The organism is Streptomyces sp. NPDC004610 (genome assembly GCF_040609715.1).
In the GTDB taxonomy this organism is placed as follows: Bacteria; Actinomycetota; Actinomycetes; order Streptomycetales; family Streptomycetaceae; genus Streptomyces.
Map to the genome: position 1 here is coordinate 1 of NZ_JBEXLA010000002.1, position 230686 is coordinate 230686.

At 71.9% G+C, this 230686-nt stretch carries 196 protein-coding genes, 3 tRNA genes, 1 pseudogene and 1 riboswitch; of the genes and pseudogenes, 109 read left to right on the forward strand and 91 right to left on the reverse strand.

Features of this window, described 5'->3' with window-relative positions; translation table 11 throughout:
• The first annotated feature begins 164 nt into the window (after positions 1-164).
• A complete protein-coding gene (locus ABZX40_RS02115; RefSeq protein ID WP_355749032.1) occupies positions 165-374 on the forward strand; it encodes a hypothetical protein in 210 nt (69 codons plus the stop codon).
• Positions 375-410: 36 nt separating this feature from the next.
• Here the strand turns inward: ABZX40_RS02115 and ABZX40_RS02120 are convergent, their stop codons facing one another.
• Both ABZX40_RS02120 and ABZX40_RS02125 read right to left on the reverse strand, forming a co-directional pair.
• Positions 411-1991, reverse strand: a complete 1581-nt coding sequence (locus ABZX40_RS02120) for an AarF/ABC1/UbiB kinase family protein (RefSeq protein WP_355749035.1) — start codon at positions 1989-1991, stop codon at positions 411-413.
• Complete coding sequence (locus ABZX40_RS02125; protein WP_355749038.1) at positions 1984-3201, reverse strand: TOMM precursor leader peptide-binding protein; 1218 nt, start codon at positions 3199-3201, stop codon at positions 1984-1986. Before ABZX40_RS02125 ends, ABZX40_RS02120 begins: the two co-directional genes overlap by 8 nt.
• Before the next feature lie 362 nt (positions 3202-3563).
• Between ABZX40_RS02125 and ABZX40_RS02130 the strand changes: the two genes are divergently transcribed.
• From ABZX40_RS02130 to ABZX40_RS02145, 4 genes are all read left to right on the forward strand, one after another.
• On the forward strand, positions 3564-4244 hold the full coding sequence (locus ABZX40_RS02130) for a M48 family metallopeptidase (RefSeq protein WP_355749041.1): 681 nt from the start codon (positions 3564-3566) through the stop codon (positions 4242-4244).
• Positions 4245-4679: 435 nt separating this feature from the next.
• A complete protein-coding gene (locus tag ABZX40_RS02135; protein ID WP_355749044.1) occupies positions 4680-6464 on the forward strand; it encodes a TerD family protein in 1785 nt (594 codons plus the stop codon).
• An 8-nt stretch (positions 6465-6472) separates the two neighbouring features.
• Positions 6473-7150: an AIM24 family protein gene (locus ABZX40_RS02140; RefSeq protein WP_355749047.1), complete on the forward strand. Its 678-nt coding sequence runs from the start codon at positions 6473-6475 to the stop codon at positions 7148-7150.
• 26 nt (positions 7151-7176) lie between these two features.
• Entirely contained in the window at positions 7177-7929 is a 753-nt protein-coding gene (locus ABZX40_RS02145) for an AIM24 family protein (RefSeq protein WP_355749050.1), read from the forward strand.
• Between the two features lie 180 nt (positions 7930-8109).
• Here the strand turns inward: ABZX40_RS02145 and ABZX40_RS02150 are convergent, their stop codons facing one another.
• Both ABZX40_RS02150 and ABZX40_RS02155 read right to left on the reverse strand, forming a co-directional pair.
• A complete protein-coding gene (locus ABZX40_RS02150; RefSeq protein WP_355749053.1) occupies positions 8110-8658 on the reverse strand; it encodes an NUDIX domain-containing protein in 549 nt (182 codons plus the stop codon).
• Positions 8655-10112: a zinc-dependent metalloprotease gene (locus ABZX40_RS02155; protein WP_355749056.1), complete on the reverse strand. Its 1458-nt coding sequence runs from the start codon at positions 10110-10112 to the stop codon at positions 8655-8657. The genes ABZX40_RS02150 and ABZX40_RS02155 overlap by 4 nt, the downstream gene beginning before the upstream one ends.
• A 192-nt stretch (positions 10113-10304) precedes the next feature.
• Between ABZX40_RS02155 and ABZX40_RS02160 the strand changes: the two genes are divergently transcribed.
• The 4 genes from ABZX40_RS02160 to ABZX40_RS02175 all read left to right on the forward strand — a co-directional run bounded on the left by ABZX40_RS02160 (position 10305) and on the right by ABZX40_RS02175 (position 13674).
• Complete coding sequence (locus ABZX40_RS02160) at positions 10305-11423, forward strand: SDR family oxidoreductase (protein ID WP_355749059.1); 1119 nt, start codon at positions 10305-10307, stop codon at positions 11421-11423.
• A 210-nt stretch (positions 11424-11633) separates the two neighbouring features.
• Entirely contained in the window at positions 11634-12122 is a 489-nt protein-coding gene (locus ABZX40_RS02165) for a molybdenum cofactor biosynthesis protein MoaE (RefSeq protein ID WP_355749062.1), read from the forward strand.
• A 175-nt stretch (positions 12123-12297) separates the two neighbouring features.
• Positions 12298-12486, forward strand: a complete 189-nt coding sequence (locus ABZX40_RS02170; RefSeq protein WP_355749065.1) for a hypothetical protein — start codon at positions 12298-12300, stop codon at positions 12484-12486.
• An 87-nt stretch (positions 12487-12573) separates the two neighbouring features.
• The gene (locus tag ABZX40_RS02175; protein ID WP_355749068.1) at positions 12574-13674 is read left to right on the forward strand and encodes a PDZ domain-containing protein; all 1101 of its coding nucleotides are present in this window, start codon (positions 12574-12576) and stop codon (positions 13672-13674) included.
• A gap of 385 nt (positions 13675-14059) precedes the next feature.
• On the opposite strand, the gene ABZX40_RS02180 is transcribed toward ABZX40_RS02175, so the two are convergent.
• Positions 14060-14602 (reverse strand): PPA1309 family protein, encoded by a 543-nt coding sequence (locus ABZX40_RS02180; protein WP_355749071.1) that lies wholly within the window; start codon positions 14600-14602, stop codon positions 14060-14062.
• 166 nt (positions 14603-14768) lie between these two features.
• Here ABZX40_RS02180 and ABZX40_RS02185 point away from each other — a divergent pair, with 166 nt between their 5' ends.
• The 3 genes from ABZX40_RS02185 to ABZX40_RS02195 all read left to right on the forward strand — a co-directional run bounded on the left by ABZX40_RS02185 (position 14769) and on the right by ABZX40_RS02195 (position 19929).
• Positions 14769-17726 (forward strand): UPF0182 family protein, encoded by a 2958-nt coding sequence (locus ABZX40_RS02185; RefSeq protein WP_355749177.1) that lies wholly within the window; start codon positions 14769-14771, stop codon positions 17724-17726.
• Positions 17727-17776: 50 nt separating this feature from the next.
• Positions 17777-17850: transfer RNA gene (locus ABZX40_RS02190), tRNA-Met, on the forward strand.
• Positions 17851-18078: 228 nt separating this feature from the next.
• Positions 18079-19929 (forward strand): sel1 repeat family protein, encoded by a 1851-nt coding sequence (locus tag ABZX40_RS02195; RefSeq protein ID WP_355749074.1) that lies wholly within the window; start codon positions 18079-18081, stop codon positions 19927-19929.
• A 231-nt stretch (positions 19930-20160) separates the two neighbouring features.
• On the opposite strand, the gene ABZX40_RS02200 is transcribed toward ABZX40_RS02195, so the two are convergent.
• The 6 genes from ABZX40_RS02200 to ABZX40_RS02225 form a co-directional block, all read right to left on the reverse strand.
• Positions 20161-20349, reverse strand: coding sequence for a hypothetical protein (locus ABZX40_RS02200; RefSeq protein WP_355749076.1), 189 nt, complete (start codon positions 20347-20349; stop codon positions 20161-20163).
• Positions 20346-22574 carry a SulP family inorganic anion transporter gene (locus ABZX40_RS02205; RefSeq protein WP_355749077.1) on the reverse strand — a complete coding sequence of 743 codons (2229 nt, stop codon included), beginning with the start codon at positions 22572-22574 and terminating at the stop codon, positions 20346-20348. Before ABZX40_RS02205 ends, ABZX40_RS02200 begins: the two co-directional genes overlap by 4 nt.
• Positions 22575-22968: 394 nt before the next feature.
• Positions 22969-23571, reverse strand: a complete 603-nt coding sequence (locus tag ABZX40_RS02210; RefSeq protein WP_355749079.1) for a carbonic anhydrase — start codon at positions 23569-23571, stop codon at positions 22969-22971.
• A gap of 242 nt (positions 23572-23813) precedes the next feature.
• Entirely contained in the window at positions 23814-24473 is a 660-nt protein-coding gene (locus ABZX40_RS02215) for a response regulator transcription factor (protein WP_355749081.1), read from the reverse strand.
• Entirely contained in the window at positions 24376-25950 is a 1575-nt protein-coding gene (locus tag ABZX40_RS02220) for a HAMP domain-containing sensor histidine kinase (protein ID WP_355749084.1), read from the reverse strand. The genes ABZX40_RS02215 and ABZX40_RS02220 overlap by 98 nt, the downstream gene beginning before the upstream one ends.
• A gap of 5 nt (positions 25951-25955) precedes the next feature.
• Entirely contained in the window at positions 25956-26384 is a 429-nt protein-coding gene (locus ABZX40_RS02225) for a hypothetical protein (RefSeq protein WP_355749087.1), read from the reverse strand.
• Positions 26385-26603: 219 nt separating this feature from the next.
• On the opposite strand from ABZX40_RS02225, the gene ABZX40_RS02230 reads away from it, so the two are divergent.
• Positions 26604-26677: transfer RNA gene (locus ABZX40_RS02230), tRNA-Met, on the forward strand.
• A 180-nt stretch (positions 26678-26857) separates the two neighbouring features.
• Here the strand turns inward: ABZX40_RS02230 and ABZX40_RS02235 are convergent.
• Entirely contained in the window at positions 26858-27274 is a 417-nt protein-coding gene (locus ABZX40_RS02235) for a Fur family transcriptional regulator (RefSeq protein ID WP_355749090.1), read from the reverse strand.
• Positions 27275-27465: 191 nt separating this feature from the next.
• On the opposite strand from ABZX40_RS02235, the gene ABZX40_RS02240 reads away from it, so the two are divergent.
• A complete protein-coding gene (locus ABZX40_RS02240; RefSeq protein ID WP_355749092.1) occupies positions 27466-28917 on the forward strand; it encodes a catalase in 1452 nt (483 codons plus the stop codon).
• A gap of 229 nt (positions 28918-29146) precedes the next feature.
• Here ABZX40_RS02240 and ABZX40_RS02245 read toward each other — a convergent pair whose 3' ends face one another.
• Complete coding sequence (locus ABZX40_RS02245; RefSeq protein ID WP_355749095.1) at positions 29147-29539, reverse strand: CBS domain-containing protein; 393 nt, start codon at positions 29537-29539, stop codon at positions 29147-29149.
• A 239-nt stretch (positions 29540-29778) separates the two neighbouring features.
• Positions 29779-30579, reverse strand: a complete 801-nt coding sequence (gene hisN / locus ABZX40_RS02250; protein WP_355749097.1) for a histidinol-phosphatase — start codon at positions 30577-30579, stop codon at positions 29779-29781.
• Positions 30580-30774: 195 nt separating this feature from the next.
• Here hisN and ABZX40_RS02255 point away from each other — a divergent pair, with 195 nt between their 5' ends.
• A complete protein-coding gene (locus tag ABZX40_RS02255; RefSeq protein WP_355749100.1) occupies positions 30775-31386 on the forward strand; it encodes a TetR/AcrR family transcriptional regulator in 612 nt (203 codons plus the stop codon).
• A 111-nt stretch (positions 31387-31497) separates the two neighbouring features.
• Here the strand turns inward: ABZX40_RS02255 and ABZX40_RS02260 are convergent, their stop codons facing one another.
• The 4 genes from ABZX40_RS02260 to ABZX40_RS02275 form a co-directional block, all read right to left on the reverse strand.
• Complete coding sequence (locus ABZX40_RS02260; protein WP_355749103.1) at positions 31498-31821, reverse strand: multidrug efflux SMR transporter; 324 nt, start codon at positions 31819-31821, stop codon at positions 31498-31500.
• Between the two features lie 168 nt (positions 31822-31989).
• The gene (rsgA, locus tag ABZX40_RS02265; RefSeq protein ID WP_355749106.1) at positions 31990-33000 is read right to left on the reverse strand and encodes a ribosome small subunit-dependent GTPase A; all 1011 of its coding nucleotides are present in this window, start codon (positions 32998-33000) and stop codon (positions 31990-31992) included.
• Between the two features lie 10 nt (positions 33001-33010).
• A complete protein-coding gene (gene aroA, locus ABZX40_RS02270) occupies positions 33011-34342 on the reverse strand; it encodes a 3-phosphoshikimate 1-carboxyvinyltransferase (RefSeq protein WP_355749109.1) in 1332 nt (443 codons plus the stop codon).
• Between the two features lie 152 nt (positions 34343-34494).
• Positions 34495-35217, reverse strand: coding sequence for a M50 family metallopeptidase (locus ABZX40_RS02275; RefSeq protein WP_355749112.1), 723 nt, complete (start codon positions 35215-35217; stop codon positions 34495-34497).
• A gap of 50 nt (positions 35218-35267) precedes the next feature.
• On the opposite strand from ABZX40_RS02275, the gene ABZX40_RS02280 reads away from it, so the two are divergent.
• From ABZX40_RS02280 to ABZX40_RS02325, 10 genes are all read left to right on the forward strand, one after another.
• On the forward strand, positions 35268-36083 hold the full coding sequence (locus ABZX40_RS02280) for an SOS response-associated peptidase (RefSeq protein WP_355749115.1): 816 nt from the start codon (positions 35268-35270) through the stop codon (positions 36081-36083).
• A gap of 223 nt (positions 36084-36306) precedes the next feature.
• On the forward strand, positions 36307-37017 hold the full coding sequence (locus tag ABZX40_RS02285) for an alpha/beta family hydrolase (protein ID WP_355749118.1): 711 nt from the start codon (positions 36307-36309) through the stop codon (positions 37015-37017).
• A gap of 259 nt (positions 37018-37276) precedes the next feature.
• Positions 37277-37960, forward strand: a complete 684-nt coding sequence (gene sigR / locus ABZX40_RS02290; RefSeq protein ID WP_355749121.1) for an RNA polymerase sigma factor SigR — start codon at positions 37277-37279, stop codon at positions 37958-37960.
• Complete coding sequence (gene rsrA, locus ABZX40_RS02295) at positions 37957-38268, forward strand: mycothiol system anti-sigma-R factor (RefSeq protein ID WP_355749124.1); 312 nt, start codon at positions 37957-37959, stop codon at positions 38266-38268. The genes sigR and rsrA overlap by 4 nt, the downstream gene beginning before the upstream one ends.
• Positions 38269-38417: 149 nt before the next feature.
• Positions 38418-39746, forward strand: coding sequence for an HD-GYP domain-containing protein (locus tag ABZX40_RS02300; RefSeq protein WP_355749126.1), 1329 nt, complete (start codon positions 38418-38420; stop codon positions 39744-39746).
• A 35-nt stretch (positions 39747-39781) separates the two neighbouring features.
• On the forward strand, positions 39782-41008 hold the full coding sequence (locus ABZX40_RS02305; RefSeq protein WP_355749179.1) for an HD domain-containing protein: 1227 nt from the start codon (positions 39782-39784) through the stop codon (positions 41006-41008).
• Between the two features lie 149 nt (positions 41009-41157).
• On the forward strand, positions 41158-42138 hold the full coding sequence (locus tag ABZX40_RS02310) for a hypothetical protein (RefSeq protein WP_355749129.1): 981 nt from the start codon (positions 41158-41160) through the stop codon (positions 42136-42138).
• A gap of 121 nt (positions 42139-42259) precedes the next feature.
• Positions 42260-42910: a peptide deformylase gene (gene def, locus ABZX40_RS02315; protein ID WP_355749132.1), complete on the forward strand. Its 651-nt coding sequence runs from the start codon at positions 42260-42262 to the stop codon at positions 42908-42910.
• Between the two features lie 344 nt (positions 42911-43254).
• Positions 43255-44271 carry a multidrug MFS transporter gene (locus ABZX40_RS02320; protein WP_355749182.1) on the forward strand — a complete coding sequence of 339 codons (1017 nt, stop codon included), beginning with the start codon at positions 43255-43257 and terminating at the stop codon, positions 44269-44271.
• Positions 44268-45644 carry a cytochrome P450 gene (locus ABZX40_RS02325; protein ID WP_355749136.1) on the forward strand — a complete coding sequence of 459 codons (1377 nt, stop codon included), beginning with the start codon at positions 44268-44270 and terminating at the stop codon, positions 45642-45644. Before ABZX40_RS02320 ends, ABZX40_RS02325 begins: the two co-directional genes overlap by 4 nt.
• Before the next feature lie 32 nt (positions 45645-45676).
• Here ABZX40_RS02325 and ABZX40_RS02330 read toward each other — a convergent pair whose 3' ends face one another.
• A complete protein-coding gene (locus ABZX40_RS02330) occupies positions 45677-46642 on the reverse strand; it encodes a helix-turn-helix domain-containing protein (protein ID WP_355749139.1) in 966 nt (321 codons plus the stop codon).
• Between the two features lie 92 nt (positions 46643-46734).
• Between ABZX40_RS02330 and ABZX40_RS02335 the strand changes: the two genes are divergently transcribed.
• Positions 46735-46986: a hypothetical protein gene (locus tag ABZX40_RS02335; protein ID WP_355749142.1), complete on the forward strand. Its 252-nt coding sequence runs from the start codon at positions 46735-46737 to the stop codon at positions 46984-46986.
• On the opposite strand, the gene ABZX40_RS02340 is transcribed toward ABZX40_RS02335, so the two are convergent.
• The 5 genes and pseudogenes from ABZX40_RS02340 to ABZX40_RS02360 form a co-directional block, all read right to left on the reverse strand.
• Positions 46899-47924 (reverse strand): ribonucleotide-diphosphate reductase subunit beta, encoded by a 1026-nt coding sequence (locus ABZX40_RS02340; protein WP_355749145.1) that lies wholly within the window; start codon positions 47922-47924, stop codon positions 46899-46901. The two genes, ABZX40_RS02335 and ABZX40_RS02340, sit on opposite strands and share 88 nt — an antisense overlap.
• Positions 47915-50308 carry a ribonucleoside-diphosphate reductase subunit alpha gene (locus ABZX40_RS02345; protein WP_355749148.1) on the reverse strand — a complete coding sequence of 798 codons (2394 nt, stop codon included), beginning with the start codon at positions 50306-50308 and terminating at the stop codon, positions 47915-47917. Before ABZX40_RS02345 ends, ABZX40_RS02340 begins: the two co-directional genes overlap by 10 nt.
• 126 nt (positions 50309-50434) lie before the next feature.
• Positions 50435-50591: riboswitch (cobalamin riboswitch) on the reverse strand.
• A gap of 45 nt (positions 50592-50636) precedes the next feature.
• A pseudogene (locus tag ABZX40_RS02350) lies at positions 50637-50882 on the reverse strand (GNAT family N-acetyltransferase); the annotation flags it as partial.
• Positions 50883-51125: 243 nt separating this feature from the next.
• The gene (locus tag ABZX40_RS02355; RefSeq protein ID WP_355749151.1) at positions 51126-51884 is read right to left on the reverse strand and encodes a GntR family transcriptional regulator; all 759 of its coding nucleotides are present in this window, start codon (positions 51882-51884) and stop codon (positions 51126-51128) included.
• A 105-nt stretch (positions 51885-51989) separates the two neighbouring features.
• On the reverse strand, positions 51990-53138 hold the full coding sequence (locus ABZX40_RS02360; protein ID WP_355749154.1) for a helix-turn-helix transcriptional regulator: 1149 nt from the start codon (positions 53136-53138) through the stop codon (positions 51990-51992).
• 353 nt (positions 53139-53491) lie between these two features.
• Here ABZX40_RS02360 and ABZX40_RS02365 point away from each other — a divergent pair, with 353 nt between their 5' ends.
• Entirely contained in the window at positions 53492-53686 is a 195-nt protein-coding gene (locus tag ABZX40_RS02365) for a hypothetical protein (protein WP_355749157.1), read from the forward strand.
• A gap of 145 nt (positions 53687-53831) precedes the next feature.
• On the opposite strand, the gene ABZX40_RS02370 is transcribed toward ABZX40_RS02365, so the two are convergent.
• The 3 genes from ABZX40_RS02370 to ABZX40_RS02380 form a co-directional block, all read right to left on the reverse strand.
• Positions 53832-54029, reverse strand: coding sequence for a YbdD/YjiX family protein (locus ABZX40_RS02370; RefSeq protein ID WP_355749185.1), 198 nt, complete (start codon positions 54027-54029; stop codon positions 53832-53834).
• Positions 54030-54129: 100 nt separating this feature from the next.
• Positions 54130-56289, reverse strand: coding sequence for a carbon starvation CstA family protein (locus tag ABZX40_RS02375; protein WP_355749159.1), 2160 nt, complete (start codon positions 56287-56289; stop codon positions 54130-54132).
• 200 nt (positions 56290-56489) lie between these two features.
• Complete coding sequence (locus ABZX40_RS02380) at positions 56490-57254, reverse strand: GntR family transcriptional regulator (protein ID WP_355749162.1); 765 nt, start codon at positions 57252-57254, stop codon at positions 56490-56492.
• A gap of 445 nt (positions 57255-57699) precedes the next feature.
• Here ABZX40_RS02380 and ABZX40_RS02385 point away from each other — a divergent pair, with 445 nt between their 5' ends.
• The 4 genes from ABZX40_RS02385 to ABZX40_RS02400 all read left to right on the forward strand — a co-directional run bounded on the left by ABZX40_RS02385 (position 57700) and on the right by ABZX40_RS02400 (position 62386).
• Complete coding sequence (locus tag ABZX40_RS02385) at positions 57700-58983, forward strand: extracellular solute-binding protein (RefSeq protein ID WP_355749165.1); 1284 nt, start codon at positions 57700-57702, stop codon at positions 58981-58983.
• A 98-nt stretch (positions 58984-59081) separates the two neighbouring features.
• Complete coding sequence (locus tag ABZX40_RS02390; protein ID WP_355749168.1) at positions 59082-60056, forward strand: sugar ABC transporter permease; 975 nt, start codon at positions 59082-59084, stop codon at positions 60054-60056.
• Entirely contained in the window at positions 60053-60883 is an 831-nt protein-coding gene (locus ABZX40_RS02395) for a carbohydrate ABC transporter permease (RefSeq protein ID WP_355749171.1), read from the forward strand. The genes ABZX40_RS02390 and ABZX40_RS02395 overlap by 4 nt, the downstream gene beginning before the upstream one ends.
• 9 nt (positions 60884-60892) lie before the next feature.
• Positions 60893-62386, forward strand: a complete 1494-nt coding sequence (locus ABZX40_RS02400; RefSeq protein ID WP_355749174.1) for a glycoside hydrolase family 3 protein — start codon at positions 60893-60895, stop codon at positions 62384-62386.
• Positions 62387-62600: 214 nt separating this feature from the next.
• On the opposite strand, the gene nagB is transcribed toward ABZX40_RS02400, so the two are convergent.
• Positions 62601-63386, reverse strand: coding sequence for a glucosamine-6-phosphate deaminase (nagB, locus tag ABZX40_RS02405; RefSeq protein WP_355740653.1), 786 nt, complete (start codon positions 63384-63386; stop codon positions 62601-62603).
• Positions 63387-63620: 234 nt separating this feature from the next.
• Between nagB and ABZX40_RS02410 the strand changes: the two genes are divergently transcribed.
• Positions 63621-64697, forward strand: coding sequence for an SIS domain-containing protein (locus ABZX40_RS02410; protein WP_355740651.1), 1077 nt, complete (start codon positions 63621-63623; stop codon positions 64695-64697).
• A 566-nt stretch (positions 64698-65263) separates the two neighbouring features.
• On the forward strand, positions 65264-66730 hold the full coding sequence (locus tag ABZX40_RS02415; protein ID WP_355740685.1) for a PAS domain-containing sensor histidine kinase: 1467 nt from the start codon (positions 65264-65266) through the stop codon (positions 66728-66730).
• Between the two features lie 204 nt (positions 66731-66934).
• Here the strand turns inward: ABZX40_RS02415 and ABZX40_RS02420 are convergent, their stop codons facing one another.
• Positions 66935-67192 (reverse strand): WhiB family transcriptional regulator, encoded by a 258-nt coding sequence (locus ABZX40_RS02420; RefSeq protein WP_003992873.1) that lies wholly within the window; start codon positions 67190-67192, stop codon positions 66935-66937.
• A 322-nt stretch (positions 67193-67514) separates the two neighbouring features.
• On the reverse strand, positions 67515-68483 hold the full coding sequence (locus ABZX40_RS02425) for a diacylglycerol kinase family protein (protein WP_355740649.1): 969 nt from the start codon (positions 68481-68483) through the stop codon (positions 67515-67517).
• A 160-nt stretch (positions 68484-68643) separates the two neighbouring features.
• Here ABZX40_RS02425 and ABZX40_RS02430 point away from each other — a divergent pair, with 160 nt between their 5' ends.
• Positions 68644-69096 (forward strand): hypothetical protein, encoded by a 453-nt coding sequence (locus ABZX40_RS02430; protein WP_355740647.1) that lies wholly within the window; start codon positions 68644-68646, stop codon positions 69094-69096.
• A gap of 42 nt (positions 69097-69138) precedes the next feature.
• On the opposite strand, the gene ABZX40_RS02435 is transcribed toward ABZX40_RS02430, so the two are convergent.
• From ABZX40_RS02435 to ABZX40_RS02445, 3 genes are all read right to left on the reverse strand, one after another.
• Positions 69139-70281 carry an RNA polymerase sigma factor SigF gene (locus ABZX40_RS02435; protein WP_355740645.1) on the reverse strand — a complete coding sequence of 381 codons (1143 nt, stop codon included), beginning with the start codon at positions 70279-70281 and terminating at the stop codon, positions 69139-69141.
• Positions 70278-70691: an anti-sigma factor gene (locus ABZX40_RS02440; RefSeq protein WP_015657891.1), complete on the reverse strand. Its 414-nt coding sequence runs from the start codon at positions 70689-70691 to the stop codon at positions 70278-70280. Before ABZX40_RS02440 ends, ABZX40_RS02435 begins: the two co-directional genes overlap by 4 nt.
• Before the next feature lie 326 nt (positions 70692-71017).
• Positions 71018-71278 carry a UBP-type zinc finger domain-containing protein gene (locus tag ABZX40_RS02445; protein ID WP_355740643.1) on the reverse strand — a complete coding sequence of 87 codons (261 nt, stop codon included), beginning with the start codon at positions 71276-71278 and terminating at the stop codon, positions 71018-71020.
• A 62-nt stretch (positions 71279-71340) separates the two neighbouring features.
• On the opposite strand from ABZX40_RS02445, the gene ABZX40_RS02450 reads away from it, so the two are divergent.
• Entirely contained in the window at positions 71341-72939 is a 1599-nt protein-coding gene (locus tag ABZX40_RS02450; RefSeq protein ID WP_355740641.1) for a Na+/H+ antiporter, read from the forward strand.
• A gap of 54 nt (positions 72940-72993) precedes the next feature.
• On the opposite strand, the gene ABZX40_RS02455 is transcribed toward ABZX40_RS02450, so the two are convergent.
• Together ABZX40_RS02455 and ABZX40_RS02460 are read right to left on the reverse strand one after the other, a co-directional pair.
• Entirely contained in the window at positions 72994-73905 is a 912-nt protein-coding gene (locus ABZX40_RS02455; RefSeq protein ID WP_355740639.1) for a pyridoxal-phosphate dependent enzyme, read from the reverse strand.
• A 54-nt stretch (positions 73906-73959) separates the two neighbouring features.
• Positions 73960-74550: an N-acetylmuramoyl-L-alanine amidase gene (locus ABZX40_RS02460; RefSeq protein ID WP_355740637.1), complete on the reverse strand. Its 591-nt coding sequence runs from the start codon at positions 74548-74550 to the stop codon at positions 73960-73962.
• A 343-nt stretch (positions 74551-74893) separates the two neighbouring features.
• Between ABZX40_RS02460 and ABZX40_RS02465 the strand changes: the two genes are divergently transcribed.
• From ABZX40_RS02465 to ABZX40_RS02495, 7 genes are all read left to right on the forward strand, one after another.
• Entirely contained in the window at positions 74894-76300 is a 1407-nt protein-coding gene (locus ABZX40_RS02465) for a family 2B encapsulin nanocompartment shell protein (RefSeq protein WP_355740635.1), read from the forward strand.
• Positions 76301-76348: 48 nt separating this feature from the next.
• Positions 76349-77461, forward strand: a complete 1113-nt coding sequence (locus ABZX40_RS02470) for a family 2 encapsulin nanocompartment cargo protein polyprenyl transferase (protein ID WP_355740633.1) — start codon at positions 76349-76351, stop codon at positions 77459-77461.
• Between the two features lie 667 nt (positions 77462-78128).
• A complete protein-coding gene (locus ABZX40_RS02475) occupies positions 78129-78731 on the forward strand; it encodes a GNAT family N-acetyltransferase (RefSeq protein WP_355740631.1) in 603 nt (200 codons plus the stop codon).
• Positions 78732-78917: 186 nt separating this feature from the next.
• Entirely contained in the window at positions 78918-79502 is a 585-nt protein-coding gene (locus tag ABZX40_RS02480) for a dihydrofolate reductase family protein (protein WP_355740629.1), read from the forward strand.
• Between the two features lie 51 nt (positions 79503-79553).
• Positions 79554-79787 carry a hypothetical protein gene (locus ABZX40_RS02485; RefSeq protein WP_355740627.1) on the forward strand — a complete coding sequence of 78 codons (234 nt, stop codon included), beginning with the start codon at positions 79554-79556 and terminating at the stop codon, positions 79785-79787.
• Positions 79788-79958: 171 nt separating this feature from the next.
• Entirely contained in the window at positions 79959-80372 is a 414-nt protein-coding gene (locus ABZX40_RS02490) for a YciI family protein (RefSeq protein ID WP_355740625.1), read from the forward strand.
• Positions 80373-80402: 30 nt separating this feature from the next.
• Positions 80403-81641: a sigma-70 family RNA polymerase sigma factor gene (locus tag ABZX40_RS02495; protein WP_355740623.1), complete on the forward strand. Its 1239-nt coding sequence runs from the start codon at positions 80403-80405 to the stop codon at positions 81639-81641.
• A gap of 21 nt (positions 81642-81662) precedes the next feature.
• On the opposite strand, the gene ABZX40_RS02500 is transcribed toward ABZX40_RS02495, so the two are convergent.
• A complete protein-coding gene (locus ABZX40_RS02500; RefSeq protein ID WP_355740621.1) occupies positions 81663-82427 on the reverse strand; it encodes a VOC family protein in 765 nt (254 codons plus the stop codon).
• A gap of 157 nt (positions 82428-82584) precedes the next feature.
• On the opposite strand from ABZX40_RS02500, the gene ABZX40_RS02505 reads away from it, so the two are divergent.
• Positions 82585-82908, forward strand: a complete 324-nt coding sequence (locus ABZX40_RS02505; protein WP_355740619.1) for a helix-turn-helix transcriptional regulator — start codon at positions 82585-82587, stop codon at positions 82906-82908.
• A gap of 115 nt (positions 82909-83023) precedes the next feature.
• Here the strand turns inward: ABZX40_RS02505 and sodN are convergent, their stop codons facing one another.
• A complete protein-coding gene (gene sodN / locus ABZX40_RS02510; protein WP_355740617.1) occupies positions 83024-83419 on the reverse strand; it encodes a superoxide dismutase, Ni in 396 nt (131 codons plus the stop codon).
• A 142-nt stretch (positions 83420-83561) separates the two neighbouring features.
• Between sodN and sodX the strand changes: the two genes are divergently transcribed.
• Complete coding sequence (gene sodX, locus ABZX40_RS02515; RefSeq protein WP_355740683.1) at positions 83562-83996, forward strand: nickel-type superoxide dismutase maturation protease; 435 nt, start codon at positions 83562-83564, stop codon at positions 83994-83996.
• On the opposite strand, the gene ABZX40_RS02520 is transcribed toward sodX, so the two are convergent.
• Positions 83879-84529 (reverse strand): CGNR zinc finger domain-containing protein, encoded by a 651-nt coding sequence (locus tag ABZX40_RS02520; protein WP_355740615.1) that lies wholly within the window; start codon positions 84527-84529, stop codon positions 83879-83881. The two genes, sodX and ABZX40_RS02520, sit on opposite strands and share 118 nt — an antisense overlap.
• A 100-nt stretch (positions 84530-84629) precedes the next feature.
• Between ABZX40_RS02520 and ABZX40_RS02525 the strand changes: the two genes are divergently transcribed.
• Positions 84630-85394 (forward strand): class I SAM-dependent methyltransferase, encoded by a 765-nt coding sequence (locus ABZX40_RS02525; RefSeq protein WP_355740613.1) that lies wholly within the window; start codon positions 84630-84632, stop codon positions 85392-85394.
• Positions 85395-85493: 99 nt separating this feature from the next.
• Here ABZX40_RS02525 and ABZX40_RS02530 read toward each other — a convergent pair whose 3' ends face one another.
• The 3 genes from ABZX40_RS02530 to ABZX40_RS02540 are packed head-to-tail and all read right to left on the reverse strand — an operon-like array spanning position 85494 to position 88222.
• Positions 85494-86270 carry an amino acid ABC transporter ATP-binding protein gene (locus ABZX40_RS02530; RefSeq protein ID WP_355740611.1) on the reverse strand — a complete coding sequence of 259 codons (777 nt, stop codon included), beginning with the start codon at positions 86268-86270 and terminating at the stop codon, positions 85494-85496.
• Positions 86267-87208 (reverse strand): amino acid ABC transporter permease, encoded by a 942-nt coding sequence (locus ABZX40_RS02535; RefSeq protein ID WP_355740609.1) that lies wholly within the window; start codon positions 87206-87208, stop codon positions 86267-86269. Before ABZX40_RS02535 ends, ABZX40_RS02530 begins: the two co-directional genes overlap by 4 nt.
• A 39-nt stretch (positions 87209-87247) precedes the next feature.
• Positions 87248-88222: an ABC transporter substrate-binding protein gene (locus ABZX40_RS02540; protein ID WP_355740607.1), complete on the reverse strand. Its 975-nt coding sequence runs from the start codon at positions 88220-88222 to the stop codon at positions 87248-87250.
• 725 nt (positions 88223-88947) lie between these two features.
• On the opposite strand from ABZX40_RS02540, the gene ABZX40_RS02545 reads away from it, so the two are divergent.
• The 4 genes from ABZX40_RS02545 to ABZX40_RS02560 all read left to right on the forward strand — a co-directional run bounded on the left by ABZX40_RS02545 (position 88948) and on the right by ABZX40_RS02560 (position 92235).
• Positions 88948-90132, forward strand: coding sequence for an NADP-dependent malic enzyme (locus ABZX40_RS02545; protein ID WP_355740681.1), 1185 nt, complete (start codon positions 88948-88950; stop codon positions 90130-90132).
• Positions 90133-90391: 259 nt separating this feature from the next.
• Positions 90392-91354 (forward strand): zinc-binding dehydrogenase, encoded by a 963-nt coding sequence (locus tag ABZX40_RS02550; protein ID WP_355740605.1) that lies wholly within the window; start codon positions 90392-90394, stop codon positions 91352-91354.
• 105 nt (positions 91355-91459) lie between these two features.
• Complete coding sequence (locus tag ABZX40_RS02555) at positions 91460-91669, forward strand: HTH domain-containing protein (RefSeq protein ID WP_355740603.1); 210 nt, start codon at positions 91460-91462, stop codon at positions 91667-91669.
• Positions 91669-92235: a Clp protease N-terminal domain-containing protein gene (locus tag ABZX40_RS02560; protein WP_355740679.1), complete on the forward strand. Its 567-nt coding sequence runs from the start codon at positions 91669-91671 to the stop codon at positions 92233-92235. Before ABZX40_RS02555 ends, ABZX40_RS02560 begins: the two co-directional genes overlap by 1 nt.
• Before the next feature lie 80 nt (positions 92236-92315).
• Here the strand turns inward: ABZX40_RS02560 and ABZX40_RS02565 are convergent, their stop codons facing one another.
• Together ABZX40_RS02565 and ABZX40_RS02570 are read right to left on the reverse strand one after the other, a co-directional pair.
• A complete protein-coding gene (locus tag ABZX40_RS02565) occupies positions 92316-93398 on the reverse strand; it encodes a helix-turn-helix transcriptional regulator (protein WP_355740601.1) in 1083 nt (360 codons plus the stop codon).
• A gap of 1 nt (position 93399) precedes the next feature.
• Positions 93400-94404, reverse strand: a complete 1005-nt coding sequence (locus ABZX40_RS02570; RefSeq protein WP_355740600.1) for a DUF4097 family beta strand repeat-containing protein — start codon at positions 94402-94404, stop codon at positions 93400-93402.
• Between the two features lie 327 nt (positions 94405-94731).
• Here ABZX40_RS02570 and ABZX40_RS02575 point away from each other — a divergent pair, with 327 nt between their 5' ends.
• Positions 94732-95589, forward strand: a complete 858-nt coding sequence (locus ABZX40_RS02575; protein WP_355740598.1) for a hypothetical protein — start codon at positions 94732-94734, stop codon at positions 95587-95589.
• Positions 95590-96128: 539 nt separating this feature from the next.
• Here ABZX40_RS02575 and ABZX40_RS02580 read toward each other — a convergent pair.
• The gene (locus tag ABZX40_RS02580; protein ID WP_353592539.1) at positions 96129-96311 is read right to left on the reverse strand and encodes a DUF6104 family protein; all 183 of its coding nucleotides are present in this window, start codon (positions 96309-96311) and stop codon (positions 96129-96131) included.
• A 123-nt stretch (positions 96312-96434) separates the two neighbouring features.
• Here ABZX40_RS02580 and ABZX40_RS02585 point away from each other — a divergent pair, with 123 nt between their 5' ends.
• The 7 genes from ABZX40_RS02585 (at position 96435) to fxsT (ending at position 108539) form a co-directional block, all read left to right on the forward strand.
• Positions 96435-96992, forward strand: a complete 558-nt coding sequence (locus ABZX40_RS02585; protein ID WP_355740596.1) for a CU044_2847 family protein — start codon at positions 96435-96437, stop codon at positions 96990-96992.
• Positions 96985-99015 carry a trypsin-like peptidase domain-containing protein gene (locus tag ABZX40_RS02590; RefSeq protein WP_355740594.1) on the forward strand — a complete coding sequence of 677 codons (2031 nt, stop codon included), beginning with the start codon at positions 96985-96987 and terminating at the stop codon, positions 99013-99015. The genes ABZX40_RS02585 and ABZX40_RS02590 overlap by 8 nt, the downstream gene beginning before the upstream one ends.
• Before the next feature lie 230 nt (positions 99016-99245).
• Entirely contained in the window at positions 99246-100274 is a 1029-nt protein-coding gene (locus ABZX40_RS02595; protein ID WP_355740592.1) for a MoxR family ATPase, read from the forward strand.
• 6 nt (positions 100275-100280) lie between these two features.
• Positions 100281-103556: an SAV_2336 N-terminal domain-related protein gene (locus ABZX40_RS02600; RefSeq protein WP_355740590.1), complete on the forward strand. Its 3276-nt coding sequence runs from the start codon at positions 100281-100283 to the stop codon at positions 103554-103556.
• A 601-nt stretch (positions 103557-104157) separates the two neighbouring features.
• Positions 104158-104355: a hypothetical protein gene (locus tag ABZX40_RS02605; protein ID WP_355740588.1), complete on the forward strand. Its 198-nt coding sequence runs from the start codon at positions 104158-104160 to the stop codon at positions 104353-104355.
• On the forward strand, positions 104352-105503 hold the full coding sequence (locus ABZX40_RS02610; RefSeq protein WP_355740586.1) for an FxsB family cyclophane-forming radical SAM/SPASM peptide maturase: 1152 nt from the start codon (positions 104352-104354) through the stop codon (positions 105501-105503). The genes ABZX40_RS02605 and ABZX40_RS02610 overlap by 4 nt, the downstream gene beginning before the upstream one ends.
• A 57-nt stretch (positions 105504-105560) precedes the next feature.
• Positions 105561-108539: an FxSxx-COOH system tetratricopeptide repeat protein gene (gene fxsT / locus ABZX40_RS02615; protein ID WP_355740584.1), complete on the forward strand. Its 2979-nt coding sequence runs from the start codon at positions 105561-105563 to the stop codon at positions 108537-108539.
• A 116-nt stretch (positions 108540-108655) separates the two neighbouring features.
• On the opposite strand, the gene ABZX40_RS02620 is transcribed toward fxsT, so the two are convergent.
• From ABZX40_RS02620 to ABZX40_RS02640, 5 genes are all read right to left on the reverse strand, one after another.
• Complete coding sequence (locus ABZX40_RS02620) at positions 108656-112492, reverse strand: multifunctional oxoglutarate decarboxylase/oxoglutarate dehydrogenase thiamine pyrophosphate-binding subunit/dihydrolipoyllysine-residue succinyltransferase subunit (protein WP_355740582.1); 3837 nt, start codon at positions 112490-112492, stop codon at positions 108656-108658.
• A gap of 295 nt (positions 112493-112787) precedes the next feature.
• Positions 112788-113915 (reverse strand): HAMP domain-containing sensor histidine kinase, encoded by a 1128-nt coding sequence (locus ABZX40_RS02625; RefSeq protein WP_355740580.1) that lies wholly within the window; start codon positions 113913-113915, stop codon positions 112788-112790.
• Positions 113912-114655 carry a response regulator transcription factor gene (locus ABZX40_RS02630; RefSeq protein ID WP_355740578.1) on the reverse strand — a complete coding sequence of 248 codons (744 nt, stop codon included), beginning with the start codon at positions 114653-114655 and terminating at the stop codon, positions 113912-113914. Before ABZX40_RS02630 ends, ABZX40_RS02625 begins: the two co-directional genes overlap by 4 nt.
• A 113-nt stretch (positions 114656-114768) precedes the next feature.
• Complete coding sequence (locus tag ABZX40_RS02635) at positions 114769-115479, reverse strand: spermidine synthase (protein WP_355740576.1); 711 nt, start codon at positions 115477-115479, stop codon at positions 114769-114771.
• A gap of 245 nt (positions 115480-115724) precedes the next feature.
• Entirely contained in the window at positions 115725-116231 is a 507-nt protein-coding gene (locus tag ABZX40_RS02640; protein WP_355740574.1) for a YfbM family protein, read from the reverse strand.
• 339 nt (positions 116232-116570) lie between these two features.
• On the opposite strand from ABZX40_RS02640, the gene ABZX40_RS02645 reads away from it, so the two are divergent.
• The 3 genes from ABZX40_RS02645 to ABZX40_RS02655 all read left to right on the forward strand — a co-directional run bounded on the left by ABZX40_RS02645 (position 116571) and on the right by ABZX40_RS02655 (position 120098).
• Positions 116571-117818, forward strand: a complete 1248-nt coding sequence (locus tag ABZX40_RS02645) for a helix-turn-helix transcriptional regulator (protein WP_356009055.1) — start codon at positions 116571-116573, stop codon at positions 117816-117818.
• Positions 117819-117944: 126 nt separating this feature from the next.
• Positions 117945-118313, forward strand: a complete 369-nt coding sequence (locus tag ABZX40_RS02650; RefSeq protein ID WP_355740570.1) for a hypothetical protein — start codon at positions 117945-117947, stop codon at positions 118311-118313.
• A gap of 606 nt (positions 118314-118919) precedes the next feature.
• Complete coding sequence (locus tag ABZX40_RS02655) at positions 118920-120098, forward strand: methyltransferase domain-containing protein (RefSeq protein WP_355740568.1); 1179 nt, start codon at positions 118920-118922, stop codon at positions 120096-120098.
• A 75-nt stretch (positions 120099-120173) separates the two neighbouring features.
• On the opposite strand, the gene ABZX40_RS02660 is transcribed toward ABZX40_RS02655, so the two are convergent.
• On the reverse strand, positions 120174-120869 hold the full coding sequence (locus ABZX40_RS02660; RefSeq protein WP_355740566.1) for a GNAT family N-acetyltransferase: 696 nt from the start codon (positions 120867-120869) through the stop codon (positions 120174-120176).
• A gap of 211 nt (positions 120870-121080) precedes the next feature.
• On the opposite strand from ABZX40_RS02660, the gene lon reads away from it, so the two are divergent.
• Positions 121081-123522 (forward strand): endopeptidase La, encoded by a 2442-nt coding sequence (gene lon, locus ABZX40_RS02665; protein ID WP_355740564.1) that lies wholly within the window; start codon positions 121081-121083, stop codon positions 123520-123522.
• Between the two features lie 306 nt (positions 123523-123828).
• Positions 123829-124320, forward strand: coding sequence for a MarR family transcriptional regulator (locus tag ABZX40_RS02670; RefSeq protein WP_355740562.1), 492 nt, complete (start codon positions 123829-123831; stop codon positions 124318-124320).
• Positions 124321-124432: 112 nt separating this feature from the next.
• On the opposite strand, the gene ABZX40_RS02675 is transcribed toward ABZX40_RS02670, so the two are convergent.
• Complete coding sequence (locus ABZX40_RS02675) at positions 124433-125221, reverse strand: protein phosphatase 2C domain-containing protein (protein WP_355740560.1); 789 nt, start codon at positions 125219-125221, stop codon at positions 124433-124435.
• Between the two features lie 394 nt (positions 125222-125615).
• On the opposite strand from ABZX40_RS02675, the gene ABZX40_RS02680 reads away from it, so the two are divergent.
• The 5 genes from ABZX40_RS02680 to ABZX40_RS02700 are packed head-to-tail and all read left to right on the forward strand — an operon-like array spanning position 125616 to position 131498.
• Entirely contained in the window at positions 125616-128633 is a 3018-nt protein-coding gene (locus tag ABZX40_RS02680; RefSeq protein ID WP_355740558.1) for a nitrate- and nitrite sensing domain-containing protein, read from the forward strand.
• Positions 128630-129166: a roadblock/LC7 domain-containing protein gene (locus tag ABZX40_RS02685; RefSeq protein ID WP_355740556.1), complete on the forward strand. Its 537-nt coding sequence runs from the start codon at positions 128630-128632 to the stop codon at positions 129164-129166. Before ABZX40_RS02680 ends, ABZX40_RS02685 begins: the two co-directional genes overlap by 4 nt.
• On the forward strand, positions 129163-129582 hold the full coding sequence (locus ABZX40_RS02690) for a DUF742 domain-containing protein (protein WP_355740554.1): 420 nt from the start codon (positions 129163-129165) through the stop codon (positions 129580-129582). Before ABZX40_RS02685 ends, ABZX40_RS02690 begins: the two co-directional genes overlap by 4 nt.
• Complete coding sequence (locus ABZX40_RS02695; protein WP_355740552.1) at positions 129563-130204, forward strand: ATP/GTP-binding protein; 642 nt, start codon at positions 129563-129565, stop codon at positions 130202-130204. The genes ABZX40_RS02690 and ABZX40_RS02695 overlap by 20 nt, the downstream gene beginning before the upstream one ends.
• 43 nt (positions 130205-130247) lie before the next feature.
• The gene (locus ABZX40_RS02700) at positions 130248-131498 is read left to right on the forward strand and encodes a styrene monooxygenase/indole monooxygenase family protein (RefSeq protein WP_355740550.1); all 1251 of its coding nucleotides are present in this window, start codon (positions 130248-130250) and stop codon (positions 131496-131498) included.
• A gap of 42 nt (positions 131499-131540) precedes the next feature.
• Here the strand turns inward: ABZX40_RS02700 and ABZX40_RS02705 are convergent, their stop codons facing one another.
• The 5 genes from ABZX40_RS02705 to ABZX40_RS02725 form a co-directional block, all read right to left on the reverse strand.
• Positions 131541-132656, reverse strand: a complete 1116-nt coding sequence (locus ABZX40_RS02705) for an NlpC/P60 family protein (protein ID WP_355740548.1) — start codon at positions 132654-132656, stop codon at positions 131541-131543.
• A 101-nt stretch (positions 132657-132757) separates the two neighbouring features.
• Positions 132758-133075 carry a hypothetical protein gene (locus tag ABZX40_RS02710; RefSeq protein WP_355740546.1) on the reverse strand — a complete coding sequence of 106 codons (318 nt, stop codon included), beginning with the start codon at positions 133073-133075 and terminating at the stop codon, positions 132758-132760.
• Entirely contained in the window at positions 133068-133721 is a 654-nt protein-coding gene (locus ABZX40_RS02715) for a helix-turn-helix domain-containing protein (RefSeq protein ID WP_355740544.1), read from the reverse strand. The genes ABZX40_RS02710 and ABZX40_RS02715 overlap by 8 nt, the downstream gene beginning before the upstream one ends.
• Before the next feature lie 106 nt (positions 133722-133827).
• Positions 133828-134505, reverse strand: coding sequence for a response regulator transcription factor (locus ABZX40_RS02720; RefSeq protein WP_355740542.1), 678 nt, complete (start codon positions 134503-134505; stop codon positions 133828-133830).
• A gap of 32 nt (positions 134506-134537) precedes the next feature.
• Positions 134538-135842, reverse strand: a complete 1305-nt coding sequence (locus ABZX40_RS02725) for a histidine kinase (RefSeq protein ID WP_356009057.1) — start codon at positions 135840-135842, stop codon at positions 134538-134540.
• Positions 135843-136034: 192 nt separating this feature from the next.
• Here ABZX40_RS02725 and ABZX40_RS02730 point away from each other — a divergent pair, with 192 nt between their 5' ends.
• Complete coding sequence (locus tag ABZX40_RS02730) at positions 136035-138215, forward strand: MMPL family transporter (protein ID WP_355740538.1); 2181 nt, start codon at positions 136035-136037, stop codon at positions 138213-138215.
• Positions 138216-138323: 108 nt separating this feature from the next.
• Here ABZX40_RS02730 and ABZX40_RS02735 read toward each other — a convergent pair whose 3' ends face one another.
• A complete protein-coding gene (locus ABZX40_RS02735; protein ID WP_355740536.1) occupies positions 138324-138527 on the reverse strand; it encodes a hypothetical protein in 204 nt (67 codons plus the stop codon).
• A 415-nt stretch (positions 138528-138942) separates the two neighbouring features.
• Entirely contained in the window at positions 138943-139893 is a 951-nt protein-coding gene (locus ABZX40_RS02740; RefSeq protein ID WP_355740534.1) for a diiron oxygenase, read from the reverse strand.
• A 185-nt stretch (positions 139894-140078) separates the two neighbouring features.
• Between ABZX40_RS02740 and ABZX40_RS02745 the strand changes: the two genes are divergently transcribed.
• On the forward strand, positions 140079-141236 hold the full coding sequence (locus ABZX40_RS02745; protein WP_355740532.1) for a ferritin-like domain-containing protein: 1158 nt from the start codon (positions 140079-140081) through the stop codon (positions 141234-141236).
• 76 nt (positions 141237-141312) lie between these two features.
• Positions 141313-142296, forward strand: a complete 984-nt coding sequence (locus ABZX40_RS02750) for a hypothetical protein (RefSeq protein ID WP_355740530.1) — start codon at positions 141313-141315, stop codon at positions 142294-142296.
• A 25-nt stretch (positions 142297-142321) separates the two neighbouring features.
• On the opposite strand, the gene ABZX40_RS02755 is transcribed toward ABZX40_RS02750, so the two are convergent.
• The 9 genes from ABZX40_RS02755 to ABZX40_RS02795 form a co-directional block, all read right to left on the reverse strand.
• Positions 142322-143050, reverse strand: a complete 729-nt coding sequence (locus ABZX40_RS02755) for a hypothetical protein (RefSeq protein ID WP_355740528.1) — start codon at positions 143048-143050, stop codon at positions 142322-142324.
• Positions 143051-143099: 49 nt separating this feature from the next.
• Complete coding sequence (locus ABZX40_RS02760) at positions 143100-147917, reverse strand: putative T7SS-secreted protein (RefSeq protein WP_355740526.1); 4818 nt, start codon at positions 147915-147917, stop codon at positions 143100-143102.
• 159 nt (positions 147918-148076) lie between these two features.
• Positions 148077-148577: a DUF3291 domain-containing protein gene (locus tag ABZX40_RS02765; protein WP_355740524.1), complete on the reverse strand. Its 501-nt coding sequence runs from the start codon at positions 148575-148577 to the stop codon at positions 148077-148079.
• A gap of 377 nt (positions 148578-148954) precedes the next feature.
• The gene (locus ABZX40_RS02770; RefSeq protein ID WP_355740522.1) at positions 148955-150454 is read right to left on the reverse strand and encodes a penicillin-binding transpeptidase domain-containing protein; all 1500 of its coding nucleotides are present in this window, start codon (positions 150452-150454) and stop codon (positions 148955-148957) included.
• Positions 150451-151845, reverse strand: coding sequence for an FtsW/RodA/SpoVE family cell cycle protein (locus ABZX40_RS02775; RefSeq protein WP_355740520.1), 1395 nt, complete (start codon positions 151843-151845; stop codon positions 150451-150453). The genes ABZX40_RS02770 and ABZX40_RS02775 overlap by 4 nt, the downstream gene beginning before the upstream one ends.
• 150 nt (positions 151846-151995) lie before the next feature.
• Positions 151996-152424, reverse strand: a complete 429-nt coding sequence (locus tag ABZX40_RS02780; RefSeq protein ID WP_355740518.1) for an SH3 domain-containing protein — start codon at positions 152422-152424, stop codon at positions 151996-151998.
• A gap of 178 nt (positions 152425-152602) precedes the next feature.
• Complete coding sequence (locus tag ABZX40_RS02785) at positions 152603-153865, reverse strand: HAMP domain-containing sensor histidine kinase (protein WP_355740678.1); 1263 nt, start codon at positions 153863-153865, stop codon at positions 152603-152605.
• Positions 153865-154572, reverse strand: coding sequence for a hypothetical protein (locus tag ABZX40_RS02790; protein ID WP_355740516.1), 708 nt, complete (start codon positions 154570-154572; stop codon positions 153865-153867). The genes ABZX40_RS02785 and ABZX40_RS02790 overlap by 1 nt, the downstream gene beginning before the upstream one ends.
• 136 nt (positions 154573-154708) lie before the next feature.
• Positions 154709-155215 (reverse strand): protein phosphatase, encoded by a 507-nt coding sequence (locus ABZX40_RS02795; RefSeq protein ID WP_355740514.1) that lies wholly within the window; start codon positions 155213-155215, stop codon positions 154709-154711.
• A gap of 100 nt (positions 155216-155315) precedes the next feature.
• On the opposite strand from ABZX40_RS02795, the gene ABZX40_RS02800 reads away from it, so the two are divergent.
• Positions 155316-156119, forward strand: coding sequence for a nuclease-related domain-containing protein (locus ABZX40_RS02800; protein ID WP_355740512.1), 804 nt, complete (start codon positions 155316-155318; stop codon positions 156117-156119).
• Between the two features lie 33 nt (positions 156120-156152).
• Here the strand turns inward: ABZX40_RS02800 and ligD are convergent, their stop codons facing one another.
• Positions 156153-157034 carry a non-homologous end-joining DNA ligase gene (gene ligD / locus ABZX40_RS02805; protein ID WP_355740510.1) on the reverse strand — a complete coding sequence of 294 codons (882 nt, stop codon included), beginning with the start codon at positions 157032-157034 and terminating at the stop codon, positions 156153-156155.
• A gap of 98 nt (positions 157035-157132) precedes the next feature.
• Here ligD and ABZX40_RS02810 point away from each other — a divergent pair, with 98 nt between their 5' ends.
• Positions 157133-158176 carry a Ku protein gene (locus ABZX40_RS02810; RefSeq protein ID WP_355740508.1) on the forward strand — a complete coding sequence of 348 codons (1044 nt, stop codon included), beginning with the start codon at positions 157133-157135 and terminating at the stop codon, positions 158174-158176.
• Between the two features lie 27 nt (positions 158177-158203).
• Here the strand turns inward: ABZX40_RS02810 and ABZX40_RS02815 are convergent, their stop codons facing one another.
• The 8 genes from ABZX40_RS02815 to ABZX40_RS02850 all read right to left on the reverse strand — a co-directional run bounded on the left by ABZX40_RS02815 (position 158204) and on the right by ABZX40_RS02850 (position 165184).
• A complete protein-coding gene (locus ABZX40_RS02815; protein WP_355740506.1) occupies positions 158204-158473 on the reverse strand; it encodes a hypothetical protein in 270 nt (89 codons plus the stop codon).
• 242 nt (positions 158474-158715) lie between these two features.
• Entirely contained in the window at positions 158716-159489 is a 774-nt protein-coding gene (locus tag ABZX40_RS02820; RefSeq protein ID WP_355740677.1) for an enoyl-CoA hydratase/isomerase family protein, read from the reverse strand.
• A 26-nt stretch (positions 159490-159515) separates the two neighbouring features.
• Complete coding sequence (locus ABZX40_RS02825; protein WP_355740504.1) at positions 159516-160805, reverse strand: cytochrome P450; 1290 nt, start codon at positions 160803-160805, stop codon at positions 159516-159518.
• 56 nt (positions 160806-160861) lie between these two features.
• The gene (locus tag ABZX40_RS02830; protein ID WP_355740502.1) at positions 160862-162208 is read right to left on the reverse strand and encodes a cytochrome P450; all 1347 of its coding nucleotides are present in this window, start codon (positions 162206-162208) and stop codon (positions 160862-160864) included.
• Between the two features lie 9 nt (positions 162209-162217).
• Positions 162218-162778 carry an ATP/GTP-binding protein gene (locus ABZX40_RS02835; RefSeq protein WP_355740675.1) on the reverse strand — a complete coding sequence of 187 codons (561 nt, stop codon included), beginning with the start codon at positions 162776-162778 and terminating at the stop codon, positions 162218-162220.
• A gap of 9 nt (positions 162779-162787) precedes the next feature.
• Complete coding sequence (locus tag ABZX40_RS02840; protein ID WP_355740500.1) at positions 162788-163171, reverse strand: DUF742 domain-containing protein; 384 nt, start codon at positions 163169-163171, stop codon at positions 162788-162790.
• On the reverse strand, positions 163164-163982 hold the full coding sequence (locus tag ABZX40_RS02845) for a roadblock/LC7 domain-containing protein (protein WP_355740673.1): 819 nt from the start codon (positions 163980-163982) through the stop codon (positions 163164-163166). The genes ABZX40_RS02840 and ABZX40_RS02845 overlap by 8 nt, the downstream gene beginning before the upstream one ends.
• 20 nt (positions 163983-164002) lie before the next feature.
• Positions 164003-165184, reverse strand: a complete 1182-nt coding sequence (locus ABZX40_RS02850; protein ID WP_355740671.1) for an ATP-binding protein — start codon at positions 165182-165184, stop codon at positions 164003-164005.
• Between the two features lie 1013 nt (positions 165185-166197).
• On the opposite strand from ABZX40_RS02850, the gene ABZX40_RS02855 reads away from it, so the two are divergent.
• The 4 genes from ABZX40_RS02855 (at position 166198) to ABZX40_RS02870 (ending at position 171278) form a co-directional block, all read left to right on the forward strand.
• Complete coding sequence (locus ABZX40_RS02855) at positions 166198-167634, forward strand: family 2B encapsulin nanocompartment shell protein (protein WP_355740498.1); 1437 nt, start codon at positions 166198-166200, stop codon at positions 167632-167634.
• A 112-nt stretch (positions 167635-167746) separates the two neighbouring features.
• A complete protein-coding gene (locus tag ABZX40_RS02860; protein ID WP_355740496.1) occupies positions 167747-168862 on the forward strand; it encodes a family 2 encapsulin nanocompartment cargo protein terpene cyclase in 1116 nt (371 codons plus the stop codon).
• A gap of 105 nt (positions 168863-168967) precedes the next feature.
• Positions 168968-169846, forward strand: coding sequence for a geranyl diphosphate 2-C-methyltransferase (locus tag ABZX40_RS02865; protein ID WP_355740494.1), 879 nt, complete (start codon positions 168968-168970; stop codon positions 169844-169846).
• A 148-nt stretch (positions 169847-169994) separates the two neighbouring features.
• Positions 169995-171278, forward strand: a complete 1284-nt coding sequence (locus ABZX40_RS02870) for a serine/threonine-protein kinase (protein WP_355740492.1) — start codon at positions 169995-169997, stop codon at positions 171276-171278.
• A gap of 207 nt (positions 171279-171485) precedes the next feature.
• Here ABZX40_RS02870 and ABZX40_RS02875 read toward each other — a convergent pair whose 3' ends face one another.
• The 8 genes from ABZX40_RS02875 to ABZX40_RS02910 all read right to left on the reverse strand — a co-directional run bounded on the left by ABZX40_RS02875 (position 171486) and on the right by ABZX40_RS02910 (position 187709).
• Positions 171486-173438 carry a hypothetical protein gene (locus ABZX40_RS02875; RefSeq protein WP_355740669.1) on the reverse strand — a complete coding sequence of 651 codons (1953 nt, stop codon included), beginning with the start codon at positions 173436-173438 and terminating at the stop codon, positions 171486-171488.
• Positions 173439-173563: 125 nt separating this feature from the next.
• Positions 173564-177313: a DUF5682 family protein gene (locus tag ABZX40_RS02880; protein ID WP_355740667.1), complete on the reverse strand. Its 3750-nt coding sequence runs from the start codon at positions 177311-177313 to the stop codon at positions 173564-173566.
• A 161-nt stretch (positions 177314-177474) separates the two neighbouring features.
• Positions 177475-178635, reverse strand: a complete 1161-nt coding sequence (locus tag ABZX40_RS02885) for an AAA family ATPase (protein ID WP_355740490.1) — start codon at positions 178633-178635, stop codon at positions 177475-177477.
• A gap of 744 nt (positions 178636-179379) precedes the next feature.
• The gene (locus ABZX40_RS02890) at positions 179380-184440 is read right to left on the reverse strand and encodes a DNA-binding protein (RefSeq protein ID WP_355740665.1); all 5061 of its coding nucleotides are present in this window, start codon (positions 184438-184440) and stop codon (positions 179380-179382) included.
• A gap of 8 nt (positions 184441-184448) precedes the next feature.
• Positions 184449-185315, reverse strand: coding sequence for a DUF4132 domain-containing protein (locus tag ABZX40_RS02895; RefSeq protein ID WP_355740663.1), 867 nt, complete (start codon positions 185313-185315; stop codon positions 184449-184451).
• A 255-nt stretch (positions 185316-185570) separates the two neighbouring features.
• Complete coding sequence (locus tag ABZX40_RS02900; RefSeq protein WP_355740488.1) at positions 185571-185801, reverse strand: DUF397 domain-containing protein; 231 nt, start codon at positions 185799-185801, stop codon at positions 185571-185573.
• Complete coding sequence (locus ABZX40_RS02905; protein WP_355740486.1) at positions 185798-186661, reverse strand: helix-turn-helix transcriptional regulator; 864 nt, start codon at positions 186659-186661, stop codon at positions 185798-185800. The genes ABZX40_RS02900 and ABZX40_RS02905 overlap by 4 nt, the downstream gene beginning before the upstream one ends.
• Before the next feature lie 112 nt (positions 186662-186773).
• Positions 186774-187709, reverse strand: a complete 936-nt coding sequence (locus tag ABZX40_RS02910; protein ID WP_355740484.1) for a LysR family transcriptional regulator — start codon at positions 187707-187709, stop codon at positions 186774-186776.
• A 359-nt stretch (positions 187710-188068) separates the two neighbouring features.
• Here ABZX40_RS02910 and ABZX40_RS02915 point away from each other — a divergent pair, with 359 nt between their 5' ends.
• On the forward strand, positions 188069-189148 hold the full coding sequence (locus ABZX40_RS02915; protein ID WP_355740661.1) for a M20 family metallopeptidase: 1080 nt from the start codon (positions 188069-188071) through the stop codon (positions 189146-189148).
• Between the two features lie 74 nt (positions 189149-189222).
• Positions 189223-189666, forward strand: coding sequence for a hypothetical protein (locus ABZX40_RS02920; RefSeq protein WP_355740482.1), 444 nt, complete (start codon positions 189223-189225; stop codon positions 189664-189666).
• A gap of 92 nt (positions 189667-189758) precedes the next feature.
• Here ABZX40_RS02920 and ABZX40_RS02925 read toward each other — a convergent pair.
• A tRNA-Arg gene (locus ABZX40_RS02925) sits at positions 189759-189830 on the reverse strand.
• Positions 189831-189945: 115 nt separating this feature from the next.
• Between ABZX40_RS02925 and ABZX40_RS02930 the strand changes: the two genes are divergently transcribed.
• The 26 genes from ABZX40_RS02930 to ABZX40_RS03055 all read left to right on the forward strand — a co-directional run bounded on the left by ABZX40_RS02930 (position 189946) and on the right by ABZX40_RS03055 (position 218640).
• Positions 189946-190482, forward strand: coding sequence for a response regulator (locus ABZX40_RS02930; protein WP_355740480.1), 537 nt, complete (start codon positions 189946-189948; stop codon positions 190480-190482).
• 138 nt (positions 190483-190620) lie between these two features.
• Positions 190621-191757: an ArgS-related anticodon-binding protein NrtL gene (gene nrtL / locus ABZX40_RS02935; RefSeq protein WP_355740478.1), complete on the forward strand. Its 1137-nt coding sequence runs from the start codon at positions 190621-190623 to the stop codon at positions 191755-191757.
• Between the two features lie 28 nt (positions 191758-191785).
• Positions 191786-193177, forward strand: coding sequence for a diaminopimelate decarboxylase (gene lysA, locus ABZX40_RS02940; RefSeq protein WP_355740476.1), 1392 nt, complete (start codon positions 191786-191788; stop codon positions 193175-193177).
• A 169-nt stretch (positions 193178-193346) separates the two neighbouring features.
• Entirely contained in the window at positions 193347-194639 is a 1293-nt protein-coding gene (locus ABZX40_RS02945; protein ID WP_355740474.1) for a homoserine dehydrogenase, read from the forward strand.
• Between the two features lie 6 nt (positions 194640-194645).
• Positions 194646-195704, forward strand: coding sequence for a threonine synthase (thrC, locus tag ABZX40_RS02950; RefSeq protein ID WP_355740472.1), 1059 nt, complete (start codon positions 194646-194648; stop codon positions 195702-195704).
• 328 nt (positions 195705-196032) lie between these two features.
• Complete coding sequence (gene thrB, locus ABZX40_RS02955) at positions 196033-196977, forward strand: homoserine kinase (RefSeq protein ID WP_355740470.1); 945 nt, start codon at positions 196033-196035, stop codon at positions 196975-196977.
• 432 nt (positions 196978-197409) lie between these two features.
• Positions 197410-199449 (forward strand): transcription termination factor Rho, encoded by a 2040-nt coding sequence (gene rho / locus ABZX40_RS02960; protein ID WP_355740468.1) that lies wholly within the window; start codon positions 197410-197412, stop codon positions 199447-199449.
• A gap of 255 nt (positions 199450-199704) precedes the next feature.
• Positions 199705-201444 carry a trypsin-like serine protease gene (locus ABZX40_RS02965; protein WP_355740466.1) on the forward strand — a complete coding sequence of 580 codons (1740 nt, stop codon included), beginning with the start codon at positions 199705-199707 and terminating at the stop codon, positions 201442-201444.
• Positions 201445-201666: 222 nt separating this feature from the next.
• Complete coding sequence (locus ABZX40_RS02970; protein WP_355740464.1) at positions 201667-202794, forward strand: LCP family protein; 1128 nt, start codon at positions 201667-201669, stop codon at positions 202792-202794.
• A gap of 172 nt (positions 202795-202966) precedes the next feature.
• On the forward strand, positions 202967-203188 hold the full coding sequence (rpmE, locus tag ABZX40_RS02975; RefSeq protein WP_355740462.1) for a 50S ribosomal protein L31: 222 nt from the start codon (positions 202967-202969) through the stop codon (positions 203186-203188).
• A gap of 293 nt (positions 203189-203481) precedes the next feature.
• Positions 203482-204549: a peptide chain release factor 1 gene (prfA, locus tag ABZX40_RS02980; protein WP_355740460.1), complete on the forward strand. Its 1068-nt coding sequence runs from the start codon at positions 203482-203484 to the stop codon at positions 204547-204549.
• A gap of 106 nt (positions 204550-204655) precedes the next feature.
• Positions 204656-205495, forward strand: coding sequence for a peptide chain release factor N(5)-glutamine methyltransferase (gene prmC / locus ABZX40_RS02985; protein ID WP_355740659.1), 840 nt, complete (start codon positions 204656-204658; stop codon positions 205493-205495).
• Between the two features lie 79 nt (positions 205496-205574).
• On the forward strand, positions 205575-206222 hold the full coding sequence (locus ABZX40_RS02990) for an L-threonylcarbamoyladenylate synthase (RefSeq protein WP_355740458.1): 648 nt from the start codon (positions 205575-205577) through the stop codon (positions 206220-206222).
• Positions 206219-206917: a protein-tyrosine-phosphatase gene (locus ABZX40_RS02995; protein ID WP_355740456.1), complete on the forward strand. Its 699-nt coding sequence runs from the start codon at positions 206219-206221 to the stop codon at positions 206915-206917. The genes ABZX40_RS02990 and ABZX40_RS02995 overlap by 4 nt, the downstream gene beginning before the upstream one ends.
• A gap of 87 nt (positions 206918-207004) precedes the next feature.
• Entirely contained in the window at positions 207005-208243 is a 1239-nt protein-coding gene (gene glyA / locus ABZX40_RS03000) for a serine hydroxymethyltransferase (protein WP_355740454.1), read from the forward strand.
• 242 nt (positions 208244-208485) lie between these two features.
• Complete coding sequence (locus ABZX40_RS03005) at positions 208486-209865, forward strand: MraY family glycosyltransferase (RefSeq protein WP_355740452.1); 1380 nt, start codon at positions 208486-208488, stop codon at positions 209863-209865.
• 322 nt (positions 209866-210187) lie between these two features.
• The gene (locus ABZX40_RS03010; protein WP_355740450.1) at positions 210188-210625 is read left to right on the forward strand and encodes a hypothetical protein; all 438 of its coding nucleotides are present in this window, start codon (positions 210188-210190) and stop codon (positions 210623-210625) included.
• 210 nt (positions 210626-210835) lie between these two features.
• Positions 210836-211672, forward strand: coding sequence for a F0F1 ATP synthase subunit A (gene atpB / locus ABZX40_RS03015; protein ID WP_355740657.1), 837 nt, complete (start codon positions 210836-210838; stop codon positions 211670-211672).
• Positions 211673-211762: 90 nt separating this feature from the next.
• On the forward strand, positions 211763-211993 hold the full coding sequence (gene atpE, locus ABZX40_RS03020) for an ATP synthase F0 subunit C (protein WP_355740449.1): 231 nt from the start codon (positions 211763-211765) through the stop codon (positions 211991-211993).
• 42 nt (positions 211994-212035) lie between these two features.
• The gene (locus ABZX40_RS03025; RefSeq protein ID WP_355740447.1) at positions 212036-212584 is read left to right on the forward strand and encodes a F0F1 ATP synthase subunit B; all 549 of its coding nucleotides are present in this window, start codon (positions 212036-212038) and stop codon (positions 212582-212584) included.
• Positions 212581-213396 (forward strand): F0F1 ATP synthase subunit delta, encoded by an 816-nt coding sequence (locus ABZX40_RS03030; protein ID WP_355740445.1) that lies wholly within the window; start codon positions 212581-212583, stop codon positions 213394-213396. The genes ABZX40_RS03025 and ABZX40_RS03030 overlap by 4 nt, the downstream gene beginning before the upstream one ends.
• 159 nt (positions 213397-213555) lie before the next feature.
• Complete coding sequence (gene atpA / locus ABZX40_RS03035) at positions 213556-215145, forward strand: F0F1 ATP synthase subunit alpha (RefSeq protein WP_355740443.1); 1590 nt, start codon at positions 213556-213558, stop codon at positions 215143-215145.
• Between the two features lie 21 nt (positions 215146-215166).
• Positions 215167-216084, forward strand: a complete 918-nt coding sequence (locus ABZX40_RS03040) for a F0F1 ATP synthase subunit gamma (RefSeq protein WP_355740441.1) — start codon at positions 215167-215169, stop codon at positions 216082-216084.
• Positions 216084-217520, forward strand: coding sequence for a F0F1 ATP synthase subunit beta (atpD, locus tag ABZX40_RS03045; RefSeq protein WP_355740439.1), 1437 nt, complete (start codon positions 216084-216086; stop codon positions 217518-217520). The genes ABZX40_RS03040 and atpD overlap by 1 nt, the downstream gene beginning before the upstream one ends.
• Before the next feature lie 128 nt (positions 217521-217648).
• A complete protein-coding gene (locus tag ABZX40_RS03050; protein WP_355740437.1) occupies positions 217649-218020 on the forward strand; it encodes a F0F1 ATP synthase subunit epsilon in 372 nt (123 codons plus the stop codon).
• Between the two features lie 173 nt (positions 218021-218193).
• On the forward strand, positions 218194-218640 hold the full coding sequence (locus ABZX40_RS03055) for a DUF2550 domain-containing protein (protein WP_355740436.1): 447 nt from the start codon (positions 218194-218196) through the stop codon (positions 218638-218640).
• Between the two features lie 22 nt (positions 218641-218662).
• Here ABZX40_RS03055 and ABZX40_RS03060 read toward each other — a convergent pair whose 3' ends face one another.
• From ABZX40_RS03060 to ABZX40_RS03070, 3 genes are all read right to left on the reverse strand, one after another.
• On the reverse strand, positions 218663-220477 hold the full coding sequence (locus ABZX40_RS03060; protein ID WP_355740434.1) for a glycoside hydrolase family 18 chitinase: 1815 nt from the start codon (positions 220475-220477) through the stop codon (positions 218663-218665).
• 161 nt (positions 220478-220638) lie between these two features.
• Positions 220639-221280, reverse strand: a complete 642-nt coding sequence (locus ABZX40_RS03065) for a response regulator transcription factor (protein ID WP_355740655.1) — start codon at positions 221278-221280, stop codon at positions 220639-220641.
• Positions 221281-221309: 29 nt separating this feature from the next.
• Positions 221310-222515 (reverse strand): histidine kinase, encoded by a 1206-nt coding sequence (locus tag ABZX40_RS03070; protein WP_355740432.1) that lies wholly within the window; start codon positions 222513-222515, stop codon positions 221310-221312.
• Between the two features lie 156 nt (positions 222516-222671).
• Between ABZX40_RS03070 and ABZX40_RS03075 the strand changes: the two genes are divergently transcribed.
• Positions 222672-223235 carry a hypothetical protein gene (locus ABZX40_RS03075; RefSeq protein ID WP_355740430.1) on the forward strand — a complete coding sequence of 188 codons (564 nt, stop codon included), beginning with the start codon at positions 222672-222674 and terminating at the stop codon, positions 223233-223235.
• Between the two features lie 78 nt (positions 223236-223313).
• Here the strand turns inward: ABZX40_RS03075 and ABZX40_RS03080 are convergent, their stop codons facing one another.
• On the reverse strand, positions 223314-223886 hold the full coding sequence (locus ABZX40_RS03080; protein WP_355740428.1) for a cob(I)yrinic acid a,c-diamide adenosyltransferase: 573 nt from the start codon (positions 223884-223886) through the stop codon (positions 223314-223316).
• 402 nt (positions 223887-224288) lie between these two features.
• On the opposite strand from ABZX40_RS03080, the gene ABZX40_RS03085 reads away from it, so the two are divergent.
• Positions 224289-224612: an STAS domain-containing protein gene (locus tag ABZX40_RS03085; RefSeq protein WP_059203481.1), complete on the forward strand. Its 324-nt coding sequence runs from the start codon at positions 224289-224291 to the stop codon at positions 224610-224612.
• Positions 224613-224885: 273 nt separating this feature from the next.
• Positions 224886-227459, forward strand: a complete 2574-nt coding sequence (locus ABZX40_RS03090; protein WP_355740426.1) for an ATP-binding protein — start codon at positions 224886-224888, stop codon at positions 227457-227459.
• A gap of 83 nt (positions 227460-227542) precedes the next feature.
• Here ABZX40_RS03090 and nucS read toward each other — a convergent pair whose 3' ends face one another.
• Positions 227543-228214: an endonuclease NucS gene (gene nucS, locus ABZX40_RS03095; RefSeq protein WP_355740424.1), complete on the reverse strand. Its 672-nt coding sequence runs from the start codon at positions 228212-228214 to the stop codon at positions 227543-227545.
• 298 nt (positions 228215-228512) lie between these two features.
• Here nucS and ABZX40_RS03100 point away from each other — a divergent pair, with 298 nt between their 5' ends.
• Positions 228513-228905, forward strand: coding sequence for an SCO5389 family protein (locus tag ABZX40_RS03100; RefSeq protein ID WP_355740422.1), 393 nt, complete (start codon positions 228513-228515; stop codon positions 228903-228905).
• A 105-nt stretch (positions 228906-229010) separates the two neighbouring features.
• Here the strand turns inward: ABZX40_RS03100 and ABZX40_RS03105 are convergent, their stop codons facing one another.
• Entirely contained in the window at positions 229011-230039 is a 1029-nt protein-coding gene (locus tag ABZX40_RS03105) for an LLM class flavin-dependent oxidoreductase (protein ID WP_355740420.1), read from the reverse strand.
• Between the two features lie 299 nt (positions 230040-230338).
• On the opposite strand from ABZX40_RS03105, the gene ABZX40_RS03110 reads away from it, so the two are divergent.
• Positions 230339-230680: an ATP/GTP-binding protein gene (locus tag ABZX40_RS03110; RefSeq protein WP_355740418.1), complete on the forward strand. Its 342-nt coding sequence runs from the start codon at positions 230339-230341 to the stop codon at positions 230678-230680.
• Positions 230681-230686: the final 6 nt, after the last annotated feature.

The following is a 230686-nucleotide window of genomic DNA, read 5'->3' on the forward strand; positions in this document are numbered from 1 at the left end:
CGACACCCTCCCCAAACGCCAACGTCGGCCTTCAAGACCACAACCGGGTCTTGAAGGCCGACGTCACGCCGGAAGCCGGATTAGCCAACAGCGTCGTCCGAACGGACCGGACCCCGCGGTGCGTTGTGTCCGGAATCGCCCCGGTACGGGGTTATCGTCACCGGATGACGAGTGATGCCGGAGGCAGTGACGAGGACGGCCCGGCGACAGCGGCCCGCACCCTGGTGTGCGCCCGCTGCGGAACGCCCACCGAGGGACCGCGGCTCACCTGGACCTGCTCCGTGGAGAACGGTGTCCGTCAGTACTTCTGCGACACCTGCTCCCGGGAGAACCTCCGGGCGATCGAAGGGCGGCTCGACTCGTCCTGGTGGTAGCGGCGGGCCGCCGGGGGACGACGACGGGTAGGGGGGTCATGCCCCCGCGGCTGTCCGGGGTTCGGTCCGCGGCTCGGGCAGGGGCCCTTCCGTGCTGCCCTCCGCCTTACGGGGCCCCGACCCGACGCCCCCTGTCTCGCTGTCCGGTGCCTCCGTCGGCCCTGTGTCCCCGGGCTCGTCGCCCAGTACCTCCGTCGGCCCGGCAGCCTCAGACTCGTCCCCCTCGTCCCACTCCTCAGCCTCTTCGAACTCTTCGAACTCTTCGACCTCGTCCTCCGGATACTCCTCCGTCAGGAACCCGGGCAGCCACTCCTCCAGTTCGTCGCGGAGCCGGACCGTCGCGCCGAGCTGGCACAGGACGCCGATGGTGCTGAGCGTCACACGGTGTATCAGGAGATAGGCCGGAGGCAGATTGAGCTGCTTGCCGAGCTGGTGCGCGGGAGAGCGGACATCGGCGATCCGGGCGGCCTGGCTGCGCATCCAGGCGCGGGTGAAGGTGAACGCCTCGACCCGGGCCGGTTCGATGATCGGCAGCAGATAGTCCAGGACCGCTTCCGGGTCCAGCTCTATCGACTCCTTGACGAAGCCCTCCGCGCACAGCATCTCGTAGACCGCCTCCGCCTCGCCGTCCAGCGTCAGGCGCAGGCTGTCGCCGATGGGCTCGGGCAGGCCGCCCGGAAGCCGGTCGACGGTGCCGAAGTCGAGGACACCGAGCCGCCAGCCGTCCGCGCCCTCCGGGCAGCCGGGCAGCAGCCGGAAGTTGCCGGGGTGCGGGTCGGCGTGCAGCAGGCCGGTGCGGGCCGGGCCGGAGAAGAGGAAGCGGGCCAGGAGCTGACCGGCGCGGTCGCGCTGCTCATCGGTGCCGTCCGCGATGATCTCCGACAGCGGGATGCCGTCGATCCACTCGGTGATCAGTACCTGGTCGCACTGCTGGACCACGGCCGGGACCAGGACGTCCGGGTCGTCCGCGAACTCCTCGGCGTGCACCCGCTGGGACTCGGCCTCCAGGGCGTAGTCCAGCTCCTCGGAGACCCGGTCGCGCAGCTCCGTGATCAGTGGCTTGATGTCCATGCCGGGGATCAGCGGACCCAAGAGACGGGAGAAACGGCTCAATTGGTTCAGATCGGACAGCAGGGCCTCGCCCGCGCCCGGGTACTGGACCTTGACCGCGACCTCCCGGCCGTCCCGCCACACCCCCCGGTGCACCTGGCCGATGGAGGCCGCCGCCGATGGCTTGTCCTCGAACTCCAGGAACAGATCACGCCAGTCCTCGCCGAGCCGCTCGGCCAGCACCGCGTGCACCGTGCGGGTCGGCATCGGGGGAGCGGCCTCCTGGAGCTTGGTCAGCGCCGCCCGGTACGGTCCCGCGATCTCCTCGGGCAGGGCGGACTCGAAGACGGACAGCGCCTGGCCGAACTTCATCGCACCGCCCTTCAGCTCGCCGAGCACCTTGAAGAGCTGTTCCGCGGTGCGCTGCTGGAGCTCACGGCCGACCAGCTCCGCTGATTCGCCCACGATCCGCTTGCCCAGGCCCCAGGTGGCCCGTCCGGCGAAACCGAGCGGGAGCGCGGCGAGCTTGGCGGTCCGGGTGACCGCCTTCCGGGGAAGATCAGACATGCGCCCTCCAAGTGCCGGACGGCCGCGCCGCGCCGGGGGTGTGGCCCGACGTCCTCGACGACCGCTGCACCGCCATTGTCTCGTGCGACGGCCCTTCCTCGGAGGTGTGTTCCGTCCTACCTTTCTCCGCCGCCCCGCACGGACACGCCGGATGCGGTGAGACCGGCCGTGCGTGCCACTGGAGAACGGGCAGCGACACCTCCCAGCGGACGCCCGCGCCGGACGGCTCCCGGCCGTCCAGGAAGGCCAGCGCATGGGCGGCGGCCAGGGCGGCGACCGTCGTGGCCAGCGTCAGATCGCAGGCGCGCACCTGGCGCCGCCGGCCGCCCGAGCGCCACTGGGTGACCAGCCGGGGCCAGTCCGGATCGCGGTCCGTCCGGGCCTCCTGGAGACAGCCCGCGCAGCCGGTCTCACCGGGCAGGACCAGGGGCCCGACCACCCCCGTCGCCTCGACCACCCCGGCGTACAGATGGGGTGTGCCGGACTCCAGGAACGGCCGGGCCGTCTCAGGAGCCGGGGCATGGACCGCCACATCGTCGCGCGGCGCCAGGACCACCAGCGACAGTCCCGGATCGCCGCTCTCCTCCGCCGGGCCGGGGGTGTGGCGCGGCGCCCGGTCCGGGGCGGCACGGCGCACCGCGCGGCGGGCCGCGTCCACCCGGTGCTCGCCCACCGACTCGGCCGACAGCCCGCCCGGCGCCACATCCCACGGCTCCACCTTGCCGATGTCACGCACATCGACCTCACCGACCCCGGCGCCCGACAGCAGCGCCGCCAGCGACACCCCCACCCGGCCCGCGCCCAGCACCCGGACCCGCATCGCACGCCGGGCCGCCAGCCGGGCCAGGGCGTCACCCGGCTCCGAGGTGGTCACGGACAGGGACGCGTGATCCGGGCGCAGCCGGTCGAGGACCTCCTTGCGGGCGCGCAGGGCGTCGGCGGCCGGACCGCCGCCCCGGGCGTCGTCCAGCAGCCCCGAGCCGGACAGCCGGTCCACCAGCGCGTCGACATGGCCGTCCGGCAGATCCATCCGGCGGGCCTCCTCGCGCAGCAGCGGCAGCCCCCGCGTGCCGTTGAGCAGCTCCAGGAAGTGCCCGGTCGCCGTGTCCATCGGCCCCAGGGTCATCGCGTGCGCCGGTGCCATGCCGAACTGCACGGTGTTCAGATCACGCCAGCCGCGCCGCAGCGCCGGTTTCACCATCGGATGCATGTCAGGCCCCCGTAGCCCCAGAAGTACGAGCAGTGCAGTGGTGCACAACCCCAGTAGTTCAGCCGCTCACCCACTCAGTAGCTCAGCCGCTCAGTGGTGCAGAAGCGCAGAAGTCCGGAAGTGCGCAAGTCCGGAAGTGCGGAAAATCCAGATAGATGCCTTCGCCGGTGGAATCGCTTCGGGAGCGCTCCGGCCCCCGCTCCGCCGACGGGATTCAGCATGCACGGGCCGGGCGGCGGAGGCCGAAAGTTGTCCACAGGTAGCGGGTATTCGTCGTACAAATCAGACGCTTGGCGGGGGATCGGCAACGGAACGGTTCCGGAGTCAAGACTTCACTCATGTGCAGCGGGTAACGTCGGGGCGTGCCCGCCGACCCCCTGCACAGCGCCGGAACGCCACAGCGCAGCACGACGAGCCAGCCGCCGAGCGGCTCGGGGGCGAGCGCGATCGAGGTACGCAGGAGCGCCCGTCGACGACGGACGGTCTCGGCGTACCGCGAGGGCGATCGCACCGTCGTGCTCATCCCTGCCCGGATGTCCGAGGCGGAGGAGCAACGCTGGGTGAGCGTCATGCTGGACAAGTTGGCCGCCCAGGAGAGCAAGCGGGTCCTCGGCGACGCCGAGCTGGCCGAGCGTGCCGAGCGGCTGTCGGCGCAGTACTTCGGCGGCCGGGCCCGCCCGGTCTCGGTGCGCTGGGTCACCAACCAGAACACCCGCTGGGGCTCGTGCACGCCCTCCGACGGCAGCATCCGGCTCTCCCACCGGCTCCAGGGGATGCCCGAGTACGTCGTCGACTACGTCCTCCTCCATGAGTTGGCCCATCTGCTGGTGCCCGGCCACGGGCCGCGCTTCTGGCGGCTGCTGGAGGCGTATCCCCGCACCGAGCGGGCGCGCGGCTATCTGGAGGGCGTGGTCGCCGCCGACCGGCTGCCGCATCTACCGGGCGCGCGCGAGGGGCGCGGAGACCGGGACCCTGATACGGACACGGACCCCGATACCTACGCGGATACCGATACCGATACCGAGAGCGGCGCCGGGAGCTAGGGCGAGTCCGGCACTTGAACCGCCCCCGCGCGTGAGTGGCCGTCCACCGCGAGCACGCTCTCCAGCAACCGCCCCCGCGCGAGAGCGGCGTCCGCCGACGAGCACACCGTCCGGCGACCGTCGCCGAACCGCTCGCGCGCGAGCAGCCCTCCTGACCCGCGCCGACACCAAGCCCGACCACCGGAAGACCCCCCCGCGCGCGAGCGCCCCTCCACTGCACGCACCCCGCCGCGCGCCCGCACCCGAGCCCCCTGCGAGTGGCCACCATCGCCCCGCACATCAGCCGCGCGTCAACGCTCACCCACGCCCCGTGATCTCTTCATGGCCGGGAGTCTTCGTTCTGTACCGGGTCTGTACCGACTTCGTCCGTTGTCCGGGATTGCCGTTAGCCTGACGCGACGCACTCGCATTCGGGATGGGGGACGGTCGTAGCGTATGGCCAGGGAATTCCAACGCGGCCACAAGGCCAAGGTCAGTGATCTCACCGCGGGGACCGATCTGTATGTAGGCGTGCAGATCTCGGGGCCCGGACTGAGCTTCGACATCAGTTGCTTCGGACTCGACGCCGATGAACGGCTCTCCGACGACCGGTACTTCATCTTCTTCAATCAGCCGAAGTCCCCGGAGGAGTCCCTTCAGCTGCTGGGTGCCCAGGCGGGTGACACGGAGTCGTTCCGGGTCACCCTGGACCAGGTCCCGCAGCAGATCCAGAAGCTGTCGTTCACGGCGGCGCTCGACGGCGCCGGGCAGTTGTCGCAGATCGGCCCCGGGTACATTCGGATCGTCGCGGGCGGCGAGGAAGTGGCCCGCTACCCCTTCGACGGCTCGGAGTTCAGCACCGAGCGAGCCGTGATGCTGGGCGACTTCTACGTGAAGGACGTCTGGCGGTTCGCGGCGGTCGGACAGGGCTTCGACGGCGGTCTGGACGCGCTGCTGAAGAACTTCGGCGGCGAGGTCGCGGAGGAGGAGACACCGGCCGCGCCCGAGCCGCAGCCCGGTGCCGGAGCGGGGGGCGCCACCCCCGGTTTCGCGCCCCCCGCCCAGGCCGCCGCACCACCCGCCTTCGGGGCACCGCCCCCTGCGCCCGCCCCGGCCCCCGTGGCACCCGTCCCGCCCCCGGCCCCGGCTCCCGCCCCCGCGCAGGGCTTCGCCCCGCCCCCCGGCGCGACCCCGCCCCCGGCCCCGGCACCGGCCCCCAATGTGCACTCCGCGCAGACCGTCGTCGCGCCCCTGCACACCCCGCCCGCCGGCACGGTCCCGCCCCCGGGCGCGCCGCCCGCCGCTCCCGCCGCGCCGCAGAGCGCGCCCCAGGGCGGCCCGTTCACGCCTCCCGGCGGCGCCCCGGCCGGAGGTCCGTTCACGCCTCCCGGCGCGGCCCCGGCAGGCGGTCCCTTCGCACCTCCTGGCGCACCCCCCGGAGCCCCCGCGGGCGGCCCCTTCACCCCGCCCCCCGGCGCCCCCGTAGGCGGCCCCTTCACGCCCCCGCCCGGCGGTGGACCCGGCTTCCCGGGGCAGGGCCAGCCCTTCGGCGGCGGCGTCCAGCTCGCGCCCGTGCCGCAGGAGGCCGGGCTGCGGAATGTCCTCGCCAGGTACGCCGAGGCACCCGTCGGCGACCGCTGGACCGAGCAGAACCCCGAGCTGGTGCGCGCGACCCTCTCCAAGGGCGCCAACATCCTCGCCAAGCAGGGCTCCATGGTCGCCTACCAGGGCGACATCGACTTCGCCCACAAGGGCTCCGGACTGCTCGGCAAGCTCACCGGGCAGCTCACCGGCCAGGGCATGGCCCTGATGCGCTGCTCCGGCGACGGCGAGGTGTTCCTCGCCGACGAGGCCAGCCGGCTCTTCGTGATCCGGCTCCAGGGCGAGCAGATCTACACCAGCGCGCGGGGCGTCCTCGCTTTCGACGAGTCCCTGGACACCGAGATCCGCCGTATCGAGGGCGCCGGACTGCCCGGCGGCGGACTGTTCAGCATGCTGTTCTCCGGCACCGGCGCGGTCGTCGTCAAGACCCGAGGGGTGCCCGTGGTGCTGCCCGTCGGACCGGCCACCTATGTGGACGGCAACGCCGTCATCGCCTGGTCCGCGGGCGCGCAGGCGGTCACCACCACCTCGCTCAGGCTGCGCCGCTCCGGCTACGCCCGGCAGAACTCCGAGGCCATCAACCTCCAGTTCCGCGGCGCGCCCGGCAACTTCGTCGTCGTCCAGCCCTTCGAGGTGTGAGGCAGTCCATGGACCTCCAGTCACTTCACGCGCAGCGCTCCGCGCCCACCGGCGTCCGGATGGGCGTGCACAACGCCAAGACGCTCAAGGTCACCATGGTCAGCGGCCAGGACCTGTACGCCAAGGCCGGCTCGATGATCGCGTACGACGGCTATGTGCAGTTCGACGCGGCACCCGGCACCCTGCGCCGCACGGCCGAGGAGATGGTCACCGGCGAGGGCGGCAAGCTGATGCTCTGCCGCGGCGACGGCGAGCTGTATCTCGCGGACTACGGCGGCGAGGTCCTCGTCGTCCATCTGAACAACGAGGCGATCTCCGTCAACGGCCCCACCCTGCTGGCCTGCGACGCCTCCCTGGGGCTGACCATCGAGCCGGTCAAGGGCCTCGCCAAGCTCTCCGGCTCCGGGCTCACCAACCTCGTCATCCGGGGCACCGGCTGGGTCGCCCTGGTCACCCGGGGCATGCCGATCTCCCTGGACTGCGCCGAGCGCGAGACCTATGTCGACCCGGACGCGCTGATCGCCTGGACCGACGGCCTCGACATGAAGGCCCGCCGCACCATGAAGGCGAGCGCGCTGATCGGGCGCGGCAGCGGCGAAGCCTTCCAGATCGGGTTCAAGGGGCAGGGTTTCGTGGTCGTCCAGCCCAGCGAGGACACCGGCGACCGTTTCAAGATCCGTGGCTGACCGGGGCTGAGAGGAGCACCAGCACAATGCACAGCACACTCTTCGCGCACATCCCGGTGGAGCACACCGCGCGCTACACCCTCCAGAATCCGCAACTCCTCAAGACCGACGTCACCCTCGGCAACGGCCCCGTGCTGGCCCGGCAGGGCGCCATGGTGGCCTTCGAGGGACAGGTCGAGTTCGACAGCCAGTACCGCAACCGCAGCTGGCGCAATGTCGAGCGGATGACCGGCGAGCAACTGGAGCTGATGCGCTGCAAGGGCACCGGGATCGTCTATCTCGCCAACTTCGCGCAGTACCTGCACATCATGGACGTCGGCCCCGGCATCACCGTCGACAGCTCCGCCGTGCTGGCCTTCGACGGCTCGCTGGGGGTCGGCATCGTCGCCATCGACAGCGCCGTCGAGGTCGCCTCGGCGGGCGCCTACAACCTGGAGCTGTCCGGCGCCGGGCAGGTCGTCCTGATGACCTCGGGCGAGCCGCTGGTCCTGGAGGTCACCCCGGAGAAGAACATCTGCTGCGACTCGGACGCGGTCATCGCCTGGTCCACCTCGCTGCGCACCCAGCTCCAGGCGCCCACCTCGACCTCGGCCGTCTGGCGCCGCCGCGGCTCCACCGGCGAGGGCTGGGAGATGCACTTCTCCGGTACCGGGCACGTCCTGGTGCAGCCCAGCGAGCTGCTCCCGCCGCAGCACGTCCGCGCCTCCGGCATGCTCGGCCAGTTCGGCATGGGCTCCGGCGGCCTCAGCGGAAACTCCCTGGGCGGCAGCCGCAACTAGCAGCGGCAACTAGCCAGCAGCCGCAACCAGCAGCGGCTTCGTCGGTACTCAGCTGTAAGGGGCGCCCGCATTGCGGATGCCCCTTACACAGCTCAGCCCCCTACACAGCCCAGCCCCTTACACAGCTCACTGCCTTTTACACAGCTCACCCGGCACCCCGGGACCCCGCCGCCGGGACGATCACTCCCCGAGCCGCTCCCGCGCCGCCCCCAGCAGCCGTACGACGGAGTCGTCGGCCACCTCCGCGACCTCGTCATAGCCGAACCAGCGCACATCGAGCGACTCGTCACTCACCGTGTGCGGCGCGTCCGAGGGGGCCAGGGCGGCGTACTGGACGTCGTAGTGGACGTGGCAGGGCGCGGGGATCGGATGGCGGTCCAGGCGCACCGGGCCGCCCGGCAGCAGGCTCAGCCCCACGACCCCGGACTCCTCGGCCGCCTCCCGCAGGGCCGCCGCCGCCAGCGTGGCGTCGCCCGGCTCGCAGTGGCCGCCCATCTGGAGCCACATCCGCAGCTTCCTGTGCAGGGTGAGCAGCACGCGCCCGCGCGCGGGGTCGATCACCAACGCGCTGGCCGTGACATGCCCCGCGTGGCAGGACTTCCACAGTCCGTCCGGGTGGGCGGCGAGATGGTCCAGGTAGGACTGACGCAGCTCCCCCTGCTCCCCACCGGCACCCCCGGGACCCTCATAGCCCTTGAGCACGAGGACCGCGTCGTCGTACAGACTCACTCGGCGTCGCCCTTGCCCTCGCCCTTGCCGCCGTCCTTGCCGCCGTCCTCGCCGTCGGCGTCGCCCTTCTTCAGATCGGGCTTGCCGCCCCCCGCCGCCTCGCCGAGCATCTTGTCCAGCTCGGAGAAATCGATCTGCTCGCGGTGCACGAAGCCGTCCGGGTCGTCCAGGTCAGAGGCCGTCGGCAGCATGTCCGGGTGGCTCCACAGGGCGTCGCGGCCGTCCACCCCGCGCGCGTCCGTCAGGGACGCCCACAGCCGGGACGCGTCGCGCAGCCGGCGCGGACGCAGCTCCAGGCCGATCAGCGTGGCGAAGGTCTGCTCGGCCGGACCGCCCGTGGCCCGGCGCCGGCGCAGGGTCTCGCGCAGCGCGTCGGCGGACGACAGCCGGGGCTTGGCGGCGGCGTGCACCACCGCGTCGACCCAGCCCTCGACCAGCGCCAGCGCCGTCTCCAGCCGGGCCAGCGCCGCCTTCTGCGCCGGTGTGTCCTCGGGCTGGAACATGCCCTGCTGGAGCGCCTGCTGAAGCTCCTCGGGGTTCTGCGGGTCGAACTGGCCGACCACGTCCTCCAGCTTCGTGGTGTCGACCTTGATCCCGCGCGCGTAGCCCTCGACCGCGCCGAACAGATGGGCCCGCAGCCAGGGCACATGCGCGAAAAGACGCTGGTGGGCGGCCTCGCGCAGGGCGAGATACAGCCGCACCTCGTCCTTGGGCACGCCCAGGTCCTTGCCGAACGCCTCCACGTTCAGCGGCAGCAGCGCGGCCTTGCCGATGGGGCCCAGCGGGAGGCCGATGTCGGTCGAGCCGACGACCTCGCCCGCGAGCACGCCCACGGCCTGCCCGATCTGCGTACCGAACATGGCGCCGCCCATGGAGCGCATCATGCCGATCAGCGGACCGGCCATGGCCTGCATCTCCTCCGGGAGGATCTCGCCCATGGCGCCGCCCACCCGCTCGGCGACCGGGTCGACCAGCTCCTTCCAGGCGGGCAGCGTCGCCTCGACCCACTCCGCGCGGCTCCACGCCACCGCGGTGTTCGCGCCGGACGGCAGCGAGGTCGCGTCGTCCAGCCACAGATCGGCCAGCCGGACGGCCTCCTGCACGGCCGTACGCTCGGCGGGGCCCACGCTCGCGTCCTTCACACCGTCGGCGGTGCCCTGGGCCACCGTCTGGCGGGCGATCTGCTTGGCCATGTCCCAGTTCACCGGGCCGCCCTCGTAGGAGAGCATCTGGCCCAGCTGCTGGAACGCGGCGCCCAGGTCGGTGGGGTTCAGCGACCCGAACATGGCGGCGAGCGGATTGTCCGCACCGGGGCCACCGGCCCCGGACGGCCCGAAACCGAACGGATTGGCCGGTCCCTGACCACCACCGCTCTCCTGGTCCTTCTTCTTGCCCTCGTCGCCGTCGTCCGGCTCCTCCGGCGGAAGGCCGAATCCGAATGGGGTGTCACTCACGGGATTCCTCGGCTGGTAAGGCCACCGGTTCTTTCCGGCGGCACGACTGCCCTACAACACCACCCAGCCTAGACACCCCGGACGGATAGGGCCTCGGTGCTTCGCCCGCAGCAGCGCTGCGGCAGGATGGATGCCACCTGGTACGTACGCGTCACGCGCGCTACGTACGTAGACAACCGCTGGAGACGCCCGGTGAGTTCCCCAGATCCGCAGGTTCGCGCACCGCGAAACCACTCAACCCCCTCGCCCGCCCCCTCGACCGGGCCCGTCGTCGCGGTCACCGGCGCGGCGACCGGTGTGGGCGCGATGCTCACCGAGCGGCTCGCCGCGTCCGGGGAGGTCAGGCAGGTGATCGCCATCGACGAGCGCCGCGGCGAGTGCGCGGACGCGCGCTGGCACATCCTGGACGTCCGGGACCCGGCCATCGCCGACAAGCTGCGCGGCGCCGATGTGGTGGTGCACCTGGCGCTCGACCTGGACCTGGAGACGGATTCCGCCGCCCGCACCGCGTACAACGTACGGGGCACCCAGACCGTGCTGACCGCCGCCGCGGCGGCCGGGGTGCACCGGGTGGTGCTGTGCACGTCGGCGATGGTCTACGGGGCCCTGCCGGACAATGAGCTGCCCCTCTCGGAGGACGCCGAGCTGCGGGCCACCGCGGAGGCGACCGGCGTCGGCGATCTGCTGGAGATCGAGCGGCTCGCCCGGCGTGCCCCGCGCGCGCATCCCGGGCTCAATGTGACCGTCGTCCGGCCCGCTGTGCTGGTCGGCGGCACGGACACCGCGCTGACCCGGTACTTCGAGTCACCCCGGCTGCTGGTGGTGGCCGGGTCGCGGCCCGCGTGGCAGTTCTGCCATGTCGAGGACCTGTGCGGGGCGCTGGAGTACGCGGTGCTGGAGAAGGTGGAGGGGGAGCTGGTCGTCGGGTGCGACGGATGGCTGGAGCAGGAGGAGGTCGAGGAGCTGAGCGGGATCCGGCGCATGGAGCTGCCCTCGGCGGTCGCCCTGGGCGCGGCGGCCCGGCTGCACCGGATCGGCCTGACGCCGTCCCCCGCCGGTGACCTCGCGTACACGATGTACCCCTGGGTGGTGAGCGGCAGCAGGCTGCACGACGCGGGGTGGCGTCCGCAGTGGACCAACGAGGAGGTGCTGGCCGAACTGCTGGACGAGGTCGCCGGGCGGCACACGGTGGCCGGACGCCGGCTGGGGCGCAAGGACGCGACGGCGGCGGGGGCCGCGGGGGCGACGGTGGCGCTGCTGGGGGCGGCGGCGGTGGTGCGGCGGGCACGGAAGGCACGGCGGCGGATCTGAGGGCGGGCCCCTGTGCACGGCGTAGCCCGCGCGTGTCACGGCGTGTCGCTCACCCGCGCGCGGGTGCCTTCCCGAGAGGGGGGTACCCCCAGCGCCCGCCTGCGCTGCCCTGCGGCACGACTGCCCGCAACCGGGGGAGGGCAGCTCGCGGTCCGGCGGGGAAACGGAAACGGTATTCCGTCGTCCGGGAGCGTCGGGCACGATGGGGGCATGGCAGCTACCCACGATCACACCGTTCGCAGCGCTCACCCCGATCATCCGGGTGAGCGGGCCGGTGAGGAGCCCGTTCGGCTGATCGGTGTCCGGGAGACCCCGCTCTCCGTCGACGAGGTGTTCGCCGCCGTGGGGGACGCCGCCGCCGGTGGCATCGCCCTGTTCGTGGGGACCGTGCGCAATCACGACGGCGGTTCCGATGTCGACGGGCTCGGCTACTCCTGCCACCCTTCCGCGGAGGCGGAGATGCGGCGGATAGCCGAGAAGGTCGCCGCCGAGTACCCGGTCCGCGCGCTGGCGGCCGTGCACCGCGTCGGGGACCTGAGGGTCGGGGACATCGCCGTGGTCGTGGCCGTCGCCTGTCCGCACCGGGGCGAGGCGTTCGACGCCTGCCGGATGCTGATCGACACCCTCAAGCACGAGGTGCCCATCTGGAAGCACCAGACGTTCTCCGACGGCACCGAGGAATGGGTCGGCGCCTGCTGACCCCGGCCCGGCCCGTCCAGGCCCCCCGCCAACCCCCTTGCACCCCCTCCGCTTGCGTAACCGCACCCCTGCCGTGAGCGTTGTCAGTGCGGATGGTTAATCTGCTGATCAGTCAGTTTCAGTCGGTTGCGGACGTTCGGTCGGTTGCGGACGCATCTGGGGTTGGGAGGTCGGCATGGCGGCGCTCGCCTGGTTGCTGATTCCGCTGGTGGCCGCGATTGCCGCCGGGCTGTGGGGAAGTTGGGCCAACCGCACCCGCAAGGCCCGCGGTGACGGCCCCGAGCTGGACGGGTACGCCAGATTCCGGGCGGCGATGGAGAAGTCCAGCACCCCGGCGCCGGAGGACTCCCGCACGGGTTCCTGAGCGGCCCCGGTGCCCGGTCGGGCCGTCCCTCGCCCCGACCGGCCGCCCTGACGGTGCGCTGACAGAACCGTCCCGTACTGTCGGACCATGCCACGCCGTACCGTGACGATGCTCGCGTCCACCCTGATGCTGATCGCGCTGCTGTGCGCCGGGGTGCTCATCAAGGTGCCGTACTCGGAGATGTCCCCGGGGCCCACGGTGAACACGCTGGGGGAGCACGACGGGGAGCCGGTGCTCCAGATCAACGGGCGCGAGACCTACCCCACGGACGGCCATCTCAATATGACCACGGTCCGGGTCACCAGCGCCGACTACCGGATGAACCTCGTCGAGGCGGTCTACGGCTGGCTCGCCCATGACAACAAGGTCGTCCCCCACGACACGCTCTACCCGGACGGGCAGACCGAGGAGCAGTCCACGCAGGAGAACGCCGAGGAGTTCAGCCAGTCCCAGGAGAGCGCCAAGGTCGTCGCCCTGGAGGAGCTGGACATCCCGGTGCAGTCCTGGGTGATCGTCTCCACCGTCGTCAAGGACTCCCCGGCCGAGGGCGTGCTGCACGCGGGCGATGTGATCAAGGCGGTGGACGGTACGGAGGTCAAGGCGCCGGCCGATGTCGCCGAGCTGGTGACCGAGCACAAGCCGGGTGAGGACGTCGTCTTCACCATCGTGCCCGCCGACGAGCAGGCCGCCGCCGAGAAGGAGAACCGGCAGCCGGAGAAGACCGAGAAGATCACCATCACCACGGCCGCCTCGGACGACACCGGTGAGCAGCGCGCCATCGTCGGCATCTCCGCCGGGACCGACCACACCTTCCCGTTCAGCATCGACATCAAGCTCGCCGATGTGGGCGGACCCAGCGCCGGTCTGATGTTCGCGCTCGGCATCTACGACAAGCTCACCCCGGGCAGCCTCACCGGGGGCTCGTTCGTCGCCGGGACCGGGACGATCGACGACGAGGGCGAGGTCGGTCCGATCGGCGGCATCGAGATGAAGACGGTCGGCGCGCGCGAGAGGGGCGCCGAGTACTTCCTGACCCCGGCCGACAACTGCGAGGCCGCCGCCAAGGACACACCCGACGGGCTCACCCTGATCAGGGTGGCCACCATGGACGACGCGCTGGGCGCCCTCAAGGACATCCGCGACGGCGACACCGCCGACCTGACCACCTGCACACCGGCCAAGGGCTGACAGGGCCCCGTGCCGGGGCCGCCACCCTCGTGCCGACCGACACGGCGGCCAAGGGTTGACCGCCCCCCGTGATGGGGACACCGTCCCCGCGCCGACCTGCACGTGGGCCAAGGGCTGACCGCCCCAGTGACGGGGATACCGCCCCCGCGCCGACCGACACGCCGGCCAAGGGTTGACCGGGCCCAGTGACGGGGCCGCCACCCCGCGCCGACCTGCACGTCAGCCAAGGGCTAACCAGCCCCCGTGACGGGGCCGCCACCCCCGCGCCGACCGGCACGTCGGCCAGGGGCCGGCCCGACCCGCGTGACGGGAAACACCGCCCCCGCCCCGACCCGCGCCGCGGCCAAGCGCTGACCCGGGCCCGGGACCCGGGCGCCCCCGTGTTTCAGTCCGCGAACGTCGCCGTCAGCGCCTCCGCCAGCCCCGGCACCAGCTCCGAGCCGGTGACGACCTCCGTCGGGGTGTCCTTTGCGCGCAGCCGCAGCGCGGACTCGCGGCTGCCGTCCCGCAGCACCGCGACCGTCATCCGGACCTCCTGGCGGCCGGGGTGGGCGGCCACCCACTGCGCCAGCGCGGCCTCGTCCAGATCCTGCGGAACCTGGGCCTCCGCGGACGGCGGCAGCATCAGCCGCTCCACGCTCAGCGCGCATCCGGCCACCGCGTCCGGCCAGGCGATGGTGGCCAGGAACTCGTCGAGGGGCTTGTCCGTTGCCATCTCGTCCTGCTCGATCGGTGTGAGGCCGGAGGTCTCCTGCTCCGCGCCGAGACCGAGCTGGGCGGCCAGGGAGGGTTCCTGGGCCCGGAGCCGGGCGGTGTCGACGAGGGCGAAGAGGCGGGCGGGCTGGTCCCAGCCGAGACCGGAGACGTACTCGTCGATCTCCAGAACGGCCCGGGTGAGCGGGCTCGCCGCCATGGGGGTGTTGGACATGGTCACAATCCTGCCTCGTTCTTCCCCGAAATCGGGAACCGAGTAAAGCGTCAGTAAGTTGCATAGGTGAGGGCCTACGATCACGGGGCCCTTAAGACCGTCCGAAAACGGGACGGGCCGGACAGATCAACAGCGAACCTTCGAGGTGCAGACCTTGGCTTTCCAGATGCCGGACCGCGGCGGAGGCCCGACGGGGCCACGGATCAGAGTGGGCCGACCGTCCCGGCGGGTCCGGACCCTGCTCATGACGCTGGGCGTCCTTGCCGTTCTCGGCATGGCGTTCACCATGTTCGCGGGGTTCTGGACGGACTGGCTCTGGTACCGGTCGGTCAATTATTCATCGGTCTTTACCACCACCCTGTGGACCAAGATCGGTCTCTTCTTCGTCTTCGGCCTGCTGATGGCCCTGGCGGTGGGCCTCAACATCTGGCTGGCCCACCGGCTGCGCCCGCCGCTGAGCGCGATGTCGATGGAGCAGCAGAACCTCGACCGGTACCGGATGGGGATCGCGCCCTACAAGAAGTGGCTGCTGCTCGGGATCACCGCGCTGGTCGGCCTGATCGCCGGCGCCTCCGCCTCCGGGCAGTGGCGCACCTGGCTGATGTGGGTCAACGGCGTGCCCTTCGGGCAGAAGGACCCGCAGTTCAACCTGGATGTGTCGTTCTACGCGTTTGACCTGCCCTGGTACCGCTTCCTGCTGGGCTTCGGCTTCGCGGCCACGATCCTCTCGGTGATCGCCGCCGCGCTGACCCACTACCTCTACGGCGGTCTGCGGGTCACCAGCCCCGGAGCGCGGGCCACGGCCGCCGCCACCGGGCACCTCTCGGTGCTGATCGGCCTCTTCGTCTCCCTGAAGGCCGTCGCCTACTGGCTGGACCGCTACGGCCTGGCCGTGAAGTCCAGCGACTTCAAGGCGACGGACAACTGGACCGGTCTGCGATACGTGGACGCGAACGCGTATCTGCCGGCCAAGACGATCCTCTTCTGCATCGCCATCATCTGCGCGCTGCTGTTCTTCGCCACCCTGTGGCGGCGCACCTGGCAGCTGCCCGTCATCGGCTTCGGGCTGCTGGTGCTGTCGGCGATCCTGATCGGCGGGCTCTACCCGGCGATCGTGCAGAAGTTCCAGGTCCAGCCCAATGAGCAGGCCAAGGAAGCCCCGTACGTCGCCAAGAACCTCCAGGCGACCCGGGACGCGTACGACATCGCGGACGCCCAGGTCACGGATTACGACGGCAAGAGCGACACCGAGGACCTCGCCTCGCTGCGGGACGACGTGGACGCCACGGCCAGCATCCGGATCATGGACCCGAACATCGTCTCGCCGACGTTCCAGCAGCTCCAGCAGATGCGGCAGTACTACGCCTTCCCGACCAACCTGGACGTGGACCGCTACAGCGAGAACGGCCGGGACCAGGACACGGTGATCGGTCTGCGCGAGCTGAACCTCGCGGGCGTGGACAAGCAGAACTGGATCAACACCCACTTCCGCTACACCCACGGCTACGGTGTGGTCGCCGCCGAGGGCACCACGGCCGACTCCGAGGGCCGCCCGGTCTTCACCGAGTCCGACCTGCCCTCCCAGGGCAAGCTGGGCGAGTACGAGCAGCGGATCTACTACGGCGAGAAGACCACCGAGTACTCGATCGTCGGCGGTCCCCAGAAGGAGATCGACTACTCCGACGACAACGGTGAGAAAACCTACAGCTATCAGGGCGACAGCGGGGTCAGTCTCTCCAACCCGGTCAACCGGGCCGCGTACGCGGTGGCCTTCAGCGAGCCGCAGATCCTCTACTCCGGAGCGATCGGCGACGGCTCGCGGGTGCTCTACAACCGCACGCCCAAGGACCGCGTCGAGGCCGTCGCGCCCTGGCTGACCATCGACGGCGACGCCTACCCGGCGGTCGTGGGCGGGCGGATCCAGTGGATCGTCGACGCGTACACCACCACCAACGGCTATCCGTACGCCTCGCGCACCACCCTCGGTGACACCACGGCGGACTCGCTCACGGCGACGAACAACTCCCGTGCGGTGGTGGCCCAGCAGAACCAGGTCAACTACATCCGCAACTCCGTGAAGGCGACCGTCGACGCGTACACCGGCGAGGTCAAGCTCTACGAGTGGGACACCCAGGACCCGGTCCTGAAGACCTGGATGAAGGCGTTCCCGGGCACGGTCGAGCCGCGCGCGGAGATCGGCAAGGACCTGATGGATCACCTGCGGTACCCGCAGGACCTGTTCAAGGTGCAGCGCGAGCTGCTGACCCGCTACCACGTCAAGGACGCGAACACCTTCCTGAGCGGCAGCGAGGTGTGGCAGGTGCCGGACGACCCGACCAACAAGTCGGGCAACGCGGTGCCGCCGTACTACCTCAGCATGAAGATGCCGGACCAGCAGCAGCAGGCGTTCTCGCTGACGACGACATTCACGCCCAACGGGCGGGACAACCTCAGCGCGTTCATGGCGGTCGACGCGGAAGCGGGCACCGACGACTACGGCAAGATCAGAATCCTGAAACTGCCGACCAGCACCACCGTCGACGGACCCAAACAGGTGCAGAGCCAGTTCAACTCCGAACAGGACATCGCCGAGTCGATCAGGCTCCTCAGAGGTGGTGACTCGGAAGTCGAGTACGGCAATCTGCTGACCGTGCCCCTGGACGGCGGACTGCTCTATGTCGAACCGGTCTATGTCCGCGGTGGCGGCCTGAAGTACCCGCTGCTGCGCAAGGTGCTGGTCTCCTACGGCGGCAACACCGCCTTCGAGGACACCCTCGACGAAGCGCTGAACAAGGTGTTCGGCGCCGAGGGAACGGCCCCGCAGCCACCACCGGACGAGGGCGACACCGAGCAGCCACCACCGCCGACGTCCGACAACCCGACGGTGCAACAGGCGCTGGACGACGCCCAGAAGGCGTTCGACGAGGGTCAGGAGGCCCTCAAGAACGGTGACTGGGAGGCGTACGGCCGGGCGCAGCAGGAGCTGGAGGACGCCCTCCAGCGGGCCGAGGACGCCCAGTCGCAGCCGAGCGGTACGGGCGGCGGCGGCGCGAGTCCGACTCCGGGCGCCACCCCGTCGGGCAGCTCCAGCCCCAGTCCCACGGCCCGTCCGGACGCGGCCTGACCAGGGGTGAATCGCTCCTCCCGCGCCGTGGTACGGTTGGCACACAACGGCGCGGGGTGGAGCAGCTCGGTAGCTCGCTGGGCTCATAACCCAGAGGTCGCAGGTTCAAATCCTGTCCCCGCTACTGAAGTCGACGCCTTGGGCGTATGACAGCAAAGGGCCCGGATCCTTCAAGGATCCGGGCCCTTTGTGCTGGGCGAACGCAAGTACCGCAGGACGGGTCGCCGTGCCGCCGTGGAGAGTTGGGGGAGCTGTGTTTGACTTGTCTCTCTGTGGGCATGTCGACAAAACGCTGAAGTGACCTCACTGGCTGCGGTATACCAGGTGTACCCAGGTTGTTGGTGGTGCGACGATGGACGTTATGGGGGACAAGGCAACTCTGTTGGATACAGGGCGTTTTGTGCAGCCTTCCCATCGGGAAGTGATCGGCTCCGACCAGCACAGGATCGGGGCCGACCGGGACGATACGGGACAGACTGCCGAAGAGGCGCGCACCCGGGCCGCCGCCGAGGCCGGTGAGGTCGAGGCCATGAGCGTCCTCGGTGCCATGCTGCTGCGCCGCGGCGACCTCGACGGCGCCGAACCCCAGCTGCGTGCCGCCACCGCCGCCGGTGACCGGGCCGCCGCCAACAACCTCGGTGTCCTGCTGCACCAGCGGGGCTACGCGGAGGAGGCCGCCGGCTGGTGGCGGATCGCCGCCGTCGCCGGATCCGCCGCCGCCGCGCACGCCCTCGGCCGCCACCACCGTGAGCGCGGCGACGAACCCGCCGCCGAGTACTGGCAGCGCCAGTCCGCCGAGCAGGGCCATGTGCTCGGCGCCTACGCCCTCGCCGATCTCCTGGAGCACCGCGGCGACCCCACCGCCGAACTGTGGATGCGGGCCGCCGCCGAACGGGGCCACCGCGAGGCCGCCTACCGGCTCGCCCGCGAGCTGGACCGGCAGCTCCTCAAGGACCCGGCCGGCAGCGGGGCCGAGGAGGACCCAGGGGGCGTCCTGGCCGCCGAGGCCGAGCAGTGGTACCGGCAGGCCGCCGCGCGCGGTCACCGCCGGGCCGCGCTCCAGCTCGGCGCGATCCTGGAGCGGCGCGGCGAGCTGAGGGAGGCCGGCCGCTGGTATCTGACCTCCGCCAAGGACGGCGAGGCGCGGGCCGCCTGCGCCCTGGGCTTTCTGCTGCGCGACGCCGGTGACAGCGAGAACGCGGCCGTGTGGTGGCTCAAGGCCGCCCAGGACGGCGACGGCAACGCCGCCAACGCCCTGGGCGCGCTGCACGCCGAGCGCGGCGAGACCCAGACCGCCGAGCGCTGGTACCGGGCCGCGATGGACGCCGGGGACATCAACGGCGGCTACAACCTCGCGCTGCTCTGTGCCGAGCAGGGCCGCACCGCCCAGGCCGAGCAGTGGTACCGCCGCGCCGCCTACGCCGGGCACCGCGAGGCCGCCAACGCGCTCGCCATCCTGCTGCTCCAGGGCGGCGACGCCACCGGCGCCGAGCCCTGGTTCTCCAAGGCCGCCGAGGCGGGCAGCGTCGACGCCGCGTTCAATCTCGGGATCCTCTACGCGGGCCGGGGCGCCGACCGCGACGCCCTGCGCTGGTACGAGCGGGCGGCGTCCGCCGGGCACACCGAGGCCGCGCTCCAGGTCGGCATCGCCCGGCTGCGCGAGGGCGACGAGCGGGAGGCCGAACGGCATCTGCGGTGCGCCGCGGGCGGGGGCAGCGCGGAGGGGGCGTACCGGCTGGCCGCCGTCCTCGACGCCCGGCGCCCGCCGGTCTCGCCGCACGAACTGGGCGAGCCCGCCCACCTCAAGACCGAGTGCGAGGAGTGGTACGAGCGGGCCGCGTCCCAGGGCCACCGCCGCGCCCAGGTCCGCGTCGGCATGCTCGCCGCCGGGCGCGGCGATGTCGTCGAGGCCGCGCACTGGTACCGCACGGCAGCGGAGGCGGGCTCCCGCAACGGCGCCTTCAACCTCGGTCTGCTGCTGGCCCGCGAGGGCAGCGAGCCCGAGGCAGCGGTGTGGTGGACCCGCGCCGCCGACGCCGGCCACGGCCGCGCGGCCCTGCGCCTGGCCCTGGTCTACGCCCGCCGCGGCGAACTGGCCGAGGGCCAACGCTGGGCGGACCGCGCGGTCACCCTGGGCCCCCAGGAGGTAACAGAACGAGCGGCCCGCCTCAGAGACGCCCTGAGAGAAGAACTGTCGGCCTGATCCTCACAACGCGGCTCAGAGCAACACCGCAAGGGGCGCGGGGAACTGCGCGCCCAGCCCCCCACCAACCCGCACCCACCCACAACCGCACCCACCCACAACCGCACCCACCCTCCCCCCAGCGGACGCGCAAAGGCGCCGAGGTCTCCATGAGCCCGGTATGGAGACCCCGGCGCCGGCAACCGGTCGGTGGCGGAGCCGACCGGTCGTCTGTGGCCGCCGCCCGCGCGGCTAGCGCGAGCGCATCGTCGGCGGCAGCGGCGGCTGCCCCGGTTCGACCGTCGTGTGCATTTCGGGGTGACGGGCGAGGAGTTCCGGATCGTCCTGACACGCCGTCAGGAACCGGTGCAGCGACTTCAGCAGCAGGAACAGGGTGTCGTCGTCGTCAACCCGCATGTCCCTCAGGTGCGGTCGTTTCATCGCCGGGTCCCCTCGCCGTACTGCTGGGCGGCCCACTCGTCCTCCGGGCCCCAGTACCCGGTGCCCTGGCCCGGCTGGGCGTACGGCCCGTACGGGTCGGGTGCCTGGCCCGTCCAGGGCTGCTGGGGCGGGGGCGCGGGGTGATGGTGACCGGGGTGGGGCTGGTGCGCCTGGCCGGGATGGGCCTGGGCGGGGTGCGGCAGATGACCGGGGTGCCCACCGTGCCCCGGGTGACCGGCGGCATGCCCCGGATGCCCCGCGCCATGCTGGTGCCCCGGATGCGCCTGCGCCGGCACCCCGTGCACCGGCTGCCCGGGATGAACGGGATGAACGGGATGCCCCGGATGAACGGGCTGCGCGGCGTGAACAGGATGAACGGGCTGCGCGGCAGGGACGTGATGGACCGGATGAACGGGATGGACAGGCTGCCCGGGATGGACCGGGTGACCCACATGCCCTGAATGCCCCGACTGACCCGACTGCCCAGGCTGCCCATGGGCGAACCCCTGCCCCATCAGATGCCCCGGCCCCTGCACCCCGCCAGCCGCCCCCACAGCCGCACCCGGCATAGGCGGCGCCGCCCCCGTAGAGGCATACGGCCGCACCAGCCCCTCCGCGTCGCGACCGTCCCGGACATCCCGACCGTCCCGCTCGCCCCCCGTCCGAACCGTCGTCCGGACCTCCGAGACCTCCGTCTCCAGAGTGTCGGCGACGACCTCCGCGACGACCGGCTCCCGCTCCCGCTCCTCCCCGGCCTCCTTCGTCCCGCCCTTGCGGTCCTCCGGCAGCCGTACGTCCACATGCAGGGCGCCCGACTTGCGGCGCTGCTCCGCCCACTCCTCGATCTGGCTGCGGCAGGCGAGGTCGAGATGGGAGAGGCCCGAGGCGTCCACATGGACGCGGGGCTTGTCGGCGATGGACGCCAGGGCGTCGATCAGCTTCGGCAGCCGCAGGAACGTGGCGTTGCCCTTGAGTTCGACGCGTCCGGTGTCGTCCGTCGTCGTCCGCTTGATGGTCATCCGGGACATCCGCAGCGCCACGAGCACGATCGCCACGGCCAGTCCGGCGAGCACGCCCTCCAGCAGATTCGCGACGACGATCGCTCCGGTGGTGATCAGCATCACGATGCCCTCACCCCGGTCGGTCTGCCACATCTGCTTGAAGGCGGGCGGGTTGAACAGCTTCCAGCCCGCGTGCAGCAGCACCCCGGCCAGCACCGAGACCGGGATCAGCCCCAGCAGGCCCGGCAGCAGCAGACCGAAGCCCAGCAGCCAGGCGCCGTGCAGAATGCGGGAGATCTTGGTCTTGGCGCCCGCCTGGACATTGGCCGCGCTGCGGACGATCACCGCGGTCAGCGGCAGCGCCCCGACCAGCCCGGCGATGGTGTTGCCGACGCCCTGGGAGAACAGCTCGGCGTTGTACTTGGTCCGGGGGCCGGTGTGCATCCGGTCCACGGCCGCCGCGCTGAACAGGCTCTCGGCGGAGGCGATCACGGTGAAGGTGACGATCATCGTGAGCAGCGCCGGGTCGAGGAGGTGGCCCAGCGCGGACGGGGTGACGAAGGTGATCGCGTCCAGCATGTTGCCGAACGACACCTTCTTGACCTCGAAGCCCGGCATCGCGCCGATGACACAGCCCAGCATCACCGCGATCAGCGGCGCCGGGACCTTGCCCAGCGGCTCCGGGACCTTCTTCCACACGAAGCACAGCACCAGCGCCATCAGGCCGAGCACCAGCGCGGCGGCCTTGTGCTTGTCCCCGGCCACCGCGGAGGCCAGATCGGGGAGCCCGGCGATGTTCTTCAGGGCCGTGCCCAGCTGCTTGGAGTCGACCATGGCGTAGGTCTGGCTGAGGATCAGCGGGACGCCGATACCGGCCAGCATGCCCTGCACCACCGAGACAGAGATGGACTGGAAGATCCGGCCGGCCCGCAGCGCGCCCAGCGCCATCTGGAGCAGCCCGCTGACCAGCACCACCGGCCCCAGCAGGCCGACACCGTGCTCGGTGACGAACTCCAGCACCAGCACCGCGAGCCCGGCGGCCGGACCGCTCACCTGGAGCGAGCTGCCGGGCAGGAAGCCCACCACGAGCCCGCCGATGATGCCGGAGATGATGCCCAGCGCGACCGGCACACCGGAGGCCGCGGCGACCCCGATGCACAGGGGGAGGGCGACGAGGAAGACGACGACGGAGGCGACGAGGTCGGTGCCGAAGGAGGCACTCATGGGCTCGCTCGCGACAGCGGGGGCACCACCGCCGCCGCCACTGCGGGAGCCCGCGCTCCGCCGCGCGTGCTTTCCGGAACTGCCGAGACGTACTCGGTCGTTTGACACAGTGTTCGATCCTTTCGCCGCATCCGGCGCCGGGCCGGTGAGAGACCGGCGGGGCCGGCGGGAGCCGGTGGGGCCCGTGCGCGCCGGGCCGGGTCCGGGAGGTCCCGGTGGCCGCGCGAGGTGTGCCGGTGGCGCCCCCGACCCGGCAGGGACCGGGGCGGGGCGCACGGGGCGGTGGGGCCGGATGCGTCTGTGGGGGGCGGGGATGGGGGGAGAGGAGGAGGCCGGATCCGGTAGGAGCGTCCGGCCCGGGTTGCCGCTCGTTTCACCGGGCTGGGCGCCCGGGTCAGTGGAGGTGGAACTCGCCGTCACCGTCGTCGAGTTCGAGGACCTCGGCGGTGTCCACGCGGTAGTACCAGCCGTGCAGCCGCAGCCGTCCGGCCGCCACCGCGGAGGCCACCTCGGGGTAGCCGCGCAGGGTGTCGAGCTGGGCGGCGACATGGCGCTGGACGAACGCGGCCATCGCCGGGTCCTGCGGCGGGGTGTCCAGCAGCGGCCCGAGGCCGGGCCGGGCGAAGGAGACCCAGCGGTCCACGCTGGGCAGTGCCGCGAGGTCCTGCCCGCTGGCCACGGCCCCGATGGCACCGCAGTGCGAGTGGCCGCAGACGACGACGTCCTCGACCTGGAGCACGTCCACCGCGTATTGCAGGGTGGCGGCCTCGCCGGAGAAGCGGTCGGGGTCGTAGGGCGGGACGATGTTGCCGGCGTTGCGCAGTTCGAAGACCTCGCCGGGGCCGGTGCGCAGGATCAGCGCGGGCACCACACGGGAGTCGGAGCAGGTGATGAACAGGGTGCTCGGGCTCTGTCCGGCGGCGAACCGCAGGAAGGTCTCGCGCTGGGGGGCGATGCGGTCGTGGAAGGTCCGTGCGTTGTCGAGCAGTTTCTTCATGAGTGTGCTCCAGGCCGGATCTGCGAATCGGCAGCCGCGGGCTGACACCACCGGGGCCGCCGGTAGGGGGGAGGGACACCGGGGGGCGGTGTCCTGGCCCGGAAGCATGCGCGTGGGCGATGAGTCGGCTGTGAGATCACGGTGAGAGAGTTCTCACCGCTTGGACAACGTTGTCGGAGCGCGGTGACAGCGACCCGTAAACGTGACGCAGACTCACGTAATGCCAGCTCGGAGCCGCCGCGTCAGGCTCGCAGCCGGTACCCCACCCCCCGTACGGTCTCCACCCGGTCGGGGCCGAGTTTGCGCCGTACGTAGCGGACGTAGACATCGACGATGTTGGAGCCGGGGTCGTAGTCGAAGCCCCAGACCCGGCTGAGGAGCTGTTCGCGGGTCAGGACCTGGTCGGGGTTGCGCAGAAAGACCTCGGCGAGGGCGAACTCCCGGGCGGACAGCTCGGCCACCCGGCCGTCGACATGGACGCGCCGGGTGCGCAGATCGAGCACCAGATCGCCCGCCCGCAGCAGCGAGGACTCCGGGCCGCCCTCCGCGCGCAGCCGCAGCCGTACCCGGGCGAGTAGTTCCTCGAAGGCGAACGGCTTGGAGATGTAGTCGTCCGCGCCCCCCTCCAGACCGGCCACGACGTCCGAGACGCTGTCGCGGGCGGTGAGGATCACCACGGGCAGGGTCACCCGCATCTCGCGCAGCTTGCGCAGCACGGTCAGTCCGTCGACGGCGGGCAGCCCGAGGTCCAGGATCATCAGATCGCAGTCGCCGGAGCGGGCCTGCTCGTAGGCCGACAGACCGTCAGCCACTACGGAGGTAGTGAAGCCATGTCCGCGTAAGCCCCTTTCTACGAAGGAGGCGATTCCCGCCTCGTCCTCCGCTATGAGAATCCGGTGCATGGTGTCCTTCCTGGCCGGGGTAGTACGCCGGAAGTTCGAGTACGAAGCGGGCGCCGCCGGTCGTCGCGTCCTCCACCCACGCGACGCCGCCGTGCGCCTCGGTGATCTCACGGACGATCGCGAGGCCCAGCCCGATCCCCGCGCCCGCGCTGCCGTCGGGCGCCCCGCCCGCGGAGCCGGGGCCGGCCTGGGCGAACCGGGCGAAGATCCGCTCCCGGTCCATCGGGCCGACCCCGGGACCGGTGTCGCGCACCCACAGCAGCACCCTGTCGCCCCGGATCGCCGACCCCATCTCGATGAGATCGCCGTCCAGGGTGTGCCGTACGGCGTTGGCGGCGAGCTGGATCAGGCCCTGGGTGAGCCGCTGGCCGTCGACCAGCACGGTGGCCTCGGCGACGGCCGCCACCCGCCAGTAGCGGTCGCCGAGCGCGCGGGCCTTGGCGACGACATCCACGATCAGATCGGTGAGGTTGGTCTCGCCGATGTTCAGGAAGTCGGGCCGTTCGGCCTTGGCGAGCAGCAGCAGATCGTCCACGATCCGGCTCATCCGGTCGAGTTCGTCCAGGACCAGCGCGCGGGTCGCCGCCCGCTCGGCCACCGCCACATCCCAGCCGACGCGTGGCGGCCCGCCGGGATCCAGCAGTTCCAGATGGCCGCGGACGACGGTGATGGGGGTGCGCAGTTCGTGCCCGACCTCGTCCAGGAAGCGCCGCTGGGCGGTGAAGGCGTGCTCCAGCCGGTCCAGCATCCGGTTGAAGGTGTGGGCGAGCGCGGCCACGTCGTCGTCGCCGCGCACATCGAGGCGCTGGGTGAGGTCGGACTCGCTGATCCGGGCGGCGGTGTGCCGCACCAGCCGGACCGGGGCCAGGATTCGCCCCGCCACCAGCCAGCTCGCCCCGCCCGCCAGCACCAGCGCGCCGAACCCGGTGCCGAGCAGCATCTTGGCGACCCGCCGCTCCTCGGAGAGCTGCCGGTCCCGGAACTCCAGGATCACCAGCCGGACATCGTGCGGGTCGCCGGCCACCCGGACCGGGATCACCCCGTAGCGGACCCGGCCCACCGAGGCGTCGGTCAGCCAGCCGACCCGGGCGCGGTCGGCGGGCAGCGCGGACAGCAGCGCCACCACCTCGGGGTCGCGGTCCAGCCGGGCCGGGGCCGAGGCGGAGCTGCGGCGGTCCGCCTGGCCGTCGACGATGCTGAAGAAGGTCTCCTCACGGTTGGGCAGATTGATGGTCATGAACGCGGTCAGCAGGGACGCCCCGTCCGGATAGCGCGGACCGGTGCCCGGCTGCTCGCTGCTCGCCGCGAACTGGCGGAGTTTCTCGCCCTCGCGCAGTAGTTGGGCGTCGATCTGGTCGTCGAGCTGGGTCTGCCACACCACGGTGATACCGATGGTGGGCAGGGCGAGTGCCGCGCCCACGAGGAGCAGCATCCAGCCGACGATCTTCGATCGCGCGCTGGCGGTGTGCCGCCGCATGGCGATCAGTCTCCGCCTCCGTCGTCGTCCGATCCGCCGGCTCCGTCGTCGTCATCGTCGTCGGCCGGGGGCGGTGCGGTGGAGGGGTCCTCGCTGCTGCGGGGTGGGGTGAGCGAGGGGACGGGCCGTCCGCCCGGGGGCTCGGTGGAGGCCGGGGGCGTGGGGGATTTTGGGGCGGGCAGCAGGGTGGGGGCCGTGCTGGTGGGGGTGGCCGTGGGGGTCAGGGGGGAGGACGAGGGCCCGTGCGGCGACTTCGGTGGCGCCGACCGCGAGGCGGACGGGGTGGTGCCCGCGCTCGGGTTCCGTACCTCGATCGAGGGCCCCAGATCCAGCGGCCGTCCCTGGTCCACCAGGGCCTTTCCCACCACCATCCCGGCCCCTGCCAGCGTCGCGACCACGGTGATCGCCAGATTGGCTTTCCGAAGCCTCTTCATGGGGTGATTGTCCAGTCCAATCGAACAGTTGCCTGAAAGAGGAGAGGATTCTCATCTCTTGAGGGATGGATGGGGTGCATGTGGTTGACGCTTGGTGGTGCCTTGGTGCGCGCCTGGAGATACGCGCGGCCGAACCCGACTGCTCGGTAGCTCCCGAACCGACGTCGGCACGGCGATTTGCCTCGCCGGTCCCCGGTGACGTAACGTTGCATTCACCGACGCGGGGTGGAGCAGCTCGGTAGCTCGCTGGGCTCATAACCCAGAGGTCGCAGGTTCAAATCCTGTCCCCGCTACTCAAGGCCGAGGGCCGGAACCCGATCAGGGTTCCGGCCCTCGGTGTTTCTGTGGTTACGGCCGTGTTTCGGTCCGGTACCGGCGCCCGCGCCCGGGATGCCGAAGGCCCCGGCGCCTGTGAGGTGCCGGGGCCTTCGTGGAGATGACCAGGGGCGTCGCGCGCTCGCGGACCGCCGGGGTTACGCGCTCGCGCAGTTGGGGCAGATGCCGCGGAACGTCATCTCGACGTCCGAGATCGTGAACCCGAAGCGCTCGGAGTCGGGGAGGTCGGCCAGCGGATTGCCGGTCGGATGCACGTCCCGGATCGCGCCGCACTGGGCGCACACCAGATGCTGGTGCGGCCGGTGGGCGTTGGGGTCGTAGCGCTTGGCCCGTTTGTCGGTGCTGACCTCAAGGATCTCGCCGAGCGAGACCAGTTCGCCGAGGGTGTTGTAGACCGTCGCCCGGGAGATCTCGGGCAGCTTGGCCACGGCACGGGCGTGCACCTCGTCGGCGGTCAGATGGACATGATCACCGGCGAGCACCTCGGCGACGACGCGCCGCTGCGCGGTCATCCGCCATCCGCGTCCGCGCAGCCGTTCCAGAAGGTCACTCATGCAGACCACCTTAACAGCAAGGGGCCCAGGTCCTGAATAGGTGTGGCTTTAGAGCGCTGCTTGACTTGGACTTAGTCCATTGTAGGATCGATTACGGATTTGGGTCATGGGCAGGACACCGCCATGACCAGGCATGGCCGGGTACGCCGGTCATGGCCAGGACAGTGACAGAAGCGCAGCTGGAGGCGGACGTGACGCAGGGACCGCTCACCACGGAGGCCGGGGCCCCGGTCTCCGACAACCAGAACAGCGAGGCGGCCGGCATCGGCGGTCCGCTGCTGATCCAGGACCAGCTCCTGCTGGAGAAGCTCGCCCACTTCAACCGGGAGCGCATCCCGGAGCGGGTGGTGCACGCCCGCGGGGCCGGCGCCTACGGCACCTTCACGGTGACGGCCGATGTCACCCCGTACACCCGGGCGGCGTTTCTCTCCGAGGTCGGCAAGGAGACCGAGGTCTTCCTGCGGGTCTCGACGGTGGCCGGGAACCTGGGCGCGGCGGACGCGGTGCGCGACCCGCGCGGCTGGGCGCTGAAGTTCTACACCGAGGAGGGCAACTACGACCTCGTCGGCAACAACACCCCCGTCTTCTTCATCAAGGACGGGATCAAGTTCCCGGACTTCATCCACACCCAGAAGCGCGACCCGTACACCGGCTCCCAGGAGGCGGACAACGTATGGGACTTCTGGGGGCTCAGCCCGGAGGCCACGCACCAGGTGACCTGGCTGTTCGGCGACCGGGGCATCCCGGCGTCCTACCGGCACATGAACGGCTACGGCTCGCACACCTATCAGTGGACCAACGACGCCGGTGAGATCTTCTGGGTGAAGTACCACTTCAAGACCGACCAGGGGATCAAGAACCTCACCGCAGGCGAGGCCGAGCTGCTCGCCGGGCGAGACCCCGACTCCCATCAGCGGGATCTGCGCGAGGCCATCGAGCGCGGGGAGTTCCCGAGCTGGACCGTGCAGGTGCAGATCATGCCGGCGGCGGACGCGGCCACGTACCGGTTCAACCCGTTCGACCTCACCCGGGTCTGGCCGCACGCGGACTATCCGCCGGTCACCATCGGGCGGCTGGAGCTGAACCGCAACCCGGAGAACGTCTTCGCCGAGGTCGAGCAGAGCGTCTTCTCCCCGGCGCATCTGGTGCCCGGCATCGGCCCGTCCCCGGACAAGATGCTCCAGGCCCGGCTGTTCGCGTACGGCGACGCCCACCGCTACCGGGTCGGCATCAACGCCGACCAGCTCCCGGTGAACCGGCCGCACGCCACCGAGGCGCGCACCCACGGGCGGGACGGCCTTCTCTACGACGGCCGCCACAAGGGCGCCAAGAACTACGAGCCGAACAGCTTCGGCGGCCCGCACCAGACCGGCCGCCCGCTCTGGGCGGCCACCCAGGTCAGCGGGGTCACCGGGGAGCACCCGGCGCCCGCGCACGCCGAGGACGACGACTTCGTCCAGGCCGGTGATCTCTACCGGCTGATGTCCGAGGGCGAGCGGGAGCGGCTGATCGCCCATCTGGCCGGCTCGATCGCGGGTGTCTCGCGCGAGGACATCGCCGAGCGCGCCATCGCCAACTTCCGCCGGGCGGACGACGACTTCGGCAAGCGGCTGGAGGCCGCGGTCCAGGCACTGCGGGGCTGACGACAGCGGCTGGCGGTAGCGGCTGAGGCAGCGCCTGGCGGCAGGCGCTGACGGCACCCCGGTCCGTCGCCTCCGACGCCCCGCGCGCCGGAGACGACGGACCGCTTGCCGCGGTGGCGGGCCGGATTCCCGGGAGCCCGGAGGGCCTGGAGATCCCGGGGAGCCCGGAGAGCCCGGCCCGCTTCGGCGTCCGACGGGGACATCGGCCGGTCAGGCGGACACTCCGTGGCTACGCGGGCACGCCCTGGTGGTGCGGGGCCCAGCAGCGGATGATGTCGCGGACCGAGACGATCCCGGCCGGTCCGCCGCGCTCCAGCACGATCAGATGCCGGAAGCCGCCGTGGGACATCGCGTGGGCCGCCTCCTCCAGGGTCCAGGCCGGGGCGGCGAAGACGACATCGGTGGTGGTGTGGGCGTGGGCGCGCTCGGTGTCCGGGTCCTGGCCCAGACCGACGGAGTTGAGGATGTCGCGCTCGGTGAGTATGCCGATCCCGTCGGCATCGGGATCGTGGACCACCGCCGCGCCGACCCGCCGCGCGGACATCAGCGCGGCGGCCTGGCGGAGTGTGTGGTCGGGGCCGATGGTGAGGACCACGGTGCTCATGGCGTCACGGACGAGCATGGGCTGGAGCCACCTCCTTGAGGATCCCCGCCCCCTGTGGGACCGATGTGGTTCATCGGGTCACCGGTCTATCCGGTTCATGTGCTGATGCGGTTCATTCGTTCATCGTTTCACAAATTCACAAGGGTGGGTGCCTTCAGAGTCGCAGGCAAAGGGGGAGTCAACAAGGGGGCGCGCACCGCCCGCCGCGGGGCGCGTGGAGTCACGAAGGGTGGGAGTGGCGGCGGGGGCGCAGGGGGTCAGCGGCGATTGTTGAGGTAGCCGAGCAGTTCGTCGTGGAGCGGGCCGTTGGAGGCGGCGGCGTTGCCGCTGTGCGGGCCGGGGCGCCCGTCGAGCCCGGTGAAGGTGCCGCCCGCCTCGGTGACGATGATCGCGTTCGCCGCCATGTCCCACAGCGACAGCTCCGGCTCGGCGCACAGATCGACCGCGCCCTCGGCCACCATCATGTACGGCCAGAAGTCGCCGTACGCGCGGGTGCGCCACACCTGCCGGGTCAGATCGAGGAACCCGGCCAGCCGCCCCTGCTCCTCCCAGCCGGACAGCGAGGAGTACGCGAAGGAGGCGTCCGCGAGCGTGGAGACGGCGGAGACATGGATCCGGCCGGCGGAGGTGAGACTGCGGCCGGTGAAGGCCCCGTGCCCCAGCGCCGCCCACCAGCGACGGCCCAGCGCGGGTGCCGAGACCAGCCCCACGACGGGCCGGTAGCCGCCCTCGGCCGCCTCGATCAGGGAGATCAGCGTCGCCCAGACCGGCACGCCCCGCACATAGTTCTTGGTCCCGTCGATCGGGTCGATCACCCAGCGGCGCGGACCGGTGCCCTCGATGCCGAACTCCTCGCCGAGCACCGCGTCCCGGGGCCGGGCGCGCTGGAGCTGACCGCGGATCAGCTCCTCGGCGGCCTTGTCGGCCTCGCTCACCGGGGTCATGTCCGGCTTGGTCTCCACCTTGAGGTCGAGCGCCTTGAACCGTTCCATGGTGGTCGCGTCCGCCGCGTCCGCGAGGACGTGGGCGAGCCGGAGATCGTCGAGATAGTCGGGCATACCCGCACGCTATCTGCCGGGGAGGGCTGCGGGCCACGGGGGGCGGGCGCGGCGGGGCGTGTCACGCGGATCACCCGGGACGGGCAACGGGCTCGCCCGGAGGGTCCGTTCCCGGGGTGCCCGCGCTGCGCGGACCCTTGACACCTCACCCCGGCGCGTCAAATCTGTGCGGGAGTGTCGATCCCATGGGAGGCGATGATGCCTGCTGCTCGGGAATCCCTGCTCGACGCCGCCTACACCGCGCTCGCCCGGCGGCCCTGGCCCGCGGTGCGGATGGTGGATGTGGCCGCGGCGGCCGGGGTGTCCCGGCAGACGCTCTACAACGAGTTCGGCAGCAAGGACGGTCTGGCCCGCGCCCTGGTCCGCCGCGAGGCCGACGGCTATCTCGCCGGGGTGGAACGCGCGCTGGCCACCCCGCTCGACGCCCGGGAGCGGCTCACCGCCACCGCCGAGTGGACCACCCTGGCCGCCCGGAAGAACGCGCTGGTCAAAGCCATGCTCACCGGATGCTGGAGCGAACGGCTGCCCACCCCGTCCCTCGCCGCCGTGCCCTCGTCCTCGGCCGTCCCCGCCCAGCGCCGGGCCGATGGTCCGCTGCCCTCACCCGGGGACTTCGTGACCCTGGTCCGGGACCGGGCCGTCGCCGTCCTGTCCACCGCCCACCACAGCCACCCCGGCGACCCCGCCGAACTGGCCCGCTCCTGCGAACTGGCGGTGCGGCTCGCGCTGTCCTGCGTGGCCGCGCCCCCCGGGGAGGGCGGGGTCGCCGGGCTCATCCGGGGCGCGCTGTCCCGCCAGGGCGGCTGAGGACACCGCGACGGAACCCGGTCCGCCCGAGCCGCCGAAGCTCAGTCCGCCGAGCCGCTGCAACGCGGTCCGCCCGAGCCGCCGAAACTCAGCCCGCCGAGCCGCCGCGACTCAGTGCGCCGACCCCGACAGCTGGAGGCCGATGACCCCTATGACCACCAGGCTGATCGAGACGATCTTCAGGGTGGAGACCAGATCGCCGAGGAAGACCATCCCGTAGATCGCGGTACCGGCCGCGCCGATCCCGGTCCACACCGCGTACGCCGGGCCCACGTCCAGCTTCTTCAGGGCCAGGGTGAGCAGACCGAAGCTGCCCAGCGCGAAGACGCAGAAGGCGACGGTCGGCCAGAGCCTGGTGAAGCCGTGGGACAGCTTCAGACAGACCGCGAAGCCCGTTTCGAGCAGCCCCGCGACGATGACCAGCAGCCACGCCATGTGCAATCCTCCCGTAACTCCGCGTTCCGTGACCTTCTGTGACCGCTTGTCAGATGTGTTCGGCCGTGCTCGGGTGTGGTCGGATGTATTCGGCTTTTTTCGGGCTTGGGGTACGGCTGTTGCGATTATGCCCTTACCGGACCTTGAAGGGATCAAACAACGCCAAGGTCAGTCACCTTCCCGGCGCTCCCGGGTGGCCAGCAGCCGGCGCAGCGAGTAGAGCCGGGCCGGATCCGCGTGACCCTCGGCGACCCACTCGTCCAGCGCGCAGTCCGGCTCGTCGTGGCTGCACGCGCGCGGGCAGTTCACGGTGCCGGGCTCCAGGTCGGGGAAGGCGAGGATGACCCGGGAGGGATCGATGTGGGCCAGGCCGAAGGACCGCAGGCCCGGGGTGTCGATCACCCATCCGCCGGAACCGGCCAGGGGCAGGGCGAGGGCCGAGGTGGTGGTGTGCCGGCCGCGGCCGGTCACCGCGTTGACATGGCCGGTCAGCCGTCGCCGGTCGGCCGGGACCAGCGCGTTGACCAGGGTGGTCTTGCCGACGCCGGAGTGCCCGATGAACGCCGTCACCTTCCCGGCCAAGTGCTCCGCGACCCGCTCCACCGCCGCCCCGCTCTCCAGCTCCTCCCGGCTGGTCACGACGAACGGGATGTCCAGGTCGCCGTACAGCTCCCGCAGGGTGTCCGGGGAGCCCAGGTCCGACTTGGTCATCACCAGGACCGGTTCGAGACCGCCGTCGTACGCCGCCACCAGGCAGCGGTCGATCAGGCGGGGGCGTGGCTCGGGGTCGGCGAGGGCGGTGACGATCGCCAGCTGATCGGCGTTCGCGACGACCACCCGCTCATAGGGGTCGTCGTCGTCCGCCGTGCGGCGCAGCACCGAGGTGCGCTCCTCGATGCGGACGATCCGGGCCAGGGTGTCCTTCGTGCCGGAGAGATCGCCGACCAGGGCCACCCGGTCGCCGACCACGGCCGCCTTGCGGCCCAGTTCACGGGCCTTCATCGCCAGCACCGTGCGGTCCTCGACCAGACAGGTCAGCCGGCCCCGGTCGACCGTGAGGACCATGCCCTCGGCCGCGTCCTCGTGCTTGGGGCGGATATGGGTGCGCGGCCGGTTGCCCTTGCGGTTGGGGCGCGAGCGGATGTCGTCCTCGTCGGTGTGCTTGCCGTAGCGGCGCATGGCGTGGTCCCTACGCCCCGAGCATCCCGGTCCACAGTTCGGGGAAGTCCGGCAGGGTCTTCGCCGTCGTCGCCACGTTCTCGATCCGTACGTCCTTCACCGCCAGGCCGATGATCGCGCCCGCGGTGGCCATCCGGTGGTCCTCGTAGGTGTGGAAGATCCCGCCGTGCAGCGGGCGCGGGCGGATGCGCAGTCCGTCGGCGGTCTCGGTGACATCGCCGCCGAGTTCGTTGATCTCCTTGGTGAGCGCGGCCAGCCGGTCCGTCTCGTGCAGCCGCAGATGGGCCACCCCGCGCAGGGTGGAGGGGGAGTCGGCCAGCGCCGCGACCGCCGCGATCCCGGGGGTCAGCTCACCGACCTCACCCAGGTCCACGTCCACCCCGTGGATGGCACCGGATCCGGTGAACTCCAGTCCGTAGTCGGTCAGTTCGCAGGCGCCGCCCATCTCGGTGAAGATCTCCCGCAGCCGGTCGCCCGGCTGGGTGGTGCGGGCCGGCCAGTCCGGGATGGTCACCTTGCCGCCGGTCACCAGCGCCGCCGCCAGGAACGGCTGGGCGTTGGACAGATCCGGCTCGATGGTCAGATCGCGGCCGAGCAGCGCGCCCGGCGTCACCCGCCAGACATTGGGCTCGCCGCCCGCCTCCGGGGTGTCCACCTGGGCGCCGACCGCGCGCAGCATGTCCACCGTCATCCGGATGTGCGGCAGCGACGGCAGGGTGGAGCCGATGTGCCGGACCTCCACCCCCTGGTTGAAGCGCGGGGCGGACAGCAGCAGCGCGGAGACGAACTGCGACGACGAGGATGCGTCGACCTCCACCGGCCCGCCGTCCAGCGCCCCCGAGCCCTGCACGGTCAGCGGCAGCGCGCCCCGCCCCTCGTCGTCGATCCGGGCGCCCAGCGCCCGCAGGGCGTCGATCACGCCGTGCAGGGGACGCTCGTAGGAGCGGGGGTCGCCGTCGAAGCGGACGGGGCCGTCGGCGAGGGTGGCGACCGGCGGCAGGAACCGCATCACCGTGCCCGCGTTGCCGACATCGACGGTGGCGTCGCCGCTCAGCCCGGCCGGGAGCACCCGCCATGCCTCGCCGGAGCCCCCCGCGACCGAGGAACTGGACGACACCGTCTCCTCGATGCCCACGCCCATTGCGCGCAGGGCACCGGCCATCAGCAGCGTGTCGCGGGAGCGGAGCGGGCGGCGCAGCCAGCCGGGCTCGGAGGCGAGGGCGGCGAGCACCAGGGCGCGATTGGTGACCGACTTGGACCCCGGCACGTGGACCGTCGCGTCGACGGCTCCGCTCGCGTGCGGGGCGGGCCAGAGGGCGGTGTGCGTGGTGTTGGGGGCCATACACCCACCTTATAAGGGGTGGGGTGGGCGGTGTTTTGCCTCCACGGCGGGGCGGGGAGGGATCGTCGGTATCTGTCCCGGGAATCTGCCGGGGGAACGGTCACGGCAGTCCGTCACGTCGTCCGCCGGCCCGTCCCCCGCCCCCGCGTCGCTCACACCTCCAGCAGCCACCGCCCGCCGCCGATCAGCGAGCACAGCGACACCGCGTGGAACAGGAAGAACCACAGCCCCGCCGGGACATGGGTGAGCCGGGAGAGCTGGTCCGCGTCCGAGTCGCCCGCGCCGCCGCGCGAGCGCTTGGCCTGGAGCTCGAAGGCCGGGCGCACCCCGCCCACCAGCAGGAACCACACCACCGCGTACGCGAAGGCGGCCTGCACCTGGGGCCCGGCCAGCCAGGACACCAGCAGGAACGCGGCCCCGCTGACGAACACCGTCAGCACGCCGTACGCGTTGCGGATCATCACCAGCATCGCCAGCAGCAGGCCCGTCGCCAGCCACAGCAGCAGGGTGATCCGGCCGGAGCCGAGCAGGGCGGCGCCGCCGAGCCCGAGCAGCGGCGGGGCGGTGTAGCCGGCGGCGGCGGTGAGGATCATGCCGATGCCGTGCGGCTTGCCCCGGCTCACGGTCAGCCCGCTGGTGTCCGAGTGCAGCCGGATGGCGGTGAGCGTGCGCCCGGTCAGCAGGGCGACCAGCCCATGGCCGCCCTCGTGGGCGATGGTGATCGCGTTCCGGGATATCCGCCAGGGGACGTGCGGGACGACGACCACGAGGGCGAGCAGCAGGGTCCCGATCACCACCCAGAGGTCGGGGGCGGGCTGGGTGCCGGTGAGCTGGTCCCAGAGGGAGGCGGCTGAGGTGGTGTCCGTGGTGCCCATGTTTCCGGGGCGCTCCCTGTCTCCCTGGCCGATCTGGCAGTGTGGCACGTATGTGCGGACGGTATGCATCGAGTCGTAGGCCCGAGGATCTCGCAGGAATCTTTGAGGTCGAGAAGTGGGAGCCGGAGGAGACCCTCGCGCCCGACTACAACGTCGCCCCGACCAAAGAGGTCTACGCGGTCCTGGACCGTGCCCTCAAAGACGCGGAGGACCCTCGTCCGGTTCGCCAGCTCCGCAAGCTGAAGTGGGGACTGGTGCCGTCCTGGGCCAAGACCCCCGAGGGCGGCGCCCGGATGATCAACGCCCGCGCGGAGACCGTGCACGAGAAGCCGTCCTTCCGCCGCGCCTTCGCCACCCGCCGCTGCATCCTGCCCGCCGACGGCTACTACGAGTGGGTCACCGGCAAGGACGAGCGGGAGCTGGAGGTCGAGGGCAGGAAGAAGCGGCCCCGCAAGCAGCCCTACTTCGTGCTCCCCGCCGACGGCTCGGTCTTCGCGATGGCGGGGCTGTACGAGTTCTGGCGCGACCGCACCCTGCCCGACGAGCACCCGGGGGCCTGGTGGGTGACCTGCTCGGTGATCACCACCGAGGCGGAGACGAGCCCCCTCGCCGTGTCCCCGGCCGACGGGCCCCACGTGCTCGCCGAGATCCACCCCCGGATGCCGCTGATGCTCACCCCGGACCGCTGGGACGACTGGCTGGACCCGACCCGCACCGACCCCGAGGACCTGCGCTCCCTGCTGGCCCCGCCACCGCCCGGCCTGATGCGCGCCTACCCGGTCTCCACCGCCGTCAGCAACGTCCGCAACAACGGCCCGGAACTGCTGAAGGAACTCGCCGCCCCCGAGGAGGGCACGCTGTTCTGACCGCCCGGTGAGGGAAGATCACCGGAGGCGACGGACACGGCGGCGAGAGAACGAACGGACAGCCGCCGACGATGACCAGCGGCGACGCAACGAACGGACCGTCGCCCAGGCCCGACGGCGACGGAAGGAACGCACCGCCGCCGCCCAGGCCCGGCGACGACGCAACGAACGGACAGCCGCCGCCCACGCCCAGCAACGACGCAACGAACGGACAGGCACCGGCATGACCGACGGCGACGACACCCCCGACAGCCCCGGCACCCCCGACAGCCCTGGCACCCCCGACACCCCCCAGACCGTCGAGACCGTCGAGACCGTAGGTACCGACGCCGGTCCCGCCCGGATCACCTGGCACCCGGCGCGCGCGGAGCGCCTGGTGCTCGCCGTCAGCCATGGCGCGGGCGGCGGCATCGGCGCCCGCGACCTCGTGGCCCTCGCCGCCGTCCTGCCGGCCCACGGCGTGACCGTCGCCCTGGTGGAGCAGCCCTGGCGGGTCGCCGGGAAGAAGGTCGCCCCGGCCCCGAAGACCCTGGACACCGGTTGGCGGGGCCTGTGGCCGGCCCTCGCCGCGCGCGGGCTGCCGGTGATCGCCGGGGGCCGCAGCGCGGGCGCCCGGGTCGCCTGCCGTACGGCCCTGGAACTGGGCGCCGCCGCCGTGCTCGCGCTCAGCTTCCCGCTGCACCCGCCGGGCAGGCCGGAGAAGTCCCGCGCCGGTGAGCTGCTCGGCGCCGGGGTGCCCACCCTGGTCGTCCAGGGCGGGAACGACCCCTTCGGCCGCCCCGCCGAGTTCCCGCCCGGCGGTGCCTACACCCTGGTCGAGGTGCCGTACGCCGATCATGGGCTCGCGGTGCCGAAGGCGGCCCCGCTCAGCCAGGGCGAGGCAGTGACGATCGTCACGGACCGGGTGGTGGAGTGGGCACAGGGGCTGCGCTGACGGGCGGGGGAATGCCCGTGCTTTGCCAGCTGTTGAAGGCGGACAGAAGGGCCGGGGCACCGGCGCCGAGAGCCTAGGAGAGGAAGTCCGCCGCATGGGTTCGACCACCGTCCCGAGCCGCGCTTCGCAGTCCGACCTGGAGTGGACGGTGCTGCACACCCCCAAGACCGCTCCGATTCGAGCGGCGGGCGGACCGGATCGTCGTCTATCCTCCGATTCTGGTGGGACCGGGTTCGGTCCTGCCCGGAAACTTGAGGAGGTGGGTCCGGTTCCCGGTACCGACGCAGGGACCGACTACGGCCAGGCGGAGCAGCCCGAGGGCCGGGGCAGCGGCGCGGAGACGACCGCTCAGCGCAGTGCGCGCTTCGAGCGGGACGCGCTGGAATTCCTCGACCAGATGTACTCGGCGGCGCTGCGCATGACGCGCAACCCGGCCGACGCGGAGGACCTGGTGCAGGAGACCTACGCCAAGGCGTACGCGTCCTTCCACCAGTTCCGCGAGGGCACCAACCTCAAGGCGTGGCTGTACCGGATCCTCACCAACACCTTCATCAACTCGTACCGCAAGAAGCAGCGTGAACCCCAGCGCTCCGCGGCCGAGGAGATCGAGGACTGGCAGCTCGCCCGCGCCGAGTCGCACATGTCGACCGGTCTGCGCTCCGCCGAGTCGCAGGCGCTGGACCATCTGCCCGACTCGGATGTGAAGGAAGCGCTCCAGGCGATCCCCGAGGAATTCCGCATCGCCGTCTATCTCGCGGATGTCGAGGGCTTTGCCTACAAGGAGATCGCGGACATCATGGGGACACCCATCGGTACGGTGATGTCCCGGCTGCACCGGGGACGCCGTCAACTGCGCGGAATGCTGGAGGACTACGCCCGTGAGCGCGGGCTCGTCCCGGCGGGCGCCGGAGAGTCGAACGAAGCGAAAGGCTCGGGCTCATGAGCTGCGGAGAGCCGCACGAGACGGACTGCAGTGAGGTACTCGACCATCTGTACGAGTTCCTCGACAGCGAGATGCCCGACATCGACCGGGACAAGTTCCAGCAGCACTTCGAGGAGTGCTCTCCGTGCCTGGAGAAGTACGGCCTGGAGCAGGCCGTGAAGAAGCTGGTCAAGCGCTGCTGCGGCCATGACGACGTGCCCAGCGATCTGCGGGCCAAGGTGATGGGCCGGCTGGAGCTGATCCGCTCCGGACAGACCGCGCCCGAGCACGATGTGACCACCAGCAGCACCGCCGCGCAGGAGTCCTGACCCCCCGCCCCCGCGGCGCGGGGGCGTCCTGCGAGCCGCCCCGCGTCACCCGAACGTGCTAATCAACGGGTTATCCGCCCGCGTTCCCCGCCCCGCCGTCCTAGGCTCCGGAGCCTGGACAGGCATGGAGAGGCTCGGGGGAGGGCGTCATGGCGGCGAGACCGGCACAGGCCCGTGTGTACATCGCCTGTGCCGCGCTGATCGCGCTCGCCTGTCTCACCCCCGTCGCCGGACTGCGCACCCCGTGGTGGGCCGTCGCCGCCCTGGCCGTGCTGCACGCGGCGGGGGAGCGGCTCGCCCGGCGCCGCTTCGCCGGCACCTGCTACCCCGTGCTGCTCGCCGGGGCGTTTCTGCTGCCGCCGCCCGCCGCCGCGCTGGTGGTGCTGCCGGGGGCGCTGATCGCCGAGGTCGAGCAGAGCCCGCGCGGCTGGCGGCGGCTGTGGCGGGCCTCGCGGCTGGTGGTCGCCGTCTGGACCGCGACCCACGCCCACTGGACGTTCGGCGGCCGGGACGCGGTGGTCGCCTCCGACTTCCCCTACGCGCTGCTCCCGGCCGCCGCCGCCGTCCTCGCCTTCGGCCTGGTCCTCACCGCCCTCGACGGCGGCATCCTCGTGCTGGCCGAGGGCGTCCCCGCGCGGCGGGCCTGGCGCGGGCTGCTGTCCCGCTCGCTCGGGCCGATCGCCGTGCACGGACTCGCCGGGCTGATGATGGCCGTGCTGTGGCGCAGCCCCTACGGGCCGGTCGCCGCGCTGCTGGTGCTGCTGCCGATGTGCGTCTCCTGGTGGGCGTTCGCCCAGTACCACCGGGAGAGCGCCGCCCATCAGGCGACCATCCGCGCGCTGGTCCAGGCCGTCGACATCAAGGACGGCTACACCCGCGGCCACAGCGAGCGGGTCGGCCAGGCGTCGATGCTGATAGCCCGGGAACTCGGCCTGGACGAGGAGCGCGTCGAACTCATCCGCTTCGCCGGGATCCTGCACGATGTCGGCAAGCTCGGCGTCCCCACCCGGCTGCTCCGCAAGGACGGGCCGCTCACCCCCGAGGAACGCCGGGTGATCGAACTGCACCCGGAGTACGGCCACGAGATGGTGCGCGGCATCGGCTTCCTCGGCGAGGCCCGCTCCGCGATCCTCCACCACCATGAACGCCTCGACGGCAGCGGCTACCCCTACGGCCTGGCCGGCAGCCAGATCCCCGAACCCGCCCGGGTCGTCGCCGTCGCCGACGCCTTCGACGCCATGACCTCCACCCGCTCCTACAGCCGGGCCCGCCCGGTACCGGTCGCGCTCGCGGAACTGCGGCGCTGCGCGGGCGCGCAGTTCGACCCGCGGATGGTCGAGGCCCTGGTCCGGGCGCTGGGCCGGGCCCCCACCGGCGACCACCCCACCGGCTGGCACCCGGCCGTCACCTCCGACGAACCCCGCGCCCCCCGTATCTCCCTCCCGGCGGCGGTCCGCCGCCAGGGGGCGCACCGGTGACCGCGTACGCGGTGCCGGGCCGGTCGCCGGACCGGATGGCGGGCCGGGTGCTGTGCGGGCTGCTGCACGGCTACGCCGGGCTCGCCGCCTGCGTCTGTCTCGCCCTGACCCTGTGGCACGGGCTGGCGGGACGGGGGATCGCGCTGGTGTTCGGGATCCTGGTGGCCGTCGGTGAGCTGACCCGCTGGACCTGGACCGAGGACCGCGACGCCGCGCCGCTCGCCACGGCCGGGGCGCTCTCGTACGCGCTGCTCGGCTCGGTGGCCGGGACGCCGACCGAGCACGGGGTCGTCCAGGTCGTCACCGTCGTCTTCGCGGCGACCCTGGCCGGGAGCGTCCCGCACATCGCCCGCCGCCGCGGCCCGACCCTCGACCATCTCACCCGGCGCATCCTGAGCGTCGGCTTCGCCGCCGTCTGCTTCCAGCCCCTGTACCGGCAGGGGGTGTTCGACGACTGGGGCGGCCCCGGCTACGCCCTGCTGCTCACCCTGATCCTGGCCCTGACCGCGCTCTGCGACGCCGTGCTGGCCGGGGCGCTGGCGCACGCCCGCACCGGCTGGCCGTTCGGCCCGCTGCTGCGCGAGGAGCTGCGGGCGATGCGCGGGATCGGCTCGGCGGTGTGCGCGACCGGCGCGGTGATGGCGCTCGGGGTCGCCGTCGCCGGGCTGTGGGCGCTCCCGTTGTTCGCGCTGCCGCTGCTGCTGGCCCAGGTCACCTTCCGGCGCTACTCCGCCGTCCGCGCCACCTACCGCCAGACCATCGCCTCCCTCGCCCGCGCCACCGAGATCGCCGGGTACACCCCGGCCGGGCACGCCCACCGGGTCGCCGCCCTCAGCCAGGCCGTCGGCCGGGACCTCGGGCTCACCGAGCCGGAGCTGACCGTGCTGGAGTACGCGGCCCTGATGCACGACATCGGCCAGCTCAGCCTGGTCGACCCGGTCCCGGCCGGCGCCACCGCCGAGCTGCCCGCCGCGGAGCAGCGCCGGATAGCCCTGCTCGGCGGCGCGGTCGTCCGCCAGACCGGCGTCGACGCGGCCGTCGCCGCCGTGGTGGAACGCCAGGCCGACCCCTACCGCGAACAGCCGGTGGCGGCGAGGATCGTCAGGGCGGTCAACGCGTACGAGGAGAAAGCGCGGGAAGCCGGTCCCGGAGGGCCGCTCACCGCGCTGGAGGAACTGCGGCTGGCGACCGCCGGGGACTACGCCCCGGAGGTCGTGGAAGCCCTCGCCAGGGTGCTGGCCAACCAGGGCGGGACCGGGTGAGCGGGGGCCCGCACAGGGGGTCTGACCCCGGGCCCGGCTGGGTAACCCATGGGTAATGAGCGCCCTTCCAGCGGTACGTGGTTGGATGCGAGGAAGAGGGTGTCCGGGGGCTCGGCCAGCCCACCGAACGGAACTGGCAGGCGGGAATCGTGAGGATCTTCGGCAAGGGACGGCACCGGCCCTCCGCCTCCTGGCGGCAGGCCACGGACCGTGCGTTCACGCTGATCGGCGACGGCCGGTACGAGGACGCCGGAGCGCTGCTGACACGGGCGGCCGATCTGGAGCCCTGGCTGTCGGAGTCCTGGTTCAACCTGGCCCTGCTGCACAAGTTCCGGCACGACTGGGAGCAGGCGCGGGCCGCCGGGCTCCGGGCGGTCGCCCTGCTGGACCGGGAGACCGGGGCACCCGACTGGTGGAACGTCGGGATCGCCGCCACCGCCCTCCAGGACTGGCCGCTGGCCCGCCGCGCCTGGCAGGCGTACGGGCTGCACGTACCGGGCGGTGCCACCGACTCCGGTGAGCCGGTCGGCATGGATCTGGGCAGCGCGGCGGTCCGGCTGTCGCCGGAGGGCGAGGCCGAGGTGGTGTGGGGGCGGCGGCTGGATCCGGCGCGGATCGAGGTGCTGTCCATCCCGCTGCCGTCGTCGGGGCGGCGCTGGGGCGAGGTCGTCCTGCACGACGGGGTGCCGCACGGCGAGCGGACCACCTCCGCCGGGCACGCCTACCCGGTCTTCGACGAGATCGAGCTGTGGGCGCCGTCACCGGTGCCGACCTGGGTGGTGCTGCTGGACGCGGCGACCGAGGCCGACCGGGACGCGCTGGAGCAGCTGGCCGCGGACGCCGGGTTCGCGGCGGAGGACTGGTCGTCGTCGGTGCGGCTGCTGTGCCGGCTGTGCTCGGAGTCACGGATGCCGTCCGACGAGGGGGACGGGGAGCATCTGGATCCCCACGATCACAGCGAGCCGGGTCAGCCGGGGCCGCTGGGGCACCGGACGGACGGGCAGCTGTGGGTGCCGGAGCGGGAGTGCGGGGTGGCTGCGCCGGCTTCGCTGGTGCGGGGGTTGCTGGACGGGTGGGTGGCTGACTCTCCGGAGTCGCGGGACTGGCGGGATCTCGAAGAGGTGTGTTGATCTTTTGGTGCCGGGTGCGGGTCGGTGGTCGCTTCTCGCGCGGTTCCCCGCGCCCCTGAATGGCTGCGTACCCTGTGTGTGCATCTACCCCTAGTTCTTTTCAGGAAGGCGTACGTCCGTCATGGCTCAGCAGGACACCGAACAGCAGCACGTGGGCGTGCTTCCCGTCGACGCGGATGGGTTTGTCGTGGACACGGAGGGCTGCGAGGAGCGGGAGCTTGCCTACCGTGAGCGGGGGACCTCGCGGGCGATCACGGTCGTGGGCAACCCGGTGCTGCACAAGGAGTGCCGGGACGTCACCGAGTTCGACGACGCGCTGCGCACCCTGGTCGACGACATGTTCGCCAGCCAGCGCACCGCCGAGGGCGTCGGGCTCGCCGCCAATCAGATCGGCGTCGATCTGAAGGTGTTCGTGTACGACTGCCCGGACGACGAGGGCAACCGGCATGTGGGGGTGGTCTGCAACCCCGAGGTGGTGGAGCTGCCCGCGGAGCGGCGGAGCCTGGACGACAGCAACGAGGGCTGTCTCTCGGTGCCGGGGGCGTACGCGCCGCTCGCGCGGCCGGACTACGCCGAGGTGACCGGGCAGGACGAGCGGGGCAATCCGATCAAGGTGCGGGGCAGCGGATACTTCGCTCGGTGTTTGCAGCACGAGACCGACCATCTGTACGGGTACCTCTACATCGACCGGCTGTCCAAGCGGGAGCGCAAGGACGCGCTGCGGCAGATGGCCGAGAACGAGCCGCGCTACCCCGTCGTCCCCAACGACTGAGCGGCTGCCGACGGCAGCCGGACGAACGGCGCCCGACCGGGAGGGAAACCGGTCGGGCGCCGTTCGTCTGTCCGCCGTCCGGCCGATCGGGTGCCCACTCCTACTGATCCACAATCGGTCACGCAAGAGGGGATTCGGGGCATGTTGGGGTAGTGAATGGAGCAAATCCGTTCCCAGATCGGTCAGTTGTGGTGCTGAATGGGAAGTGCGGGGATACGCAACGGCGCCCGCCCGGTACTCGGGAGGGGTGTGCGCAACTGGCGGCTGAGAGGGGTTTGTTCGTGTCTTTCCCACACGGCACCACATCGACGACGACCGCGATCCCACCATCGCTCTCTCTCCCGGTGATCGAGTCGGCGTTTCCACGGCAGCTGCACCCGTATTGGCCCCGGCTCCAGGAGAAGACCCGTACCTGGCTGCTCGAAATGCGGCTCATGCCGGCCGACACAGTGGAGGAATATGCCGATGGACTTTGCTACACCGATCTCATGGCCGGGTTCTACATCGGCGCCCCGGATGACGTACTCCAGGCGATAGGCGACTACAGCACCTGGTTCTTCGTCTGGGACGACCGCCACGACCGGGACATCGTGCACCACCGCCCCGAGTCCTGGCGCCGGCTGCGGCAGCGGCTGCACGCGGCCCTCGACGCCCCCGGGGGCCATCTGCACCACAAGGATCCCCTGGTGGCGGGGTTCGCGGACAGTATGACCCGGCTGCTGTCCTTTCTGCCCGGTACCTGGAACGCGCGCTTCGTACGGCACTTCCACGCGGTCATCGAGGCGTACGACCGCGAGTTCCACAACCGCACCGAGGGGATCGTCCCCGGCGTCGAGGAATATCTCGCGCTGCGCCGGCTGACCTTCGCGCACTCGATCTGGACGGATCTGCTGGAGCCGGCCGCCGGGCTGGAACTCCCGCGCCCGGTGCGCAGACACCCGGCCTTTCGCCGGGCGGCGCTGCTCAGTCAGGAATTCGCCGCCTGGTACAACGACCTCTGCTCACTCCCCAAGGAAATAGCGGGCGCCGAGGTGCACAATCTCGGGATCAGTCTGGTCACCCATGAGGGACTGACCCTCGAAGAATCCGTCGCCGAAGTACGGCGCCGGGTCGAGGAATGTATTTCTGAATTCCTGGTCGCCGAACAGCAGGCTCTGATATTCGCCGACGAACTGGACGGCGACGGCACGGTGGTCGGAAAGGAATTCGGTGCGGCCGTCCGCGCCTGCGTCGCGAACATGCGGAACTGGTTCAGTTCCGTCTACTGGTTCCACCATGAATCCGGCCGGTACCGGGTCGACAGCTGGGACGACCGGTCCACGCCCCCGTACGTCAACAACGAAGCGGCAGGTGAGAAATGACCGTCGAGTCGGTGAGACCCGGAGCCACCGCACCCGGGCCCGAGGAACTGCGTGAACCGCCCCTCGCGGGGGGTGGGATGCCGGTGGTCGGGCACGGCCTGAAACTGGTGCGCGACCCGCTCGGCTTCATGTCCGGGCTCCGCGCCCACGGCGAGGTGGTCCGGCTGAGGCTCGGTCCCAAGACGGTGTACGCCGTCACCACCCCGGAACTGACCGGGGCGCTCGCCCTCGACCCCAACTACAAGATCGACGGCCCGCTCTGGGAGTCCCTGGAGGGCCTGCTCGGCAAGGAGGGCGTGGCCACCGCCAACGGCCCGCGCCACCGCCGCCAGCGGCGCACCATCCAGCCCGCCTTCCGGCTCGACGCCATCCCGTCCTACGGGGCGATCATGGAGGAGGAGGCCCATGCCCTGACCGAGCGCTGGCAGCCCGGCGCGACCATCGACTGCACCGGCGAGGCGTTCCGGGTCGCGGTGCGGGTGGCCGCCCGCTGTCTGCTGCGCGGGGACTACATGGACGAGCGGGCGGAGCGGTTGTGCGACGCGCTCGCGGTGGTCTTCAAGGGCATGTACCGGCGGATGGTGGTGCCGCTCGGCCCGCTCTACCGGCTACCGCTTCCGGCCAACCGGAAATTCAACCGGGCCTTGGCCGATTTGCATCTCCTGGTGGACGAGATCGTCGCCGAGCGCCGGGCCTCCGGTCAAAAGCCGGACGATTTGCTGACGGCATTGCTGTCGGCGAAGGACGAAAAGGGTGACCCCATCGGGGAACAGGAGATCCACGACCAGGTGGTCGCGATAGTCCTGCCCGGCAGTGAAACCGTGGCGTCCACGATCATGTGGCTGCTCCACATCCTCGCCGAACATCCGGAGCACGCGGACAAGGTGCGCGACGAGGTCCAATCCGTCACCGGCGGGCGCCCGGTCGCATTCGGGGACGTCCGCAAGCTGACCCACACCAACAATGTCGTCGTCGAGGCGATGCGTTTGCGTCCCGCCGTATGGATACTGACCCGCCGTGCAGTGGCGGACTCCGAACTCGGCGGGTATCGCATTCCGGCCGGTGCGGACATCGTCTACAGCCCGTACGCGGTCCAGCGCGATCCGCGGTCGTACGACGGGAACCTCTCCTTCGATCCCGACCGGTGGCTTCCCGAGCGGGCTAAGGACGTTCCGAAATTCGCCATGAGCCCGTTCAGCGTCGGCAATCGCAAGTGCCCCAGCGATCACTTCTCGATGGCCCAGCTGTCGCTGATCACGGCGGCGGTGGCCACCCGGTACCGGTTCGAGCAGGTGGCCGGTTCCGACGACACCACCCGGGTGGGCATCACCCTGCGGCCCAACCGGCTGCTGCTCACCCCGGTGGCGCGTTAGCGACCACGCGTCAGGGACCGGGGGCCAGGAGGTCAGGCGGCCTCCGGGCCCCTGAACGTGCGCCGGTAGGCGTTCGGGGTGATGCCCACCGCACGCAGGAACTGGTGCCGCATCGCCGCCGCCGAGCCGAACCCGGTGCGCGCGGCGATCCCCTCCACCGTCTCGTCCGACGCCTCCAGCAGCCGCTGGGCCAGCAGCACCCGCTGCCGCAGGATCCAGCGGTAGGGGGTGGTGCCGGTCTCCTGCTGGAAGCGGCGGGCGAAGGTGCGCGGGGACATCAGCGCCCGCGCCGCGAGCTGCTCGACCGTCATCTCCTCGGCGAGGTGCTGGTCCATCCAGGCCAGCACCTCGCCGACGGTGTCGCAGGCCGAGGCGGGCAGGGGGCGCTCGATGTACTGGGCCTGGCCGCCGTCCCGGTGCGGCGGGACCACCATCCGCCGGGCGATCCGGTTGGCGACCTCGGTGCCCTGCTCCTTGCGGACGATGTGCAGACAGGCGTCGATCCCGGCGGCGGTACCCGCCGAGGTGATCACCGGATCGTCGTCCACGTACAGCACGTCCTGCTCCACCTTGGCGCGCGGATAGCGCCGGGACAGCTCCTCGGCGTGCATCCAGTGGGTGGCGCAGCGCCGGCCGTCCAGCAGCCCGGCGGCGCCCAGCACGAAGACCCCGGAGCAGACGCTGAGCACCCGGGCGCCCCGGTCGACGGCCCGGACCAGCGCGTCCAGGAACGCGGGCGGATAGTCCCGGACGACGTACTCGTTGCCCGCCGGGACGGCGATCAGGTCGGCGCTCTCCAGCCGCTCCAGGCCGTGCTCGGTGGTCAGGGTGAAGCCGGGGACATGGGTGGTGAGGCTGGGGCCGTCGGCGGAGACCACGGCGAAGTCGTAGACCGGCAGTCCCTCCTCGCTGCGGTCCATTCCGAAGACCTCGCAGACGACCCCCAGCTCAAAGGGGTGAGCGCCGTCGAGCAGGGCGACGGCCACGTTCTTCAGCATGGTGCCAGTGTGCCGCGCCCTTGGCAGGAAATCGAGGGCGTACGGCAGTCCTGCCACTGTTGGTAAGGAGTATCCGACAGGACACTGATGTCATGACTAGCGCACAGACAGAAGGACTCCTCGGCATGCTGGCCGTTCTCGGCATCCTGCTCCTCGTGATCCTCCCCGCGCTGATCGGCGCGGTGCGCGAGGGGCGCATCGACCGTCAGCTCAGGGAGGCCGAGCGAGGGGAGGACCGACCGGCGGACCGGGACCCTCAGAAGTCCTCGTCCAGGTCCACGGTGCCCTCCACCGCCACCTGGTACGCCGAGGGCCGCCGCTCGAAGAAGTTGGTCAGCTCCTGAACCCCCTGGAGCTCCATGAAGGAGAAGGGGTTCTCGGAGCCGTAGACCGGCGCGAAGCCCAGCCGGGTCAGCCGCTGGTCGGCGACACACTCCAGGTACTGCCGCATCGACTCGGTGTTCATCCCCGGGAGGCCGTCACCGCACAGGTCGCGCGCGAACTGCAGCTCGGCCTCGACGGCCTCCCGCAGCATGCCGACCACCTGCTCCTGGAGCCGGTCGTCGAACAGCTCCGGCTCCTCCTTGCGGACGGTGTCGACCACCTCGAACGCGAAGGACATGTGCATGGTCTCGTCGCGGAACACCCAGTTGGTGCCGGTGGCCAGACCGTGCAGCAGACCCCGGCTGCGGAACCAGTAGACGTAGGCGAAGGCCCCGTAGAAGAACAGGCCCTCGATACAGGCGGCGAAGCAGATCAGATTCAGCAGGAACCGCCGCCGGTCCGAGGCCGTCTCCAACTGGTCCAGCTTCTCCACCGAGTCCATCCAGCGGAAGCAGAACGCGGCCTTCTCCCGGATGGAGGGGATGTTCTCCACCGCCGCGAAGGCGGCGTTGCGGTCCTCCGGGTCGGGGAGATAGGTGTCCAGCAGCGTCAGATAGAACTGGACGTGCACGGCCTCCTCGAAGAGCTGCCGGGACAGATACAGCCGCGCCTCGGGTGAGTTGATGTGCTTGTAGAGGGTCAGCACCAGATTGTTCGCCACGATCGAGTCGCCGGTCGCGAAGAAGGCGACCAGCCGGCCGATGAGGTGCTGCTCGGCAGCGCTGAGCTTCGCCAGATCGGCGACGTCCGAGTGGAGATCGACCTCCTCGACCGTCCAGGTGTTCTTGATGGCGTCCCGGTAGCGCTCGTAGAAGTCGGGGTAGCGCATCGGCCGGAGGGTCAGCTCGAACCCGGGGTCGAGCAGGTTCTGGCTTCGGTGGGTGGACATTACTGGCATGCCTCGCAGGACTCGGGGTTCTCCAGGGAGCAGGCGACGGCCTCGGGGTCGGCGGCGGCCTGCTGGAGGGGGATGGACTGCTCGGGGCGGCTCTGCCCCTGGGCGGCGCGCGCGATCCGGGTCGCCGGACGCGAGCGCAGGTAGTACGTGGTCTTCAGCCCCTGCTTCCAGGCGTAGACGTACATCGAGGAGAGCTTCCCGATGGTCGGCGTCTCCAGGAACAGATTCAGCGACTGGGACTGGTCCAGATACGGGGTACGGGCGGCGGCCATGTCGATCAGACCGCGCTGCGGGATCTCCCAGGCGGTCCGGTACAGCCCCCGCACCTCCTCCGGGATCCACCCGAAGCCCTGCACCGACCCATTGGCCTCGCGCAGCGCCTCCCGGGTCCGCGCGTCCCACACCCCCAGGTTCTTCAGATCCTGCACCAGATAGGAGTTCACCTGGAGGAACTCACCCGACAGCGTCTCGCGCTTGAACAGGTTGGACACCTGCGGCTCGATGCACTCGTACACCCCGGCGATGGAGGCGATGGTCGCGGTCGGGGCGATGGCCAGCAGCAGGGAGTTGCGCAGCCCGGTGACGGCGATACGTTCCCGCAGCGCGGCCCACCGCTCGGGCCAGGCGGTGGTGACCCCGTAGTGGTCGGGGTGCAGCACCCCTCGGGCGGTACGGGTCTTCTCCCAGGCAGGCAGCGGGCCGACCCGCTCGGCGAGATCGGCGGACGCCTCGTACGCGGCCAGCATGATCCGCTCGGCGATCCGGGTGGACAGCGCCTTCGCCTCCGGCGAGTCGAAGGGCAGCCGCAGCTTGAAGAAGACGTCCTGGAGGCCCATCGCGCCCAGGCCGACCGGCCGCCAGCGGGAGTTGGAGCGGCCCGCCTGCTCGGTCGGGTAGAAGTTGATGTCCACGACCCGGTCGAGGAAGGTCACGGCGGTACGGACGGTCTCGTCCAGCCGCTCCCAGTCGATGTCCCCGGTGGCCTGGTCGACGAAGGCGCCGAGATTGACCGACCCGAGATTGCAGACGGCCGTCTCGCCGTCGTCCGTCACCTCCAGGATCTCCGTGCAGAGATTGGAGGAGTGGACGACCTGGCCGGGCTCGGCGGTCTGGTTGGCGGTGCGGTTGGCGGCGTCCTTGAAGGTCATCCAGCCGTTGCCGGTCTGGGCGAGGGTGCGCATCATGCGCCCGTACAGATCGCGGGCGGGCAGGGTCTTGCGCGCCAGCCCCTTCGCCTCCGCCGCCCGATAGGCCGCGTCGAACTCGTCCCCCCACAGATCCACCAGCTCCGGCACATCCGCCGGGGAGAACAGCGACCAGACGCCGTCGGAGTCGACCCGCCGCATGAACTCGTCCGGCACCCAGTGCGCGAGATTCAGATTGTGGGTACGCCGGGCATCCTCACCGGTGTTGTCGCGCAGCTCCAGGAACTCCTCGATGTCGGAGTGCCAGGTCTCCAGGTACACCGCCGCCGCGCCCTTGCGCCGCCCGCCCTGGTTCACGGCGGCCACCGAGGCGTCCAGCGTCTTCAGGAACGGCACGATCCCGTTGGAGTGCCCGTTGGTGCCCCGGATCAGCGAACCGCGTGACCGGATCCGGGAGTACGACAGCCCGATGCCGCCGGCGTGCTTGGAGAGCCGGGCGACCTGGTGGTAGCGGTCGTAGATGGAGTCCAGCTCGTCCTTGGGGGAGTCGAGGAGGTAGCAGGAGGACATCTGGGGGTGGCGGGTGCCGGAGTTGAAGAGGGTGGGGGAGGAGGGGAGGTAGTCCAGCCGGCTCATCAGCCGGTAGAGGGCCGCCACCTCGTCCAGCGCGCGGACGGTCCCGTCCTCCGCCAGCCCGGCCGCCACCCGCAGCAGGAAGTGCTGGGGGGTCTCGATCACCTTGCGGGTGATGGGGTGGCGCAGCAGGTAGCGGCTGTGCAGGGTGCGCAGCCCGAAGTAGCCGAAGAGGTCGTCGGCGGTCGGATCGATGAGGCCGTCGAGCCGCTCCGCGTACGTCTGTACGAAATCGTGGGTGCGGTCGGCGATCAGGCCCTCGCGGTGACCGGTCGCCACCGACCCGGTGAAGGTGGTGACACCCTGCGAGGCGGCCTCGGCGGCGATGGTGAGGGTCAGCAGCCGGGCGGCCAGCCGGGAGTAGGCGGGGTCCTCGGAGATCAGCCCGGCAGCGGCCTCGGTCGCCAGCTCCCGCAACTCCGCCTCGTCCGCGCGGGCGGAACGGCCCCGCAGCGCGGCGGCGGCCACCCGGCCGGGGTCGGCGTCGGGGAGGTCGGCGGTCAGCGTCGTCAGCGTCCGCAGGAGGGCGGTTCCGGGACCGTCGGGCTCCGTGGCGGTAGCCGCGGGGGTGACTGCTGAAGCCGGGTCTGCTGGCGCGATCGTCACGTGGGGCTCTCCCTCGCTCGGCACGGGGCCTCGGGGAGGGCAGGGGGCGGTGACGCACGAGCGCGGGTACGCGTCGCGTCCACCGGCCCATTCCACGAGGCCCGGACGTCATGGCACCCGGGCCGGGTGGCCGGGCGCACTGTCGGCAGGTCCTCGGACTGGCCATGGCGTGCTGACACGGGGCTGGATGGCACCGCGAATACGCACATGTACACCGTTGCGGGACAGTTCCGGATTCGCACCGGATTCCCCTGCGGCGACAGCGAGCATGAGCATACATGTAGTGCCCGGTCGCCGTGTCACCCCCAGATGTTGTGTCGCGCCGGTTTCACAGTGTCAACTCGTAGGTGAGAAGAGTGAGGTCGTCCAGGTGCGGCACGGGATTCCAGTCCCGGTGCGGGGTACGGACGAAACCGAGCCGTTCGTAGAGGCGGTGGGCGGCGTGCATCCCGCTCTGCGTGGACAGCACGATGCGCTCCGCGCCGGGGCGAGCGATGCAGGCCCGGACGAGGGCCTCACCGATGCCGTGACGCCGGGCTTTGGGCGCGACGGCGAGGATGCGGATCTCGGCCTCGTCGCTCGCGGCGGCGGGCGTCCCGCCGGGTGCGATGAAGATCACGGTGTCGGCGGCTCGGTCGGGAACGCCGGTGCGTGGGGGTGGGATGCCGGGTGCGGGTCGTGGTGGGCTGGTCGCGCAGTTCTCCCCCAGAGGGGGCACCCCCACCCCCAGAGGGGGCACCCCCAGCGCCCCTTAGGGGGGTGGGGGTGCTCGGCGTTCAGAGGGTGGCTGGTTGGGCCCGTGGGCGCCGTCTCCTCGTCAGGACCGGTCGACCCCGAACTCGTACGCGACTTCCCAGCGCACGTTCGGCACGGCGATGTCCGCCGTCTCGATGGGGCGTCCGTCCGTGTCGTAGTAGGTGCGCTCGATCGTGAGCAGCAGGTCGCCGAGGTTGATGCCGAGCAGGTTGGCCTGTTCCTGGGTGGCGCGGCCGGGGCGCGGGATCTCGACGGCGGTGTCGATGACGACACCGAGGGACCGCATGCGCTCGACCACCCCCATGCCCGCGAGCGGACCCATCTCGGGGAGTACGACCGGAGTGCCGTCCGTGATCGCCATGGGCTCCCACGACTCGGAGAGCTGGACCGGCTGACCGTCGCCGAGGAACTCGTACCGTGTGAAGACGCAGAGGTCTCCGGGCTCGATGGCCAGGCGCTCCGCGATGCGTTCCGGGGCGGGGGTGCGGGCGGCGCTGTGCGCCTCCCAGGTGCCGGTCCTGCCCTGCTCCTTCATGTCGGCGCGGAACGGTGAACCGCCACGCCGTTCGCGGTGGCGGGAGCGGACCATACGGAGCCGTGGGCGTGGCTTGCGGACGTACGTCCCTGATCCGGCGCGGCCTTCCAGGAGGCCCTCGATGATCAGGCGGTCGACGGCACGCTGGGTGACGTTCCTGCCCACGCCGTACTCGTCGGCGAGCTGCGCGCGCGAGGGCAGGCGCTCACCGACGGCCCATTCTCCGGCGAGGATGCGGGCGCGCAGGACGTTGGCCAGGTCAAGGTGGGGGGCCTCTTGGGGCATGGTGGCTCTCTGGTTTCCCTTGGCGGTCGGGTAATTCACTCTCGTCGGCTCACGCAAGCGGCGGGCCGGATTCTGTCCCGTGGCTTCCACGAACGTGGGCGGGCATCAGATGCAGTAGGGGTCTTCCGCTATCGAGGATTCGATCTGTTCCAGAGCGTCTCGTAGACCGCTGGGAACAGCGCGCAGTGTTCTGCCGTAGCGGGCCGTTCTGGTCAGTAGTCGGAGGGTGCGGGCTGAGGATGTCTCGCCGATGACCGGGACGATCGACGTGGCCAGTTCCTCGGCCTCCTGCCACGCCTCCACTCCCAGATAGCAGGCCAGGAGGCGGACCCCGGAGATACCCCGGTATCCCACCTTGGCCCCCGCTTCCTGGCGCACGGCTCTTTGGAGGTAGGGAATCCCCTTCTTCCACTCTCCCCAGTCCTGGAAGGCGAATCCTTGATGCCCGTCGATTTCGTCCGCAGTGATCCACCACGCCCACATCGGGTCGTTCTCCCGTTCGCTCTCCTGGAGGAGGGAGCGGGCATGGGCGAAGGACCGGGTGGCCTCCGCTTCCTGCCCCGAGCCGGACAATCCCTTCGCCTCACGCACCCTGAAGATCGCTTCGACGCGCGGCGAGATCCCGGATCTCTCGATGATCGACCGCGCGATGGCCAGTTCCTCGCGGGGTCGCCCCACCCATCCGGCCTGCATCGCCATGTTCTGGAGGATCAGCAACTCGATGGATCGGTCACCCGAGAGCTGTGCCAGGAACAAAGCCTCCTGATTGAACCGGCGGGCAGCCGCATGTTCCTCGGCGTCGAAGAGGGCCCATCCGGCGACCTCGGCCAATTCGGCCGCCGCTGCCTGGATGTCGTGTTCATTCGCGCCGTCGTAGGCGTCTTCCCCCAGACGGCGATGGACCTTCTTGAATGATCGGGCCGCCACATCCGCGATGGGCAACCCGTTCATCTCATTGTCGAGCGCGACCAGATGCCGGGACATATCCCGGATGCTGAGTGCCAGATCCTCGCCTCTCTCATCACGGGGGAGGGGGAGGCCGGCCGGGGCGGGAGCCAGTATCGACGCCAGTTCTTCCGGCTCGACTTCCAGCAGCGATGCCATCCTCGGCCATTGATGCGGGTGCGGATCGACTTCCCCGCGTTCCCAGCGCTGCACCGTACTGCGATCCACGCTCAACGCCTCGGCAAAGCGTTCCTGGGTGTAACCGCTCGACTTCCGGCGCTGCGCCAAGCGCTTCCGCTTGCCTGCCATGACCGCACTCCATCCGGCTGTGGTCTGCCTTGGTGAGCGTACCCAGTGAAGCCAAAGCGCAGCCTTGGTGCGGCAGTTGTGCAGTGGTGGCGGCCCAGCTCCTCCGATTGGCTTTTACGACACGTAAAGACCCCCGCGACGCGGCGAACGTCCGGGGGCGTGGCCACCAGCCAGTAGGAGCTGATGACAGTGAGCATTATCCATACGCTCTCGAAGTGGGCGCTGTCCTTGTTACTCCCAGGCCCCGGCAAGCGCCGCGCCGGTGTCTGTCCCGTCTGCGGGAACCCCGCGTCGCGCGGGCGCGTCCCCGCACCCTTGTCCACGCCCCGCATCCCCGCCCAACGGACCCCCCGATGAACGCCGGTACCCCGCCCCCGCCCGGACAGTCCCGGATGACCATCGAGACGTACCGCGTCCGCCCCGACGGCGAGCGCACCGGCCACACCCCGCAGCGGACCTACCGCCCCGGCCCCGGCCCACTCCTCCTCCTCGACCCCCTCCGCTGGCCACCCTGCCGCTGCCCCCGCTGCCGTACCGGGGACCAGTAGCCCCCCACCCATCCGGCCGGGACCTCCTCACCCCGGCCGGACCACCCCACCCAGGGCCGCTGGGGGTGCCCCCTCTGGGGGAGGAACTGCGCGACCCACCACAACGGACCCGCACCCGACCCCGTACCGACACCACCCCCACCCCTCAACAACACCGAAACCCCTCCCGGGGATCCGCCTCCGCCCGCTCCACCCGCATCCGCTCGAACTCCCTCCGCGTCGGCACCTCCGCCTCCGCGTGCCCCTTCCTCAGATGCGCGCAGTACCGGTCGTACGCCGACTCGTCCGTCAGCTCCCGCAGATACCACCGCACGCCCTCACCGATCCGCCGCGACAGCCGCACGCCCCCACCGACCCACCGCGACAGCCGCACGCCCCCACCGATCCACCGCGAGACCCGCACGCCCCCACCGATCCATCGCGACACCCCCACCCCCACCCCCTCACCGATCCACCGCAGTACCGACCCCCGCACGCTCCGCCTCCTCCCTCTCCCTCATCTCCGCCTTCTCCTCCTTCGTCGCGAACAACCCGTCCGGCGCCACAATCCTCGACTCGACATACGCCGCCTCGCTCAGCGTCGACAGAGCCGGGCGGCGGACATGCCGCACGCACACCCTCCCCGCGTCGATCAGCACCACGATGATCAGCAGGGCCAGCGCCGCCGTCAGCACCCCGTCCACCGTCGAGTTCATGACCACCGTCCGCATGTCGTCCATGCTCTTGGCCGGGGCCAGCACCTCGCCCCGGTCGATCGCGTCCTGGAAGATCTGGCGCTGCTTGAAGAAGCCGACCTTGGGGTCGGACGAGAACACCTTCTGGTAGCTCGCGGTCAGCGTCACCGTCACGTCCCACACCAGCGGCACACCCGTGATCCACGCCCACTTCAGCCGCCCGGACTTCACCAGCAGCGTCGTGCACACCGCCAGCGCCACCGCCGCCAGCAACTGGTTGGCGATGCCGAAGACCGGGAAGAGCTGGTTGATACCGCCCAGGGGCTCATGGACACCGACCCAGAGGAAGTAGCCCCACAGGCCGCACACGATCGCGCTCGTCACCACCAGCCCCGGCTTCCAGCTGATGTTCCTGAAGGGCCGGTAGACGTTGCCCAGCATGTCCTGGAGCATGAAGCGGCCGACCCGGGTGCCCGCGTCCAGCGCGGTCAGGATGAACAGCGCCTCGAACATGATGGCGAAGTGGTACCAGAAGGCCCGTAGCCCCCCGCCCGTGACCTGGGAGAAGATCTCCGAGACCCCGACCGCGAGGGTCGGCGCACCGCCGGTCCGGGACAGCAGCGACGACTCCTCGACGTTCTTCGCCGCCTGCGCCAGTTCCTCCGGCGAGATGGAGTAGCCCCAGCCGGCCACCGCCTGGGACGCGCTCTCCACCGTCGTGCCGATGACCCCGGCGGGGGCGTTCATCGCGAAGTAGAGGCCCGGGTCGATGATGCTGGCCGCGACCAGCGCCATGACCGCCACCGACGACTCCATCAGCATGGAGCCGTAGCCGATCATCCGGACCTGCGTCTCCTTCTGGATCATCTTCGGCGTCGTACCGCTGGAGATCAGGGCATGGAAGCCGGACAGCGCGCCGCAGGCAATAGTGATAAACACAAACGGGAACAACGAACCCGCGAAGACCGGCCCCTCCCCGTTCGAGGCGAACGGCGTCACCGCGTCCATCTTCAGCGTCGGCATCGCGATGATCACGCCCAGCGCGAGCAGCACGATCGTGCCGATCTTCATGAACGTCGACAGATAGTCGCGCGGAGCGAGCAGCATCCACACCGGCAGGATCGACGCGATGAAGCCGTACGCCACCAGCCAGATCACCAGCGTGGAGGGGGCGAGGGTAAAGGTGTCGGCCCAGGAGGACTCGGCGACCCAGCGGCCCGCGATCAGCGCGAAGAGGAGCAGGGCCACGCCGATCACCGACACCTCGACCACCCGGCCGGGGCGCAGCACCCGCAGATAGAAGCCCATCAGCAGGGCGATCGGGATGGTCATACCGATGGAGAACGTGCCCCACGGGGACTCGGCCAGCGCGTTGACGATGACCAGCGCCAGCACCCCGAGCAGGATGATCATGATGGCGAACGCGGCGAGCAGCGCCGCCGCCCCGCCGAACGGGCCGATCTCCTCCCGGGCCAGCTGCCCCAGCGAGCGGCCGTCGCGGCGGGTGGAGAAGAAGAGGACGACCATGTCCTGCACCGCGCCCGCGAAGATCACCCCGACGATGATCCAGATCGTGCCCGGCAGATACCCCATCTGCGCGGCGAGCACCGGGCCGACGAGCGGACCGGCCCCGGCGATGGCCGCGAAGTGGTGGCCGAGCAGGACGCGGCGGTCGGTGGGGTGGTAGTCGATGCCGTTGTCGAGGCGTTCGGCGGGGGTGGCCCGGGTGCGGTCGGCCCGCAGCACCTTGTACAGGATGAACTTGGAGTAGAAGCGATAGGCGATCGCATACGAGCCGAGGGCCGCCGCGACCATCCAGGCCGCGGAGACCTCCTCGTCCCGGGAGAGCGCGAGGACCGTCCAGCCGGTGGCTCCGACCAGCGTGACCAGGGTCCAGATGACGATGGAGCGGGCATTCGCTGTGCGCACGGGTCGTCCTCCCGTCGTGTGCGATGACGGGAGGACGCTACGACAGCTGTGTGAGGCGCGCTACGGCGTGAACGGCCGTGTCGGGTAAGGGGATTGTGTAAAGCGGACGTATGGGCCTACGCTGCGGCCCGCCCGGGTGTGGAACCCCGTCGGCCACGGCCGGACGCCGTCGCCGCGTACGGTCACCCCCGTAGGACGTCCTACGCCTCCGGCCGCTTCAGTCGCGCGACGAACTTGTACCGGTCACCCCGGTACACCGACCGCACCCACTCCACCGGCTTGCCGTCGCGGTCGACGGAGTGGCGGGAGAGCATCAGCATCGGCAGACCCACGTCGGTGCCCAGCAGTCCCGCCTCGCGCGGAGTGGCGAGCGAGGTCTCGATGGTCTCCTCGGCCTCGGCGAGATGGACGTCGTACACCTCGGCGAGGGCCGTGTAGAGGGAGGTGTACTTGACGAGGCTGCGGCGCAGGGCGGGGAAGCGCTTGGCGGAGAGGTGGGTGGTCTCGATGGCCATCGGTTCGCCGTTGGCCATGCGCAGCCGCTCGATGCGCAGCACCCGGCCGCCGGGGGTGATGTCCAGCAGTCCGGCGAGGCGGTCGTCGGCGGTGATGTAGCCGATGTCCAGGAGTTGAGAGGTGGGTTCCAGCCCTTGGGCGCGCATGTCCTCGGTGTACGAGGTGAGCTGGAGTGCCTGGGAGACCTTCGGTTTGGCGACGAAGGTGCCCTTGCCCTGGATCCGCTCCAGGCGCCCCTCGACCACCAGTTCCTGGAGCGCCTGGCGGACCGTGGTGCGCGAGGTGTCGAACTCGGCGGCGAGCGTGCGCTCCGGCGGCACCGGGGTGCCGGGAGTCTGCGTCTCCGTCATGTCGAGCAGATGCTTCTTCAGGCGGTAGTACTTGGGCACACGCGCGGTACGGACGGTCGCCCCACCCTCGTTCTCCGCACTGCTGACGTCCGTGGTCATGCTCTGCCTTCCCGGCTCCGGATGCCGAAGCGACCGGCACCCGCCGGCCGCGGCTCACATCGTGGCACGGCTTTCTCTGCGCGTGGACACTCGTGGTCGGCCCGATCGCCTCCCCCGTGGTCCGTCGCAGGTCCGTGATCTCCTCTGTATACCTTCGTGACCCTCGTTGGTCTAGTCCATCACGACAGGATCACGCAGGTGGTATGCCCGCAGTGGTACGTCCGATACGTGGCTTGCGCAATGAAAGGTCTCTGCATATCTCGGTGTCATCACGGACACCGAGAGGGCCGATGAGCACCCTTGACAGGCCAATTGGTCTGAGCCAAGCTCCCCGTACTGGTCTACACCATTGGTCCAGGTCCCGGCCCCATTGACGGTACGCACGGCGTTTCGACGAGCACCGCGGGGAGGCAGGGGGGTTTGTGGCATCCCTGAGGAGGGTGGCGTGAAGCGCAAGCTGATATCCGCGATCGGTGTCGCGGCGATGATGGTTTCCATCGCGGCGTGCGGGGGCGACAGCGGCAGCGGCAGTGAGGGTGGCGACAGTGCCGCTCCCGGCGACTACGCGGGGCAGGAGCTGACCGTCTGGGTGATGGACGGTTCGTCCCCCGACGACTGGCAGGCGGAGGTGGCCGCGGCCTTCGAGACGAAGACCAAGGCCAAGGTCAACTTCGAGGTCCAGCAGTGGAACGGTATTCAGCAGAAGCTGACCACCGCCCTGTCCGAGGAGAACCCGCCGGACGTCTTCGAGATCGGCAACACCCAGACCCCGGCCTACGCCAAGACCGGCGGCCTCGCCGACCTGGCCGACCTCAAGACCGAGATCGGCGCCGACTGGACCGAGGCGCTCAACAACTCCTCCGTCTACGAGGGCAAGCAGTACGCGGCTCCCTGGTACTTCGCCAACCGCGTGGTCCTCTACAACAAGAAGGTCTGGGCGGACGCGGGGATCACCACCACCCCGAAGACCCGTGACGAGTTCTACGAGAACCTCCAGACCATCGGCGAGGAGACGGAAGCCGAGCCGATCTACCTGCCCGGCCAGAACTGGTACCACTTCGTCGGCCTGGTGGTCGGCGAGGGCGGCGAACTGGTCAAGCAGGACGGCGACAAGTGGGTCTCCAACCTCGACTCGCCCGAGGTCGCCGCCGCCGCGGAGACCTACAAGAAGTTCCAGGCCCTGTCCGAGGCCCCCAAGGACAAGGACGAGGCCACCCCGCAGCAGGGTGAGGTGTTCGCCGAGGGCAACGTCGGCGCCTTCATCGGCATGGGCTGGGAAGCCGGCATCGCGATCGAGGCCAACGCCGAGATCGAGGAGCAGATCGGCTACTTCACCATCCCGGGTCCGACCGCGGACAAGCCCGAGGGTGTCTTCCTCGGTGGCTCCAACCTCGCCGTCGCGGCGGGCAGCCAGAAGCAGGATCTGGCCAAGGAGTTCATGAAGATCATTCTCTCGGACGAGTTCGAGGGCAAGCTCGCCAAGGCCAACGGCGTCATCCCCAACAAGGAGTCGCTCCAGTCCAACCTGGCGGGCAACGCCGCCGCCGAGGCCGCCGCGCCGGCCGCCGCGGGCGGTGGCACCACGCCGCTGATCGCCGAGTGGGCCGCCGTCGAGAACGCGCCCAACCCGATCAAGACCTACCTGACCGCTGTGCTGAACGGTAAGACCCCGGCCGAGGCCGCCGCCCAGGTCGAGGGCGAGTTCAACAAGCGTCTGTCGCAGGAGTAGTCGCACCAGCGCTCCCGCGCTCAAGCCGGGGCGGGGGCGGTCCGCGGACCGTCTCCGCCCCGGCGAACGTACGTAGGTCTAGAAGAGAGATCGCGAGCATGACCGTGCAGACCGAACGGCCGCCCTCGGATCAGGTGCCGATCCGCAAGACGCCGACCGGCGGGCCGGGCAGACCACCGAAACGCGCCGGTGACTATCTGCCGTACCTGCTGCTGGCGCCCGCAGTCGTGGCCACCGTGCTGCTGCTGGGCTGGCCGCTGCTGAAGGACTTCCTGCTGTCCTTCCAGAACCTCAATATGGCGCAGCTCATCCAGCGCGTCACCGAGTGGAACGGCTTCGACAACTACAAGGAGACCCTCACCGGAGAGGACTTCTGGCGGGTCACCGTTCGCTCGATCCTGTTCACGGCGGTCAATGTCGCCCTGATCATGGTGCTCGGCGCACTCATCGGTCTGCTGCTCGCCAAGCTGGGCAAGAAGATGCGGATCGTGCTGATGGTCGGTCTGGTGCTGACCTGGGCGATGCCCGTGGTCGCCGCCACCACCGTCTACCAGTGGCTGTTCGCCCAGCGCTTCGGTGTCGTCAACTGGGTGCTGGACAAACTCGGCTGGCACTCCATGGCCGACTACAGCTGGACCAGCAGCCAGATGTCGACGTTCTTCGTCGTCACCGTGCTGATCGTCTGGATGTCCATCCCGTTCGTCGCGCTCAACCTCTACGCGGCCACCACCACCATCCCGGGCGAGCTGTACGAGGCCGCGGCCCTGGACGGAGCCGGCGCCTGGCGCAGCTTCCGCACGGTGACCATGCCGTTCCTCTCCCCGTTCCTCTACGCGACCACGTTCCTTGAGGTCATCTGGGTCTTCAAGGCGTTCGTGCAGGTCTTCACCTTCAACGGCGGCGGCCCCGACCGGCTCACCGAGATCCTGCCCGTGTACGCCTACGTCGAGGGTGTCGGCAACCAGCACTACGGCATGGGTGCCGCGATCGCCGTACTGACCATCCTGATCCTGCTCGGAATCTCCGCGTACTACCTGCGGCTCGTGCTCAAGCAAGAGGAGGAGGAGCTGTGAAGCGCTCGCTCTTCGGCCGTGTGTGGCCCAATGTCACCGCCATCATCCTGTTCATCGGGTTCGTCTTCCCCGTGTACTGGATGTTCTCCACGGCGTTCAAGCCGACCGGTGACATCATCTCCGAGGACCCGGTCTGGTTCCCGACCGACTTCACCTTCAAGCACTTCTCGACCGCGGTCTCGGCGGACAACTTCTGGACGTTCGTCGCGAACTCCTTCATCGTCACCGGCCTCGCGGTCTCGTTCTCGCTGCTGATCGCGCTCGCCGCGTCCTTCGCCCTGGCCCGGATGCGGTTCAAGGGGCGGCGCGGCTTCATCATCGGCTTCATGATGGCGCAGATGGCGCCCTGGGAAGTCATGATCATCGCGATCTACATGATCGTCCGGGACGCGTCGATGCTGAACAGCCTGGTCCCGCTGACGCTCTTCTACACGATGATGATCCTGCCCTTCACCATCCTGACGCTGCGCGGCTTCGTCGCCGCGGTGCCCAAGGAGCTGGAGGAGTCGGCGATGGTCGACGGCTGCACCCGCGGCCAGGCGTTCCGCAAGGTCATCTTCCCGCTGCTCGCGCCCGGTCTGATGGCCACCTCGATGTTCGGCTTCATCACCGCCTGGAACGAGTTCCCGCTCGTCCTGGTCGTGAACAAGGAAGCCCACGCGCAGACCCTGCCGCTGTGGCTGAGCAGCTTCCAGAGCGTCTTCGGCAACGACTGGGGCGCCACCATGGCCGCCTCCACGCTCTTCGCGATCCCCATCCTCCTCCTCTTCCTCTTCCTCCAGCGCAAGGTCGTCGGCGGCCTGACCGCGGGCGCCGTGAAGGGATAACGCCATCCGATGACGACCATCGCCAGCGAGCCCGACACCCTCACACGGGACGCGCTCACCGTTCTCCAGCCCGGCTTCCCCGGCACCACCGCCCCCGACTGGCTGCTCCGCCGGCTCGGCGAGGGCCTCGCCTCGGTCGGCCTGTTCGGCCGCAACATCGCCTCCCCCGAGCAGCTGACCGCCCTCACCGCGCAGTTGCGCGCCGAGCGCGACGACGTCCTCGTCGCCATCGACGAGGAGGGCGGTGATGTCACCCGGCTGGAGGTCCGCACCGGCTCCTCCTTCCCCGGCAACCACGCCCTCGGCGCGGTGGACGACACCGCCCTCACCCGGGACGTGGCCTATGAACTCGGCCGCCGTCTCGCCGAGTGCGGCGTCAACTTCAACTGGGCGCCGTCCGCCGACGTCAACTCCAACGCCGACAACCCGGTCATCGGGGTCCGCTCCTTCGGGGCCGACCCCGCCCTGGTCGCCCGGCACACCGCCGCCTATGTCCAGGGGCTCCAGGCGGCGGGCGTCGCCGCCTGCGTCAAGCACTTCCCCGGGCACGGCGACACCGCCGTCGACTCCCACCACGCGATGCCCCGCATCGACGTGGACGCCGAGGTCCTCGCCGCCCGCGATCTCGCCCCCTTCCGGGCCGGGATCGCGGCCGGCTCCCTCGCCGTGATGAGCGCCCACATCCTGGTCCCGGCCCTGGACCCGGACCGCCCGGCAACGCTGTCACCCGGCATCCTCACCGGTCTGCTCCGCCGCGAACTGGGCCATGAGGGCCTCATCGTCACGGACGCCGTGGAGATGCAGGCCATCTCCGGCACCTACGGCATCGAGCGCGGCACCATCCTCGCCCTGGCCGCCGGTGCCGACGCGATCTGTGTGGGCGGCGGCCTCGCCGACGACGAGACGGTCTGGCGGCTGCGGGACGCCATCGTCGCCGCGGTCCGCTCCGGCGACCTCCCCGAGGAACGCCTCGTGGACGCGGCGGAACGGGTACGGGGGCTGGCGCGCTGGACGCGGGACGCCGCGAGCGGCTCCGCCGAGGGCTCGGTCCCCCGGGACATCGGGCTGACGGCCGCGCGCCGGGCGGTCCGGGTGACGGCGGCTGCGGAGGAAGGTTTCTCCCCGGTGACGGCGGCGCCGTACGTGGCGCTGTTCTCGCCGGTCGCCAATATCGCCGTGGGCGACGAGACGCCGTGGGGGCCGGTGGCCGACCTGGCGGAGCTCCTGCCGGGCACCGAGTCGGGGACGTACGCCGGTCCCGGCGCGGCGGGGGAGATCCTCGCGGCGGCGGGGGCGCGTCCGCTGGTGGCCGTGGTCCGGGACGAGCACCGGCACGCGTGGATGTCCGACGCGGTGACCGAGCTGCTGGCGTCCCGCCCGGACACGATCGTGGTCGAGATGGGCGTCCCCCAGTCCCCACCGAGGGGCGCGCTGCATGTGGCGACGTATGGCGCGGGGCGCGTCTGCGGGAGGGCGGCGGCGGAGGCGATCGTGGGGGGTTGAGGCTGCGTTGCCGGGTGCGGGTGGTGGGGGTTGCTCGCGCAGTTCCCCGCGCCCCTTGGGGGCTGGCGTCGGCTGCAACGTCCTTAGGGGCGCGGGGAACTGCGCGACCAGCCACGACGCACCCGCACTCGCGCAGCAAGCCGCACCACCCCATACGAAAGCGCCGGTCACTCCGACTTCTTGGAGTGACCGGCGCTTTCGGTGATCCCGATCCTTAAATCCCCTGCCACGCAGGCTTGTTCGAGAAGGCGTGGCGGAAGTAGTCCGCGAACTTCAGCTTCGACGCCGCAGCCTCGTCGACGACAACCGTCGCCCGCGCGTGCAACTGAAGCGCCGACGCCGGACACACCGCCGCCACCGGCCCCTCCACCGTCGCCGCCACCGCGTCCGCCTTGCCCTCACCCGTGGCCAGCAGCACCAGATGCCGCGCCTCCAGGATCGTCCCGATCCCCTGGGTGATCACATGGTGCGGGACCTGCTCGATGTCCCCGTCGAAGAACCGCGCGTTGTCCACCCGGGTCTGCTCGGTGAGGGTCTTGATCCGGGTCCGCGACGCCAGCGACGAGCAGGGCTCGTTGAAGCCGATGTGCCCGTCCGTCCCGATCCCCAGCAACTGGAGATCGACCCCGCCGGCCGCCCCCAGCGCCCGGTCGTACGCCTCGCACGCCGCCGGGATGTCCTCGGCCGTGCCGTCCGGCCCCAGGAATGCGTCCATCCCGATCCCGAGCGGCTCCAGCACCTCGCGCCGCAGCACCGACCGGTACGACTCGGGATGCTCGGCCGGCAGCCCCACGTACTCGTCGAGCTGCGCTATCCGCGCCCGGGAGACATCCACGGCCCCGGACCGCACCTTCGCCGTCAGCGCCTGGTAGACGGGCAGCGGCGTCGAGCCGGTGGCCACCCCGAGCAGGGCGTCCGGCGTGCTCCGCAGCAACTGCGCCATGGCCTCGGCGATCAGCTCGCCGCCCGCCGCGGCGTCCGGAACGATGACAACTTCCACGCTGGGCCTGCCGTTCTGAAGAGAGGAATCGGGGGACTCGAAGGAAGACGCGGAGAACTCGGCGTCGGGCCGTGTGGTTTAGACCAATCTATCAGGGATCGGCCCGCCGTCCCAGGTCGATGTGCGCCGTCGCGCGCGCCGCGCGTGGCACCATGACGCCACCGTGGGCCCCCGCCGCGGACGCCGGGCAGAGGGCCGACGCACGCCCCCGCCCCGCCCCCGGAGGAGCCCCCTATGACCGCCGCCAGCACCCCGGCCGCCCCCCGGGGCGACGCCCCCGGCCGGATCATGGCCCGCGAGATGGCCGAGCAGCCCGCGGTGCTGCGCCGCATCCTCGCCGAGGGCGCCCCGGCGATCCGCCGCATCGCCCGGGAGATCGCCGCCCGCAGGCCCCGCTTCGTCCTGCTGACCGCCCGCGGCACCTCCGACAACGCCGCCCTCTACGCCAAGTACCTGCTGGAGATCCGGCTCGGGCTGCCCTGCGGGCTCACCTCCATGTCCACCACCACCGCCTACGGGGCCCGCCCCGACCTCACCGACGTCCTGGTCGTCATCGTCAGCCAGTCCGGCGGCTCGCCCGACCTCGTCGCCTCCACCCGCGCCGCCCGCGAGGCCGGTGCGATCACCCTCGCGGTGACCAACAACCCGGACTCCCCGCTGGCCGCGGTCTCCGAGTACCACATCGACATCCTGGCCGGTCCCGAACGCGCGCTCCCCGCCACCAAGACCTACACCGCCTCCCTCCTCTCCCTCTACCTCTTCGTCGAGGGCATGGGCGGCGGCGACGGCGGCGCCGCCGAACCGCTCCCCGACCTCGCCGCGCAACTCCTCGCCCGCCATGACGAGATCCGCGCCCTCGCCGCCCGCTACCGCTTCGCCGAGCGCATGGTCATCACCTCTCGCGGCTACGGCTACCCCACCGCCAAGGAAGCCGCCCTCAAGCTGATGGAGACCAGCTACATCCCCGCCCTCTCCTACTCCGGCGCCGACCTCCTGCACGGCCCGCTCGCCATGGTCGACAACGTCTCCCCGGTCATCGCGGTCGTCACCGACGGCAAGGGCGGCGAGGCCCTCCAGCCCGTTCTGGACCGGCTGCGCGGCCGGGGCGCCGACCTGGTGGTCATCGGCCCCGCCGACCGGGCCCGCGGCGCCTCGGCCGGTTTCGTCCTGCCCACCGAGGGGGTCGCCGAGGAGGTCCAGCCCGTACTGGAGATCATCCCGCTCCAGCTCCTCGCCTACGAGGTCACCATCGCCCGGGGCCAGGACCCCGACGCCCCCCGCGCCCTGGCCAAGGTCACCGAGACCCGCTGACCCCCCGCCCGCGACGGGCCGGGGGCGTCCGCCGAAATCGCCGTGAATATCAGGCCCCGCGGCCGACCTCCCCGGGTTAGGCTGCGTGGCGTCAACAATCAACAGGCTCCAACAATTCGCCGCCCCCGACTCATGGACACGCGGAGTGGTCTAGTCCACAATGCTGTCAGCGGGGAATTCCGCGCGGTGGTGACCCGGCCGGCCGCAGGGCCGCCGACACCGCCCGCCGCACAGCGCACGGCAACTGCAAGGCCCACAGCACCAGCAACGCCAATCGCACACAAGCCTCCGTCCTCCCCGCACAGGAGGACGGACCGAGGAACCGGTGCTCTCTGCCCTGACTGCTCCGGCTCCTCATCCATCGGCCGACCGGGACCGCACACCCCGCGGCCGTTGTTGCTCCGGGCTGCGGTGCCGGGAGGGTTGAGGGTCCCTCCCAGGCGCCGCGGCCCGCGGGTGTCTCCGGCCCCCTCCGCCCACCCCGCGGGCCGAATATGACCCCATGGCGCAGGGCCGGACATTCAGGGGCCCCTCAGACCCCCAGGTACGCTCACAGCGTGCCCTCCATGAACGAGCTGGTCCGCCAGCACACCGCCCTCGACGACTCCGACCTGGAGTGGCTCCATCTGCTGGTCTCGGAGTGGCAACTGCTCTCCGACCTCTCCTTCGCCGACCTCGTTCTGTGGGTCCCCACCCGCGACGGCACCCGCTATGTCTCGGTCGCCCAGATGCGCCCCAACACCGGCCCCACCTCCTACCAGGACGACATGGTCGGCCACCTGGTCCCGCGAGGCCGCCGCCCGATGCTGGACGCGGCGCTCGACGAGGGCCGGATCGTGCGCGAGGGCGACCCCGAGTGGCGCGAGGAGGTCCCGGTCCGCGTCGAGTCCATCCCCGTACGGCGCAACTCCCGGGTGCTCGGCGTCATCGCCCGCAACACCAATCTGCTCACCGTGCGCACCCCCAGCCGGCTGGAGCTGACCTACCTCCAGAGCGCCTCCGACCTCGCCCAGATGATCGCGGCCGGCGCCTTCCCGTTCGCCGACCAGCAGGTCGACATGGACGCCTCCCCGCGCGTCGGCGACGGCCTGATCCGCGTCGACGCCGACGGAATCGTCCAGTACGCCTCCCCGAACGCGCTCTCCGCCTACCACCGCATGGGCCTCGCCGCCGACCTCGTGGGCCACCACCTGGGCCGGACGACCGCCGAACTCGCCCCCAGCCGGGGCCCGGTGGACGAGGCCCTCGCCAAGGTCGCCAGCGGCTGGGCCCCCCGCTCCTTCGAGATCGAGGCCCGCGACGGCGTCATCCAGTTCCGCACGATCCCGCTCAAGCCCAAGGGCACCCGCACCGGTTCCCTGGTGCTGCTCCGGGACGTCACGGAACTGCGCCGCCGCGAGCGCGAGTTGATCACCAAGGACGCCACCATCCGGGAGATCCACCACCGGGTGAAGAACAACCTCCAGACGGTGGCCGCCCTGCTGCGCCTCCAGGCCCGCCGGATCGAGTCCGAGCGGGGCCGCGCGGCCCTGGAGGAGGCGGTCCGCCGGGTCGGCTCGATCGCCATCGTCCATGAGACGCTCTCCCAGAACCTGGACGAGCGGGTGGAGTTCGACGAGATCGCCGACCGGGTGGTCGCCATGGTCGCCGAGATCTCCCCCGGCAAGGTCACCGGCCGCCGCTCCGGCCGCTTCGGCATCCTGGAGGCGGAGGTGGCCACCCCGCTCGCCATGGTGCTCACCGAGGTCCTCCAGAACGCCCTGGAGCACGGCTTCACGGAGGGCGAGACGGGCACGGTCGAGGTCTCCGCGGTCCGCGGCGGCACGACCAAGCAGACCCGGCTGCTGGTCACGGTCCAGGACGACGGGGTGGGCCTGCCGCCCGGCTTCGACCCGCACACCTCGGGGAACCTGGGCCTCCAGATCGTCCGGACGCTGGTGGAGGGCGAGTTGGGCGGCACCTTCGACATGGTCCCGGCCCCGGAGCGCGGCACCCAGGTGATCCTGGACATCCCGGTCCGCGCGCACAAGTGAACAAGCACAAGTGAACAAGCGGTAAGGGAACAAGGGTGGTCCGCCGGGGCACCCTCGGGCGCCCCGGACAGCAAAGAACCCCGGACCGTGGAACGGTCCGGGGTCAGTGCGCATCGGGGGTACTGCGCGCTGCGGCTCGGGGGCGGGAGTTGCGTACGCGCTGTACGCGCCGCCAAGCTCAGGCTGTTGTGCGGGGTGGGTAGGTCAGGCGGATGCCTGACGGGCCCGGTTGCGGGCGGCGCGGCGCTTCATGGCACGGCGCTCGTCCTCGCTGAGACCACCCCAGACGCCGGAGTCCTGACCGGACTCAAGCGCCCACTGCAGACACTGCTCGATCACCGGGCAGCGGCGGCAGACGGCCTTGGCTTCCTCGATCTGCAGCAGCGCAGGACCGGTGTTGCCGATGGGGAAGAAGAGCTCGGGGTCTTCCTCGCGGCAAACGGCGTTGTGACGCCAGTCCATGGCTGCTACCTCTCCTTGGGTATTACGTGCTGATTGCTTGTGAATGTGAACGCTTTCACGAATCCCTCAACAAGGGAAGGGCCGACCGTCAGGTTTCCCTGGCGTGGTCCTGTGGGTTTGAAGAGGGGTTCCGGTGATCTGTGGAGGCCGGTGGTGCGGGCCGTCTCGATCGCCACGTAGAGACTCGCAAACCTCAGCGGCGGATACAACCCCTTCTGGAAAGTTTTTTTTGATTCCTCGGTGTCGACTAGGTCACAGCCGTACTTCCATGGGGTGGACCCTGGTCTAAACGTTCGAGTGAAAGGACTTTAGCCCCTTCTGCTCACACAATCACACGCAGTGCACGGCGTACGCCTGTGAACGTCACGCTGGTACGGAGCCCGAGGTGGTCACCGTCCATCTGAAGCGGGAGCGGGACCTTCGAATGCAAGGTGAACCCGTCCAGATCGTGCAGTGAGAGGGCGTGCTTCCCATGGGGTCCCCGCTCGGGGGACGAAGTGAGCAATTGCGTGCCATATCGGGCGACCGCGGCGGTGGACAACCGGCTGAGACCGAATACGTCGAGCCCGGTATCGAACGACGCCTTAGGCGATGCGTACATCGGGCGATTGCCCAGGAAGGTCCAGGGGGCGGTGTTCGATGCTATGCACACCACCAGATCGGACACCGGATCCTCACCGGCCCGCTCCAAGGTGATGGAACCGTGCCGCCGGCTCGGCTCGCCCAGGAACTGGCGGACCACCTGGCGGACATAGAGCGCGTGGGTGGATCTTCTGCCGCGCTCGCGCTGCTGCTCGACCCGGCCGACGACACCCGCGTCGAAGCCCAGCCCGGAGTTGAAGGTGAACCAGCGCGGGGGCACCGACTCGTCCTCGGTGCCGGGGGTGCCGGAGGTCAGGCCGAGCCCGATGGTGCGCTCGCCGCCCTCGCGCAGCGCGTTCAGCAGGGCGCCGGTGGCCTCGACGGGATGGTTGGGCAGATCCAGGGCGCGGGCGAAGACATTGGTGGAGCCGCCGGGGACCACCGCGAGACCGGGCAGCCGCTCCGGGTCGGGGCCGGCGTGCAGCAGGCCGTTGACCACCTCGTTGACCGTGCCGTCGCCGCCGAGGGCGACCACCAGATCGATGTTGCCGCTGTCCGTGGCCTGCCGGGCGAGGTCCCGGGCGTGGCCGCGGTACTCGGTGGTGACGGCCTCCAGCTTCATCTCGCTGGCGAGGGCGTGGATCAGCACATCGCGCGTGCGCGCACTGGTGGTGGTTGCCGCCGGATTGACCACGAGAAGTGCACGCATGGGTGGCAGCGTACCTACTGGGGGGTACCCGATCCCAGTGCGCGGGGGAGGGGGCGGGTGCGCGGGGCCCGGCCCCGGCATGATCCGGACGACCGTGATCCGGACGACGGGCCCAGGGGCCGCACCGGGTGCCGTACCCCCCGAGGGCTACCCTGCTGGGGTGAGCAGTGAGCGCAATCCCACCCCCGAAGCCACCGGACCCCGGCCCCGCCGGCTGACCTACGCGGCGGCCCTGACCGGGCTTGAGGGGCTCGCGCTGCTCATCGGCGGCGCCTGGATCCTCGTCCTCGGACTCACCGGCCACCCGGACGACCGGCAGCAGGCCGTCACCGGCGGTGTCACCCTGATCGTGCTCGCGCTGCTGCCGCTGCTCGCCGCCCGGGGGCTGCTGGCCCTGCGGAGCTGGAGCCGGGGCCCGGCCGTGATCACTCACATCATCGCCCTGCCGGTCGCCTACAACCTGCTCCAGACCGACAGCGCCGCCATCCCGGCGGGAATCGCGCTCGGGGTGACGGCGGTGCTGGGGCTGTACTTCCTGGTCAACCAGGAGACGACCCGCGCGCTGGGCATCCGGGGGCCGGGAGCGGTGGCGGACGAGGCGGAGCGGAAGTAGCGCCCGGTCCCGGGTCCGCCCCCGCCGCCTACTCCTCGCCGCCTACTCCTCCACCAGGAGCTTCTCCCGGAGCTGGGCCAGTGTGCGGGCCAGGAGCCGGGAGACATGCATCTGGGAGATGCCGACCTCCTGGGCGATCTGCGACTGGGTCATGTTCCCGAAGAAGCGCAGCAGCAGGATCCGCTTCTCGCGCGGTGGGAGATCCTCCAGCAGCGGCTTGAGGGACTCCCGGTACTCGACGCCCTCCAGCGCCTCGTCCTCCGCGCCCAGGGTGTCGGCGACCGCCGGGGACTCGTCGTCGGTGTCGGGGACGTCCAGGGACAGCGTGGAGTACGCGTTGGCCGATTCCAGGCCCTCCAGGACCTCCTCCTCGGAGATGGCCAGCTTCTCGGCCAGCTCATGGACCGTGGGGGAGCGGCCGTGCAACTGGGACAGCTCCGCCGTGGCCGTGGTCAGCGCGAGCCGCAGCTCCTGGAGCCGGCGGGGCACCCGGACCGCCCAGCCCTTGTCCCGGAAGTGCCGCTTGATCTCGCCCACGACGGTCGGGGTGGCGTACGTGGAGAACTCCACGCCGCGCTCCGGGTCGAAGCGGTCGACCGACTTGATCAGCCCGATCGTGGCGACCTGGGTGAGGTCGTCCAGCGGCTCGCCGCGGTTGCGGAACCGGCGCGCGAGGTGCTCCACGAGCGGGAGATGCATCCGCACCAGCTGATTGCGCAGCTCCGCGTACTCCGCGCTGCCCTCCGGCAGTTTGCGCAGCTCCAGGAACATCGCCCGCGCCCCGCTGCGGTCCTGGGGGTCGTGCTGCCCGGCCGGTCTGCTCGGTGCCGTCTGCGCGGCCTGTGCCGGTCGTACCGGCTGTCCGGGGTCTCGCTCGTGCTCGCTCATCGTCCCGCCCGTTGCCCTTCCCCGCGCCCGCGCGTCAGCCCGGGTGGGGGACACCCCGCTCCGTCGCGAAGACGTGCTCCGCGCGGCACCTTCCTGATTCGTGCGTTCCTCGCCCGGGGAGCCGGCCGGTCCGGTGCCACCGGAGACGTCCTCCGGGTGCGGCCGGGCCTGCTCGGGGATGGCGTCGATGCCCTCCGCCATGGGCCGGGAGCCACCCGGGGCACCCTCGGCGCCCTGGGCGGCAAGCTCCCGTGTGCCGCGCTCGTCGTCCCGCACCGGCCCGTCCCCGTCCTTCACGCCGGCCCGGGTCCCGCGCCGCGCTGTTTGTACAGGCTGATGGACACGGTCTTGTCGTCGTCCACGGCGGAGGAGACCTTGCCCGCGAGGGCGGACAGCACGGTCCAGGCGAAGGTGTCCCGCGAGGGGGCGTGACCGTCGGTGGTCGGCGCCGAGACGGTGACCTCCAGCGAGTCGTCGACCAGCCGGAAGACGCAGCTGAGCACGGAGCCCGGCACGGCCTGCTGGAGCAGGATCGCGCAGGCTTCGTCCACCGCGATCCGCAGGTCCTCGATCTCGTCCAGGGTGAAGTCCAAACGGGCCGCGAGGCCGGCCGTGGCCGTCCGCAGCACCGACAGGTAGGCACCCGCGGCCGGCAGCCGGACTTCCACGAAGTCCTGGGTCGCGGGCTCGCCTGCGATCTGGGACACCCTCACCTCCAAGGTGGTACAAGCTATTCGGGGCCGAGGGTCGCCCCCCGGGGGTAACGCGATGGGTCGTTCAGCGGTGACGCTATCGCGCTCTCAACAGTCCTGTCCCCGGGACCCCATCCCCTTGCCGTCACTCATAGTAAACACGCGAATACGCTCCGTGGCTAGGGGTGTGCCGGGCCCAAATGGGAAGAGCGCGCGCCGCATTGACGTACCCAGGCGTCAGACGGTCGAACCGTCCCCGATCCGGACCTGTCGTGGATCACATCGGGCCGGTTCCGGACAGTACGGCGATCGCCCGGGGTCACCGCCGGGGTCACCGGAGGTCACACCAGGACATGATCGACGAAGCACCACCGCCAGCTCTCGCCGGGCTCGAAGGTCTTCATCACCGGGTGGCCGGATTCCTTGTGGTGCTCGGTCGCGTGCCGGTGCGGCGAGGAGTCGCAGCAGCCGACGTGGCCGCAGGAGAGACAGAGCCGCAGCTGCACCGGGTTCGTCCCGTCGGCGAGACACTCCAGACAGGTCTCACTGGCCGGGGCGGGTTCCGGGTGCGGCAGCGCGTCGGCGTGCGTGCACTGTTTCATGATTGCCAGATTACGACGGGTGTGCGGGAGACCGCGCGCACAACGAAGGGCGGGGATGACGCATGGACGTGATGCCGCTGCTGTTGCTGGTGGCGGGCAGCGCCGCGGTCGCCGCGGCCGGGCGGCGCACGCCGGTGCCCGCGCCGCTGCTGCTGGTCACCGCGGGCCTGGCGGTGTCCTACGTACCGGGCGTACCCGAGTACGCGCTCGACCCGCACATCGTGCTGCCGCTGCTGCTGCCCCCGCTGCTGCACACCGCCGCCACCGACAGCTCCTACCTCGATCTGCGGGCCCAGCTGCGGCCGGTCGCGCTGCTCTCCGTCGGCTATGTGCTGTTCGCGACGCTGGCCGTCGGCTACGCCGCCTATCTGCTCATCCCGGGGCTGCCGCTGACCGCGGCGCTGGTGCTGGGCGCGGTGGTGGCGCCGCCCGACGCGGTCGCCGCCACGGCGGTCGCGCGCCGGGTGGGACTGCCGTCCAGGATCACCACCATCCTCCAGGGCGAGTCCCTGGTGAACGACGCCACCGCGATCACCGCCTACCGGGTCGCCGTCGCGGCGGCCGTCGGCGAGGGGGCGAGCTGGGCCGGCGGGATCACCGAGTTCGTGGTCGCGGCGGTCGGCGGCATCGGGATCGGGGTGCTGCTGATGTTCCCGATCCACTGGCTGCGCATCCATCTCAAGGAGGCCCTGCTCCAGAACACCCTCTCGCTGCTCATCCCGTTCGCCGCCTACGCCGTCGCCGAGCAGGTGCACGCCTCCGGGGTGCTCGCGGTCGTCGTGGTCGCGCTGTACCTGGGCCATCGCGCGTGGGAGGTGGACTTCGCGACCCGGCTCCAGGAGGACGCGGTGTGGCGCATGGTCGCCTTCGTCCTGGAGTCCGCCGTCTTCGCCCTCATCGGCCTCCAGCTCCCGGTCGTCCTGCGCGGACTCGGCGCCTATGAGGGACTCGACGCCGCCTGGTACGCCATCGCCGTCTTCCTGGTGGTCGTCGCCTCGCGGTTCATCTGGGTCTATCCGGCGACCTTCCTGCCCCGGATCCTCTTCGCGCGGGTGCGTGAACGCGAGGAGAACCCGACCTGGAAGGGCGCGTTCGTCATCTCCTGGGCCGGGATGCGCGGGGTGGTCTCGCTGGCCATCGCCTTCTCCATCCCGGTCACCATGGACGACAGCGAGCCCTTCCCCGGCCGCAATCTGATCCTGTTCCTGACCTTCACCACCGTCATCGGCACCCTCGTCCTCCAGGGCCTGACCCTGCCGCCGCTGATCCGCGTCCTGCGGCTGCCCGGCAAGGACGTCCAGGCCGAGACCCTGGTCGAGGCCAACGCCCAGGCGCAGGCGTCCCGGGCGGCCGAGCAGCGGCTGGACGACCTCCTCACCGATGAGCGCAACGCCCTGCCCGGCCCCCTCGCCGACCGGCTGCGCACGGTCCTGGAGCGCCGCCAGAACTCGGTGTGGGAGCGCCTCGGCCAGCCCAACCCGGTCACCGGGGAGACCGTCGACGACACCTACCGGCGGCTCTCCCGCGAGATGATCGGCGCCGAGCGCGCGGTCTTCGTCCGGCTGCGCGATCTGCGCTACATCGACGACGAGATGCTGCGCACCCTGCTGCGCCGGCTGGACCTGGAGGAGGCGGCGGCCTACCGGGAGAGCTCGGAGTGAGGTGTGCGCGTGCGCGGGCGCGGACGGCGGTGTACGGCGTCCGCGCTCCCCGCGTCAGACGCCGCCCCCGAACGGCGCTCCCGTGACGACCGCCGCCACCCGGGTCCCGCGCGGGAAGGCGCCCGCCTCGGCGAGGGCGACTAGGGCATAGAGCAACTTGGCGACATACAGACGTTCCACCGCGAACCCATGGCGCTGTTCGACCCCGCAGGCGAACACGTCGAGTTCCTCCGGCACGCGCGCGTAGCCGCCGAAATGGAAGCCGTCGGCCAGCGCCCAGGTGCCGCGCTCCCCGCCGAAGGCGGCGCCCTGGAGGGCGCGGATCTCGGCGCCGAGGAACCCGCCTCTGAGCACCGGCACCCCCAGCGCGCGCTGGTCGGGGCCCAGACCGGCGGCCAGCCCCGCCAGCGTGCCCCCGGTGCCGCAGGCCACGGCGACCACGTCGGCCGCGCCCCGCAGCTCCTCGCCGAGCGCGGCGCAGCCCCGGACCGCGAGGTCGTTGCTGCCGCCCTCGGGGATCACCACAGCGTCCCCGGCGTCCGTGGCGCGCAGGAGCGCGGCGCGGGTCGCGGGGTCGGTCTTGCGGCGATAGGTCGATCTGTCGACGAAGTGCAGCCGCATGCCGTCGGCGGCACAGCGGGCCAGGGAGGGGTTGAGCGGGGCGGCGGCCAGTTCGTCGCCGCGCACCACGCCGACGGTCGGCACACCGAGCAGCCGGCCCGCGGCGGCGGTGGCCCGCAGATGGTTGGAGTAGGCGCCGCCGAAGGTCAGCACCGTACGGCCGGTGGCGGCGGCCAGGTTCGGGGCGAGCTTGCGCCACTTGTTGCCGATCAGCTCCGGGTGGATCAGATCGTCCCGCTTGAGCAGCAGCCGTACGCCTCGGCGGGTGAAGCGGGCGTCGGTCACCTCCACCAGCGGCGAGGGGAGCCGGGGGCGCAGCGCGGCGACGGGATCGGGGCCGGTCATCGGCCCATTGTCGGCCACGCCGCCGCGCGCTCGCGGTGGCCCATGGCCGGGCCGCTACTTCAGCCGTCCCTTGACGCGCTCGCGCATGCTGGCCATGGTGAAGCCCTTGGGGTCGATCTTCCCGGGCTGCCACTCCAGGTGCCCGATCACCGAGCGCTCGCTCCAGCCGTGGGTGCGGCAGACCGCTGCCGCCGCCTTGGCGATGGCGTCGAGCTGGGCGGCGGGCCAGGGGTCCTTGCCGTCGCCGAGGTTCTCGCACTCGAAGCCGTAGAAATGGGTGTTGCCGTCGGTGTTCGCCTCGTTGTCCGGCGGGAGGCCTTTCTCGGCGATGACGGCCTTCAGTACGTCGTCGTCGCCGAGCCCCGCGTGGTTGGCGCGGCCGTAGCCGACGAGGTGGACGGTGCCGTCCTTGGTGATGACGCCGTGGCAGAGCGGGCCGGGCAGGGAGGCGTAGCCGTCGCGGCAGATCTCCACGGTTCTGGCGCTGCCCTTGGTGACGGTGTGGTGGATCATCACGCCGTGCACCGGCCCCCACGGGCCCTTGCTGTTGCGGTTGTGGGTACGCCAGTCGCCGACCTCGACGACCTTCAGCCCCTCCTCGCGCAGGGTATTCAGAAATGTGTTCGCGGACATGGGTGGGGCCATGGCCGTCTCTCCTTCGTGCAGCTGAGCGCCGACCGCCGGGCGCGGCCGTCTCGTACCGCTGCTTGTACCGAACGCACCGCCGCCGAACCCTTCGTTCGTACAGCGTGCGAGTGGATTCGGACAGATCGATTCCGCTACGGAGAGGGGTGGGGGAGGGGGCGGAGGGGCGCATTCCGGCGTGGGGTGGGGTGCCGTGGTGCCTCACATGTGCCCCGGCGCGCGGTGATCCATTCCCGCTCTTTCGGGTAATAGCACCGGCACGCCGGGTGATGGAAACCTTGCCGCGGAGTTCGGTGCCCGGCGGCGGAGTGCTGTCCGGGCATGACCGGGAGGGCAGTTCCATATGTCGGTAGGCGAAGAGGTCCGCACGGAGCAGGGCGAGCCGCAGCAGAGTCTGGGTACGGCGGCCGCGCGGAACCTGGCCACCACGACCAAGTCCGTGCCGCAGATGCAGGAGATCAGCTCGCGCTGGCTGCTGCGGACGCTGCCGTGGGTGGACGTGCAGGGCGGCACGTACCGGGTGAACCGGCGGTTGACCTACGCGGTCGGCGACGGTCGCGTCACCTTTGTGAAGACCGGCGACCGCGTCGAGGTCATCCCCGCCGAGCTGGGCGAACTGCCCGCCCTGCGGTCGTACGAGGACGGCGAGGTGCTGACCGAGCTGGCGCGGCGATGCGTCCAGCGGGAGATCCCCGCGGGGGAGGTGATCGCCTCCTTCGGCAACCCGACCGACGAGGTCTATCTGCTGGCGCACGGCCGGGTGGAGAAGGTGGGCACCGGCCCCTACGGCGACGACGCCGTGCTCGGGGTCCTCGCCGACGGCGCCTACTTCGGGGAGCAGGCGCTGCTGGACCCGGACGCGATCTGGGAGTTCACCGTCCGCGCGGACACCCCCTGCACGGTCCTCGTGCTCGCGCGCGACCACTTCCAGCAGGTCGCCGAACGTGCGGAAACGTTGCGCGGGCACCTCGACGCACTGCGCGCGATCCCCGCGCAGCGCACCAACAAGTACGGCGAGAAGGAGATCGACGTCGCGGCCGGCCACTCCGGCGAGCCCGACATCCCGCACACCTTCGTCGACTACGAGGGCAGCCCCCGCGAGTACGAGCTGAGCGTCGCCCAGACCGTGCTGCGGGTCCACTCCCGGGTCGCCGACCTCTACAACCAGCCCATGAACCAGACCGAGCAGCAGTTGCGGCTCACGGTCGAGGCGCTCAAGGAGCGCCAGGAGCACGAGCTGATCAACAACCGCGAGTTCGGTCTCCTCAACAACTGCGAGTACGACCAGCGCATCCAGCCGCATGACGGTGTGCCGAGCCCCGACGACCTCGACGAACTGCTCAGCCGCCGCCGCGGCACCAAGCTCTTCCTCGCCCACCCGCGCGCCATCGCCGCGTTCGGCCGCGAGCTGAACCGGCGCGGACTGGTCCCGGAGAGCCTGGACGCAGGCGGCAACCGCATCCCGACCTGGCGGGGCGTGCCGATCTACCCCTGCAACAAGATCCCGGTCACCGAGGCCCGCACCACCTCCATCATCGCCATGCGTACCGGCGAGCAGGACCAGGGCGTCATCGGGCTGCGGCAGTCCGGGCTCCCGGACGAGATCGAGCCGAGCCTGTCGGTGCGGTTCATGGGCATCAACGAACAGGCCATCATCAAATACCTCGTCACGGCCTACTACTCGGCGGCCGTGCTGGTCCCGGACGCGCTCGGCGTGCTGGAGAACGTCGAGATCGGCCGCTGGCAGTGATCCCTCCCGCACCCACGCCGTGTCCGCGGGCTTCCTGAAGGGGATCCGATGGCCGAGTTGACAGCACCGGACGCCGGACGCGGGAGCGGCGGGGTACGGGAGAGCGGGGTCGCCGTCCACCCGGACGGCGACCCGGACGCCCCGCACGAGGCGGCGCACATACTGGACCGTACGAGGGCGTCCGTCGACCCCGAACTGCGGTCCGCCTTCGCCGCGCTGCCCGCGCAGATGCGGCGCGTCGCCCGCTACCACTTCGGCTGGGAGAACCCGGACGGAACGCCCTCGGCGGGCGGCGCGGGCAAGGCGATCCGGCCCGCCCTGGTGCTCACCGCCGCCGAGGCCCTGGGCGGCGCCACCGCCCGGTCCTCGGCGGTACGGGCCGCGGCGGCGGTGGAGCTGGTGCACAACTTCACCCTGCTGCACGACGATGTGATGGACCGGGATGTCACCCGGCGCCACCGGCCCACCGCCTGGACCGTGTTCGGCGACGCCGACGCGATCCTGACCGGGGACGCCCTCCAGGCGCTGGCCCTGCTGATGCTCGCGCGGGACCCGCATCCGGCGGCCCCGCGCGCGGCGGCCCGGGTCACCGCCTGTGTGATCGAGCTGTGCGAGGGGCAGCACGCCGACACCGCCATGGAGAGCCGGGCACCCGGCGAGGTCACCCTCGCCGAGGTGCTCACCATGGCGGAGGCCAAGACGGGCGCCCTCATCGGCTGCGCGTGCGCGGTCGGCGCGCTGTACGCGGGGGCGGACGACGAGGTCGTCGACGCGCTGGACGCCTTCGGGCGGGCCGCCGGGCTCGCCTTCCAGCTGATCGACGACGTCATCGGCATCTGGGGCGACCCGGGCCGCACCGGCAAACCGGCCGGCGCGGATCTGGCCGCCCGCAAGAAGTCCCTGCCGGTGGTCGCGGCGCTCACCTCGGGCACCCCCGGGGCGGCCGAACTGGCCGCGCTGTACGGGGAGCCGTACGACCAGCGGGATCTGGAGCGCACGGTGCTCGCCATCGAGCGGGCCGGCGGCCGGGACTGGGCCCAGAGCCAGGCGGCGGACCGGATCGGCCGTGCGATGGACCAACTGGCCCAAGCGATCCCGGACCCCGCGGCGGCGGACGGCCTGCTGTCGTTGGCGGAGTTCGTGACGCGCCGGAGCGCTTGACGTCCCGTCTTGGCGTGGGGCGGGCGTGATGCCGGGGGCGTGGTGGGGGCTTGGTGGGGGCGTGGTGGGGGCTGTGGCGGGTCCTGCCGGGGGTTGGGGGTCGGGTGCCGTGCGGGGGGCTGTGCTGCGTGCCGGGTCCCGTGCCGGGGCTGTGCCGGGTCCCGTGCCGGGGGCTGTGCTGCGTGCCGGGGTCGGGTGCCTTGCTGGGTGTCCGGTGCCGGCGCGGGGGCTGGGTGCTGTCCTGGGTGCCCGTTCCCCGTGCCGGGGGGGCGGCTCCAGTGTCGGGCGGTGGCTGGGTCTCCGGTGCCGGGCGGTGGCTGGGTCTCCGGGGCGGTTCAGGTGCCCCGGAGGCTCCGCCGGGCCGGGGGCTCCGGGGCCGGAGTGGATTTTCGCCGGAGTGGATTTCAGGGGCCGGGGTGGATTCCGGGGGTGGGGCGGGGCCGGGGACGGGCGGGGGCTGACGCTTGCCCGGCCTTGGGGCGGGGGTCGGTCATCCACCGGCTCGGTGGGCTGCGTTGCAGTGGCCCCCCGGCAGGCCCCCGCGCTGTCCTCCCCGGAGGGACCCCGCGCGACCCCACGCTGCGCGGGGCCCGCTGCCTCCCCACCCACCCCCCGCTACTCTTCAACCGCCAGAAGACCGCGGTGGGTTGAAGGGAAGGGCGGGATCATGGGTGTGGCGATCCGGACGGCGGGGGAGGGCGACCGGGAGCAGGTCGTCCGGCTGCTGGACTCGGCTTTCCGGGACGACCCGGTGAGCAACTGGGTCTTCCCCGGGGACGCGTTGCCCCGCGCCCATCACCGGCTGATGGGGGCATTCACCGACATCGTGCTGGCCGACGGCCGGATCGATCTGCTGGAGGACGGCACGGGGTGCGCCCTGTGGCTGTCCGTTCCAGTGGGGGCGGAAGGGCACGAGGAGGGTGAGGATGACGCCGTACGGCTGCGCGAAGTCGTCGATCCCGGGAATCCGCGGGTGGAGCAGATCGCCCGGCTGACCGCCGGTATCCATCCCGGAGGGCGGGCGCACGAGTATCTGTGGATGGTCGGGGTGGCCCCGGAGCGGCAGGGGGAGGGGCTCGGCGGGCTGCTGATCGGGGCCGTGCTGGACCGCTGCGACCGGGACGGGACGCCCGCGTATCTGGAGGCGAGCAGCGCGCGCAGCCGGGGGCTGTACGGGCGGCTGGGCTTCGAGCCGCTCGGCGCACCGCTGGAGCTGCCGGACGGCGGGCCGTCGATGTGGCCGATGTGGCGGGAGGCGCACGCCTCCTGATCACCCCTGTCCGACCCCTCTGACCTGCGGCGATCGAAGGTCGAACCCGTCTCGCGGCGCGCTGGGCCGCGAGACGGGTTCTTTAAAGGGCTTGCAACCACTACGGGTGGAGTACTACAAATGAAGTTGTCAGCGAGTCGTATGCGTGTCCGTATGCGTGTCCAAGACGAGTGAGAAGAGATCGGTTTGCGCAAGCTCACGTATTTCATCGCCTGTTCCCTGGACGGATTCATCGGTGATCCGCAGGGGGACGCCACGGAGATGGTCCGGTTCGTGGACGAGGAGTTCTTCGGTTTCCTCACCACGGAGTACCCGGAGACCGTGCCGACCATCGGCCGCCGGGCCACCGGCACCGACCATCTGGCCAACAAGCGGTTCGACACGATCATCCAGGGCCGGGCCAGCTACGACCTGGCTCTGAAGGAGGGCATGCCCAGCCCCTACGCCCATCTGCGGCAGTACGTCGCCTCCACCACCCTCGGCGAGTCTCCTGACCCGGATGTCGAGATCGTCGCCTCCGATGTCGTCGGGAAGGTGCGGGAGCTGAAGGCGGAGGAGAGCGGGTTCGGGATCTATCTGTGCGGCGGCGCGCAGCTCGCCGGGGCGCTCTTCGACGAAATCGACGAGATCGTCGTCAAGACCTATCCGATCGTCTACGGCTCCGGAATGCCGATGTTCGCCAAGGGCTGCGACATCACGGAGTTCACCCTGGAGTCGCTGCGCACCTTCGGCAACGGGGTGCTCGTCCGGACGTACGGCCGGACGCGCTGAAGCGGTGCACGGCAGGGGGCGGGGAGCGGTCCGCCGTCCTACGCTGGGGGCATGGACAGTGAAGGACATGCCTGTCCGGTCTGCGGACAGCCGGTGGAGACAGTGATACGGCGCCACAAGACGCTGGGCACCTGGGTGCCGACCTGGGTCGGCGGGCCCTGCCGGAACCAGAAGTGCGCGGCGTACGCGGAGCCCGAGGGGATGGAGCGGGCGGAGGGCTCGGTGGTCGGCGGGGACGATCGGCCGGCCGCCGATCGGGAACGCGCTTCCGGGCGGTCCGGCTGAGCGATCCGCGCCGGGTGCCGCCGGACATTCGGTCCGGAAGTTCGGTCTGGAAGTTCGGTTCGGAAGTTCGGTTCGGAAATTTCTCCGCTCCCTGTCGAGAACGGTCGATCGGTTCCGACGTCCCGTGTGAGAGTCGCCCGGCAGGGGCGGCCGAGCCGAAGGAGCGGAACGATGAAGTACCTCGTCATGATTCAGGGCGCGCAGATCGACTACGACGCCATGGGCGGCAAGGCGTCGGCCTCCTCCCCGGCCTGGGGCGAGCAGGACCTCCAGGCGATGTACGCCTTCATGCGCGCGCTCGACGACGACCTCTCGGAGAGCGGTGAGCTGATCGACGGCCAGGGCCTGGCCGCCCCGGAGCAGATCCGGCACGTCACCCTCGGCGAGGACGGCAAGCCGGTCGTCACCGACGGCCCGTACGGCGAGACCAAGGAGATGCTGGCCGGGTACTGGGTGCTGGACTGCGCCGGGCTGGAGCGGGTCACGGAGATCGCCGCCCGGATCGCCGGGTGCCCGCAGCCCGCCGGGGCGCCGGTCTACCCGGTGGAGATCCGGCAGATCCTGGACGGCGCCGGGGACCTCTGAGCGGCCGGGAGTGGTCGGGAGCGGTCGGCCGTGAGCGGCGGCGACAGCGTGTCCGGTGCCCTGCGGGACGCGCGGGAGCTGATCCCGTCCGTCCTCGGGGCGCTGGTGCGCCGGTACGGGCACTTCGACGCCGCCGAGGACGCCGTGCAGGAGGCGTTGATCGCGGCGGCCGAGCAGTGGCCGGAGCGGGGGGTTCCGGACAATCCCCGGGGCTGGCTGATCAGGGTGGCGGCGCGGCGGCTGACGGATGTGCTGCGCAGTGAGGAGGCGCGGCGGCGACGAGAGGAGCGGGTCGCCGCGCTGGCGCCCCGGGACGCCTTCACCGCGCCGCCGCCGGGCGCGGACCGGGCGCCGCGCGAGGACGACACCCTCACCCTGCTCTTCCTGTGCTGTCACCCGGATCTCGGCCCCTCCGCCCAGCTCGCGCTCACCCTGCGCGCGGTCGGCGGACTCACCACGGCCGAGGTCGCCCGTGCCTGTCTGGTGCCGGAGGCGACGATGGCGCAGCGGATCAGCCGGGCCAAGCGGAAGGTGCGGGGGGTGCGGTTCGCCCGGCCCGACGCCTGGGCCGCCCGGCTCCCGGCCGTCCTGCACACCCTCTACCTGATCTTCAACGAGGGGTACACGGCCACCTCCGGGCCCCGGCTCCAGCGCCGGGAACTGGCCGGGGAGGCGATCCGGCTGACCCGTACCGTGCACCGGCTGCTCCCGGACGACACCGAGGTGACCGGGCTGCTGGCGCTGATGCTGCTCACCGACGCCCGCCGCGAGGCGCGCACGGGGCCCGGCGGCGATCTGGTGCCGCTGGACGAACAGGACCGGGGGCACTGGGACAAGGCCGCGATCGACGAGGGTGTCGCCCTGATCACCGGGGCGCTGGAGCGGGGCCGTCCGGGGCCGTACCAGCTCCGGGCGGCCATCGCCGCCGTCCACGACGAGGCCCCGTCCGCCGACGCCACCGACTGGCGGGAGATCCTCGGCCTCTACGACATCCTGGTCCGGATGGTTCCCGGCCCCGTGGAGCGGCTCAACCGCGCGGTGGCGGTGGCGATGGTCGACGGCCCGCACGCCGGGCTCGCCGCCGTGGACGCCCTGGGCCCCCAGCCGGGCCACCGGGTCGACGCGGTACGCGGCCATCTGCTGGAGCGCGCCGGGGCTTACGAGGAGGCGCGCGCCGCCTATGAATCGGCGGCGGCGCGGACGCTGAGCCTGCCGGAACGGCGCTATCTGCGGGGGAGGGCGGGGGCCCTCGGACGCCGGGCACCCTAGCCCGACCGGAAGTTCGGGCGCTCAGTCGCCTTTCGGGCGCCCGCCCGTCTCCGGGTCGCGGCCGGTGAGGCAGTACGTGCCGCCCGCCGGGTCGCGCAGGACGATCCAGTACGGGTGCCGCCGCACCAGGGTGGCGCCGAGCCGTTCATGGGCGGCGGCGGTGGTGTCGAGGTCGGCGCAGGCGAGGTCGAGATGGGCGGCGGCGGGCCGCTCGGTGCCGAGCCGCTGGAGCAGGACGCGGACGGGCAGCCCGGTCGGCGGGACGAGGGCCCGGAACTCCGGGAGCGGACTGGTGACGAACTCCCACCCCGACCCGTCGGCACCGGCGAGGAGCGCGGTCCAGAAGGCGGCCTCGGCGTCGTACGCGGACGGTGGGGTGTCCAGGCAGACCTGGTCCAGGCGGCTGCCGCCGACGACCGGGGGCCGGACCGACTCCCCGTGCCAGGGCACCGCGCAGAACGCGTGCCCCGCCGGGGAGCGCAGGACGGTCCACCCGTCGTGCGTGGCGTCGACCCGCGCCCCGAGCCGCAGGGCCTGGGCGGTGAAGGCGCCGACGTCGTCCACGGCGAAGTCGAGATGGGCGCCGCCGGGGCCGGAGTCCGTGCCCTGCGCCTTGACACAGGGGTCGGCTCCGGTGCCCGGGTCCGGCAGCAGGGTGGCGAACTCACCCCGGTCGCCCCGGAGCCCGGAGGCCCGGGTGCCGGTGACGGCGGTCCAGAAGGCGAGGGCGGCGCCGAGGCGCTCGGCGGGCCGGTCGATGAAGGCGTAGGTCCAGCGGACGGTCATGACGCGAGGGTAGGGGGGAGGTGGGTGGGGGGCGGGGGAATTTCGGTGGGCGGGCGGGGAGAAGGGGAGGGCACGGTCCACGGGTGGTGGCGAAGACCTGTGTACCGGCGGAGCGCGGCCGGGCCCGGCCGACCTATGGTCGCCGCGAGGAGGGCTGATGAATCACAGCACATGGAGGACCCGCCGTGCCCGGCAGCTCGCCGGGGAGGAGGCTGAGTACGACCAGGAGTACATCGACGCACGGCTGGCCGGAGACCTCGGGCAGACCGTCTACGACCGGCGGATCGAACTCGGACTGTCCCAGAGCGAGCTGGCCGAGCGAGCCGGGATGACGCAGCCGCAGGTCTCCCGGCTGGAGGGCGGCGACACCGTGCCCACCCTGCCGCTGCTGCGGCGCCTGGCGAAGGCCCTGGACGGCTCGCTGAGCGTGGTCGTCGACGCGAGCGACTCCCGCGTCACCTTCACCCCGCACGCGGCCTGAAAAGCGGACCGCACCCGGACGCCGCAGCTGCCGGGATCGGCGGGCTGCGGGCCGGGTGCGGTCGGGTAGACCGTGCAAGCAGGTAAGAGTTGCAGGTCAGGGGCTTGAGGCAAGATCAAGCCTTCTTCGTCTCCCAGAAGATCTTGTCGATCTGGGCGATGTGGTCCAGGGCCTTCTGGCCGGTCGCCGGGTCCGTGGACGCCTTGGCGGCGGAGAGGGCCTTGAGGGTTTCGTTCACGAGCTGGTGCAGCTCGGGGTACTTCTCGAAGTGCGGCGGCTTGAAGTAGTCGCTCCAGAGCACGGAGACATGGTGCTTGGCCAGCTCCGCGCGCTGCTCCTTGATGACAGTGGCGCGGGCCTGGAAGTGCGGGTCGTCGTTGGCGGCCATCTTTTCCTGGACGGCCTTGACCGACTCCGCCTCGATACGGGCCTGGGCCGGGTCGTACACGCCGCAGGGCAGGTCGCAGTGGGCGCTGACCTTCACCTTGGGGGCAAACAGGCGGGAAAGCATGGAGCATTCCTTCCTCGTGATCGTCTTCTCAGGTGGGACATTACTCCCTGGGAGACGGGTTTTCGCGGGTGCCCCCATGGGCTTAGGACAAAAGTCCGGGGTCAGACTGAGACTGGTGGAGAACGACCGGGGAGGTGCCGGGATGCCGGAACTGTCGCAGGAGGGCGAGCGCAGGGGCCTGGTGCTGCCCTTCGGGCTGGCCGAGGTTTCGGGGCCGTCGATGGTGCCCACACTGCGCGACGGGGACCGGCTGGTGGTGCACTACGGCACCCGGGTCAGGCCCGGTGACGTGGTCGTGCTGCGCCATCCGTTCCAGCAGGACCTGCTGGTCGTCAAGCGGGCGGCGGGGCGGCGCGAGGGCGGCTGGTGGGTGCTCGGGGACAACGCGTACGCGGGTGGGGACAGTACGGACTACGGGGTGGTGCCCGAGGAGCTGGTGCTCGGGCGGGTGCGGTTTCGCTACCGGCCGTTCCCCGCGGGCCGGCGGGCGCCGTTCGCGGTGCTGCGATGGGCGGTGTCGGCCGCGCGGCCGGTGCTGTCCGACCGGTCGGCCTCCAGACGCTTGCGGGCCCGGTAGGCGGCCACATTGGCGCGGGTCGCGCAGCGGTCGGAGCAGTAGCGGCGGGAGCGGTTGGTGGAGGTGTCCAGATAGGCGTTGCGGCACGGGGGCGCCTCGCACAGGCCCAGCCGGTCCACGCCGTACTCCGTGAGGTGGAAGGCCAGGCCCATCGCCGCGATGGCGGCATAGCCCGCGGTGGCGTTGGACGGGTGGTCGGCCAGATGCATGTGCCACAGGGGGCGGCCGTCGTCGTCGCGGAAGTCGTGGCCGGAGATCTGGGGGCTGACCGGGAACTCCAGGAGCAGCGAGTTCAGCAGATCGACCGCGAGGGTCTCGTCGCCCGCGTCCGCCGCCTCGAAGACCGACCTCAGCCGGGCGCGGACCGCGCGGAAGCGGGTGACGTCCGCGTCGGTGGCCCGGCGGCCCGCCGACCGGTTGGCGCCGAACAGCTCGCGCACCGCCTCCACCGTGGTCAGGGTGTCCGTGCCCCGCCCGGGTTCCTCGCTGTTCACGAGCCGCACGGCATAGTCCGAGTAATAGGTCAATTCCACTTGTAGTCCTTACGGAGGAGCCTTATGGTCGTGATGCGGTCGGGGTAACAGCCGATCCTGCATCCAGGGTATTACGCGCGGTATGTGACGGAGGGCACCCATGACCGACACCACGGCGACCGGCACCGACTGGCAGGGGTGGCAGCGCAGCTGGGACCGGCAGCAGGAGTGGTACATGCCGGACCGCGAGGAGCGCTTCCGGGTGATGCTGGACATGGTCGAGGCGACCGTCGGCCGCACCCCGCGCGTCCTCGACCTCGCCTGCGGCACCGGCACCATCACCGCCCGCCTCCTCGACCGCCTCCCCGGCGCGGTCAGCACCGGCGTCGATCTCGACCCCGCCCTCCTCGCCATCGCCGAGGGCACCTTCGCCGGCGACGACCGGGTCACCTTCGTCACCGCCGACCTCAAGGACCCGCACTGGCCCACCGCCCTGCCGTACGAGTCCTACGACGCCGTGCTGACCGCCACCGCGCTCCACTGGCTGCACGAGGGCCCCCTCGCCGCCCTCTACGGCCAGGTGGCGGGGCTGGTCCGGGACGGCGGTGTCTTCATGAACGCCGATCACATGATCGACGACACCACCCCCCGGATCAACGCGGCCGAACGCGCGCTGCGCCACGAGCGCATGGAACAGGCCAGGAACGACGGCGCCGTCGACTGGGCCGCCTGGTGGCAGCTCGCCGCCGCCGACCCCGTCCTGGCCGTCCCCACGGCCCGCCGCTTCGAAATCTACGGCGAACACGCCGACGGCGACATGCCCCCGGCGTCCTGGCACGCCCGGACCTTGCGCGAGGCCGGCTTCGGCGAGGCCCGCCCGGTCTGGTGCTCCCCGTCGGACACTCTGCTGCTGGCCCTGAAGTAGGCGGGGCGGAGCGGGCGACGAGCGAACGGTGAAGGGGCGGTACGGGGGGAGATCCCCGTACCGCCCCTTCGGTGCTCCGCCGTCACAGGGCCTTCGCGGTCACAGGACCTTCGACAGGAACGCCTTCGTGCGGTTGTGCTGGGGGTCGGTCAGGACGTCCCTCGGGTTGCCGGACTCGACGACCACACCGCCGTCCATGAAGACCAGGCTGTCGCCGACCTCGCGGGCGAAGCCCATCTCATGGGTGACGACGATCATGGTCATACCGGACTCGGCCAGGTCGCGCATGACGTCGAGGACATCGCCGACCAGCTCCGGGTCCAGGGCGGAGGTGGGCTCGTCGAAGAGCATCAGCTTGGGGTCCATCGCCAGGGCGCGGGCGATGGCGACCCGCTGCTGCTGGCCGCCGGAGAGCTGCGAGGGGTAGTTCCGCGCCTTGTCGGCGAGGCCCACCCGCTCCAGGAGCTGCATCGCCCGCTCCTTGGCCTGGGCCTTGGACACGCCCTTGACCTGCACCGGGGCCTCGATGATGTTCTCGGCGGCGGTCATGTGCGGGAACAGGTTGAAGCGCTGGAAGACCATGCCGATGTCCCGGCGCTTGACCGCGACCTCGCTGTCCTTCAGCTCGTAGAGCTTGTCGCCCTTCTGCCGGTAACCGACCAGCTCGCCGTCGACGTAGAGCCGTCCGGCGTTGATCTTCTCCAGGTGGTTGATACAGCGCAGGAAGGTCGACTTGCCGGAGCCGGAGGGGCCGATCAGGCAGAACACCTCACCGGTGCGGACCTCCAGGTCGATGCCCTTGAGCACCTCCACCGGGCCGAAGGACTTGTGCACGCCCTCGGACTTCACCATGGGGACGGCGGGGTCGTGCGTCATGCCGTGGCTCCCTTCGGGCGGCCGAGTGACAGCAGGTTCCGGCGGATCTTCTGCATCGGGGTCGGCGGCAGCTGCCGGGAGGAGCCCCGGGCGTAGTAGCGCTCCAGGTAGTACTGGCCGACGCTGAAGATCGAGGTCAGCAGCAGATACCAGGCCGCCGCCAGGAACAGCATCTCGGCGGGGGCGCCGGAGGTCTGGCCGATGTCCTGGGCCACCCGGAACAGCTCCGAGTACTGGACGACCGACACCAGCGAGGTCGTCTTCAGCATATTGATGACCTCGTTGCCGGTCGGCGGCACGATCACCCGCATGGCCTGCGGGATCACGATCCGGCGCAGCGTCTTGGACTGGCTCATGCCCAGCGCGTGCGACGCCTCCGTCTGGCCCTCGTCCACCGCCAGCAGACCGGCGCGGCAGATCTCCGCCATGTACGCGGCCTCGTTCAGCCCGAGGCCGAGCAGCGCGGTCAGGAACGGGGTCATGAAGTCCGACCACTCGTCCCGGTAGAACGGGCCGAGGTTGATGAACTCGAAGACCAGGCCCAGGTTGAACCAGACCACCAGCTGCACCAGGACCGGCGTGCCCCGGAAGAACCAGATGTAGAACCAGGCGATCGACGAGGTCACCGGGTTCTTCGACAGCCGCATCACGGCCAGCAGGATGCCGCCGACGATGCCGATCGCCATGGACAGCACGGTCAGCAGCAGCGTCTTGCCGACACCGCTGAGGACCCGGTCGTCGAAGAAGTAGTCGGGGATCGCGCCCCAGTTGATCCGGCCCTGGGAGAAGGCGTAGACGATGGAGCCCAGCAGGGCCAGGGCGACCACGGCGGTGAGGTAGCGGCCGTAGTGACGGACCGGGACGGCCTTGATGGCGTCCGGGCCGGCCGGCGGGGTGCCCGCCGGACGGTCGCCCGTCTTGGAGATGTCAGGAGTCACGCGTGTTGCCTTTCCGCGCCCGCGGTCGTCGGGGCCGGGTCACTTGCCGCCGTTGACGACGGCCTCCGTGACGGCGCCTTCGGTGACGCCCCACTTCTCCAGCACCTTCTGGTACTCGCCGTCCGCGATCACCGCGTCCAGGGCGGCCTGGAGGGCGTCCCGCAGCTGGGTGTTGTCCTTGGCCACCGCGATCCCGTACGGGGCCGCCTCGACCTGCTCGCCGACCAGCTCGAAGTCATTGCCGCCGCCGGAGGTCTGCACGGCGTACGCGGCGACCGGGAAGTCCGAGGAACCGGCGTCGGCGCCGCCGGCCCGCAGCCGGGTCTGGGCCTGCTGGTCGTTGTCGAACGCCTCGATGGTGAGCTTCTCGCCGGACGGGCACTTCTTGGCCTCGGCCTTGGCGAGGTCCTCGGAGACCGTGCCGCGCTGGACGACGAGCTTCTTGCCGCACAGGTCGGCCCAGGTGGTGATCCCCTGGTCGTCGCCCTTCTTGGTGTAGATCGAGACACCCGCGGTGAAGTAGTCGACGAAGTCCACACCCTCACCGACCTTCTTGCCGGTGTCGGCGTCGATGCCCTCCTGGCGGTCCTTGGTGTCGGTCATCGCGGACATGGCGATGTCGTAGCGCTTGGAGCGCAGACCGGTGATCAGGGTGTCGAAGGTGCCGTTCTCGAACTCGAAGGTCACCCCGAGCTGCTTGCCCATCGCCGCGGCGATGTCCGGGTCGATGCCGACCGTCGCACCCGCGTCGTCCTTGAACTCGACCGGGGCGTACGCGATGTCCGAGCCGACCTTGATGACGCCCTTGTCGCGGATCTCCTGGGGCAGCTTGTCGGCCAGCGGGGCCGCCGCGGCGGAGGAGGAGCCGGCGCCGGCGCTCTCCTTGCTCTCCGTACCGCCGCCCTCGGTCTGGTCACCGCAGCCGGTGAGCAGCAGGGCGCCCGCGACCGCGATCGAGCCGACCGCGGCCAGCCGGGAGCGGGCGGTCGTACGACGGATGGTGCTTGCGGTCATGGTGGATTCCTCCGGCGGATGGAGAGGGGTTGCCGTGGGGTCGGGCCGACACATCTCTTCGAGCGTCGCGACCTCGTGTGATGACGGCATCTTGCCATTCGGACTAAGGCATTCAGGGGGGCAGGCATGTCAAAATCGGATAACGGGCCACCCCCGAACCGCACCACTCCGGTACATCACGGCCGGACCTTCTTCAGGAATCCCTGCTTCCGGCCGGAAGATCTTCGGTGATCCCGGTCTTGGGGGCGAGGGCCGGGCGTTCTTTGCCCGCTCTTGCGCTCCGCTCAGGGGATTGATCGGCCCTTGTGGTGATGGTCCCGGTATGCGCGGATGCGGCGGGCCGGTGCCGGACGGCCGCCGGACCCGTGCCGGGCGGCGGGCCGTGATCTTCGCGTGATGCATGTGACCTTCGCGTTATGGACTCGTCCACGGCACCGGTCGTCAGGTATGAAGGTTCTTTACACCCCTCATCCGGGGCTCAAGGGCGCGTGTGCGGCGTGCCCGTCGTGTACGCCCGTACGTATCGCTACGTATCCCTACGCACCACTTGGGTCGTACACGGTCCCGCCCGCCTCTTCGACCAGAGGCGGCCACCCTCAACCATGAACACCTAAGGGGTCAGACACGTGGCAGCGGAGATCGTCAATCCTCGCAGCGCCGGAAACGCCGGACACGCCGGAAGCATCGGAAGCGCGGATCAGGAGGGCGGGAAGCCCCTCGGTTCCCTGGATTCCCTCGATTCCCTGGATTCCCTCGACTCGTTCGATCCGGCGTTCGCGCTGCACCGCGGCGGCAAGATGGCCGTGCAGGCCACGGTGCCGGTGCGCGACAAGGACGACCTGTCCCTCGCGTACACGCCCGGCGTCGCGAAAGTGTGCAGCGCGATCGCCGAGCAGCCGGACCTGGTCAACGACTACACCTGGAAGTCCTCGGTCGTCGCCGTCGTCACCGACGGCACGGCCGTGCTCGGCCTCGGGGACATCGGTCCCGAGGCGTCCCTGCCCGTGATGGAGGGCAAGGCGATCCTGTTCAAGCAGTTCGGCGGGGTGGACGCGGTCCCGATCGCGCTGGCCTGCACGGGCGTGGACGAGATCGTGGAGACCGTGGTCCGGCTCGCGCCGTCCTTCGGCGGGGTGAACCTGGAGGACATCTCGGCGCCCCGCTGCTTCGAGATCGAGCGCAAGCTCCAGGAGCGGCTCGACATCCCCGTCTTCCACGACGACCAGCACGGCACCGCGGTCGTCACGCTGGCGGCCCTGCGCAACGCCGCGCGGCTGAGCGGCAAGGCGCTGGGGGAGCTGCGGGCGGTGATCTCCGGCGCCGGTGCGGCCGGGGTCGCCATCGCCAGGATCCTGATCGACGCCGGGATCGGCGATGTCGCGGTCACCGACCGCCGGGGTGTCGTCTCGGCCGACCGGGACGACCTCACGCCGGTCAAGCGGGAGCTGGCGTCCTTCACCAACAAGGCGGGCCTGAGCGGCTCACTGGAGGGCGCGCTCGCGGGCGCGGACGTCTTCATCGGCGTGTCCGGCGGTACGGTGCCGGAGGCGGCGGTCGCCTCGATGGCGCCGGGCGCGTTCGTGTTCGCCATGGCCAACCCCGACCCCGAGGTGCACCCGGACGTGGCGCACAAGTACGCGGCGGTGGTGGCGACCGGGCGGTCGGACTTCCCCAACCAGATCAACAACGTGCTGGCGTTCCCCGGGATCTTCGCGGGGGCGCTCCAGGTGCGGGCCTCCCGGATCACGGAGGGCATGAAGCTGGCCGCGGCGGAGGCCCTCGCGGGCGTGGTGGGGGACGACCTCTCGGCGTCCTATGTGATCCCCTCTCCCTTCGATGAGCGGGTTGCTCCTGCGGTCACCTCGGCGGTGGCTGCGGCGGCTCGGGCGGATGGGGTTGCGCGGCGCTAGCGCTTTGGCCCCGCCGGTTTGGGCGGGGCCAATCCTTTGCCCACCCACCCACCCGTGCGGGATTGTTTGACGGGGAGCCGTCGCCCCGGGGGTGGGTGGGTGGGGGTGTGCGGGTTGTGTGTGGCTGGGCGCGCAGTTCCCCGCGCCCCTAAAGGCATAAAGGCGGGGCGTTGCTCCGTCGCCTCCTTGTTGGCAAGGGGGGATGTGTCACAGGTTCTCCTGGTGCCCCGGGGTGCGTGGGCGACCTATCGTCGGCGGCATGTTCGCTGTCTACGCCGCCCGTATCGACCGTGACCGACCGCTCGACGGACTGGAGCTGGGGGAGCGGCCCGCTCCCGTGGTGCCGCCGGGGTGGACCGTCGTCGATGTCAGGGCCGCCTCCCTCAACCATCACGACCTCTGGTCCCTGCGCGGCGTCGGTCTCCCGGAGGACCGGCTGCCGATGATCCTCGGCTGTGACGCCGCCGGGGTCGACAGGGACGGCAACGAGGTCGTCCTGCACTCCGTCATCGGCCAGACCGGACACGGCGTCGGCCCCCGGGAGCCCCGCTCCATCCTCACCGAGCGCTACCAGGGCACCTTCGCCGAGCAGGTCGCCGTACCCGTCTGGAATGTGCTGCCCAAGCCCCGGGAGCTGTCCTTCGAGGAGGCCGCCTGTCTGCCCACCGCCTGGCTGACCGCCTACCGGATGCTGTTCACCAACGCCGGGGTGCGGCCGGGGGACTCGGTGCTCGTGCAGGGTGCCGGGGGCGGGGTCGCCACCGCGGCCATCGTGCTCGGCAAGGCCGCCGGGCTGCGGGTCTTCGCCACCAGCCGGGACGAGGCCAAGCGCAAGCGCGCGCTGGAGCTGGGAGCCGTCGAGGCCGTGGAGCCCGGCGCGCGGCTGCCGCAGCGGGTGGACGCGGTCATCGAGACCGTCGGGGCGGCCACCTGGTCCCACTCCGTCAAGTCGCTGCGGCCGGGCGGCACGATCGTCATCTCCGGCGCCACCAGCGGTGACCGGCCCTCGCACGCCGAGCTGACCCGGGTCTTCTTCCTGGAGCTGCGGATCGTCGGCTCCACCATGGGCACCAAGGACGAACTGGAGGACCTGCTCTCCTTCTGCGCCGCGACGGGTGTCCGTCCCGTCATCGACCAGGTGCTGCCGATGGACCGGGCCCGCGAGGGGTTCGAGCGGATGGAGTCGGGCGGGCTGTTCGGGAAGGTGGTGCTTCGGGGGTAGGGGGCGGGGATCCCGTTTTTCCTCTTCTTGCGGGTCCTGGTGGTTCTCATGGCCTTCTTGTCAACGTTGGTTGACGTGTTCGGGGTGTCAATGTAGGTTGACGTCATGACCGAAGCAACGGATCTCGCACAACGGGCCGGTGATCGTGACCCGCGGGTCGGGCTGAGGGCCGTCGCCGCGTTGCGCAGGCTGCTGGAGCAGCTGGAGGCGGTGCAGGTGCGCGGTGCACGCCAGCAGGGGTGGTCGTGGCAGGAGATCGCCGCGGAACTCGGGGTCAGCCGACAGGCCGTGCACAAGAAGTACGGGAGGCGATGATGTTCGAACGGTTCACCAAGGACGCCCGCGCGGTCGTCACCGGCGCGGTCGAGGAGAGCGAGCGGGTGGGGGCCCGGACGGTCGAGACCGAGCATCTGCTGCTCTCCCTCGCCGACCGGCCCGGCGGCAAGGGCGCCTTCGCGCTCGCCGCCCTGGGGGTGGGCGACCGGGGTGAGGCCCTGCGGGCGTCCCTCGCCGACGCGCGGCGCCGCGCCGGGCTCTCCAGGGCCGACGCGGACGCCCTCGCGGGGCTCGGTATCGATGTCGCCGAGATCGTCTCCCGGGTCGAGGAGGCGCACGGCGCCGGTGCGCTCTCCGGCGACCGGCGCGACGGGCGCTGGTGGCGGGGGCACCGCTCCTTCAGCCGCCCCGCCAAGGACGCCCTCGAACAGTCCCTGCGGATCGCCCTCGCCCGGCGCGAGCGCACCATCGGCGACCATCACATCCTGCTCGCGCTCACCACGGGACGCGGGGTCGTCGCCGAGGTGCTCGCCGACCAGGGGGTCACCTTCGAGTCGGTGACACGGGTGCTGGGGGGTGGGGGAGGGGAGCGGGCGGCGGGGTGAGGGGTGGGGGGTGAGGGGGCGGTTCGGGTGAGGGGGCGAGGGGGGCGCCTTCCGGCGCCCCCCTCGCCCCGAGGCCCGCTCTACGCCCCCGGCCCCCTCAGCAACGCCCCGATGTGGGCCGCCGCTGTCGACAGATGGCGGCGGGTGTCGCGAAGTTGGGCCGGGGTGACGCCGTGGTCGCGGGCCGCGTCGCGGATGTCGTCGCGGAAGCGGTCCAGCAGACGGTCCAGGTCACGGGCCGGGTCGCCGGTCGGGGGTTCGTCGGCCCAGGAGGGGCGTTCGGTGGCGGAGGGGCGCTCGGTGCCGGAGGGCGTGTCCTCGGGTGCGGCGTCGTCCTGCTGCGGTACGCGGGCGTCGTCGTGCTCGGGTGTCCGGTCGCCCGGGGTCGTACCGGAGGGCGGCCGTTTGTCCGAGGCGCGGCCGAAGCCGAAGTCGCGGCCGAAGTCCTTGCCGAACTCGCCGAACTCCTTCGCCAGTTCGGTCAGACCCTCCCGGACGCCCGTCGGCCACTCGCCCCGCGTGAAGTGGTCCTGGACCTGCTCCTGCACCCGGCGGGCGATCCGCTGGACCTCCTCCTGCGCCTGTGCGCGCGCCCGGTCCTGCGCCTCCTTGGCCTGCCTTCTGGCCCGCTGCGCCTCCTCCCGCGCCCGCCTGCTCTCGTCCTTGGCCCGCCGCGCCTGTTCCTTCCACTCCTGCTTGACGCGCTGCATCTCCTCCTTGGCGAGCCACGCCTCCTTCTCCTCGGCGGTCGCCGGGCGCGTGGAGTCCCGGCTGTGCCGGGCCTCGTTCGCCGCCGCCTTCATCTCGCGCCGCAGATCACCGGCCGCCCCGCGCACATCCGCCCGGATCTCGGCGGCCAGCTCCGCCACCGACTCCCGGATCTCCAGCTCCAGATCGGCCAGTTCGCCGCTGCGGGCGGCCAGTTCGGCGCGGCCCGCGTCCGTGATGGCGTACACCTTCCGGCCGCCCTCGGTGGTGTGGGTGACCAGGCCCTCGGCCTCCAGCTTGGCCAGCCGGGGATACACCGTGCCCGCCGAGGGCGCGTACAGCCCCTGGAAGCGCTCCTCCAGCAGGCGGATCACCTCGTAGCCGTGGCGCGGGGCCTCGTCGAGCAGCCTCAGCAGATAGAGCCGGAGGCGGCCGTGTGCGAAGACGGGGGGCATGTCAGAGCACCTTCTTGTCAGTCGTGCCGTCGGCCGGACCGGTGTCGTCGCCGGTGTCCTGGCCGGAAACGGCATTCTTCCTCGTGGTGGCCCCCGATGTGTCCTGCGGTGAGTCGTCTCGTGGTGAGTCGTGCTGCGGTGACTCGTCCTGCGGTGGCTCGTACGGCGGTGACTCGTCCTGCGGTTCCCCTGCGTCCTCCTCCGTCGGCGGCCGTCGCAGGAGGGCGATGGAGCCGGAGACCGTCGTCGCCTTCAGCCTGCCGTTGCCCGCGCCGAGCCGGCCGGTGATCCGCTTGGCGCCCCACTGGCCGCCCACCCGCAGATTCTCGAAGGCGTTGGAGACATGCCCGCTCGCGGTGTTGGCCTCCACCTCGGCGTCGGCCGGGTGCGGCAGCCGGATGGCGATCTCGCCGGAGACGCTGGTCAGGCTGATGTCCGTCGGACGGCTCGTCGGGTCCAGATCGACGATCATCGAACCGCTCACCGAGTCCGCCTTCACCGACGAACCCGCCTCCACGACCGTGAGGTCCCCGGAGACCGAGTTGAACCGCAGATCGCCGCTGAGCGCCTGCGCCTCCAGGCTCCCGGAGACCGTGTCGGCCCGCACCGGGCCGGTGAGCCCGACCAGCGTGGCGTCCCCGGAGATGCCCTTGACCTCGGCGCGGCCCTCGATCCCCGACACCACGGCGTTGGCGCTCACCACACCCACCTCGACGCGCGTACGCGTCGGCACCGCCAGCGAGACGACCGCGCTGCGCCGCCAGCCCTTGCGGTCGAGCCACTTCAGAAAGCCCTTCCAGGGGAGGTCCTCGTAGGCCACCGTCAGCGTGCCGTCCTGCTGGGTGACGATGAGGGGCGGGCCGTCGATCCGGGAGATCTCCAGCCGCGCGGAACTCTCGTCGGTCCCCACGACGTTCACGGTTCCACTGACGATGCGTACCTGAAGCTCGCTGACGGGCGTGTCGAAGGTGAGCTTCCTCGGCTCACCGACGGACCACTCGGACATGGTGCGGACCTCCTCGACCGGGCCGGACCGCACGCGCGACCGGACGGGCATGACGGTGGACATCTCATGACGGCACCCGACACGCCATATCGTGTCTCTGGCTATTCACGATATATCGCGGAAACGGAAAGTCAAGACAGTCGCGGATGTGTGATGCGTGGGGCCGGGTGCCGGGTGCCGGGTGCCGGGTGGCGGGTGGCGGCCGGGGCGGGTGGCGGCGAGCCGGGGGCGGGCCGGGGTGTCCCGTTCCGTGTGAGTGAGGGGAGGGCGGAGGGTGGACCGGCGCTGAGACCGCCGAATCGGGCAAATTGCCCTAGCGTGTGAACCATGTCGTCGGAAGATCTCGCGCCGAGCGCCCGCCCCGGCCCCGCCCCCGGCGCCCTGCTGCTCTGCCGCGCCCCCGCCGACTCCGTCGCCCTGGTGGCCGCGCTGCTGCCGGAGCCCCTGCTGCTCACCGCCGCCGGTGAGGGCTGGAGCGTGCTGGTGCCCGAGGGGCGTGCCTGGGCCGACGGCGCGGAACCGGTCGACCGGGTGGCCACCGGGTGGGCCACCGCGCTCGCCGTCGGCGCCCCCTGGCCGGTGCTCGCGCTGTGGTGGGACCGGGACCGCGCCGGGTACGCCCTGGCCTCCGGGTTCCGCCGCCCGGTCGGCTATGTCTGGCTCGCCGACGGCACCCCGGCCGGTGAGGACGAGGCCATGCGCACCTTCGCCGCCCGGCTGGGCCTGGACCCCGTACTGGATGTGCAGTCGCTGGACCGGCTGGCGGAGCCGGACCCGGTGTCCGACGCCCGCGCGCGGCTGCGCGGGCTGCTCGCGGTGCTGTCCCGGGCCGGTGTCGGACTGCCCGCCGGACTCACTCCCGGCGCCCCCACCGCCGATCTGCGCACGGCCCTGCGCGAGGGGCCCGGCGTCCGGCGGATCGACCGCGAGACCCTGCGGGACACCCTGCGCGAGAGCGCCCGCGACGAACTGCACGCCCTCGGGGAGGGGCCCATCGGCCCCTATCTGCCCCTGTCCGGGCGGCCGGAGGCCAGGGTCCTCGCCCTCGCCCAGATCGCCCTCGGCGTCCCCCTCGCCGTCTGGGCCCTGCGCCGCCGCAGCCCCGGCTGGCTCACCGCGAGCGGACTCCTCCTCGCCCACGGCGCGCTCGGACTGGCGTACGACCTCGTCCGGCCCCGCGATTAGGGCGGGTCGGGCGTCGGCGTAGCCGGTTTCCGCCCTGCGGCTACGGCGGACGCCCCCCGGGGGCGTGGCATCCGCCCCCGGTCCCAGGACGGAGGCCCTGGGGCCGGTTTCCGCCCGGCGGCCTGCGCGAACGCCCGTCGAGTCGGTATCCGTCCTGTGGGCGCGGCAGGCGCCGCCTATGACTGGCTTCTGCCCGGTGACGAGGGCGGATTCCCCTGAGGCCGGTATCCGCCCTCCGTGGCTGGGGCGGGCGCCCCTGGAGCGGGTATCCGCCGTCGACCGGCGCGGGCGCCCCCTGGGGCCGACTTTCCCCCACGGCTAAGGCGGACCCCTGTAGCGCTGGCATCCGCCCTCGTGGTCAGGGCAGGTGCAGGTGCCCCTGGGGCCGGTATCCGCGCCTCGACGAGCGCGGGCGCCCCTGGTGTCGGCTTCCGTCCCCGCGGCTACAGCGCACGAACGCAAGCGCCGGAATCCCCCCCCGCGACCCGGGCGCGGGCGGCGCCCCCAGGCACGCTGTCCATCCCCCTACGCCCGCCCGCTCACTCCTCGTCGTCCTCGTCGTCCAGGCGGGCCAGCCATGTCGCCAGGCGTTCCACCGGGACCTCGAAGTCCGGGTTCAGGTCCACGAACGTGCGCAACTGCTCCGCGAGCCATTCGAAGGTGAACTCCTCCTCGCCACGCCGCTTCTCCAGTTCCTCGATGCCTCGGTCGGTGAAATACATGCCTTCAGAATATGCGCCACTTGGCCGGTTAACGGGCTCCCTGCGCCACCGCCCGGAGGGCTAGCCTCGTCGCAGTGCACCAGCCCGCGGAGCCGTACCGGGCGGGCACAGTTCGGGGGAGCCATGGACGAGACGCTGCGCGAGATCACGCTGCCCGGAGGCCAGACCGTACTGGCCCGGGTCACCCCCGCAAAGGGGGCGCGCAAACCCGGTGCATACGGGTCCGACGACCTTGATGTCGGGGTCGGCCGGGGCGGCGGAGCCGTCCGGCTGGAGCAACTCGGCGAGCTGATCGAGGGCGTCGGCGCCTCCGTGCTGGACGCCGCGCTCGCCGCCGCTCCCGACGAGGCCGGCATCACCTTCGGGGTGGAGCTGGTGGCCCGCCCCGGCACGGCGGTCGCCGTGCTCGCCGACGGTGAGGCCAGGACATCCCTCCAGGTCAGCCTGGTCTGGAAGCTCGACGAACGCCGCGCTCACGGCCGAACCCAGCCGGTCGGCACCGGCCCCCGCACCGGCGGCGACAGCGGCCCCCGCACCGGCGGCGACAGCGGCAGCCCCACCGGCCCCGGCACCGGCCCCCGCACCGGCCCCCGCACCGGCCCCCGCACCGGCCCCGGCGGCGGCAGCCGCACCGGCACTACCGGTCCCACCGGCCCGGCCACCCCCTCCGCGGATGCCTGAGAGGCAGGATCTCCGTCTCCGGACCCGGATCGAGAACGCCACCGTCCACTTCCACTCCGCCCGCCCCGGCGACGAGGAGATGTGGGGGAGCGGCTTCCTCGTGGCCCCGGGCTGGGCGCTGACCTGCGCACATGTGCTGCTCGGCAGGATCGGCGCGGCGGGCGGGGACGAGTTCCGGGTCCGGGGCCCCGGGCTGCACGACGGACGGCCCGTCGCCGCCCGGCTGGCCGCCTCCCTCTACGAGGGCGACCTCGGCGCCGAGCGCGACGACTGGACCAGCGTGCCGGTGGAGCAGGACCTCGCGCTGGTGCGGCTGACCGACCCCTCGGTCCGCCATGAGTGCGTCTGGCTCAGCGACCGCTCCGACCACCCCCTCGGCGAGGGCCGGGTCGTCCACGGCTACCGGCCCGCCGACGGCGGCGCCGCCTCCGCCTGGAGCGGCTCGGCCGAGGTCAGCTCCCAGGACGGGCCCTACGGGCTGCGGCTCGGCCCCACCAACACCTTCCCCGAGGGCGTCTCCGGCGGCCCGGTACTGGATTCGGCCACCGGCGCGGTGGTCGCCGTCATCAAGAGCCGGGTCGCCGGGGACACCGGCGGACTGTCCATCGCGGTGTCCCTGATGCGCCGCTTCGAGGAGCACTACCCGGCGATCGTGGCCGCCCACGACGCCTGGCACCACGCCCAGCGCAAGGAGCCGCACAACTGGGTCGGCCGCCAGCTGGAGCTACCCGGCGCCGCCACCCGCGCGGGCGACCACTGGTCCCCGCTGGACCGCCGGACCGCGCTCGCCCTGCTCGCCGAGGTGCCCCCGCCCGACGCCCCGCACACCGTCACCCTGCTGGTGCGCCAGGCGCGCGGCGACGATCCGCCCGGCCGCCCCCATCTCCCCCTCACCTGGCGCGACGGCCACGGGCTGCTCTACGAGGGGGACCAGCCGCAGGGGGCGTTCGTGCTGCTGCGCTATCTGCGGCTGGTCCAGCTCTTCGTCCAGTCCCGCGAGCCCCGGCCGCCGTCCCGTGAACCGGGGTCGCCCGCGTCGGAGTCCGGCGCGGTCCGCCGGCTGGGTGACTGGATCGAGGACCGGCTGGAGCCCGTACCGCCCTCGCTCCACACCACCGTTCTCGACGCCGTCCTGCCCGCCGGGCTCGTGCCGTCCGGGCGGGGCGGGGCGGTCGGGCCGTACCCGGAGCGTCCCGTCGTGCTGCTGGAGCTGGAGCCGCTGGACGACGATCACTCCCGGGTCTACTGGACGCTGCGCGTGGACGACGGCGGCGAGGACAGCGACGTACCGCGGGACGGGGACACCACCGGGCCCGGGGTCGAGCTGGCCCGGCTGCGGTCGGTGATCGCCCGGCCGCTGGCCGCCGCCTTCCGGGCGGTGGACACCCCCGAGCTGCCCGCGCCCCTCGAAGTCGCCCTGGATCCACGGCACTTCGACACCCCGGTGCACGAGTGGCAGATCTACGACTCGGCGCCGCTGTGGGACACCGCGCGCCAGCAACTGCTGGGCGTGCGCCGCCCGGTGGTCATTCGCGACATCGGGCGCCGGGGAGTTCCGGCCGAATCCTGGGAGCGGCGCTGGGAGGGGATGCTCGCCCGTGGACGGCTCACCGCGCGGCCCACGGTCTTCGGGGACGGCGGGGCCGGTGACCAGCACGCCGGGGAGCACGACTTCGCCGGGCTGGGGCCGGGGGAGGTCCCGGTGCAGTGCCGGCGGGCCGGGACCGGGGCCGGGCACCCGGCGATGCGGCGGGTGCTGGACGCCGGGCACGGAGTGGCGCTGTGGCACCACGGTGACCACGCGGGCCCCTGGTGCGGGCCGGGCTGCGACGCACTGCACCGCTCCACCGCGGACTTCCTCGCCGAGGTCGGGCACCCGGCTGAACTCCCCGAGCGCCTGCGCCGTATCAGAGAGCACATCAGCAAGGGCAACGGACGGCACTGGGCCGACACCCTCGCCGTGCTCTACGACGACCCCGCCCGCCCGCTGCCCGCGGAGGACGGGGTGTTCGACGCCCCATGAGTCCGGTAGGGCTCCGGGAGTCCGGTGGGGCTCCTGGGGTCCGGTGGGGCTCCTGAGGTCTGGCGGGGCTCCTGGAATCCGGTGGGGCTTCCGGGACCGCCGCCGTCCCGCTGGCCGAAAAGCAGTGACGTACCCCTCCCCCCTGGGTACGTTCTCAGGGGCCCGTTGTGGGCGCCGCTCACCCTGTCGGCCGTGCCGTGCCATCGACTGTCGAGGCGGAGGAGCGAACCATGAGCAAGTGGCCCGTCTACCGCGGTGAGGGCGTTCCCGCGCGCGAGCGGATAGAGACCCTGCCCGAACCCCCGCGCTGGCGCCGCTTCGACGGCGAACCCTTGGACGACGTCTACCGGGTCCCGCCCCTGGACAGCGCCTCCTCCCGGCGTCTGGGCGACCGCCCGCCGCTGCCGGTGCAGGAGCAGCGGGCCATCGACCTGATCAACGCGGCCCTCTTCCTGCGCCGCCCCCTGCTGGTCACCGGCGACCCCGGCGCGGGCAAGAGCACCCTCGCCCACGCCCTCGCCCATGAGCTGGACCTCGGCCGGGTCCTCCAGTGGCCCATCGTCAGCCGCACCGAACTGCGCACCGGTCTGTACGAGTACGACGCCATCGGGCGGCTCCAGGACGCGCAGGCCCGCCCGGCCGGGCAACCCGAAGAGAGTGACAGCGGCGGTGAGTCCTCCGTCGCCCACTACGTCCGGCTCGGTCCGCTCGGCACCGCGCTGCTGCCGATGCGTCGTCCGCGCGTGCTCCTCGTGGACGAACTGGACAAGAGCGATATCGATCTCCCCAACGACCTGCTGAACGTGCTGGAGGAGGGCGAGTTCGTCATCCCGGCGCTGGAGCGGATCGCCGACCGGCCGGGGCAGCGGACCGTGCGGGTGCTCACCGACGACGGACAGCGCGTGCCCGTCACCGGCGGCCGGGTGCGCTGCCACGCCTTCCCGGTGATCGTGCTGACCAGCAACGGCGAACGCGAGTTCCCGGCGCCCCTGATGCGCCGCTGCATCCATCTCCATCTCGACCCGCCGCGCGGCAAACGGCTCGCCGCGATGGTGCGGGCCCACTTCGGCGACGGCGCCGACGAGGACCACCAGGACCTGGTGGAGCTGTTCACCGCCGACCGGGGCGGGGCACCGCGCCCCACCGACCAACTGCTCAACGCGATCTTCCTCACCCAGGAGGTGGCCCCGCCCGGCAGCCCGCGCCGCACCGAACTCGCCCGGCTGCTGATGGGCTCGCTCGACGCCGGGCAGCGGTAACCGGCCATGACCGCCGCCGCCTCCCTGGAGTCGCTCGCCCGCCGGCTGCGCGAGGCGGGGTTCGCTCCGGACGCCGAGGAACTCGCGGACGCGCTCTGGCTCGCCCGCCATCTCCCCGGTACGGCGGCCACCCCGCCCGTTCCCGATCCCCGCCCCGCCGATCCCGGCCCGTCCGACCCGCCCGAGCCGGTCCGGCCCGCCCCCGCCACCCCCGACGAGGCGTCCCTCGCCGTCCCCGCCAGGGCCCCCGGCACCGACCGGCGCGGCCCCGGACCTGGCCCCGGCCCCGGTGCCCCGGCGTCCGGCGCGGCCGGGCACACCGCCGCCGCCGTGGTCGACGCCCGGGTGCCCACCGCGTCGGTGCTGCCCGACCCGCTCGCCCTGCAACGCGCGTTGCGCCCCCTCGCCCGCTACCGGCCGCCCGGCGCCCTCCCCACCGGGACCGGGAGCGGCGCGGTGGACGAGGAGGCCACCGCCGAGCGGGCCGCCGACACCCGGCTCGTGGTCCCCGTACCGGCGCTGCGGCGGCGGCGCGAGGCCCGGCTCCAGCTCGTCCTGGACGTCTCGTCGTCCACCGTGGTCTGGCTGGACACCCTCACCGAGTTACGGCAGGTCTGCGAACGCGCGGGCGCCTTCCGGGAGGTGCGCGTGCACTATCTGCACGAGGGCGGTGCCGGGCAGATGCGGGTCAGCGCCTCGCCCGACCCGGCCGCGCCCGCCGCCGGACCCGGACTGCTGCGCGACCCCGGCGGACGCCGGCTCACCCTGGTCCTCAGCGACTGCGCCGGACCGCTTTGGCGGGCCGGGCGGATGCAGCGCGAACTGCACGCCTGGGCGTCCTGCGCCCCCCTCGCCGTCCTCCAGCCCCTGCCCCAGCGGATGTGGCGGGCCACCCATCTGCCCGCCTTCTCCGGGGAGCTGCGGCGCCGCGAAGGGCCCGCCGCCGGGCTGGAGTTCCGCTCCGAGCGGGCCGGTCCGCGCCCCGCCGGGGCCCTGCCCGTCCCGGTGCTGGCGCTGCGCCCGGCGTCGCTCGGCAACTGGGTGCGCCTGGTCTGCGACGCCACCGCCCAGCGGCTGACCACCTCCGCCGCCTGGGTCCGCCCCGACCACCCCGCCGCCACCCGGCGCCCCCGCGCCGCCCACGACCTCGACGCCCGCGCCCGGGTCCGCGCCTTCCGCCGCACCGCCTCCCAGGACGCCCGGCGGCTCGCCGAGTACCTCGCCACCGTGCCGCTGGCCCTGCCCGTGATGCAGGTCGTGCAGCGCTCCATGCTGCCCGCGAGCGGACCCGAGGCCATGGCGGAGGTCCTGCTCGGCGGACTGCTGCGGCGCAGCGACACCGTCACCCGCGGCGGCTACGAGTTCATCGACGGCGTCCGCGAGGACCTGCTGCGCCATCTGCCCGGCGGCGAGGCCCAGCTCGTCCTCAAACACAGCTCCCAGTACGTCGAACGCCACTACGGGCGCTCCGCGCGGAACTTCCCCGCGCTCGCCGCCGCCTACCTCTCCGGCGCCGCCCCCGCCACCGACACCACCGAGACCGGCGCCGACGGCCAGCTCCTGCGCGCCTTCGCCCGTATCTCCTCCCAGGTCCTCGCCCGCTACGGCAACGCCCCCACCGTCTCCCCAGGCAGCTCCGGCGAACTCGCCGCCCGCGCCGACCTCCTCCTGGACCGCTACGCGGGCCGCGGCACCGCCCGCGACCTCGACGAGGGCATCGGCCTGCTCCGCCAGGCCCTCACGGCCGAGCGGCGCCCGCCCGAACGGCACACCCTCCTCGGACGGCTGGCCGCCGCCCTCCTCTCCCGCTGGCGCGCGGCCGGCACCGCCGACAATCTCCGCGAGGCGTACGAGGTACTGCCCGAGCCCGCCGACGGGGACGCCGCGGGGCTGCTCACCGAGGCGCAGATCCTGCTGCGGATCGCCGCCGACCTGGAGACCGGCGGACCGGCCGCCGCCACCCTGCCCGACTCCCTCGCCGCCGACCTCGGCGCCCCGGGCGCCCCCGCCGTCCGGCTCGCGCTGCTGGCCCGGCTGCGCGCCGAGCGGCGCCTCGCCGACCTCCCGCCCGACACCGAACCCGCCCTCCTCGACCAGGCCCTCGCCCTGCGCGCGAGCGCCGCGCTGGCCGCCGCCACCCTCATCGCCCGCGCCGGACCGGCCGCCCTCGGACCGGCCGGGGGCGAGCCGTACGCCGAGGCCACCCGGTGGTTCTCGCGCGCCGCCGGACTCGCCACCCAGCACCGGCTGCGCGCCGAACGCCCCGCCGCCCGCCTCTTCGAGGCCCGCGCCCTCCTCGCCCTCGCCCGGCACCTCGCCGCCGGTGCCGACGCCGACCCCGACACCCGGGACCGCGCCCTGCGCACCGCCGAGTCCGCCGAGGCCGCGTTCCGGGACACCCTGCCCCTGCTCGCCTCCGGCGGCACCGCCGCCCCCGAACTGGCCCGCGCCCATCTGGACGCCGCCGAGGCCCTCGCCCTCACCCGCGAGGCCCGCACCGACGCCGCCGTCCGCCGCAGGGCCGTCGCCGTCCTCCAGCAGGCGCTGGACCACGCGGGCGGCGACGACGCCCTGCGGTCGCTCTGCTTCGACCGGCTCGGCGCCGCCTATCTCGCCCTGCACCGCCTCACCGGCGCCCCGGAGGACCTGGAGGCCGCCGTCTGGTCGTGGTGGCAGGGCGCGGGCGCCCTCCCGCTGGACGACCCGTCCCGCCCCGCCCTGCTGTACCGCCTCGGCCTGGCCCTGGGCGCCGCCCGCGAGTGGAACGACGCCGTACGGGTGCTGCGCATGGCCGTGGACGAGGCCCCCGACGACGACCCCGCGCTCTCCCGCCACCGCGTCGAACTCGGCGAGGCCCTTCTGCACCGCCACCTGGACCGCGGCGGCCTGTCCGATCTGCACGAGGCCGACTGGATACTCGGCACCGCCGCCCGCGAGACCGACGACGACCCGCTCGCCGCCCGCGCCTGGCGGCTGCGCGCCGCCACCGCCCGGCATCGCGCCGAGCACACCGGCGCCCGCGCCGACCTGGACGACGTCACCGAGCATCTGCTGCGCGCCGCCGAGCTGTACCGCGCCCTCGGTCTGCCCGCCGCCGAGGCCCGCGTCCGCGTCGAACGCGCCACGTCCCTCACCCGCGCCGCCGCCCCCGCCCGCGCCGCCCGCGAGTACCGCGACGCCCTGCGCCTCTACACCGAGGCCGGTCTCGACGCCACCCCGGAGGCCACCACCGCCCGCGGCCTCCTGGACACCCTGGAACGGGACACCGGGGTGACGGGATGACACCGGGCGGGACGGGCCGCGGGGGGCCGGGGCGGGCGTACCACGACCTGGGTGGGGTGAGGCGGTGGGTGTGTCGCGATGTGGGTGGGGTGGGTCGGTGGTTGCCGGGGTGGGTGTGCCGTGAGCCGGGCGGGGTGGGCTGGTGGTTGCCGGTGCGGGCGTACCGGGACCCGGGCAGGGCGGGCCGGTGGTTGCGGGGGCGGGCGTACCGCGATCCGGGTGGGACCGGCCGGTGGTTGCCGGGGTGGGTGTGCCGCGATCCGGGCGGGACCGGCCGGAGGCGGTCGGTGCGGGGGTACCGGGACCCGGGCGGGGTGGGCTGGTGGTTGCCGGTGCGGGCGTACCGCGATCCGGGCGGGACCGGCCGGTGGTTGCCGGTGCGGGCGTACCGGGACCCGGGCGGGGTGGGCCGGTGGCTGCCGGGGCGGGCGTACCGCGACCCGGGCGGCACCGGCCGGTGGCTGCCGGGGTGGGCGTACCACCACCCGGGCGGGGTAATCGCACGGGGGGTCCGGGTGCGGGGTCGGGCGTGGGACGAGCCGCACCCGGGGCACGGCTGCCGGGGCCGGGGGGCCGCCGGACGGGACGGTGGGGGTGGGGCATGACGGGGGCCGGGGAGCGCTGGGACGCCGGGCTGCCGGAGTTCGCGCGGCCGACGGGGAGCGGGCATCCCGTCCTGGCCGAGGTGCTGGGGGAGTTACGGGCCCGGGAGGCGGCCGGTGAGCCGGACTTCGCCTACTTCCGGGACTCGCCCGACCCGCCGGAACCGCCGCCGAAACCGAGGGACGGGGGGTCATGAGCGGGGACGGGTTCCGCCAGTTCGTGCTCAAGGTGCACAGCCGCTGCAATCTGGCCTGCACCTACTGCTACATCTACAGCGGCCCCGACCACACCTGGCGCGAACGCCCGCCGAGGGCCGGGGAGGACGTCGTCCGGCGCACCGCCGAGCGGATCGGCGAGCACGCCGCCGCGCACGGCATCCGCGCCCTCCGGGTCGACCTGCACGGCGGTGAACCCCTGCTGACCGGGCCGGAAGCGGTCCTCGCCCACGCCGCCGCCGTACGGGCCGCCGTCCCGGACACCACCGCCGTCACCGCCACCGTGCAGACCAACGGCACCCTGCTCACCGCGCCCGTCCTGGACCGGCTCGCCGACGCCGGGATCCTTGTCGGGCTCAGCCTGGACGGCGGCACAGCCGCCCTCAACGCGCGCCGCACCGACCACGCCGGACGCCCCTCCTGGCCGGCCGTCCGCCGCGCGGCCCTGCTGCTCGCCGAGCGCCGCCCCGAGACCTACGCCGGGATCCTGTGCACCGTCGACCCGGCCACCGACCCCGCCGAGGTCTACCGCACCCTGCGCGCCCTCGCCCCGCCCTCCCTGGACTTCCTGCTCCCGCACCTCAACTGGGGCACCCGCCCGCCCGGCCGCCACCGCCCCGCCCCCACCCCCTACGGCGACTGGCTGGCCACCGTCTTCGACCTGTGGTGGGCCGACCCCGGCCCGGACCGGCCCCGGGTGCGGCTGTTCCGGGAGATCGCCGCGCTGCTCCTCGGCGGCGCCTCCCGCACCGACGCCGTCGGGCTCTCCCCGGTCACCGCGGTCGTCGTGGAGACGGACGGGGCCATGGAACGCGTCGGCTCCCTCAAGTCGGCCTTCGAGGGCGCCCCCGCCACCGGCCTCGACATCTTCCGCCACTCCTTCGACGACGCCCTGCGCCACCCGAGGATCGCCGCCCTGCGCGCCGGGCGGGACGCCCTGGGGGAGACCTGCCGGGCCTGCCCCGTCGTCCGGGTCTGCGGCGGCGGCAGCTACGCCCACCGCTACGCCCCTCCCACCGGCCACTTCCGCCACCCCAGCGTCCACTGCGCCGACCTGGAACGCCTCATCCGGCATGCCGCCCGGCGGATCGGCGAGCAGCTCTCCATATCGTCAACCGGTCTGGTCTAACGTGGAGTTCGCCCAGCACGGCGCGGTGCCCGGCCCCGCCGGAAGGAGACCCTCGGCATGCCCTCCCCGTCCCCTCAGCGTGTCACGGTCGTCTACGCGGGACAGTCCTGGTCCTGGGCGACCTGGATCGAGCACCGCCTCGCCCTGGCCGCCGTCGTACCGGACTCCGTCCGCTGGGACCCGCTGCGCACCACCCCCGGGCCCGAGCAGCTCACCGGGCTGCTGGAGAAGCCCGGCAAGGTCCTGCTCCTCCTGGACGACTGGTTCCTGCGCTTCGACGCGAGCCGCCGCCTCGCCTGGTCCACCGTCCTCGACCAGGTCATGCCCGCGCACGGCGCCCGGATCGCCGCCGCCTCCCTGACCGCCACCAGCCTCCCCGAGGCCGCCGACCGGCTCGGCCGGGTGGTAGCCCTGCGCGGCCTCGACGCCGACCGGGCCGCCGCCGTCCTGCTGGACGCGCTCGGCGTCGTCCCGCCCCCCGGCCGCCCGGTCACCCTCGACCGCCGCCACGGCCCCCGCTTCCCCGACGACGCCCCCGCCTGCTTCAACGCCCCCCGCCACATCCGCGACTTCACCGGCCGCGAACGCGTCCTGGAGCGCATGCACCGCGCCTTCACCGAGGGCGGCGAGGGCACCCGGGTCGCCCTGCGCGGCCCCGGCGGCATCGGCAAGACCCAGACCGCCGCCGAGTACGTCCACCGCTACAAGGGCGAGTACGACATCGTCTGGTGGGTCCGCGCCGCCGTACGGCCCCGGGCCCGCGAGGACTTCGCGCGCCTCGCCGACCGGCTCGGTGTCGAACCCGACACCCGGGAGCTGCTGCGCGGCCGGATCGAGGCCGCCAAACGCACCCTGGGCGACCGCGACCGCTGGCTGATCGTCCTGGACGGCGCCGAGGACCCCCAGGACGTGGCGACCCTGCTGCCCGAGGCGTCCACCGGGCATCTGCTGGTCACCACCGCCCGCCGGGAGTGGTACCGCTGGGTCGACCAGGAGATCGAGGTGCCCCCCTTCGAACGGGAGGAGTCCGTCGACTTCGCCTGCCGCCGCAGCGGACGCCTCACCCCCGCCCAGGCCGATCTGCTGGCCGGGGCCGTCGAGGACTTCCCGCTGCTGATGGACCAGACCGCGGCCTGGGTCGAGCTGAACGAGACCGCCGACATCGACGACTACATCACCCACATCCGCGACGGCGACCCGCACGCTGTACCGGTGATCTCCTCCGACGAGTACCGCAAGGAGTTCCGGGCCGCCTGGGCGCAGACCGTGAACTCCCTGCGCGACCGCCACCCCGGCGCCTACGATCTGCTCTCCCTGTTCGCCTTCTTCTCCCCGGACGTCATCCCGCTCTCCCTGGTCCAGTCGGCCCGCGCGGGCGACCTCCCCGACCATCTGGTCTCCCTGGTCACCGAGCCCAGCAGCTGGAACACCGCCCTGCGGGTGCTGTCGGAGGCGGCCTCGATGCGGCTGGAGTACGAGCAGGGCCCGCTGGACACCCAGACCGTCGGCACCCTGCGGATGCACCGCCTCTTCCACCGCTTCGTCCGCAACCACCTCGGCGCCGACGAGGCCCGCCAGGCCGCCGAGACCGCCCGCCGGGTCCTGGTCGCCGCCGACCCGCGCCGCCCCGCCGACCGGCTGCACTGGCCGCGCTACGCCGAGCTGATCCCCCATCTGGAACCCACCGGCGCCCTCGACTCCAGCGACCTCGATGTCCGCGCGCTGGTCCTCAACTGCATCGAGTACCTGCGGCTGCGCGGCGAGTACAAGGAGGCCCGCGGACTCAGCGAGGCCGCCGTCCGGTCCTGGACCACCGTCTCCGGCCACACCGACCCCTCCGTCCTGCGCGCCGTCCACCAACTCGCCGCCGGGGAGCGCGCCCTCGGCCGCTACAGCGAGGCCGAGCGCATCGGCCGGGCCGCGCTGGAGCGGATCGCCGCCCGCCCCGACCGCAGCCCGGTCCAGGAACTGCGCGCCAAGAACGGCCTCGGCGGCACCCTGATGACCCTCGGCCGCTACGACGAGGCCCGGCTGCTCTACGAGGAGGCCCTGGCGCAGGCGACCAGCGTCCTCGGCGACCGCGAGGTCCCCCGCACCCTCGACATCCGCAGCAACCTCGCCCTCGCCCTGCGCCTGCTGGGCCGCTACGAGGAGTCCCTCGCCCTGCACCGGTCGGTCCTGGAGGCCTGGATCGCCCTCAGCGGCGGTCGTGACCCGGCGACCCTCGAAGCCGCCCTCGGCACCGCCTGGACCCTGCGTCTGCTCGGCCGCTACGGCGAGGCCCTCGACATCCAGGAGCTGAACTTCCGCCGCTGGGTCGAGGAGTACGGCCGCAACCACGGCCAGACCCTGCTGGCCCAGCACAGTCTGGCGCTCTGTCTGCGCCGCGAGGGCGCCACCCTGCGGGCCCGGTCCCTGATGCGCGAGGCCCGGGAGCGGATGCTGCGCCGGCACGGCCCCGAGCACCCGGAGATCCTGATGATGGGCTCCGACTACGCGATGCTGCTGCGTGACATCGGCGAACTGGACGAGGCCCGCGAACTGATCGAGACCGTCCACACCGCCTATGTCGCCCTGCTCGGCGACCGCCACCCCTATGTGGTGGGCACCCTGGACAACTGCGCCCTGATCCAGGGCGACCAGGGCGAGTACGGTCCCGCCCTGGCCCGCGCCGAGCGCGCCCGCGCCGGGATGGAGCGGGCGCTGAGCACCGCCCATGTCTGGTCCATCGGCTGCGCCATGAACACCGCCACCGCCCTCGCCCGCACCGGCGAACTGGACCGGGCCGTCGCCCTGGGCCAGGACGCCCTGGTCCGGTCCCGTACCGCCCTCGGCGCCCACCATGTGCAGACCCTCAACCTCGCCGCCGGTCTCGCCCAGGACCTCGACGCGGCCGGGCGGGCGCGGGAGGCCGCGGCGGTCCGCGAGGAGGCGGTGTCCGGACTGACCGACGCCTACTCCGCCGAGCACAGCCAGGTGCTGCACATGCTCGCCGGGCGGCGCCCCTACTGGGACTTCGAACCGCAGGTGATCTGAGCCCCGGCACGCCCCGCCCCGGCACACGGGCACGCGTAAGGGCCCGGCCCCCGGAGTTCCCCGGGGGCCGGGCCCTTCACGACACCGTGCTCAGCGGCTCACGCCACTCAGGCGGCTCACGCCTCGAACACCTCGCGCACCAGCTGCTCCTGCTCCGCCTGGTGGCGCTTGGCGGAACCGACCGCCGGGGACGAGCCGTGCGGGCGGGAGATCCGCCGCAGCCGCTCGCCGTGCGGGACGTCCGCGCCGACCGCCAGGTCCAGGTGGTCGATCAGGTTGAGGGCGATGAAGGGCCAGAAGCCCTGGTTCGCCGGCTCCTCCTGCACCCACAGATACTTCTCGGCGCCCGCGTACTTCTTGATCTCCGCCTGGAGTTCGGCGCCCGGCAGCGGGTAGAGCCGCTCGATCCGGATGATCGCGGTGTCGGTGACGCCCCGCTTCTTCCGCTCCGCCTCCAGGTCGTAGTAGACCTTGCCGGAGCAGAAGACGACCTTGCGCACGGCCGCCGCGTCGACCGAGTCGTCGCCGATGACCGGGCGGAAGTGGCCCGTGGTGAACTCCTCCGCCTTCGACGCCGCCGCCTTCAGCCGCAGCATCGACTTCGGGGTGAAGACCACCAGCGGCTTGTGGTGCGGGTTGTGCGACTGCCAGCGCAGCAGATGGAAGTAGTTCGACGGCAGGGTCGGCATCGCGACCGTCATGTTGTTCTGCGCGCAGAGCTGGAGGAACCGCTCGGGGCGGGCCGAGGAGTGGTCCGGGCCCTGGCCCTCGTAGCCGTGCGGCAGCAGCAGGACGACACCGGAGGTCTGCGCCCACTTCTGCTCGGCCGACGAGATGAACTCGTCCACCACCGTCTGGGCGCCGTTGACGAAGTCGCCGAACTGCGCCTCCCACATCACCAGCGCGTCCGGGCGGGCCAGCGAGTAGCCGTACTCGAAGCCCATGGCCGCGTACTCGGAGAGCAGCGAGTTGTAGACGTTCAGCCGGGCCTGGTCCTCGGCGAGGTACTGGAGCGGGGTGTACTCCTCGCCGGTCTCCCGGTCGATGATCACCGCGTGGCGCTGGCCGAACGTGCCGCGCTGGGAGTCCTGCCCGGCCAGCCGGATCGGGACGTTCTCCAGCAGCAGCGAGCCCATGGCGAGGGTCTCGCCCATGCCCCAGTCGATGGTGCCGTCCTCGACCATGGCCGCCCGGCGCTGGAGCTGCGGCAGCAGCCTCGGGTGGACGGTGATGTGGTCGGGGATGGTGACCTGGGACTCGGCGATCCGCTTGACGACCTCGGCGGAGACGGCCGTGGACACCTGGACCGGGAACTCGGCCTGCGGGTCCGGGGTCTCGACCGCGGCGGGCTGCGAGATGGCCTCGCGGACCTCGGTGAAGACCTTCTCCAGCTGGCCCTGGTAGTCCTGGAGGGCCTGCTCGGCCTCCTCCAGGGTGATGTCACCGCGGCCGATCAGGGACTCGGTGTAGAGCTTGCGCACCGAGCGCTTCTTGTCGATCAGGTCGTACATCAGCGGCTGGGTGAAGGCCGGGTTGTCGGTCTCGTTGTGCCCGCGGCGGCGGTAGCAGATGAGGTCGATGACCACATCCTTGTTGAACGCCTGACGGAACTCGAACGCGAGGCGCGCGACCCGTACGACGGCCTCGGGGTCGTCGCCGTTCACATGGAAGATCGGGGCCTCGATCATCCGCGCCACGTCCGTCGCGTACATCGAGGAGCGCGAGGACTCGGGGGCGGCGGTGAAGCCGACCTGGTTGTTGATGACGACATGGACCGTGCCGCCGGTGCGGTAGCCGCGCAGCTGCGACATGTTGAGGGTCTCGGCGACCACGCCCTGGCCCGCGAAGGCCGCGTCGCCGTGGATCGCCACCGGCAGGACGGTGAAGTCCGTGCCGCCCTTGTTGATGATGTCCTGCTTGGCGCGCGAGACGCCCTCCAGGATCGGGTCCACCGCCTCCAGGTGGGAGGGGTTGGCGACCAGCGAGACCTTGATCTGCTCGCCGTCCAGCCCGGTGAAGGTGCCCTCGGCGCCCAGGTGGTACTTCACATCGCCCGAGCCGTGCATCGACTTCGGGTCGAGGTTGCCCTCGAACTCCCGGAAGATCTGCGCGTACGACTTGCCGACGATGTTGGCCAGGACGTTCAGCCGGCCGCGGTGGGCCATGCCGATGACGACCTCGTCGAGCCGGGACTCGGCGGCCGAGTCCAGGACCGCGTCCAGCAGCGGGATGACGGACTCGCCGCCCTCCAGGGAGAACCGCTTCTGCCCGACGTACTTGGTCTGGAGGAAGGTCTCGAACGCCTCCGCCGCGTTCAGCCGGCGCAGGATGCGCAGCTGCTCCTCGCGCTCCGGCTTGGTGTGGCCGCGCTCCACCCGGTCCTGGATCCACTTGCGCTGCTTGGGGTCCTGGATGTGCATGAACTCGATGCCGGTGGTGCGGCAGTACGAGTCGCGCAGCACGCCGAGGATGTCCCGCAGCTTCATCAGGGCCTTGCCCGCGAAGCCGCCGACGGCGAACTCGCGCTCCAGGTCCCACAGCGTCAGCCCGTGCTCGTTGACATCGAGGTCGGGGTGCTTGCGCTGGCGGTACTCCAGCGGGTCGGTGTCGGCCATGACATGGCCGCGCACCCGGTAGGAGTGGATCAGCTCGAAGACCCGGGCGGCCTTGGTGACGTCGTCGTCGTGGCTGGCGTCGATGTCCTTGAGCCAGCGGACCGGCTCGTAGGGGATGCGCAGGGCCTCGAAGATGGCGTCGTAGAAGCCGCTCTCGCCGAGCAGCAGATTGGCGACCTGGCGCAGGAACTCGCCGGAGGCGGCGCCCTGGATGACCCGGTGGTCGTAGGTCGACGTGAGCGTCATGACCTTGGAGATGCCGAGCTTGTTCAGGGTGTCCTGGGAGGTGCCCTGGAACTCCGCCGGGTAGTCCATGGCGCCGACGCCCATGATCACCGACTGGCCGGGCATCAGCCGGGGCACGGAGTGGACCGTGCCGAGGCCGCCGGGGTTGGTCAGGGAGGCCGTGACCCCGGTGAAGTCGTCCATCGTCAGCTTGTTGTCCCGGGCGCGGCGGACGATGTCCTCGTACGCCTGCCAGAACTCGAAGAAGTTGAGCGTCTCGGCCTTCTTGATCGCCGCGACGACGAGCTGGCGGTCGCCGTTGGGCTTGACCAGGTCGATGGCGAGGCCGAGGTTGATGTGCTCCGGCTTGACCAGGGTCGGCTTGCCGTCCTTGGTCTGGAAGGAGTGGTTCATCGCCGGCATGGCCTTGATGGCCTGCACCATCGCGAACCCGATGAGGTGGGTGAAGGAGATCTTCCCGCCCCGGGCGCGCTTGAGGTGGTTGTTGATCACGATGCGGTTGTCGAACAGCAGCTTCACCGGGACCGCGCGCACCGAGGTGGCGGTCGGCATCTCCAGCGAGGCGTCCATGTTCTTCGCCACGGCGGCGGCCGGGCCGCGCAGCGTCACCAGTTCGGGACCGGCGGGCGCGGCGGCGGCCGGGGCCGACTGCCGCGCCGGGGCCGCCGGAGCGGCCGGTGCGGCCTTGGCGGGTGCCGGGGCGGCGGCGGCCGGCTGCGCGGCGGGCGCGGCCGGGGCCGCGGGCCGGGCGGGCGCCGGAGCCTGTGCGGGGGCGGTCGCGGCGGGCTGCGGGGCGGTCGGCGCCGGGGCGGCAGGGGTCGCCTGCGCAGCCGGTGCCGGGGCCTGGGCCGGCGCGGGAGCCGCCGGGGCGGTGGTGGTGGTCTCCGCGGTCCCGGCCGCTGGAGCGCCCGGCTTGTAATCGGCGAAGAAGTCCCACCAGGCGCGGTCTACCGAATTCGGGTCCTGGAGGTACTGCTGATAGATCTCGTCGACGAGCCACTCGTTCGGCCCGAACGCGGCAGCGGGGTTCTTACCCGCTTGGCCTGCGTCGGTCGAGACACTCGATGCGTTACTGGGGGACTGTGGCGACACGGCGGCAACCGCCCTCTTCCGCTTCACAAGGTGATGGGACAGCGGGAATAAAGGCTACGCCCCCGCGACCCTGAAGGTCAGGTCGGGCCCGTTCATCGTCGTGTAAGTCACATCGCAAGGCGAGTTTCACGGCTGTAAATGGCGGGAAACAAGCGTGGTTCCGCTGTGGGAGAAATGCGTCGGCCCAGGTCCGGCGCGTGTCGCACCCGTGACCTGCGGTCCGCACGTGCCTGATCACACATGCCGGGGGACGCCCGCCACGTCGACGGCCGGACGTCTCTCGGCAAACTTTACGTCAACTCGGTAGCGCCGGGTCTCCCGGAAGGGTGACAAGGATCCGGCAGCCCCGCTCGGATTCGGCCACTCCGATCCGGCCGCCATGGAGATCGACCGCCCAGCGCGCGATGGCCAGCCCGAGCCCCGTCCCGCCGTCGCTGCCCGGACCGTGCGGCCGGTTGACCGCTCCCCGGTTGAACCGCTCGAACACCTTGTGCCACTCCGAGCGCGGGATGCCGGGACCCTCGTCCAGCACCTCCAGCTCCAGCGACTCCGGGCGGGCGCCGCGCCGCGCCCGCAGGGTGACCCGGCCGTGCGGCGGGCTGTGCTTGACGGCGTTGTCGATCAGATTGGCCACCACCTGGTGGATCCGCTCCGGATCGGCGTGCGCGGTCAGCTCGGGCGGGGTCACGTCCAGACGCAGATGGACATCCGTCCGGGTGTGGCTGCCGGAGCCGGACGCCATGCCCGCGCGCGCCGAGGCGACCATGTTGGCCTCCTTCAGCACCCCCGACAGATACGGCCACACCTCGAACCGCCGCTGCTTCAGCGGGACGACCCCGTTGTCCAGCCGGGACAGGTCCAGCAGCGTCTCCACCAGCCGCCCCAGCCGCTCGGTCTGCTTCAGGGCGGTGCGCATGGTCTCCTGGTCGGGCTCGGTGACCCCGTCCACGATGTTCTCCAGCACCGCCCGCAGCCCCGCGATCGGGGTGCGCAGCTCGTGCGAGACATTGGCCACCAGTTCCTTGCGCTGATGGTCCTGCGCCTCCAACTCGTCCGCCATCAGATTGATGGTGACGGCCAGATCACCCAGCTCGTCCCGGCGGTTCTCGCGCACCCGGCGGGTGTAGTCGCCGTGCGAGATCGCCCGCGCCACCGTGTTCATGTCGTCCAGCGGTGCGGTCAGCGAGTGCGCCACGAACTGGGTGATCAGCAGCGTCGCGATCATCGAGAAGACGGTGATGAACCGCAGCTCGGTCTGGGTCCGTACGGCGATCATCGACAGACCGGTGGTGATCAGCACCGAGGTGACCACCAGCGCGCCCAGCTTGGTCTTGATCGAGAACGGCCGCACCCCGCCCCAGGGCTCCTCGCCGGGCCTGCGCTCCCCGGGGCTCCTTCTCGCGGCCGGCCGCCCCTCGCTCATGGCGTCGGGGTCTCCAGCGCGTAGCCGACGCCGTGCACCGTGCGGATCCGCTCCGCGCCGATCTTGCGGCGCAGCGCCTTGATGTGGCTGTCGACGGTCCGGGTGCCGGAGGCGTCCGCCCAGTCCCACACCTCCGCGAGCAGCTGCTCCCGGGAGAGCACCGCGCGCGGGGTGTTCGCCAGACAGACCAGCAGATCGAACTCGGTGGGCGTCAGATGGACGTCCTCGCTGCGCACCCGCACCCGGCGCTGCGCGTGGTCGATCTCCAGCTCGCCCAGGCGCAGGATGCCGCTCCTCGGCGTGGACGCCGCGATGGCCGCCCGCTCGACCCGGCGCAGCAGCACATGCACCCGCGCCGCCAGTTCCCGCATCGAGAACGGCTTGGTCATGTAGTCGTCGGCGCCCACGCCGAGGCCGACCAGCATGTCCGTCTCGTCGTCACGCGCCGTGAGCATCAGCACCGGCACCGGGCGCTGGGCCTGCACCCGGCGGCAGACCTCCAGTCCGTCGAAGCCGGGCAGCATGATGTCCAGGATCAGCAGATCGGGCTGCCATGCCTCGGCCGTGTCCACCGCCGCCGGGCCGTCACCGGCGGTCTGCACCAGGAATCCCTCGGCGCGCAGCCGGGCCGCGATGGCATCCACGATGGTCGGATCGTCCTCGACCACCAGGACTCGCCGCTGTGCGCCCGGGGTGGCCGTCGCCGCCGCGCCGCTCTGGGAGGTGTGTGTCTGCTCCATCGCCCGCCCCTGAAGTGTGCTTTTCGGAATCCGTGGGGTGATCCCTCGACTGCGATTGACGCTTGAATGATCCGCGTCAGGTACGCAGCGTACGGGCAGTCACCGCGGCATTGCTATCCAGGCAGGACGCCGATGTGCACGACGTCCGGAACTCCCCGGGCAACCGGGACCTCTTCGGTACGCACACGTTGGAAACCGGCATTCCCCAAGGTTCCTTCAAATTCCGGAGAGGGTTTCGCGGACCATACGGCGAGTACCCCCGAGGGGGTCAACACCCTTGCGCAGCTTGCGATTCCGGCCTCCGAATAGAGCCCGTCATTGCCCTCGGTGACGGTCCAGCCGGGGCCGTTGTCGATGTCGAGGCAGAGCGCGTCATAAGTGGCGCACGTCTCATTGACGTAGTCGATCAGATCGGCCGCCACCACCTCGGTGCGCGGGTCGGCGAGGGCCTCGCGGGAGAACTCCGAAAGGGGACCCGTCAGATGCCAGTCGATGATGGCCGGTTCGCGCTCCACCACCGTGATCCGGCCCCATCGGGGGTCGGCGGCGGCGTGTGCGAGCGAGAACCCGACGCCCAGTCCGCCGATCAGCACGGTGGGTCGGGGGCGGTCGCCGAGAGCGCCCAGCGCCGCGTCCACCAGCAGCCGTTCGGAGCGGCCGTCCGAGGTGTCCATCAGGAAGCAGCCGTTGGCGATGATCTGGAGCAACTCCCCGTGCCGCCGCAGCGCGACCTCGCCGTAGGGCCCTTCCCGGCGGTCCAGCACGACCGGGGCGTCATCGGCCCCGACAGGGGCGGACGCCGGGGGTGGTGAGTTGAGAGACATCCGCCCATCCTGTCAGCTCCCTGACGCCTTGCTGACGGAATTTCGCACATGGCGTTGACGGAGCGTGAACGGGCGGGGAGGGGGCAGGAGAAGGGGGCTCGCGGGGCGGGCGGCGCGGCTCTTCAGGCGGGCGGCGCGGCGTTCCGGGCGGGCGTCGACCGGCGTCGCATTCCGGCCGATGCCCCCGCCCGATGCCCCCGCCATCTGCCCCCGCCCTCCGCCCCCGTCCTCCCCCTCCCCTCCCGTCACCCGATCCACATGACAACCCCCTGCCGGTAGCGGGCGGCGATGCGGAAGAAGCGGGTCAGGTCGTGGTACTCGGAGAGCACCCAGTCCAGTTCCCCGCCGTCACGGTCCCAGATGCCCTGGGGGTAGATCTCGGCCGCCGCCAGCTCCGCCTCCGGGACGTTCTCGCCCAGGGCCTCCGGGGTCAGGTCCGCGAGCGCCCGCGCGGCGGCGCCGACCCGGTCCGGGGTGAGGAAGCGGGGCGGGCCGTGCCCCCAGTCCGGCGCCCCGGGGATGTCCTCCTCGCCGAACACGATGTCCACCGGGAACGCCCTGCGCCGCAGCAGGAAGTCCAGCGCGTGCCAGGTCTTCCCGGTGCTGTGCAGCCGGGGTTCGGGCAGCGGTGACTCCGCCGCGTCCTCCGCCTCGGCCAGTTCGCCGACCCGCTGCTGCGCCCAGTCGATGTCACCGAGTGCCCGGTCGAGGTCGGAGGCGCTCAGCCGTACGTATTCTCCGGTCATTCCCATGCGCGCAGGCTAGGTGTATGGCCTCGGGAGGTTGTGGTCGGGTGAGGCAGGTCCCGGCTGGGGTGCGTTGATATGGGTGAGGGTCTTCCGGTTCGGTGTGGATTGCGACGTCTCCATCGAACGACAGATCGAACGGCAGAGGGTCCACAGGGCGCTGACCCGCTACCGGTCGGCCCGCCTGTCCCGTACCGGGCAGGACACCGGCCAAAGCCGCTCCGGCCGGCCGCGCGCCCGGGGGGGCACCCCAGGGTGGTGCTCCCTCCGCAGTGGGTATCTGCCGGGATAGCCCCGGTCGGTTCGCCCGTCCGGCGTACCGTGGCGCTGAAGGCAGGTGAGCACATGGCTACGGAGCTAGCGGACAACGTTCGGAAGTACCGGCGTCGCGCCGGTATGAGCCAGGAGGAACTGGCCCACGTGGCAGGGGTATCGCCGGGTACCGTGCGGAAGGTCGAGCAAGGCGGAATGGTCCGCATGGAGACGCTTCATGCTCTCGCCCGTGCCCTCGGAGTCAACACAGCGGTGCTGATGGCGTCGGAGGCACCCGAGCCGGTAGGGCGTGCCGAAGAGCCGAACCGGATCAACCTGATCCAACTACGCGCCGCGCTCACCCCACCCGTGGGACTGGTTGACGTGGACGCCGAAGCCATCGGGGAGGAGCCGAACCTACGTCGCTTCCGCAGGGCCGTACATGACGGGGCGGTGCTCTACCACTCCGACAGCTACAAGAGCGTGGCGTCTCAACTCCCCGGCCTGCTGCGAGACGCGAACAGCGCGGTCTCCTTCTACGACAGCGGCGACGAGCACCGCCAGGCGCTTCTCGGCCGCGCTGAAGCCATGCAGTTGGCCGGTCGCTATCTGACACAGGTACGGCAGTACGATCTCGCCTATACCGCTCTGTCGGGCGCGATCTCGGACGCTCGGAGCGCCGGAGACAGGCTCACCGGGGCTTCCGGCGTCATCGGGATGTGCTGGTTGCTTCTCAGGCAGGGCCGGTTGGACGAGGCGGAGAACCTCGCGGCCGCCACGGCTGACCTGGTTGAGCCGAGGATGTCCCGAGCGACCCCGGACGAGTGCGCCGCGTGGGGCTGGCTGGCACTGCGCGCGGCGGCTGCTGCCGGACGGAACAACCGTCCGCAGGAGGCGCGGCAGTACCACCGCATCGCGAGTGCGGCGGCGTCCGCCGTCGGCAGGGAGCACACCGGATCGTTCTTCCGGCACTGGACGACCTTCGGACCCCTCACGGTCGGCATGAAGGGCGTGGAAGACGCCATGGTCATAGGGGACGCGCGCACTGTTGTCCGCAGGTCCGGCGAAGACGCCATGTCGCCGAAGGCGTGGAAAACCACCGGACGGCCCAGTGACAACGACTGGAACCGTCACCGGCTGGACGTGGCACGCGCGCATGCACAGACGGGCGATCTGTCAGCAGCCATGGACAACCTGGCAGGCGTCCGGCGAGAGTCGCCGGAGTGGCTGAGGCATCAGCGCCTGGCCGCTGAGATCATGCAGGAGATCTTGCGGAAGCGGAAGCGCACCCTGACGGCAGACATGCGCGATATGGCCGACTACCTGGGAGTTATCGGCTAGGTGTTACGAGGCGTGTCAGTTCGCGCACCTGGTGTCACGAACTGCCATGCGCGGCCGATGGCTTGACGCTCCGTCACACAGCTACGGTCCCGGTATCCGATCCCGATCCCATGCCGGGGGTGCACGGTGAGCCAGGCCAGGAGCGACGCGGACCGCCTTCGCCGCAGGGAGCTGTACGACGCGGCTTCGGGCGTGTCCGGCCCGCGCTTATTGCCCTGGTCCACCCCGGAAGGGCTTCCCTGCTACCTGAGCACCGATGCCGGGGGCTACCTCTCGACGCTCGCCGATGGCATCGAAACGGCACAGCTCACCATGGGTGAAGAGCTGTTGGAGTACGCCCGAGGCATCCTGCCCCCCGGAACGCGGGCGGTGTCGGCCATCGAGTACCGCTGGCTGGCCTCCCGGTTGGCCGAGGCCCTGTCAGACGCGCTCAGGGTCGCGGAGTCGCGCGGGCAGCGCATCCCCCTGCCGGAGACGGTGAACGAGACTGCCTGAGACTCAGGGCGTCGGCACGCTCGCCCATGACACCGAGCGGGGTCGCGTAGGGGTGGTGATGGCGCGGCAGGGCGGACGGATCTACCTGCGCCCGCAGAGTGGCGGTCGGGAATGGGATGCGTCTCCGGACGAGGTGGAGCCCATCAGCACCGACGATGCGCCGAGCGGCAAGGGGCACACGGAGGGGTACGACCACCTGCTACCGCTACCGCGAGTACGCCGTGCGGACGAAGGCCGACCCTCTGACGTGGCCGACGTTCCAGGCCGTAGGTGTCACGGGCGATGACCGGGACCGCGGAGTGACTGAAGGGCAGCCGTGCACGTTCCGGCTGGAACTTCGCCTCCACGGTGGCGTGAGCAGCCAGTGGACCCGCCGCCCGATGAAGCTCCCGCCCTCCGGTCGGGGGCGGGCCGCAAGACCCCGTTCGGCGCTCCGCCTGATGGGTCCGCACTTCCGTGATGGGAGGGTCTGACGATGGTTGGACCGATTTGCTGGAATGGGGACGACGGGGACGACGGGGACGGCCATCCCGGCCAGCCCTGGACGCCGCCCCCGCCGCCGCCCCCGGACGGTGAGATGCCGCCCGGCCATGGAGGCCACCGCAAGTGACGTTCAGCTCAGAGCAGGAAGGCCGCGCCGGTGACGAACTGGCGCGGTCCCTCCTCGAATCCGGAGCCCTGACGCCCGAATGGGCGGATGTGTACAGGGCCGTTCCGCGGTCGCTGTTCCTGCCGGATCTCGTCTGGTCGCACGACATGGCCACCGGCCGCAGCGTGCCCGTCTCGCGCAAGGGTGACCTCGAACGGTGGGAGCGCGCCGCGTACGCGAACGTCCCCCTCGTCACGCAGTGGGATGACGGAGCGCACACCGGCACCGGGCCGGGGAACGTTCCGACCAGCTCGGCGAGCATGCCGTCAGTCGTGGCCGCCATGCTGCGCGATCTGGCGGTGAGCGACGGTACGCGGGTCCTCGAAATCGGCACCGGCACCGGCTGGAACGCCGGACTGCTCGCCCGCCGCCTGGGCAGTGCCCACGTGGTCAGCGTCGAGATCGACCCGGCGGTGGTCGAGCGGGCCCGAGGCGCGTTGAAGCGCGCCGGACTCAGCCCCGAGGTGGTCCATGGGGACGGTCGGGACGGTTGGCCGGACGGGGCACCGTACGACCGTGTGATCGCCACGGCGGGAGTGCGAGCGGTGCCGCCGCGCTGGCTGGAGCAGACGCGGCCGGGCGGGATCATCCTCGCTCCGTGGGGCACCCACTACAGCGACCAGGACGCGCTTGTCCGGTTGAGCGTGGGGGACGACGGCCGCGCGTCCGGGCCGTTCCTCCGGATGGTCGAGTTCATGAAGCTACGGGACCAGCGCCTTGACTGGGACCGCTTTCGTGAGCACGTCCCGCAGTTCCCCGGCGACGCCGATGTGACCAGCACCCAGGCGACCATGGCGGACCTGGGGGGCCGCTACGAGCCCGTGCGGTTCGTGACGGGGCTCTGCGTGCCCGACTGCGCCCACGTGGTCAACCCGACCGGCGAGGGGGTCGGGAAGGCGTGGTTCTTCGACCTGACCAGCCGGTCATGGGCCGCCGTCGAGTTCCGCAGAGGCAAGCCGGACGCCACGGTCCACCAGTCCGGGCCGCGCCGCCTGTGGGACGAGGTGGAGCGAGCCCTCACGTGGTGGACGGAGCGCGGCAGGCCCGGCGTGGACCGGTTCGGCCTCACTGTCGGCCCGGACGGCAGCGCTCGCCCATGGTTCGAGGACCCGGCGGAAGCACTGGCCCTCAGTTGACGCCCCTGAGAACGGCCCCGGTCGTCCGTCTCCCTGCCAGAGGGCGGATGACCGGGGTTTTCCCGTGGGTGGAACCTAGGCGGCGGCACCGGCATCGCCCGTGTCCGCCGGTGAATCTCCGCTTCCGCCGGTGTACTTCGCGCTGGTCAGCGGGGCCACCACCCGCCAGCCCAGCGACTCGTACAGGGCCCGGCCGTCGGGGGTGCCGCCGAGGACGCCGGTGTGGGCGCCGCGCTCGGCGGCGGTGCGGTGCAGGGTGCGCATCACGGCGGAGCCCAGGCCCAGGCGGCGGTGTCCGGCGGAGGTCTCTATCTGGTCGACCACGGCGATCGTGCCCACGGTGGCGATCTGGCCCCGGGCGGCGAAGGAGCCGTCGGCGGCGGTGATCAGCACCCGGGTCACCCCGTCCCGTGTCCAGGAGCGCGACCGGTAGCCGTCGGGCAGCGGGCGCCCGGCGTCCGGGCGGCCGGTCAACCGGGCGGACATCAGATACGCGGGCTCGGGGTCGATCCACCAGCCGTCGCCCAGCCAGGGGGCCACCCGCGCGGGGTCGGCGAAGACCTTCAGCCAGACGCCCCGGCCCAGCACCGACCCGGCGACCTTGCGGACCGTCTCCTCGTCCACGGCGTCACCGATCGTGCCGAGGACATGCCGGGTGACCTGCTCCGGCAGGCCCACGTCGACGGTCCGGCCCCAGGGCTCGGCCAGGGGCTCCGCCGCCCCGCGCGACACGACCCAGCCCGTCACCCAGGCCCGTACGGTCTCGTTCATTCCCCACTCCATGTAATGGTCAGTCTTGATGAGTGATCATTACCTTAGCGGGGTTTCCCGGTGGCCGGAATCCCCCCGTGCCCGTCGGTGTTCTGGCACGTCACAGAGGGCCTCCCGGTCGATCGCTCAGAGCGAACATCCGGTGGGGAACAATGGAAGGCTCATGAGCATTGAGTCGGCATAGCTCAACTTGACTGCCGAAGGGGAGATCATGGCTGCTGAGTCCGCTGACTACGGGGCGTTCACACCGCTCACCCTGCCCGTGCTGCCGCTCGACGACGAGGTCGTGCTGCCCGGGATGGTGGTCCCGCTGGACCTCAATGACACAGATGTACGCGCCGCGGTGGAGGCCGCTCAGGTCGCGGCCCGCTCGGAGCCGGGCAAGCCCAGGGTGCTGCTCGTCCCGCGGATCGACGGGGTCTACGCCACGACGGGCGTGCTCGGCACGGTCGAGCAGGTCGGCCGGCTGGCCGACGGCGACCCGGGCGCGCTGATCCGGGGGCGGGGCCGCGTGCGGATCGGGGCCGGGACCACCGGGCCGGGAGCGGCCCTGTGGGTCGAGGGCACCCGGATCGACGAGAGCGTGCCCGACCCGCTGCCGGGCGCCGTCGCCGACCTGGTGAAGGAGTACAAGGCGCTCGCCACCAGCTGGCTCCGCAAGCGCGGTGCCTGGCAGGTGGTGGACCGGGTGCAGGCCATCGAGGAGGTCTCCGCCCTGGCCGACAACTCCGGTTACTCGCCCTTCCTGACCACTGACCAGAAGATCGAACTGCTGGAGACCGGCGACCCGGTCGCCCGGCTGAAGCTGGCCACCCAGCACCTGCGCCACCACCTCGCCGAGCAGGATGTCGCCGAGACCATCGCCAAGGACGTCCAGGAGGGCGTCGACAAGCAGCAGCGGGAGTTCCTGCTGCGCCGCCAGCTCGAAGCGGTCCGCAAGGAACTGCGCGAGCTGAACGGCGACAAGGACAAGGACGGCGAGGAGTCCGACGACTACCGCTCCCGCGTCGAGGCCGCCGATCTGCCGGAGAACGTCCGCGAGGCCGCGCTCAAGGAGGTCGACAAGCTGGAGCGGTCCAGCGACCAGTCCCCCGAGGGCTCCTGGATCCGCACCTGGCTGGACACCGTCCTCGAACTGCCCTGGAACGAACGGACCGAGGACGCCTACGACATCCAGGGCGCCAAGGGCATCCTGGACGCCGAGCACTCCGGCCTGGAGGACGTGAAGGAGCGGATCACCGAGTACCTGGCCGTGCGCAAGCGGCGCGGCGAGCGGGGCCTCGGGGTCGTCGGCGGGCGGCGGGGCGGTGCCGTGCTGGCGCTCGTCGGCCCGCCCGGCGTCGGAAAGACCTCGCTCGGTGAGTCCGTCGCGCACGCCATGGGCCGCAAGTTCGTCCGGGTCGCCCTCGGCGGTGTCCGGGACGAGGCCGAGATCCGCGGCCACCGGCGGACCTATGTCGGCGCGCTGCCGGGCCGGATCGTCCGGGCCGTCAAGGAGGCCGGGTCGATGAACCCGGTGGTCCTGCTGGACGAGATCGACAAGGTGGGGTCCGACTTCCGGGGCGACCCGGCCGCCGCCCTGCTGGAGGTCCTCGACCCGGCCCAGAACCACACCTTCCGGGACCACTACCTGGAAGTGGAACTGGACCTGTCCGATGTGGTCTTCCTCGCCACCGCCAATGTCCTCGAAGCCATCCCGGAGGCCCTGCTCGACCGTATGGAGCTGGTCCGCCTCGACGGCTACACAGAGGACGAGAAGGTCGTCATCGCCCGCGACCACCTGCTGCCGCGCCAACTGGAGCGGGCGGGCCTGGACAAGGACGAGGTGACCATCGACGAGAGCGCCCTGCGCAAGCTGGCCGGCGAGTACACGCGCGAGGCCGGGGTGCGCACCCTGGAGCGGTCGGTCGCCCGGCTGCTGCGCAAGATCGCCGCCCAGCACGAACTGGGCGAGCGGAAGCTGCCCTTCACCGTGACGGACGCGGAACTGCGCGCCCTGATCGGACGGCCGCACCATGTGCCCGAGTCCGCCCAGGACCCGGCCGAGCGGCGCACGGCGGTGCCCGGCGTGGCCACCGGCCTCGCGGTCACCGGCGCGGGCGGGGACGTCCTCTTCGTGGAGGCGTCGCTGGCCGACCCGGAGACCGGCGCGGCCGGGCTGACCCTGACCGGTCAGCTGGGCGATGTGATGAAGGAGAGCGCGCAGATCGCCCTGTCCTTCCTCCGCTCGCACGGCGCCGAGCTGGAACTGCCGGTGGGCGACCTCAAGGACCGGGGTGTGCACATCCACTTCCCGGCGGGCGCGGTCCCCAAGGACGGCCCCAGCGCGGGCGTCACCATGACGACCGCCCTGGCCTCGCTGCTCTCCGGCCGGCTGGTCCGTACGGATGTGGCGATGACCGGTGAGGTCTCGCTGACCGGGCGGGTGCTGCCGATCGGCGGTGTGAAGCAGAAGCTGCTCGCCGCGCACCGCGCCGGGGTGACCACCGTCGTCATCCCCAAGCGCAACGAAGCCGACCTGGACGACGTCCCGGCCGAGGTGCTGGACAAGCTCGACGTCCACGCCGTGACCGATGTCCGCCAGGTCCTGGAACTGGCGCTCGCGCCCGCCACCAGCGGGGCGGCGGCGCCGGAGGTTCCGGTCGCGGCGTGACGGACGCGGCCGGTCGGGCAGGGCCCGGGGTCCCGTGAGGGAGGCCCCGGGCCTTCGCCATGACCGGACGCCCGGCCGACGCCCGGCGGTCGGGCGGGACCGGGGTGCCGTGGACACGCCCGGTGGGCCCAATGACGCGGGGACGCCCGCCTGGGCACGGTAAAAACGCTACGCACGTAGAGCGGCGGGAGGTAAGGGGAGCCGGACGCTGCCGTTGGTCTATGCCTGCGAAATACTGACGGAGCTGCGGAGATGACGGCTCCTGGCGGAAACTCTCATGAACCGGAAACCGGCAGGGGTGCTGACGTGCACGAGGACACGAACGCGGACGGACATCGGGGCGGACCGGGCCCGGCGCCCAGCGGTGTGGACCGCGAGTTCCTCGCCCTGGAGCGGGAGCTGACCGTGTTCATGCGCCGGACGCGGGCCAACCAGGGCGAGATGGCCCGGGAGGTCCACCCCGACCTGGAGTCCTCGGCGTACGGACTGCTGGTGCGGCTCGACGAGTGCGGGCGGCAGCGGGCCACCGACCTCGCCGCGTTCATCGGTGTCGGCAAGGCCACCATGTCCCGTCAGCTGCGCGCCCTGGAGGAACTGGGCCTGGTGGCCCGCGAGCCCGACCCGGCGGACGGCCGGGCCTGGCTGGTCCATCTCACCGAGGAGGGCCGCACCCGGGTCGGCCGGGTCCGTGAGGCCCGCCGCGCCCGCTATGTCAGCAAGCTCGCCCACTGGGACCGCCGCGAGGTGGCGGAACTGGCCCGGCTGCTCCAGCAGCTGAACCAGGGGATGGAGAAATAGCCCGCCTCCCCTTTCTTCTCCCCTATACCGGCCACTTCCACGGAGACGGAGACGGAGACGGCAACGGAGACGGCAACGGCAACGGAGACGGTAACGGCAATGGAGACGGCGACTACAACTCCACGAACACCACCGTCGCGTCGTCGTGGGTCTTGCTCCGCCGCAGCCGGGTCCGCTCCTCGGCGTCCGCCCGCTCCCGCGCCCGGACCTGGTCGATCAGGGACCGCGGCCCGTTCTTGCGGACGTGCAGGAACAGATCGGTCCAGTCGCCCTCGCGGAACATCTCCGTCCAGCGGGTCGCCCCGTCGGTGAGCGCGGCCAGTGCGCGGGCCTCGGCGCGGGGCAGGGTCCCGGTCACCGCCCGTGCCGCGACCGACGGGTCCGCGGCGGCGGTGAAGAAGCCGCCCTCCTGGTTGCGCAGGCCGGCGTCGGTGAGCGCGGCCGAGGTCAGGGCGGTCCGGGGGACCCGGTCGAGCCGGTCGTCGAGCAGCGGGGTGACCCGGCCGTCCGGGGACTCCACCAGCAGGGCCGAGTCGGAGAGAACCAGGTATTCGATCTTCGAATCGGTCCAGCGGACGGTGACGACGGTTGCCTGTGGGGTGCGAGGGTGAGAAAGGTCACAGGTTTCCATATGTGCGGAAGCGGTACGTGCGATGGCGAGCGACAGGGCTTCCGCAAGGGGGACATCCGGTAGTGAAACGGTCAGTTCGGTCAGGGCCCCGCCCAGGCGCGCGGTGTACCACGGGACGGAATGCACACAGCCCGTCCCGTCCGGCGGCGGGGTCACCCCGTCGAGCACCACGAGCGAACCGCCCTGTCCGCACGCGGGTAGTCCGACGCTCGCGAAGTCCTCGTTGGGCCGTGCCCGGTCACCGGGCTCCGATACCAGTTCCGTACGCATCCCGTCAGTCTGCACCACCCCTTCACAAGCTGCGCGAATGGGCGACAACCTCTGCCCGCGCGGCACGCCCGCGCAGGTCAGCCGCCGGTTTTGGGAGGTAATGCAATGGTCTGGAAACTGGTGACGGCGAATCCTGTCAAAGTGCGTCCCCGACGTCCAACTGGCTCGCGGGACCCCCCCGTCCGCACACGCCGGAGGAACTTGCCCGCCAACTCCCCTCCGATGTTCACTCCTTCGGGTGGCGGGTCCGATGATGCGCGACCACCACCCAGCGGCACTGGGAGGGTCGGTCACCGAAACCGGGTGAGGTCGCACCAGTTGCACCGAATTGACGGACGATTGACGGAACGTCACCCGGCCCCTTGGGTACAGCGAGTCAGGAATGCGAGCACCGGTGCAGAAGAAGCGGCTTCGGCGCGCAGGCAAGCGGACGGCCCCCACGGGAGGCCCGAACCACACGCCCGGCACCACCGCCGGGGCACCGGCGGGCCCCTCCGGCCCGACCACCGCCCCGCCCGTCGTCCCCTCCGTGGTGCCCTCCGTGGTCCCCTCGGCCATCCCGCCCGCCACCCCGCCCGTCGGCCGCGGGCGCCCCACCCATGTACGCAACCGGCTGATCATCGCGGTGACCGTGGTCGCCGCGGCCATCGCCGCCGCGGGCGCCCCCTCGGTGCTCGCCGCCTCCGGTCAGCTCAGTGACACCCAGGACCTGGTGGTCCTGGCCGGGCAGACCCAGAGCGCCCTCACCCTCGCCCACTCGCTCGCCGACGAGCGCGACGAGGTCACCTCCTTCGTCGCGGCCGGCCGCGACGAGTCCAAGGCCCCCGACGAGCAGCGCAGCGTCCGGGTCGACCGCCAGGTCTCCGAACTGCGCGCCGACCCCGACATCCCGGCCGCCCTGCGCGAGGACCTCGACGCCGTCGCCGGCGTCCGCCGCTCCGCCCTCACCGGCAAGAGCAGCGCCCTCGAAGCCCACCAGGCGTACTCCGACGCCATCGCCGAACTCCACCGCCTCGCCGAGGACCTCGCCGAACAGCTGCCCCCCAGGGCCGGTGCCGGTGGCCACGCCCTCGCCGAGCTGGACACCGCCGTCCAGCAGGCCGCCGCCACCCGGGGCCTGCTGCTGGCCGCGCTCAGCGTGCCGACCACCACCGAGACCACCTACGACCCGATCACCGGGCTGCCCATCGAGTCCACCGTCTCCTCCGAGGCCGACACCAAGGTCCGGAACGCGCTCACCGCCGCCGCCCAGCAGGCCCGGCTGCGCTCCGACGCCGCCCTCGCCGGCTTCCACGAGAGCGCCCCGGACAGCGCCAAGTCCTCCTACGACTCCACCCTCACCGGCACCGAGGTCAACGACGCCGACGAGTTCCTCGCCGACCTCACCGGCCGCCCCACCTTCGGCGACGACGCACTCGGCACCGACCCCCAGGAGCTGGACGCCGCCCTGTCCGCCCGGATCGAGCTGATGCGCGGCGTCGAGTCCGCCCTCTACGAGCGCCGCACCGGCGATCTGGAGACCCTGCGCGACGACGATGTCACCGCGCTGGAGATCCGGGTCGCCCTGCTCGGCGCGCTGATGCTGCTCGCCGTCGGTATCGCCACCGCCATGGCCCGCAGCCTCACCCGCCCCCTCGCCGTGCTGCGCCTCGGTTCCGCCCGGCTCGCCGGGGCCGAGGACCCGCGGGGCGCCGAGGCGGTGAAGTTCACCGGCCGCAACGACGAGTTCGCCCAGGTCGTCCGGTCCGTGAACGCCCTGCACGCCCAGTCCGTCGCCCTGTACGAGCGGGTCGCCACCCTGGAGTCCGACCGCAAGCACCTGGTCGCCCAGCGCCAGCGGATGGCCGACGCCCGGGAACAGCTGCGCGGCGAACTCGACGAGTCCTCCGCCGCCCTGGAGCGGCTGCGCGGCAGCATCGGCGGCACCTTCGTCAATCTCTCCCTGCGCACCCTCGGCCTGGTGGAGCGCCAGCTCGCCGTCATCGAGGGTCTGGAGGACCGCGAGGACGACCCCGACCGGCTCGCCACCCTCTTCAAGCTCGACCACTTCGCCACCGTCATGCGCCGGCACAGCGAGAACCTTCTCGTCCTCGCCGGCACCGAGCACGTCCAGCACACCGCGGGCCCGGTCCCGCTGGTCGATGTCGTCCGCGCCGCCGTCAGCGAGATCGAGCGCTACGACCGGATCCGGATCGCCGCGCTGCCGCCGCACGCCCAGATCGCCGGGTTCGCCGCCGACGACCTCTCCCATCTGCTGGCCGAACTCATGGAGAACGCCACGACGTTCTCCCCGCCCGAGGTCCCCGTCGAGGTCTCCGGCTGGCTGCTGGAGAACGGCGAGGTGATGCTCTCCGTCCAGGACGAGGGCATCGGCATGACCGAGGAGCGGATGACCCGGCTCAACGCCCGGCTCGGCGAGTTCGACCCCGAGTCGCCCTATGAGCGGGAGGGCGACGACGGCCTCGGGCTCGGGCTGTACGTGGTGGCCCGGCTCGCCCTACGCCACCAGGTGCGGGTCCAGCTGCGCGACCAGAAGCAGGGCGGGATCGCCGCGGTCGTCGTACTGCCCAAGTCGCTGCTGGTGACCGGTGGCCCGGCCGCCGTACCGGCCCCCGCGCCCGCCGCCGACACCACCGGCACCCTCACCCTGCCCGGCGCCGACGCCGAGGCCAACTCCAACATGCTGTACGGCCGCTCCGGGACCAAGGACCCGCTGGTCGCCCTCGCCGAGAAGGCGGTCGCGGCGGCCCACCCGGCGCAACGGGTACCGGAACCGGCCACAGAACCAGCGACAGCGCCAGCGACAGAACCGGCACCGGCACCGGAACCGGCCCAGGCGGCGGCGCCGGAAGCCGCCCACGACCCGGCGCCCGAGCCCCTGCCCGTGCGCAAGGTGGCCCGCCGGGACAGCCCCTCCGAGACCACGATGGAGCTGCTGGCCCCCGAACCGCTGGACGACCTGCCGGAACCGGCATCGGTACCGGTACCGGCCCAGGACCCCTACGCCATAGGGCCCGACACCCATGAGCGGGCGCCCGACGAGCGGCCCCGCACCGAGCCCGCCGACCCCGGGGCCGTCCCGGTCCCGGTTGCGGTCCCGGCTTCGGTCCCTGTCCCGGACGAGGCCGTCACCGACAAGGGGCTGCCCAAGCGCACCCCCCGGATCAGCGCACCGCAGGCCCCACCGCGCCCCCGCGTCTCCTCCGTGGACGCCGAGGCACTGCGGCGCCGGCTCGGCGGATTCCGCCGGGGCGCCGAGGCGGGACTGCGGGACGTCCGGGCGGAGATCGCCGAGGAGACGGCCCGTACCCGGACCTCCGGCACCGGACCCGACACCGAGCACGCTGCACACACCGCACACGCGGAAGCCGAAGAATCCACGGGGGGAACTGTCGAGGAGGCAAGCAGTTGACCGCGACCAGTACGTTCGGACTGAGCAGTGAGGCCCGCAATCTGCACTGGCTGCTGACCAACCTCGTCGAGGAGGTGCCCGGCATCCTCTCCGTCGCGGTGGTCTCCTCGGACGGATTGCTGCTGCTCTCCTCCGACCCCGGGAGGATCGCGGAGGCCCGCGAGACGCGCGAGGAGCGGCCCACCGGGCCGCGCGGCTCCTCCGCCGACCTCGCCACCATCGTCTCCGGCATCGGCAGCCTCACCCTGGGGGCGGCCAAGGTGCTGGACTACGGCGGGGTCAAGCACACGATGATCGCCATGGAGGAGGGCAGCCTGTTCGTGATGTCGATCAGCGACGGCTCGCTGCTCGGCGTCCATGGCTCCGCCGCCTGCGACATGAGTGTGGTCGCCTACCACATGGCGCTCTTCGTGGGCCGCGCCGGACATGTGCTGACCCCCGAACTCCGCACCGAGCTGCGGAAGTCCCTGGAGCCGGAGCCGGAGCCCGCCGGGGCGTCCCGGTCGGCCGCACCGGCGGAGAGTGAGCGATGAGCGACGGCGGCCCCCAGAAACTCCCGGTGCGCGGCGGGGACCGCAAACCCGCCCGGGTCCGGCCCTACTCGCTCACCGGCGGCCGGACCCGCTTCGGGCACGTCCTGCTGGTGGAGACCTTCGTGGCGACCACGGCCGCCCTGGAGGCGGGCGAGGAACGCAAGGAGCTGACCAACGGCTCCTTGGCCCGGGTCATGCCGGAGATGCGGGCCATCGTCGAACTGTGCCGCAGGATGCGCACGGTGGCCGAGATCGCCGCACTGCTGAAGATGCCCCTCGGCGTGGTCCGGGTGCTCCTCAGCGACCTCGCGGACCAGGGAAAGATCCATGTGTACGGGACCGGGACCGGCCATGGCACGGGCCGCCCGGAGCGCGCGCTGCTGGAAAGGGTGCTGAGTGGACTCCGTCGTCTCTGACGCCGCCGTCTCGGGCGTCATCCCGCTCGTCGTCGACGACGACAATCCGAGGTCCTGGCAGACCGACCACACCCGGGCCCCCATCGCCACCAAGATCGTGGTGGCCGGGGGGTTCGGGGTCGGCAAGACCACCCTGGTCACCTCGGTCTCGGAGATCCCTCCGCTGATGACCGAGGCGCTGATGACCGAGGCCAGCGAGGAGACCGACGACCTCTCGGCCACGCCCGGCAAGCTCACCACCACCGTCGCCATGGACTACGGCCGGATCACGCTGGACGACGATCTGGTGCTGTACCTCTTCGGCACCCCGGGCCAGCAGCGCTTCTGGTTCATGTGGGACGACCTGGTGCGCGGCGCGGTCGGCGCCGTCGTGATGGCCGACACCCGGCGGCTCAAGGACTGCTTCCCGGCCCTGGACTACTTCGAGAGCTGCGGACTGCCGTATGTCGTCGCGGTCAACCACTTCGACGCCAGTGAGATGTTCCAACCGGAGGATGTGCGGGAAGCGTTGACGATCCCGTCCCACATCCCTGTAATGATCATGGATGCGCGGCGCCGGATCTCTGTGATCGAGACCCTTCTGGCTCTCGTCGGCCACGCGCTGGACGAAACACCCGAGTAGACCGGCCTACCCCATAGGCCCGACCCAGGGAGCCAGCACCCGTATGCGGAAGATACTCGTCGTCGGAGCCGGCCAGTCCGGACTCCAGCTCGCCCTCGGCCTCCAGTCGCACGGGTACGAGGTCACACTGATGTCCAACCGGACCGCCGACGAGATCCGCGCGGGCCGGGTCATGTCGACACAGTGCATGTTCCACACCGCGCTCCAGCACGAGCGCGATCTCCAGCTCAACTTCTGGGAGTCCCAGGCCCCCCGCATCGAGGGCCTCGGCGTCTCCGTCGCCGCCCCCGGCTCGCACGACCCCGGCCCCACCCAGCGGATCATCGACTGGGTCGGCAGACTCGACGGCCACGCCCAGTCCGTCGACCAGCGGGTCAAGATGGCCGGCTGGATGGAGACCTTCGCCCAGCGCGGCGGCCAGCTCGTCATCCATGGCGCGGCCGTCGGCGACCTCGACTACTTCGCCCGCACCTACGATCTGGTGCTGGTCTCGGCCGGCAAGGGCGAGCTGGTCCAGATGTTCGGCCGGGACGCCTCCCGCTCCCCGTACCGCGAGCCGCAGCGCGCGCTGGCCGTCGCCTACGTCCACGGCCTGGGCCCCCGCCCCGAGCACCCCGACTTCGACGCGGTCCGCTGCAATCTGGTGCCCGGCGTCGGCGAACTCTTCGTCATGCCGACGTTCACCACCTCCGGCCGCGCCGACATCCTCTTCTGGGAGGGCATACCCGGCGGCCCCCTGGACGCCTTCCAGGGCATCAAGGACCCGGCCGAGCATCTCTCCCTCACCCTGGAGCTGATGGAGAGGTTCACGCCCTGGGAGTACGCGCGGGCCACCAAGGCCGAGCTGACGGACGCGGGCGGCACGCTCGCCGGGCGCTACGCGCCGACGGTCCGCCATCCCGTGGGCCGGCTGCCCGGCGGGGGGTTCGTGCTGGGGGTCGCCGATGTCGTCGTCGCCAATGACCCGATCACCGGGCAGGGCTCCAACTCCGCAGCCAAGTGCGCGGCCTCCTATCTCGCGTCCATCCTGGAACAGGGGGAGAAGGAGTTCGACGAGGCGTGGATGCGGGCGACGTTCGAGCGGTACTGGGATACCGCGCGGCATGTCACCAAGTGGACCAACGCGATGCTGGCTCCGCCGCCCGAGCATGTCCTGAACCTCATCGGGGCGGCGGGGGCGATTCCGGCGGTGGGGGATCGGTTCGCCAATGGGTTTGACGATCCCTCGGATTTTGAGAACTTCTTCTATGAGCCGGAGAAGGCGGAGGCCTATCTGGCTTCGCTGGCCGGGTGAGTGCGGGTTGCGTCGTGGCTGGTCGCGCAGTTCCCCGCGCCCCTAGAAGATGCCGGTGTTGTCGTACCCGGCGTCCGAGCCGTCCGCGGCGTCTGCCGGCAGCGGTGGTGGGGTGTACGTCGGGATTGAGGATGCCCCCGGGTCCGGGCGGACCGCGCCCAGGATGGGGTTCGCGGCGATGGGGGAGACCTTGATGCTCGCGCCGGGGCGGGGGGCCTGGACGACCTTGCCGTCGCCCAGGTAGAGCGCCACATGGGTGGCCTCGGGGAAGTAGACCACCAGATCGCCGGGGCGCAGCCGGTCCAGCGGGACGCGGTCCAGCTGGGCCCACTGCTCCTGGCTGGTCCGGGGGATCGTGGTCCCGGCGTCCGCCCATGCCTTCGAGGTCAGGCCCGAGCAGTCGTAGCTGTCCGGGCCCTCCGCCCCCCACTCGTAGGGCTTGCCCAGTTGTTCCACCGCGTAGCGCAGGGCCCGTTCGCCCTGGGCGGTCGGGTTCTTGGCCGTGCTGCTCAGGGCGCCCGACGCCATGAAGGTGTCCTGGGACTTCCGGGCGTCCTCGGCTTCCAGGGCGGTGAGCGCGGTGAGCTGTTCGGCGGTGAGAGAGGCGAGGAGCTTCTCCACCTCGTCCAGTCGGCCGGTGACCTCGTCGCGCTGCATGCGCTGCTTGCGCGCGAGGGCGGCCTGTTTGTCCAGGGCGGTGCGGGCCTGGCGGGCGAGGGTGCCGGCCTGGCGCTCGCCGCCGGTCAGCCGGTTCACCGTCGCGACCCGCTCCCGCGCCACCTGACCGATCACATGCCCCTGGTCCACCGCCCGCCAGGGGTCCCGGGCCAGCAGCAGACGCAGATAGGGGGAGAGGTCGGACGTGGACTGGTACTGCTGGCGGGCCAGCCGGCCGGCCGCCGAGCGGCTGTCGTGCAGGGAGGTGCGGGCGCGGGCGAGGGCGGTGTCCAGACGGTGGACCTCGGCGCGCTGCTTCTTGAGCCGCTCCTCGGTGGCGTTGTAGGTCTCGGTGGCCTTCTCGGCCTCCCGGTAGCGGCGCTGAAGGTCCGTCAGGAGGGCGGCGACGGTGGGAGTGCCGTCGTCCGGTGGAGTGGTCGCGGCCAGGGTGGAGAGGGCGCAGGCCGCCGTACAGGCCAGTCGCAGAAGCCTTTCTGACATGTCATCACCTCCGCTGCGGGGAGGTGTCTCCGCCCCGCATCGCGAGGATGCGGCCGGGTGGCGCGGGGCGCGCGCGGGGTGGGCGGGATGGCGTAACGGGGTCACCCGGGGGTGTTCTCGCCGGGCGTACCGGGTCGGTCCGGCTTGCTCCACGGCCACTTCGGCCGGCCCGGCGGCCTGCCCTCGGGCGCGTACACGTACTTCCAGCGGTCGCGCATCCCGACCTTGCCGCTGGGGGAGCGGGGGGTGCGCAGATAGACCAGCACGGTCGGTTCGCCCCCGGCGGGGTCGGGGACCGGGACGCGGTACGTCTTCGGCGGGTGCCCGGTGATCCCGAGCAGCACCGGCAGTACCCGGCCGTCCAGGGGGCCGCCCTCGAAAGGGGTGTCTTCGCTCTTCACGGGACCAGTGTCAGTCATCCGCCGGGGCGGCGAGCGCGCCGAGCAGCTCCGCCGTGGCCGGGTCGCGTCCGGCGGTGACGGTGAGCATCGCTACGAACTGCTCCACCAGCCAGTCCCGCAACTCGGTCACCGGCGGCTGCTTCTCCTCGTCCAGCCAGATCAGGGAGGCCGCCTCCACCGCCGTGATCCACATCCGGACGGTCATCCGCAGCCGGGGTCCGGGGTCGGGGACGCCGAGGTGGTCGAGGATGTGCCGGGCGGCGGCCCGGCGTACGCCGTCCACGATGGCCGTCGTCCGGGAGGTCTCCACCACGCTGCCGCCCTGGAGGAGGGCGCTGAAGCCGGCGTCATGGCCGTCGACGAAGGCGAGATAGCGGTCCAGGGCGCGGGAGAGACGGGAGAGGAGCGGGCCCACCCGGGGTTCGTCGAAGCAGTGCTCCAGCTCGTCGGCGGCGGAGCGGAGGGCGGCCTCGTAGAGCTGCTGCTTGCCGCCGGGGAAGTAGCGGTAGACGAGTGGGCGGGAGACACCGGCCGCCTCGGCGACATCGTCGAGGGAGACGTCCTCGGGGGCGCGGAGCGCGAAGAGGGTGAGGGCGGCGGTGAGGAGTTGGGCTCTGCGGGCCTCTACGCTCAGTCGTCGGTAGGCGGGGGCGGCGGGGGGCATGGGTCGAGGGTAGTCGGGTGGGCGCGGATCGCGTCGTGGCCGGTCGCGCGGTTCTCCCCCGGAGGGGGCCCCGCCCGGCGCCCCTACGAGGGGTCACCCGGCGCCCCTACGGGGTGCCGTTCCCCGCCCGCACCAACCCCGACTCGTACGCCACGATCACCGCCTGGGCGCGGTCCCGGACGCCCAGCTTGGCGAAGACGTTGGTGACATGGTTCTTGACCGTCTGGACGCCGATGGCCAGGGCCGTCGCGATCTCGGTGTTGTCCCGGCCCGAGGCGATCAGCCGCAGCACCTCGGTCTCGCGGGCGGTGAGGCCGGTCAGGTCGGCGGGGAGCTGCGGGGCGCTGACGAAGGTGGCGATCAGCCGGGTCAGCAGACGCGGGGCGACCACCGCCTCGCCGGAGCGGACGGTGCGCAGGGCCGTGGTCAGCTCCTCGGGGGAGACGTCCTTGGGGAGGAAGCCGGAGGCGCCCGCGCGCAGGGCGCGGATCACGTACTCGTCCATGTCGAAGGTGCTCAGGGCGAGGACATGGATGCCGGGCAGCTCGGCGACCAGGCGTTCGGTGGCGCTGACGCCGTCCAGGACCGGCATCCGGATGTCCATCAGGACGACGGCGGGGCGCAGCCGGTGGGCGGCCTCGACGGCCTCCTCCCCGTTGCCCGCCTCACCGACCACCTCGATGTCGGGGGCGGCCCGGAGGATGAGGGAGAGACCGGTGCGGACGAGGGGCTGGTCGTCGGCGATCAGGACGGTCAGCGGGTCCGGGTGGGGCGGGGTCGTCACGGGGGTGGGTCGCTTTCGGCGGGGGCTCGGGGTCACGGGGGCGGCAGCGGCAGGGTCGCCGCCACCAGGAAACCGCCTTCCGCGCGGGGGCCCGCCTCCAGCGAGCCCCCGTGGACCGCGACGCGTTCCCTCATCCCCAGGAGACCATACCCGCCTCCGACCAGCGACGATGAGCGGCGGGGGTGGGAGTGGGCGCGGGGGTGGCCGTCGTCGGTGACGGTCACGGTGAGGTGGTCGGGGCCGTAGTCGAGATGGACCTCGGCGGTCGCGTCCCCGGCGTGCTTGCGGGAGTTGGTGAGAGCCTCCTGGACGATCCGGTAGACGGTCAGGCCGGTGGTGGCGGGCAGCGGGGCCGGGGGCGGGGTGCCGGTGGTGCGGAGCTTGGTGGGGAGACCGGCGGTCGTGGCGCTGTCGACCAGCCCCTGGAGGTCGCCGATGCCGGGCTGGGGCTCGCTGGGCGCCTCGGGGGCGTCGTCGCCGCGCAGCACACCCAGCAGGGTGCGCATCTCGCCGAGCGCCTCCCGGGCGGACGACTCCAGGGTGACCAGGGCCTCGCGGGAGGCTTCGGGGTCGTGGTCGAGCACGGTGCGGGCGCCGCCCGACATCAGATACATGGTGGTGATGTGGTGGGCCACCACATCGTGCAGCTCCCGGGCGACCCGGCGGCGCTCGCCCGCGATCGCGCGCTCGGCGAGCAGCCGCCGGGTCAGATCGGTCTGGCGGCGCCACTGCCCGACCCAGAACGCGGCGAGAACGACCACGACGAGGCCGCCCCCGTCACCGAGGGCCGTCGGCAGCGGGGAGCCACCGGCCGCCGCGCGCACCAGGCCCGAGGCCAGGGCGAGGGCGACGCACCAGGCCACCGTCGTCCTGGGCGCCGTACGGGCGACCCCGTACAGGGCGAGGAGGACGGCGGGGCCCAGGCCCTGGGTCATCGGCAGCAGCAGCCCGGCCACGGTCTGCACGGCGAGCAGCGCGAGCAGCGTCCCTACGGGGTGGTCGCGGCGGGCCAGCAGGAGCTGCGGGCTGAGGGCGACGATCACGATCCCGGCGGGGGTGAGCCGGTCCTCGCCGACGCTGGTGGCGATGTAGTCGAGCAGCTCCAGGGCGGTGACGAAGAGGATGAGCACATCATTGCGGAGCCAGCCGAGGGCGGGGGAGACGAGACCGCGCTGCCGGGCGTGCGCGGTGTACCAGCGCCAGGCGCGGCGGACGGGGCCGGGGGCGTCGTGGTTCATGGGTGCGGTCTCTCCGGGCGGGCGCGGTGGGGCGGGGGGTGGGTCGGGGTGGATGTCGGGATGGATGTCGGGGTGGGTGCCGGGGTTGCTCTCCCCCATACGACCACGAGCCCGGCGCATGCCTGTCCTCACCTCGCAGGATCACCGCCCAGTACCGGGGTCCTGGGGCCGGACCGGGCATGACCGGGGTCCGGGGCGGCGCTCGGTCCCGTGCACGATGTCCGAGGTGCCCCGGTGTTGATCTGCTGGAGACGTTCCCCGACCCCGTCTCCGGAAGAGGCCCCGACCATCATGATCCGCAGTCTGACCTCGTTCGCCACGCGCCGGCGCTGGCTGACGATCGCCGTCTGGGCGGTGCTCGGCATCGCCCTGACCCTCGTAGGCCAGTCGATGATGTACAAGGCGACCGACTCCCAGCCGGGGGACTTCCTCCCCAAGGGGTACGACTCCGCCGCCGCGCTGCGTATCGCGGAGGACGAGTTCGGTGAGAAGCCGGACGCCAACGCCGCGACCGTGCTGGTGGCCCGCGCCGACGGCGGGAAGCTGACCGGTGCCGACCGGGAGCGGATCTCCGCGATCACCGCCGAGCTGCGGGAGCGGCGGATCGACGCGCCGGAGCCGGAGACACCGCTGATGGAGGACCACTCGCAGCGGCCGGACTACGGCCCGGGGGCGACGGCGCCCGACGGCACCTTCCAGCTCCTGACCGTCTCCCTCACCGGGAACATGAACGACCCCGCGCTCCAGGAGGTGTACCGGGACGTCCGGGACGCCGCGGTGGACGAGTTCGGGCAGGCCGGGCTGCGGGCCGGTTTCACCGGCGGGATCGCGTCGACGGCCGACACCGTCGAGGCGGGTGAGCACCGGGAGATGCTGATCGCCGGGCTGACCATGGGCCTGATCGTGCTGCTGAACGTCCTGGTGTTCCGCAGTCCGCTCGCCGCGCTGCTGCCGCTGATCGCCTGCACCCTGATCGGCGGGGTGGCGATGGGCGCGGTGGCCGGGACGGCGGTCCTCTTCGACATCCCCCTCGACGCGTCCGTGCCCTCCCTCATCAGCGTCATCCTCCTCGGCATAGGCATCGACTACTTCCTCTTCCTCCTCTTCCGCTTCCGCGAGGAGCTGCGGGCCCGTCCCGGGGTGAACGCGCGGGAGGCGGCAGCCGCGACGGCGGCGAAGGTGGGCGGTGCGATCACCTCCGCCGGGCTGACGATCGTCGCCGCGTTCGCCACCCTCGGTATCGCGAGCTTCGGCCAGTTCCGGGTGCTCGGCCCGTCGATCGCGGTCTCGGTGCTGGTGATGCTGCTGGCCAGCCTGACCCTGATGCCCGCGCTGCTGGCGGTGGCCGGGCGGGGCATGTTCTGGCCGTCGAAGGCGTGGCGGGTGGAGCGCGAGGGCGGCCTCGCGGCCCGGCTCGGCGACTCGGTCACCCGCCACCCCGTCCGCTGCATCCTGGCGAGCCTCGCCCTGCTGGGCGCGCTGACGGCGGGCGCGGCGGGCGTCCGGATGAGCTACGACCTGCCGGAGCAGGACCGCACGGACGCGGTACGGGTCTCGGAGGAGATCGCACGGGCGATGCCGGCGGGCGCGACGGACCCGCACACGGTGTACGTCAGCGGGGACGGCCCGCTGGACAAGGGCGAGGTGGACGCCCTGGCCGGTGCGCTCGGCAAGGCGGAGGGCGTCGGGCAGGTGATGCCCGCCGCGTACGACGAGGACGGCTCGGCGGCGCGCATCGGCGTCGTACTGAAGGTCGCGTCGGACACGTCCGAGGCGCGGGACCTGGTGTCCGGGCCGGTGCGGGCGGCTGTCGCCGCGCATGAGCCGGAGGGCGCCGAGGCCCACATCACCGGGACGGCGGCGGTGTACGCGGACATCTCCGAGGCCGTGGACAAGGATCTGCGCCTGGTGTTCCCGATCGCGGCGGCGCTGATCGCCCTGATCCTCTTCCTCCTCCTGCGCTCCGTGGTGGCGCCGCTGGTGCTCCTGGTGGCGGTGGGCCTCGGGTTCGCGGCGACGCTGGGGGCGGCGACGCTGGTCTTCCAGCACGGCCTGGACCGCGCGGGCGTCACTTTCACCCTCCCCCTCGTCCTCTTCCTCTTCGTGGTCGCCCTCGGCACGGACTACAACATCCTGATCAGTGACCGCATCCGCGAGGAGATGGCGGCGGGCCGCCGGGTCCCGGTACGGGCGGCCGTGGCACGGGCCGTCCGGCACACGGCACCGGCGATCACGACGGCGGGCGTGGTCCTGGCGGGTTCGTTCGCGAGCCTGGTGGCCAACCCGGCGAACCAGGAGGTCGGCTTCTCGACGGCGCTGGGCATCCTGCTGTCGGCGCTGGTCCTGTCGCTGGTACTGGTGCCCGCGCTGGCGGTGGTGTTCGGCAGGGGGTTGTGGTGGCCGAGCGGGCGCCGTCCGGCGGAGGCGACGGAGGCTGAGCGGGTCCCCGCCGGGGTGGGGGCCGGGAGGTAGGGGGGTGGTGGGGGCGTGGGGGCTGTGCGGCTGGGTGGTGGTTGGTCGCGCCCACGCGGCGGAGCCGCATATCGACACGGCCCCGCGCCCCTTCGAGGGCGTTGCCGGTCAGGTGGCCAGTGGACCGTTGCCAGTGCGGCAGCGGGGGCAGCGGCAGGGGGGCCAGCCCTGGGAGACGGCGGCGAGGGGCCCGGGGACGGCCCGGTAGACCCGCCGCCGGGTACGGCCCACCCGCTCACCGTCCGGGCGGACGCGGTACGTCTCGATGGTCATGCGGGAGGTGCCCGGAGCGGGCGGGGTGCCTGCGTTCACCGCGCCGCGCCTTCCGTCCCGGGGCCGGGGCGCAAGAGACCCCTGATTCGCCCTGAGGCGGTGTGGACAAGGCTCACTGTCGTCAGCTCCCTTGTAGCTGGTGGCCACACCCCCGGACCGGTCGCACGGTCGCGGGGGTCCCTTTCGCTGACCCAGAGTGTCGACATGGCGATGCCCTGCCATCCCCAAGGCGGGGACGGCAGAGCATCGGCCGTGAGGCTTCCGTGGTGCTGGACGCCGCTCCACGAGGCGAACTCCCGCAATCGGTCAGGGGCCCGCTTGCGTGCACGCAGCAGGCCGGGCGACTGTCGGCCTGAACCCCCAGCGCTCGTGAACGGCCTCCGCGACCGACCTGCGGGGGCCGTCTGCGTGGGCGATGCGCCCCGCCCTTCGTGCCGGGCACGCGGCCTGACACCTACCCCACCAACCCCGAAGCCCGCCACAACCTCCGCCCCACCCCCCGCAACACCCCGATCTCATCCAGGAACTCCGTCAAGCGGCGCGCCCCCGTCCGCATCACCTCCCGGCGATGCCCGCTCGCCCGCACCTGGGCCACCGCCTCCCGGCGGTCCAGGCCGACGTTCGGGTAGACCTCCGGGTTGACGAAGGCCACCGAGAAGATCCGGGCGAACTCGCCGGACGTGACCCGCGTGAACTCCTGCGACCAGCGCGGCGCCGTCACCATCTGGCGCCGCAACTCCTCCCGCGCGTACCGCACATGCCGGGCCTCCTCCACCACATGGATCCGGGTCACCCCGCGCACCAGGGGCTGGACCCGCTCGTCGGGGAAGGTCAGCCGCTGCATCCAGTCGAGGACCTCCTCGCCCAGCAGCGTCGCCGTGAAGGAACCGGGCGTCGTGGAGACGGTCTTGAAGACGCGGCCCAGGTTCTGGTGGGCCCGGCTCACCGGGTACCAGGGGGTGTCGCCCCGGGAGATCAGCCGGGCGAACATCTTCGAGTGCCGGCACTCGTCCTCGATCTCGGTCAGCGCGTACCGCACATGCGCGCTCGTCGCCGCCTTGTCGTAGATGTGCCGCACCAGCAGCTGCATCAGGATGATCTCGAACCAGATCCCCAGCGACGCCAGCGCCGCCGCCTCGTGCCGGGAGAGCAGGATGCGCTGCTCCTCGCTCATCCGGTGCCACATCGGGGTGCCGTACAGGGACACCAGCTCCGGCGGCCAGAACCACTTGCCGTCCTCGAACGGGGCGTCCCAGTCGAGTTCCGCGTCCGGGTCGAAGGAGTGCTTCGCGGACGATGCCAGCAGCCGTTCCGCGACCTGCTCGCGGTCCTTGAGCAGGCCGAGCGCGTCCCGCAGCCCGTCGACCGCGTCGGCATCGGCGTCATCGTCGGTGAGGGTCGTCATCGTCGGTGTCCCACCCTTGTCGTCAACAGGAACGTGTTACCCCGGGTCACCTTTTATGAGACTGCGTGTCAGCAAGGTCGTCAAGAGCCCCGACCGCAGTTGTTGTCACACCACCCGCGTCACCTTCCTCACTTGTTCCCGGGCGCCCTTGTTGCCGCCTCGCGGGCCATGTGAATCTGCGGAGTATGTCGACGTTCGACCTGTATGCCACCGCCCCCGACGACCCCCACTGGCAGATCCCCGCCACCGGTGCCGCCCGCTTCTCCTGGGAGTACGACGCCGGCCGCGAACGCCTCCTCGCCCTCTACCAGAAGGGCAAGGACAAACAGTGGGACGGCAACCGGCGCATCGACTGGAGCGCCGAGGTCGACCCCCACGACCCGCTGGGCACCCCCGACGAGGCCATCGCCGCGTACGGCTCCCCGTACTGGACGAAGATGAGCGAGCGCGAGCGGGGCGAACTGCGGCGGCACTACGCCTCCTGGCAGTTCAGCCAGTTCCTCCACGGTGAACAGGGGGCGATGGTGTGCGCGTCCCGGATCGTGGAGTCCGTGCCCGATCTCGACGCCAAGTTCTACTCCGCGACCCAGGCCATGGACGAGGCCCGGCACGCCGAGATCTACGGCCGCTTCCTGCACGAGAAGGTCGGGCTCCTCTACCCCGTCAACCCCCATCTCCAGGCCCTCCTCGGCGACACCCTGCGCGACCGGCGCTGGGACATGCCCTACCTCGGGATGCAGGTGCTCATCGAGGGCCTCGCCCTCGCCGCGTTCGGCATGATCCGCGACACCACCCGCCAGCCCCTCCCCAAGCAGATCCTCGCCTATGTGATGCAGGACGAGGCCCGTCATGTGGCCTTCGGCCGGATGGCGCTGCGCGACTACTACCGCCGGCTCACCGACGCCGAACTGCGCGAGCGCGAGGAGTTCGTGATCGAGGGCTGCTATCTGATGCGGGACCGGCTGAGCGGCGTCGAGGTGCTGGAGAACTTCGGCATCCCGCGCGCCGACGCCCAGGCCCTCACCGAACGCTCCGAGTACCTCGCCCTGTTCCGCAAACTGCTGTTCAGCCGGATCGTCCCCTGCGTCAAGGACATCGGCCTGTGGGGCCCCCGCCTCCAGCAGGCGTACGTCGACATGGGCGTCCTGGACCTCGGCGACGCCGACCTCGACGCCCTGATGCGCCAGGACGAGGAGATCGCCGAACGCCTCGACGAGGAACGGTTCGCGGCGGAGGAGCGGGAGCGGGTGGGGGAGGTGGCGGAGGCGATCGAGGCGGGGGAGGGGAGTGAACTGCGGGAGGTGGGTGAGCGGCGGGAGGTGGGTGCGGCGGAGGCCGCGTAGACCGATACCCGCCCGGAGCGAGGGCCTCCGCTCAGGGCGGCCCCTGGCCCTTCTCCCTGTGGAGTACCTTTCCGCTGTGTCCATACCACCGCAGAACCCTTACGGCCAGCAGCCGCCCCAGAATCCGTACGGCCAGACCGCGCCACCGCCCCAGGATCCGTACGGCCAGACCCCGCCACCGCCCCAGAATCCGTACGGCCAGACCCCGCCACCGCCCCCGGGCTCCACGTACCCGCAGCCGCCCGCGTACGGGGAGCAGCCGTACGGCCAGCCGCCGCCGCAGCCGCCGCAGGTCCCCCCGCAAGGTGCCTTCGGCGCCCCCTACGGCCAGCCTCCGGCCTCCCCTGCCGGTGCCGCCCCCTACGGGCAGCCGCAGCAGCCCTGGGGTGGCCCGCCGCCCATGGGGCCGCCGCCCAGGAAGAAGCGGACCGGGCTGATCCTCGGGATCGTCGGCGGCGTCGTGGCGCTGGGCGTGGTCGTCGTGGCCGGGCTCGCGCTGATCGGCGACGAGGTGGTCGAGGACGCCTTCCCCGAGGCCGAGTATCAACTCACCCTGCCGCAGACCCTCCTGGACGACAGCTACGAACTGGCCGAGGACATGTCCGACACCGAGGGCCGGGCCATCGAGGACGAGGCCGAGAACGCCTGGGACGCCAAGGACGCCACCGCCGTCGTCGCCACCTACAGCCTCGGCGGCGACGAGGCCGCCGGCACGCTGGTCGTCTCCGGGATGTACGGCCGCTTCCTGAGCGTCGACGCCAACCGCGACAGCATGATGGAGGGCGCCGCCGCGGCCGACGGCATGGAGGTCGCCGTACCGCCCCAGGACTTCACCCCGGACGACTCCGGCATCACGGTCACCTGCGAGGTCCTCACCCAGACCACGATGGGCACCGAGATGTCCATCCCCACCTGCGGCTGGATGGACGGCAACACCGGCGCCACGGTCGCCGAGGTGACCCCCGAACTCATCGCCACGGTCCCCGAGGACGTCGACCTGGCGGCAGCGGCGGCCTCCGCCCTCCAGATCCGCGAGGAGATGCGCCGGCCGATCGGCTGACGCCGCCGAGCGGTCCCACCCGCCCTCACCCGCCGAAGTCCGCCACCAGCGTGGCGATCAGGGCGAGCAGTGTCTCGGCCCGCCGCCGGTCCTGTGGCCTCGCGCGCAGTGTCTCGTGGGCCTCGCGCAGCCGGGCCAGGGCGGCGGGCTCCCCGTCCTCCACCGCGTACAGCAGGGGCGCGGTGGTCAGGTCCAGGCACTCGGTGAGCAGCGCGCGGGTGGCCGGGGCCGGCGGGGCGGGATCGTCGGCCAGATAGCGGGCCGGGTCGGTGAGGGTCCACCCCGCGAACTCACCGCCCCGGACGAGCAGTGCCACCCCGGGGGCGATCCCGACCCGGGCGTCGAGCGGCCCGGTCAGGACCTCCCGGTCGCGCACCCCGGCCACCACCGCGTCCCCCGGCGCGCGGCACAGCAGCGTCGCCGGTTCCAGCCGGAAGTCCCGCTCGTCGTCCGCCCGCAGCCCACCCGGCACGGCCTCCGGCACCCCGGCCGGATCCCAGCCCTCCTCCGCGGACTCCTCCGGCACCGCGAACGCGACCCCGGCCAGCCCGCGGTCCCCCGGCCGAAAACGCAGCACGTCCGGGGTGTCCCAGAGCACGTCCTGACTTCCGAAGGTGCCCGCGAGGAACCGCTCCCGCTCCCCGGGCCCGCCGTAGGGCGCGACGACCAGCTCCGTGCCGGTGAAACGCGGGGTGAGGGGGAGGGGGCGGTCGGTCAGGGTGGCGTGGTGGCCGGGGGCGAGCGTCACTCTCATGGTGGTCAGGGGTGCCTCGATCGGTCGGTTCGACGGTCGGCCGGCGGCGCTACTTGATCTGTACCGCCGGTGGGATGAAACCGTCCCTGCTCGGGATTCTGCCGTTCACGATGTCCTCGTGGGTGACCGGCCCGCCCGGGTCGGTCGGTTTCCCGCCGAGGGCCGCGGCGCCGGAGTCGCCGCGGACGCCGGACGGCCCGTACGCCGTGATGGCCTGACCGGCCTGGGAGCCGGGACCGTGCGTCACCACGATGTCCTCGCCCTGGCGGAAGACCAGGTTTCCGGAGGTGCCCGTGGACTGGTAGACGGCGTCCGGGCTGCGCAGGATCTCCAGGACCCGTTCGTCGCTGAAGCCGTGCCGGGTGTCGCCGTGGTAGTCGGGGTGCTTGCGGAAGGTGCCGTCCTGGGCCCGCTCGATGACCCCGTCCGCCGCCTTGGTGCTGCGCTGAAGGGCCCGCTCCTCCTTGGTGTATTTGGGCATCAGGCCCAGGGGGTCGGATCCGGTGAGCGGGTTGGGCACATAGCCGAGCGGGTCGGGCGCGGGGGCCAGGCCCAGCGGGTCGGGGGAGGTGTAGCGGCCGGTCGCGGGGTCGTAGTAGCGGAACCCGTTGTGGTGCAGGCCGGTCTCGGGGTCGTAGTACTGGCCGGGGAGGCGCAGGGGGGTGTAGGTGCTGCTGTCCCGGCTCCAGGCGGTGGTTCCCCACAGGGTGGTGCGGGTGCGCCAGGCGATGTCGCCGGACTCGTCGACGAGTTCGGTGGGGGTGCCGACGAGATCGGTGGCGATGGCGAAGAAGCGGCGGTCGATCTCCTCCTGGCGGCCGTCCGCGCTCAGCAGGCGCTCGGTCTGGGCGAGGGGGACGACATCGCGGTGGTCCCAGGTGAGGGCGACGGTGTGCGGGGTGCCGGGGCGCCGCCCGGTCTCCTCGCAGAGGGTGAGGCCGTCCCAGGTGAACAGCGTCTCGTCGGCCACGGAACCGTCGTCGGCGAGGCGCTGCTTGGCGGTGCGGCGGCCGAGCGGGTCGTAGCGGTAGCGCCAGCGGGTGCCGTCCGGGGTGGTGACCGAGGTGAGGCGGTTCTCGCTGTCCCAGGTGTAGTGCCAGGAGTCGGGTCTGCGGGAGAGGCGGGTCTTCCGGCGCAGGGTGACACGGCCGAGGGCGTCGTACCCGAGGCGGAGGTCCCCGGCGCGGGTGACGGCGGTGCCGCGGTAGGCGCGCGGGCCTCTCGCCCCGCCGTCCGGGTGCCGGTCGGGCCAGTCGGCGTCGGTGGGGCGGCCGGTGTCGTCGTAGGCGTAGCGCTCGCTCCAGCCGGGGGCGTGCACGGCGGTGACCCGGCCGAGCGGGTCGAGGTCGAAGGTGCGGGTGGCGCCGGAGACCTGGTCGGTGACGGAGCGCAGATGGCCGTCCGCGCGGTAGGTGTAGGCGCGGCCGGTGATCTCCCGGGCTCCGCCGGCCCGTAGGTGCCGGGCGGCGAGGCGGCCCGCCGCGTCCCAGGCGGAGGTGAGGGTGAGCGAGTCGGCGATGACGCGGGTGAGTTCGCGGCCGGTGGCGTCATGGGTGAAGTCGATGGTCCGGCCGCCGCTGGTGAGCCGGGAGCGGTGACCGTCGCTGTCGTAGGCGTAGGTGGTGACATGGCCGGTCGGGGTGGTGCGGCGGACGCGGCGGCCGAGCGCGTCGTAGGCGTAGGAGATCGCGCGGCCGTCGACCAGTTCGGTCTTGACCAGGCCCCGGCGGTCGTACTGGTAGCGCAGCTCGCTCTCGGGTCCGACGGCCTCCAGGAGGCGGCCTGCCGGGTCGTGGGCGTAGCGGGTGACCCGGCGGCCGTCGACGGTCTTGGTGGTGACCTGGCCGAGCCGGTCCCGGGTGAAGGCGACCGTCCCGCCGAGGGCGTCGGTGCGCTCCAGCAGCCGGCCGGCGGCGTCGAGCCGGTAGGTGAGGGTACGGCCGTCGAAGTCGGTCTCGGCGACGGTGCCACCCACCGCGTCGTAGGTGTAGTTCCAGGTCAGGCCGCGTGGATCGGTGACCTGGGTGAGCCGCAGATCCTGGTCGTGCTCGAAGGCGTACCGGCCGCCGTCCGGGCGGGTGGTGGTCAGCGGGAGGTCGAAGTGGGTGTAGGTGTGGCGGGTCACCCCGCCCGCGGGGTCGGTGTGGGTCAGGCAGTTGCCCTCGCCGTCGTACGTCCATGACTCGCTCGCGCCGCCGGGGGCGGTGCGGCGGGCGAGGTTGCCGTCCGCGTCCCAGGTGAGCCGGGTCACCGCGCCGGTGGGGTCGGTGACCCGGACCGGGCGGCCGAGCAGGTCCCGCTCGGTGCGGGTGACCGCGTCGGACGGGTCGGTGACCGCCACCGTCAGCCCGGCGGCGTCGCACACCACCCCGGTGGTGAGTCCGAGGGCGTCGGTGACCGAAGTGAGCCTGCCCCCGTCGTCGTGGGTGGTGCGGGTGGTGTGGCCGAGCGGATCGGTGACGGCCGTACGGTTGCCCCGCTCGTCGTAGGCGTAGGTGGTGGCGGCGCCGTCCGGGCCGACGATCCGCGTCGGCAGCCCGAACGGGCCGCGCGTCACCGTCAGCCGGGTGCCGTCCGGGCGGGTCGCGGTGAGGAGCCGGCCCTCGTCGTCGTGGGTGAAGGCGGTGGTGGCGCCGAGCGGGTCGGTGCGCGAGAGGAGCCGACCGGCCCGGTCGTGGTGGAAGCGGGTGGTGCGGCCGAGGGCGTCGGTGGTGGCGAGGATCCGGCAGCCGGGGCCGACGAGATGGCGGGTGGCGCGTCCGTCCGCGGTGGTCAGGACGGTCGTGCGGTGGCCGGTCTCCGGGTCGGGTTCGGTGTAGTCGAGGGTGATCGCCACATGCCTGGCCTCGCCGCCCTCGGCGACGACGCGGTCCCGGTCGTCGTAGGCGTAGTCGTAGCGGTGGCCGTTGGAGTCGGTCCAGGAGGTGACGCGGTGGTGGTCGTCGTAGCGGAAGACGGTGGTGGCGCCGGAGGGGCGGGTGACGGTGACGAGGTCCACGCCGCCGTCCTCCTCCCGAGCCCGCTCCCCGCTGTCCCCGTGGCCGGTCTCGCCCCCGTAGCCGTAGCCGATCAGGGGTTGTTCGGTGCCGTCGGGGGCGGTCGCGGTGAGGGCGGTCACCCGGCCCCCGGCGGTGGTGAGGCGGATGGCGTGGCCCGCCGAGTGGACGAGCGCGAGCGGGAGCCCGTCCTCGGCGCGGTCGAGGGTGACGCGGTGGCCGCCGCGTGCGGTGAGGGCGGTGAGCCAGGCGGTGCCGTCGCCGCCGGGTTCGGCCCCGGCCGGGGCGGTGAAGTGCCGGACCAGGCCCGTGTCCGGGTCGGTGAGGGTGTAGTGGCCGTCGGCGTCCCGGGCGAGGAGGGGCCGGGTGCCGGGTGACCAGGAGCGGGTGGGGGCGCCGGGCGCGGGGTGCGGGTACGGCAGCAGCAGCCCGTCCGCCGTGCTGTGCAGGACGCCGACCGCGTCGACCGTCAGCCGCTCGTCGACCGTCGACGACCAGGCCGGGCCGAGGAAACGGCCGGTGGCGAGGCCGGACTCGGTGCGGCGGGTGAAGACGAGCGGCAGGATGCCCGGGATGTCCACATCGGTCTGCGGCAGATACATCCGGCCGGTGGCGAGGTCGACGGGGTCGGAGCCGTCGCTGGTGCGGCGGTGGTCCGGGCGGTCGGCGGCGCCCTCGAGGCTCTCGTCGAGCAGCCGCCGCAGCCGGGCCGCGTCCGCGGCCTCCTCGGCGATGCGCACCCCGCGCACCACCGCCCCGCCGCCTCCGGTGGCCAGCGTCAGGGCCACATCGGGAATCAGCCGCCCGACGCCCTCGGCGGGGTCCTTCATGAACGTGTTCAGCATCTGGCTGCCCGTGCCGATGGGGTCGTTGGCGGCCAGCAGCAGCCCTGAGGCGAGGCTGTTGAGGCTGGTGGCGTACTCGGCGGGGTGGGTGAGGTTGTACGGGTCGAGCGGGTTGACGGCGCGGACGAAGTTCACGATGCCGGCGGCGCCCTTGAGGATCCCGGCGCCGAAATGGTCGCCCATGACGCGCAGTTCACCGAGGCCGTCCATCGCCTGCTGCGCGTAGGACGGCTTCTCGGGGGCCAGGTCGCGGGCGGCGCGGATGGCCTCCCGCGCGGTCTCGGCGGCGGCGTTCCGCTGGCGGCGGGCCTCGGCGAGGAGGTCCTGCGCCTGCTGCATCAGGCGTCGGCCGGGGTCGTCGAAGGTGTCGGCGGGGCGCGGCGGGAGGCAGGTCGGGTCGCGGCGGTCGGCGGGCAGCGCGTTGTAGCGGTCCACGGCGCTGTTGAAGGCGTCGACCTTGCGGCGGTGGGCGTCGGCCGCGTCCTCGGACGCCTTGACGCCCTCCTTCCAGGTGTCGATGGCCGTCTGCGCCTGCCCCTGGGCCCAGGTGACCGTCCCCGCGAACGAGTCGAGCGCGCCGACGGCCTCGGCGCAGGCGTCCGCCGCTTTCCACCACTGGGGCGGCTGGGTGCGCAGGGCGGCCCGCAGCGCGTCGGCGGCCTCGCCCGTGAGCCGGGAGGAGTCGAGGCCCCGCAGCCCGTCCCCGGCGCTGTCGAAGGCGGCCCGGAACGCGCTGAGCTGATCGGCGACGGAGGTGATCTTGCCGGGGCTGCCGTGGATCAGCCGGGTCTTGTCCTCGGTCTGCCCGAGATCCAGCTCATCGACCTCGGCGCCCATCCGGTTGGCGAGGGAGCGGGACTGCTCGCGCACCCAGTCGGCACCGGACTCCCAGCCGACGTCCTGGAGCCGGTCGGCGGTCCAGTTCCCCGCGTCCTCCACGCGGTTGCCGACCCATTCGGCACCGTCCTCGACCGCGTCCTCGACGACGTCCGGGGTGATGTCGCTGATGAAGTCCCCGATACCCACCGCTCAGCTCCCTCCGCCCTGGCGCCCGGCTCACGGCACCCGGGAGGAGGACGCGGTGCGCGGTGCGCGGGTTCCCCGAGGACCTGGCACCCCCCCCGGCCCTGCGGGAAGCCGACCCCCCCCGTCAGCCCCCCGTCGGCCCGCCGCCCCCGCCCGGCCTCAGCACCCCAGCTCCTCCGGCACCTCGAACCGCACCGGCTCCGCCCCCTGGGGCGGGTACGAGGTGCGCAGGGTGAAGGCGTACGGCGTCGGGCCGTTGGTGCGCAGATGCAGCAGCCGGGACTCGGCCTCGGCCACCGTGGGCCGGTGCCCGGCCGGCACCCACCACAGCGCGGTGGCCGCCTCCCGCAGCTTCTCGAACCACTCCCTGCGCCGGGCCAGCATCTCCCGGTGCCGTCCCTGGTACATGTACGCGGTCAGGGCGTTGGTGTCCCGCCAGACGGTCAGGTTGATGATCAGCCAGTCGTCGCCGAAGACCGGTACGTCGGTGGCGTCGCCGCTGTCGTCCTTCAGGCGCCAGACGAAACCGTCCGCGGCCTCCGCGTCCGCGTTCACCGGGTCGAGGGCGTCGACGAAGTCCTTGAGCTGCGGGGAGTCCAGCGGGGCCTTGAGGCGGGCGATGTTGACCTGGGCGAGTTCGTACGCGACGGAGGCTGTCATCACCGAACGGTAGGTCGGGGGCCCTGTCCGGTCCACCCCCCGTCTCACGACCTGGGCTTTCCGGCGGGCCGTTCGTTTCATGACCTGGGTCTCCCGGTGGGCCGTTCGTTTCATGACCTGGGTCTCCCGGTGGGCCGTTCGTCTCATCACCTGGGCTTCCCGGCGGCCCGCCTGTTTCATCATCTGCGCTTCCCGGCGCCCCGCCCGTCTCACGACCTGAGCCTCTCCGCGCCCCGCTCGTCTCATCACCTGCGCCTCCCGGCGCCCCGCCCGTCTCACGACCTGCGCCTCCCGGCGCCCCGCCCGTCTCACGACCTGCGCCTCCCGGCGCCCCGCCGGTCCCATCACCTACGCCTCCCCCCGCCCCGCCCGTCTCATCACCCGGGCCTCCCCGCACCCCGCCCCCGAGGCCGGTCGCCCAGCACCGCCTCCATCACCCCCCGGGCGATCGGCGCCGCCACCCCGTTGCCGCTGACCCGGCCCCGCTCGCCCGCCGCGTCCTCGACCACCACCGCCACCGCCACCGTCGGTTCGTAGTCGCCCTTGCCCTGGGCCCAGGAGACGAACCAGGCGTAAGGGGTGCCGGTGTTGTCCACGCCGTGCTGCGCGGTGCCGGTCTTGCCGCCGACGACCGCGCCCCGGATCGCCGCGTTGGAGCCGGTGCCCTCCTCCACCACGTCCCGCATCAGCTCCCGCATCCGCAGCGCGGTCAGCGGGCGCATCGCCTGCCGGGACGGGGGCCGGGCGCCTGCCCCGCCCGTGCCGAGGAGGCTGCCGTCGCCGGTCGTCGTACGTTCCACCAGGTACGGGGTGCGCAGTTGCCCGTTGTTCGCGACCGCCGCCGAGACCATCGCCATCTGGAGCGGGGTGGCGCGGGTGTTGTACTGCCCGATGGAGGACAGCGCGAGCTGCGCGCGGTCGACGGTCGTGTCGAAGGTGGACGGGGCGACGGAGAAGGGGATCCGCACCCCCGGGTCGTTGAAGCCGAACGCCTCCGCCGTCGCCGTCATGGCCGCCACCCCGGTGTCAGCGCCGAGCTTGGCGAACACGGTGTTGCAGGACCACTGGAACGCCTCCCGCAGTGTGGCGTCCGCGCAGCCCTCGGACTCATTGGTGAGGGTCGTGGTGGTGCCGGGGAGGGTGTAGGGGGCGGGGGAGTCGGTCGGCGCGTCCAGATCCGTGATCACCCCCGCGTCCAGCGCCGCCGCCGCGGTCACCACCTTGAACGTCGACCCCGGCGGATACGTCTGCCGTACCGCCCGGTTGAGCATCGGTTTCTCCCGGTCCCCGTTCAGCCGCTCCCACGCCCGGGTCACCTCGGGCCCGTTCCCGGACAGCACGGCCGGGTCGTACGACGGGGTCGACACCAGCGCCAGGATCCGCCCGGTGGCCGGTTCCACCGCCGCGACCGCGCCCTTGCGGGCGCCCAGCCCCTTGTACGCGGCCCGTTGCGCGGCCGGGTCGAGGGTGGTGACGACGTCACCGCCGGTGGCGCGGCTGCGCGCGAGGTCGTTCCAGAGCGGGAACGGGGTGAGCATCGGGTCGGTGCCCGAGAGCACCCCGTCCTCGGCGTGCTCCAGCAGCGTGGTGCCGTACTCCTGGGAGGCGAAGCCGGTGACGGGCGCGTAGAGCGGGCCGTGCGCGTACGTCCGCTCGTAGCGGAGCTGCTCGCGGGTGTCCACCGAGCCGGTGACGGGCTGGCCGCCGACCAGGATGTCACCGCGCGGCTGGCCGTAGCGGGCGATGACCCCGCGCCGGTTGGCCGGGTTGCCGTCGTAGGAGCGGGACTCGAAGACCTGGACGCGGGTGGCGTTGACCAGCAGGGCGACCAGCAGGAGAGCGCAGAAGACGGCCGCGTGCCGTACGTGCCGGGTCATCGGGCGGACTCCCGCCGGGCCAGCCGCGCGCCGATGCCGTCGTCGTCCTCGTAGTTCTCGTCGTCATCCTCGTCCTCGTACGGTCTGCGGGCCGAGTCGCTCAGCCGGATGAGGAGGGCCACGACCACCCAGTTGGCGACCACCGACGAACCGCCCTGCGCCAGGAACGGCATCGCCATGCCGGTGAGCGGGATCAGCCCGGTCACCCCGCCCGCGATCACGAACACCTGGAGCGCGATCAGCGACGCCAGCCCCACCGCCAGCAGCCGCCCGAAGGGGTCGCGCAGCGCGAGCCCGGCCCGGAAGCCCCGCTCCACCAGCAGCGCGTACAGCAGGAAGACGGCGGAGAGTCCGGCCAGGCCCAGTTCCTCACCGGCGGTGGCGAGGACGAAGTCGGACTTGACGGCGAAGCCGATGAGGGGGGAGTGGCCGAGCCCGAGCCCGGTGCCCAGCAGCCCGCCCGCCGCGAACGCGAACAGCGACTGGGCGAGCTGGTTCGGCCCCTGCCCGGCCTCGATCGACGCGAACGGGTGCAGCCAGTCCTGGATCCGGGCGGCCACATGCGGCTCCAGCCGCCCGACCGCGACCGCCCCGAACGCGGCGAGCGTCAGCCCGACGGCGATCCAGCCGATCCGTCCGGTGGCGGCGTACAGCATGACGACGAAGAGCCCGAAGAACAGCAGCGAGGTCCCGAGGTCCCGCTCCAGGACCAGCACCCCGACACTCAGCAGCCAGATCGCCAGCACCGGCCCGAGCACCCGCCCGGTCGGCAGCTGAAGGCGCCGGAACCGCCAGATCTGGCGCCCGGCGTGCGTCAGCGCGGCCCGGTTGGCGGCGAGATAGGCCGCGAAGAAGACGGCCAGCAGCACCTTCGCGAACTCACCGGGCTGGATGGAGAACCCGGCGATCCGGATCCAGATCCGGGCCCCGTTCACCGCGGGGAACAGGATCGGCAGGATCAGCAGCGCGAGCGCGGTGGCGACACAGAGGTATGCGTACCGCTGGAGCACCCGGTGATCGCGCAGCGCGAGGACGACGACGATGAACAGCGCCACCCCGAGCGTGGACCACACCAGCTGGGCGGGCGCGGCCCGGTCGCCCGGGGTGTCGAGGTCGAGCCGGTAGATGAGGACCAGCCCGAGCCCGTTGAGCAGCACGCCGATCGGCAGCGGCAGCGGGTCCGCGTACGGTGCCCGCCGCCGTACGGCGATATGCGCCAGCAGCGCGAGCGCGCCCAGCCCGGCGCCGTAGCCCATGGCGCCGGGTGGCACGGCCCCGGTCCGGGCCAGGCCGACCGCGCAGTAGCCGCACACCGACAGCAGCACGGCGAGAACGATCAGCGCCAGCTCGACCCCGACGATCCCCACAACACTCCCGGCCGCCTTACTCATGCCGGGAACCTATCCAAAAGGTGCAAGTTGGGCTCTGTCTGACGCACGGTGAGGCAGCGCCCAGTCTTTTAGGGGCGCGAGGAACTGCGCGACCAGCCCCCACGCAGGGTCAGCCGAAACCCAACCCAAACCACACCCGCCCCCGTGCGGCTAGCACCACCGTGGAGCCGCCCCGATATTGGAGATGTACCGCGCCGACCCCCAGGCCCACGTCCCGTCCGTCAGCAGATACCACAACGGATTCCCGTCGATCCGCTGCCCGGACGTCTTGCAGTAGATGGACACGATCTCCCCCCGGTGCACGGACCGGATCACCCGGCTGCCCCGGTTCGGCGCGCTGCGCAGCAGCAGCCGGTCCGCGGTGACCCGCCCCCGGTAGTGCCCGCGCGACTCGTGCTCGCGGCCTTCGTCGTACCGGCCGTCCTCGTACCGGCCTTCGTCCTGCCGGCTGTAGCTGCTGCTGCCGTCGTCGTGCTCGTCGGCGACGGCCGGTACCGCGGCCACCGTTCCGGCAAGCAGCGCACCGGCGGCGGTGGCTATGGCGAGACGGGTGAGCGGGGAGCGGGGGCGCAGGGACATGAGGACCTCCGTGAACTGGGGTGACGTGGCGGACAGCCGCCTACGGCCACGCTAGGTTCACTCCCGCGCCACCGCCCGTCACATACCCCCATCGGAGCGGCGCCCCGCACTCCCCGGCGTCCCTCCCGGCGGAGCCTGAGCCCGCCCCTACCTCCCCGGCGGAGCCTGAGCCTGCCCCCTAACCCCCCGGCGTCCCTCCCGGCGGAGCCACCGGCAAGGTCAGCCGAGCCACCGCCCCGCCCCCCTCCCCCGCGTTGGCGAACTCCAGCCGCGCCCCCAGCACCTCCGACTGCCCGAGCGCGATGGTCAGACCGAGCCCGTGCCCGGTGGCCCCGCCCTCCGTCCGGAACCGCTGCGGCCCGTGCGCGACCAGATAGTCCGGATAGCCGTCCCCGTGGTCCCGTACGGTCACCACCGGGCCGTCGACCGTCAGCACCACCGGCGGACGCGCGTGCCGGTGGGCGTTGGCGACCAGATTGCCGAGCACCCGCTCCAGCCGCCGCCGGTCCGTCCGTACCGCCGTGTCCCGCACCACCTCGATCTCGGTGCCGCCGCCCGCGGCCCGTGCCACCCGCCCGGCCAGCGCGCCCAGTTCCTCGGTGGTCAGATCGAGCAGCTCGCGCCCGGTGTCCAGCCGGGAGATCTCCAGCAGATCCTCGGTCAGCGTCCGCAGCGCCCGCACCCGGTCGCGCACCAGCTCCGTCGGCCGCCCCGGCGGCAGCAGTTCCGCCGCCGCGTGCAGCCCGGTCAGCGGGGTGCGCAGCTCGTGCGCCACATCCGCGGTGAACCGCTGCTCGCTCTGGAGCTTGCTCTGGAGCGAGCCCGCCATGGAGTCCAGGGCGGCGGCCACCGTGGCGACCTCGTCCCGCGGCCGGGACGGGTCCTTGGTGCGCGGGTCGTTCACCCGGGCGTCCAGATCGCCCGCGCTGATCCGCCGGGCCACCCGCGCGGTGGTGTGCAGCCGCCGGGTCACCCGGGTCACCGCGAACGCCCCCACCAGCAGCGTCGCCCCGATCGCCAGCGCCGAGGACCAGACGATGGCCTGGTCGAGGGCGTCGATGGTGCGGGCCTGCTGGGCGTAGTCGACGCGTACGGCCAGCGCCCGCCCGCCCTCCGCCGGGCCCGCCGCCCACATCGTGGGGTGGCCGCGGTGGTCGGCGACCATCGTGCCGCGCTTCCCGGCCGCGGCCAGCTCGCGCAGCGGCGCCGGCAGCCCCTGCGGGTCGATGGCCGCGCCGGGCAGCGGGGTGCCGCCGGTCTCATAGGTCCGGGTCGAGTCGGCCAGCCGGGACAGCGCCAGTTCACGGGCCTGGCCGACGGTCTGGTGGGTGACCGAGACATGCACCAGGATGCCCAGCAGCGCGGCCAGCGCACAGCACATCACCGTGATGAACAGCGCCGCCTTCGCCCCGAGGGTGCCGGCCCACTGCGGCAGCCGGATCACCGGTGGCTCGCGGACGGCGTCGGGGTGGGACCGGCCCCGGTGCGGACCATCTCGTCATGGGTGAGCAGCATCGTCCGCTGCTGGGCGTCCCAGGTCCACTGGAGCCGGTAGTCGTAGCCGGGCACGTCCGACGGCAGCCGCATGATCAGCGCCCGCTCGGCCAGCTCCGCCGAGCGGAAGGCGTCGTCCCAGGACATCACCCGGACGACCCGGTGGTCCTCGACGGTGTAGATCCGTACGGCGGTCAGCCCGCCCGGCAGCAACCGGAAGCCGAGGGTCAGCTCCGCGCGGCCGTCGCCGGTCAGATCCCGGTAGTAGGAGCTGAGCACCGGACACCGCTCCCGACCGTCGTCCCCCTCCTGGCCGCACGCGTCCATCCGCTCGGCGGTCTGCCGGTACGGGGCCTTCGCGGCCGTGTAGTCCTCGGGATGCGCGGCGATCTCCGCGTCGACCAGGGCGGCGGGGTCGACCTCGCGCAGATCGTCGCCGGGCGGCAGGACACCCTGGACGACCTCCCGGTCGGTCTCCTCCAGGGGGAACGCCGGGGAGGTGGCCGGGGCCAGCTCGGGCCAGAGCCGCTCGGGGCTGCTGGCGGTGGGCGCGGTCCCGGCGTCCCGCAGCTCCCCGGCGTCACCGCAGGCGGTCGCCCCGCCGAGCAGCAGAAGGGCGGTGGCGAGAACGCCGGGGGCACGGCGGAGGGACACGGCACTCCTGGGCGGGTGGGGGGTGGGTATGGGGGGGGTGGGGGTGCGAGGGCGAGGATGATCGAATCGGATGAATTGGACAGGATGGATCGAATCGGACGGATCGATGGACTGTTGCCCGGTACACCCTATTCGCCTACTCGGCCAGCTCCTCCAGGAGCCGTACCGTCGTCAGTCCCGTCCGCATGTACTCCACGAACAGATCGTTGTGCAGCGCCCAGGGCGAGCGCCGGGCCCGGATCAGCCGGATGGCCCGGTCGGGGGAGTGCCCCTGATGGGTGAGGGCCTGGGCCACCACCAGCCCGGAGCGGTTGTAGCCGTGGAAGCAGCGCACCAGCACCGTACGGCCCGCGTCCAGCGCGTCGGCGGTGGCCCGCGCCATCCGGATGACCCCGGCGAGCTGGGTGCCGTCCAGCGGCCCGTCCGGGATGGGCCACACCTGGTGCTCCACCCCCGGATCGGGCCCGTGCCCGGGCAACCGCAGCAGTGTCTGTACGAGATCGAACTCACCGCGCACCACCGCGGCCCCGATCTGCCCCGAACGCCCCCGGAACTCATGCCCGCCCATCCACAGGCCGGGCACGATCTCGCTCCACGGGGTCTCGGGTGTGGGTACGTCGGATTCCCGCCCGCCGCTACGCACCGGAGCCTCCCCACCACGTCGTCCCCGCTCCTGTCCAAGGTAGCCGGGTTCTTGCCCGTGCAGCACCCCGCCTGGTCCCATGGTCGGGGGGTGAGGGCACATGAGACGACTGCGGGTCGTACCGGCGGCGCACCACGGACAGGAACGCCTGTACGTCTGTCTCCCGGACGGCCGGAAGGTGGCCTGGTACGACCGTGACGCGGCCCGGGTCAATCTGCTGAGCGAGGACGAGACGGACGCGGTCCTCACCGCGCTGGCCCCCTATCTGACCGGCCGGATCACCGTGGGCCCCCCACCGGTGCCGAACCCCGCCGAACTGGCCCGGCTCTCCCTCCACCCCGACGACGACCTCGCCCCCAACCGCCCCGGCGAGGCCCTGCTCATCGCCCTGGACCGCGACCCGGCCCCGCCCGCCCGGCTGCGCACCGACCCGCGCCGCCGGGCCCTGGAGGCGGAGCAAACGGTCGGCGACGCCCTGGACCGGCTCGACGGCGCCGGCTGGCACACCCTCCACTCCGTCCCGCTCCCCGGCGGCGACCGGCTGCACCATCTGGCGATCGGCCCGGCGGGCTTGTTCGCCGTCCACACCCTGCCCGCCCGCCGCCGGCGGATCCGGGTCGCCGACCCTCTGATCACCTGGGGCCGCCACGATCCCGTCCCCCTCCTCCACCGGGTCCGGTCGGACGCGTCCCGCGCGTCCCACGCCCTGACGGCGGAGGTGCGGGCGGTGCTGGTGGTGGTGTCCCCGGCGCGGCTGACCGTCACCGCGCCCCCGAGGGGCGTCCGTGTCCTCACCGATCTGGAACTGGACCACCTGGCCCGCCAGGGCGGCACCCTGAAACCGGCGGACGTGGAGGCCCTGCACGCGATGGCGAGGGACCGGAGGACGTGGGCGAGGGTGTGAGCGGCAGCCGGGGGGCCGGCGGAGCCGCGCACCTCAAGGCAGAGGCACCGCGACCCCCTCCACCCCCACCACCCCCGCCATCAGATCCCCGTACTCCCCGACCCTCCCCACCACCTCCCCCGCCCGGAACACCAGCTCCTCCGCCCCCGCACACCCCGCCACCTCCTCCCAGGTCACCGGCGCGGACACGGTCTCAGACTCCCGTGCCCGCAGGGTGTAGGGCGTGGCGGTGGTCTTGCGGGCGGCGTTCTGACTCCAGTCGACGAAGACCTTCCCCGGCCGCAGACTCCGGGTCATCCGGTGCACCACCAGCCCCGGAAGCGCCCGTTCGGCCTCGACGGCGACCGCCTTCGCGTACGCGGAGACCTCCCCGGACTCCCCGGTGACGGCCGCCACCAGATGCAGCCCCTTCGCCCCGGAGGTCTTGGCGTACGCCTCGATCCCGTCCCCGGCGAGCCGCGCACGCAGCCACAGCGCGACCTCGCAGCACTCGACGACCGTCGCCGGCGCCCCCGGATCCAGATCGAACACCAGCCGGTCGGCGACCCCGGGCGTTCCGATCACCCACTGCGGCGTATGAAATTCGGTGACGAGATTGGCGGCCCACATCAGCGACGGCAGATCCTGCACCAGCACCATCCGCGCGGGCCCCTCGGACCGGGGCACCTGGGCCGTGGTGACCCATTCGGGCGTACCCGGCGGCACGTTCTTGGTGAAGAAGACCTGGCCGTCCGGCCCGTCCGGATAGCGCAGAAAGGACACCGGACGGTCGCGCAGATGCGGCAGCAGCACCTCGGCGACGGTGGCGTAGTAGTGCAGCAGCTCGCCCTTGGTGAACCCGGTCGCCGGATACAGCACCTTCTCCAGATTGCTGAGCGAGAGCCGCCGCCCGGCCACCTCGGTGATCGGCGTCATACCATGAGAATCACACAAAACCGGCGATACCGGACGGCCGGGGATCCCCCCCCGCCCGTCCGGTCGTCCTCCCGTCCGGCCTGCGAAAGGTGCCGACCGTGCGATCCATATGGAACGGAGCGATCTCCTTCGGGCTGGTCAGCATTCCGATCAAGCTGGTGAACGCGACCGAGAGCCACTCGATCTCCTTCCGCCAGATCCACACCGAGGACGGCGGCCGGATCCGCTACCGCAAGTTCTGCGAGCTGGAGGACCGCGAGGTCAGCCAGGCGGAGATCGGCAAGGGCTACGAGGACGCGGACGGCACGGTCATCCCGATCACGGACGAGGACCTCGCCCAGCTCCCCATCCCCACCGCCAAGACGATCGAGATCGTCGCCTTCGTCCCCGCCGACCGTATCGACCCCCTCCAGATGGGCTCCGCCTACTACCTCGCCGCGAGCGGCACCCCCGCGGCGAAGCCGTACACCCTGCTGCGGGAGGCCCTCAAACGCAGCAACAAGGTGGCCATCGCCAAGTTCGCCCTGCGCGGCCGGGAGCGGCTCGGCATGCTCCGGGTGATCGACGATGTCATCGCCATGCACGGCCTGCTCTGGCCGGACGAGGTCCGCGCCCCGGAAGGCGTGGCCCCCGACGCCTCCGTCACCGTCCGCGACCAGGAACTGGACCTGGCGGACGCCCTGATGGACACCCTCGGCGAGGTCGACCTGGACGACCTCCACGACGAGTACCGCGAGGCCGTCGAGGAGGTCATCGCCGCGAAGGCGGCCGGCGAGGCCCCACCGTCCCTCCCCGAGCCCGCCTCCGGCGGCAAGGTCCTCGACCTGATGGCGGCCCTGGAGAGCAGCGTCCGCGCGGCGAAGCAGTCCCGCGGCGAAAAGGCCGAGGTCCACCCCTTGCCCCGCCGCAGGACATCCCCCGCCACCCCCAAGGAAACCGGCACGAAGAAGTCGACGGCCAAGAAGACCACGAAGCCGGCTGCGGCGGCGAAGAAGACCACGAAGTCGGCGGCCGAGAAGAAGTCGACGGCGAGGACAACGTCGAAGACGACAGCGAAATCGACAGCGAAATCGACCACCAAGAAGCCCACGGCGAAACAGACCCCGGCGAAGAAGGCGGCACCGCGCAAACGCTCCGCCTGACCGGTCCGTACCGCGTGGGGAGATCCGTCAGACCGCCGGGATGTCCGGCTTCGCCGCGATGAGCATGCTCCTCGGGATGACGACCAGCCGTTCGTCCGCCCCGACGGAGACCCCGGGCGGCAGCCTGTCACCCAGGGAGGCGGTGAGATCCCGGCCCACGACGGCGATGTCCCCGTTCTCCAGCTCCCAGATGTCGGGGCAGTCGGAGTTGTCGGTGGTGACCCCCAAGTCCTGGGGCGATTTCCCCAGTCGTCGCTTGAAGGCGGTGGCCGGATCGGCTTCCCATGGCCTAATCATGAGCACTCGCTCCCTCGGTCGGGTCGGAAAGTGATCACGCTCGGTCGAAAGGCACCACGCTAACACCGCGCCGCCCGGACCCCGCCAGACGATTTCCGGGCTGTTCCCCCTCGCGCCCCGAACACGGGGCCCGCACAGGAAAAAGCGCCGCAAGGCGCTAAGCCCGGCGGCGCTCTTCCCCACCCGTACAGCGGTATTTCCTCCAGCGATGTCTCATGGTTCCCCCGCGACATTGTGTCCGGTCAGGTCACCCCCGGCCCGGAGGTCAGCATCGACGTCAGCAGATGTGCGTCCAGCAGTGAGGTGTCCGACGCTCGGTCCGCCCGTGCGTAGCCCGTCAGCATGCGTTTGGTCAGGACGAGTGCTTCGGGGGAGCGGCGGAGCAGGGGGCGGGTCCAGGCGGTGATCGTGGCGTCCAGGGATTCCACGGGGGCCACCTTGTGGAGCAGGCCGAGGCGGTGGGCCGTGGGGGCGTCGAACGGTTCGCTGGTGAGCATCAGTTCGCGGATCCGGGCGGCGCCCATCTCCGAGATCAGCCGGCCCATCGCGCCGCCCCAGGCCGGCGGCAGACCGATGCCGACCTCCGGCATCCGGAACCGGGTGGTGTCGGCGCCGGCCCGGAGGTCGCAGTAGGAGGCGAGGGCGAGGCCCGCGCCGACGACCTTGCCGTGCAGCCGGGCGACGGTCACGGCGTGGGTGTTCTCCAGGGCCTGGCACAGCCGGTGCGCCTTGTCGGCGACCCGGCGCAGGGTCGCCCCGGAGGGGTCGGCGGTGAGGGCGTCCCGGTACTCGTGCCGGTCGGCGCCCAGGCAGAAGTCCGTGCCCTGGGAGGACAGGACCAGGACCCGGATGTCGGGGCGGTCGTGGAGGGAGTCGAGGACGGAGGTGAGGGCGTCGATGGCGGCGACGCCGAGGGAGTCGTCGGGGGCGGCGGAGGGGTTGAGACGGAGATGGAGGACGGGGCCGTCCTGGGTGACACCGACCGGCGTCACGGGCGGCGGCGCCGGTGAGGTCATGGAGGCGGGCAGGGTGGGTGTTGGGTTCATGCCAGGGCTACATCCAGGTTCATCAGCCGCCGGAAGACGACCCGGCGCGGTGCCATCGTCGGGCGGCGCACCAGGGTCAGGCGGGGCAGGCGGGTGACCAGTCGGCGGAGCAGGGTCTCGGCCTCCAGCCGGGCGAGCGGCGCCCCGAGGCAGTAGTGGATCCCGGCGCTGAAGGCGAGATGCGCCGGCTTGCGGTGGATGTCGAACCGCTCGGGGTCCGGGTGCCGTTCGGCGTCCCGGTGCGCGGCGCCCACCATCAGATGGACCATCTGGTCCCGGGTCACCTCCGTGCCCCGCAGCACCTGGTCATGGGCGGCGACCCGGCTGATGACATGGGTGGGGGCGTCGTAGCGCAGGCTCTCCTCGATGAAGGCCGGGGCCAGTTCGGGGCGGTCGGCGAGTTCCTCCCACCGCTCCGGGGCCTCGACCAGACGCAGGATCATCGTGGACAGCAGGGTGGCGGTGGTCTCCAGGGCCGCCAGCAGCATGAACAGGGCCAGGAAATAGACGCCTTCATCTGCTTTGGACTGGTCCGTCGGTTCCATGGTGTCCCACTTGCGGATCCAGCGGGAGACCGGATCGTCGGCCAGCCGGGTGCGCCGCTCCCGGACCAGGTCCAGGAAATACGCGCGTAGCTCGGCCATCGCCGCGTCCGAGCGGGCCAGCTGACTGGCCGTGGGGAGGAGTTCCTGGGTATAGACCTGGTCATGGGTCAGCTCGCGCAGCCGGGGCCAGTCGGCCTCGGGCAGCGCGAGCCAGTTCCCGATCGTGGCGACGGGGAGTTCCTCCCCGACGAGGGCGGCGAAGTCGGCCTCGCCGCCGTCGCGTATTCGCTCCGCCAGGGTGTCCAGGAGCCGGTCGGTCACCTCGGTGACCATCGGGCCCAGCCCCTGGATCGTGCCCCGGTCGAAGGTGCCGGCCGCCTGCCGGACCCGGGTGTGGTCCGGCGGGTTGAGGGCCGGCAGCGTACTGCTGATCTCACGCGACGACGGCGCGCTCCACCGGGTGCGCGGCCCCTGCTTCTCCCGCCAGCGCTTGTCGGGCTCCAGCCAGGCGGGGCTGCGCAGAATCTGGTCACACAGGTCAAAGCTGGTCACGAGCAGTCCACCCCAGGGTGCGGGGGCGACCGATCCCAGCGATCGTAGTTCGGCGTACAACGGGAAGGGATCCTCCTGGCCCTGCGCCGAGCGGAGACGGGTGAAGAGGGAGAGGGTGGCTCTGCGGTCGGACGGAGTCGCGACGGTCCTCACGATGACGGCCCCTTTCTGAGCACAGCCGTCATGCATACCCGGGTGGTGTTTGAAGCATCCAATAACACGGTGCTCTTATTCGGTTACCTGGATCACTCTCCCCTGGTCCATGCCAGGAACCGGCTGAACAGGCCCTGCTTGCCCGCAGCCGACGCCGCCGGACGAGGCCCCGACCCCGCCGGACGAGGCGCCGCCGCCTCCGCCGACCGGGAGCGCGCGGCGCTCTGCGCCGCCGACTGAAGGGTCCGCGGGCTGAACCGCACCGGCAGCGTCACCAGCGAACGGCTCCACGGCGCCGGCACCCACGCCAGCTCCTTGAACGCCACCCGCATCTCGATGTCCGGCAGCCGGTTGGAGAGCGTCTCCACCGCCTTCACCGCGATCATGAACGCCGGATCCTTCGCCGGGCAGGCGTGCGGCCCGGCGCCGAACGCCAGATGCGCCTTGGCGCTGAGCTGCTCCCGGTGCTCACTGAGCTTGGGGTCGGTGTTGGCCGCCGCGAAGGAGACCAGCACCGGGTCGTTCTCGCGCAGGATCCGCCCGCCCAGATCGACGTCCTGGACCGGGTAGTGCGCCGCGTAGTTGGCGATCGGCGCGTAGTTCCACAGGGTCTTGGCGACCGCGTCCTCCACCGGCAGACCGACCTGCCAGTCCTCGCTGAGATACAGCGCGGTGCTGGTGCCGATGGTCGCCGCGGTGGGGGTGGTGCCGCCGGAGAGGAGGGTGACGAGCTGGTGCAGCACCTCCTCGTCCGTCAGGCCCGCCGGGTGCAGCATCAGACGGGTGGTCAGGTCCGGGCCCGGGGTGCGCCGCTTCAGCGCGATCAGCTCGGCCAGCGCCCCGCCCAGCACCTCATCGGCACCCGGGGTGCCCTCGAAGATGCCCGTGGTGCCGACGATCACCCGGTCACCGATCTCCCGGGTGCAGCCGAACAGATCGCTGAACACCAGCAGCGGCAGCGGCCCCGCGTAGTCCGCCATCAGCTCCGCCTGACCCCGCGTGCTGAACACGCTGATCAGATAGTCGGCGGACTGCTGCACCTGCCGGGCCAGCTGGAGTTCGTTGACCGTGGCCAGCGAGTCGGTGACCGCCTGCCGCAGCCGGGCGTGCGCCGCCCCGTCGGCGAACAGCGCGTTGGGCCGGTAGCCCATCATCGGCAGCGCCGGGCTGTCCTGCGGCACCCGGCCCTCCCGCAGCGCGTTCCAGCGCCGCGAGTCCCGGACGAACAGCTCCGGGTGCTGGAGGATGGACAGCGCGTCGTCGTACCCGGTGACCAGCTCGACCTGGACGTCCGGGGCGATGTCGACGGACGCGCTGGGGCCGAGGGCGCGCAGATGGGCGTAGTGCCCTTCCGGGTCGGCGCCGAACTCCGGCCCGTACAGCCGGTGGGTCGCGTGCGCGGGGCAACCGGGCGGTATGTCGTGATGGTGGTGCTGCATGCCTGGCTCCTAGCCGAGGATGGACATGAGGTGTTTCACCAGCGCGATGAGCGCCTGGGCCGACGACTGCTCGTCGCGCACATCGCAGTGCACGATCGGGGTGTCACGGGAGAGGTTCAGCGCCTCGCGGACCTCCTCGTACGGATAGTCCGGCGTGCCGTCGAAGCGGTTGACGCCGATCGCGTACGTCAGACCGAACTGCTCGACCAGGTCCAGCACCGCGAAGCTCTCGTGCAGCCGCTCCGGGTCGACCAGCACCAGGGCGCCGAGCGCGCCCCGCGACAGCTCCTCCCACATCTCCTTGAAACGCTCTTGTCCCGGCGTACCGAAGAGATAGAGGACCAGCTGGTCGCTCAGGGTCAGCCGGCCGAAGTCCATGGCCACGGTGGTGGTCTTCTTGTCCGGCGTGCCCGACAGGTCGTCGACGCCGACACTGGCCTCGGTGATCTCTTCCTCGGTCTGCAGCGGCGGAATCTCGGAGATGGAGCCGATACAGGTGGTCTTGCCCACGCCGAAATGACCCACGATGAGGATCTTCACCGCGTGGGAGACATTGGGTTCCAGGTACACGGACAAGGGTCAGGCTCCGAATTTCGTCTGCAGGCCACTGATGACAGCGCTGAGCAGTTCGCGGTCGGGTCGCTCGGCCCGCGGTATGGGCGGCCGGACGAGAATCAGCCCCGCGTCGTCCATCTGCGCGAGCAGGATCCGTACGATCCCCACCGGCAGCCGGGTGTGCGCCGCCACCTCCGCGACGGACAGGAACCCGTTGGCCACCAGGTCCATGACCTGACGCGCCTCCGGTGACAGGGTGCGGGCCGCGGCCGGCGCCCCCTCCTTCGCGGTGACGAGCGTGGTGTGCCCGTACTCGTGCTCCGGCGGCAGCGAACGCCCCTTGGTGATCACGAACAGAGGAACTAAATCGGAGGTCAGCTCGATCTCCAGATCCGGATCGTCATGCATGTCCGACCGTCCCTCCCCGCGATGCCCCGGTCAGGGCGGGCACCACGTCCTGTAGCCGAGTGGTGAACTCCTCGATGTCACAGTCGTGCTCGGCGGACGCCGCCAGATAGGCGCCGTCGCCCGCGGCGATCAGAAAGACCCAGCCGTGCTGGAACTCGATCACCGTCTGCCGCCACCGCGGGTCCTCCAGCCCGCCGGTGAACGGCGAGGTGGCCCGGCTGTAGGCGTGCAGGCCCATCATGGCCGCCGCGATCCGGTCGGCCAGGTCCTGGCCCATCCCCGAGGACGCGCCCCGGGGCAGCCCGTTGATCCCCAGCAGTACGGCGTGCCGCGCGCCCCGCACCTCGGCGATGGCCTTGTCCAGCTCCGGGATCACGAACGCCGGACCGCCCGTGCCGTCGTGCAGCGCCCGCTCGCCGTCCTGGCGCAGCAGATCCCCGGGGTCCACCCGGGGCGCCGAGGTCAGACTGTCCCCGAGCCGCGCCACCAGCCGGTTCATCCGGTACGAGATCTGCTCGATGTCGACATCGGGGTCGGCGGCGGCGGCCAGATAGGCCCCGTCACCGGCGGCGATCAGAAAGATCCAGCCGTGCGCGAACTCCACGATGGTCTGGTTCCAGCGCACCACGTCCGCGGGACCGGCGAAGCCGGCCGCCGCCCGGCTGAGCGACTGCATCCCGGCCATGGCCGCGGACACCGCCCGCACATCCCGCTCGGTCAGCCCGTCGGTGGCCCCGCGTGGCAGACCGTCGGCCGAGAGCACCACGGCGTGCCGCGCCCGCGGCACGTTGGCCACGATGTCCTTGACCATCCACGACAGGTCAGCAGTGGTCATACGTCTTCGGACCCTTCGGGCGACGGAGCGGAGAGGTCGCGGCCGGACATCGAACCGCGCTGGAACGCGCCCAGCCCACGGCCACCGGACAGCCCACGCCGCGGCGCGGACGCCTCACCGCCACCGCCATTGGCATCGCCGAACCCGGCCAGCGGCGCCTTGCGCGCCCCGCGCTTGGGCAGCCCATGGGCGGTACGGCCGCCGATGCGCGGTACCTCGGTGTGCGGGCGGATACTGCTGACCGGCGCCTCGTTGCTGTGGTTCTCATGGCCGGCCGGCGGGACTGTCTCCTCCATGGTCCACAGCTCCTCGGGCAGTCGGACGACGGCGCGGACACCGCCGTACCGGGAGACACCGGTGACATCGACATTGAATCCGTGCTGACGGGCGAGCAGACCGATGACGGGGAAGCCGAACTTGGGCTGGTTGCCGAGCTGCGAGAGCCGGGGCAGATCGTCCCCGGCGAGCAGCATGCTGGCGGACTGCCGGTCCTCGTCGTTCATGCCGACACCGGCGTCGTCGATCACGATGCAGACGCTGTTCTGGACCCGCTGGAAGGTGACCTCGATCGGGGCGTCCTGCTGGGAGAAGCTGGCGGCGTTGTCGAGCAGTTCGGCGACGGTCAGCGCGACCGGCGCGACCGCGGCGGCCTTCAGCGCGATCCCGCTGTGCTGCATGATCTCGACCCGCTGGAAGTTACGGATCTGTCCCTGGGCGCTGCGCACCACGTCGTACACGCTCGCGGGCCGCGGCCGGCGCCCGATCGGCGCCCCGCACATCACCGCGATGCCCTGCGCCTTGCGCGCCATCTGCGCGTTGGCGTGGTGCACGTCGAGCAGATCGGCGAGCACCGAGTGCCCGCCGTACTTGCGCTGGATGTCATCGAGGACGGTCGTCTGCTCGGCGGCGAGGCTCTGCAGGAACCGCGCCGCGCCCTTGAGCACGGCCTTGGTCCGGTCCTCGGCGGAGCGCTCGGCCTCGCTGATGACGTCGTCCTGCTCCTGGCGGAGCTTGTAGACCTCGCCCCGCAACCGCTGGATCTCGTTCTCCGAGTCGCCGTGCAACTGCGTCAGCGCGGCTTCGAGCTGCCCCCGCTTCACCCCCACGGCTCTGTTGCGTACATACAGCACGACGGCCGCGGCGACGGCTATGGCCGCGAGGGCAGCCAGGCACCATATGAGCACGTCTCGAATCATGGAAACCTTTCCCGGCGCGTGGCAGCAGACATCGGCCCGACTCACCTCGCGATGATCCGCAGCCATCCCCCAGGAACTGCGTGGCACTGCCGCGTGGCACCGCATGGCACCGCGTGACCGCTGTGCACGGCGAGCCGGCCGACTTCGAAATGGCGCCCGACCCGAGTGGATCAAGGTCGCGAACGCCGGAATGCTACCACCGCACATGTGCTCCAAAGAGCCCCTGTTCGGGGTCTAAACGCATGTTCAACACACCCCTTACACAGCCCTTTTGACAGATCGTCGCTTGCCGTTGCGCGCACCGGGCGCCCACCGCCCGATTTCCGGCACCCACCCGCCCCGACCCTCCCGCCCGCGCTGACCTGCTGGAGCGAGGGAAGGGAGAGGCGGGTGTGGCGAAGGGTGCGGAGGGGGCGGGCGGGGCGAAGCGGGCGGTATGGCGGGAAGGCGGCGGCCGGAAAGTGACGCATATCACTGTGGGGGGTGGTGGGGGAGGCGGGGGAGGTGAGGACAGGGGGGTGGTGGCGGCGAGCCGCCTGGGCGGGGGGCGGGCGGCGCGGACCGGCCCCCGGGGGAGGGGTCGCTCCGCGCACCTCTCCCTAGAGCATCACCGAGAGGCGCCGGAGAAAGGCGTCGAGCCACCCGTACGGGTGAGTCGATGCACTCGTACGGGTGAAGGGAAGGGTGTGAAACCCATGAGCGGAGTGGCAAAGGGGCGTGAACCGCGGCGCGCGCCGGTGGTGTGACGCAAGAGGTGGGTTTGCGCACCCCGCGCGCGATGCGCCCTCTTTCGCGCCTTACCCGATGATCGTCCGACCTGTTTGGCTGTCTGTGCGGAGCGCGCACCACCGGCTCACTCCTCTCCCCTTCCTTTCACGCCCCGCGCTCACCCACCGCCCTTACTCCTGGTTCCCGCCCCCTCACCCCCGCCCCCTCACCCCCTTTACTCCCGCCCCCTTTGTCTCCGCCTCTACTCCCGCCTCGCTGGAGGGCATGTGTCCACACCGGGCAGCGCCACCGGTTCCGTCGTCGAAGAGCCCGTCCCCGCCCCCGAGCGGCAGCCGACCAGCCTGAGCACTCAGGCGGCCCGCCGGCTCACCACCACCACCAAGTCCCAGCCCCAGATGCAGGCCATCACCTCACGATGGCTGCTGAAGTCGCTGCCCTGGGTGGATGTGAAGGGCGGCACCTACCGGGTCAACCGCCGACTCCAGCTCCGCACCGGCCGCGGCCGTGTCCTCTTCGAGCACAATGGCGCCGACGACATCAGGGTCGTCCCCGAGACCCTCACCGAACTCCCCGTCCTGCGCGGCTACCAGGACGCCGCCGTCCTGCGGGAGCTGGCCGCGGGCTTCCGCCCCCGGGAGGTGCGCGCCGGGGAGGTGCTGTTCGAGGCCGGCCGGCCCGTGGCGGAGACGTACCTCATCGTCCACGGCCGCTTCACCCGCTTCACCCGCGGCCGGTACGGCGAGGAGGAGATCCTCGGCACCGTCACCGCCGGGGGCCAGCTGGGCGACGAGGTGGCCGGCCGCACCGACCCGCTCTGGCCCAGCTCCGTACGGGCCGACACCGCGGGCGTCGTCCTCGCCCTGCCATGGAGCGCCATCCGCTCCCTCACCGAGCGCGCCCCGTCCCTCGCCGCGCAGCTGGCGGCGTACAGCGAGCGGCAGAGCAGGCCCGCCAACCGCAAGGGCGAGGCCGAGGTCCCCGTCCAGGCCGGGCATGTCGGTGAGCCGACCATCCAGGGCGGCTTCGTCGACTACGAACTCAACCCCCGCGAATACGAACTCTCCCTCACCCAGACCGTCCTGCGCGTCCACTCCCGCGTCGCCGACCTCTACAACGACCCCATGGACCAGACCCAGCAGCAGCTGCGTCTGACGGTCGAGGAGATCCGCGAGCGCCAGGAGTGGGAGCTGGTCAACAACCGCGAGTTCGGCCTGCTGCACAACATCGACTACGGCCAGCGCATCAGCACCTTCACCGGCCCGCCCACCCCGGACGACATGGACGAACTGCTCTCCATGCGCCGCAAGACCAAGGTCTTCCTCGCCCACCCGAAGGCCATCGCCGCGTTCTTCCGCCAGTGCAACCGGCGCGGTCTGGTCCCCGGCACCGCGAACCTCGACGGCCATGAGGTCCCGGCCTGGCGCGGGGTCCCGGTCCTGCCCTGCGGCAAGATCCCGATCAGCGACGACCACACCACCAGCATCATCGCGCTGCGCACCGGCGAGGCCGACCAGGGGGTCGTCGGCCTGTACCCCACGGGCATCCCGGAGGAGTTCCAGCCGGGCCTGAACGTCCGCTTCATGGGCGTCAACGAGCAGGCCGTCATCAACTACCTGGTCACGGCGTACTACTCGCTGGCCATCCTCGTACCCGACGCGGCGGGGGTCCTGGAACATGTCCAGCTGGGCCGGACCGCGGACTGAGCCGGGAGCGGAAGCCGTTATGGAGACCCCTGTATCCCTTGCAACTCCGGTGTCCCCGGTGCCCCCGGTATCTCCGGTACTTCCCACATCTCCTGTATCCCTTGCATCCCTGATGTCCCCGGCGCCCCCCGTACCTCTCTCGGCCACTGAGCCCACCCCCTCCACCCCCTCCACCCCTTCCACCACCTCCTATACGCTCCCCGGGCCGCCGAGCATCGCCGCGGGTCTGCGGCCGGCGTCCTCCCGGCGTACCGGTGTGGTGCCGGGGCTGCGGCACCGGCAGGTCGCGCCCGCCGACCCGGAGAAGGCGGCGGAGATCGACCGCCGGCTGGAGGCATGGGCGCGGAGCCTGGACCTCTTCCCGTCCCACTGGACGGGCGACTTCTCGGACTTCCAGTTCGGCCGGGCCGTGGTCCTCCAGCACCCCGGCGCCCTCGACCTGGACCGGCTCACCGCCGCGGGCCAACTGCTGCTCGCCGAGAACCTGGTGGACTCCTGCTACTGCGAGGAGGACGAGGGGCGTGGCGGCTCGCGCCGGGGTCTGGGCGGTCCGCTGATCATCGCGCAGTCCGCGCTCGACCCGTACCACGGCGTCCCGGAGCTCCAGGCCGAGTGGCGGGCGGGCATCGACGCCGACGGCCCGCTGCGCTCGTATCATCACGCCCTCGCGGAGTACGCGGGATTCGCCACGCCGGGCCAGACGAATCGCTTCGTCCACGACATGTCCCGCCTCCACATGGGCTATCTGGCCGAGGCCGCCTGGATGGAGACGCGGTACATGCCGCGGATCTGGGAGTACCTGGTGATGCGCCAGTTCAACAACTTCCGCCCGTGTCTGTCCCTGGTGGACGCCGTGGACGGCTATGAACTGCCCGAACCGGTGTACGCCCGCCCCGAGATCCAGCGCATCACGGCACTGGCCAGCAACGCCACCACCCTGGTGAACGACCTCTACTCCTTCACCAAGGAACTGGCGAGCGACCCCGACCACCTCAATCTGCCGCAGGTGGTCGCGGCGAACGACGGCCGCGGACTGAAGAACGCGTATCTGAGGTCCGTCGACATCCACAACCAGATCATGGACGCCTTCGAGGAGGAGTCGACGGTGCTGGCCGCCACGTCCCCCGTCGTCGCGCGCTATGCCGAGGGCCTGGCGGCCTGGGTGGCCGGCAACCACGAGTGGCACGCCACCAACACCGCCCGCTACCACCTGCCCGACTACTGGTAGCCGCACCCCGGCGACCCGACCAGACCACCCCGAAACACCATCACCCGTGGCCCCCCTGCGCCCTCGCGGCGCCAGGGGTGCCCGGAATGTCCAGAGGAGTCATCGTTGACAACTGCCCGTGAAGCGACCGCCGCCTCGATCCAGATCCCGACCCAGACCGTCTACCAGACGCGGGTCGCGGACTACTGGAACGCCGAGGAGAACCCGGTCAATCTCGAACTCGGCAAGATCGATGACCTGTACCACCATCACTACGGCATCGGCGCGGCGGACCGCTCGGTGCTGGACGAGCCCGACGCGGCCCTTCGGAAGGAACGAATCACCACCGAGCTGCACCGCCTGGAACACGCCCAGGCCGAACTGCTCGCCTCCCACCTCGGCCCGCTGACCCCCGCCGACCGCGTCTTCGACGCCGGCTGCGGGCGCGGCGGCGGCTCGATCGTCGCCAACCTGCGCTACGGCTGCCACACCGACGGCGTCACCATCTCCACCAAGCAGTACGAGTTCGCCAACGAGATGGCCCGGAAACGGGGTGTCGACGGCAAGGTCCGCTACCACCACCGCAACATGCTGGACACCGGCTTCGAGACCGGCGCGTACGCGGCGTCCTGGAACAACGAGTCCACGATGTACGTCGAACTCGAACTCCTCTTCGCCGAACACGCCCGCCTGCTGCGCCGCGGCGGCCGGTACGTCACGATCACCGGCTGCTACAACGACACCTACGGGCGCGCGTCCCGCGAGGTCTCGCAGATCAACGCGCACTACATCTGCGACATCCACCCCAGGTCGGAGTACTTCCGCGCGATGTCCCACAACCGCCTGGTCCCGGTCCACGTCGAGGACCTCACCGCGGCGACGATCCCGTACTGGGAGCTGCGCAAGGAGGCGGAGCATTTGGTGACGGGGATCGAGGACGCGTTCTTGGACGCGTACAGGAACGGGAGTTTCCAGTATTTGCTGATTGTGGCGGATCGGGTCTAGGGGCGGGCCCGACCGGAGCGTGGCTGTCGGCTCCGCCATCGGTGAACTCGCCGGTGGCGGGGCCGCTCCGCGTACCCGGCCGGTGCGGGCCGGGCGAGTGAGATGATCCCCCTCCAAGTCGTCAGCCGAAGGGGCTCGGGGGGTTCGAGTGAGCGCGACGGGGTGGCAGGGCGCCGAAGGGCCGGGAGCGGTACGTGGCGGGCGCATCGGCCCGTATGTGATCGAGCGCCGGCTCGGGGAGGGCGGCATGGGGTCGGTGTATCTGGCCCGGTCACGCGGCGGACGTGCCGTCGCGGTCAAGGTCACGCGGGCCGAGCTCGCCGCCGACGACGGCTTCCGTGCCCGGTTCCGTGCGGAAGTGACCGCGGCGCGGGCCGTCGGCGGCTTTCACACGGCGCCGGTCGTCGACGCGGACCCCGACGCGAACCCGCCGTGGCTGGCCACCGCGTATGTACCGGGACCGACCCTCGCCGAACATGTGCGGGCCCATGGGCCCATGGAGGCAGGGGAGTTAAAGGGCCTGGGCGCGGCACTCGCCGAGGCTCTGGCGGCGATCCACGCTTGCGGTCTGGTCCACCGCGACCTGAAGCCCGGCAACATCATCATGGCGGCGGACGGTCCCCGCGTCATCGACTTCGGGATCGCGCGGGCGGTGGAGTCCACTCGTCTGACGGCGACGGGCCACACCTTCGGAACGCCGGGGTTCCTCGCCCCCGAGCAGGCGATGGGCGACGATGTCACCGGCGCGGCGGACATGTTCGCGCTGGGCGCGGTCCTGGTGGCGGCGGCGGGTGGCAGTGCCTTCGGCGAGGGGACGCCGATGGGGATGATGTACCGCTCGGTGCACGAGTCGCCGGATCTGAGCGCCGTACCGCCCCTGCTGCGGGAGCTGGTGGCGTCCTGCCTGGTGAAGGACCCCCTTCAGCGGCCGACTCCGGGGCGGTTCCTGGACCGGTGCGACGAGCTGACGGGGGAGGTCACGGAGCTGACGGGACCCGTCACGTCCTACCGGCTCCCGCCCCCGCACACGCCGATGCCCTCGTATGCGCCGACCGCCGCCGCGCCTGTGGCGGACCGTGGCTCCGCACCGGCGCCGGTCCCGAACGGCAGGGCGTTCATCGCGGCGGACAAGGACTCCAGCATCGTGGTCGATGCCGACGGGGTGTCGCTGGCCGTCCATGAGCGAGGGATGCCGTTGGGGCAGATCGATACCGATGAGGATCTCGACCAGGGGGGCGCGGAGGCCGAGTTCTCCTGGCCCGAGATCGCCGACATCACCCATCGCACGGTCCGCGGGACCTGGCTCCAGGTCCGGGTCACCTTGCACGACGGCTCGACCTACGACGTCGAGATCAACGCCCGCCGCGCCTCCCGCGGTCAGCAGTGGCGGGGGGACTTGGAGGAGACAGTGGTGCAGTATCTGTTCCGCTGAGGGCTGGTTCACCCAGGAATCCGTGGTGGACCAGGACGATTGGGCCGAAGGCTATGTGACCGCCTGACCGCCTGACCGCCTGACCGCCTCACCGCCTTACCGAGTGGCCGCCTGGCCGAGTGGACAGGAGGGGACCCCGCCGCCCGAGCGTCGGCGGGGGCCGTGCGCCTTCCTGGAACCGGGTCGTGCCCTTGCGGCGGTCCGTCCTCATGCCACTGGCGCCCCTCCCACGCCATCCGCCCCCTCCCACGTCGCCCGCACCAACGCCCGTTCCGTCCCCGCCAGATAGACGGCCGCGGCCAGCCAGGCTCGGGCGTACGCGTTCGGGTCGGGTTCCTCGGTGCGGCCGAAGATGTCCCGGCCGCGGCGGTCCGCCTCCGTGGACAGGTCCGTCAGCAGGTTCGCCGCCGTGCGGAAACCGACCCGGCGCAGGGCCGCGGCGCTGCCGGCCCGGTCGCCGTCGCGGGCGGGCTGGGCGACGGCTCGCCGGCCGCCCGACACGGCGACCTCGACCAGCCGCCGCAGCCGCCACAACGGTGCCTCCGCCACCGGGTCCGGCGGGACGAGAGCGAGCCCGGCCGTCTCCGGCAGCGCGTCGCCGGGCGGCAGATGGACGCCTTCGAGGCGGTCGTAGCCCAGGTCGGCATGGCCCAGCCAGTCGTCCGGGAGGCGCAGGGTCGTCGTGTCGTCGCCCGGGAGCGGGCCGACGGCCAGGGGGCGGAGCGTGGCGGCGCGGTCGGGATCCGGACGGCCGATGACCCGCAGCCGCAGGCCGGGACGGGACGCCAGACGGCGGAGGTTCGCGGTGTGGGCGAGCTCGGGGTGGCCGTGGGCCGGCAGCAGACGGATCAGCAGGCCGTCCCGGGCGGTCCGGCCGTCCTGGTCCGGCTGGTCGGGGAGCAGTTCGCGGGCGAGTACGTGGTCGTTGGACGCCCCGACGATCATCAGATCGCAGCCGATCAGGTCACCGGCCGCCTGCCCCGCCTGCTCGGGGTCGGTCGATGGCGGGTTTCCCGGGCCGTCGGCCACGGTGTCGGAGAGCGGGCGTGCGAACAGGGCGGCCAGCGGGCCCGAGGTCCAGGACCGGCCCGCCACCGGTGTCGCCCGGACCCCCTTGCCCGCTCCCAGGCGGCCGTCCGACGACAGCGTCGCCCCCGAGATCAGCAGCCCCCCGCGCGAGAGCCGGGCGTGATCGAGGCTGCCCGACCCCAGCGCCACCGTGGCCGTCGCGGCGCCGCGCGCACGGGCGGCACCGCCCGGTTTGACGTCCGCGACGCTGAACCAGCGTCCGTCGTCGGCGATGACATGGGTGACCACCCCGCCGTACCCGGTCGCCGAGATCACCGGCTCCCGGCACACCCCGTGCACGCGCAGCGCGCCTTCCGGGTGGTAGGTGCGGCGGGCGGAGCCGATCCACGCCGGGTCGGGCGCCGGGCGGCCGGTCAGCAGGGTGGTGGTCAGGAGGAGGTCCCGCAGATTGTCCACCAGGTCGGCCAGGCGGTGGCCGTCGTGGCGGGAGCGCGCGCCCCGCAGACCACGCACCACCCGCAGCGCCGCGCCCTCCGCCCGGTACAGCCCGGCGACGCGCGCCGAGTGCGAGGCCCGCAGCAACTCCGCCTGCGCGACCGCGCCCGCCGCGGGCACCCCGGCCGCCAGCACCGCCACCGCGGCGGTCCACAGGGCGTGGGCGGCGGTCCGTTGCGCGGGCGTGAGGTCCGGCGGCTGGGGTGAGGGGGTGGCCGTGGTGGTGGTGGCGGTGGCCGGGTCCGGGGCGGCGGCGACGGATGTGTCTGTCGCCGGGGGCGACGGGGCGTCCACCGTCTGCGGGGCGGGCGCGGTGGCGTCCACGTCCGCCACCGGGCACGCGCTCAGTACCGCCGCCCGGTGCAGGCATCTCGGCGCCAGCAGACAGCTGCACACCGCCTGATCGGCGTCCATGACCGCCCCGGAAGGGCCGACGGCGAGGACCACCTCCGCGTCCTCACCGCACCGCACCCGCCGCTCGTCGCCCCGCACGACGACGGGGACGGCCGCGTAGGTCTCGATGGCGGCGTCCAGCTTCTTGCGCAGCCGGGAGGTCAGGCCCGCCACGGCGGCGGCGGTCACCTCGGGGGCGGCCGGGGGCAGTTCGGCGGCGGCCGGGGGCGGTTCGGGACTCATCGGGTCGCTCTTCGGGTCACTTGTAGGGTCGTCGCTCTTCGGGTCGGTCATGGGGTCGCCGCTCTTCGAGGCGGCGCTCACAGGGTCGCTCTTCGGGTCGCTCGTGGGGTCGCTCATGGGCGCGCTCATCGGGACTCTCCGCGGAGACGATCGCCCACCCAGCGGGCCAGGGCGAGAGGGCTGAGGGCGGCGACCGGCATCCCGGCCGCGGCCAGTTGCTGGGCGACGGGCACGGAGTAGCGCGGGGTGCCGCCGTCGTCCAGCGCGGCGCAGCCCATCAGGTGCACCCCCGACCCCGCCAGCGCCCGTACCTCGCCGAGCAGTCCGCCGAGCGGGTAGCCCTCCTCGAAGTCGCTGACCACCACCACGAGGGTCCGGCTCGGCACCGTCACCAGGGAGCGGGCGTGGGCCAGACCGGCCGCGATATGGGTGCCGCCGCCCACCCGGACCTCCAGCAGCAGGGACAACGGGTCGTCGACCCGGTCCGTCAGATCGATCACCTCCGTCGAGAACGCCAGGAAGTGCGTGCTGAGCGTGGGCACCCCGCCGAGCACGGCCGCGGTCAGCCCCGACCAGATCACGGACGCCTCCATCGACCCGGACACATCGACCACCAGGATCAGCCGCCAGTCCGCCTCCTTGCGCGAACGGGTGCTGAACACCGGCCGTTCCGGGACCACCAGGGTGCTGCCGTCGGCCCGCTTGCGGGCGTGGACGAGGTTGGCCCGCAGCGTGCGCGGCAGATCGATGCGGCCTCCCGGGCGGCGGGTCGGGCGCGGGGTGGCGAGTCCGGTCAGCGCCGGACGCATCCGGGTGGCCAGCTCCTTGGCCAACTCGTCGACCAGCCGCCGTACCAGCGGGCGCAGCCGGGCGAGCTGCGCCTCCGGCATCCCGCCCGCCAGCGACAGCACAGAGGTCAGGAGATCCACGGACGGACGCACCGCGGCCGGGTCGATCTCGGCCAGTACGTCGCTGCGTCCCTGGTCGGCGGCGCGCGCCAGGACCTCCTCACGCACCTCCGCGCCGAACAGCGCCTGGAGTTCCTCGGCCCACTCGCGCGCGGTCGGGAAGGACCCCTCCTGTCCACCGCGGCTGCCGCCTTCCCGGCCCAGGTCCGACGAGCCCTCCCCACGGCCCGCGCCGTACAGCTCGTCCAGCGCGTGCGCGTAGCGACGGGCGTCGGCGGGGAGCTGGTCGGGCTCTCTGCCGAGGAGCAGCCGCCATCGGTCCGTCGCCGACAGACGCGGCACGGCATGGGGCGACTCAGGCGCGAGGGGCGAGGGGGGTACGAGGGGTGCGACGGGCGTCCGGGGCAGCGGCGGTGGCTCGGCGGCCTCGGGGGCGTCAGGGGCCTTGGGGGCCGGTGCCTGTGCGGGTGGGTACGACGGGGATGTCGGCGGCCACAGCGAGTCCGCCGCCGCGCGCCCCGCCTCGTCCGCCGCCGTCCACAGGGCCAGCAACTGCGGGGAGGCGCCCAGCGCGAGGTCGAGTCGGTCGCCCAGCCGTTCCGTCACCGTGTGGAGCAGCCGGTCGCGGCCCGCCGGGGTGAGTGTGTCGAAGCCTCCGCGCAGCGCCGGGAGCCGGTCCAGGAAGCCCCGGTCGTCGAGCGAGTCGATGCGGTCGAGCAGCGGGTCGAGGGCGGTCGGCGCCGACTGGAGCAGCGGCGCCGCCCCGGTCAGCAGACCGGTGAGCCGACGGGCCAGCGCGCGCCGGGCGTCGGGACCGGTGGCCGTGTCGATCCACCCGGCGGCCCTGGCCCCGAGCGTCTCCGCGTCCTCCAGGTCGAACAGCACCCGGCAGGCGAGAGCGGCGCCCTGGATGAGCGGGGACGCGGAGTCCGCGAGACCGGCCAGCGCCTCGTCCATCCGCAGCCCCAGACGCAGTTCACCGGCGCGCGCCGCCAGCGCGACCAGCGCCGCCGCCTCCTCCGGGTCGTCGCTGCCCGCCAGCCCCGGCAGGGACCGTACCGCCGACTCCAGCAGGTCCGCGGCGAGCGCGCCCGCCGCCTGCCTCCCCTCGGGTGTCGTGCCGGGCAGATGGCCCCGGCGCAGCGCCTCCAGCAGATCCAGTCCGGCGAGGATCTCGGGGATCGTCGCGGACGCGGGCAGCACCTCGGCGGCCTCGGCCAGCCGCTGCGCGACCAGCGCGGGCAGATCGCAGCGGGCGGCGTCCCGCAGCCCCGCCAGGACGAGGGCGCAGGTGGGGCCGCCGTCGGCCGACTCCCTGCGGAAGGTCTCCCGCAGCGTGCCCTCCGCCGCCAGTCCGGCCGTCACCCCGCGCACCCCGGCCAGGTCCAGCCGGACCGGCACCGAGGGGACCCACGACAGCCGCCAGCGCGAGGAGAGCGCGGTGGCGTCCCCCGTACCGGCCACCGCCACCGGCTCGCCGTACCCCACCCCGCACACCTCCAGCCGTCGCAGCAGGATCTCGCGGCGGTGGTCGAGGGCCGAACGCAGCGGGTCGAGACGCAGCTCGCGGGGCGCGGGATCGTCGGGTCCCGGCAGCCGCAGGGCGGCGAGTTCGGCCTCGACGGACGGGCCGAGCCCGGAGCGCGGTGTGCCCGGCGCGACCCGGCCGCGCTCGGTGCCGACCAGCACCACCTCCAGGGCCCGCGCCAGCGCCCGGCCCCGGCCGAGCGGCTCGCCCTGCCCCATCACCACCGTGAGGGCTTCGAGGACCTCGCTCCGGCCAGGGGCCGGAAGCCCGCGCAACCGGGCCAGGTCACCGGCGACGCGCAGCGTCTCCCGCGCCTCGCCCGTCCCCGCCGTGTGCCCGGCGGCGCGCAGTTCCCGGCACACGCCCGTGATCGCCCTGGCGGCGGCGTCGTGCAGCAGACCGGGATCGCCCCCGGCGCCGAACACCGCCTGCTGCCAGCGCGGATCGCGGATCCCGGCGGGATACCCGGACCGGGAGTCCAGCAGATCGAAGGCGTAGGGGACCAGGGAGGTGACGACGGGGGAGGGGGCGTCGGTGGGGAGCGGGGCTCCCTTCGATGCCGTGCCGCGGGTCCTGTCAGCGGGGGGCGCGGCGGCTTGCGAAGGCTGCTCCAGCCCGGCCAGCGCCGGGGCGTGGAAAGCGCCGATCACCGCCGCCACCCGGCGTCCACCCGCCGACGCGAGGGCGATCGTGTCCCGCATGTGCGCCTCACGCGCCAGGTCGACGGCGGACACCCCGCCCGACGACTCCGCGTCCTGACGCAGCGCCCAGCCGACGCCCAGCGCGGCCCGGCGCAGCGCCTCGGGAGCACAGCCCGGGGCCCGTACCTCCACACTGCGGTCCCACAGATCGTCCCCGTCACGGCCGGTCCCGGCGGCGGTGAGCGCCTGAGCGAAGGAGATGGGCGCGGCGGCCCGGCCGGAGGGCGACCCGGCGACCGGCTCGCGGAGGTCTCCGTCCCCCATCGAATCCGCAGCCCCAGCCGCCTCTCCAATCACATCCGCAGCCCCAGCCGCGTCTCCAGCCGCATCCCCATCCCCATCCGTATCCCCACCCGCATCCGTAGCCGCGTCCCCGCCGCCCCACCCCGCGTCCGCCATCGGCAGATCGCAGCAGACGACCTCCGCACCCCGCTCCCGCGCCCAGCGGACCGCCGCGAGTTCGGGGGAGAAGTCGGCGAACGGATAGAAGCCGAGCCGCCCGCCCTGCCCGGCGCCCGCGAGCGCGACCGGAGCGACCGTGCCCGGCGCGCCGAGATGAACCAGCCACGGCTGGAAGTCGGCGGGCAGCTCCACGCACACCACCTCCGCGCCCGCCGCGTCCAGCAGCGCGGGCACGGCCGCGGCGAGCGCGGGGCTGTGGTGCCGCACGCCGAGCAGATACGGCACGGCGGAGTCGGCGAGGGCGTCGAGCGCCGTCCGCGGGTCCTGAACGGATATCCCTCTCGGGTCCGGAAGGAGGGGCGACCCTGGCTCCCGCCCGGGTGTCACCCGCAGTTCTTGCCCGGGTGTCACCCCGGGTCCCCGCACAGGTGTCACCCCCTGCCCCGCTGCCACCCCTGGCTCCGGCACCGATACCCCCCTCGGGTCCTGGGCGAGCGTCACCGAAGGTTCTCCCGCAGATCCCACAGCCGGCGCCAGGTCGGCGAACCGTCCTCCGCGCGGCGGCGCACCGGCCCGTCCCAGTACCCCAGCAGCCGCGCGTGATCGCTCGGATCGTCCTTGCGCACGACGCCCAGGAGATGACCGGGGACCAGATCGAGGGAGTCCCCGGCGGGCAGATACGCGGCGGACACCCCGAGGGAGACGGCGACCTGCACCGCCTCCGCGGTGGACATCACCGTGCCGGGACGCTCCACGTCCCAGCCCTCGGCCGAGCGCCCGGCCCGCAGGTCCCGGAAGACCGTCACCAGGACGTCGAGCACCGCGTCGTCGACATCGAAGGCCGCGCCCGCCCGCTCGACCGCCGCGACGGCCTGCCGCTTGACGAGCGCGGTCTCGGCCTCGATGTCCGAGATCGGGTGCACGGTCTCGAAGTTGAAGCGGCGCTTCAGGGCGGCGGACATCTCCGACACACCCCGGTCGCGCAGGTTGGCGGTGGCGATGACGGTGAACCCGGGAGCGGCGGACACCTGCGCCTCGTCCGTGCCGGACAGCTCGGGCACGCTCATCCGGCGGTCGGAGAGGATCGATACGAGGGCGTCCTGCACCTCGGGCAGACAGCGGGTGATCTCCTCGACGCGCGCCACCCGTCCGGAACGCATCGCGCTGAGGACCGGCGAGTCCACCAGGGCCTGGGGCGTGGGTCCCTGGGCCAGGAGAAGGGCGTAGTTCCAGCCGTAGCGCAGGGCGTCCTCGGTGGTGCCCGCGGTGCCCTGCACGGTCAGGGCGCTGGTGCCGCAGACGGCCGCCGACAGCAGCTCCGAGAGCATCGACTTGGCGGTACCCGGCTCACCCACCAGCAGCAGTCCGCGCTCTCCGGCGAGGGTGACCACGCACCGCTCCACCAGGGCGCGTTCGCCGACGAACTTCGGGGCGATGACCAGCTCGCCGGGCAGCGTCCCGTGCGGCTCGGCCAGCTTGAGGGGCTCGCCGGCGCTGCCGCAGACGAAGGTGATGACGGAGCGGGGCGTCAGCAGCCAGCCGGGCGGACGCGGGCCCGCGTCATGGGCGGCGAGGAAGGCGAGTTCGATGGCATGGCGTTCTTCGGCGGGCAGGGTCTGCCGGGGCGGAAGGGCCGTCGCCGTATTGGTCGGGGGCATGGATGTCCTTGCTGGGTAGGGCTGGTGGTCGGGTGGGTCTGATGGGCGTCGAGGAGGCTGGGGTGGCCGTCGACGCCTGGGGGGATTGAGGGAGTGCGGGGCAGGGGGCACCGATGGTGTCAGGCGCCCGCCCCGCGAGGTACGGCTGGTGTCAGGAGCCCTGCGTGCGGGGCCCCCGGTGGTGTCAGGAGGCCCGCGCGGGGCCCCCGGTGGTGTCAGGCGCCCTGCGCGCGAGCCTCCGATGGTGTCAGGAGCCCTGCGCGCGGGGCTCCCGGTGGTGTCAGGAGGCCCACGCGGGGTCCCCGGTGGTGTCAGGCGCCCTGCGCGCGAGGCCCCCGATGGTGTCAGGAGCCCCGCGCGAGGCCCCCGATGGTGTCAGTGGGCCCCGCGAGGCACCGCCGATGTCGGAGCCCGCGCGAGGCACCACCGGTGTCGGAGCCCCGCGCGAAGCACCACCGGCGTCAGGTGCTGCCCCGCGCGAAGCACCGCCGGTATACAGGTGCTGCCCCCACAAGGCACCGCCGCTATCAGGTGCCCCCCGCGAGGCTCCGCCGGAGTCAGTCCCCCCGGCGAGGCACCCCCAATGTGCGGCGCCCGCCCCAACACCCGCATACCGCAGGAGCCCCCGGAGGGGTCAGCCATCCGCATACCGCAGGAGCCCCCCGGAGGGGTCAGCCATCCGCATACCGCAGGAGCCCCCCGGAAGGGACAGCCACCCGCATACCGCAGCTACCCCCGGAGGGGTCAGCGCCGCCGCCCCCGCCGCACCTTCAGCTCCTCGAACCGGGGCGCGTCGCCGTCCTGGACCCGTTGCCAGGCCCGGCGGTACAGGTCGGCGACCGGTTCCGTCGGCACGATCACGCCGAACGAGGCGTGTTCGCCGTGGAGGAGGTCGAACAGCGGCAGCTTCCAGCTCTCCAGCGGCACCCGGGGCGCCGACTGCTCGACCCAGCCGCCGGGCAGGAAGAGGGAGCGCCCCGCCCTGGTCCGGGTGGCCGCGACCACGAGATCGGTGGCGGCCAGTTCGGCGCGGGCCGCCTTGAGACGGGCCGGCTTCCAGCCCGTCCAGCGGGCGGTGAGGCGGTCGGTCGGGTCGGGCAGGGCGAGCAGCATCAGATACAGCGTCGCCGCGTCCTCGCCGAGCCCGTACTCCTTGGCCGCCTCGGTGACCAGGTCGGGCACGGAACGGCCCGGGTCCTGCGGCCACCAGGTGCCCGCCCGGTCGCGGTCGCCCGCGATCGGCTCCCCGGGGTCGGCGAGCAGCGCCGCGAAACGCGGGTCGCGCACCAGCCGCAGGGCGATCTCGGCCGGGTAAGGGTGGTCGTCGACGCGGGTGGCGGGCAGATGGGGATCCTGGCCGGACTCGTCCAGGAGGTCGACGCGGATGCCCGGTGCGGGCTGGTTGTCATGGGTGGCGAGGACGACGGCGCCGTAGCGCTCGTATCCCGGGCCGGTCTCGGTGGGCGCGCCCGCCGCCTTCCGGAACGCCGGGAGGCTGATGTAGCGGCCGAGGTCGAGCATCAGACCGGGGGCCGCCAGCCGTGCGCGTACGGCGGTGAAGGCGGGCGGCAGCGCGGCGCGAACCGGGTCGCCCGCGGGCAGCCGGTGGGCGAGCCAGGCCGCGAGCGTCACCGTGCCGACCAGGGTCTCGGTGGTGAACCCGGGCCCCTCGCCGCCGACGGGCCGCACCCGGTCGCCGTTGACCTCCCAGCGCAGATCCCGGCTGAGCTGCGGGGCCTCGGCCGGGTCCAGCAGCGCGGGCAGGGCCTCCCGTACCGTCCACGCCGAGTGCTTGAGGGCACGGACGGCGTCGCCGAGCAGCTCTTCGGGGAGGGCGGGACGGCGGCCGACCCGGGCGTTCCAGACGGCGGCAGCGGAGGCCACGTCCGGGCCCTCGGTCCACAGCCGGACCGGATCGGCGGGCAGCAGCGCGGCCACGACCGCGGCGCGCACGGCGTCGTCGATGGCGCGCAGTTCGTCCTTGGCGACCGCCGCGGGAGCGGCCTTCACCCCGATGATCTGACGGGCCTCGGTGGTGAGGAAGGTCCGCTCATAGGCGTCGACGCCCGGCAGCCCGGCGACGACGAGCCGCGCCATGGTGTCGGTGGTGCCGGTCAGACGGGCGAACTCCTCGGCGGCCCCGGGGAACCACGGCGCGGGCCCCCGCTCGGCGAGCTGATCCAGAAACTCCCCGAGCCCGACCCGATACCCGCCCGGGTCTCCGCCCTGACCGCCTAGGTCACCCGGACCACCCGGACCACCCGGACCGTCCTGACCGCCTCGGTCACTCGGGTCACCCTCCCCGGTCAGGCCGACCGGCGTGATCGGCTCACAGGACAGCACCTTGTACGGCCCCGGCACAGCGAACTCTCCCGCCGGGTCGTGGAAGAGCCCGGAGAAGACACAGCCGTCGTCGTCCAGGGACCCCTGGCCGGTCACCGCGACGAAGGCGCCGTCGGCCAGCGGCAGCAGGCCGATCCAGGAGCCCTCCCGCCGGTCGCCGGAGGCGATCCGCAGTCGGTGCGCGTCCAGGTGCAGGGTCACCACGCGCCAGCGGGCGGACTCCGCGGGCCCGCCCAGCCCCAGCCGGTCGAACGCGGCCAAGAGCTGCCGCAGGGTCTCCCGGTGCTCGTCGGAGGTGGTGCCGGCGGCGGCCCGGTAGGCGAGGGCCGAGGCCCGGGGGATCACGGTGAGCAGGGCCGGCTGCCCGGTGGGCAGTTCAGGACCGTCGAGGTGGAGCCGGCCGTCGGTGCCCTCCGGTTCGGAGCCTGTGCCCTCCGCTTCGGAGCCGGTGGCCTCCGCGGCGCGGGTCAGCACGCGCAGCGCGCGGAACAGGTTGTCGGCCTCGTCGTCCCGGCTCCACCAGTGGGTGTACGACTCCCCGATACCGCTCATCGCGTCCCGCAGCAGACGGTCCGCCGGACCGGCCGGGCCCTCGTCCGCCAGACCGCCGTCCAGGGCCCGGGTCAGCCGGGCCGCCGCCGCGTCCAGGATGCTCTGCTGGGCCGCCGCGTAGCGCACGACCCCGGCGACGCCCTGGACCAGGGCGGGGTGGGTCACGGGCAGCAGGGCGCGGATCGCACCGTGCATCGCCTCGGCGTCCCGGCCGTCGGCGGCGGCCCCCAGCAGCGCGGCGGCGGTGTCGCGGTCGATGCGCCGCAGCCCCGCCGAGCCCTCCGGGTCGCGCGCGGTCAGGTGCTCCCAGTACTGCACCGGCGGCAGCAGCAGCGTGCCCTCGCCGAAGGCGCCCGCCGTGCGGTCGGTCTTCGCCCAGGCGGTGACGACCCCCTCCGCGTCCACGAGATCGAGCTGCCAGCTGTTGCGCACGACCGCCGTGGGCCGCTCGGCACCGGGGAACATCACCAGCGTGTACGGCCGCCCGGCGTCGGCCGGGAGGGTGAGGGTGTGCCCGGCGAGGTCCTCGGCCCGCGTGGAACCGTCCGGGAGCGTCACCCTGCGCAGACCGACGAGGCCGTCCACGGGAGCGCAGGCGGGACCGGCACCGGCCGTCGGGGAGGGGCGCAGCCGGCCGCCCGCGAAACTGCTGCCCTCGGGGGTGTCGCGCAGCGCGTCGGCCAGGAAGGCGGGGCGGCTCATCCGGCCGCGGTCGCCGGTGGCCGGATCGTACTCGTACCAGCCGTACGCCTCGCGGTCCTCGGAGTCCGTGTGCCACACCCAGTAGGAGGAGCCGTCGAAGAGCAGCGAGCGCTCCTTGGGCACGGTGGTGTCGCCCGCGTGGATGACACCCCCGCCGGTGGCCCGGCCGCCGCCGGGCAGGGGCAGGGTGATCGGGAAGTCGCCCCGGTACCAGTCCATCTCGGTGCCGCGGGTGGTGGGCTGGCCCTCCAGTGTCTCGACGCGGTCGGCCCGGCTGTGCCAGTAGCCGCGCAGGGTGCTGCTGCGGCTCCGCCAGTAGACGAGGAGTTCGCCGTCGACGTGGTGGAAGCCGGGGTCGCCGTAGTGGTCGTTGGCGGGGATGCGCAGATCGTGGGTGAGCAGGGTGCCCTCGGCGCCGATCACCCGCGCCTGCGCCCCACCGGCGACCACCAGGTGCGGCCAGGCGTCGGCGACGATCAGATCCTCCACGTCCTTCCTCGGTACGAGGTCGGCGACCGCCTCCTCCCAGGCGGGCCAGCCCAGCTCGTCGAAGAGACCGGCGCGCAGGGTGCGGACGAGGATGGGGGCGAGGTCGGTGGCGACGGCCTCGCGCACCTCGTCCTCCGCGAGCGCCAGCGCCTCGGCGGGCAGCCACGCCAACTGGGCCAGCGCGTCCGGCAACTGGGGCAGACCGACCGCCGTGAAGCGCTTGACGACCCCCGCGACCCACCGGGCCAGCAGCGGACGGCAGCCGGGCGACACGGCCAGCAGACGGATCGCCCGCAGCGCGCTGTCATGGTTGCCGAACTGCTCGGCGCCCTTCTGGAAGGCATGGTGGAAGCGGGCGTCGGCACCCAGGAACACCAGGTCCCGGTGTCCCTCGCCCGGGGCCCACTGCGACAGCGGCAGGGCGTCGTCACGCTCCGGGGCGGCCACCGGGACGTCCAGGGACAGCAGCAGATCGATCAGGTCGATGTCATGGGTGACCCGCAGCGCGCCGCCGGACGCGCCCAGCTCGGCCCGCAGCCCCTCCACGACCCGCTCCACCAGCGGATACAGCTCGGGCATCCGAGTCGAGCCACGCCAGGAGCGGACCCGCTCGCGGAAGGTCAGGAAGCGGCTCAGCCAGCCCGCCGTGCCGTCCTGGGGCCGCTCCTCCGCGGGCAGCGAGGCGTCCCACAGTCCCGCCGTGGCACCGGAGTCCTCCAGCACCGTCAGCCACAGCGCGGGCAGATCGTCGTCATGGCCCGCCGGAACCATGTCCAGCAGGATCCCCCGCACCCGCCGCTCCCGCGCGGCCAGCGCCACCAGCGCCGCCCGGTGCCCCTTCCACCAGCCGGCCGCGGCCCGCAGGGTGGCCGGCAGCCCCAGCAGCTCGGACAGATACTCCTGCTCGGCGAGATCGGCGTCCTGCCCGGCGGCGCGGGCCAGCTTGCGCAGATCGCCCGCCATCTGCGCGGACGGCGGCAGACCGCCCGCCGTGCGCCGCAGACACAGCCGGGTGAAGCGCCGCAGCGCCTCCTCGGCCGGTACCCGGGCGGCCAGCTCGCGGCCGTAGGCGGACAGCACCTTCACCGGCAGCGCGCCCGCCAGGGCGAATTCGAGGAACACCGCGTCGAGCCGGTCCTCCTCGATGACCAGCCCGTGCTCCGCCTCGGCCTTGCGGGCCCGGGTGAACAACTGGGCCGCGTAGGTCGTGTTCTCCTCCCCGAGGAAGACCCGGCCCGCCTGCTCGTAGAAGGTCGGCAGGAAATGCGGCACGGAGGCCGCCAGCCGCGCGCCCAACTCCCCATAGGCGTCCAACGCGGCCTTGGGCCGGGACTTCACCTGCCGGGCCGCCCGCTCCAGATCCGGTACGACACCCAGCGCGTGGTGCCCGTCCGCCGGGTGGTGCACGAGCACCCACTCCGGGAAGCCCAGCGACTGGCGCATCCCCAGCCCCACCACGGCCGGTTCGCCGTCCGGCTCCAGCCCGAGGAACCCGGCGGCGAGATCCTCCGCCGCGCCCAGCTCACCGGCGACCAGCCGCACCACCACCCGGTCGTCGAGCCCCGGGTGCCGGTAGCTGCGCGCGGTCAGCGGAACCGCCCGCTCACCCGCGTCCACGGTGTCCGCCGGCAGCACCCCGCCCGCCGCGAGCACCTCCTCATACACCGGCACCTGCGTCTCCCCACCCACGACCTGAGTCCCCTCACCCACGACCTGCATCCCCCCACTCATGCGCTCTTCCCCTCCTCGATGTCACGCCCGGCGTACAGCGCAGCCGCCATCCGCATCCCCTCCGACCAGGCCACCGGGCCCACCTCGCGCAGTGGCAGCGCGCGGCCGTCCTGGTCGTGCCAGGTGAGGCCACCCGTCTCCACCGAGTCCTCCCAGTACGGCTCCCCGATCCACACGGACGCCTCGACGGTGCGCCCGCCGTCGCGCACCCGGGCCGTGGCATAGCCGCCCGAGACGCGGTAGCCCAGCGAGCTGGCGCGCGCGGCGAGCGCGAAGCGCGAACGGAAGGACCCCCCGGCGAACTCGCGTATCTCACCCGCCTTGGGGTCGAGGTCGTCCGGCCGCAGCCAGGTCGCCCGGTGGATCTGCTCGACGCGCTGGACGATCCCCAGCTCCGCCGCGAACTCCCGCAGATCGTCGAGGTCCGGCAGCAGCACCGGGTGCGGCAGGGTCACCGTGCGCGGGGAGAGCCGTACGGTCTCGCCGTCGAGGTTGACCACCCGCAGCTCGCCGTCCTCGGTGGCGCCCCGCAGGAAGCCGACCTCGTCGGGGTCGTCGCCGACCACGGCCAGATCGCGCAGCGCCGACTGCCATGCCTCGTCCGGCCACACCCGCGCCAGCAGGCCGGTGGGCACGGGCAGTGACGACACCATCCAGCCGTCCACCTGCGCGACACAGCTCGCGGCATGCCGGTCCAGCCATTCGGCGAACCGCCGCAACCGGTCCACCTCGGGGTGGTCCTTGAGCGCGCGCGGCAGGGTCTTCAATTGCCGCCCCGCCGCCCTTCCCGAGGTGGCCCGAGCCGCCACCCGCCCCTCCACCAGGGCGATTTCATACCCCTCGCCCGCCGACAGCCAGCCCACGATCCCCGCCTCACGCATCATGACAGCAAGAAGAAAGCACAGTTCGGCCGGGAATTTCCGGCATCTGTGCGACGACAGATGGAACGTTAGCGGCGGCCACTGACAATCGACCGGGGAAGCGACAGTCGAGAGCGGTGCCGGCCAAGGAAAAAGACCCGCCCGCCCGGCGGTGCGAACCAGACACCGCTGGTCCTGCCACCGGGCGAGGGGCCTCGGTACGACGATGGAGCGGGCGCGCTCTCAGGTGGGGGAGGGTCAGCCGGACGCCCCCGGGTGCGGGAGGTCAGCCGGACGCCCCCGCCCCACATCCGCGACGAACCCGGCCCAGACACCGGGCGCGAACGCGAGCCGGGGGCCGCGGGATGCCTTCGAGTCCCGTACGTGGATGGCGGTGCGGTCGGTGGCGATCTCGACGCATTCGCCGCCCTCGTCACCGCTGTACGTGCTCTTGAACCACTGAAGATCCGCGAACGTTTCGGTGTTCATAGGTCTCCCAGCATCTTCTCGACCAGGCGCAGGGAATCACGGGTTGTGAGTGCCTGCCCACGGATGCTGCCATATTTCGCTGCGAGAACCCGAACGTCCTCAGGGTCGGTGATCAGGCGTCCGAAGTACTGGACCTCCAGGTAGCCGATGCGCGGTTTGTCCTTGACTCCGAGCAAGGTGAACGGGCCGCCCATCCCCGAATGTTCCTCGCTGGCCGTCGGCATGATCTGGATCTCGACATGCCGCAGCCGGCTGACCTGAACCAGGCGTTCCAGTTGCGCGCGCTGGATCGCACGGCCCCCGAAAGGCTGCCTGAGTACGGCTTCCTGCACGATGGCGCTCACTGTCGGCGGCGGCCAATTGGAGAGGAGCTTCTGCCGGGTCAGCCGGTCGGTGACTCGCTGCTCGATCGTCTCCTCGTCGAAGAACGGCTGCCTGCTGGTGAAGACGGCGCGTGCGTACTCCTCGGTCTGGAACAGACCAGGTACGGCCTGATTGGCGAAGTAGCACAGCTCAACGGCCTTGCCCTCCAGGTCCGCATAGTCCCGGAACCACTCCGGATGCCGAACCCGCCGCCGCTCCTTCGCCCGCGTCACATCATCCGCCAGAACCGCCAGCAGCCCACCGCACTCCAGCAGTTCATCCACCGCGATCAGAAACTCCGGCTGAGGTGTCCGCCGTCCCCGCTCGATCGCCGAGATCTGCTCCTCGCTGTACCCGACCCGCTGTCCCAGCTCCCGCTGGGTCAGTCCGGCTCGTTCCCGCGCGGCTTTCACCATGCGGCCGATGGCGCGGAACAACTCCGCGACGTCCTCCGAGCCCGCCGGATCCTCGGCGTCCGCTCCGCCCCGTGCCACCATCACGTACCACCCGCCCGTTCCCCGACCGACCGATCACGCTCCGTGTCATGTTGATCACACACCATACGGCGCTCATCACACCCCGGCGAGACGAACCAGGAATCCTCCCCCCTCACCCCTGACTCCCGACGACGAGCCGGAGCAGTCCCTCCAACTCCCGTGCGGCCGGGAGCGGGGCCGTGGGCCGGGCGACGAGGATGGTCCGGCGCAGGGCCGGGTCGGTGAGGCGGCGCAGGGCGATATCGCCGGGAACGGCCCACGCGGCCAGCGAGGGCACCAGGGCCACCCCGAGCCCGGCGGCGACATAGCCGAACTTCCCGGTCCACTCGGCGATCCGGATGATCTTCCTGGGGGCGCCGCCGACCCGGGCCCAGGCGTCGGCGAGCAGCGTGGGCCGGTCGCCGTAGGCGTGCTGGAGCCATGCCTCGTCGCTCAGTTCGAGCAGGTCGACCGGCCCACCCGAGGCGAGCCGGTGCCCGGCCGGGAGGGCGACGAGCAGTTCGTCGTCGCACAGCAAGGCCGTCGTCACCCCCTCCGCGGACGGCAGTCCGTACGGGTAGTCGCTGATGACGGCGAGATCCAGCGCCCCGTCCGCGAGGCGCTCCATCAGCCCGGCGCTCGGGGCCTCGACCACGACGGGCTCGACCTCCGGTCTGGCCTCCCCCAACGCCCGCAGGGCGGCGGGCAGCAGAGAGATGTTGGCCGTGCCGAAGGCGCCCACGTGCAGCAGCCCGCCCTGCCCGGCGTGGAGGGCGGCGAGTTCCCGCTCGGCCCGCGCCAGCCGGCCGAGCACCTCCAGGGCGTGCTGGTGCAGCACCCGCCCGGCCGGGCTGAGCCGCACGCCGCGCGGCAGCCGCTCGAACAGCGTCCCGCCCGCCCGCTGTTCGAGGGCGGCGATACGCCGGGATACGGCGGACTGGGTGTAGTTGAGCCGGACGGCCGCCCTGGTGAACGACCCGGTCTCGGCGACAGCCACCAGCACCCGCAAGGCTTCGGTCTCCACAACCCTCTTCCCCTTCCCTCCCTCTCCGGGATCACGAACGGCCATTGTGCTGCAACCCATGCGTCCAGCACATGGATCCCATGCGATCCCATCGCTGGTGGCATACCGAGGACGCCCCTACCGTCAGGGGAACGGCGGCGGCACCTCGCGCGAGGACGCGAGGAGGAGGCCCGCCGTCCCTTCCACCACCACCCCACGAGACCCCAGGGGGACGCATGCCCCGAACACCGACGAACGGACCACCACGGCGGAAAGCCGAGACGCCGCCCAAGACGCCGCCCAAGGCGCCGCCCAAGACGCCGCCCAAGGCGCCGCCCAAGGCGCTGCCCAAGACGCCGCCCACGACATTGCCCACGACGCCCGCCCTGACTTCCGCCCCGACTTCCGCCCCGACTCTCGCCCCGATGCTGGCCGATCTGGAGGAACTGGTCGGCTGCGAATCCTTCTCCGCCGATCACGCCGCGCTGGCCCGCAGCGCCGCGACGGTCGGGGCCCTCGGCACCCGGCTGACCGGGGCCGAACCCGATCTGATCGTGCTCGACGGGGTGAGTCATCTGCGCTGGACCTTCGGCACCCCGAGGGTCCTGCTGCTGGGCCATCACGACACGGTGTGGCCGACGGGCTCACTGCGCACCCACCCCTGGTCGGTGACGGCGGGAACCGCCCGGGGCCCCGGGGTGCTGGACATGAAGGCGGGCCTGGTGATGCTGTTCCACGCGCTGGCGTCGCTGCCCTCCCTGGACGGTGTGTGCGTCCTGATCAACGGGGACGAGGAGACCGGCTCCACGACCTCACGCCAGTTGATCGAGGAGACCGCGCGGAACTGCGCCGCCACCCTCGTACTGGAACCGGCCGCGGACGACCGGGGCACCCTCAAGACGGCCCGCAAGGGCGCCTCCCGCTACGACGTCGAGATCCACGGCAGGGCCGCGCACGCCGGCCTGGAGCCGCATCGCGGGATCAACGCGTCCGTGGAGGCGGCCCACCAGATCCTGGCCCTCGCGGAGATCGGCGCCGACCCCGCGCTGGGCGCCACCACCGTGACCCCGACCCTGCTGTCGGCGGGCAGCGCGCGCAACACGGTCCCGGCCCGCGCCCGGGTGTCGGTGGACGTACGCGTACCGAGCACAGCGGCGCAGGACCGGATCGACACCGTCATCAGAAACCTGACCCCCAGGACCCCCGGCGCCCGCCTGGAGATCGTGGCCGGCGCCCGCCGTCCCCCGATGGAACCGGGCTCCTCCACCGAGCTCTTCGCCCTGGCCGCCGAGATCGCCGCGGACCTGGGCCAGGGCCCGCTGCACGGAGTGGCCGTGGGCGGCGTCTCGGACGGCAACCACACCGCGGCGGCGGGCTGTCCGACCCTGGACGGCCTCGGCGCGGTGGGCGCTGGCGCGCACGCCGACAACGAGCACATCTACATCGACCGGCTCATCCCACGCACCCGTCTCCTCACGGAGCTGATCACCCGGACGGCATCATGACGCGGCCCCGGACTCGCGGCCTGCTCTCACGCCACCACCGCCCAAGGCGCCCTGGCCCCGCCGGCCATCCCGTCGTGGGCCTGGCGGGCGCCCTGACACAGTTCGCCCTGCGCTCCCTCACCCTCCTGGCCGCCGTCCTGCTGGCCGCCCTGGCCTACCTCCGCCCCGAGGCCGCGCTCCTCAAAGCCACCGTGACAGTCACCGTGCTGCTCACCCTGTACGGCCTGCGCCGGGCATGGCGCGCTGTCATGGCCCGCTGCGGGGGCGGCAGATGCGTCCTCCACCCGGACGGCCTGGTCATCACCGGCCCGTTCGGCGGCGTCCGCTCCACGGTGACCTGGCAGAACGCCGCCACCCTGAACCGCATGACCCATGTATCCCTGCTCATGGCCATCCACCGCGTCGAGATCGGCCGGTACGACCGCCGCCGCCCCCTGACCTTCATCGCACTGGGCTCAGAGCCCCGACTGATCACGGAACTGGAAACCCAGGCGGCCCAGAACGGCCTGAGCTACTGAGAACACCGCCGCCGACGCCCCACCAGCCGCTCAACCCAGACACGCAAAAACTCCCGACCTGTATATCCCCAGGTCGGGAGTTGTTTCCGGAGTGCCCCCGGCAGGATTCGAACCTGCGCACACGGCTCCGGAGGCCGTTGCTCTATCCCCTGAGCTACGGGGGCGTGTCGGGCGCTGAGTTGTTTGCTCGCGGCGACGGATAGAACACTACCAGCTCCCCTGGGGTGGTCATGAACGCGTTTTACGGGGCCAGGAAGGGGGCCGTGTCGCCCTCAGGGGTTGGAAGTGGGGAAAACCCGGACGCGGTGGCCGGTGCCGACCTACTCTCAAGTTGTGCCAGGCGCCTCGGGCCGGGTGCTTGTTGTGGACGACAACAAGGTCATCCGGCAGTTGATCAGGGTCAACCTCGAACTGGAGGGCTTCGAGGTGGTGACCGCGGCCGATGGTGTCGAGTGTCTGGATGTCGTTCATGAAGTGCGGCCCGACGTAGTGACACTCGACGTGGTCATGCCCCGGCTGGACGGGCTCAGAACCGCCGGCCGGCTGCGTGCCGACCCCCGTACTCGCGATCTCTCCCTCGCCGTCGTCAGTGCCTGCACCCAGCAGGAGGTCGACAGTGGGCTCGATGTCGGGGTCGATGCCTTCCTCGCCAAGCCCTTCGAGCCCAGTGAGCTGGTCCAGGTCGTCCTGAGACTCGTCGCGCTGCGGCGCCGCCGTGTGGAGGAGCAGGGCCGCGGGCTCGTCGAAGGGGTACTCGGCGGCGCCGCCGGGGGAACCGGCGGTCCCGGAGACGGTGGGCGGGGCTGCACCGGCTGACACAGCGGTGACCCCCACCGCCCGTCTCCGCCCCCGCCGCCATCCCCACCCCCATCCCCGCCCCATCTCCGTCCACATCCCGGACCATCGGGCAAATCGGCTCGCCTACCCACCCCCCTCCTCCCCTACGCTTGTCCCGTGACCCCCGTCGAGCTCTCCCGTACCGTGCTGCGCGCGGTACGCAGTGCTGTGGACCAGGGGGAGCTGAGGGTGAAGGTTCCTGCGCGGGCCGTGGTCACGGTCCCGGGAGCCGGCGGCTGCGGGGACTACGCCACCAACATCGCCCTCCAGCTCGCCCGTCCGTCCGGTCACCCTCCCCGGCGGGTCGCCGAGATCCTCTCACCCCATCTGCTGAAGTCACCCGGCGTCCGCGAGGTCGTCGTCACCGGACCCGGGTTCCTCAACCTCTCCCTTGAGCTCGACATCGAGGAGGACGGCGGAGCGGACTCCCCGATCGGCGGGCTGGTCCGGGAGGTGCTGCGGGACGGCGTGCCGTACGGGCATCTCGCCCCCCGCGGCGACGCCGTCACCGTCCGGCTCCGCGCCGCCCGCGAGCCGCGCGCCCTGGTCGTGAGGGACGCCGTCGCCCGGATTCTGCGGTCCCAGGGGGAGATCGTGGAGGTCATTGAGGTCATTGAGGTCATTGAGGTTGTCGAGGTCATCGAGGCCGGGCGCGAGGCCGCCCCGCCGCCTCCGGAGCGGCCCGAGCCGACCGATCCACGGCCCGCCACCTCCACCCCCACCCACCTCATCCGCCCCCGCCCCCTTCCCCTCCCCTCTCCTGACCCCTCCCTCCCCCCTCCCCCCTCCCCCCTCCCCACCCCCTGGCCCCTCCTCCACGCCGCCCCCCACGACAAGCCCCACCCCCCCGGCGAGGCGCTCGTCCAGCGGGAGGGCAACCCCCTCTTCCGCGTGCGCTACGCCCACGCCCGCGCGCGAGCGCTCCGGCGGAACGCCGCCGACCTGGGGTTCCAGGCCGAGGCGGGGGACATCGGAAGCACCCTGCGCCCCTCCGCCGCCCCCCTTCTCACCGCCCTCTCCGATCACCCCCGTGTCCTCGCCGCCGCGGCCACGCACCGGGACCCCTCCCGGCTCGCCCGGCAGCTCGTGGTCGTCGCCGACGCGGTGACCGTCGTCTGGCCGGAGGTCCTCCCGCTGGGGGACGAGAAACCCTTGGCCGTCCACCGCGCCCGGCTCGCTCTTGTCGAGGCCGCCGGGGCGGTGCTGGCCGACGGCCTCGCCCTGCTCGGTATCGACGCACCCGACCACCTCTGAGAATCCGAGAGCTGAGAAGACAAGAGATATGAGCCGCTCCGCACACCCCGCCGGGCCCCGTCACGCCGATGTCCTGCCCGAGGGGCACTACTCCGCCCCGCCCGCCGATCTCAACGCGCTCGACGGCAAGGTGTGGGCGCAGACCGTCGTCCGGGGGGACGACGGTGTCGTCACGGTGGGCGGGGTGCCCGTGACCCGGGTCGCCGAGGAGTTCGGGACCCCCGCCTATGTGCTGGACGAGGACGACTTCCGGGCCCGTGCGCGGGCCTGGCGGGACGCCTTCGGGGCCGACGCCGATGTCTTCTACGCAGGGAAGGCGTTTCTGTCGCGGGCCGTGGTGCGGTGGCTGAAGGAGGAAGGGCTCAATCTCGATGTGTGCTCGGGGGGCGAGCTGGCGACCGCGCTGTCCGCCGGGATGCCCGCCGAGCGGATCGCGCTGCACGGGAACAACAAGTCCGTCGCGGAGATCCGGCGGGCCGTCGAGGCCGGGGTCGGGCGGATCGTGCTCGACTCCTTCCAGGAGATCGTGCGGGTGGCGCACATCGCGCGCGAGCTGGGTGTCCGGCAGCGGGTGCAGATCCGGATCACCGTCGGCGTCGAGGCGCACACCCATGAGTTCATCGCCACCGCCCACGAGGACCAGAAGTTCGGGATCCCGCTGGCCGGGGGACAGGCCGCGGAGGCGGTGCGCCGGGCGCTCCAGCTGGACTCGCTGGAGCTGATCGGCATCCACTCCCACATCGGGTCGCAGATCTTCGACATGTCCGGGTTCGAGGTCGCCGCCCACCGGGTCGTCGGACTGCTCAAGGACGTGCGGGACGAGCACGGGGTCGAGCTGCCCGAGATCGATCTGGGGGGCGGGCTGGGGATCGCGTACACCAGTGGGGACGACCCGCGGGAGCCGCACGAGATCGCCAAGGCGCTGCACGAGATCGTGTCCCGCGAGTGCGAGTCCGCCCGGCTGCGCACGCCCCGGATCTCCGTCGAGCCCGGCCGGGCCATCGTCGGCCCGACCGCCTTCACCCTCTACGAGGTGGGCACGGTCAAGCCGCTGGAGGGGCTGCGGACGTATGTCTCCGTCGACGGCGGGATGTCGGACAACATCCGCACCGCGCTCTACGACGCCGAGTACAGCGTCGCCCTGGTCTCCCGCGCCTCCGACGCCGAGCCGATGCTCGCCCGGGTGGTCGGCAAGCACTGTGAGAGTGGTGACATTGTCGTCAAGGACGCGTTCCTGCCGGGTGACCTCGCGCCGGGCGATCTGATCGCCGTACCGGCGACCGGGGCGTACTGCCGGTCCATGGCCAGCAACTACAACCATGTGCCCCGGCCGCCGGTGCTCGCCGTGCGGGACGGGGCGGCCCGGGTCATCGTCCGGCGGGAGACCGAGGAGGATCTGCTGCGGCTCGATGTCGGGTGAGGCCCTCGGCGGTGTGGAAGATCTGTTGTTTTCCGGGCCGTGGAAATGAAATAGATGTCTCACGATCCGGACCAGGGGCAGAAAGTCCCGTCCGGTGAGTGAGACTGGTGGAACCCCGTGCTGGGTGAGAACCCGGACGGTAACCGGTTGGAAGACGAAACGAGGTCGGATGATGCGTACGCGTCCGCTGAAGGTGGCGCTGCTGGGCTGTGGAGTGGTCGGCTCAGAGGTGGCGCGCATCATGACGACGCACGCCGACGACCTCGCCCAGCGGATCGGCGCCCCGGTGGAGCTGGCCGGGGTCGCGGTACGGCGGCCCGCGAAGGTGCGGGAGGGGATCGACCCGGCGCTGGTCACCACCGACGCCACCGCCCTCGTCAAACGCGGGGACATTGATGTCGTCGTCGAGGTCATCGGGGGCATCGAGCCCGCCCGGACGCTGATCACCACCGCGTTCGCGCACGGCGCGTCCGTCGTCTCCGCCAACAAGGCGCTGCTCGCCCAGGACGGGGCCGCGCTGCACGCCGTCGCCGAGGAGCACGGCAAGGACCTGTACTACGAGGCCGCCGTCGCCGGTGCCATCCCGCTGATCCGCCCGCTGCGCGAGTCCCTCGCCGGCGACAAGGTCAACCGGGTCCTCGGGATCGTCAACGGGACCACCAACTTCATCCTCGACAAGATGGACTCGACGGGGGCCGGATACCAGGAGGCCCTGGACGAGGCCACCGCCCTCGGGTACGCGGAGGCCGACCCCACCGCCGATGTCGAGGGCTTCGACGCCGCCGCCAAGGCCGCCATCCTCGCCGGGATCGCCTTCCACACCCGCGTCCGGCTGGACGACGTCTACCGCGAGGGCATGACCGAGGTCACCGCCGCCGATTTCGCCTCCGCCAAGGAGATGGGCTGCACCATCAAGCTGCTCGCCATCTGCGAGCGGGCCGCCGACGGGGGCTCGGTCACCGCGCGCGTGCACCCGGCCATGATTCCGCTGACCCACCCGCTCGCCTCCGTGCGCGGCGCGTACAACGCGGTCTTCGTGGAGTCCGACGCCTCCGGCCAGCTGATGTTCTACGGGCCCGGTGCCGGTGGCGCGCCCACCGCCTCGGCCGTTCTCGGCGATCTCGTCGCCGTCTGCCGCAACCGCCTCGCGGGGTCCACCGGGCCCGGCGAGTCGGCGTATGCCGCGCTGCCCGTCTCGCCCATGGGCGAGGTCGTCACGCGCTACCACATCAGCCTCGACGTGGCCGACAAGCCGGGTGTCCTCGCCCAGGTGGCCACGGTGTTCGCCGAGCACGGGGTGTCGATCGACACCGTTCGGCAGCAGGGCAAGGACGGCGAGGCGTCCCTCGTCGTCGTCACCCATCGCGCGTCCGACGCCTCCCTCACCGGGACCGTCGAGGCGTTGCGCCAGCTCGACACCGTGCGGGGTGTCGCCAGCATCATGCGGGTTGAAGGAGAGTAACCAGCAATGACCCACCAGTGGCGCGGAATCATCGAGGAGTACCGGGACCGGCTGCCCGTCTCCGACAGCACGCCGGTCGTGACGCTCCGTGAGGGCGGTACGCCCCTCGTACCCGCGCAGGTGCTCTCCGAGCGCACGGGCTGCGAGGTCCACCTCAAGGTGGAGGGCGCCAATCCGACCGGGTCCTTCAAGGACCGCGGTATGACCATGGCGATCAGCAGGGCCAAGGAGGAGGGCGCGCAGGCGGTGATCTGCGCTTCCACCGGCAATACCTCCGCCTCCGCCGCCGCGTACGCCGTACGGGCTGGCATGGTCTCCGCCGTGCTCGTCCCGCAGGGCAAGATCGCCCTCGGCAAGATGGGCCAGGCGCTGGTCCACGGGGCGAAGATCCTCCAGGTCGACGGCAACTTCGACGACTGTCTGACGCTGGCCCGCTCGCTCAGCGAGAACTACCCGGTCGCGCTGGTCAACTCGGTCAACCCGGTCCGCATCGAGGGCCAGAAGACCGCCGCCTTCGAGATCGTCGACATGCTCGGCGACGCGCCCGACATCCATGTGCTCCCGGTCGGCAACGCGGGCAACATCACCGCCTACTGGAAGGGCTACCGGGAGTACGCCGCCGACGGCCCCGCCACCCGCACCCCCCGGATGTGGGGCTTCCAGGCGTCCGGCTCCGCGCCCATCGTGCGCGGCGAGGTCGTCAAGGACCCCTCGACCATCGCCACCGCCATCCGGATCGGCAACCCGGCCTCCTGGAGCCTCGCCCTCGCCGCCCGCGACGAGTCCGGCGGGTTCATCGACGAGGTGACGGACCGTGAGATCCTGCGCGCCTACCGGCTGTTGGCCGCGCAGGAGGGCGTCTTCGTCGAGCCCGCCTCCGCCGCGTCCGTCGCCGGTCTGCTCAAGGCCGCCGAGCGCGGCGAGGTCGACCCCGGCCAGCGGATCGTGTGCACGGTCACCGGCAATGGTCTGAAGGACCCCGACTGGGCCGTCGCCGGTGCCCCGCAGCCGGTCACCGTGCCGGTCGACGCGGCGGTGGCGGCGACCCGGCTGGGCCTGGCGTAAACGGCCCGTGAACGCCGGGTGGGCGCCCGGGGCGGTGTGTCCCGGGGGCTTACCCGCTGGGGGTTGCACGGGGGGCTTACGACACGCATCGTGCGCCTCCTGTGCGCCCTATGTCGCCCGGGAACCTTCCTTCGATAGGCTGTACTGAACCCGCCCGCCGCATATGCCGCGGTGCCGCGTCGTCCCCGCGGTCCGGTGCCCGGCCGCCGGCCGCCCCGGACGACGGCGGTCCACCGCGGCCGAGGGTCCGTCGTACGTCATCGAATGTCGTCGCATGTCATCGAGAGTGTCCTCGACAATCACGCAGCTCAAGGAGAGTCATCGAGCGATGGCCGGTCCCGCCTTCCGCGCCGCCGCCGTACGGGTGCGCGTCCCCGCCACCAGCGCCAACCTCGGTCCGGGCTTCGACGCCTTCGGCCTCGCGCTGGGGCTCTACGACGACGTTGTCGTCCGGGTGGCCGACTCCGGGCTGCACATCGACATCGCCGGCGAGGGCAGCGAGACCCTCCCGCGCGACGAGCACCATCTGCTCGTACGGTCCCTGCGCACCGCCTTCGACGTCCTGGGCGGGCAGCCGCGCGGACTGGAGATCGTCTGCGCCAACCGCATCCCGCACGGCCGGGGTCTCGGCTCCTCCTCCGCCGCCATCTGCGCCGGGATCGTCGCCGCGCGGGCGGTGACCATAGGCGGCGAGGCCCGCCTCGACGACACCGCGCTGCTGGAGCTGGCCACCGAGATCGAGGGCCACCCGGACAATGTCGCCGCCTGTCTGCTCGGCGGCTTCACCCTGTCCTGGATGGAGGCCGGCGCCGCCCGCGCGATCAGGATGGAGCCCTCGGATTCCATCGTTCCGGTGGTTTTCGTCCCCGGCCGGCCGGTGCTGACCGAGACCGCCCGCGGACTGCTGCCGCGCACCGTGCCGCATGTCGACGCCGCCACCAACGCGGGCCGCGCCGCACTGCTCGTCGAGGCCCTGACCAGGCGCCCCGAGCTGCTGCTGCCCGCCACCGAGGACCGGCTCCACCAGGAGTACCGCGCCCCGGCCATGCCCGACAGCGCGGCGCTGGTGGAGCGGCTGCGGGCGGACGGCGTCCCCGCCGTCATCTCCGGCGCCGGACCCACCGTGATGGCGCTGGCCGACCGGGACAGCGCCGACAAGGTCGAGGCCCTCGCCGGGGCCGACTGGGCCGCCAACCGGCTGAGCCTGGACCAGCAGGGAGCCTGTGTGCTGCCGCTCGCGACGACCGGCACCGATGCCGTCGATGCCGATTAGGGCCGAGCGGGGCATGCGATTGCCGGATGTGGAGAGGGGGAATGTTTGTTGGATCCGGTAGTGTTAATCTCAAGTCTGCACCCGACCCCACCATGGCGAGGTGCCTCGTGTCCCCGTCCGGGACAGACATCCTTCCGGGAGCCCCCCAAGCCGCACTGTGTCTCGTACTTCGTATGCGGGCAGTACGCCGTACGCCGACACTGAGCGGGCCGTCGGTGGGGGCACCCCCTCTGGGGGAGCTCCGGAACCGGTGCGACCACGCCTCGTGACACTGGGTGCCACGGCTGAGGAAGCGCCACTCACCAGAAATCTCTTCCGCCGCTTTGGCGGACCACCGCCCCGGCACGGTCCACATCGAACGGACCGAAGCCGGACAGCACAACCGGTCGCCGAGCCAGACAGGCCGACGTCCGCTCCAGGGAAGGACCCTTCGTGAGCGACACCACCGATCTGATGGGCGCACGTGTCGAGGAGACCGCTGCCGCGCCCGCCACGGACGCTTCCGCGCCTGCCACCGGTGCCGGCTCCCGGCGGCGCCGCGGTACCGGCCTTGAGGGCATGGTGCTGGCCGAGCTGCAACAGGTCGCATCCGGCCTCGGTATCAGGGGCACCGCGCGGATGCGCAAGAGCCAGCTGATCGAGGTCATCAAGGAGGCGCAGGCGTCCGGCGGGGCGGCCCCCAAGGCCGAGGCCACCGCCGAGACCAAGCCCAAGCGCCGCACCACCTCCAGGACCCGTACGGGCGACACCGCCGACGCGGCCGACAAGCCCGCGGCGAAGAAGGCGGAGCCGAAGGCCGAGGCCGCCGTCGAGCAGGCCGCGGGCCAGCAGCAGATCGAGATCCCCGGCCAGCCCTCCAAGGCCGCCTCCGGCGCCGAGCAGGCCGCCGAGGAGGCCCCGGCCGAGCGCCGGCGCCGCCGGGCCACCGCCGAGGCCGGCAGCCCCGAGACGGTCGCCGCCGAGGCCAAGAGCGAGCCGAAGGCCGAGACCCCCGTCCAGCAGCAGCCGCAGGGCGACGCCGGTGACGGCGGCGAGGGCCGCCGCCGCGACCGCCGTGAGCGCGGTCGTGACCGCGACCGGGACCGCGACCGCGACCGGGGCGACCGCGACCGCCGTGGCAACAAGGGCGAGGACCAGCAGGGCGGCCAGGGCCAGCAGCGCCAGCAGCAGCAGAGCCAGAGCGGCGGCCAGGGCGTCGGCAACCGCCAGCAGCAGCAGGACGACGACGACTTCGAGGGCGGCCGTCGCGGTCGCCGGGGCCGCTACCGGGACCGCCGGGGCCGTCGGGGCCGTGACGAGATCGGCACCAGCGAGCCGCAGCTCGCCGACGACGATGTCCTGATCCCGGTCGCCGGCATCCTCGACATCCTCGACAACTACGCCTTCATCCGTACCTCGGGCTATCTGCCGGGCCCCAACGATGTGTACGTCTCCCTCGCCCAGGTCCGCAAGAACGGCCTGCGCAAGGGCGACCACATCACCGGCGCGGTCCGCCAGCCCAAGGAGGGCGAGCGGCGCGAGAAGTTCAACGCGCTGGTCCGGCTGGACTCGGTCAACGGCATGGCCCCCGAACACGGCCGCGGTCGCCCCGAGTTCAACAAGCTGACCCCGCTCTACCCCCAGGACCGGCTCCGTCTGGAGACCGACCCGGGCGTGCTGACCACCCGGATCATCGATCTGGTCTCGCCCATCGGCAAGGGCCAGCGCGGTCTGATCGTGGCCCCGCCGAAGACCGGCAAGACCATGATCATGCAGGCCATCGCCAACGCGATCACGCACAACAACCCCGAGTGCCATCTGATGGTCGTCCTGGTCGACGAGCGTCCGGAAGAGGTCACCGACATGCAGCGGTCGGTCAAGGGCGAGGTCATCTCCTCGACCTTCGACCGCCCGGCCGAGGACCACACCACGGTCGCCGAGCTGGCCGTCGAGCGCGCCAAGCGCCTGGTGGAGCTGGGGCACGACGTGGTGGTGCTGCTGGACTCCATCACCCGTCTGGGCCGCGCCTACAACCTGGCGGCGCCCGCCTCCGGCCGCATCCTCTCCGGTGGTGTCGACTCGACCGCGCTGTACCCGCCGAAGCGGTTCTTCGGCGCGGCGCGCAACATCGAGGACGGCGGCTCGCTGACCATCCTGGCCACCGCGCTGGTCGACACCGGGTCCCGGATGGACGAGGTGATCTTCGAGGAGTTCAAGGGCACCGGCAACATGGAGCTGAAGCTCGACCGCAAGCTCGCGGACAAGCGGATCTTCCCGGCGGTGGACGTGGACGCGTCCGGTACGCGTAAGGAAGAGATCCTGCTCGGCGGCGAGGAACTGGCGGTCGTCTGGAAGCTGCGCCGGGTGCTGCACGCGCTGGACCAGCAGCAGGCGATCGAACTGCTGCTGGACAAGATGAAGCAGACGAAGTCGAACATCGAGTTCCTGATGCAGATCCAGAAGACGACGCCGACGCCGGGCAACGGCGACTAGTCGACGTCCGGCCGACGTCGTCGGCCGTGGGCGGTCGGTCCGTGGTCGATCGCGTCCGCGCGGCGGAGCCGTACATCCAGCACAGCCCCGCGCCCCGTTGAGGGCGTGCAGTGGCCGTCCCCTGACAGGGGGCGGCCACTGTGCTTGTTGTACGATCGGCGCCTTCCAAACTACTGATCCCTAGGGGGGACTTGAGTGGATACATCCGTGTCCGCGGGGGGTGAGGGGCGGCACAGACGGCGGATACGGTTCGCGGTGTCCGCCACCGCCGCCGCCCTCGCCGCGGCGCTCGGGGCCGCGCTGCTGACCTCGACCGCCGATGCCGCCGCTCCGCCCGTCCCGACGGGGGTGACCCCGGGCCCGACCACCGTGACCCGGGCCGAACTGGTCGACCGGGTGACCGGGGCCCTCGCCGAGGACGACCTTCCCGGGCAGGGCAACAAGACCTCGCTGAGCACCGGCGGCAGTGTCGCCGGGGGCAAGGAGGCGAAGATCATCGGTGGCACCACCACCGGGATCACCTCCGCCCCCTGGATGGCCCAGCTCTGGTACTTCGACGACCGCGGCACCACCGGCACCGCCGACGACATCGGCTTCTTCTGCGGCGGCGCGGTCGTGTCGCCCACGAAGATCCTCACCGCCGCGCACTGCGTCAAGGGCTACAACTGGTACGCCAACGGCACCGTCATCACCGACACCGCCAAGCTTCCGACCGACACCGGCACCGACGGCACCGTCCGCCTGCCGCTGCGCCAGTGGCAGCACCCGTCCTACAACGCCAGGACGCTCGACAACGACATCGCGGTCATCACGCTGGACATCCCGGTGAAGTCCAAGCCGATCCCGATGACGACGGCCGGGGACACCGCCTCGTACGCCGCCGGGACCAGTGCCAAGGTCTACGGGTGGGGCCGGACCAGCTCGACCAGTGACGAGATCTCGCCGCTGCTGAAGACGGCGACCCTGCCCCTCCAGTCCGACACCACCTGCACGCGCGCCTGGGGCACGGAGTTCGTCAAGGGGCACATGGTGTGCGCGGGCAAGCCCGCGACCGGCAGCGACACCGGCACCGTCAGCGCCTGCAACGGCGACTCCGGGGGGCCGCTGGTGGTCAACAACCGGATCATCGGCGTCGTCTCCTGGGGCGTGGAGGACTGTGTGGCCAGGGGCGCGTACAGCGTCTTCACCAAGGTCACCTCCTATGTCGGCGCCGTCTATCCGCGGATCGACGACAGCAACCTCAGCCGGGACAGCCGCGCCGACATGTGGGTGCGCAAGTCGGCCGACAAGATGGGCTACTCCAAGGCGTCCAAGGGCACCACGTTCGACGCGCGCGAGGAGTTGGGCACCTGGGACGGGGTGAACAAGGTCCTCCAGACCGACCTCGACCGCGACGGCTTCCAGGACATCGTCTACCGGCGCAGCAGCGACGGCGATGTCTTCTGGAGGCACTATGTGCCCGCCTCGGACAAGGAGGTCACCACCAAGCTCGCCGACAACTGGAAGACCCGCACCCAGATCGTCGTGCCCGGCGATGTCACTGGCGACTACCTGCCCGACCTGCTCTCCGTGGACTCCGGCGGCGTGCTGTGGATCTACCCCGGCAAGGGCAACGGCACCTTCTCGCCGCGCGTCAGGTTCGGCGGCGGCTGGAGCCAGTACAACGTGCTCCTCGGCCACGGCGACTTCACCGGCGACGGCCGGACCGATCTGATCGCCCGCGCCAGGACCGGCAGCGCCGTCTACCTCTACAAGGGCACCGGCAAGTCCGGCTCCGCCGCCTTCTCGGCCCGGATCAAGGTCCGCACCTGGAGCGGCTTCAACGCCTTCGACGCCGTCGGTGACATCACCGGCGACGGCAGGGCCGACCTGCTGGCCCGTACGCCCGCCGGGACGCTGTCCCTGTACCCGGGCACCGGCAAGGCGAACAGCGAGATCTTCGCCACAGCCATCACGATCGGTACGGACTTCAAGCAGTACGACATCTTCGGCTGAACCCGCAGGTGAGCGGGGTCTACCCCGCCGACCTGGCTACTCCCTGTGCCCATCGCCCCCGGCGGTGGGCACAGTGCGTCGTGCAACCCTGTGCCGAGTTTCCCCGTCTGACCGTACGGAGCACGATGGAGACGGGGCCGTACCCGGTGTCGTCGGAGCACGCCCCGCCCGCCCTGTCCGTCACCTCTGGGGGTCACCGACCGGACGAGAACCGAGGAGCACATGTCTGCCGAGAGCACGCCGGGATCCGGCATACCGGGCCCACCCGGCTCCAGCGGTCACCGTCGCCGGGCGAAGGGGCGCCGCCGCAAGCGCCGCAGCACGGGGGTGCACATCGCGGCCTGGGTGGCGGCCGGCATCGTCCTCCTCGGCGGCACCGGCGCCGGGTACGTCTACTTCAAGCTCAACGGCAACCTCAAGAGCGTCAACATCGACCAGGCCCTCGGCTCCGACCGGCCCGTCAAGGTCGACGACGGCTCGCAGAACGTCCTGGTCCTCGGCTCGGACACCCGCTCCGGCGACAACCAGCAGCTCGGCGGCGGTGAGGATGACGGCAGCGCCCGCTCCGACACCGCGATGATCGTGCATGTCTACGAGGGCCGTAAGTCGGCCAGCGTCGTCTCCATCCCCCGCGACACCCTGATCGACCGCCCGGAGTGCACCGACACCGACGGCACCACCCATCAGGCGGCCGACGGCGTGATGTTCAATTCCGCGTACTCCACCGGCGGCGCCGCCTGCGCGGTGAAGACCGTCGAGACGCTCACCGGCATCCGGATGGACCATTACCTGGAGGTCGACTTCAGCGGCTTCGAGAAGCTGGTCGACGAACTCGGCGGGGTCGAGGTCACCACCACCGAGGCCATCAGCGACGCCGACAGCCATCTCGACCTCCCGGCCGGCACCCATCAGCTCACCGGCGAGCAGGCCCTCGCCCTGGTCCGCACCCGGCACGGCGTGGGCGACGGCTCCGACCTCGGCCGGATCCAGCTCCAGCAGGCGTTCGTCAAGGCGCTGGTCGAGCAGGTCAAGAGCATCGGCCTGTTCACCAACCCGACCCGGCTCTACGCGCTCGCCGACACCGCCACCAAGACCGTCACCACCGACTCCGACCTGGGCTCGGTCGACGCCCTGATGTCCTGGGCCAACGGTCTGAAATCCATCGGCTCCTCCAACATGGACATGGTCACCATGCCGGTCCAGTACGACCCCGCCGACCTCAACCGCGTCCTGCTGGACGAGGCGAAGGCGGACCAGGTGTGGGCCGCCCTGAAGGCCGACAAGCCGATCCCGAAGTCGGCGACCGAGGACACGGCCACGGGGCAGGCGGACGGGGTCGTGGCGCCGTAGACGCCCCGGGCGCCGGTGCCCCGCCAGGCCCCCGGCGACCGGGCGGAATAGAAGACCGCAACCCCCGGTTTTGGGGGATGGCCCCAGTCCTGGCAGACTGGACCGTCGGCCCCGGTTCACGCCCCGCACCCCGCGGCGGCGACCCGGTGCCCTCCCGAAACTAGGAGACACCTTGAAGCGCGACATCCACCCCGAGTACGTCGAGACGCAGGTCAGCTGCACCTGTGGCGCGTCGTTCACCACCCGCAGCACCATCGAGTCCGGCACCGTCCGGGCCGAGGTCTGCTCCGAGTGCCACCCGTTCTACACGGGCAAGCAGAAGATCCTCGACACCGGTGGCCGTGTGGCCCGCTTCGAGGCCCGCTTCGGCAAGGCCGCCGGCTCCAAGAAGTAGCGAGCCCCCTAGGGCCTGCCCGGCGGATCCTGTCGAGACGCGGGTCCTGGCACGCACATCTGCGGCGTTGTCGTCAGTCGCCGACGCTCCGCGTCGACTCCTTCCTCCGCCTTGCAGATGCACGCACCAGGACCCGCTCCCCGGCACCGACAGGTGCGGCGGATCTCCTCCGACTTGATCCGCCGGGCAGGCCCTAGCGCCGGTCCACGGTCACGCCCCCGCCCGGGGTGTACCGGGACCGGCGTTTTTGGTCGCCCGCCCCTTCTTCACCGTCGTACACACAGGAGCCCAAGATGTTCGAGGCCGTCGAGGAGCTGGTCGGGGAGCATGCCGACCTGGAGCACAAGCTCGCGGACCCCTCGGTCCACGCCGATCAGGCCCATGCGCGCAAGCTCAACAAGCGCTACGCCGAGCTGACCCCGATCGTCGCCACCTACCGCTCCTGGAAGGCGTCCGGTGACGACATCGACACCGCGCGTGAGCTGGCGGCCGACGATTCCGACTTCGCGGCCGAGGTGAAGGACCTGGAGAAGCAGCGCGAGGAGCTGACCGAGAAGCTGCGGCTGCTGCTGGTCCCGCGCGACCCCAGCGACGACAAGGATGTGATCCTGGAGATCAAGGCGGGCGCCGGCGGCGACGAGTCCGCCCTGTTCGCCGGGGATCTGCTGCGGATGTATCTGCGCTACGCCGAGCGCGTCGGCTGGAAGACCGAGATCATCGACGCCACCGAGTCCGAGCTGGGCGGCTACAAGGACGTCCAGGTCGCGGTGAAGACCCGGGGCCAGATCGAGCCCGGCCACGGGGTGTGGGCGCGGCTGAAGTACGAGGGCGGGGTGCACCGGGTGCAGCGGGTGCCGGCCACCGAGTCGCAGGGCCGCATCCACACCTCCGCCGCCGGGGTGCTGGTCACGCCCGAGGCCGAGGAGGTGGATGTGGAGATCAATCCGAACGATCTGCGGATCGACGTCTACCGGTCCTCCGGGCCCGGCGGGCAGTCCGTCAACACCACCGACTCCGCCGTCCGCATCACCCATATCCCGACCGGGGTCGTCGCTTCCTGCCAGAACGAGAAGAGCCAGCTCCAGAACAAGGAGCAGGCGATGCGTATCCTGCGCTCCAGGCTGCTGGCCGCGGCCCAGGAGGAGGCGGAGAAGGAGGCCGCCGACGCCCGCCGCAGCCAGGTCCGCACCGTCGACCGCTCCGAGAAGATCCGTACGTACAACTTCCCGGAGAATCGGCTCTCGGACCATCGCGTCGGCTTCAAGGCGTACAACCTGGACCAGGTCCTGGACGGCGACCTCGACGCGGTGATCCAGGCGTGCGTGGACGCGGACTCGGCGGCCAAGCTGGCGGCGGCGTAACACCGCACCAGGCGGACAGAGCAGCAGACGGAACGGCGATCGAGTACGACGACGGAGGACGGGCGTGCAGCAGTCATTCGGGGGGCGGCCCCCCAGCCCCCGCAGCGTGCTGCTCGCGGAGGTGGCCCAGGCCACCCAGCGGCTGGCCGACGCCGGCGTGCCCTCGCCCCGCACCGACGCGGAGGAGCTGGCCGCGTTCGTGCACGGGGTGAAGCGGGGCGCGCTGCACACCGTGCGGGACGCCGACTTCGACGCCCGGTACTGGGAGGTCATCGCCCGCCGGGAGCAGCGTGAGCCGCTCCAGCACATCACCGGGCTCGCCTACTTCCGCTATCTGGAACTCCAGGTGGGGCCCGGGGTGTTCGTGCCCCGCCCGGAGACCGAGTCGGTGGTCGGCTGGGCCATAGACGCGGTACGGGCGATGGATGTGGTCGAGCCCGCCATCGTCGATCTGTGCACCGGCTCCGGTGCCATCGCGCTGGCCCTCGCCCAGGAGGTGCCGCGCTCCCGGGTGCACGCCGTGGAGCTGTCCGAGGACGCCCTGGTGTGGACCCGCAAGAACGTCGAGGGCTCCCGGGTCGAGCTGCGCCAGGGCAACGCCCTCACCGCCTTCCCCGACCTCGACGGCCAGATCGACCTGGTGATCTCCAACCCGCCCTACATCCCCCTCACCGAGTGGGAGTACGTGGCGCCCGAGGCCCGGGACTACGATCCCGATCTCGCCCTGTTCTCCGGCGAGGACGGCCTCGATCTGATCCGCGGGCTGGAGCGCACCGCGTTCCGGCTGCTGCGGCCCGGCGGGGTCGTCGTCATCGAGCACGCCGACACCCAGGGCGGCCAGGTGCCGTGGATCTTCACCGAGGAGCGGGGCTGGGCCGACGCCGCCGACCACCCCGACCTCAACAACCGCCCCCGCTTCGCCACCGCCCGCAAGGCACTGCCGTGAGCACCCACCCGACCCGCACCCCTTCATTCCCGCAGTTCGCGTACCGCGTGTACGTCCGCTTCGAGGAGGCCCGCTAGATATGGCACGGCGCTACGACACCAATGACGCGACCGACCGGGTGACCGGTCTGCGCGAGGCCGGGTCCGCCGTCCGCCGTGGCGAGCTGGTGGTCCTCCCCACCGACACCGTGTACGGCATCGGCGCCGACGCCTTCTCCGCCGAGGCCGTCGCCGATCTCCTGGAGGCCAAGGGCCGGGGCCGCAATATGCCCACCCCCGTCCTCATCGGCTCCCCGAACACCCTGCACGGCCTCGTCACCGACTTCTCCGAACTGGCCTGGGAACTGGTCGACGCGTTCTGGCCGGGCGCCCTCACCCTGGTCGCCCGGCACCAGCCGTCCCTCCAGTGGGACCTGGGCGACACCCGGGGCACGGTCGCGGTCCGGATGCCGCTGCACCCCGTCGCCATCGAACTGCTCACCGCGGTCGGCCCGATGGCCGTCTCCTCCGCCAACCTCACCGGCCACCCGGCGCCGGAGGACTGCGACGCCGCGCAGCAGATGCTCGGCGACTCCGTCTCGGTCTATCTCGACGGCGGCCCCACCCCCGGCATCGTCCCGTCCACCATCGTGGACGTCTCCCGCCCGGTGCCGGTGCTGCTGCGCGAGGGCGCGCTCTCGCCCGAGGAGCTGCGCAAGGTCGTACCCGACCTTGAGGTGGCCAATTGACAGCCCCTGACGCGGGGCGTGGCATAGGCAACGGGGAACGTGCGGCGGAGATCACCACCACCTTCGTGGGGCTGCCGCGCGACAGCTTCCGGATCCTCCACGTCAGTACCGGCAATGTGTGCCGCTCGCCCATCACCGAGCGGCTGACCCGGCATTACCTGAGTCAGCGGCTCGGGGTCCTGGGCGGCGGGCTGATCGTGGAGAGCGCCGGCACCTGGGGCCATGAAGGGGCGCCCATGGAGGCCAACGCCGAGGCGGTGCTGGCCGACTTCGGCGCGGACGCCTCCGGCTTCACCGGGCGCGAACTCCTCGACGAGCACGTCATCATGGCCGATCTGGTGCTCACCGCGACCCGGGACCACCGGGCGCAGGTGATCTCCATGGGCCACTCGGCGGGCCTGCGCACCTTCACCCTGAAGGAGTTCACCCGCCTGGTGCGGGCCATCGACCCGGCGACCCTGCCCTCCCTGGAGGACGGAGTGGTCGTCCGCGCCCGCGCCCTGGTCCGGGCCGCGGCCGCGCTCCGCGGCTGGCTCCTCGCCCCGACCGCCGAGGCGGACGAGGTCTACGACCCGTACGGGGCGCCCCTGCCCTTCTTCCGCTCCATCGGCGACGAGATACACCAGGCGCTGGACCCGGTGGTGACGGCCCTCACCGGGGTGGCGGCCCACGGCCCCCGGGGCACCCGGCCGTAACCCGTAGGGCCGCCACCCGCAAGCGGCCCGCCGGGCCCCGGCCTACATTGGACGTACGTCAGTCAGTCCCGACGTGCGGAGCGGATCATGACGGTCATCCATGAGTCAGGGGCCGATGTTCTGCGGCGGCGCGATCCCGAGCTGGCCGAGGTGCTCCTCGGTGAGCTGGCCCGGCAGTCGACCACGCTCCAGCTGAACGCCGCCGAGAACTTCGCCTCGCCCGCCGTGCTGGCCGCGCTGGGCTCGCCGCTGGCCAACAAGTACGCCGAGGGATATCCGGGCGCCCGGTACCACGGGGGCTGCGAGATCGTCGATGTCGCGGAGCGGATCGCGGTGGACCGGGCGCGGTCGCTGTTCGGGGCGGCCCACGCCAATGTGCAGCCGTACTCCGGCTCTTCGGCGGTCCTCGCCGCCTACGCCGCCCTGCTGAGCCCCGGGGACACGGTGCTCGCCCTCGGGCTCGCCCACGGCGGCCATCTCACCCATGGCTCACCGGCCAACTTCTCCGGCCGGTGGTTCACCTTCCACGGGTACGGGGTGGATCCGGGGACCGGCCTCGTCGACCACGCCCAGGTCCGGGCCCTCGCGCTGGCCCACCGCCCCCGGGCGATCGTCTGCGGCTCCATCTCCTACCCCCGCCACCTTGACTACGCGCTCTTCCGGGAGATCGCCGACGAGGTGGGCGCCTATCTCATCGCCGACGCCGCCCATCCGGCCGGGCTGGTCGCCGGGGGAGCGGCGCCCAGTCCGGTGCCGTACGCCGATGTGGTGTGCGCCACGACCCACAAGGTGCTGCGCGGGCCGCGCGGCGGGATGCTGCTGTGCGGCCCCGAGCTGGCCGAGCGGGTGGACCGGGCGGTGTTCCCCTTCACCCAGGGCGGGGCGCAGATGCACACCATCGCCGCGAAGGCGGTGGCCTTCGGTGAGGCGGCGGCCCCGTCCTTCACCGCCTACGCCCACCAGGTCGTCGCCAACGCCCGGGTACTGGCCGCCGGGCTGGCCGCGGAGGGGATGACGGTCGTCACCGGGGGCACCGACACCCATCTGATCGCCGCCGACCCGGCCCCGCTCGGCGTCGACGGCCGTACCGCCCGGGGCCGGCTGGCCGCCGCCGGGATGATCCTGGACTGCTGCCCGCTGCCCCGCGGCAACGGCCGGGGGCTGCGGCTGGGGACGGCGGCGGTGACCACCCAGGGGATGGGCGAGGAGGAGATGGCCCGGATCGCCAGGCTGCTGGTGAGCGCGGTACGCGGACGCGGCGACGGCGCCCGGACCCGGGACGAGGTGCGGGACCTGGCCGCCGCCTTCCCGCCCTACCCCCGATGAACGGGCCGGGTCACCCGGGGGCGTACGCGCTCTCGGGTGCACGGGCGGACACCTTCACGGGCGCTCGTCCGTTACCACCTTGCACACCGGTACACCCCGTCGTGACCACCGTGCACTGCACAAGGCGACAATTCTGCACAGCGATACGTGCAACCATCGTCGCTACCCGGAAGTCCCCACTCATATGCGTCCCTCGCTAGGGTGTGGGGCTGTGATGGCCAGCGAGACCTGTGGGGAAGCCCGTGCGTGAATACCTGCTGACGCTCTGCATCACGGCCGCGGTGACGTATCTGCTGACAGGGCCGGTACGGAAGTTCGCGATCGTGGCCGGGGCGATGCCGGAGATCCGGGCCCGGGACGTCCACCGGGAACCGACCCCGCGGCTCGGCGGTATCGCCATGTTCTTCGGCCTGTGCGCGGGCCTGCTGGTCGCCGACCACCTCACCAACCTCAACCAGGTCTTCGAGAAGTCGAACGAGCCAAGAGCGCTGCTCAGCGGCGCCGCGCTGATCTGGCTGATCGGCGTCCTGGACGACAAGTTCGAGATCGACGCCCTGATCAAGCTCGGCGGGCAGATGATCGCCGCCGGTGTGATGGTGATGCAGGGTCTGACGATTCTGTGGCTGCCCATCCCCGGTATCGGCACGGTCGCGCTGACCCAGTGGCAGGGCACCCTGCTCACCGTCGCCCTGGTCGTGATCACCATCAACGCGGTCAACTTCGTGGACGGCCTGGACGGCCTCGCGGCCGGCATGGTGTGCATCGCGGCGGCGGCCTTCTTCATGTACGCCTACCGGATCTGGTACTCGTACGGCATCGAGGCCGCCGCCCCGGCCACGCTGTTCGCGGCCGTGCTGATGGGGATGTGCCTGGGCTTCCTGCCGCACAACATGCATCCGGCGCGGATCTTCATGGGGGACTCGGGGTCGATGCTGATCGGCCTGGTGCTGGCGGCCAGCGCGATCTCGGTGACCGGGCAGGTCGACCCGGATGTGATGAACCTGTTCTCCGGCTCGGAGCGCAACACCGTGCACCAGACGGTGCCGGTCTACATCCCCCTGCTGCTCCCGCTCACCATCATCGCCATCCCGGCCGCCGATCTGATCCTGGCGATCGTGCGGCGCACCTGGCGCGGGCAGTCGCCGTTCGCCGCGGACCGGGGGCATCTGCACCACCGGCTGCTGGAGATCGGCCACTCGCACAGCCGCTCCGTGCTGATCATGTACTTCTGGTCGGCGCTGATCGCCTTCGGGGCGCTGACGTACTCCGTGAACTCCGCGTCCATGTGGATTGTGCTCGCCGTGGTGGTACTGAGCGCGCTCGGTCTGGTGCTGCTTCTGCTGCCGAGGTTCACCCCGCGCGCCCCGCGCTGGGCGGAGTCCTTCGTCCCGCCGCGCTACCGGCGCCGCCGGGCGGCCGAGGGGCTGCTGGAAGCGGAGGCGGAGGCCGGGGCGGAGACGTACGCCGGCGAGCCGGCGGTCGAGCCGGAGCCGGTGCCCGTCGCCGCCGGGGCGGCCGGGGCCACCGCGACCACGACGCGGGTGAACGGGGTCAATGGAGCGACCGCGCTCGGCCCCCGTTCGCGGCTCCTGGATCGGCGCAAAGCCGGGTCGTCCCGCTGACGCCGAACCTGTGGCGAAGGTAAGAATCTGACTAGAGCATTGCCAATTCATGGGAGAACCCGCGGGTGACGAAGCGGACCAATACCAGACAAGTCCCCGCTCTGGTTGCACAGACGTGCAGATTCACTCTCATGTGTGACACCGGGCACACCGGCAGGTAAAGACCTCATCAAATAGTTTGTGATACCGTTCACGAGAACCCGGGATAGGGCCGAAGGACCGTAGTGCGACGGTCCATTGGCGTGAGTTTCCCGCTCGGCCCGGGACTACGCTCGTCCATGACGACACCCCTGCCCCACTGTGAAAAAGCGGAGTTGCCGCCATGCCGTCCAATGACGCCCGGATGCTCATCCATGCCGCCGTTCCCACGGCCGCCGTGGGTGCCGTCGCCGCCGTGGTCGGTGGAGTGATCGCGGATGGCAAGGGCGCCCTCGGGGCCGCAGTGGCCGCGCTGGTGACGATCCTCTTCATGGGGATCGGGCTGCTCGTCCTCCAGAGGACCGCGAAATCGCTTCCGCATCTCTTCCAGGCCATGGGTCTGATGCTCTACGCGACCCAGATCCTGCTGCTCTTCGTCTTCCTCGCCGCGTTCCGGGACACCACGCTGTTCAATCCGCGCGCCTTCGCGATCACCCTGGTCGCGACGACGCTCGCGTGGATCGGCGCGCAGACCTACGCGCACATGAAGTCCAAGATCCTCTATGTCGAACCCGAGTCCTCGACGGCCGCCCAGCCCGAGAAGACAGGCCCCTCGTCGTGAGGGGTAGGGCCGGGATAAGGACGCGTTCGACAAGCTGCTATCGTCCGGTGCCAACTGCGGCACAGCGGGCGCGGGCATTCGAGCTGACGCCTGTTCCATCGCGAGGCTCGACGCCGAACCGCCGCCCCCACACCAGAAACACCAGTCCCGTGCCGAACCGCGGCCCTGCGCCGCGCCGACACAACGAGGTTGCCGTACCCATGCGCCACGCTGAAGGAGCCCGCGGTGAGTGCTGACCCGACGCAGGTGCTCGCCTTCGAGACCGACTGCCAGATCTTCACCGATTGTGGTTTTCCGGCTCCCGGCCTGCACTCGTTCCTGTTCGAACCCATCTGGGGCGACGCGAACAGCAACCTGTACTTCAACAAGACGATGCTGCTGGCACTGGTCAGCACCATCGTCGTCCTCGGGTTCTTCTGGGCCTCGTTCCGCAAGCCGAAGGTCGTTCCGGGCAAGCTCCAGATGGTCGCCGAGGCCGGCTACGACTTCATCCGCCGCGGCGTGGTCTACGAGACCATCGGCAAGAAGGAGGGCGAGAAGTACGTTCCGCTGATCGTCTCGCTCTTCTTCTTCATCTGGATCATGAACATCTGGGCCATCGTCCCGGTCGCCCAGTTCCCGGTGACCTCGATCATCGCCTACCCCGCGGCGCTGGCACTGATCGTCTACGTGCTGTGGGTCTCCCTGACCTTCAAGCGCCACGGCTTCGTCGGGGCCTTCAAGAACTTCACGGGCTACAACAAGGACCTCGGCGCCGTGCTGCCGCTGGCCATGCTCATCGAGTTCTTCTCGAACCTGCTGGTCCGCCCGTTCACCCACGCGGTCCGGCTCTTCGCGAACATGTTCGCCGGACACACCCTGCTGCTGCTCTTCACCATCGCGAGCTGGTACCTGTTCAACGGCATCGGCATCGCCTACGCGAGTGTCTCCTTCCTCATGGTCCTGGTGATGACGGTCTTCGAGCTGTTCGTCCAGGCCCTTCAGGCGTATGTGTTCGTCCTCCTGACCTGCACCTTCATTCAGGGCGCGCTCGCCGAGCACCACTGAGCGCGCAGCCCGGCCCCACCCCCTAGAAACCCCCCGAGGCGTCCGGTGGCCAACCCCCACCGGTCCGTAAAAGAAGAAGGAAGAACTGGCATGTCCCAGACTCTTGCCGCTGTTTCCGGCTCGCTCGGCTCCATCGGCTACGGCCTCGCCGCGATCGGTCCCGGCGTCGGCGTCGGCATCATCTTCGGTAACGGCACCCAGGCCCTGGCCCGGCAGCCCGAGGCGGCCGGTCTGATCCGCGCCAACCAGATCCTCGGCTTCGCCTTCTGTGAGGCGCTCGCCCTCATCGGCCTGGTCATGCCGTTCGTCTACGGCATCTGATCGTTCCGGCAACGACCAGCCCACTAGACGAAAGGCAATGACATGAGCCAGCTGCTCATTCTGGCGGCCGAGGGGGAGACGCAGAGTCCTCTCATCCCGCCCGTTCCCGAGCTTGTCGTCGGCCTGCTCGCCTTCGTCATCGTCTTCGGCTTCCTCGCCAAGAAGCTCCTCCCGAACATCAACAAGGTTCTGGAAGAGCGCCGCGAGGCCATCGAGGGCGGTATCGAGAAGGCCGAGGCCGCCCAGACCGAGGCCCAGAGCGTGCTGGAGCAGTACAAGGCCCAGCTCGCCGAGGCCCGGCACGAGGCCGCGCGACTGCGTCAGGAGGCGCAGGAGCAGGGTGCCACCCTCATCGCCGAGATGCGGGCGGAGGGCCAGCGGCAGCGCGAGGAGATCGTCGCCGCCGGTCACACCCAGATCGAGGCCGACCGCAAGGCCGCCGCGTCCGCGCTGCGCCAGGACGTCGGCAAGCTCGCCACCGACCTGGCCGGCAAGCTCGTCGGCGAGTCCCTTGAGGACCACGCCCGGCAGAGCCGTGTGATCGACCGCTTCCTCGATGAGCTCGAGGAGAAGGCCGAGGCGGCTCGATGAACGGCGCGAGCCGCGACGCCCTGGCCGCCGCACGCGAGCGACTCGACGCGCTGACGGACTCCACGTCGGTGGATGCCGCCCGGCTCGGCGAGGAGCTGGCGGCCGTCACCGCGCTGCTCGACCGCGAGGTCTCGCTGCGTCGGGTCCTGACCGACCCGGCGCAGTCCGGCGAGGCCAAGGCCGACCTGGTCCAGCGGCTGCTCGGCAGCCAGGTCGGCGGCGAGACCGCGGACCTGGTGTCCGGCATGGTCCGCGCCCGCTGGTCGCAGACCCGCGATCTGGTGGACGCGGTGGAGGAGCTGGCGAACACCGCCGACCTCACCGCCGCCCAGCGGCGCGGCACGCTCGACGCCGTCGAGGACGAGCTGTTCCGGTTCGGCCGGATCATCGCCTCCAGCACCGGGCTGCGCGCCGCGCTCACCGACCGCAAGGCCACCGCCACCGCCAAGAGCGAGCTGCTGGGCACGCTGCTGGGCGGCCGGGCCGACGCCGTCACCGAGCGGCTCGTCACCCGTCTGGTCACCGTGCCGCGTGGACGTAGCCTGGAAGCAGGGCTCGACTCCCTGTCCAAGCTCGCCGCCGACCGCCGCAGCCGGATGGTCGCGGTGGTCACCTCGGCGGTTCCGCTGAGCGACCAGCAGAAGCAGCGTCTGGGCCAGGCCCTGGCGGCGCTCTACGGCCACCAGATGCATCTGAACCTCGATGTCGACCCCGAGGTCGTCGGCGGGATCCGGGTGCAGATCGGTGACGACGTCATCAACGGCTCCATCGCGGACCGTATCGAGGACGCGGCGCGGCGCCTGGCGGGCTGAACCCCCGCCGCAACTGAACAAGCAGAGCAGTACCTGAGTAGTACCGGAGCAGTAATGACGGCCCATGTTGGGCCGTGCAGAGGATTCACCTCTTTCAGGGGGGAGTCCCCATCCCCCCAAGTGAAACTTCGGGCCCAACAAGGAGAGCAGGGAACCCAGATGGCGGAGCTCACGATCCGGCCGGAGGAGATCCGGGACGCACTGGAGACCTTCGTCCAGTCGTACCAGCCGGACGCGGCCTCGCGCGAGGAGGTCGGTACGGTCACCCTTGCCGGCGACGGCATCGCGAAGGTCGAGGGGCTTCCCTCGGCCATGGCCAACGAACTGCTGAAGTTCGAGGACGGCACCCTCGGCCTCGCGCTCAACCTCGAAGAGCGCGAGATCGGTGCCATCGTCCTCGGTGAGTTCAGCGGCATCGAGGAGGGCCAGCCGGTGCAGCGCACCGGTGAGGTGCTGTCCGTCGCCGTCGGCGAGGGCTACCTCGGCCGCGTTGTCGACCCGCTCGGCAACCCGATCGACGGCCTCGGCGAGATCGAGACGTCCGGCCGCCGCGCCCTTGAACTGCAGGCCCCCACGGTCATGCAGCGCAAGTCGGTGCACGAGCCGATGGAGACCGGCTACAAGGCCGTCGACGCGATGACCCCGATCGGCCGCGGCCAGCGCCAGCTGATCATCGGTGACCGCCAGACCGGCAAGACCGCCCTGGCCGTCGACACGATCATCAACCAGCGGGACAACTGGCGCTCCGGCGACCCGAAGAAGCAGGTCCGCTGCGTCTACGTCGCCATCGGCCAGAAGGGCTCGACCATCGCCTCCGTGCGTGGCGCCCTGGAGGACGCCGGCGCGCTGGAGTACACCACGATCGTCGCCGCCCCGGCGTCCGACCCGGCCGGCTTCAAGTACCTGGCGCCCTACACCGGCTCGGCCATCGGCCAGCAGTGGATGTACGAGGGCAAGCACGTCCTGATCATCTTCGACGACCTCTCCAAGCAGGCCGACGCCTACCGCGCCGTTTCCCTGCTGCTGCGCCGCCCGCCGGGCCGTGAGGCGTACCCGGGTGACGTCTTCTACCTGCACTCCCGGCTCCTGGAGCGCTGCGCCAAGCTCTCCGACGAGATGGGCGCCGGCTCGATGACCGGTCTGCCGATCGTCGAGACCAAGGCCAACGACGTCTCGGCGTTCATCCCGACCAACGTCATCTCCATCACCGACGGCCAGTGCTTCCTGGAGTCGGACCTGTTCAACGCCGGTCAGCGCCCCGCGCTGAACGTGGGTATCTCCGTCTCCCGAGTCGGTGGATCCGCCCAGCACAAGGCGATGCGCCAGGTCTCCGGCCGACTGCGCGTGGACCTCGCCCAGTTCCGTGAGCTGGAGGCGTTCGCCGCCTTCGGTTCCGACCTGGACGCCGCGTCCAAGGCGCAGCTGGAGCGGGGGCAGCGGATGGTCGAGCTGCTCAAGCAGCCCCAGTACCAGCCGATGGCCACCGAGGACCAGGTCGTCTCCGTCTGGGCCGGCACCAACGGCCGGATGGACGAGGTACCGGTCGCCGACATCCGCCGCTTCGAGAAGGAGCTGCTGGAGTACCTGCACCGCAAGGAGCAGGGCCTGATGACCTCCATCAAGGAGGGCGCCAAGATGTCGGACGACACCATCCAGGCGATCGACGACGCCGTTGCCGAGTTCAAGAAGCAGTTCGAGACCTCGGACGGCAAGCTGCTCGGCGAGGACGCCCCGTCCGCCGCCAAGTGACGTAAGGAAGGGACCTGACTCATGGGAGCCCAGCTCCGGGTCTACAAGCGTCGCATCCGTTCCGTCACCGCGACCAAGAAGATCACCAAGGCGATGGAGATGATCGCCGCCTCGCGCGTCGTCAAGGCGCAGCGCAAGGTGGCGGCCTCCACCCCGTACGCGCAGGAACTGACGCGTGCGGTCACGGCGGTCGGCACCGGGTCGAACACCAAGCACCCGCTGACCACCCAGGCCGAGACGGTCACCCGGGCCGCGGTGCTGCTGCTGACCAGCGACCGCGGTCTGGCCGGTGCCTTCAACTCCAACGCCATCAAGGCGGCGGAGCAGCTGACCGAGCGCCTGGAGCGCGAGGGCCGGCAGGTCGACACGTACATCGTCGGCCGGCGTGGGCTGGCCCACTACAACTTCCGTGAGCGCAACGTCGCGGAGTCGTGGTCGGGCTTCACCGACGACCCGACGTACGCGGACGCGAAGAAGGTCGCCGTTCCGCTGATCGAGGCCATCGAGCGGGACACGGCCGACGGCGGGGTGGACGAGCTCCACATCGTCTACACCGAGTTCATCTCGATGATGACGCAGACGGCGGCCGGCTCCCGCCTGCTGCCCCTCAGCCTCGACGAGGTGGCCGAGGAGTCGTCCACCAAGGGCGAGATCCTTCCGCTGTACGACTTCGAGCCGTCGGCGGAGGACGTTCTCGACGCCCTGCTGCCGCGCTATGTGGAGAGCCGTATCTACAACGCGCTGCTCCAGTCGGCCGCCTCCAAGCACGCCGCCACGCGGCGCGCGATGAAGTCGGCCACCGACAACGCGGGAGACCTCATCACCTCGCTCTCCCGACTTGCCAACGCGGCCCGACAGGCCGAAATCACCCAGGAAATCAGCGAGATCGTCGGTGGCACCGCAGCCCTGGCCGACGCGACCGCGGGGAGTGACAAGTAATGACGACGACAGTTGAATCGGCCGTTGCCACGGGCCGCGTCGCCCGGGTCATCGGCCCGGTCGTCGACGTGGAGTTCCCCGTCGACGTGATGCCGGAGATCTACAACGCCCTTCACGTCGAGGTGGCCGACCCGGCCAACGCCGGCGAGAAGAAGACGCTGACCCTGGAGGTCGCCCAGCACCTGGGTGACGGCCTGGTCCGCACCATCTCGATGCAGCCCACCGACGGTCTGGTCCGCCAGGCCCCGGTGACCGACACGGGCACGGGCATCAGCGTCCCCGTCGGTGACTTCACCAAGGGCAAGGTGTTCAACACCCTCGGCGAGGTGCTGAACTCCGAGGACGCCTACGAGGGTGAGCGCTGGTCCATCCACCGCAAGGCCCCCGCCTTCGACCAGCTCGAATCCAAGACCGAGATGTTCGAGACGGGCCTGAAGGTCGTCGACCTGCTGACCCCGTACGTCCGCGGTGGCAAGATCGGTCTGTTCGGTGGTGCCGGTGTCGGCAAGACCGTGCTGATCCAGGAAATGATCATGCGTGTCGCCAACCTCCACGAGGGCGTCTCCGTCTTCGCGGGCGTCGGTGAGCGCACCCGTGAGGGCAACGACCTCATCGCGGAGATGGAAGAGTCCGGCGTGCTGGACAAGACCGCCCTGGTCTTCGGCCAGATGGACGAGCCGCCGGGCACCCGTCTGCGCGTCGCCCTGGCCGGTCTGACCATGGCGGAGTACTTCCGCGATGTGCAGAAGCAGGACGTGCTGTTCTTCATCGACAACATCTTCCGCTTCACCCAGGCCGGTTCCGAGGTCTCCACCCTGCTCGGCCGGATGCCGTCCGCGGTGGGTTACCAGCCGAACCTGGCCGATGAGATGGGTCAGCTCCAGGAGCGCATCACCTCGACCCGCGGTCACTCGATCACCTCGATGCAGGCGATCTACGTCCCCGCGGACGACCTGACCGACCCGGCCCCGGCCACCACCTTCGCCCACCTCGACGCGACGACGGTGCTCTCCCGTCCGATCTCCGAGAAGGGCATCTACCCGGCCGTGGACCCGCTGGACTCCACGTCCCGGATCCTGGACCCCCGCTACATCGCGCAGGACCACTACGACGCCGCCATGCGCGTCAAGAACATCCTGCAGAAGTACAAGGACCTCCAGGACATCATCGCGATCCTCGGTATCGACGAGCTGGGCGAGGAGGACAAGCTCGTTGTCCACCGGGCCCGCCGGGTGGAGCGCTTCCTGTCCCAGAACACCCACGCCGCCAAGCAGTTCACCGGCGTCGACGGGTCGGACGTCCCGCTGGACGAGTCGATCGCGGCCTTCAACGCGATCTGCGACGGCGAGTACGACCACTTCCCCGAGCAGGCGTTCTTCATGTGCGGTGGCGTCGAGGACCTGAAGAGCAAGGCGAAGGAACTGGGCGTCTCCTGACCCCGGTTCACTCGTGAACCCGCGTGACTCAAGAGGGGCGGGGTACGCCCGGCCCCTCTTTTCACGCCCCCCTAGAATGTGACCTAACACCCGGCACGAACGCCGGGTGGTGACCCGAGGAGCCCCCCTTGGCTGAGCTGCATGTCGCGCTGGTCGCGGCCGACCGAGAGGTCTGGTCCGGCGAAGCCACCCTGGTCGTCGCGCGCACCACGTCCGGTGACATCGGCGTCATGCCCGGTCACCAGCCGCTGCTGGGCGTGCTGGAGTCGGGCCCGGTGACCATCCGTACGAGTGAGGGGGGAACGGTCGTCGCCGCGGTGCACGGCGGTTTCATCTCCTTCGCGGACAACAAGCTGTCGCTGCTGGCCGAGATCGCCGAGCTGTCGGACGAGATCGATGTCCAGCGGGCCGAGCGGGCGCTGGAGCGCGCGAAGTCGGGGGACGACTCGTCCGCCGGCCGTCGTGCCGAGGTCCGTCTTCAGGCGGCCACCACGCGCTGACCGGGGCACCTCTCAGGCCGACTAAGATCTGGGAGAGCGCCCGTATCATGACGTCACTCAGCCGCGGCTGGAACCGGAGCGATCCGGTGCCGGTCGCGGCTGTGGCAGATATGGAAGTTTTTTCCGTTCCGTTACCTGTAGCGGGTACCTAGGAGACGAGGAGGTCGGTGTCGATGGTCCTCGCTCTGACTGTGTGCGGAATCGTCGTCGCCCTTGTGGTGATCGGCCTGTTCGTCTTCGGGCTGCGGCGCAGACTGATCCAGCGCTCCGGCGGCACCTTCGACTGTTCGCTGCGCTGGGGGGTCCCGGAGTCCGGCGACACCAGCGGCAAGGGCTGGGCGTACGGCATCGCCCGCTACAACGGTGACCGGATCGAGTGGTTCAGGGTCTTCTCCTACGCTCCCCGTCCGCGCCGGGTCCTGGAGCGCGCGTCGATCGAGGTGGCCGGGCGCCGGCTGCCCGAGGGCGAGGAGGAACTGGCGCTGCTGTCCGACGCGGTGATCCTGACCTGTCTCCATCAGGGTGTCCGCCTGGAACTCGCCATGAGCGAAGACGCGCTGACCGGATTTCTCGCGTGGCTGGAAGCAGCCCCGCCCGGTCAGCGCGTCAATGTCGCTTAGCTAGCTGTTCAGTTGTGGGGTGTTACTTCAGACCGTTGCTGATCGCGGTCACCAGTTCGCCGTCGGCGGTGTCGCCGCTCAGCTCCCAGAAGAACGCGCCGCCCAGGCCCTGGCTCTTGGCCCAGGTCATCTTGCCCGCGATGGTGGCCGGGGTGTCGTAGGACCACCAGTTGTTGCCGCAGTGGGCGTAGGCGGTGCCGCCGATGGTGCCGGTGGCCGGGCAGGTGGTCTTGAGGATCTTGTAGTCCTGGTTGCCGGGTTCGATGCCGGTCGCGGGTCCGGTGGCGGTGCCGCCGGGTGTCGACTGGGTGACCCCGGTCCAGCCTCTGCCGTAGAAGCCGATGCCCAGCAGCAGCTTGTTCGCCGGGACGCCCTGTGCCTTCAGTTTGGCGATCGCCTCCGAGGAGGAGAAGCCCTGCTGCGGGATGCCCGGGTAGGGGTGCAGCGGGGAGTGCGGGGCCGTCGGGCCCTGCGCCGCCCAGGAACCGAAGAAGTCGTACGTCATGACGTTGAGCCAGTCGTAGGACGAGGCCGCGCCGGCGTAGTCGGTCTTCTCGATCTTGCCGCCAGGGGAGGCGTCGGCGGTGATCGCGGCGGTGACCAGGTTGTTGGCACCGAACTTGGCGCGCATGGCCGTCATCATGTTCTTGAAGGCCGCGGGGCCGGAGGTGTCACAGGTCAGGCCGCAGGCGTTCGGGTACTCCCAGTCCAGGTCGATGCCGTCGAAGACATCGGCCCAGCGCGGGTCCTCGACCAGCGCGTAGCAGGACTCGGCGAACGCGGTCGGGTTCTGCACGGCCTGGGTGAAGCCACCGGACCAGGTCCAGCCGCCGAACGACCACAGGATCTTCAGGTGCGGGTACTTGGCCTTCAGCTGGCGGAGCTGGTTGAAGTTGCCCCGCAGCGGCTGGTCCCAGGTGTCGGCGACACCGGAGACGGACTGGTCGGCCGTGTACGACTTCTCGATGGCGGCGTAGGAGTCGCCCATCGTGCACTTACCACCCTGGACATTGCCGAAGGAGTAGTTGATGTGCGTCATCTTGGCCGCGGAGCCCGAGGTGTCCAGGTTCTTGGCGTGGTAGTTGCGGGCGTAGACGCCCCACTCCGCGAAGTACCCGAGGTTGGTCTTGCCGGGCGGCGGGGGCGGGTCACCGCCGGTGGTGCGGACGGCGACCGAGCCGCTGACCGGGCCGGTCTGGTCGGCGGTGTCCCGGGCCTGGATCGAGTACGAGTAGTCCGTGCCCGCGGTGAGACCGGTGTTGGTGTAGGTCGTGCCGGTCACCGTGGCGACCACCGTGGAGCCGCGCAGGACGTCGTAGTTCTTGACGCCGGTGTCGTCGGTGGCGGCGGTCCAGTCCAGCTTCACCGAGGTGTTGGTGATCGCGGAGGCGGTGGGGGTGCCCGGCGCGGACGGGGGGTTGTCGCCGGGGACCGTGGTGCCGTCGCAGTTGCCGCCGTTGAGCTTACAGTTGGCGGGCGCGCCGGAGCCGGTGCCGTTGTAGCCGAAGGTGACCGAGGCGCCGGGGGCGAGGGTGCCGTTCCAGCCCAGGTTCTTGGCGGTCCAGTGGTCACCGGTGCTGGTGATGGTGGCGTCCCAGCCGGAGCCGACCCGGGTACCGGTGGGGTAGTCCCACTCCACCGTCCAGGAGCTGATGGTGGTGGTGCCGGTGTTCTTGACGGTCCACTGGCCGGTGAAGCCGGTGCCCCAGTCCTGGGGCTTGGTGAAGGTGGCGGTCGCCGAGGTGGCGGCCTGGGCGGGCGTGGCGAGTCCGACCAGCCCCGCGAGCGGGAGGAGCAGCGTGGTGAGCGCCGCGACCGCTTTGTGTCTGAAGCGCATTGCGAAGCGCCTCCTTGGGAGTTGTCAGGGGTGTGACGCCTTGCCATGGGCATGGCGTAGTGACGCGAGAATAGAAAGGTCTGGACCACCGGTCAATAGGTCTGGACCATTGCCCAAGGAGGTTGTTCAATGCGGCACGGCCGCCGGGGCGCCCTCGCCGGCTAGATCCCCAACTCCTGCGCGAGCACCGCCGCTTGCACCCGGCTGCGCAGCTCCAGCTTGCCCAGCAGGCGGCTGACGTGCGTCTTCACCGTTGCCTCCGCCATGTCCAGGCGGGCCGCGACAGCCGCGTTGGACAGCCCCTCGCCGAGGCACGACAGCACCTCGCGCTCCCGCCGGGTGAGCGCCTCCAGAACGGCCGGATCGGTACCCGGCCGCTTCACCGGCTTCGCCGCGAACTCGGCGATCAGCCGCCGGGTCACCGCCGGCGCGATCAGTCCCTCGCCCCGCGCCACCGTACGGACCGCCGCCAGCAGATCCCGGGCCTCGGTGTTCTTCAGCAGAAACCCCGAGGCGCCCGCCCGCAGCGCCCCGAAGACATACTCGTCCAGATCGAAGGTGGTCAGCACCAGGACATCCGCGAGGCCCTCCGCGACCACCGTCCGGGTCGCCGACACCCCGTCCAGCCGGGGCATCTGAATGTCCATCAGCACCAGATCGGGCCGCAGCTCCCGGGCCAGCGCCACGGCCCGCTCGCCGTCCGCCGCCTCACCGACCACCTCGATATCGGGCGCGCTGCGCAGAATCAGCACCAGCCCGGCCCGTACGGCGGACTGGTCCTCGGCGACCAGCACCCGGATCACCCCGGCACCCTCCCCGGCTGCGGACTGGGTCATTCCGATTCTCCCTCGGCCACGGGCAGCGACGCCCGGACGGTCCAGATCGTGCGGTGGGCCGGGTCCGCGGACTCCTCCGGCCCGGCCTCGAAGGTGCCGTGCAGCAGCGTGGCCCGCTCCCGCATCCCCACCAGCCCGGCCCCGGAGCCGGGTGCGCGCGGCCCGTCCCGGTCGCCGTGGGGACTGCTCACGGTGACCGTCAGGGAGTCGCTGCGCCGGGCCAGCGCCACGGTGACCGTCCCCGGCCCCGCGTGCTTGAGCGCGTTGGTCAGCGACTCCTGGACGATCCGGTACGCGGCCATCCCGACCGGCGCCGGCAGCCCCTCGCCGCACCGGGCGTCCAGCGTCACCTCCAGGCCGTTGGCGCGGGCGGTTTCCACCAGCGCGTCGAGCCCGTCGAGGGTGGGCGCCGCCGCCGGTTCCCGGTCACCGCTGTCGTCGCGCAGGATGCCGATCAGCCGCCGCATCTCGGCGAGGCCCTCCACGCTGTTCTCCCGGATCACCGCGAGGGCGTCCCGGGAGGTCTGGTCGTCGTTCAGGGAGAGGGCGGCACTGGAGTGGATGGCGATGGCGGAGAGATGGTTGGCGACCATGTCGTGCAGCTCCCTGGCCATCCGGGCGCGCTCGGCGATCACCGCCTGCGTCCGGTCCATCTCGGCCAGCAGCGCGGTCTGCTCCGCCCGCAGCCGGGCGGTGTCGGCGGCCTCGCGATGGTTGCGCACGATCAGCCCGGTGGACGCGGGCGCGAAGGCGACGATGCCGGTGGCGACGCCGATCAGCAGGGTCTCCGGTGTCCGCCACAGGGCGAACGGCACGACGGTGGCCAGCACCGACAGCATGCCGGTGATCCAGGGGATGCGCCGGGCCGCGGTGGGCGTCCCGTACAGCACGGCCGCGTACATCACATCCGTGAACATCAGGATGGTGACCAGGCTGCCCTGGGTGATCTGGTCCAGCACCAGCGCCACGGTCGCGACCGGCAGCGCCACGGCGGGCGCGGTCCGGCGCAGCAGCTCGCAGCCCGCCATCACGGCCAGCGGCACCAGCAGCGGCCACGGCCCGTCGAACAGCACCCCGACGCCGCCCCTGGGGCGCACCCCGAGCCCGATCGCCGCCAGCGCGGCGCCGCCGATCAGCCCGCCGAGCGCGATACGGACGTCGAACGGGTGCGGGCGGGGCAGACGGGACGGACGGGCGGCCATACCCCCATCCAACACGGCCGGACGCCCGGACGCCTGATCCCGGGGAAGGGTCCCCGACTGCATCTTTCGATGTACCGCCACTTCCTCACCGGCGACGACGCGTCGGCCCCGGCCAGCCGGGAGCCTTGGGAGTGACGGAGAGGAAGGGAGCACCCCATGATCGTCGCCCTGATCATCGTCTGCGAGGTCGGGTTCTGGGTCCTGCTGGTCCTGGGGCTGGCCGCCCGCTATCTGCTGAAGTGGCAGCGGACCAGTGTGGTCCTGCTGCTGTGCGAGCCGCTGCTGGAGGTCGTGCTGTTCGTCGTGACGGCGATCGATCTGCGCAACGGCGCCGAGCCGAGCTGGACACACGGCCTCGCCGCCCTCTACATCGGCTTCACGGTCGCGTACGGCCACTACACGATCACCTGGCTCGACGGCCATGCCGCCCACCGCTTCGGCGGCGCACCGCCCCCGCCCAAGCCCCCGCGCCACGGCAGGGCCCGCGCCGCCCACGAGGGCCGCCTGTGGCTCCGCACGGTCCTGGCGGCGGCCGTCGCCTGCGCCCTGCTCCAGGCCGCGATCTGGTACGTGGGGGACGGCGACACCTCATCCCTGCGGGCCTTCCAGTGGGCGGCCCTGAGAGTGGTCGGCATCCACGGCCTCATCGCCCTCACCTACGCCATCTGGCCCTCGAAGGCCCCCGAGACAGAAGAGAAACAGCTGGAGCATCGCCGTTAGGGGGCGCGAGGAACTGCGCGACCAGCCACCCACAACCCCGCACCCGCCACCCGGCAGGACCCGGCACCCCCTGACGCGCTACCGCTCACCCCCCGGCACCCACAACACATCCCCCCGCTCCCCGTTCGCCACCCGCGCCAAGATGAAAAGCAGATCCGACAACCGGTTGAGATACGTCGCGGTGAGCGGATTCATCGTCTCCCCGTGCCGCTCCAGCGCCGCCCACGTGGACCGCTCGGCCCGCCGTACCACCGTGCACGCCTGATGCAGCAGCGCCGCGCCCGCCGTACCGCCCGGCAGGATGAACGAGCGCAACTTCTCCAACTGCTCATTGAAACGGTCGCAGTCGGCCTCCAGCCGGTCGACATAGAACTGTTCGACCCGCAGCGGCGGGAACTCCGGCTTCTCCACCACCGGCGTCGACAGATCCGCGCCCACGTCGAACAGGTCGTTCTGGACGCGGGTGAGGACCGCCGAGGTCGCCTCGTCCAGCCCGCCGAGCGCGAGCGCCGTACCGATCGCCGCGTTCGCCTCGTTGGCGTCCGCGTACGCGGCGATCCGCAGATCGGTCTTCGGGACGCGGCTCATATCCCCCAGATTGGTGGTGCCCTTGTCGCCGGTCCTCGTATAGATACGCGTCAGATTGACCATGGGTCCAGCGTAGTTACTCCCCTCGGTGTGATGTCCGTCATGTGAGACGTGACGCGCGTTACTTAGCGGTCACACACGGGCCCCGGGCCGCTAAGGTCCGGCCAGGGACACAACGACAGCGCGTATCAGGGGAGTCGCACAGTGGCACGCAACCTCGCGGTGCCGATGCGCCGGATGGTGGACACCGGTGACATCGGGCGCGGGAGCGGGCAGGGCTTCTACAGCCACTGAGCCCGTATGACGGCCGATCGGCCGCACAAACCCCGTGGGCATCACACCTCGGGGTGAATTCGGTATCGGTTCGCTTACAGACGGCAACCCGGGGGCGCTCGGCGCAGTCAGAGGTTGCGTCGACGGACATCACCACCGCGGAGCATCACACACGCAGCACGGGGAGCGCATATGCACATCAGGGGCGACCACGTCGAGCTGGTCGTCGGGGGCCGCCTCGACGTCCGCAGCGCGGCGGACGCCCGTACGGCCCTGCATACGGCGGTCGACGACGGCGTCGGCGATCTGGTCCTGGACCTGTCCGAGCTGGACTCCTGGGACGCCACCGGACTCGGGGTGATCATGGGGGCGCACCGGCGGGCCGGACGCTGTGGCCGGCGGCTGGTGCTGCGCGGGGTACCGCCGCAGATGCAGCGCCTGCTGGTCGCCACCCGGCTGCACCGGATCCTGGCCATCGAGGGCGGCATCGGCGTGGAGTCACTGCCCCGGGTGTGACCCGGGGCGGCGGGCCGGGGAGGGCGTGAACGGGGTCCGGACGGGGTGTGCGTGAGCTGTGGAATTCGGCCCGACGCGCCCAATTCTCACGAGACCGTGACCTGTCGGACGGCCCGGCACCCCGGGCTGTCGTAGATACTGTGCCAAGGTTTACGGTTCGGTTGCCCGCCGTCCGACACCCTGAAGCGGGCACCGGACCAGAAGCGACAGCGCAGTGTGCAACAGGCCGGGAGGGGCCCACGCCACACGACGCTTTTGGGGGGCTTGAAACCGATGGACCCGATCAACCGGGGACCCGAGGAGTACGGCCACGAGGGCGACGGCGAAGCGCCGCGCCCGCGTCCGCCCCGGGACTCCCTCACCCAGGACTTCGGCCAGCACACACCCGCGCCGGCCCGGACCGTGCAGGTCGTCACCGGCGATCTGCTGCTCACCGTCAATCCCGTCGACGGCAGCGAGATCGAGATCTGCCCGCCGGGCGAGCGCCCGGTCCGGCCCGTGAAGCAGGGCCCGGCCGCCCGCGCCGAGGCGGCCCGCGCCGCCGCACCGCCCGTGCCGCCCGGCCCGGCCCCGCAGCCGCTGCCGCTGCTGGGCCGTCAGGAGGAGCGCGAGCGGCTGGTCCGGCTGCTCGCCCGCGGCCGTTCGGTACGGCTCACCGGACCAGGCGGCTCCGGCCGCACCCGGCTGCTCGACCTGGTCGCCGAGGACTGCGCCGATCTCGCCCCCGACGGCGTGGTCCGGCTCAGCGGCATCGGCCGGGGCCCCGCCGATCTGCTCCACGACCTCTTCTACGCCGTCCACGCGGTGCCCCGGTACCGCCCCGAGGGCGAGGAACTGCGCGCGCTGCTCGCCGAGGTGGGCGCGGTGGTGGTCGTCGACGACATCGAGTTCGGCGGCGCCGCGCTCGACGAACTCCTCGACGCCACCCCCGAGTGCGCCTTCGTGCTCGCCGCCACCCCGGACACCCCCGTGCCCGGCGCCGACTCCGCCGTCGAGGAGGTCGTGCTCGGCGGGCTCGACCGGGCCCAGGGGCTGGACCTGCTGGCCCGCGCCGCCGGGCGGGGGCTCACCGACGACGAGGTCAACTGGGCCGGGGACCTGTGGTTCGAGTCGGAGGGGCTGCCGCTGCGGTTCGTGCAGGCCGGGGCGCTGCTGCGGCAGCGCGACCGGCTGCGGGCCGGCGCCGAGGCCCTCGACGAGGTCGGCGTCTTCCAGGAACTGCCCGAGCTGTCCGAACTCCCCGTCGACGCGCCCTTCGGCGCGCTCCCCGGCGACCCGGTCCACGACGACATACCTCTGCCCTCCCTCGCCGAGGGCGCCGCCCCGGCCGCGCTGCTCGCCTCCCGGCTGAGCCCCTCGGCCCGCGCCACCCTGCGGTTCGCCGTGGCGCTCGGCGGCGAGGTGCCGCACCAGGCGCATCTGCCGGCCCTGGTCGGCGACACCCATGCCGACGCCGCCCTCGGTGAGCTGCTCGGCGGCGCGCTGGTCTCCCCGGCGGGCTCCCGCTACCGCCTCGCGGCCGGGGTGCTGACCCAGCTGGAGGCCGCCGGGTACGCCGACGACCTCGACGGCAGCGCCCAACTCGCCGCCCAGCACTACGCCTGGTGGGCCGGACACCCCTCGGTGACCCCGGAGCGGGTCTGCGCCGAGGCCGAGGCGGTGCTCGCCGCGCTGGCCGTACTGGTGCCGGACACCGTGCCGCCCGCCGAGGGCGAGGAGAGCCCGGCGGTCCAGCTGGCCCGCACCGCGGCCCCCGCGTTCGCGGCCGGACTGCACTGGAGCGCCTGGGAGCGGGCGCTGCGGGCCGGCGGCGAGGCGGCCCGGCTCTCCGGCGAGGTCGCGGAACAGGCGTACTTCCACCATGAGTTGGGGGTGCTGGCGCTGTGCCGTGCCCGGCTGGAGCGGGCCCGCACCGAGCTGGAGACCTCCATCGGGCTGCGCGCGGCCCTCGCCGACAAGCGGGGCACGGTCGCCGGACGCCGGGCGCTGGCCCTCGTCGACGACCGGGCGGGCACCACACCGGGGACCGGCTTCCCGGCGCTGGGGGCCGCCACCGCCGCCGAGGAGGGGCCGGACGCCCGCTCCGAGGAGCCCGCGCCGCCGCCCGTCGGGGTGCAGGGCTCGCTCGCCGAGTTCCCGCCGCTCCAGCGGCTGGACGACGGCACGCTGGTGACCCATCGGATCGGCCCGGCGGCACCCTCCCGCAAGGCGCGCGGCGGTCTGCGCGGCTTCGCCCGCCGCAATCTGGTCGCGGCCGGCGCGGGCGCCCTGCTGGCGGCCGTGCTCGGTACGGTCGTCACCCTGGGCGCCACCTCCAGCAGCGAGGGCGAGCCCCCGGCCGACCAGGTGGGCGTCAACCCGTCGGCGAGCCAGGGCATCGGCGACGACAGCCTGGGCGCCGACGACGCGGGGGATGACGACCCCGGCACCACCCGCCCCACCGACCCCGGCCCCGACGGCACCCCGGGCACCGCGGACGACCCCGCCCCGACGGCCACCGGCACCGGTGGCACGGGCGAGCCCTCGGACCGGCCGAGCGGCACGCAGGGGAGCGGCGGCGCGTCGCCGACGCCGACCCGGACCACGCCGAAGCCGTCGACCTCGAAGCCCTCCACGTCCACCTCGCCGACCCCGACGCCCACCGACACGGGCACCGGCACCGGGTCGCCGAGCCCCACGGACAGCTCCGAGCCGCCGACGGCCACGCCCACCCCGACCGCCACCAACAGCGGTTCGGCCTCGGCGAGCGGCCCGGCGCCGAGCGCCTCCTCGACGGCGAGCGGCGAACCCGGCACCACCCCGGACGCCTCGGACACCCCCGACGCCTCCTCGCTCTCCGGCATCTGAGCGGTCCCACGGCACACCGGCGCCCCTTGTCTCCGTACGGGAGAGAAGGGGCGCCGGTGGTGCGAGGGGGAGGCCGGGACCGCCTAGAACAACCGCAGCTTGTCGTCCTCGATGCCCCGCAGGGCGTTGTAGTCCAGGACCTGGCAGCCGATGCCGCGGTCGGTCGCGAGGACACGCGCCTGCGGCTTGATCTCCTGGGCGGCGAAGATGCCACGGACCGGGGCGAGATGGGGGTCGCGGTTGAGGAGTTCGAGATAGCGGGTCAGCTGCTCGACACCGTCGATCTCGCCGCGCCGCTTGATCTCCACGGCGACCGTCTGCCCGTCGGCGTCCCGGCACAGGATGTCGACCGGGCCGATCGCGGTCATGTATTCACGCCGGATCAACGTGTAACCGTCGCCGAGGGTCTCGATCCGGTCGGCGAGCAGTTCCTGGAGGTGTGCTTCTACGCCATCCTTGATCAGGCCCGGGTCGACACCGAGTTCGTGCGACGAGTCATGGAGGACCTCCTCCATGGTGATGATCAGCTTCTCGCCCGCCTTGTTGACGACCGTCCAGACGCCGTTCTCCTCGCCGGTGCCCTCCTTGAGCGTGCACGGCGGCGACATCCAGTTGAGCGGCTTGTAGGCCCGGTCGTCCGCGTGGATGGAGACGCTGCCGTCCGCCTTCACCAGGATCAGACGGGGGGCGGTGGGCAGATGGGCGGTGAGCCGACCGGCGTAGTCGACCGAGCAGCGGGCGATGACGAGACGCATGGTCGGCAACGCTACTCGACCCGCACGGGTCCGCGCGATTCGCCCGGGGCGCACCCGTCTCTTCCGTCCCGGACCACCCGGGACGCTGCCCGAGTTCTGTCAGATCACTCCTGTTCGTCCGTGGCCGATTGTGCGCGTAAAGCGTCCACCAGGTGTGCCTGTTCTCCTGGTGCGGTCTCCAACAGTTGCCTACCGTATGAACGGGAGGTCGCGATCCGTGTACGCACCGTGTTCGAAGCCGCGCACTCCCTTTTCTGTCCGGCAACCCCTGTTGTTCGGGGGTGCGAGAGGAGAACCCATGTCGCTCGACGTCTCACCGGCCCTACTCGAACAGGCCGAGCGAGGCGAGGTCGACGAAGCAGCCTTCGTCGACTGCGTCCGGACCTCCCTGCCCTACGCATGGGAGATGATCAGCTCCCTGGTGGCCCAGCTGAAGGTGGACGGCGGTCCCTTCGCCGACAACCAGACGCCCCCGCCGGACGAGCAGGCACGCGGCCAGCTGCTGCGTGCGCTCGCGAGTGACGCGATCCGTGGTGCGCTCCAGCGGCACTTCGGGGTGCGGCTTGCCTTCCAGAACTGCCACCGGGTGGCGGTGTTCCCGCTGGACGCCTCGGCGGACGAGAGGCTCGCCCGTTTCACTTCGATCCGTGGTCAGCTGCTGAACCAGTCCCCGCAACTCCGGGACTGCTGAGGCGGCCTGCCGCTCAGCTTGCCGCTCCGTACGCGGGAGGTGCGATACGTAACGGAGCGGCAAGCCCCCACCGCACGGAGCGGCCCGGCCCCACCCGGTGCCCGCTCAGCGCAGCTGAGCCAGCACCTCCGTACCCAGCCGCCGTACGTTCTCCTCGGTGGCCGCAAGGTCTCCCGAGCCCTCGACCAGCAGGGCGAAGCGGGAGATGCCCGTGCGCTCCCCGGTCGCGGCGAGGCGGTCGGCGCACAGCCTCGGGGTGCCCACCGGATGCAGCCCGCAGAGCAGTTCGGTGTACGCCAGGGGGTCGCGCATCCGGCGCTGCCGCCCGTCCACCGTCATATGGGCGTCCAGCCCCTGCTTCAGCCAGCCCGGCATCGCCTTCAGCAGGGCCTCCTCGGCGGCCGTGCGCCGGTCGGCGATCTGGCAGACGCCCGCGGAGACATGACCGGCGTCCAGGACCTCGCGCTCGCCGTGCCCGGCGGCCCGTGCGCAACTGCGCCAGTGGGTCACCATCTCGGCCTTCTCCTCGTCCCCGATGTGCATGCCGAGCAGCATCGGCAGGCCCCGCTCCGCCGCCATCCGCACACTCCCCGGCGAGGTGCACGCCACCAGCAGCTCCGGCCCCGGCAGGCCCGACAGCGCCTCGGACGGTCTGGGCACCACGGGCACCTCACGGAAGCCGTACCGCCCGCCGGTCGCGCCCACGGAGGGCTCGCGCAGCCAGCGGGCCAGCAGATCGAGTGATTCCGGGTACCCCTGCTCGTACGCCTCGATGCCGCCGCCGAAGACCTCCAGATCGACCCAGGGGCCGCCGCGTCCGACGCCCAGGGAGAACCGGCCGCCGCTCGTCAGATGCAGCAGCGCGGCCTGCTCGCCGAGGGCGACGGGGTGGGTGGTGGGCAGCACACTGACCGCTGTGCCCACCCGGATGCGCTCAGTGCGGCCGAGCAGCAGGGCGGCCAGGGTGATCGCCGACGGGCAGACGCCGTACGGCACGAAGTGGTGTTCGGCGAGCCAGACGGAGTCGAGACCGGCCTCCTCGGCGACCTCGGCCGAGCGGACCGCGCGGTGCAGCGCCTCCCCCTGGCCCTGGCCCGGGAACTGGGCCGCCAACACGAATGTTCCAACGCGCATTGTCTTCCTGCTTCCTCGGCTCCGACACGGAGCTCCCCCACCCGGCATAACCGTCTGACACGTGCCGAGGTCACGGCCCGGCGAAGAGATTTGCGGATAGTCGGGAGAATGCGCGGATCCGGCGGGGGATTCGCGGGTTCAGTGAGGGATTCGCGGGTCCGGCGGGGGATTCGCGGGTTCAGTGAGGGATTCGCGGGTCCGGCGGGGGACTTGCGGGTCCTTGGGCTCCGCGTACCCGGGTCCGCGCCGCGTACGCTGGAAGCGGACCTTGCTTCCTGTATAGACCCGAGAGGTGTTCCGTGTCCCCGCGTCGCAACCGTCCCAAGGGCCCGATGGGGGCCGACTCCGCCGGCCACAGCCCCGAGGACGACGGCCCCGGACGCTACGGGGGCTGGCAGTCGTCGGCCGACTGGCAGGGCGAGGAGTGGAACGTACGGCATGTGGCCGGGGCGAGCGCCCAGGGCAAGGCGTATCGCTGCCCGGGGTGCGACCAGTCGATCCCCGACGGGGTCCCGCATGTGGTGGCGTGGCCGCAGCACTCGGGGGTGGACGAGCGCCGCCACTGGCACAAGGCGTGCTGGAACGCGCGGGACCGCCGCACCTCGCGGGTGCAGCGGTCCCGTAACGCGCCGAAGTTCTGACGGTCT

Bases quoted from the DNA above. Each gene is read 5' to 3' on its own strand.
- ABZX40_RS02115 (WP_355749032.1), top strand. From the start codon at position 165: ATGACGAGTGATGCCGGAGGCAGTGACGAGGACGGCCCGGCGACAGCG.
- ABZX40_RS02120 (WP_355749035.1), bottom strand. From the start codon at position 1,991: ATGTCTGATCTTCCCCGGAAGGCGGTCACCCGGACCGCCAAGCTCGCC.
- ABZX40_RS02125 (WP_355749038.1), bottom strand. From the start codon at position 3,201: ATGCATCCGATGGTGAAACCGGCGCTGCGGCGCGGCTGGCGTGATCTG.
- ABZX40_RS02135 (WP_355749044.1), top strand. From the start codon at position 4,680: ATGGCCAGGGAATTCCAACGCGGCCACAAGGCCAAGGTCAGTGATCTC.
- ABZX40_RS02140 (WP_355749047.1), top strand. From the start codon at position 6,473: ATGGACCTCCAGTCACTTCACGCGCAGCGCTCCGCGCCCACCGGCGTC.
- ABZX40_RS02145 (WP_355749050.1), top strand. From the start codon at position 7,177: ATGCACAGCACACTCTTCGCGCACATCCCGGTGGAGCACACCGCGCGC.
- ABZX40_RS02165 (WP_355749062.1), top strand. From the start codon at position 11,634: ATGGCAGCTACCCACGATCACACCGTTCGCAGCGCTCACCCCGATCAT.
- ABZX40_RS02170 (WP_355749065.1), top strand. From the start codon at position 12,298: ATGGCGGCGCTCGCCTGGTTGCTGATTCCGCTGGTGGCCGCGATTGCC.
- ABZX40_RS02175 (WP_355749068.1), top strand. From the start codon at position 12,574: ATGCCACGCCGTACCGTGACGATGCTCGCGTCCACCCTGATGCTGATC.
- ABZX40_RS02180 (WP_355749071.1), bottom strand. From the start codon at position 14,602: ATGTCCAACACCCCCATGGCGGCGAGCCCGCTCACCCGGGCCGTTCTG.
- ABZX40_RS02185 (WP_355749177.1), top strand. From the start codon at position 14,769: ATGCCGGACCGCGGCGGAGGCCCGACGGGGCCACGGATCAGAGTGGGC.
- ABZX40_RS02195 (WP_355749074.1), top strand. From the start codon at position 18,079: ATGGACGTTATGGGGGACAAGGCAACTCTGTTGGATACAGGGCGTTTT.
- ABZX40_RS02200 (WP_355749076.1), bottom strand. From the start codon at position 20,349: ATGAAACGACCGCACCTGAGGGACATGCGGGTTGACGACGACGACACC.
- ABZX40_RS02205 (WP_355749077.1), bottom strand. From the start codon at position 22,574: ATGAGTGCCTCCTTCGGCACCGACCTCGTCGCCTCCGTCGTCGTCTTC.
- ABZX40_RS02210 (WP_355749079.1), bottom strand. From the start codon at position 23,571: ATGAAGAAACTGCTCGACAACGCACGGACCTTCCACGACCGCATCGCC.
- ABZX40_RS02215 (WP_355749081.1), bottom strand. From the start codon at position 24,473: ATGCACCGGATTCTCATAGCGGAGGACGAGGCGGGAATCGCCTCCTTC.
- ABZX40_RS02220 (WP_355749084.1), bottom strand. From the start codon at position 25,950: ATGCGGCGGCACACCGCCAGCGCGCGATCGAAGATCGTCGGCTGGATG.
- ABZX40_RS02225 (WP_355749087.1), bottom strand. From the start codon at position 26,384: ATGAAGAGGCTTCGGAAAGCCAATCTGGCGATCACCGTGGTCGCGACG.
- ABZX40_RS02235 (WP_355749090.1), bottom strand. From the start codon at position 27,274: ATGAGTGACCTTCTGGAACGGCTGCGCGGACGCGGATGGCGGATGACC.
- ABZX40_RS02245 (WP_355749095.1), bottom strand. From the start codon at position 29,539: ATGCTCGTCCGTGACGCCATGAGCACCGTGGTCCTCACCATCGGCCCC.
- hisN (WP_355749097.1), bottom strand. From the start codon at position 30,579: ATGCCCGACTATCTCGACGATCTCCGGCTCGCCCACGTCCTCGCGGAC.
- ABZX40_RS02255 (WP_355749100.1), top strand. From the start codon at position 30,775: ATGATGCCTGCTGCTCGGGAATCCCTGCTCGACGCCGCCTACACCGCG.
- ABZX40_RS02260 (WP_355749103.1), bottom strand. From the start codon at position 31,821: ATGGCGTGGCTGCTGGTCATCGTCGCGGGGCTGCTCGAAACGGGCTTC.
- rsgA (WP_355749106.1), bottom strand. From the start codon at position 33,000: ATGCGCCGCTACGGCAAGCACACCGACGAGGACGACATCCGCTCGCGC.
- aroA (WP_355749109.1), bottom strand. From the start codon at position 34,342: ATGGCCCCCAACACCACGCACACCGCCCTCTGGCCCGCCCCGCACGCG.
- ABZX40_RS02275 (WP_355749112.1), bottom strand. From the start codon at position 35,217: ATGGGCACCACGGACACCACCTCAGCCGCCTCCCTCTGGGACCAGCTC.
- ABZX40_RS02280 (WP_355749115.1), top strand. From the start codon at position 35,268: ATGTGCGGACGGTATGCATCGAGTCGTAGGCCCGAGGATCTCGCAGGA.
- ABZX40_RS02285 (WP_355749118.1), top strand. From the start codon at position 36,307: ATGACCGACGGCGACGACACCCCCGACAGCCCCGGCACCCCCGACAGC.
- rsrA (WP_355749124.1), top strand. From the start codon at position 37,957: ATGAGCTGCGGAGAGCCGCACGAGACGGACTGCAGTGAGGTACTCGAC.
- ABZX40_RS02300 (WP_355749126.1), top strand. From the start codon at position 38,418: ATGGCGGCGAGACCGGCACAGGCCCGTGTGTACATCGCCTGTGCCGCG.
- ABZX40_RS02305 (WP_355749179.1), top strand. From the start codon at position 39,782: ATGGCGGGCCGGGTGCTGTGCGGGCTGCTGCACGGCTACGCCGGGCTC.
- def (WP_355749132.1), top strand. From the start codon at position 42,260: ATGGCTCAGCAGGACACCGAACAGCAGCACGTGGGCGTGCTTCCCGTC.
- ABZX40_RS02325 (WP_355749136.1), top strand. From the start codon at position 44,268: ATGACCGTCGAGTCGGTGAGACCCGGAGCCACCGCACCCGGGCCCGAG.
- ABZX40_RS02330 (WP_355749139.1), bottom strand. From the start codon at position 46,642: ATGCTGAAGAACGTGGCCGTCGCCCTGCTCGACGGCGCTCACCCCTTT.
- ABZX40_RS02335 (WP_355749142.1), top strand. From the start codon at position 46,735: ATGACTAGCGCACAGACAGAAGGACTCCTCGGCATGCTGGCCGTTCTC.
- ABZX40_RS02340 (WP_355749145.1), bottom strand. From the start codon at position 47,924: ATGCCAGTAATGTCCACCCACCGAAGCCAGAACCTGCTCGACCCCGGG.
- ABZX40_RS02355 (WP_355749151.1), bottom strand. From the start codon at position 51,884: ATGCCCCAAGAGGCCCCCCACCTTGACCTGGCCAACGTCCTGCGCGCC.
- ABZX40_RS02360 (WP_355749154.1), bottom strand. From the start codon at position 53,138: ATGGCAGGCAAGCGGAAGCGCTTGGCGCAGCGCCGGAAGTCGAGCGGT.
- ABZX40_RS02365 (WP_355749157.1), top strand. From the start codon at position 53,492: ATGAACGCCGGTACCCCGCCCCCGCCCGGACAGTCCCGGATGACCATC.
- ABZX40_RS02380 (WP_355749162.1), bottom strand. From the start codon at position 57,254: ATGACCACGGACGTCAGCAGTGCGGAGAACGAGGGTGGGGCGACCGTC.
- ABZX40_RS02390 (WP_355749168.1), top strand. From the start codon at position 59,082: ATGACCGTGCAGACCGAACGGCCGCCCTCGGATCAGGTGCCGATCCGC.
- ABZX40_RS02400 (WP_355749174.1), top strand. From the start codon at position 60,893: ATGACGACCATCGCCAGCGAGCCCGACACCCTCACACGGGACGCGCTC.
- ABZX40_RS02410 (WP_355740651.1), top strand. From the start codon at position 63,621: ATGACCGCCGCCAGCACCCCGGCCGCCCCCCGGGGCGACGCCCCCGGC.
- ABZX40_RS02415 (WP_355740685.1), top strand. From the start codon at position 65,264: ATGAACGAGCTGGTCCGCCAGCACACCGCCCTCGACGACTCCGACCTG.
- ABZX40_RS02420 (WP_003992873.1), bottom strand. From the start codon at position 67,192: ATGGACTGGCGTCACAACGCCGTTTGCCGCGAGGAAGACCCCGAGCTC.
- ABZX40_RS02425 (WP_355740649.1), bottom strand. From the start codon at position 68,483: ATGCGTGCACTTCTCGTGGTCAATCCGGCGGCAACCACCACCAGTGCG.
- ABZX40_RS02445 (WP_355740643.1), bottom strand. From the start codon at position 71,278: ATGAAACAGTGCACGCACGCCGACGCGCTGCCGCACCCGGAACCCGCC.
- ABZX40_RS02450 (WP_355740641.1), top strand. From the start codon at position 71,341: ATGGACGTGATGCCGCTGCTGTTGCTGGTGGCGGGCAGCGCCGCGGTC.
- ABZX40_RS02455 (WP_355740639.1), bottom strand. From the start codon at position 73,905: ATGACCGGCCCCGATCCCGTCGCCGCGCTGCGCCCCCGGCTCCCCTCG.
- ABZX40_RS02460 (WP_355740637.1), bottom strand. From the start codon at position 74,550: ATGGCCCCACCCATGTCCGCGAACACATTTCTGAATACCCTGCGCGAG.
- ABZX40_RS02465 (WP_355740635.1), top strand. From the start codon at position 74,894: ATGTCGGTAGGCGAAGAGGTCCGCACGGAGCAGGGCGAGCCGCAGCAG.
- ABZX40_RS02470 (WP_355740633.1), top strand. From the start codon at position 76,349: ATGGCCGAGTTGACAGCACCGGACGCCGGACGCGGGAGCGGCGGGGTA.
- ABZX40_RS02475 (WP_355740631.1), top strand. From the start codon at position 78,129: ATGGGTGTGGCGATCCGGACGGCGGGGGAGGGCGACCGGGAGCAGGTC.
- ABZX40_RS02485 (WP_355740627.1), top strand. From the start codon at position 79,554: ATGGACAGTGAAGGACATGCCTGTCCGGTCTGCGGACAGCCGGTGGAG.
- ABZX40_RS02490 (WP_355740625.1), top strand. From the start codon at position 79,959: ATGAAGTACCTCGTCATGATTCAGGGCGCGCAGATCGACTACGACGCC.
- ABZX40_RS02500 (WP_355740621.1), bottom strand. From the start codon at position 82,427: ATGACCGTCCGCTGGACCTACGCCTTCATCGACCGGCCCGCCGAGCGC.
- ABZX40_RS02505 (WP_355740619.1), top strand. From the start codon at position 82,585: ATGAATCACAGCACATGGAGGACCCGCCGTGCCCGGCAGCTCGCCGGG.
- sodN (WP_355740617.1), bottom strand. From the start codon at position 83,419: ATGCTTTCCCGCCTGTTTGCCCCCAAGGTGAAGGTCAGCGCCCACTGC.
- sodX (WP_355740683.1), top strand. From the start codon at position 83,562: ATGCCGGAACTGTCGCAGGAGGGCGAGCGCAGGGGCCTGGTGCTGCCC.
- ABZX40_RS02525 (WP_355740613.1), top strand. From the start codon at position 84,630: ATGACCGACACCACGGCGACCGGCACCGACTGGCAGGGGTGGCAGCGC.
- ABZX40_RS02530 (WP_355740611.1), bottom strand. From the start codon at position 86,270: ATGACGCACGACCCCGCCGTCCCCATGGTGAAGTCCGAGGGCGTGCAC.
- ABZX40_RS02540 (WP_355740607.1), bottom strand. From the start codon at position 88,222: ATGACCGCAAGCACCATCCGTCGTACGACCGCCCGCTCCCGGCTGGCC.
- ABZX40_RS02550 (WP_355740605.1), top strand. From the start codon at position 90,392: ATGTTCGCTGTCTACGCCGCCCGTATCGACCGTGACCGACCGCTCGAC.
- ABZX40_RS02555 (WP_355740603.1), top strand. From the start codon at position 91,460: ATGACCGAAGCAACGGATCTCGCACAACGGGCCGGTGATCGTGACCCG.
- ABZX40_RS02560 (WP_355740679.1), top strand. From the start codon at position 91,669: ATGTTCGAACGGTTCACCAAGGACGCCCGCGCGGTCGTCACCGGCGCG.
- ABZX40_RS02565 (WP_355740601.1), bottom strand. From the start codon at position 93,398: ATGCCCCCCGTCTTCGCACACGGCCGCCTCCGGCTCTATCTGCTGAGG.
- ABZX40_RS02570 (WP_355740600.1), bottom strand. From the start codon at position 94,404: ATGTCCGAGTGGTCCGTCGGTGAGCCGAGGAAGCTCACCTTCGACACG.
- ABZX40_RS02575 (WP_355740598.1), top strand. From the start codon at position 94,732: ATGTCGTCGGAAGATCTCGCGCCGAGCGCCCGCCCCGGCCCCGCCCCC.
- ABZX40_RS02580 (WP_353592539.1), bottom strand. From the start codon at position 96,311: ATGTATTTCACCGACCGAGGCATCGAGGAACTGGAGAAGCGGCGTGGC.
- ABZX40_RS02585 (WP_355740596.1), top strand. From the start codon at position 96,435: ATGGACGAGACGCTGCGCGAGATCACGCTGCCCGGAGGCCAGACCGTA.
- ABZX40_RS02590 (WP_355740594.1), top strand. From the start codon at position 96,985: ATGCCTGAGAGGCAGGATCTCCGTCTCCGGACCCGGATCGAGAACGCC.
- ABZX40_RS02595 (WP_355740592.1), top strand. From the start codon at position 99,246: ATGAGCAAGTGGCCCGTCTACCGCGGTGAGGGCGTTCCCGCGCGCGAG.
- ABZX40_RS02600 (WP_355740590.1), top strand. From the start codon at position 100,281: ATGACCGCCGCCGCCTCCCTGGAGTCGCTCGCCCGCCGGCTGCGCGAG.
- ABZX40_RS02605 (WP_355740588.1), top strand. From the start codon at position 104,158: ATGACGGGGGCCGGGGAGCGCTGGGACGCCGGGCTGCCGGAGTTCGCG.
- ABZX40_RS02610 (WP_355740586.1), top strand. From the start codon at position 104,352: ATGAGCGGGGACGGGTTCCGCCAGTTCGTGCTCAAGGTGCACAGCCGC.
- fxsT (WP_355740584.1), top strand. From the start codon at position 105,561: ATGCCCTCCCCGTCCCCTCAGCGTGTCACGGTCGTCTACGCGGGACAG.
- ABZX40_RS02625 (WP_355740580.1), bottom strand. From the start codon at position 113,915: ATGAGCGAGGGGCGGCCGGCCGCGAGAAGGAGCCCCGGGGAGCGCAGG.
- ABZX40_RS02630 (WP_355740578.1), bottom strand. From the start codon at position 114,655: ATGGAGCAGACACACACCTCCCAGAGCGGCGCGGCGGCGACGGCCACC.
- ABZX40_RS02635 (WP_355740576.1), bottom strand. From the start codon at position 115,479: ATGTCTCTCAACTCACCACCCCCGGCGTCCGCCCCTGTCGGGGCCGAT.
- ABZX40_RS02640 (WP_355740574.1), bottom strand. From the start codon at position 116,231: ATGGGAATGACCGGAGAATACGTACGGCTGAGCGCCTCCGACCTCGAC.
- ABZX40_RS02645 (WP_356009055.1), top strand. From the start codon at position 116,571: ATGGCTACGGAGCTAGCGGACAACGTTCGGAAGTACCGGCGTCGCGCC.
- ABZX40_RS02660 (WP_355740566.1), bottom strand. From the start codon at position 120,869: ATGAACGAGACCGTACGGGCCTGGGTGACGGGCTGGGTCGTGTCGCGC.
- lon (WP_355740564.1), top strand. From the start codon at position 121,081: ATGGCTGCTGAGTCCGCTGACTACGGGGCGTTCACACCGCTCACCCTG.
- ABZX40_RS02675 (WP_355740560.1), bottom strand. From the start codon at position 125,221: ATGCGTACGGAACTGGTATCGGAGCCCGGTGACCGGGCACGGCCCAAC.
- ABZX40_RS02690 (WP_355740554.1), top strand. From the start codon at position 129,163: ATGAGCGACGGCGGCCCCCAGAAACTCCCGGTGCGCGGCGGGGACCGC.
- ABZX40_RS02700 (WP_355740550.1), top strand. From the start codon at position 130,248: ATGCGGAAGATACTCGTCGTCGGAGCCGGCCAGTCCGGACTCCAGCTC.
- ABZX40_RS02705 (WP_355740548.1), bottom strand. From the start codon at position 132,656: ATGTCAGAAAGGCTTCTGCGACTGGCCTGTACGGCGGCCTGCGCCCTC.
- ABZX40_RS02710 (WP_355740546.1), bottom strand. From the start codon at position 133,075: ATGACTGACACTGGTCCCGTGAAGAGCGAAGACACCCCTTTCGAGGGC.
- ABZX40_RS02715 (WP_355740544.1), bottom strand. From the start codon at position 133,721: ATGCCCCCCGCCGCCCCCGCCTACCGACGACTGAGCGTAGAGGCCCGC.
- ABZX40_RS02725 (WP_356009057.1), bottom strand. From the start codon at position 135,842: ATGGGGGAGAGCAACCCCGGCACCCACCCCGACATCCATCCCGACATC.
- ABZX40_RS02730 (WP_355740538.1), top strand. From the start codon at position 136,035: ATGATCCGCAGTCTGACCTCGTTCGCCACGCGCCGGCGCTGGCTGACG.
- ABZX40_RS02740 (WP_355740534.1), bottom strand. From the start codon at position 139,893: ATGACGACCCTCACCGACGATGACGCCGATGCCGACGCGGTCGACGGG.
- ABZX40_RS02745 (WP_355740532.1), top strand. From the start codon at position 140,079: ATGTCGACGTTCGACCTGTATGCCACCGCCCCCGACGACCCCCACTGG.
- ABZX40_RS02755 (WP_355740528.1), bottom strand. From the start codon at position 143,050: ATGAGAGTGACGCTCGCCCCCGGCCACCACGCCACCCTGACCGACCGC.
- ABZX40_RS02765 (WP_355740524.1), bottom strand. From the start codon at position 148,577: ATGACAGCCTCCGTCGCGTACGAACTCGCCCAGGTCAACATCGCCCGC.
- ABZX40_RS02770 (WP_355740522.1), bottom strand. From the start codon at position 150,454: ATGACCCGGCACGTACGGCACGCGGCCGTCTTCTGCGCTCTCCTGCTG.
- ABZX40_RS02775 (WP_355740520.1), bottom strand. From the start codon at position 151,845: ATGAGTAAGGCGGCCGGGAGTGTTGTGGGGATCGTCGGGGTCGAGCTG.
- ABZX40_RS02780 (WP_355740518.1), bottom strand. From the start codon at position 152,424: ATGTCCCTGCGCCCCCGCTCCCCGCTCACCCGTCTCGCCATAGCCACC.
- ABZX40_RS02800 (WP_355740512.1), top strand. From the start codon at position 155,316: ATGAGACGACTGCGGGTCGTACCGGCGGCGCACCACGGACAGGAACGC.
- ligD (WP_355740510.1), bottom strand. From the start codon at position 157,034: ATGACGCCGATCACCGAGGTGGCCGGGCGGCGGCTCTCGCTCAGCAAT.
- ABZX40_RS02815 (WP_355740506.1), bottom strand. From the start codon at position 158,473: ATGATTAGGCCATGGGAAGCCGATCCGGCCACCGCCTTCAAGCGACGA.
- ABZX40_RS02820 (WP_355740677.1), bottom strand. From the start codon at position 159,489: ATGACCTCACCGGCGCCGCCGCCCGTGACGCCGGTCGGTGTCACCCAG.
- ABZX40_RS02825 (WP_355740504.1), bottom strand. From the start codon at position 160,805: ATGCATGACGGCTGTGCTCAGAAAGGGGCCGTCATCGTGAGGACCGTC.
- ABZX40_RS02830 (WP_355740502.1), bottom strand. From the start codon at position 162,208: ATGCAGCACCACCATCACGACATACCGCCCGGTTGCCCCGCGCACGCG.
- ABZX40_RS02840 (WP_355740500.1), bottom strand. From the start codon at position 163,171: ATGCATGACGATCCGGATCTGGAGATCGAGCTGACCTCCGATTTAGTT.
- ABZX40_RS02845 (WP_355740673.1), bottom strand. From the start codon at position 163,982: ATGGTCAAGGACATCGTGGCCAACGTGCCGCGGGCGCGGCACGCCGTG.
- ABZX40_RS02860 (WP_355740496.1), top strand. From the start codon at position 167,747: ATGTCCCCGGCGCCCCCCGTACCTCTCTCGGCCACTGAGCCCACCCCC.
- ABZX40_RS02875 (WP_355740669.1), bottom strand. From the start codon at position 173,438: ATGAGTCCCGAACCGCCCCCGGCCGCCGCCGAACTGCCCCCGGCCGCC.
- ABZX40_RS02885 (WP_355740490.1), bottom strand. From the start codon at position 178,635: ATGCCCCCGACCAATACGGCGACGGCCCTTCCGCCCCGGCAGACCCTG.
- ABZX40_RS02890 (WP_355740665.1), bottom strand. From the start codon at position 184,440: ATGCAGGTCGTGGGTGAGGGGACTCAGGTCGTGGGTGGGGAGACGCAG.
- ABZX40_RS02900 (WP_355740488.1), bottom strand. From the start codon at position 185,801: ATGAACACCGAAACGTTCGCGGATCTTCAGTGGTTCAAGAGCACGTAC.
- ABZX40_RS02905 (WP_355740486.1), bottom strand. From the start codon at position 186,661: ATGGTGGCACGGGGCGGAGCGGACGCCGAGGATCCGGCGGGCTCGGAG.
- ABZX40_RS02910 (WP_355740484.1), bottom strand. From the start codon at position 187,709: ATGGCCGTTCGTGATCCCGGAGAGGGAGGGAAGGGGAAGAGGGTTGTG.
- ABZX40_RS02915 (WP_355740661.1), top strand. From the start codon at position 188,069: ATGCTGGCCGATCTGGAGGAACTGGTCGGCTGCGAATCCTTCTCCGCC.
- lysA (WP_355740476.1), top strand. From the start codon at position 191,786: ATGAGCCGCTCCGCACACCCCGCCGGGCCCCGTCACGCCGATGTCCTG.
- ABZX40_RS02945 (WP_355740474.1), top strand. From the start codon at position 193,347: ATGATGCGTACGCGTCCGCTGAAGGTGGCGCTGCTGGGCTGTGGAGTG.
- thrC (WP_355740472.1), top strand. From the start codon at position 194,646: ATGACCCACCAGTGGCGCGGAATCATCGAGGAGTACCGGGACCGGCTG.
- thrB (WP_355740470.1), top strand. From the start codon at position 196,033: ATGGCCGGTCCCGCCTTCCGCGCCGCCGCCGTACGGGTGCGCGTCCCC.
- ABZX40_RS02970 (WP_355740464.1), top strand. From the start codon at position 201,667: ATGTCTGCCGAGAGCACGCCGGGATCCGGCATACCGGGCCCACCCGGC.
- prfA (WP_355740460.1), top strand. From the start codon at position 203,482: ATGTTCGAGGCCGTCGAGGAGCTGGTCGGGGAGCATGCCGACCTGGAG.
- ABZX40_RS02990 (WP_355740458.1), top strand. From the start codon at position 205,575: ATGGCACGGCGCTACGACACCAATGACGCGACCGACCGGGTGACCGGT.
- glyA (WP_355740454.1), top strand. From the start codon at position 207,005: ATGACGGTCATCCATGAGTCAGGGGCCGATGTTCTGCGGCGGCGCGAT.
- ABZX40_RS03010 (WP_355740450.1), top strand. From the start codon at position 210,188: ATGCCGTCCAATGACGCCCGGATGCTCATCCATGCCGCCGTTCCCACG.
- atpE (WP_355740449.1), top strand. From the start codon at position 211,763: ATGTCCCAGACTCTTGCCGCTGTTTCCGGCTCGCTCGGCTCCATCGGC.
- ABZX40_RS03025 (WP_355740447.1), top strand. From the start codon at position 212,036: ATGAGCCAGCTGCTCATTCTGGCGGCCGAGGGGGAGACGCAGAGTCCT.
- ABZX40_RS03030 (WP_355740445.1), top strand. From the start codon at position 212,581: ATGAACGGCGCGAGCCGCGACGCCCTGGCCGCCGCACGCGAGCGACTC.
- atpA (WP_355740443.1), top strand. From the start codon at position 213,556: ATGGCGGAGCTCACGATCCGGCCGGAGGAGATCCGGGACGCACTGGAG.
- ABZX40_RS03040 (WP_355740441.1), top strand. From the start codon at position 215,167: ATGGGAGCCCAGCTCCGGGTCTACAAGCGTCGCATCCGTTCCGTCACC.
- atpD (WP_355740439.1), top strand. From the start codon at position 216,084: ATGACGACGACAGTTGAATCGGCCGTTGCCACGGGCCGCGTCGCCCGG.
- ABZX40_RS03055 (WP_355740436.1), top strand. From the start codon at position 218,194: ATGGTCCTCGCTCTGACTGTGTGCGGAATCGTCGTCGCCCTTGTGGTG.
- ABZX40_RS03060 (WP_355740434.1), bottom strand. From the start codon at position 220,477: ATGCGCTTCAGACACAAAGCGGTCGCGGCGCTCACCACGCTGCTCCTC.
- ABZX40_RS03070 (WP_355740432.1), bottom strand. From the start codon at position 222,515: ATGGCCGCCCGTCCGTCCCGTCTGCCCCGCCCGCACCCGTTCGACGTC.
- ABZX40_RS03075 (WP_355740430.1), top strand. From the start codon at position 222,672: ATGATCGTCGCCCTGATCATCGTCTGCGAGGTCGGGTTCTGGGTCCTG.
- ABZX40_RS03080 (WP_355740428.1), bottom strand. From the start codon at position 223,886: ATGGTCAATCTGACGCGTATCTATACGAGGACCGGCGACAAGGGCACC.
- ABZX40_RS03085 (WP_059203481.1), top strand. From the start codon at position 224,289: ATGCACATCAGGGGCGACCACGTCGAGCTGGTCGTCGGGGGCCGCCTC.
- ABZX40_RS03090 (WP_355740426.1), top strand. From the start codon at position 224,886: ATGGACCCGATCAACCGGGGACCCGAGGAGTACGGCCACGAGGGCGAC.
- nucS (WP_355740424.1), bottom strand. From the start codon at position 228,214: ATGCGTCTCGTCATCGCCCGCTGCTCGGTCGACTACGCCGGTCGGCTC.
- ABZX40_RS03100 (WP_355740422.1), top strand. From the start codon at position 228,513: ATGTCGCTCGACGTCTCACCGGCCCTACTCGAACAGGCCGAGCGAGGC.
- ABZX40_RS03105 (WP_355740420.1), bottom strand. From the start codon at position 230,039: ATGCGCGTTGGAACATTCGTGTTGGCGGCCCAGTTCCCGGGCCAGGGC.